This window comes from Brooklawnia propionicigenes (assembly GCF_030297015.1).
Classification (GTDB): domain Bacteria; phylum Actinomycetota; class Actinomycetes; order Propionibacteriales; family Propionibacteriaceae; genus Brooklawnia; species Brooklawnia propionicigenes.
This window is the reverse complement of sequence record NZ_AP028056.1, coordinates 57,672-286,132: the sequence shown is the minus strand read 5'-3', so window position 1 is coordinate 286,132 and position 228,461 is coordinate 57,672. Positions and strand designations below refer to the sequence as shown.

The following is a 228,461-nucleotide window of genomic DNA, read 5'->3' as shown; positions in this document are numbered from 1 at the left end:
AGTGTTCTGCCCACATCAGTGCAGTCGGGTGTGTGGCAGCCGTCCAGTGGCGGTCCGGACGCCAATGGCCCGTCGTGGATCACTCGGCCCAATTGCAGCACGACGCTGCGCTCCAACAGCGGTTCCATGGCACCAAGTTCATGCAGGACGACCAAGATGGTCAGGCCCTGCTGATGTAGTCGCCCGAGGAGCCTGGCCAGGCTGGTCTGGGTGCGCACGTCGAGTGCTGCGAAGGGTTCGTCGAGGACGAGCAGGTCGGCCCGGCCGGCCAGCGCGCGAGCGATCAGCGCGCGTTGCTGCTGGCCCCCCGACAGTTGCGACATGGGACGGGGGCCCAGCCCCGTCAGACCCACCCGCTCCACCGCCTCATCGCAGGCGGCGCGGTCGGTGCTGCCGGGCAGTCGGAACAGGCGCCGGCGCGCCAGGCGTCCAAGCATGACCACCTCGTCCACTGTCGCGTTCGCCACCTGTAGCCGGCCACGTTGCGGCACGTAGCCGATCCGCGACCAGTCGCGGAACCGGGCTGCGGGCTGCCCGAACAGTTCGATCTGTCCGGACTGGTGGGGGATCAGGCCCAGCAGTGTCCGCAGCAGGGTGGTCTTGCCCGAGCCGTTGCCCCCGAGCAGCGCCACCACCTCGCCGGTTGCGACATTGAGGTCGACGCCGAAGAGGATCTGCTGGTCACCCAGCCAAGTGTCGACGCCCCGCGCGCTGATCACGGGTTGGTTCACTGGCATCCGTTCGCGTCTCGCAGTGAGGTGAGGTTGGCAGTCATGACCTGAATGTAGTCGTCCCCTCGCGACTCCGAGCTGAGGGTCTCCAGCGGGTCGAGCACGTCGGTCTTCAGGCCGAGGTCGGACGCGATGGTCTGCGCCAGCTTGGGCGAGACCGCCGTCTCGTAGAAGATCGTGGTCAGGTCGTGTTCCCTGGCGATCTGCTGCACCTCCGCGATGCGGGCAGGGCTGGGCTCGGCCTCGGTCGACAGGCCACTGATGCCCACTTGGTGCAGGTGGTAGCGGTCGGCGAGGTAGCCGAAGGCGGCGTGGTTGGTGATGAAGGTGTCGGTGCGGCAGTTGGTGAGGCCGGCGCTGAACTGGTCGTCCAGACCGGTCAGGTCGTCGGTCAGGCGCGCGGCATTCGCTGCGTAGCTGGCGGCGTTGTCGGGGTCGATTTCGGCCAGCACGGCGGCGATCTGCCCGCCGATCTCGGCGAGGTTCATCGGGTTCAGCCAGACATGCGGGTCGTAGGCTCCGTGATCGTGGCCATCTTCTGTTTGTGTGGCTGGGAGCAATTGCAGGAAGTCGGCGGTGTCGAGGACCCTCGCCGGCTGCTGTTGCGTGATCGTCTCGTCGAGGGCCGCCTGATAACCCGATTGGTGGACCACCAGGTCTGCGTTGGTGACCGCTGTGACCTGCTTCGGGGAAAGCTCCAGGTCGTGGCCGTCGCTGCCGGGAGAAAGCAGATTGGTCACCACGGCCAGGTCGCCCGCCACCCGCTCGGCGGCGAACTGGAACGGGTAGGCGCCGACGACGATGGAAGTCCCGTCGCCGGCGCCTGATTCGCCGCTCGGTGTGCAGGCCGTTGTGATGAGGACGGCGGCACCGAGCAGCACGGCTGCGAGGCGTCGGACGGGCCGCTTAGTGCGGGAGGCAATCATGATAATCATTATCGCCTTGGCGTTGGGTGCTGGCAAGTCGTCCGACCTTCGTTGCTCATCTTTCGATCTTGGCCAGCTGGCCAGTTCGCGACCGGCCCCACGGATTCGCGTTTCTGTGGCCAACGGCTAGCCTGTCAAGGAGGAGACGGCTGGGCCCTGATGGGGCACGGCCCGTCGGCCCGATGCCAGCCAGGTACCGGGGAGCCGTCCCCGCGAACTGGGGACCAGAACAGTGGGGCGTTTCATGGCGGAAAGCACTCTCGACAAGGTCATCAATCTCTGCAAGCGGCGGGGCTTCGTCTTCCCGTGCGGCGAGATCTATGGGGGCACCCGGGCTGCCTGGGACTACGGCCCGCTCGGCGTCGAACTCAAGGAGAACATCAAGCGCCAGTGGTGGCGTTACATGGTCACCGGTCGTGACGATGTCGTGGGTCTCGACTCGTCGGTGATCCTGCCGCGAGAGGTCTGGGTGGCGTCCGGCCACGTCTCGGTCTTCAGCGACCCGCTGATCGAGTGCCTGAGTTGCCACAAGCGTTGGCGCGCCGATCAGATCGTCGAGGAGTACGCTCACCGGCACGGTCTGGACGAGGACGCCGTCGCGCTGAACGAAGTGCCGTGCCCCAACTGTGGCAACCGCGGCCAGTACACCGAGCCGCGGGACTTCAACATGATGCTCAAGACCTACCTCGGCCCGATCGAGGACGAGTCGGGGTTACACTATCTGCGTCCCGAAACCGCCCAGGGCATCTTCGTCAACTTCAAGAACGTGCTCAACGCGACCCGCCAGAAGCCGCCGTTCGGCGTGGCGCAGGTCGGCAAGAGCTTCCGCAACGAGATCACCCCAGGCAACTTCATCTTCCGGACGCGTGAGTTCGAGCAGATGGAGATGGAGTTCTTCGTCGAGCCTGGCACCGACGAGCAGTGGCACCAGTACTGGATCGACGCCCGCAAGGATTGGTACGTCGGACTCGGGATCGCGGAGGAGAACCTGCGGTTCTACGAGCACCCCAAGGCGAAGTTGTCGCATTACTCCAAGCGCACGGTCGACATCGAGTACAAGTTCGGCTTCGCCGGCTCCGACTGGGGCGAGCTGGAGGGCATCGCCAACCGCACCGACTTCGACCTGACGACGCACAGCAAGCATTCGGGCACCGCGCTCGAGTACTTCGATCAGGCCAAGGGGCAGCATTACACGCCGTATGTCATTGAGCCGGCGGCCGGCCTGACGCGTTCGCTGATGGCTTTCATGGTGGAGGCCTACACCGAGGACGAGGCGCCGAACACCAAGGGCGGAGTCGATACCCGCGTGGTGCTCAAGCTTGATTCGCGCCTCGCTCCGGTGAAGGCAGCGGTGCTGCCGCTGAGCCGCAACGAGGCGCTGTCGCCGAAGGCACGCGACGTGGCCGCCGAGCTCCGGCAGTACTGGAACGTCGACTTCGACGACGCGCAGGCCATCGGCAAGCGTTACCGCCGTCAGGACGAGATCGGCACCCCGTTCTGCGTCACGGTCGACTTCGACAGCCTGGACGACGACGCGGTGACGATTCGCCATCGCGACACCATGGCCCAAGAGCGCGTGGCGATCTCGCAGGTCCGGCCCTACCTGGCCGAGCGCCTCCCGCGCTGCTGACGGGGCGCCGCGCCCGCGCCCGGCCCCCGCGCTCCCTGCGCCCGGCCTCCGCGCGGCCCGCGCTCCCGCGCGCTCCGCGCCCGGCCCGCGCCCGGCCCGCGCCCGGGCCTCTGCACGTTCCCGCGCCCAAAATCTGAGGTTGCGCCCGATATATCGGGCGCAACCTCAGATTTTGGGCGCAAGAGTGCCGTCTGATCCGCCGGCGCAGGCGGGGTGGGCGGCGGCGTTGTGTTGGGGGGGGGGCGAGATTTGCCTGTGGATAAGTGAACGATTCGCGTTCGACTTACCAATCCTCTTGGGCATGAGCACCACATACCGATTCGCTGACCTCGTCGAGCAGGGTCATGACGAATACTCCATCCGCACGCAGGTCAGATCCGGAGAGCTCAGCAGCGTCCGTCACGGCGGATATGCGCTGGACCTCGATCCGGATTCTCCCGAAGCTCGGCACCGCGCATTGATTCGGACGACGGTGCCGCTTCTCAACGATGACGCCGTACTCAGCCATTGCTCGGCGGCGCTGCTGTGGGGCCTGCCGGTGCCGCGGCGCCTGCTGACCAAGGTCCATGTCACTCACGACCGCCCGGGCGGCGGCCATGTCCGCACCTGGACGCACACTCATTCGTCCGCGCTGCCGAGCCTTGAGATCGCTGAAGTCGAGGGCCTCAGAATCACCAGTCTCGCCCGAACCGCAGTAGACACCGCCCGGCTGTGCAGCAACCAGGAGGCGCTGCAGATCGTCGATGCGGCCTGGCGAATGCTGGATACGCCAACCGATCTGGCGGCGGCGTGCGAGATGGCCGGCCGGTGCCATGGCATTCGCGCTGCTCGGTGGGCGCTGGCACATGCTGACCCGCGAAGCGAGAGCCCGGGGGAGTCACTCAGCCGCTACTGGATGATCATGGGCAAGATCCCGACACCGACGCTCCAACTCGAGATCCTCGACCCCGGTGGCAACTTCGTCGCTCGAGCGGACTTCGCCTGGGAGGAGTATCGCGTCCTCGGGGAGTTCGATGGCCGAATCAAGTACGCCTCGAGCCTCAATGGTCAACCGCTTGCCGAGGTCGTCATGCGCGAGAAGGAACGCGAGAACCGGCTTCGCGCACTCGGATGGTGGGTTTACCGGTGGACCTGGGACGATCTGCGCCACGGCCAGCGGTTCGCCGCCGATCTGCGGCGTTTCCTGGACGAGAGCCCCTTCCGCCGGACCAGATGAAACTCCCGCGCCCGCAACCTCAGATTTGAGGCGCGGGAACGTGACGGGGCCGCCGGAGGGGGGAGGAGGTCGAGTCGGCGGGGCGGGAAGGCAGCGGGCGCCGCCGACGGGCGGGCACCGGGGAGCGCGTGGACGGGACAAGCGGCCCCATGGTAGACATAGGGACATCATGACGTCTCCGGATGGAAGGTGCAGCGGTGGGAAGCGAACCCCTGTATCTGCGTGTCGAACGTGATCTGGCATCGCGAATCAGCGATGGCGCTTGGCAACCGGGCGACTACCTGCCCAGCGAGCAGGCGCTTCAGCAGCGCTACCAGGTGAGCCGCACGACGATCCGCAAGGCGGTCGGCGATCTGGTCATCGACGGATTGCTGGAGATCGATCGCGGCAACGGCACGCGGGTGACGCGCGGGCGTGATCACCAGCCGGATGCCAACATCATGAGTTTCAGTGCGAGCATGCGGGCGATGGGGCGCCGGCCAGGTGTGCGCAATACCCATGCCTGTCTGTGCGAGGCCGAGGCAGCCGAGCAGGCGTCGTCCGAGGTCGTGGACAGCAGCAGACGCCTCGTCCACATCTCGCGTGTGCACACCGCGGACGATGACCCGGTCTCGGCAAGCGAATCCTGGTTACCCGCAAGCGCCTTCGCAGGAGTCGATGTGGAGGGGATCGCCGCACGCGAATCGCTGTACACCGAATTGTCCGCCCTGGATGTCGGCATCACCCGGGTCAGCGATCGTTACGGCATCGCCGAGGCATCGCAGACCGAGGCCGCGTTGCTCGACGTTGCGCCCGGAACGCCGCTGCTGTGCGTCGACCGCATCGGCTACACCGCCAACAACCGTCCCATCGAGACCAGCCGCATCGTCGTTCGCACCGATCTTTATCGTCCGACCATCACTACGAGAAGCAGGTAATGCCCATGAGCAATGTCCAGACCGGTCCCAAGCTCGAGGATCGTCTGCCTGATCAGGCCAATCGCGGACTGTCGGCCCGCAAGCTGGCGATCATGGCGATCTTCATCGCACTCTCGGCCGTCGGTGCCTTGATCAAGATCCCGTCTCCGGTCGGCACAGTCGCACTGGATGCCGCCCCCGGATTCTTCGTGGCCATCGGTTTCGGCGGGTGGCTGGGGGCTGTGGTGGCCGCCATCGGTCACCTGCTCACTGCGGGAATCACTGGCTTTCCGCTGACTCTGCCGGTGCATCTGGCTATCGCGGTCGGGATGGCCGCCTGCGCCTGGGTCTACGGCTGGTTCGGCCGCAAGGGCCCGGTCGGGCTGGTCATCGGGTTCGTGCTCGCTGTGATCATCAATGCTCCGGTGCTCGGCCTGATCATGGTTCCGATCGGAGGGTGGGCTCTGTACGTGGCAGCCCTGCCGTCGCTGGCCATCGGCGCTGTCGTCAATCTCGCGATCGCCACGCTCGCCTACCAGGCGTTGCGTAAGACCCGTCTGCTCAGCTGAGCGTGCCACAAGACCTCACGGTCGACTCGGTCAGCTACCGCTACCCATCCGGCTCCCGGGACGCATTGCACGATGTCAGCGCTGAGTTCGCTGCCGGCAGCTGCACCGCGATCATGGGTGCCACCGAGGCGGGCAAGTCGACCCTATTGCAGGCGCTGACCGGTGTGATCGGCGAGCTGGATGGCGGTGTGCTCAGCGGCCGAATCCGGTACGGGGCGGCAGATCTGGCCGACTACCGCGTCCAGACTCTCACCCAATACATCGGGCTGGTCTTGCAGGACCCGGCGAGTCAGATCATCGGACGAACGGTCGGCGAGGACGTCGCCTTCGGCCCGCGCAACCATCTCGTCCCACGCGCCGAGATCAGCCGCCGGGTAGCGCAGATGCTGGAGCTGGTGGGATTGAGTGGCTTCGAGGCCCGCTCGACCGCCGAGCTGTCGGGCGGCGAGTTGCAGCGTCTGGCGATCGCCGGAGTGCTGGCCATGGGCCCGGAGGTGCTCTGCCTGGACGAAGCGACCGCCGAGCTTGATCCGGTCGGGGCAGGCCGGCTGCGCGAGGTGGTCGCGTCGCTGCGGCAGCGCGGCATGACCGTGGTCACCGCCGAGCACGACCCGGCCGCGGTACTCGATCAGGCCTCCGGCATCGTCGTCCTGGACGCCGGCCAGGTGGCTTGGCAGGGCGCGCCCGCGGACTTCTTCGCCGATCCCGATCGCGTCGAGCGACTCGGAATCCGGCCGCTGCCGATGAGCGTGGTGGCCCGCGGGATGCTGCGCGAACGTCCGGAACTGGCGCTCACCTTGCCTGTGGGTCGGCGCCTGCCGCTCACGGTCGCGGAGATGTCGGGGTGGCTACGCGATCTTCTGCCTGCCGAACCGCGCCCCCACCCACCAGCGCCTTCGGCGCAGGGCACCGGCCGGCCAGTGATCGAGATCGACGATCTGCACTTCGGCTACTCACCGAGGGCGGAGGTGCTGCACGGCATCCACCTCACGATCCGCGCCGGGGAGTTCGTCGCTCTGACCGGGCCCAACGGGGCGGGAAAGACGACTGTCGCCAAACACTTGAACGGACTGCTTCGTCCAACCGCCGGACGGGTCCTGATCTGCGGACGCGATGTCTCCGGCCGGCCGACTTGGCAGTTGGCGGGTCAGGTCGGTTACGTCTTCCAGAATCCCGATCATCAGATCTTCTGTCGCTCGGTTGCCGATGAGGTCGGCTTCGCGTTGCGGGTGGCAGGGCGGCCACAAGCAGAGATCTCCGCGAGGACCACCGCCGTGCTGCAGTTCACCGGTCTGACGGATCTGTGCGAAGCCAACCCGCTGACGCTGACCCGCGGACAGCGACAACTGGTCGCGATGGCCTCGACGCTGATCGCCGAGCCCGAGATCCTGGTGATCGACGAGCCCACCACCGGACAGGACTGGCGCGGTGTGCAGGCGATCATGGACCTGGTCGACCGACTCAACCAACAGGGCACCACGATCGTGATGATCAGCCATGATCGCGAACTCATCGCCCATCATGCCCGCCGCGTGGTGACCATCGACGGCGGGCGGGTGGTCGCCGACGGTCCGGTGCAGACCCAGGTCACCACTCAACTCGGCGAATTGTGGCAACAGTGCTTCGGCGGTCGTCCCGACAGCTGCGACGAGATCACCGCCGGACGAAGGCTCGTCCAAAGCTGCGGAGCGCGGACATGAGACTCGGTCTGCCCGCCCGGCTCGCGGTACTGGTGGCTACGACGTTGGCCGTGATGAGTTTCACCCATCCCCTGTGGAACTTCGGGGTGCTGTGCGTGGTGCTGGGGCTGGCGGTCTGGCAGCGCCTTCCGGTGGCAGCCGTCTGGCCACTGATCCGTGCTTCACTCGCGGTCTTTGTCCTGGTCGGCTTTTGCGCGGCCTTCGCCACCTCTGATCGGGTGCTGCACGACCCGGCGCACCTTCAAGTGCTGGCGCAGTGGGGTCCGCTGCGGTTCACCGTGGGTGGAGTGCTGATGGGCGGCACATTCGTGCTGCGGATGCTCGCCATGATCGTGGCCACCTGGACGGCGATCTACCAGATCTCGGTGGACGATGTGCTCGACCTCGCAGCGCGCTGGCGACTGCCCAGCTGGCTGTCGATTCTGATCGGCTCGGCCATGGCTGCGCTGCCGAACCTGGCCCGGCGTCACGAGCAGATCCGTCAGGCGCAGCAAGCCAGGGGACAGCGGCTCGACAGTGGTGGCCCGGTGGAGCGCTGGAAAGCCAACGCGGCGATCGTGGTCCCGCTGATCACCAGTTCGCTGCTCACCGCCGAGAGTCTCGGGGTGGCACTCAGCGTCCGCGGTTACGGCGCGCACCGGACGATGACCGTCATGCACGACGTGGTGCGCCGTCCCCAGGAGGTCGCGCTCAGCATCCTCGTCCTGGCCTTGGGCGTCTGCGCGGTCGCCGGACGACTGGCTTGGGGCTGGGGACGTCTGTGACGCGCTGCGTCCAACGGACCCGGTGCGTTCCGGCCCGCAACCGGAGCGCTTCCCGCGACCGAAATCGGAGCCCGCGCCCGATATATCGGGCGCGTCTTCGGATTCGGGGCGCGGGAACGATGGGGTAGGGACGCGACGGGCGTGACGCGGGGACCCGCGGATCCGGGTGGGGAGGCGTCAGTCCGGCGGTGTGAGGCGTGCGACAGGCTGGGCGGGGCGACCGTCGTCCAGCAGGGCAATGACCTCGTCCGTTGCTTCTGGCGCGCAGGCGAACAGCACACAGCTGGCCGGGCCGGCCGAACGCTTCGGGTCGACAATCCGGCCGCCGGTCCAGCGGGCTTGGAGCCCGGCGATGCGGGCCATCTCGTCGGTTTCGAAACCGACCCCGTGAGAGCCTGCCGGCAACGCATCGTGCACGAGCCCGGACTCCAAGATCCTGCGCACCTCGGCGACGGTGACCTGATCGGGGTGGCCGATGTACAGGGTGAAATCGGGCGCGGCGATCGGCAGACCCGCGCAGATGACCACGTCGCCGGGTTGAGCCTTCGGCAGATCCTGGCTCAGCGCTCCGATCACGGTGATGCCCAGTCCGGTGGCTGAGGTGGGGGCATTCTCCTCGGTACTGCCGGTGACCGCGTCCGCGGGAATCCCCGCCTGCGCTGCGAGGATCTCGATCTCGTCGATCATCTCCTGGCCGGTGGGATCGCGCTCCACGCACAAGGCGTTGACCAAGGCGATCGGCCGTGCTCCGGAGCACAGCACTTCCAACAGGGGCACGCGAACGCCGAAATGCGCGACGGTGCGGGCGTCCACGCTCACCGAATCAGCGGGCTTGGGGCCGATACCTCCGATCGAGTCGCAGGCGAGCACCAACCGGCTGGCAGATTCGAAGACCAGAAGGTCGCGGAACCGTTGCATCATGGTGCTCAGTATCGCAGCCCGGATGGTGTGCTCAAGGTGAGAAGTAGTCCCATATACTCGCCTTGATAGATAGTTATACTCAACTTGAGAATTAGTCCATGACAGGGCAAGACGTCTACCTCGCCTGGCGCGGTCAGATTGCCGGCACACCCACATTGGAGGACGCGATGAACGATCCGCAGCCGGAGGTATTGAATCAGCTGCCGAGCCGAGCGCAACGGCTTGACCGGCTGAAGTTCGGACGCGAGCACGGCAAGCTCCTGGTCGGGTCCGGCGTCGGCTGGGCGCTCGACGCCATGGACGTCGGCCTGATCAGCTATGTGATGACAGCTCTCGCGGTGCACTGGAATCTGTCGAATACCCAACTGAGCTGGATCGGGTCGATCGGCTTCGTGGGCATGATGATCGGCGCCTCGGTCGGCGGGCTGCTCGCCGACAGGCTCGGACGCCGAAACGTCTTCGCGTTGACCCTGCTCATCTACGGAATCGCGACCGGCATGGCGGCGTTCTCCGTCGGGATCGCGATGCTGATGGCCCTGCGATTCGTCGTCGGTCTCGGCTTGGGAGCCGAACTCCCGGTGGCCTCCACTCTGGTCAGCGAGTTTGCCCCGCAACGGATCCGTGGCCGGATGGTCGTCTGGCTGGAGAGCTTCTGGGCGCTCGGCTGGATCATGGCAGCGCTGCTCGGCTACTTCCTGGTTCCTCAAGAGATCGCCGGTTGGCCGGGCTGGCGCTGGGCGCTGCTGGTCGGTCTGGCGCCCGCTGCATACGCGCTGGTGGTGCGGCACGGTCTGCCCGAATCGGTCCGATTCCTGGAATCGAAGGGACGCCTGATCGAGGCGGAGAAGTCGGTACGCGAGTTCGAGATCAACTCCGGCGTCCAACCCGAGGTCGACATCGAGACAGCCGTGAAGCACACGCCGGTCAGCGTCGAGGTCAGCACGCAGCAGCGGGCGAGGCTGTTCTCGCCCGGGATGCGGCGCCGGACGATCGCGCTGTGGGCGGTCTGGTTCTTCGTCAATCTCAGTTACTACGGTGCCTTCACCTGGATGCCCACGTTGCTCTTCCGGCAAGGCCATTCGCTGATCCGCTCTTTCGAGTACACGCTGATCATCACGCTGGCACAGCTGCCCGGTTATGCAATGGCCGCCTGGCTGATCGAGAAGTGGGGACGCCGCCCAACCCTGGCGAGCTTCCTGCTGGGCTCCGGTGTGGCCGCAGTGCTGTTCGGCATCCAGACCTCCCCGGTGGGCATCATCGTGGCCGGTTGCGCACTGAGCTTCTTCAACCTCGGTGCCTGGGGCGCGCTGTATGCGATCGGCCCGGAGATCTACCCGACCGCGATGCGCGGCACCGGCACGGGCGCGGCCTCGGCCGCGGGCCGCGTGGCTGCGATCATCGCGCCACTGTGCGTCCCGCTGCTGCTCAACTCCGGGGGCAACCCGCTGGTCTTCGGCGTTTTCGGGGTGTCGTTCCTGATTGCAGCCGGCAGCGCACTGTTGCTACCGGAGCGCCGCCAGAAGGAGATGGTCGAGTGACCTCTTGCAGGGCCCGTCTAGCCTGGAATCGATGAGCGCGACCCAGACCACACCGACCAGGCTGCTGCCCGAACTGCGGCTGAGTTCGCCGTCCCATCCGGACGCGCTGGTGATCGACACCCCGGTCGTCCTCGCGCCCATGGCAGGAGTGACGAATGCGGCCTATCGGCAGTTGTGCCGCGAGCAGGGCGCGGGGTTGTACGTCTGCGAGATGATCACGTCCCGCGGGTTGGTGGTCGGGGACCCGAAGACCGCCGACATGTTGGCCTTCTGGCCCGAAGAGGACGTGCGCTCGGTGCAAACCTACGGCGTCGACCCCGTCTCGCTGGAGGTCGCCGTCGACATCTTGTGCGACGGTTTCGGGGTCGACCACATCGATCTGAACTTTGGCTGCCCGGTGCCCAAGGTCACCCGCAAAGGCGGCGGCGGAGTGCTGCCCTGGAAGCTCGATCTGGTCCGTCAGATCATCGCCAGCACCGTGCGCACCGCGGACCGCTACGGGGTTCCGGTTACGGTCAAGACCCGCATCGGCATCGACGACCGGCATCTGACCTTCCTCGATATGGGACGACTGGCCGAGGACTGCGGCGCAGCAGCGATCTGCCTGCACGCGCGCACGGTTGCCCAGGCCTACTCGGGACATGCCGATTGGAATGCCATCTCCGAGCTGGTGCAGGTGGTCGACATTCCGGTGCTCGGCAATGGGGACATCTGGGAGGCTGCGGACGCGGTCGCCATGATCGAGCAGACCGGTTGCGCCGGCGTCGAGATCGGACGCGGTTGCCTGGGCCGGCCGTGGCTGTTCCGCGATCTTGCGGCGGCGATCACCGGTGAGCAGGAAACCGTGCTCCCGAGTCTGGGAGAGGTCTGCGCGATCGTCCGCAGGCACGCCGAACTGCTGGCGAGGCTGTGGGGCGAAGAACATGGCATGAAGGATCTCCGCAAGCACATGGCGTGGTACTTCAAGGGCTTTCCGGTGGGAGGCGACACCAGGCACGCCTTGGGCATGGTCTCCAGCCTGGCCGAGCTCGATGCGCTGCTGGCCCAGTTGGATGGCGCTGTGCCGTATCCGACCGCCGAACTCGGGCGTCCGCGGGGACGCCAGGGCAGTCCGCGCTCGAAGGTGACGATGCCCTGGGGCTGGCTGGACGATCGGTGTGGGCTCGAGCTGGATCTCAGCGAGGCCGAGCTCGAGACCTCCGGTGGATAGCGGCTGCCTGTCAGAGGCGTATGTCAGGCTAGGCCTATGACCTCCGATGCGCTGCAGCCCAATGCGCGGGCGATCAGCTGGGCGTCCACCATGACCGGGCACGGCGACGACCTGGTGACCGCGCACCGCGACAGCCACGTGCACATCGCCACCGGGGCGCCCATCGGACGCGAAGCCCGCGAGGCCCGCGAGGCGCAGTGGCTTCGTCCGGGAGCTGCTTTGGCCAGCGGGGCGGGAAACCGGGCCCGCGAGGAACAGCCTGACTCTGAACGCACCTGCTTCGAGCGTGACCGGGACCGGATCGTCCATTCGACGGCCTTCCGAAGGCTCGCCGGCAAGACCCAGGTTGTGGTCTATCCGACCGACCATCAGCGCACCCGCCTCACCCACGCCCTCGAGGTTGCCCAGGTCGCCACCTCGGTCGCCCGCGCCGTCGGGGCGAATGTCCCCCTGACTGAGGCGATCGCGCTCGGTCACGACTGTGGGCACGGTCCGGGCGGGCATGCCTCCGAGGAGGCGTTCGACGCTTTCCTGCCGCACGGATTCGACCATGGACCGTGGGGCGCCGACGTGGCGCTTGCCGAACTCAACCTGTGCGCCGAGACGCTGGACGGCATCCGCAATCACTCGTGGTCGCGTCCCGCACCAGCGACCATCGAGGGTGAGATCGTCAGTTGGGCCGACCGGATCGCCTACTGTGCACACGATCTCGAGGACGCGGCCGCGGCCGGCATCGTCCAACTGGACGAGCTGCCCAGCTCGGTCACCGAGCGGCTCGGGACCGGACGTCGTGAACAACTCAGCGTACTGATCCGCAGCATCAGCCACAGCATCGTCGAGGCCGGACGGGTCGGCATGGATGCGGAAACCGCTGAAGCCCTGGCGCAGCTGCGGCGGTTCAACTATCAGCAGATCTACACCCGCCCCGAATCACTGGAGCAGTCGCAAGCGGTGATAGCAGTCCTGCAAGAACTCGTCGCGTACTACATCGAGCACCCCGCGAGCCTGCCCGACGGGTTCCGGCAGGACGACCGGGTGCTCGCGGCCGTCACCTATGTGGCAGGCATGACCGACAGATTCGCCTTCGATCAGGCCGAGAAGCGGCTGGGCTGGGCGCGGTGGCGGCTTCCGCGCAGTATGGGTCACGGAGTCGGCCCGATGGCGTGAGCTCGGCCCGTCAGATCGAGCGTCTAAACTTGCGGCCATGGCCAGCCGAATCAACGATGAAGACATCGCGTTGGTTCGCGAGCGGGCACGCATCGACGAGGTCGTCGGCGCCTACGTGCAATTGCGCAATGCCGGAGGCGGCTCACTGAAGGGGCTGTGCCCTTTCCATGACGAGAAGACCCCCAGTTTTCAGGTGACGCCATCTCGGGGCTTCTACTACTGCTTCGGCTGCGGCGAGGGTGGCGATGTCATCACCTTTCTCCAGAAGATCGACAATCTGAGTTTCACCGAGGCCGTCCAGGCGCTGGCCGACAAGACCGGCGTCCAACTGCGCATCAGCGACGACGGCCGCCCGGCCACCCAACCGGGCCTGAGGCAGCGGGTGCTGGCCGCCAATCAGGCGGCCTCGGAGTTCTATCAGAGCCAGATCACCAGCGCGGAGGCGGTGATCTTCCGCCAGTTCGTCGACGGCCGCGGTTTCGATCGGGAAGCCGCCCAGCACTTCAGCATGGGATATGCCCCCAAGGATGGCAAAGCCCTGCACGATCATCTGCATCGCGCCGGATTCAGCGATGAGGAGTTGGTCAGGGCCGGGCTGATCCGTGAGTCGGGCTGGGACTACTTCCAGGGCAGGGTGGTCTGGCCGATCAAGGACTCGGCCAAGTCCGTGCTCGGTTTCGGGGCGCGACGAGTTTTCGACGACGACCGGATGCCCGCGAAGTACCTGAACACCCCTGAGACCGTCGTCTACAAGAAGTCGCATGTGCTGTACGGACTCGACCTGGCCCGGCAGCCGATCGGCAAGAAGGCCCAGGCGGTCGTCGTCGAGGGCTACACCGACGTGATGGCGTGCCACCTCTCCGGCATCGACACTGCTGTGGCTTCGTGTGGCACGGCGTTCGGAGCCGATCACGCACGGATGCTCCAGCGGCTGATGGGCAACAACGATGCATTCAATGGCGAGGTGGTCTTCACCTTCGATGGGGACGCGGCCGGTCAGGCTGCTGCGCTGAAGGTGTTCAGTCTCGATCAGACCTTCGTTGCGCAGACCTATGTGGCGGTGGAGCCGAACGGTCTGGATCCGTGCGATCTGCGGCTCAAGTCGGGGGAGCCCGCGGTGCGGGAGCTGGTGGGCCGCCGGGTGCCGCTCTATCGCTTCGTGATGCGCAACGTGGTCGCCCAGTACGATCTCGACCGGGTCGATGGCCGCCTGCAAGCAGTCCGGGCGGCCGCACCACTGCTGTCCAGCATCCGCGACGGGTCGCTGGTGCGCGGCTATCTGCACGATTTGGCCCAGCTGGTCGGCATGGATGTCGAAGAGGTCCGCCAGATCGTCTCCCAGCAGGTACGCAGGGCGATGCCGGCAGCCCACGAACCACCCAAGCAGCGGACACGCCGGCCTGCCGAGGAGCCCGACGGGCCGGTGCTGGACGGATTGTCGCTGCCGTGGCCCGACCCCCGCGATCGCAACCTCGCAGTCGAGCGCGACACGTTGAAGCTCATGCTGCAGTATCCGACACTGTTCGACACGACCTGGAACGGAGTGAGTGCAGATGATTTCACCCACCCCGCCTATCGCGCGGTGTTCGAGGTGATCTTGGCGACCCCGTTTCAGGCGCAGGGTTGGACGGAGCAGTTGCAGGCCGTCACCGTCGACGATGTGGCTCGCCAGTTGCAGGTCGCGCTGCTCGTGGAGGGCATTCACCATGACCCCGACGAGGCATATGCGTCCGCCTATACGGCGAAACTGCAGCTGCTCACGACGCTGCGTCGGCTTGCGGAGCTGAAATCGCGGCTGCAACGCATCAACCCGGTCGAGCATTCGTCCGCCCACAAGCAGGCATTCACCGAGCTCATCGCGCTGGAGACCAGGCGCCGGACTCTCGAGCAGATCAGCGCCGGAGCAGATTAGCGCAGGTTCTGCGGTGTTTTCACAGCACTCGGTGTTGTCCGTTTTCGGTCTGTGCACAACCCGATTCGCCGCTGGTGGGCGTCTCATGCTGGACGCATGTTCTTCGACATCGTTGATACCGCGCTCCTGACGGCCGCCGATGAGATCCGGCTCGCCGTGGCGATCGAGGCGGGCGTGACTGCTGAGCGTGCGCTGATGGATGGCTCGCTGTGCTGCGACGTGGCTGCCGCAGATCTCGAGCTGATCGCCGAGCTGGGGCGCGCTGCCCGTGACGAGTTCTTCATGGGCAACCTGCGGATGGTGGCCAACCTTGCGCTCACCTGGGCCGATCGGGCGGGCGTGTCCGCCGAGGAGCTCTTTCAGGAGGGCTGCGTCGGGCTGGGCAGGGCGATTCAACGCTGGGACTGGCGTCGCGGCTACCGATTCTCCAGCCTGGCCTGGCCGATGGTCGAGGCGGAGATCTCGCATGCTGCGATGCGCCGGTGCGGCGCGATCGAGGCCAGCGTCTTCCGGCTGCGGAGCGCTTTCGAGCTGCGGCGGGCCAGGGAACAGCTGGAGACGCTGCTCGGGCACGAGGTGACGGTGACCGAGCTGGCCGGGTATCTGGGGCGTGATGTGCGCACAGTCGCCGCGACTGTGGAGCTCAGCGCACCCGACCGGCTGTCCGACGATCTGATGGCGCTGCTGCCAGACCCTGCGGGGGAGTGCCCGCCCGACGAGCTGCACGCGGAGGTGCTGCGTGGGCTGGACGAACTGCCCCCACAGGAAGCAGCCCTGCTGCGGTGCTCATTCGGCATCGGTCAACCCGCGATGACCCGGGCAGCGACGGCGGATCGGCTGGGGCTCAGCGTGTCGACCACTCGACGGCTGGAGCTCAAGGCGCTGAGCAGGCTGCGGAGGCTGCTGCTGTCGGCCGAGGCCGCATGAGGACGTCCGTGCGGGTGGGAGAATTGGGCAATGGCCGATCGATCAGCGTACAAATTGACCAAGGACGAGATCGCCGAACTCGCGAAGGTGCTGGGAAGGCGTCCCGATGTGCTCGTGGCTGCGCGCGGACCGGAGGGATTCGTGGCACTGCTACGCGACCGCATGGTGGTGCGCAGGCCGCAGGGCTGGCAACTGGTGGCTTGGACCGACATCCAGCGGGGCGGCTGGGACTCCGACAACCGCCGGCTCTACTGGCAGATGACCGACGGAACTCGCAGCGAGATCGAACTGAATGAGCAGAGCGCGCTGCCGCACGCCTTCGCTGAGCGAGTGCGGGCGTCCATCGTGGCCTGGCGGCAGATTGAGTTGGACGATGACCTGGGCACCGTGCAATTGGTGGGGCGTCGGCGTCCGGGCTCGGACGAGCCGATCAGCTGGCAGGTCGAGGGTCTCGGACGCTGCGATCTGGGCGACCCGAAGGTGCAGTCGATCGTCCTCGGGCTGGTCGAGGAGATGCGGGCCGAATACGAATAGCCCGCTGCCGAACCCTCGCTGTCGCGGAGCATCCCGCGGACGTCGTTGACACGAACCTTGACGAGTCGGACCTTGGCGATACCATGGGCGCTGCGCCGCGAAGCAGCTGCCGTTCGCGCTTCGCGGCCCGCAATCGAGGAGATGCAATGTCTGAAGTCAGTCGCGCACTGTTTGAACCGATCAAGCTACGCGGACTGGAGGTCCGCAACCGCATCTGGGTACCCCCGATGTGCCAATACGTTGTTGACAAGCAGGATGGGGTCCCGGTCGCCTGGCACCTGATGCACTACGGCTCGCTCGCGCGCGGCGGTGCGGGTGGGGTGGTCGTGGAGGCTACCGGCGTGGTGCCGGAAGGCCGGATCAGCCCGCAGGACCTGGGCCTGTGGAATGATCACCAGCGCGATGCGTTCGCGCCCATCGTCGAGCTGGTGCACGCCCAGGGCGCCAAGCTGGGCATCCAGCTCGCCCATGCCGGACGCAAAGGCTCGGTCTATCGCGAGTGGGGCACGGAGGCACCCGGCACCAGCGTGCCGGTCTCCGAGGGCGGCTGGCAGACCGTGGCGCCGTCGGCGGTCGCCTTTCCCGGCCTGGCTGAGCCTGCCGCACTGGACCAGGCAGGCATCGACCGCGTGGCGGCAGCATTCGCCGCGGCCGCTCGCCGCGCCGTGGACGCGGGCTTCGACTTCGTGCAGGTGCATGGCGCTCACGGCTATCTTCTGCACGAATTTCTCTCGCCGCTGAGCAATCATCGAACCGATTCCTACGGCGGCACCCTGGAAAACCGCGCTCGGCTGCTGTTGCAGGTTGTGGACGCGATACGCGCCGAGGTCGGCCAGGCCATGCCTATCGCGGTGCGCCTGTCTGCCACCGAATGGGTGGCTGGCGGCTTCGACATTGATGAGACCGTCACTGTGGTGCGCTGGCTCGGCCAGCACGGCGCCGACTTCGTCGACATCTCTACCGGCGGCAATGTCAAACAGGCGCCCATCCCGGTGGGTCCCGGCTACCAGGTGCCCTACGCCACCGCCGTCAAGAAGGCCACTGGTGTCACCACCTCGACCGTGGGCATGATCGACAGTGCATTCCAAGCCGAGCAGATCGTGGCAACCGGCCTCGCGGACATTGTCATGGTAGGACGCGAGTTCCTGCGCGATCCGAGCTTCGCGCTGCGCGCCGCTGAAACGCTGCAAGTGGCCGTCGGCTACATTCCGGCGCCCTACCGGCGCGCCTACCGCCGCTGACTGCGAAGGGGCCCATTCGGGAAGGCTCTGGTGCTTGACCGCGGTGTTCATCACCGCTGAGTGGGCGAGTCTCCTCGAGTTTGGGGAACCGTCGAGGTTCTGCTAACGTTTGTTCTCGCGTTGAGAGACGCAACCGCCAATCCCTGGTAGCTCAATTGGCAGAGCATCTGACTGTTAATCAGAGGGTTACTGGTTCGAGTCCAGTCCGGGGAGCCCCTTTTGAAGCCGCTTGACAAGGCGATAGGCCAAGTCAGGCGGTTCTTTTCTTCGCAAAGTGCAACATGCGGGCAACTACCGTCCTGACGATGGCAATCGAAGCGATTACCACGACGTCTCCCACCGGGGGCGAAGCGAAGTGGGCCCCTTGTGCGAACCCTAATTCGCTTGTCAGCGTAAGATTGGAGAATGTCTAAGACGGCGAGCAGCGTTGAGGGGTACTGGATCGAGCAGATCGGCTTGATGCGCGAGCTTCCGGCGGCGGTCACCGCCAACGAGCCTGAGTCCATCCACGACTTGAGGGCCGCGGGCCGCCGCCTCAAAGCCACCATCCGGGTCTACCGGCCGCTGCTTCGTCCGCAGCTCGCAGAGGCGCTTCTGGCAGAGCTCGACTGGTACAACTCCGAACTCGGCCGGGCCAGGGATGCCGAGGTCATCCATGAGCACATGGCCGAGCTGTTCGCCGACCGCGCCGACGCCAAGCCGCTGCTGGACGAGCTCGCCGGCGAGCAGGAGAGCCTGCGGCAGGAGGCAATCACGATCTTGGGCGGCGATCGCGCCGCTGCACTGGTGGATCTTGCCGGGGTGATGGTCGCCCAACCGTGGCGCCGATCGAAGGCCCGGAAGGGGAAGGGCCCCACCCGCGAGCAGATCATGCGCCGTGTTGGCTGGGCGGAGCAGCGCGTCGGCAAAGCGTGGCAGGAGGTCGACGCTCACCCCGAGGGACGATGGGCAGGCCTGCACCTGCTTCGCCGCCGGGCAAAGGCTGCCCGCTACGCCTACGAATCGGTGGCTGCCGCGAGATCAGGCGCAGCAGCCACGGCCCGTTACTATGCCGAACTGGCCGACCTGCTCGGCATGGTACAAGATGCGGTGATCGTCGAACGCGTACTGGCCGGGCGTCCCGGAGAGCTCACCGAGTACGCGCTGGACGAGCAACGGCGCAGGTCGCAAGCTGCTGAGAAACGTGTCGCAGATGCTCGAAAAAGTGCAACAGCATCGACTGCCGACTCGGGCAGACTAGCAACTGCACCAGCACAGCCGCCGGTGTGAGCCGCATCTGACTTCGCTAGCCAGACACTGTGCAGCGCGGCCATCCGTCGATGAAGAAGGAGAAGACATGGCCGAATTGACCACTTACCGCAACTACGTCGCGGGAGAGTTCAGAGCCACTGACCAGACCATCCCCGTGGAGAACCCCGCGACCGGCGAGGTTCTGGCGTATGCGCCGCGGGCGACCCCGGCCGACGTGGACGACGCTCTGCAAGCCGCATTCGACGCAAAGAAGAGTTGGGCGTTGACGCCGGCTCCGGAGCGGGCGTCCTACCTGACGAAGCTCGCCCAGGCGATTCGCGCCCATGAGGCGATGTTCACCGACATTCTCGTCAAGGAGCAGTCCAAGACTCCCGAGCTGGCAAATGTCGAGGTCCTGTTCACCGCCGACTACCTCGATTACATGGCCGGCTTCGCGCTGCGCATCGAGGGTTCTGTGATGAACTCCGCGCGTCCGAAGGAATCGATCTTCGTGCTCCGCAAGCCACTGGGTGTGGCGGTCGGCATTCTGCCGTGGAATTTCCCGTTCTTCCTCATCGCTCGCAAGCTGGCCCCGGCCTTGGTCACGGGCAACACATGCGTGATCAAACCAGCATCGGTGACACCGATCAACGCCTTGGAGTTCGCGAAGGTCGCCGCCGAAGTCGGGCTCCCCAGGGGAGTATTCAGCATGCTCGCCGGGTCCGGGGCAATCGGTGAGCAGATGTCGGCCGATCCGCGCGTCGATATCGTCAGCTTCACCGGTTCGGTTCCGGTCGGGTCAGCGATCATGGCCGCTGCCAGCAAGAACGTCACCAAGGTGAACCTCGAACTGGGCGGTAAGGCGCCGGCCATCGTCCTGGACGATGCCGACCTCGATCTCGCCGTCGCCTCGATCAAGGCCTCGCGGGTGATCAACACCGGCCAGGTCTGCAACTGTGCCGAACGCGTGTACGTCACCCGCGGCGTGGCCGACGAGTTCATCAGCAAAATGACCGAGGCCATCGCCTCCACCACCTACGGTGATCCGAGTGTTGACAAGGGTCTTGACATGGGTGCCCTGATCGATGCGAACGCCGCCAGCCGCATCGGTGCCATGGTGGACGCGTCGGTTGCGCAGGGCGCGACCGTGCTCACCGGAGGCAAGGTCGCCGATCGTGGACAGGGCCACCACTTCCAGCCGACAGTACTGACCGACGTCACCCAGGACATGCCGGTGATCCGCGACGAGATCTTCGGGCCGGTGCTGCCGATCATGGTGGTCGATGATTTCGATGAGGCCATCCAGAAGGCCAACGACTCGGAGTACGGCCTGACCAGCTCGCTGTACACGGCCAGCCTCGCCAACGCGATGAAGGGCATGCGGGAGATCGACTTCGGCGAAACCTACATCAACCGGGAGAACTTCGAGGCCATGCAGGGCTTCCATGCCGGTACCCGCAAATCCGGCGTCGGCGGCGCCGATGGTCCGCTCGGAGTGGAGGAGTTCACCCGTACGCAGATGATCTACGTCGAAGCGTAGCGGCCAAGGGGGTGGTCGCAGGTCCGGTCATCGTGGTCGTCATGACCGCGGGACCGGGCCTGCGGTCAGCGCGTCGCCACGACGGTAGGTCCACAGCGCCACCAGGCTGGCGATGCCCGCCGCCATGAACAAGGCGCCGCCAAGTGTCATGTCGCCCAACCCAACCATCCCCGACTGGTCAATCGCGGTGGTCTCAATGCGCATCTGCGCGGTGACCGCCAGGATCAGCACCGCAAGGAGGGTCATCGTCGCGAACGCCAGCACCCGAGAGCTCTGGGGGAGCGCTTTCGAATCTCCGGCCATCAGATCGCCATCGGTCATCACCCGCCACAACAGGCTGATCAACAAGACCGCGGACGCCGAGACGGCACCGAAGATCATGCCAGGCTCCGACAGCGGCTCGCGGAAGCGGAACAACGTGACCAGCAACGCGAGAATCAGCGCCTGGTGCACACCGGCGTCCCCGCGTCCGGTGCACCAGATGAGCGCGCCGATCATTAGCAGCAGCACTCCTGCGGGCTCTATTTCCCACGCGAACCATGCCCATGCGGTGAGTACCGAGAGCGCCGAAATGGCCATGATCGCCGCATAGGCGCCGAGCACGACGGGCGTGACCCGGTCGCCGCGGCGGGCGCGATGCCAACCCCACCACAGGGCCAGTGCGGCTTGGCCGAGGCGCACGAGAAAGACCAGGGTGGTGCTGGACGACAGGTTGGCCAGCCAGTCGGGCTGCGAACCCAAGAAGACATCGGCCAGACCGCCGGCGACGGCGCCGAGGCTGGTGAGCAGCATGAACGCCAGCGTCACCGATGCGAGCCCGAACGCTTGTGATGTCCAGCTGTCTACCAGCGCGTCCGGATCGGCGGGATCACGAGGCGAGGTGCCTCGATCAGGCAGACCCGACCACAGCACCGCGATGATGCCCGCTGCGAGCGCCACCAGCAGTACTGAACCCATCCAGTTCTCGAGTTCCCAGCCGAGGCGCCGCTGGTGGGTCGACCAGATCGCGTACCCTAGGTTGCCGAGCCCGAGCACGGAGATTGCGACCAGCGACAAGTATCGAGGCATCAGTTGGGAAAGCCGCAGGCCCATCCACTGGGAGAACGAGATCCCGACCTGCGCTGCCGCATAGCCGGTCATCATGAGCGCCGGAACGGCCAGCGAGTTCATGAATGCGAGGATCAACAGCACCGTCGATGTGCGGATGTCATAGCCGAAGTTGCCGGTGGAGATCAGCGGCATCATCACGCCCGTGCTCACCAAGATCCAGATCACCGGGAACTCCCAGCCGGCGAAGCTGCCACGCCGCCGGATGAGAAAGAAGATGATGGTTCCGCCGACGCTCGCGACGACTGCGAGCGAACCCGTGCCGAGCGCCAGCTGCGGAGTCAGCGGCAGCAGGAAGACGATGATGCTGATCAGCTTCAGGAGGGGATGAACATGCAGGGCAGCGGTCAGGCCGACCGCCAAGGTGAGGGTGACCAGCCACAGCAGCACAGTCATCGACGCGCTGCCGATCACTTCGGCGCGTTCGATGACGACAGGACGATCGGCGCTGCGCAGCCAGGGAGCGCCGAGCACCAGAACAACCCCGATGAGGTAACCGGCGGCGGCCAGCGCCATCACGGGGGCCAGGCCCGGCTGCCAGTCCTTCGGGCGTGGCCGGCCCGACCGGATCGGATCGACGAAGATCTTGTCGAGGGCATCGACCACCACACGGGCTTGGGTCTTCATGCTGGCCACCATTCGAACTCCCCGATGTCGCTTGTCACGAGCAGGCCGCCGGTCATCGGGACCGCCCAGGTGTTGGAGGCTGTGCGCTCGATCTGCCAGGAGCCGAGTTCGTCACCGGAGGTACTGAGCAGGGTGGTGGTCTGGCGTCCCATGCTCAGGATCTGGCCATCGGCGACGTAGATCGCCAGCGCCGACAGCTCTGCTCGCCAGATGACTCGTCCGGACGCGGGGTCGATGGCAGCGATGGCGTTCGGCAGCCGGCAGACGACCAGCTCGTCGGTCGCCACGAGTTGGCGGCAACTGTCGGGCATCCCGACCCGCCACAGCCGGTCGCCCGCGAGCGTGAAAGCGGTGAGATCGGCGGTCACATCGCTGACGACCACTGCCTGGTGCGTCATGGCCAGCGAGCGGACGTCGTCTCGCACCTCCAGCGTGGTGACCCGATCCTCCGCGTTCAGGATCGCGATCTGCCGTTCGGACGCGGTGGCGATCAGTGCCCCGGAATCGCCTTGGACGACGGCTGGTCCGACCGTCGATCCGGCTGGCATGTCGGTCGTCCGGATGGTGCGCCCGTCACTGACCGCGAAGATCGTCAGCTGACCGTCAAGGGTCAATGCCGCGGCCGCCTCATCGTCCACCCAGAACAGATCGCTGGCAATGTCAGGTAGGTCGGCTTGCCAGACCCATCGTCCGTGCCTGTCATAGGCGACCAGGGCGCGATCGGTGGTGGCTGCGACCACCATCTCCCCGGCGTCGAGTGATGCCGTCATATCGAGCCCCGGACGACGAACCGTGCTGAGCGTCCATTGCCCATTCGCGCCGGGGGAGACAAAATCGAGCTGACCGTTCGTCCGGTTCGCGAAAACGAGCCCGTCGCCGACGGCCACCGGTGGGGTCGTCATGCCAACAGCCATCGCGACTTCTCCGGTGAGGATGGTCGTGGTGATGGGGTCGGAGGCCGGCATGAGGTCGGGATGCGGTCGGAGTCGAAGACCGGATGTGTCGACCGCCGGCGGTTCACCGGCGGCCGCCTGATCGACGGCCACGATGCCGCGCTGCGGGCAGCGGGTCGTCACGGAGGTGGTTTCGGTGTCGCGATAGCGGTCGGTGGTGGTGATCTCGAGGCAGCCTTGCTCGGCAGCGGATCCGATGGATCCGGTCCGGCTCCACGATGTGGAGACCCCATCGGTGTCGGTCGCGGTCGCCTGTGACGTCCAGCTCGCGCCGGGCACCGCATCGGCGGGCAGTTCGACCAGTCCGCTGTCGAAGGCGAGCCGATCTGTGCCGTCGATTGCATACAGCACCAGACCGGCATCATCACTCAGCATGAGCAATCGGGAGGTGATGGCGGAGCGTGTCTGCCAGATCTCGCGTATCCAGTAGCCGGCGGATGCTTGTTCGTAGCTGATCGTGTCGAGAACCTGCTGCATGATCAGGGGTGGGTCGCTGAAGGCGATCGCGCCCGGAAGATGCGAGGTCTCGATGATCGTCGTCTGTGGGCCGTTGCTGAGGAACTCGCGGTGTCCGGACGTGGCCAGGTACTGACCGGCTTCGACGTCCGGCATACCGGTCGGCGGCCTGCTGTGGGAGGCGAGAATCACCGACCACACGAGGGCGATGACCACGCCGATGACACTGACGGTGGCTGTCCGGCGTCGTCGTTGTTCAGGGGTGGGCGCGGGGGATCCGGGCGCCATGGGCTCTGGGATCGGTCCGGCCGGTGGAGGCCACGGACCTGTCGGACCATGCTGGACGCGCTGATTCGGCACGTCCTGAGTGTACGGGCCGGGGGTGCCCGGAAGGACCTGATCGGGGCCGGCTTCCGGGCACCATCAATGCCCTTGTCTAGGCGTCGAACAAGATGACCTGACGCACGGCCTTACCATCGGCCAGCGCATCCATCGCGGAGTTGATCTCGTCCAGGGTAATGATGGACGAGATCAGCGCGTCGACCGGCAGCTTCCCTTCGCGCCACAGCTGCGCGTAGGTCGGAATGTCCCTGGCGGGGACTGCGGAGCCGAGGTAGCTGCCCATGATCGTTCGGGCTTCAGCTGTCAGCCCGAGCGGGCTGATGGTCGCGTCGGCTCCGGGAGCCGGCAGGCCGACGGTGACCGTGATGCCGCCGACATCGGTGAGCTTCACCGCGGTCTCGAAGGCCCGCGGATGGCCTGCCGCCTCGACGACCACAGGTGCCTTCACCCCGGCATCGATGGCCTCCTGGGGCGTGTACACCGCGCTCGCGCCGAGTTCGGTGGCCCGCTTCAGCTTGTCCGGGAGTGCATCGACCCCGATGACGTCACCCTTGCCCAGCGACAGCGCCGTGATGAGGGCGGCCATGCCCACACCACCGAGCCCGACAACAGCGACCGTATCGCCATCGGCGGGAGCCCCGGCATTGATCACCGCACCACCGCCGGTGAGCACTGCGCAGCCGAGGACGGCCGCCACCTGAGGCGGAATGTCGCTCCCGACCGGAACGATGGAGCGGCGGTCGACCACCGCATGGGTCGCGAATCCAGACACCCCGAGGTGGTGGAACACTTTCTGGCCGTTGCGATGCAGGCGTTCTCCGCCGGTGAGCAGCCGACCGGCGGTGTTCGCGGCGGTTCCGGGGATACATGGCAGTTTGCCGTCGGTGAGGCAGTTCTTGCACTTGCCGCAGCGCGGCAGGAAAGCCATCACGACCCGCTGGCCGACCTCGATGTCGTCGACGCCGTCGCCGAGTTGCTCGACGATGCCGGCTGCCTCATGACCCAGCAGCATCGGGACCGGGCGTGGCCGGTTCCCGTTGACGACCGACAGATCCGAATGGCAGATGCCGGCCGCCTCCATACGGACGAGCACCTCACCGGGGCCGGGCGGATCGAGTTCGAGCTCACAGACGGTGATCGGCTTCGATTCCGCGTACGGACGCGGACGCCCGATTTCTTCGAGTACTGCTCCTGTGATCTTCATTGTTGCTGTTTGTCCTTATGAGTGTCTGATTGCGTGGGTGAGGATGCGTCACGAACGGCGGCCGCGATGTCGTCTCCAGCACGAAGGGGCTTGCGTGCGAAGATGCCCTCGTGGGCCAGAATCGGGCGCCGGTCGCCGGCCAGCTCGGGATGTCTCTCCTCGAGCTTCTCGCGTTTGGCGGCGACTTCGTGCCAGTGCCGGATGGTCTCGCGGTCACCTGCGCCGGTCTGCGTCCATGACCGTGGCATCTGGTCGCGGGAAACCCCGGTATCGGCGCGTCCACCGATGTTCAGCCTTGCCAGGCGCCGTCTGGACGGCGCCTGGCAGACCGGGCAGGACGGGGCATCGTCCGACATCGAGGCGATCAAGGCCTCGAAGTCATGCCCGTCCGTGCAGACGAAGTCGTAGAGAATCATCGCTGGTCTATGAGTAGTACCCGGCGGGCGCGAATCTCAGTGTCTTCTTCTGCTCGGCGTCGTGGCCGAAGATCATCTCGGCGCCAGTGGCATCGGCGATGCCGCGCAGTTTGTCCACCGACTCCAGCCAGGCGAGGTTGTTCCAGACGATCGCGGCACCGACCGCAGGCGGGCCCCAGCTGTCGGACAGGTAGACCGCATCCGAGGTGAAGATCTTCGTCCCGTCGTTCTCGAGATCGAGCTTGAGCGACATCGTTCCCCAGGTATGGCCGGGGGTTTGGATCACACTGATGCCCGGCAGGATCTCGTCATCGCCGGCGATTCCATCGATCGCCAGACCGTCGTAGTCGGAGACGATGTGCGCGCCCTGGCTGTATCCGGTGATCGACTTCACGCCCTCCAACTCGGCCGTGCTGGCAAGGATCTTCGTCTTGGCCGGGTTGAATAGTTTCGCGTTGGCCGCGTGGTCGAAGTGCAGATGCGACAGCACCAGAATGTCGATGTCGTCGAAGCCGAGGTCGAGATCGGCCAGTGCGGTGTCGAGGTAGCCGGGCCCGTCGACCGGTTCACGGACGGGGAAGAAATCCTGGAAACCGGTCGGCTCCCAGCGAGTCTCCCAATCCCGTGGCACGCCGGTGTCCCACAGCACACGTCCTTCTGGATGTTCGATCAGCACTGCATGCGTGGGGCAGTCGCCCCAGACCACCGGATCGTTCTTGTGATACCGGTCGCGGATGGTCTTTCCGCCCTTGAGAAGGAGCCAGGTCAGATCAGTCTCCATGACTCCGGTGGACAGGACATGCACTTTCATTTCTGTCATCGCAACCTCCTGTTGTGATTAGGGTTTTCAGAAGACCCGAATTGCGATCTCTGCGGGTGCGCTCAGTAGTTCTTTGATCTCGTCGTCGAGTTTCACCAAGGTGATGGATGCTCCGGCCATCTCGAGCGAAGTGCAGTACTCACCGACGTAGCTGCGCCAGACCTTGATCCCGCGCTCGGCGAGCTTGCGGTGGGCGATGCCGTAGAGCAGGTAGAGCTCCGAGATGGGAGTACCGCCGAGGCCGTTGACCATCAATGCGACTTCGTCGCCCTCGTTGTAGGGCAGATCGGGGACGATGGCTTCGAGCAACTCGTCGACGATCTCGTCGGCGCTGCCCAGCTTGTCGCGGCGTCGCCCGGGCTCGCCGTGAATACCGACGCCGACTTCCATCTCGTCGTCGGCCAGGTGGAACAGTGGTTCGCCTTTGGCCGGGGGAGTGCACGGGGTGAGTGCGATGCCCATGGATCGGGTTACCGAGTTCACCTTCTCGCCCACCCGGACGACTTCTTCGAGATCGGCGCCCTGCTCGGCTTTCGCGCCGCAGGCCTTCATCACAAAGAAGTTACCGGCGACCCCCCGGCGTCCGACGGTGAATGTCGAATCCTTCACTGCGACATCGTCGTTGATGAACAGGGTGGCAACCTTGTAGCCCTCGGATTCGAGCATTTCGGCGGCCATCTCGAAGGCCATCTTGTCACCGGTGTAATTGTTGACCAGCAAGAGAATTCCCTTGTCGGAGGCGAGCAGCTTGCCCGATTCGTAGACATAATCCATGGGCGGAGCAGCGAAAACATCGCCCGGACAAGCCCCGTCGAGCATTCCAGGGCCAACCACCATGACATGCGCGGGCTCATGGCCCGAACCGGATCCCTGAATAATGGTGACCTTGTCATTGTTCGGGGCATCCGCACGCATGATGAGGTTATATTCGGGCACATACTTCAGTGTGCCCGGATTCGCCAGGGCGATGCCGGTGAGCATTTCCGGAACGTACTGCTTGGGATCGTTGACGAACTTCTTCATTGGAGATCCTCTCGCTATGGAATTAGTGATGGAAGTGGACGATCAGCGTCCCGGCCAGTTCTTGGCAACGGCCGTGGCGAGCACTCCGACCGCGGTCGCTCCCGCGTCGACCGATCCGATTGAACGTTCGCCGGTGTAGGCCGCGCGCCCACGTTTGGCTTCGAGCTTGCTGGTCGCTTCGGCCGCTTCGACCGCGCTCGCGGCGGTAGCGTCCAGCACATCACCGAGTGGAGCTCCGTCGTTGAGCTCCCGCTCGAGGGTGTCGGTCATCGGAACCAGCGCATCAAGCAGGGTCTTTTCACCCAGGGATGCCCCGCCGCGCGCCATGATGCCCTCGGCGGCCGAGCGCAGCATCGCGACTACCGTGGCTCCGTCGAAGGTCTCGGCTTTGCGAGCCACCATGGACGCCCGCAGGAACGCGGTGCCCCAGATCGGGCCCGAGGTGCCCCCGACTCTGCTGGTGACCACCATCGCGACCTTCTGCAAGAACGTGGCCACGCTGCTGCGGTCGAATTCGTCCCACTGTTCCAGGACTTTCTCGAAGCCACGTGCCAGGGAATACCCGAAATCTCCGTCGCCGACGACCGAATCCAAGTCGCAAAAGTACTTCTCATTGTCGATTGCGGTTTCGGCGATGGTGCGCACAACGTACTCGGTGATAGCCACAGGCTCCGACATCCGTCACTCCTTCGTGCTCCTGCCAACTGTTTCAAGCGTATCCACCCGTGCTGACAAAAAATGCTGAAGTGATCAAAGACTCAGTCAAGACATCGTGTGCAACTCGCGGAGGGCCTGCTCGAAGGCGCGATACAGATGTTCGTTGAACAACCAGAAACGGACTTCGATGACCTGTGGATGCTCGGCCATCGCCTTCGCGACGGTGGACACGGCGATGCGCGCGGCCTCATCGGCGGGATAGCCATAGACCCCTGCTGAGATGGCCGGAAAGGCAACGCGGGCGCAGCCGTTCTCGGCCGCCACTTCGATGCTTCGGCGGTAGGCGCTGGCCAGCAACGCAGGCTCGCCGTGGCGCCCGTCGCGGTAGATGGGGCCGACGGTGTGAATCACGTGCGCGGCGGGCAAGCGATAACCCTTGGTGATCTTGGCGTCACCCGTGCGGCAACCGTGCAGGGTCCGGCACTCGGCGAGGAGCTCGGGACCAGCGGCACGGTGGATCGCGCCGTCGACACCGCCGCCTCCGAGCAGTGACGTGTTGGCGGCATTGACGATCGCGTCGGCTTCGGCGTCGGTGGTGATGTCGCCCTTGTGCAGTGTGATCTGAGCGTTCATGTATCGACTCTAGGTGGATGCATTTGGCGGTGTTGGATGCCGGCTCGATCGGGCGGAGTGGGCATTGTCGTACTCGGTGTCCGAAAACTGTCAGTGGTCGCGGCAAGCATGAAGCTCCCACCGAAAAGGTGGGCACGAATCGTGAAGACGAAGTCAAGGACGTAGTACCCGGGGTGACTCCTCGACTTCCACGCATGATCCAGAACCAATGTGAGGAGAAGTCATCATGTCGCAGTTTCCCCCTAATCAGCCTCCGCAGCAGCCCTACTACCAGGGACAGCCGCCCCAGCAGCCCGCGGGACAGCAGCCGCCGCCGTACGGTCAGCCGGCTTTCCAGCCCGCCAGCGCGCCGAAGAAGCCCTGGTACAAGCGGGCTTGGGCAATCGTGGGGTTCGTCATTCTCGGATTCTTTATCCTGAGTCGGCTTGTCGGAGGCGGTTCCGCCGATGACCAGACCCAGGATGCTGCGGCTCAGCCGAGCGTGACCATCGCCGCCGAAACGACCGCAGCGCCGGCGCCGGAGCCCACCACTGCGGCTCCGCCGGCCGAGACCGAGCCTGCGGTGCCCACCGAGTACAAGTCCGCGCTGAAAAAGGCCCAGAGCTACATCAAGACCATGAACTTCAGCCAGGCCCGTCTCTACGATCAGCTCACGTCGGAGTACGGAGAGAAGTTCTCGCCCGAGGCCGCCCAGTACGCCATCGACAACGTGGACGCCGACTGGAATGCCGAGGCGCTGGCAGCCGCGATCAGCTACCAGAACACCATGGCCATGTCACCGTCTGCGATCTGGGATCAGCTGGTTTCCGAGTACGGCGAGAAATTCACTCCCGAGCAAGCCGACTATGCGATCGCAAATCTGCCGCCCTGAGAATTCCGCGGGTTTGGGTGATGCGTCTGCCCCGGAAGCGAGCAGACGCATCACCTGTTCGGTGGCGGATCTGGGCGGCAAGAGTCGTGCCTCGCGGCACTGCATCCGATCTTCGTTCGATGGTCAGCAGCTGTGGCGGTAGACGCCGTCACGTGCGGCCGTGAAGGTTCCCAGAACAGGGATTCCCAGTCCCGTCAATCCCGCCACGGCATCGTCCAACCAGGCGCGATGCTGTGCGGGTTGGCCGTCTCCGGGATGAGAGGTGGAGATGAGCAGGGGACCTTCGGAAGCGTTGGCAAGATGTCCCCACATACCCAGCAACGGCTGGACATCGTTCTCGTTCCAAGGGACGTCCTCGATGATCATTAGGGGAAGAAGCGGAACATGGGCCTGCGTGCGAGGCAGTAGCAGGAGGGAATTCCGTGCTCGATCGCGAAAACCGAGCAACAGATCCACCACGTCGGCGCAGCGAACGGGATCATCAAGGGGAAGCTCTGTCCAGTTCGCCGGAAGGTCTCTGTAAGCCATGTAGCAAGTCTTGAGGACAGAAATGGCTCCGCTGAGTTATCCACCGTCGCATCTGGGCCAAAGCCAGATGCTGTGGATAGCCAACACCGTGCCACTTCGTGTGATAGCGGGCAACAGACGATGCGTCCTGGAACGATGAACGGAGCCGGCACCGTGGGTGATCGCATCCAGCAACAGGCCATCCGCATGCTGGTGGTCTCCCCGGACCACGGTTCGATGAATCGGCGGCCTTCAATGGGGGAGTTGATCTCGGCATGCGCCGATCATCTTCCGTCGGCCGGTCGTCCGAGTAAGACGGCCTAGGTAGCGGCTTCAGACCAACAGACGAACAAAGCGGGTAAACCCAAGAAAACAAACGACTTTTCGGTCGTTTGTTCGAATAAGATCATTGTGGCTCCCAATATAGACAGACATCCGAACAATTGCGAGCTACTGGAACCAACTCTCCAACAACTGAAATGGCTGGCGGCGCAGTCTGTCGAGATCTTGGCTGTGGTGGCGCCTGAGAGCCCAACGCGCTCAGAGAAGCCTCGGCGTCTGCGCCGGCGCTTCTCCTCAGAGGAGGTCAAAGAGATGGCTCAGCAGTACCGGGACGGTGTCAGTACGCCTCAGCTGTGTGCGGAGCACGGGATCTCGAAGACGGGGATCTTGAGGTTGCTTCGCGAGGAGGGCGTGGAGGTGCGGCGTCAGACCGCGACCGACGGTGTGGTTGCAGAAGCGGCACAGCTTTACGAAGCAGGTATGCCGGTTACCCGTATCGCTGAGCAGTTGAGTGTGTCTGGGAGCGCGCTGCGGCGCAGCATGCTGAAAGCTGGCGTAGATATGCGACCGAGGGGTGGGTACCGCCGCGCTCCGCTTGCCTGACAAGGAGGTGATCGAGACTCCAGTGGACTTGCGCTCAGCGACCGTTCCGCCGCGAGGAAGTGAGCGTGGCACACTTCGATGCCGATCAGAGGATCATGACCGGGTTGTTGCACATGGCCGTCTGTGCTCCGCCGGAGATGTTGTCGCGTGGTTCTGTAAGTGACACGCACGATCCGACGTGTTAGGTCTGTACGCGCCTCGGGACGACCGCCAGACCAAGGTTGACCAAGCTGGCCGGGACCTTCAGGAAGACTCGGGCCTGTATGAACTCTCGCGATTAGCACATGGTCTGTGCGATGTAGTCGACGATCAGTGTGAAACATCGTCTCTAGTTGATGCGCCGACCAGACCTGGTAGCACGGCGAATTAGGCGCTGAAGTTTCCTGAATTCCTCAAGTGAGATCTGACCGCAGGTCGGACGAACGTCCGCTGGGTCATACTTCGACAGCGCCGTCGCCGCGCGTTGGAGGCCGAGCTTGCGCCAGCTTGTCTTGCGCAATGCCCTCAATGTCATCATCTAGGCTGGTTGAGTGATGCTCTAGGAGCCCAAACACAATAATGATCTACAGCGTGGTGAGATGCCGTCGACAAATCACTGCTGACGGCATCTCACTAGAGGAGATATCTCTAATAAAGAGTGAGCACTCCGACTATATCGTATCCGGGGATATATGGGTTGGCCGTAGGAACGACTTCAAAGACTTGCGACGTTTCTGAGTCCTCGCTGGACGCATCGGAAACCTCGATGAATTCGATCTGGGTCGAGTTGATATCAAGAGTGCTATCTTGTGGATCCATGCTCGCCGCCTTTGCGTTCTGGTCGATCTTGAAACGAAATGCCCATGCGACAACCATGTTTCCGTAGCTGGTTCCCGTGTATGCGTTATATCGGCAATTTCCTTCCAGCTTATATTCTGTGTTATAAGACAACGCGGGAATTGATGAGTGCCACAAGTAGCTAGCTGGGATGTTGGGATGGTAGTCGCTGTATGGGCTTCCGAGTCTTCCGTTGAGGGTGGCCTTGCAGTCCATTGGGCTTACCGCCATGGCGCTCATCGCTGAGGACAGCTGAAAATACCAACGTAGTGTATTGGAACTACTACCGACATCAACTGACGCTCCGAACTTTCCCATAGCGTGAGTCGCGTTCATTTCGGGCTTGCTCGCGGTGAAGACCCACGTGCCTTGTGGTGCCGGAGTCGGTGTGGGCGGCGCTGCAGAAGCCTGTGTGATCCCAGCGCATAGGACAATAACAAGCGTTATGAGGCTTGCCAGTGCTTTGGGCAGGTGTCTAATCATAAGAGTCATCCTTGGTTCTATCTATCGGATAAACATCGGCTGTGATCCACGCGAATCCGGGAGCCTCTGTGTTCTTCGCCAGACCTGACTTCCACAGGTTTAGTGCTCGGGAATCCCGAGGGTGTTGAGGATTTCTCGGGTGTTGTCGGAGATGGCGGGTTGGGCTTCGATCGGGTGACCGTTGATGGTGATGGTGATGGTGACGTGGCGTAGCGGTTGGAGGGTTTGGATGATGCGTTTGATGCTCCAGCCGGTGCGGGCCTGTAGGTCGCGGGCGATCGCGAGCGCGGTGAACACGATGGTCAGGTGGGCTTCGATCGCGTCGCGGGTGTGGTGGAAGATCGGTCTGGCAGCGAGGTCGTTTTGGACATCCGGAAGGATTGCTCGACGTGCCACAGTTCGTGGTAGGCCGAGATCACCTGGTCGGCGGGCATGGTGTCGACGGTGATGTTGGTGACGTAGCCTTTCAGGCCGGTGAGTCGGCGTGCCCGGTCCAGGCTGGTGTGATCAAGGGTGAGCGTGGCCCCGCTGGTCTTCAAGAATCTGGCCTTACGGGGCGGGTGGAGGCCATCGATGATCGCTTGGGCCCGGTTCTGCTGCGCGGTCAGGGTGTGTTGATCCCGGACGGCCCGTTTGCGGGAGTATTGCCACACCGCCCGCCACGCTAGCGGATGGTCTTGGGGGTTCCACACCGGCTCGTCGCAGGTGTCGAGCCTGGCCGGGTCGGGTTTGGTGCGGCGCATCGTGATCGTGTCGATGATCTGGGCGTCGGTGAAGTGGTCACCGTGCCAGCAGAAATGCTTGGCCAGATCGTGGGGTGCTTTCGTGACCCGGGACCCGACGATGAACCGGAGCCCGGCATCGTCGAGGGCTTGCAGGTTGGTCGCGGACAACATGCCGGCGTCGGCGACCACGACCATGTCGGTGATCTGGTGACGGTCTTGGAACGCTTTGACGATCGGGATGATCGTGGCAGTCTCGGCCTTGTTACCCTCATAGCAGGCGATCTCTAACGGGAACCCGCTCCGGTCAACGAGCAGCCCGACGACGATCTGCGGATCGACACGACGCTCTTTACTGAAGCCGACTTTGCGAAGATCGTCTTCGTTCTCGGCCTCGAAATACAGCGTGGTGACGTCGTAGAGCAGCAAGGAGATGTCCCCGCCAGCGTCGGTCCACACGTGGGTGAAGCAGGCCTTCGCGATCTGTTCGCGGTAGTCACCAGCCATGCAACGACGCAGCGCGGCGTAGTAGGTGTTCTCGTGGAACGCGTGCATGCCGAGTTGGTTGATCACCCGGATGCTGTCGCGTTTCGAGGTCGGCTCGACGAGCCGGGCTGCGACCAGCTGGAAGAACGCCTCGTCATCGATCACGGTGAACCCGAGCCGGCCCCAGGAGGCCCGGATCGCATCCATCAGGAGTTTCGATCGTGTCCCGGCGACTACCGCGACCGCACCCACCGGCGCACCGTGGGGATCGATACCCAACTCCAAGGCGGGCTGGCCGGCGTGAAGCTTGTCGTGGCCGGCCCGCATCAACGCCGCGAGCTCGGCGTCGGTATGGGCCGACCCCAGATGCTCCACGATCACTCGCTGGCCGTGCTTGGTCTCCACGATCTGCACCGCGGTCGCACCCGACCGGGTCTTCACTTTCCGCAGATACGGGCTCACAAGCCCGATTCTAACCGCCCGTTAGTGCCCGAAAAGCACCAACCGCGAGCCCCTGACAAGCACAAACAATCACGAAACACGCCCACCTGTGGAAGTCAGGAGTGCTTTGGGCAGGTGTCTAATCATAAGAGTCATCCTTGGTTCTATCTATCGGATAAACATCGGCTGTGATCCACGCGAATCCGGGAGCCTCTGTGTTCTTCGCCAGAGGATCCCGTGATATTAGGGTCATAGCGACCTGTTCCCCGGGGGTAAGGTTGGCGAATCCGGTTACACCGCGAATGGTTGAATAGTGAGACCAGACTGGAATATTACCGTCCATCATGATCACGCCACATCCGCGATCTGAATCCCATGACTCGACGGTTCCCGTGACGAGTTTTGGCACAAAAATGTCCTTTCCGTTCGCTACGTTGCTTACGACCTGGGGAGGTGACTTTAACGTAGCACCGCCGGCAAGACTTGTCTAGCGAACTGTCAAAATCTTAATGATTCGCCGTCGGCTTGTGTATGGCAGGATGTGCGAGTTAGTCAACCCGTCTGTGCAGAAACGTTGTGACTGCCATCGCGACACGCCCAAGCAGCTAGAGTGCAGATAGGCGCGGACGTTAAGTCGATCTGTTGATTGAAGGTCTATGCCTACTGTGCCGGGTCATCGACTAAGAGAACGGGAGCAACCATATGAACGGCGCGGAACTCTGCACGGTACGAGAGGGTCTAGGCCTATCCAAAGCGTGGCTCGCTCGCCGGTGGCAAGTGCCGTCCGAGGCGATTGATCGCTGGGAACAAATCTCCACGACAGAAGTGCCGCTGGAGTATGTAGCCGATCTCTCCTTCATAGAGGCGCTCGCCGACGCGCGGGCCAGTGATCTACTCGGCCAGTTCTCGCGTGATCTCGGTGTGGATGACCTTAAAGATGTCATCCTTGATGCTGCAGACCCTTCTACTTGGCCAAGTACCACAGTGCCGGGTACAGACGATGAGTGCGAAATGTCCGGCTTACCAGCGGGATTCTTCCGTGCGTGTGCCTATCGGGCCCGGCAAGCGCTAGCCGGGAGACTGACGATCGAATACGCTCAAGCTGAGCAGGACGAGTACATACTGGCTGCCGCGGCGTCGGGCATCGTGACGTTGAGCAGCAATGCGAATGGCGGACGGTTGATCGCCAGGCTAGGACCCATAAGCGATGCGCTGGATATGAAGTCAATGGATGTGAAGCACCTAGTTACCAAGATCCTAGACATCGACCAGTGTCAGATTTCGGCAAGACGAATTCGGTCAAGCGGTACATACGTACTTTGGGTAATACGCATCAGATGATTTAGTTCCCCGAGGTCTCCAGATTGCGGAGGAGCAAGGACTCCACCATTGTGCGGAGTATGGCCTGACTTTCACAGGTTCAGTGCCCCGAGACGAAGGGCCGCCTGGTCAAACGGATACGGCTCAGAGCGTCGATTTCAAGGCGTCCTCGGCCCACTTCTACCGCCACAAGATCGACATCTCTCTGAAGTCGACGATCGGCGGTGAGTACCAGCGGGCATTCCTCGGCGCAACCGAGCAGACCCGCCGGGGCATCGTGTGGCTCGTCGCCTTGGCCGTTGGCATGAGGCGCGGCGAGCTGTGCGCGGGCTCACTTGGGCCCACGTCGACCCGAGGCCGGTCTGATCACCGTGGAGCGCTCAGCCACCCAGTTCGGGCAGCAGATCGTGACGACTGACACCAAGAACCATGAGAACCGGACTGTTGCACTCGACCCGAAGACGGCGGCAGCGCTGAAGGCATGGCGCCAGCAGCAGGCCTCCGAGCGGCTCGAATGGGGGCCGGCCTATGAAGACACCGACGGGTTGGTCTTCGCCTGGGAGAATGGGGCCCGAGTGTTCCCCGATTACTTCGCCAAGGCGTTCCTGGCAGCCCAGAAGGGCACGAGTCTGCCTCGGATGACGTTGCACGGGACTCGGCACACCCACGCGACCACACTGCTGCGTGAAGGCATCCCTGTCCACATCGTCAGCAAGCGCCAGGGTCACAAGGACCCGAGCGTCACTTTGAACGTCTACGCCGACGCGATCCCCAAGGACGATGACCGTGCAGTCGAGGTGTTCGCCAAGGCGGTCTGGGGAGCCTGACCGGGCGTCAAATCGGCAGCATCCGGCTGGCCGTTGGCAAATCGTTAGCAAAACCAACCATCACAGAGGAAGGAGGGAAGCAGATAAGCATCATCTGACTACCCGCTTCACTGGTAGGGCGTGCGGGGCTCGAACCCGCGACCCAAGGATTATGAGTCCTCTGCTCTAACCTGCTGAGCTAACGCCCCTTGCCTGCGGCGGCCAGTCTAGCGGGAAACATCCCAGAGACGCTTCTTCGAGCGCCGCCACCCGCGGATAACGGCCCGCGCGGGCCGTAGGAATCTACTTTAGTTGACAAGTTATCCACAGATCGGGAAAAAGCCTTGACGCCCCATGAAGCGGTGACTGAAACTGACAGTGCTAGTCATTCCGCTGCTCAGTCCCCCAGGAGCGCAGCTGAGGCACCGCCGCTAGCGCCCGCCCCCGAGGCGTCGGCGGCGGTGCTGGCTGTCGCAGAGGCGATGACTGCGCACCTCCCAGGCGCGACCGCGATCCCCGAATGAAGCGCTACATGTCGCGCCAGGCATCGAGCTATCCCCAGATCGCGGCGGTTGGATCGGTGTCAGCTCGCGGCTGCTTCAATCGCCTCGCGCTGAATCGCGACCTTGTCCTCGAGCTTGCTGAACAGCCACGATGCGATCGTCCCGACAATGAACATGACGATGGCGAAGATGAGCGCCACCGGCAGGCTCAGGTTGGCCTCCGCCAACCCGGATGCCGTGAACGTGGGGAAGACCACGGTCGGGAAAATCGCCAGCGATGATCCGATGACCATGCCGAGAATGAAGTGGTACATGCCCGCGTAGTAGTGATCGAATGCCCACGCGGCAGCCTTGGCGAAGACCAGAACGCAGACAATCAACCCCAGCGTCAGGGGAACGATGACAGCGAAGTCGAAGTCCTTGATGCCGGCGGCCATCTTGTCGTAGAGGCCGAAGTAGATCAGGAAGTTCGACGGGCTCATGCCCGGCACGATGACACCCAGGCCGATCAGCGCTCCCGACCCCAGCCAGACCAGCCAGTTCGGGGTGACATTGATCATCGACTGACCGCCGATCAGCATGATCGCGAAGATCACGACGGCAGCGACTGCCAGGATGATCCAGTGTGTGGTCGTCCGGCCCTGCCTGCCGGCCGTGCGATAGAGCGACGGGAAGGTCCCCACCACGAAGCCGATGAACAAGCAGATGAACTGCGCCGCGAAACGGCCGAACGCGGCGTCCACGACAACCGAGAAGAGCACAATGCCGATGACCGCGCCGATGCCGATCGGGATGAAGTAGAGCACGTTCTTGCCGAAGCGATGGAACGGCTTGGCCAAGAATCGGATGATCGGGTCGTACACGCGGAAGATGACCGCCAGCACGCCGCCGGATAACCCGGGCAGGATGAAGCCGATCCCCACCAGGATGCCTTTGACCAGTCGGATCAGCCAGGCGCTGATGCTCTCCGGTTCATTCAGATAGCCGTCCGCGGGAGGCTTTTGCACGCTCGTCGGGTTACTGCTGATCGGTTCGCTCATGTACTTCCTTCGTCGGGGTCCCGCACGATACTACCTGCCGTGCTTGTGGCTCCCTCAGGCGAGGACGAAAGGTGCCTCGGCCCACACGCCTGGCTCGGGAAGCACAGCCGAGGCGAGTTGCACGCGCTCAGCACGGATTTCGGCGACGCAAACCAGGAGTGACATCGTCGGATACCCGTGTGGATGATTGTCACGAATGATCGCCCGATCGTCGAAGGGCCCCAGCGCCGAGCTTGCGGACAGCACCGCGACCCACTGGTGAGCCCACTGCTCGAAGGCCATCTCGGGACCCTGCCGCTGGGTGATCTCGCGGTAGTCAGGCAGCCAGCGGACAATGCGGGCCGTGCGGGGATCGTCCACCTCGTCGTGCGAGATCATGTGGACGCCCGGCTCAAGCTGCTGGCGGCGCAGCCGCAGCCCATCCCAGATGGTGACCCACGCCCGCGGTCCCGCCACTTCGACCAGGTTGAAGCCGGCGGTGCGGGGACGCTGCGGCAGCGATTCTCCCGAGACCGAGGCAAGGACGATGCCACCCCTCGACTCGAGGGATCCGTCGGGCACCGACAGCACATCGCGGTTGAGAATGACGGCCAGCCGACCGGCGGGGGAATCCTCGGCCAGCCAGGCTCCGTTCGCCCGGCGGTCCCGGACTCCGATCACCTCGGGATACTCGTCCGGCCACCAGGGCCCGGGTGCATCCCACGGACGGGTCGGATCTTCGTCGCGCACGGCAAGCATCCGAGTCGCATGTTCGGCGCATTCGGGAACATGGATGATGACCGTACACATGGGTGTGCAGTCTAGACGCTCGGCCGGATGGGAGGATGGAGGCCATGAACATCGTGCTGGGAGTGTCCGGTGGAATCGCCGCATACAAAGCAGTCATGGTTGCGCGCCTGCTCGTCGAGGCAGGACACGACGTGCAGGTGGTGCCCACCGAGGATGCGCTGCACTTCGTGGGGAAGCCGACCTGGGAGGCCATCAGTCGTCATCCGGTGACCGCGTCGGTTCATGAGAATGTGGCCGAGGTGCGGCATGTCGCGCTGGGCCAGCACGCCGATTTGATCATAGTGGCGCCCGCAACGGCCAATACCCTGGCGCGAATGGCCGCTGGCATCGCGGACAACCTGCTCGGCACCACACTGCTGGCCACCGAGGCACCCGTGCTGGTAGCGCCGGCGATGCACACCCAGATGTGGCTGCACCCGGCAACTCAGGCCAACATCGCGACCCTGCGTACCCGCGGTATCGAGTTCGTCGGTCCCAACGACGGACGACTCACCGGCACCGACTCCGGGCCGGGCCGCATGAGCGAGCCGGACGAGATCGTCACCCGCGCATTCGAGATTCTCGCACGGACGAGCCTCACCAGCGGCGATCTGGCGGGAGTGAAGCTGCTTGTCAGCGCCGGTGGCACACGTGAGCCGATCGATCCGGTCCGGTTCATCGGCAACCGCTCCAGTGGACGCCAAGGTGTCGCCCTGGCCGCCGCCGCTGCGGCTCGGGGCGCCGATGTCGTCCTGCTCGCCGCCAACATCGAAGACGCAATCCTGTCCGAGGTCTCCGACTGTGCCAACGTGCGAATCGATCGCACCGGAACCGCCACCGAGATGGACGCGGCTGCGAACCGCGAGGCCGACGACGCGGATGTCATCGTGATGGCCGCTGCGGTGTCGGACTATCGCGTCGCCGGCGTGCGCGACACGAAGATGCGCAAGGAGGACACCGGCACTCAGGTGACCCTCACCCTGACGGAGAACCCCGACATTCTCGCCGGCCTGGTGCACCGCCGCCGGCCCGGCCAACTCGTGGTGGGATTCGCCGCAGAAACCGCCGAGAACCAGCAGGCACTACTCGCGCTCGGCCGCCAGAAGCTCGCCCGCAAGGGCGCAGACCTGCTCGCGGTGAACGCAGTGGGTTGGTCCGAGGGTTTCGAGACGACCGAGAACACGCTGTATGTGCTGGCGGTCGGCGGCGAACTGGTGGCCACGGCGAGTGGGTCGAAACGCGAGGCAGCCGATGGGCTGCTTGACGCGATCGTCGCCGCGCGTCAGGCCCGCAGCTGAGCCCTCGCCCGGGTCGCCGAGCACCCAGGGCCCGAGTCCAAGCGGCTGAGTCAGTAGAGCTGAGTCAGTAGATCCGAGTCAGTAGAGCTGGGTCAGGCGTCCGCTGTCGACGTCGTAATCGAAGCCACCGACCTCGGCGAACCGCCCGATGAGCTCGTGATTGCGCAGTGTCTCGACGTCTTCAGCCAACCGGCCGAGCCGATCGGCGTCCGCACCGAACACGATGTCGATGTCCTTGATGCCGCTGGAGGCCGAGATGCGATCGCGCAGGTCCGACTCCGACCCGGCCATCGCACAGCGAGTGTGTGCGATGATCATGATCCGATTGACGCCCAGGGCATGCACCGCCAGCACACAACCGGCCAACATCTCCGGCCCCAGATGACCGCCCGGACTGCGCAGAACCTTCGCGTCCCCGACCTGCAGCCCGACCATGGGCAGTGGATCAAGCCGACAATCCATGCAGGTCAGCAGGCACAGACCGGCGCGGGGCCTGCCGTCCAGATCGCGATGTTCGAATCCCTCGGCATAGGCGGCATTGGCCGTCAGTAGATCAGCAAATGGCACGCGGCCATCCTACGAGCTACGAACCAAGAACCCGGCTGGCTACGGCAGCGATCGGCTGGGACGCGGGAGTCCCGGACCCATCACGGCGTCCGGTGGCCGGGGGCAGATCGACCGGCGATCCCGATCCGGCCGCCGCAATCGCGGGAGCCGCCCCTGCCCAACCCAGCAGAAGGGTGTCCTCACCCTTCAAGAACCGGTGGCAGCGCACACCGCCGGTCGCGCGGCCCTTCGGTGGGTATTCGGCGAACGGGGTCACCTTCACGCTGCCGGTCTCGGTTCCCGGTAGCGACGACGAACTGCCCGAGACCGTCACCACGACCGCTGCGCCGGCACGCACTGCCCCGAACCAGATGGCCTGGGCGTCGGCCCCCAGCTTGATGCCGGTCATGCCGGAGCCTGCCCGGCCTTGCGGGCGGACGAGCGAGGCAGCGAAGTGCAGCAGTTGGGCGTCCGAGGTGATGAAGACCAGTTCATCGTCGGCGCTGTGCAGTTCGAGCGCGCCGACCACCTCGTCGCCGTCAGCGAGATTGATGACCGTCCAGTCATCCTTGCTGGCCAGTATCTCGGGGTTTACCCGTTTGACCACGCCCGATCTGGTACCCAGCGCCAATCCCAGCGACGAATCGCTCAACGAGGTCAGCCCGAGCACCCGCTCGTCCTTGTCGAGGTGCACCAGATCGGAGATGCGCGTGCCGCCCTGCAGATTCGGCGAGGTTGCGGTCGGGGGCACCGAAGGCAACTCGATCGCCTTCGCCTTGATCAACCGGCCGTGTGAGGTCAGCACTCCGTATTCGGCATGCGTGGTCGCCTGGATTGCCGCCACCACGCAATCGTGGCGGGTACGGGGACCTTCGGGCCTCGCCGGGGCCTCCGCCACGTCGAGTCGCGCCACCAGTCCGGCCGAGCTCAGCATCACCCAGCAGGGATCATCGGGGATTTCCAGTGGTGCCGCAGCACTGCTCGCCGCCACACCGGAATCGGCCAGCAGCACGGTGCGACGCGGTGTCCCGAACTTCTTCACAACGTCATCGAGCTCTCCGCTGACCAGCCCGTGCAGCACTGATTCGTTGTCGAGGATCTCATTCAGCCGGGCGATCTCGGCCGTCAACTCGTCGCGCTCGGATTCAAGTTCGATCCGGCTCAGCTTGGTCAGCCTGCGAAGCTGCAGATCGAGGATGTAATTCGCCTGGACCTCTGTCAGCTCGAAGGCCTCCATCAGCCGGGTGCGGGCTTCCGCCACATCTTCCGAGCTCCGGATGATCGCGATCACATCGTCGATGTCGAGCAGGGCGAGCAGCATGCCCTCGACCAGATGCAGCCGGTCGGTGGCTTTGCCGAGCCGATGCCGGGTCCGTCGCAGGACCACCTCGATTCGGTGATCCAGATAGACCTGCAGCATCTCGATCAGCGACATCGTCCGAGGTTGCCCATCGACCAGAGCCACCGCGTTGATGGCGAAGGTGTCTTCGAGCTTGGTCAGCTTGTACAGCTGCGCGAGCAGCGCATCCGGGTTGATGCCGTTCTTGATCTCGATGACCAGCCGGGTGCCATGCTTCAGATCAGTGAGATCCTTGACGTCGGCGATGCCGGAGAGCTTCTTGCGGGTGACCAGATCCTTGATCTGTTCCATGATCTTTTCCGGGCCGACCCCATAAGGCAGCGACGTGACCACGATGCCTTTGCGGCGGGGACTGACCTGGTCGATCCGGCAGGCCGCACGCAACTTGAACGAGCCGCGTCCCGACGCATAGGCGTCGCGCACCCCGTCCAGTCCGATGATGGTCCCGCCGGTCGGGAAGTCCGGCCCCGGAATGTAACGCATCAGTGCGTCCAGATCGGCATCGGGGTGAGCCAGCAGATGCTTCAGCGCGCCGACGACCTCGATCAGATTGTGCGGGGCCAGGTTGGTGGCCATCCCGACCGCGATGCCGGATGCGCCGTTGACCAGCAGATTCGGGAAGGCGGCCGGCAAGACGGACGGTTCGAGTTCTTTGCCGTCGTAGTTCGGCCGGAAATCCACGGTGTCGGATTCGATATCGGAGACCATCGCCATGGCAGCGGGTGCCAGACGGCATTCGGTGTACCGGTAGGCCGCCGGGCCGGCGTCCAGCGAACCGAAGTTGCCGTGCCCGTCGATCGTCGGCAGCCGCATCGACCAGTCCTGGCCGAGCCGCACCAAGGCATCGTAGATCGCCGTGTCGCCGTGCGGATGGAGCAGACCCATGACCTGGCCGACAACCCGCGCACACTTGACATGTGGCTTGTCCGGACGCAGCCCCATGTCATACATGGTGTAAAGAATGCGGCGCTGAACCGGCTTCAGGCCGTCCCGGGCGTCCGGGAGCGCCCGGGCATAGATGACCGAATAGGCATACTCGAGGTAGCTGGTCTCCATCTCGGATGAGACATCGATGTCGATGATGCGCTCTTCGAATTCTTCGACATCGTCCGGGGTCTTGGTTGCCATGTAGCGACGACTTCTCCTGCTAGCTTTCCCTGTGCGACATGCACACCCTAGTCGGACTGGTCGGATTCGATCGCCCGCCACACCTGCGGAGCGAGATCGTCTCCGTCGACCCCGGAGACCTGCGTGACCGCGGAGGGCTCCCATTCGAGGTCAGCCGAATCGCGCAGCACCGTCGCGGTGCCGTGCGCCAGGATCTGCTCGGTGGACGAAAGCCGCCGGATCGCGATCAACTCCACATGCTCGGGCCGCAGCTCCGCGAACTCGCGGTAGATCGCCGGATCGTGCTGGCCGTCATCGCCGACCAGCACCCACTTGATGTGCGGGAAATCCCGAGCCAGCTCGGCAAGCGCACGGCGCTTGTGGTTGGCACCGTTGCGAAACCAGCCCGTCTGAGTCGGACCGAAATCTGTCAGCAGCATCGGACCATCGGGAAACCCATGCCGCTTCATGAACCGGCTGAGGAACGGCATGGTGTTCCACGCCCCCGTCGACACGTAGACGATCGGAGCTCCCGGATGCTCGGCGAGCAGCTTCTGGTACATGCGGGCCATGCCCGGCACCGCCTGGCGGTTGCCTTCGGTGAGCACGAACGAGTTCCACGCGGCCAGCAGCGCACGCGGTAGCCAGGTCGACAAGATGGTGTCGTCGATGTCGCTGATCAGCCCGAACTGCTGAGCTGAATCAACGACCTGCACCGGAGCGGTGGCGTCCGGCGCCTCCGCGGTACTGAGCGTGACCTCCTGCCAGCCACCCTCAAGCGCTGAGCCCTTGACCGTCACGTCGATGTAGCCGCTGCGGTCGGTCACCAGCTCGAGGTCCTCGTCGCCGACCTTGACGGTCACCGGCCGGCGCGGCACCGGGGCGCTGATGAAGTTGCGCCAGCCGCGCTGGTGCAGGAACGCCTCGGCGTACATCCCGAAGTAGCTGCGGGCTCTGACCGGACGCAGCACCAGGCGTCCCAGCACGCGCACATGATCGGCGCTGCCGTAGCCGGTGAACGGGATGATCGCCTCCCGCCATCCGCGCTTGCGCAGGAAGCGGGCGACCCTGTCGGTGATGAAGTCGTCGATTCGTGTACCGACGAACTGTTGCGACTCCATGGGCTCCAGCGTAGCGACCACGGACGGTCGCGTGGGACCTCCAGCGTGCGGATGGCCGTCTAGTGGCAAGATGATGGGGTGAGGCGAGAAGTGAAGACCAGCCCCGGCCAGCTCCCGGAACCGCTGCAGACCCAGATCAACGACTGCGGGTTCTTTCCCCAGCTGGTCGCGGATTCGGTTGCACTGGCCCTCGGCAGGGAGCCCGTGGATGTCTTTCTCGTCCACCATGAGGCCACCTTCGCTCCCGAGGGAATCGGCCGTCATCTGTCGGTGCTCGTGCTGACCGCGACCAGGTTGATCGTCTGTCACACCGATGAACACACCGATGATCCGGCCAACGCCACCGCCATCAGTTCCACCGAGTCCGTACCGCTGCGGCTGCTCGGCGCGGTCGCGCTCACCCGGGTCATCTCGCAGCCCGAGCACTTCGGCAGCGCGGGCGCCCAGACCGTGGAGACCTGGTTGACGCTCAGTTGGAGCACCGTTCGCAGGATCGATCTGGAGCCGGCAACCTGCGGCGACCCATCGTGCACGGCCGATCACGGTTTCCAGGGATCGGATGTGGCCGAGGACATGGTGATCCGGATGAGCCCGGTCTCCGATGGCGCCGAGAACGTTCAGCGACTGGTCGAGTTCGGCACGGCCCTGCAGCAGCGGGTGCACTGACGGTGGCGCGCATTCAGCTTCCCGACTACGGCAGATCCACTCTGACGGAGGTCTTGCCGGCCGTCGCGTCACATCTCCTCGCGGGGCTGCCGGGGCTACCGGGCAATGCCGAGGACTGCCGTGACGTGCTCGGCATACCGCAGGCCCGGCGTTACGTCATGGTCATGGTCGACGGGCTGGGCCACGATCTGCTGATCCGGCAGCGGTTTCGGGCCCCCTATCTGGGCAGTCTGCTCGAGGGAGCTATCGGGCTGACCAGCGGCGTACCGTCCACGACCGCCACCTCGCTGAGCTCGATCGGTACCGGGACGGTTCCCGGACGCCACGGCATCGTCGGCTACTCGTTTCGTGCGCTGGGCGAGATCATCAACGCTCTCACCTGGGACGACCGGCTCGATCCACTCACTTTTCAGCCGCAACCCACCTGGTTCGAGAAGCTGGAGGCTCATCCGCAGATAGCCGTCAGCACGGTGTCGTTGGCCAAGTTCGAGGACTCGGGTCTGACACAGGCCGCGCTGCGGGGCTCTCGCTTCATTGGTTTGATCGACGAGAACGACACCAGCCTGCGCATCGAACAGATCGTGGCGGCCTCGAGGGTGGGAGAACGGTCGTTCGTCTATGCCTATGAGCGCCGGCTCGATCATGCTGGTCACGGCATGGGGTGCCTGTCGGAGGCATGGAATCAGACCCTCGATGAGATCGATGCCTGGATCGAGCAGCTGCGCAGCGCGCTCGATCCCCAGACCTGCCTGATCGTCACCGGTGATCACGGCATGGTCGATGTGCCGAGCAACCACCAGATCGTCATCGAGGACACGCCGGTGTTAACCAACGGACTGGACCTGATCGGGGGAGAGGGACGGTTGCGCCAGCTCTACTGCGATCGTCCGGACGAAGTCGCCACGCGATGGCGACGCTGGCTGGGGGAGCGGGCCATCGTCCGCACCCGTGACGAAGCAATCGACGAGGGCTGGTTCGGGACCGTCGATGACCGCATGCGGGACCGTATCGGGGACGTTCTGGTGGCGTTGCTGGGGGACTGGGCAATCATGACGCTGACCCGGCCCGGCGAGCTGACACTGGTGGGCCAGCACGGTTCACTCACACCCGAGGAAATGCGCGTCCCACTGCTGATCGATCAGCTCACCGCCGACTGAGGCCGCCGTCCGGGTCAGGGGCGGACGGCGCCTCCGCAGGTCGGCGGTCAGTTGGACGGATCCGATGGCGGCGGAGCGCCGAACATGATCTCGTCCCAGGTGGGCACTGACGCGCGCTTGCGTCGCTTGCGCGGTTTGGGAGTTGTCTGCTCCTCGGGGCCGCTCACCAAGGCGTCCTGTTCGGGCTCGGCCGATGCCTGCTCGGCATGTGCGGCCGCCTGGGCCGGCTTCGGTCTCGGCGTGGCCGGCTTGTGGGTCGCCTTGGCCCGCGGCGTTGCCGCTTTGGGGTGGGCGCCGGCCCGGGAATCCGGTGCGGCTGCCGACTCCGGCGGGGTGGCTGCGGACTGAGCCGTCTCGGCATCGGTGGGTTGCTTGTCAGGTTCGGCCGGCTGATCGGCGGCTGGGGCGACCTCGATGGGCTCACCCGCCACGGAGGCAGTCCGGCCACGTCGCCGGGATCGGGGATCGCTCGGCCTCGGCCGCTGGGCTGAGCGCGGCTGCGCCTCGGGCTCAGGGTCGGGCGGCGGGCTCACCGGCTGGGTGAGTCCGGTATAGATCCGCACGGAGTCCTCATTGAAGCCCGACAGCATGTCATAGAGCACGTCCATATCCGAACGCGGATTCGACACGATGTCGTAGACGCCGTCGAACTGCTCCAGTTCGGGATCGACGTAGTCGTCGGGCTCGTCGTCGATGTTGTCCTGGTCGCGTCCGGGAAGCTTGATGATGCGTGCCGCCGGGACATCCGGCAACACGGCCGGGGGTTCGGCGTTGTCTTGAACAACCCGCACGATCGCCAATTCGTCGTGCAGATCAACGGTCGGCTCGGCGTCGGGATTGGGGGTTCCGGGACGCTTCGCCTGGGGCGGACGCTCACCGATGAGTTTCTTGGCGCCGGCATCTTTCGCCGTCGAGTAGCGACCGCGCTGATCGAAATCGAAGTCGGCGTGTTGCTGCTCGCCATTGCTCGGCCAGCTCACCTGGACCGTCCAGCGGCGGTTCTCGTCGCGCCAGGAATCCCAGCGGATCTCCTCCGGGGCGACCCCCTCGGCGGCCAATGCGTCGGCCACGACTTCGCCGAGCAACCGCTGAACACCCGATTCGCGGTGCCTGCGCACCTGCGAAGTACGTGCCAAGGTGGCAGCATGTTCCCGTTCGGCGAGCACCGGGCCCGCATAGGCATCGATCTGCTCGACGGAAACGCCCGCAGCCTGCGCGACCTCCTCGAGAGATTCCCCGCCTCGAATCCGGGCCTGAATCTCGCGCGGCGTCAGTGCGCTTTCCATTCGCCGGTCTCCCTGATGTCGAGCTGCTTGTTGGACGCGCGAACGCGCCCTATCCTTGCCAGGTAAACCTACCCCTCAAGCCCAATGCACGTGCGTCTGCCGCGCCGCCTTGGATGTCTGGGGATTGGGGGCAGGTTCGGTAATTTGTGCCGGTATGGTACAACATGCATCGACAGCCACATGGCTGGCCGTGCAGGACAAGTAAGAATGCATCACATTCCGGAAGGGCACAATGGCTACTGACTACGACGCTCCTCGTAAGTCCGATGAGGAGATGAGTGAGGACTCACTCGAAGAGCTCAAGAGCCGCCGCAATGACAAACAGTCCGGCCAGGTCGACGAGGACGAGGTGGAGGCTGCTGAAGCCTTCGAGTTGCCCGGCGCCGACCTTTCCCATGAGGAACTAACCGTCCGCGTACTGCCGCGTCAGGCCGATGAGTTCACCTGCGCGTCGTGCTTCCTGGTGAAGCATCGCAGTCAGCTTGCCGAGACCCGCGGCGGGCTCGACTACTGCGTCGACTGCGTCTAGTTCTCTCCACCTCTATTCGACCTATTCAACGCGGTCGGACCGGCCGCGCTCTGAAAAAGCCGAACTGCCCGGCCGGTCAACTTCACGGTTGACGGGTCGGGCAGTTCGGCTTCTGACGATCGAAACCTGGCGTTCAGTGCCCGAGGCTGCGGTACCGCTTGGCGGCGAACCGTCGGGTGACTACCTGGGCGACCGAAACACCGACCGCGCTCGCAGCCACCCAGGCGATGGCTGCCACAGCTGAGGCGTCGGGGTCGTTGGGGTCAGGCGGCTCCTGGCCGGTGATCTGCTTCCAACCGCTCCGAATGAGCTTCTGGACGGCGAACGTCGCGACGGCACCCAAAGCCCCCGCGATGATCTTGAACTCAATGCCCGAGGTCGGGTTGCTCTTATCTGCTGCATCGCTCACATCTGACATCCTAGGCCACCGCTGGGCTCGGCACCGTGAACTAACCTTGCACAGGTGAGCGGAGCTGAGCTGGTAGTCCCAATCCGGATGATCGACGATGGGCTGCCTTTGCCCGCCTACGCCCGCGCCGGCGATGCAGGAGCGGATCTGGCCACCGCGGTCGACGTGGTGATCGAGCCGGGGCAGCGCGTCCTGGTGCCGACCGGCGTCTCGATCGCATTGCCGGACGGCTACGCGGGTTTCGTGCATCCTCGCTCGGGACTTGCTGCTCGCAGCGGGTTGACGATCGTCAATGCGCCGGGCACCGTAGACGCCGGCTACCGCGGGGAGATCAAGGTCTGCCTGCTCAACACCGACCAGAGAACACCGATCGAACTGCACCGCGGAGACCTGATCGCTCAGCTGGTCGTCCAGCAGGTGCTGCGCGTCCACTTCGAACCGGTCGACGAATTGCCGACCAGCGAGCGCGGTGCCGATGGCCATGGCTCGACCGGCGGAGTCACGGCCTGGCGGGACGATTCAGGTTCGGCGCCCGCAGCCGGTTAGTCTTGAACCGATTTCTAAAAGGGGACATAACGTGATCTTTGGCCGCAAGAAGCGTAACGACGCTGACCAGGACGACGAGTCGGCTGTCGATGAGGAGACTCTCGACGAGCTCGAGGACGACGCTGAGGCGCACGACGACGCAGCCGCCGAGGAATCGGAGGCCGGCGCGTCCGCTGCCGACGGCGATGAGTCCGATGACGCCGAGGAAGAAATCGACGAGTGGGCGGCACTCGATGCCAGCCGTGACTGGCGTGAGGACGGGCCCTTCGATCTCACCGAGGTCGATCTGGATGCCGACGATATCGAGCGCCTCGATTTCGGTTGTGTGGTGCTGACCCCTTTCGAGGGCATGCAGATGCAGCTGCAGGTCGATCAGCGCACCAAGAAGGTGCAGGCAGCGCTGGTGATGGCCGGCGCATCGGCAATCGAGGTCGCCCTGTTCGCTGCACCGGCCCACACGTCGATGGTGGGAGACATCCGCAATGAGATGATCGCTGCCACTGAGAAGGCGGGCGGCAAGGCAACCCTCGCCGAGGGGCCCTTCGGCACCGAGGTGCGGCGGGTCATCCCCATGACCGACCCCAAGGGCAACAGGGTGGTGCACATCTCGCGCACCTGGTTTGCCGAGGGTCCGCGCTGGATGCTGCGCGGAGTGGTGATGGGAGAGGCCGGCCGGGCGTCGGGTATCGAGGGTGTCTCGGAACTGGTCTATGAGTTCTTCAGTAACGCGGTGGTCCGCCGCGATTCGGAGCCGCGGGTGCCAGGCGACCTGATCCCGATGACGCTGCCAAGCTCGGTGGCCACCAAGGATGCCGGGGCGGAGAAGGCCTCCCGGGCCGAGGGCTGATCCCTGACGCCGATTCATGGTGGATGCCACCGGCCGGCTCAGCCTCTCGTCCGCTGGGTCGGAGCAGTGAGGTGAACACTCAGACCCGAGAAGATGCCATGGCGGACTATCCCTGCGTCGAGTTGGGCCCGATAGCCCACGGCGGTCACTGCGTCGCTCGGCTCGACGGGCGCGTGGTGTTCGTCCGGTACGGCATTCCGGGTGAGCGGGTGCGGGTGCGCATCACCGACGATTCCAAGCCGCGCATGTGGTGGGGCGAGGTCGCCGAGGTCATTGAGGCGAGTCCCGACCGGGTGATCCCACCGTGCCCGGTAGCCGGCCGCTGCGGGGGCTGCGACTTTCAGCATGTTGCGGTGCCTCGGCAACGCGAGCTGAAGGCGCAGGTACTGGCCGAACAGCTGCGCCGGCTGGCTGGACTGGATATCGACGTGACTGTGGAGCCGGTGCCCGGTGATGCCGACGGCCTCGGCTGGCGGACCAGGATGCGCTATCTGGTTCGCGATCATCGGGTGGGCTTGCGAGCCTGGCGTTCGGACGAACTGGTGGAGCTGCCCGTGGGCGGCTGCCGGATTGCGCACCCGGGCGGGCCTGCCGATCTCGGCCGGTTTGCTGGACACGACGGCGAGCTGCAGGTCGTGATATCGGACGACGGCTGCACGGTGCTCGGCCCAGGTGGCGAGCTACTGACCGGCAGCCAGATCGTTACTCAACATGTCGGTGGCCGTGCCTACCGGGTGCGGGCCGACGGGTTCTGGCAGGTGCATCCGGGCGCGGCCGAAACCTTGACCGCTGCTGTGCTCGATGGCTTGAACCCGAAGGCGGGGGAGCAGGTCGCCGATCTGTACTGCGGCTGCGGGCTGTTCGCCGGCGCGCTGGTGGACGCAGGCTGTCGGGTGACCGGTATCGAGGCCAGCCGTTCGGCCATCGAACTGGCCAAGCTCAACGTTCCGCAGGCGCGCTTCCATGCGATGCGGGTGGACAAGGCCGGCTCTCGGCTTGCCAAGAAGACGGACCTGATCGTCCTGGATCCTCCACGTACCGGCGCTGGTGCCGGTGTGGTGAGGCAGCTGGCGGGGCTGGAACCCACAGGGATCGCCTATGTGGCCTGCGATCCGGCTGCGTTGGCGCGCGATCTGGCCACCTTCGCCACCTGCGGCTACCGGCTGGAATCGTTGCGCGCATTCGATTTGTTCCCGATGACCCATCACATGGAGTGCGTGGCAGTCCTTCGTCCGCACTGAGCTGGCGTGGCCTGCCATCGCCCGGATCGAGCAGCAGTGTGCACCGGCAGCTGCCGACGGGACGATGTCTCCCGCGCGAGTCTGCCGGCTGTTCCGAGGCGGGCTGCCTGTCCCTGAGAACGCCCTTAACAGCGCTGTCGGTTGTATCCTGCGGTTAAGCAGTAGCAGCGAAGTTGCTGAGCTCTCGCAGGAACGGCATGTGTCGTCGTGAAGCCGGCCGATCAGCGTCCTGGACAGGTGTCTCCACCAAAGGCGGGAGCAATCTCGTCAATGCCCTGATCGGTGAGATGTCCGGGGGCATTCGACGGTATCTGGACCACGATGCCCGAACGGATCGTAGCGGTCTTGATGGCAGCCGACTGGCAGGAGCGGTTCGTGGCACCTGCCCGCCGTCCGTTTTCAAGCTCCCCGTCGAAACCCCAGGGCCTCGGCTATCGACGTTCATTCGAGCAAAGGAGCTAGCGTGTCCCCACTCAAATCAAGACCTGAGCGATTGAGCCCACCCGAGCTGATAGCTACCGCTGATGATCGGTGGGCCACCAGTGCGCCCCCCAACGCTCCTGAGGAGGTGGTCACCTGGGTTGCTGCCGTCGCCGACCTCACCCAGCCTGACGAGATCCACTGGTGCGACGGGTCCCAGACCGAACGGGACATGCTCTACGACGAGATGGTGGCGTCGGGTGAACTCGTCCGCCTCAACCCCCAGTTGCGGCCGGGCAGCTATCTCGCGCGATCGACACCATCGGACGTTGCCCGGGTCGAGCGCCGCACCTTTATCTGCTCGGAGCGGGAATCCGACGCGGGTCCCACCAATAACTGGGCCGAACCCGCCGCCATGAGAAGAACCCTTGCGGAGGTGTTCGACGGCTCGATGCGCGGACGCACCATGTATGTGATCCCGTTCTCGATGGGCCCCATCGGCGGCGATATCAGCCGGCTTGGCGTGGAGATCACCGACTCACCCTACGTCGTGACGAGCATGCGGATCATGACCTATATGGGCACCGAGGCGCTCGACGCGATCGCATCCGGCGCGGACTGGGTGCCTGCGGTGCACTCGGTCGGCTATCCGCTGGTGGACGCTGATGGCAGGCGCATTCCGGACGTGGCCTGGCCGTGCAACGAGCAGAAGTACATCTGCCATTTCCCCGAGACCCGGGAAATCTGGTCCTATGGTTCCGGTTACGGCGGTAACGCGCTGCTGGGCAAGAAATGCTATGCGTTGCGAATCGCCAGTGTGCTGGCCCGGGATGAGGGCTGGATGGCCGAGCACATGCTGATCTTGAAGATCACTTCGCCCCAGGGACAGGTGTTTCACCTTGCGGCCGCATTCCCGTCGGCATGCGGCAAGACCAACCTGGCGATGCTGCGGCCGACGATCCCCGGCTGGAAAGTCGAGACCGTGGGCGACGACATCGCCTGGATGCGTCCGGGTCCGGACGGACGGCTGTATGCAATCAATCCCGAGTGTGGCTTCTTCGGAGTCGCCCCCGGCACCTCGGAGCGGACGAATCCGACGTGCCTGCACGCCCTGTCCCGCAACGTGATCTTCACCAACGTTGCGCTGACAGACGATGGCGACGTCTGGTGGGAGGGCATGACCCCCGAGCCTCCGGCCCACCTGATCGACTGGCAGGGCAATGACTGGACGCCCGGGAGCGGCCGCACGGCAGCCCATCCCAATGGCCGGTTCACCGTGCATGCCTCGCAAGCCGAGTCGATCTCGGACGACTGGGACGACCCGGCAGGCGTACCGATCGATGTCATCTTGTTCGGCGGCCGGCGGGCTCACACCGTCCCGCTCATCAGCGAGTCCTACGACTGGGCCCACGGTGTCTTGATGGGCGCCATGGTCTCCAGTGAGCAGACCGCCGCAGCCGAGGGCAAGGTCGGCTTCCTACGCCATGACCCGTTCGCGATGCTGCCGTTCTGCGGCTACAACATGGCCGACTACTGGGCACACTGGCTGAGGATGGGCGAGGTGCTGGGTGACAAGGCGCCCCGGATCTTCCAGGTCAACTGGTTCCGGAAGGACGCCACGGGCCGATGGTTGTGGCCGGGGTTCGGCGAGAACAGTCGTCCTATCGAGTGGGCCCTGCAGCGGGTGATGGGCAACGCACAAGGTGCCGAGGCGATCAGCGGACGCATCCCCGCCCCTGGCGAGCTCAACCTCGATGGCCTCGACATCAGCGAGCAGCAGGTTGAGGCACTGTTCGAACTCGATCCGGCGGAATGGTCGGCCGAGGCCGACTCGGCCGAAGAGTACTTCGCGCAGTTCGGCGCCAAGGTACCCAGCGAACTCGAACGCCAACTCAGCAGCCTTCGCGCGCGAATCGACCAGGTCCGCGAGTCGTCCGCACAGTCATAACAGGGACGGACCAACAAGGGAAAGACAAAGCTGTGCCGCGCCCGCAGATCGAGCCGGGCGCGGCACAGCTTTCAATACTGTCGGATCACAAGGGCAGCGCGTAGTACTTGGTCTCGAGGTATTCCTCGATACCCAACTCGGAGCCCTCGCGTCCCAGTCCGGACATCTTGACGCCGCCGAAGGGGGCGGCCGCATCGGAGACGACACCGGTGTTGATGCCGACCATGCCGGTCTCGATGCCATCGCCCACGCGCATCGCGGTGCGCAGGTCGTTGGAGAAGACGTACGCGGCCAAGCCGAAGTCGGTGCCGTTGGCGATGTCGATGGCCTCCTGCTCGGTGGAGAACGTGATGATCGGAGCGAACGGGCCGAAGATCTCCTCCGTCAATACCCGAGCGCCGGGCTGGATGTCGCTGACCACGGTCGGCTGCATGAAGTAGCCGGGACGATCGAGCCGGTTGCCACCGGTGGTGATCTTTCCACCCTTGTCGACGGCATCCTGAATGAGTTCCAGCACCTTGCTGCGCTGGTCGTTGTCGATCAGCGGACCAACGTTGGTGGCAGGATCGAGCCCGTAGCCGACGGTCTGCGCCGCCATCCGCTCGGTGAAGCGCTTCGTGAACTCGTCGGCGATCGACTCATGGACGATGAACCGGTTGCCGGCGGTGCACGCCTCACCCAGATTGCGCATCTTGGCATCCATGGCGCCCTGGACCGCGACGTCCAGATCGGCGTCGGCCAGCACCACGACCGGCGCATTGCCGCCAAGCTCCATGGACGTGCGTAGCACCCGGCCGGCGGCCTGACGCAGCAATCCGACGCCCACTTCTGTCGAGCCGGTGAAGGTGATCTTGCGCATCCGCGGATCGGAGATCAGCGGGCCGGTGGTCGCGCCGGAACGATTCGTTGTGATGATGTTCACCACACCGGCGGGCAATCCGGCCTCCTGCAGGATCTTGCCGAAGAGCAGGGTCGTGAGCGGAGTCAGCTTGGCGGGCTTGACGACGACGGTGCACCCGGCCGCCAGCGCCGGCGCGATCTTGCGGGTGGCCATCGCCAGCGGGAAGTTCCACGGCGTGATCGCCAGCACCGGACCGACCGGAACCTTCTCGGTCAGGATTCGCTTGCCCGAGGCAGGAGCGATGGAGTTGTAGCCCGCGATGCGGCAGGTCTGTTCACTGAACCAGCGCACGTACTCGTTGCCATAGGCCACTTCGCCCAGCGCCTCGTTGAAAGTCTTGCCCATCTCCATGGTCATCAGGGCCGCGAAGATATCCTTGCGCTCATTGATCAGGTCAAAGACGCGGCGCAGCAGCTCGGCACGCTCACGAGGCTTGGTGGCGGCCCAGCTTGCGGCGGCATCGCAGGCGGCGTCCAATGCCAGAACGGCCTGCTCGGGAGTGGCATCGGCGATTTCGGCGAACGGTGCGCCCTTGGCGGGGTTCTCGACCGGGATGGTGCTGGATGTTTCGATCCACTCACCACCGATGAACAGGCCCTTCGGGAGGGCCTCGAGAACCTGCTGCTCGAGTTGTGCGATACGGTCTGACATCTGTTGGTCTCCTGGTAGTCGATCCGGAACTTGACTGCTGACTTTGGTGAATGGCTAACCAGCCATGTAATGACCGCCATTGATGGGGACGACTGCTCCGTTGACGAAGCTTGCGGCGTCCGAACACAAGAACGCGATCACGGAGGCGACTTCTTCGGGACGGCCATTGCGTCCGAGTGGGGTCTCCTCGGCAAGCACGTCACCTTTCACGGCGAAGGTCTCGGCGTTCATGCGGGTGTCGATGAAGCCCGGAGCGACGATATTGACGCGGATCTGGCGGCGACCCACCTCACCCACGATGCTGCGAGCCAGCCCGATGATGGCTGCCTTCGAGGTCGCGTAGGCGGCCTTGCCGGGGCTGCCGCGGCGCCCCGCGTCGGAGGAGAAGAGCACCACCGAACCACCATCGGCCATCAGCGGGAGCAGTTCCCTGTTCAGCTGGAAGACCGCGCGCACATTGATGTTCATGATGCGGTCCCAATGCTCGTCGGGCATCTCGACGATCGGCTCGCGTCCGATGATGCCGGCCGCCGGAATCAGCAGATCGAGGCCGTCCATGGTGGACGTCACGAACTCTCCGAGTCGATGCACCGCGTCGCCGTCGGTCAGGTCGGCGGCGAACGTCTCGACCTGCTCGGCTCCGGACTTGCGGCACTGTTCCGCCGTGATCGCCAGTTTGTCCGCGTCCAGATCGACGAGTACCAGCCGGGCGCCGTCGGACGCCAATAGATGCGCCGTGGCGCGGGCGATGCCGTTGGCGGCGCCCGTGATCACAGCACGTCGATGTTCCAGGTCCCACTTCATCTTCTTGAAGGCCTCCTTGCCCCGCTGGATCCAGCCTAGCCCCGGTTGGAAGAACCTGACCAGACCCCGTTGCCAAGATTCAACTCGATTGGATACAATTCCATCATCTAGTCGGGATGCGCGCAAGTGGCGGGCGCAACCACTCAGACAAACCGGAGAGGTCCATGACACACGAAGAAGTGCTCGTTCCATCCGCACCGTGGAAGCAGGTCAGCACTACCCAGGCCGACTGGGACGCGGCAGATCCGCAGCTACTACGGGCGATGCTCGTCCAAATGCAGATCATCCGCTCATTCGAGGAGATCGCGCTGAAGCTGGCCGGCGAAGGCGCCCTGCACGGCCCGGCGCATTCGAGCATCGGTCAGGAGGGAGGAGCAGTTGGATCCATCATCGGTCTGCGACCCACTGACGGCATCAACGGAACCCACCGCGGCCATCACCAGTTCCTGGCCAAAGGCCTGAACTATCTGCGCGGCACCGACTTCGATCCGGCTCATCCCATCGACGACGAAATACATGCCTTCGTCAAGAAGACCCTCGCCGAGATCCTCGGGCTCGATCAGGGCTTCAGCCATGGTCGTGGTGGCTCCATGCACCTGCAGTGGCGCGAAGCTGGCAATCTGGGCACCAATGCCATCGTCGGCGGCGGCGTGCCGCTGGCCAACGGCTCGGCCTTCTGCCAGAAGTATGCGCAGGCCGATGCCCCCCAAGAGGGCGGATCCGATGTCACCGTCACCTTTTTCGGAGATGGCGCGTCCAATATCGGTTCGACGCTGGAGACGATGAACCTGGCTTCGGCCTGGCATCTGCCGCTGTGCTTCTTCATCGAGAACAACATGTACGCAGTCTCCACAACAGTCTTCGAGGCCACCAACGAGCCGCGACTGTCGGCCCGCGCGTCCGGCTTCGGGATGCCGGCCTGGCGGGTGGACGGCATGGATCCGCTCGCGGTCTACCTGACGATGCAGCAGGCAACCGAGCACCTGCGCCAGGGCAAGGGTGCCGTGGTGGTGGAGGCCGAGGTCTACCGCTACTTCCATCAGAACGGCCCGTTCCCGGGCAGCGCCTTCGGCTACCGCTCCAAGGAGGAGGAGAAGCAATGGCGTGAGCGTGATGCCATCCAGCGCGTCGCCCGCGAACTGATCGCGCGTGGCAACCTCACCCAGGACGTCTTCGACCAGATGGTCGCGACGATCGATGGCGTGATGGCCGGCCTGATGGACGAATTCACCGAGGCCGATCCCGAATCCAAGCGTCCGGCCAAGCGCATTCGTCCCGAGCTGTGGCCCGACCCGTCGTTCGTCGACTACGGCATCCGCGGCGATGCCTCCGAGCTCGAAGCCTGGCAGGTGCTCGAGGACGATCAGGTCACGGCATGGCGTGAGGTGAAGTTTGCCGACGCCGCAGCCGATGTGATGGAACGCCGGATGCACACAGATCCGCGCTACGTCACCATGGGTGAAGACGTACACAAGCTGAAGGGTGGTACCAACGGGGTCACTCGTGGCCTCAAGGCCGAATTTGGCGATCGCATCATGGGCACCCCGATCAGCGAGAACGGCTTCGCGGGGCTCGCCGGCGGCATCGCGATGGACGGACGTTACCGTCCGGTCATCGAGTTCATGTACTCCGACTTCATGTGGGTGGCCGCCGATCAGGTCTTCAACCAGATCGGCAAGGCCCGACACATGTTCGGCGGCGACCACGGCGTGCCACTGGTATTGCGCTCCAAGTGCGCGATGGGTGCCGGCTACGGCTCGCAACATTCCATGGATCCGGCCGGTGTCTATGCCGCGCATCCGGGCTGGCGTATCGCGGCTCCGTCGAATGCCTTCGACTATGTGGGCCTGATGAACGCCGCCCTGGCGCTGGAGGACCCCGTCATGGTGATCGAGCATGTCGACCTCTACGAGAAGATGGATCGGGTTCCCGAGGGCGATCTCGACTACATCATCCCTCCGGGTGTCGCGAAGATCCGCCGCCCCGGCGAGGAGCTCACAATTCTCGCCTATCTCAACATGGTCGACCTGTCGCTCAAGGCCGTGGAGGCTACGGGCATCGACGCCGAGGTGATCGATCTGCGCTGGCTCGACACGGCGTCCATGGACTGGGAGACGATCGGCGAATCGATCAAGAAGACCAACAACGTGCTGCTCGTCGAGCAGGGTTCCCCCGGCCCCGGCTACACCAGCCGCATCGCCACCGAGATCACCGAGCGCTTCTTCGACTACCTCGATCAGCCCGTGCAGCGGGTCTACGGCTCGCAGTCGACCCCGACGATCTCGAAGGTGCTCGAGCGTGCCGCGCTCGCTTACGAACCCGAGATCGAGGCTGGCATCGCCCGCGTCCGCCGCAACCTGGGCCAGCAGGCCTGAACGGAGATCGCTGAACTATGGCTACCGTTGTTCTCATGCCGGCCGTCGTGGCCGACGCCGAAGACGCCGTACTGACGGCCTGGTTGGTCGCCGAGGGCGATCAGGTCACCAAGGGCCAAGAACTCGCCGAGATCGAGACCGACAAGGCGAACGTCGAAGTCGAGGCCGAAACCGCGGGCTCGGTTGGACGATTGCTCGGGTCCCCGGGCGAGCGCATCGCTGTCGGAGCGCCGATCGCAGTGCTGCTGGCCGCCGGTGAGGATGCCTCGGCGATCGCCGAGGCGCTCGGCGAGGAGGCGCCCTCCGCCCCGCCGTCTGGCAACGATTCCGCGCAGCCCCCGGTCCGCCGGCCCGGCGAACGGGTCTTCGCCTCTCCGCTGGCCCGCCGGATCGCCGCCGAACACGGTTTGGACATCGCGCAGATTTCTGGACGCGGACCCCGCGGCCGGGTGGTACGCGCCGATGTCGAGGCTGTCATCGCGGCTCAGGCGCCGGCTCCGACTCCCACCACGGACGCGATCACCGCGGCGACCCCGGTTGTGCAGCCAGCGCCGGCAGCTGTGGCACCACACCACGCCGAAGCCGCGCCGAGTGAGGCCGCACCCGAAGCCGGCGGCGCCTACGAGGACATCCCGCTGACCGGCATGCGCCGGGCCATCGCCCGCCGCCTGACCGAGTCGAAGACGACGGTTCCGCACTGGTACGTCACCGTCGATGCGCGGCTGGATGCGCTGCTGGCCTACCGCAAGCAGCTCAATCAGATCAGCCCGGTCAAGATCAGCGTCAACGACCTGCTGATCAAGGCCATCGCGGCCGCACTGCAGGCGGTGCCTGCGGCCAATGCCGTGTGGAACGGCGAGTCGATCCGTAGGTACTCGACCGTCGACATCTCGGTTGCGGTCTCCACTCCGGTGGGCCTGGTCACTCCGGTCGTCCGGGGTGTGGAGAAGCTGGGCATGAGCGCGCTGGCAACCACCACCAAGGAACTGATCGAGCGCGCCCGTGACGGCAAGCTCAAGCAGAAGGAGATCGAGGGCGGTTCGTTCTCGATCAGCAATCTGGGCATGTATGGCGTGCGTGACTTCTGCGCGATCATCAACCCGCCACAGTCGGCGATCCTGGCAGTCGGGGCCGCCGAGCAGCGGCCGGTGGTGACCGACGATGGTGCGTTGGACGTCGCCACCGTGATGACGATGACACTGTCGAGCGACCATCGGGTGATCGACGGTTCACTGGCAGCCGAGTTCATGCAGGCGCTCAAGACCCGCCTCGAGAACCCCGTGCTGCTTGCGCTCTAGGGAGGGAACGGCCATGAAGGCGGTTGTGAAATATGCCGCCGGCGCCGAGCATGTGGAGCTCCGGGAAGTCCCGGAGCCCATGCCGGGGCCGGGGCAGGCGTTGCTCGAGGTGATCTACACCGGTGTCTGTGGTACCGATCTGCACGTCATGCGCGACGAATACAAGGTGCATCCGCCGGTCGTGATGGGCCACGAGGTACTCGGACGGGTCGTCGGGGTCGGCTCAGGGGCGGATGCGGATGCCTGGATGGGAAAACGCGTGGTCACCGAGACCTTCTTCCGCTGCTGCGAGCGTTGCGAGATGTGCCGGGCAGGCCGCCGCAATATGTGCGAGCAGCGGGAGTCGATCGGATCGTTCCGTGATGGTGGATTCGCCGAGAGGCTGGTGGTGCCGGTGCTGAACCTGCACGAGGTGCCGGCCGGGATCCCCGACGAAATCGCTGCCCTGGCGGAGCCGCTCGCCTGCACCTGTCACGCGTTGCTGCTGCGCAGCACCATCAAGGCAGGCCACAAGGTGCTGGTCACCGGCCCCGGGCCGATGGGCTTTCTCGCGGCGCAGGTCGCCAGGGCCAGCGGTGCTCAGGTGACATTGGCAGGCATCCCCTCCGATGCCGAGAAGCTGACCCGACTCGCATCGAAGGGCATCACCACGACCACGCAGACTCCCGCGGAGCTGAGCTTCGATGTCGGAATCGACTGCTCAGGGGTGGCTGCCGGTGCGTCCAACGCGATGAGAGCGGTCAAACGTGGCGGTGCCTACATTCAGGTGGGCATCTTCGGCCATGAGGTCACGGTGCCGCTGGACGTGCTGATCCTGCACGAACTGACGATGACGGCGGGCTTCTCGCATTCGCCGAGGGCATGGGACCTGGCGCTGGATCTGATGGGGCAAGATGTCGTCGATCTGGCACCGTGCGTCGGCCCGATCTTCCCGATCGAACAGTGGGCCGACGCGCTGGCTGCCATCAGTGACGGCAAGACGATGAAGGTACTGATCGACTCGAGGAGCCGGTGATGGCCATTCCTGGAATCCGGGGCCTGGACCACGTGGGGTTCACGGTTCCCGACCTCGAGCAGGCGCACGAGTTCTTCGTCGACGTGCTCGGCTGCGAGTTCTTCTTCGAGCTCGGGCCCTTCGAGTCAAAGGGCGGCACCTGGTTGTCGGAGCATGTCAATGTCGATGACCGTGCGCGATTCCGTAACCGGCACTACCGGCTGGGCAATGGCTCCAACTTCGAGATCTTCGAGTACGAGCTCGATGGACGCAACGAGCAGCAGCCACTCAACAGCGACGTCGGCGGGTTCCACCTGGCGTTCTATGTGGACGATCTCGACGAGGCCGTCGACTACCTGAAGTCGCGAGGCGTCAAGGTCTTGGGGGAGCCGACCGTCAGCGGTGGCGCGAACGAGGGCCAACGGTGGGTGTACTTCCTGGCACCGTGGGGGCTGCAATTCGAGATGGTGAGTTACCCGGACGGTAAGGCCTACGAGGCGGGACGCGAGCGGCTCTTGTGGAGCCCGGTCCATCCTCAGGATTGAGTCGATCATGACCGAATTGGCCAAGGCGCGCACAGTCCAAGCGTCGCGGATCGTCGATGAACTGCGCGAACAGATCCTGCACGGCGACCGAGAACCGGGTTCGCGTCTGGGCCAGGAGCTGCTGGCGGCCGAATTCGGTGCCTCCCGGATGCCCGTCCGAGAAGCCCTCCGAGCGCTGGAGGCCGAAGGCCTGGTGAAGATCAAGGCCCATTCCGGCGCCTGGGTATCGGGACTCGATCAGGAGGAGTTCGAGCAGTGCTACAAGCTGCGCGAGGTCGTCGAGCCGATGGTGATCGGTGAATCGGTACCGCTACTGAACACCGTGCAGCTCGACCGGATCGCCGAACTGGCCGACCTGATCGACGCCACCGGCGGTGCCAGAGGATTGCGTTCCTTCCTCCAACTCGACCGGGAATTCCACCTGCTCAGCTACGCCGGAGCGGCCTATCCATTCTTGACCGAGTTGGTGACCCGGCTGTGGAACACCACCCAGCCCTACCGGCGTGAGCTGGTGCGTTACATGCCCGACGAGTCCTTCCACTCGACCTGCGCCGAGCACCACCTGATCGTGGACGCGGTGCGCAGCCGCGACACCGAGGCGGCCCAAAGCCTGGTGCGCCTGCACATTCGCCGTACCCGCATGACATTGCGGAACTATGGCGAAGTGCTGTGGACCAAGGACGACGATTGAGCCTCAGTTGGTCACCCAGGAGGCTTTCAGTAGTGCGGTGATGTCGGCCAGGGTCGCCTCTGCCCGTGCCAGCTGCGCCTGGTCCCAGACCAGATCCGGATCCGGTTCGAGGTACGACAGAACCAGGCCGGTCAGGGCGAACGCCGGGACCGTCCAGTCCCGCTCGTCCACCCCGTAGGCGGCGAGCCGGAAGGTCGCGGTAAGCAGCTGCGGCCGGGCGCCGAGCTGTACCAAGAACCCGGTCATGAGCGCGCCGGCCGCCTCGGACATCGAGCGGAAACCATTCGCGCCGCTCAGTGGAGGCACCAGCCGGTAGCCGAGCAGCGGGGGAAGCCGGGCATAGACGGCGCTGCGATGATCGATGAACACCTCTTGCATCTCGGCAAGAGCGGTCGCCACCTCCTCGCGCAGCGAGCTGTCCGCCAGGCCGCGGCAGGTCGCATTGAGGGACAGATAGGTAGCCCACTGCGGTGAGGAGGCGATGCGCTCGAAGTCGGCCTGGATACTGATCCGCAGCCCTTCGACGATGACATCTCTGCGCACCTGCGCATCGGTCGCGAAGCTGGGGTTGGCATCCAGCAAAGCGGTCAGTTGAGCTACCTCGGCCTGCGAGTCGACCTCCAGCCGGGTGGCCCGCACTGCCGACACGAGGACGTCGGCCAAGAACCGCTGTTTGTTGGGCCAGATCCGATAGGCGGATGCGCGTGACACACCGGAGGCGCGGATGATCTCCTCGAGCGACAGATGCTCCAGGCTCACGGTCATGCCGTGCTCGGTGATCTGGCTCAGGGCCGTGTTCAGGACGCGTTCGCGCGGAGTGACCCCGCCCTGTTGACTGGCGCTACTCATGAGACATAGTGTTTCACATGAAACACGATGTCTCAACCGCGAGAAGGGTAATGCCATGCGTATCGGAATCGTTGTCGAGTCATATTGGGGAAATACCGCGCAGGTCGCGGAGGCCATCGCTGCCGGTGCGCGCCAGACGGGTGCGCAGACGGTGGTCTGGAGTGCCGCGCAGGCCCCCGCCCAGATCGCTGACGTGGATCTGCTGCTGGTCGGGGCGCCCACTCATAACTTGAAGCTGCCGAGCTCGTCCTCACGACGCATCGCCGCTCGCCGCGGCATCGACGTGGACAGCTCCGGTGTGCGGGAGTGGATCGCGTCCGCCGACCTCTCGGGTGTGCCCACGGTCTTCACCTTCGACACTCGGGTATCGCTTCATTCGGGCTCGGCGGCCAAGGACGCAGCCAAGAAACTCAAGCGCAGGGGTGCTCACGTCGAACAGGGTGAAGGATTCTTCATCACTGGTGATACCCCCGTGCTGCAGGCGGGCGAGATCGAGCGCGCGAAAGAATGGGGATCGCGGCTGGCCTGCTAGGTTTCAAGTCACAAGTCGTCTGAGTCTCGTCGGCAAGGGGAGCGTCAATGGCCGAGTCGGTACTGGATCTGTTCAAGCTGGACGGTCGTCGTGCGATCGTCACCGGTGGTGGGCGCGGGATCGGGCAGGCCATTGCCCAAGCTCTGGGCGAGGCCGGCGCGCAGGTAGCGCTCGTTTCCCGCACCGCGCAGCAGCTCAAGGCCGCGACCGAGAAGGTGCCGAACTCGGTGGCGGTGGCCGCCGACGTGATGACCGTCAATGCTGCTGCTCTGCTGGATGACTGCGAGGACGGCCTTGACGGTCCGATCGACATCATCGTGCACGCGGCCGGCTTCCAGCATCGCGAAGCCGCGGTCGATTTTCCCCGCGAACAGTGGGAGCGACTGCTCCAGGTGCATCTGACGGCGCCCTTCGTAATCAGCCAGGAGCTCGGCCGCCGGCAGCTGGAGGCCGGGCGGCCAGGCAGCCACATCTTCATCGGTTCGCTCAACAACTACCAGTCGGTGGTGCCCGATATCGTCGCCTACGCGGCCGCCAAGTCCGGAGTCGGGGGAGTGATGCGGGCGCTCAGCAAGGAATGGTCGGGCAAGGGCATCCGCTGCAACGGCATCGCTCCCGGATGGGTGCATACCGAACTCACCGAGACACTGTTCTCCGATTGGTCGAGAGCCAAGTCGATCATCGCGCGCATCCCCATGGGACGACTCGCCGAGCCCAGCGAGCTCGGCTCGGTCGCGCTCTTCCTGGCCAGCGATGCATCCAGCTACATCACCGGCCAGATGCTGGTCGTCGATGGCGGTTGGACGACGTCCTAGCCCTCATCCTGCGGCCTGCGGGGCGCCAGGCTGACCAGCGTGAATCCCCAGCCCAGCGTCTCGCCCCGCATGCCCCCCAGCCCCGCCGCAGCGAACAGCGACGCATACTCGCCGTGGTCACGAGATCCACCACCGAACAGGCCGAAATCAATGAGGTCCTCGGCGTAGTCGTGCGGATAGGCCCGCTGCGCATCGAAGACCTCGGTCAGGACGAGAATTCGTCCGCCCGGATTCAGCCCGTCTGCGATCGCGCGCAGGTGCCGGGCAGCATCCGCGTCGGATGAACCGTTGAGTACGTTGACGAGCAGGACCGCATCGGTCGGCTCCGGCGCATCGCCGGCGTCTGCCGGAGCGCACCTGACCCGTTCGTGTGCTGGCGCGGATGCTCGCAGCACCTCGATCTCGGCCGGGGTCGCAAGCACGGTGACCTGCAAGCGATCGTGCTCACGCACGAGCACGGACGCGATGACCGCCGCCCCCAATCCCATCACCGCGAGCGAACCCAGACCCCGCAACTCGGGTGAGTGGGCCAGTGGACCGGCCAGGTAGCCGGCCTTGGTGGCCTCATCTGCGATCCGTTCGGCCACCACTGCGGGCTCGGTTAGCACGGTCTCGGGGGCTGCATCGCTGAACCAGGCGGACCCGCCGTGGCGCCCCGATTCAACGGCGTCGGTCAAGCAGAGCAGGCCGGCCAACTCGCGGAGCGCATGATCGGCAGCGAAGTCCAACTCCCCGGCAAGATGGTCATTGTTCAGCTCGGCGCCGAAGTCGGTGAGTCCGTAGCGTCCGTCCGCGGTGCGGGAGACAAGTCCCAGACTCGCCAGATAGCGCAGCAGCTTGGCGATTCCTGTCTCGGGCGCGGCTGTCTGCGCGGCGATCTGGCCCGAGGTGCGCGGTCCTGATTCCAGTGCGGCTGCCAGTCCCATCGTGATGGCGGTGCGGATGGCGAATCCCGGTACGATGTCGGCCAGTTTCTGCAGTTTCAGAGTGTGGGTCGCGGTGCTGCCCAGGACATCCAGGCCGCCGGTGTCCTCGGCGTGCGGCTGGCGGCGCCAGTAGCCTGTCACGTCCAGCTGCGCCTTCGGCAGCTGCTTCTCGTGGCGCAGCCAGCGGCGGATCGGCGCCAACGTGAGGGATTCGCCGGCCAGCCAGACGAAGACCCTGCCCTCCCACCACGGCGCAGCCCGGACAGCGTCGTGAAGGAGGCTGGTCGTGCCGGCCGGTGCCCCGTCGCGGACCAACCAGGTCAGCTGGACGCCGTCGGGCTGGGTGAGTTGCTGCCTGTGCGATTGTTCGGCGACCTCGATAAAGATCTGCCCGGGCACGCCGTGTGGCCAGTTCTCGAGCCACCGTCCGATCGCGGGCAGAGCTGTCTCGTCACCGGCGGCCAGTATCCAGTCAGCGCCCTCGGGCTGGCCACTGGAGGCCTTTGGTCCGGCGATCTGTACCTGCTCGCCCGGCTCGACCGTCTGCGCCCACCGGCCGGCAGGTCCCGAATCGTGCCTGACGACATCGACGTCGATCTCGCCGGCCGCGGGATCCCATCGGCGAACGGTGTAGGTCCGTGCCACCAGCAGGGGATTGTCCATCGGCCAGTTGAGCACCCCGTCGGCCTGAGTGGGTGCGACCACGACGTCGGCGTCCGGGTGCTTGAGAATGATCTTGAATTCGTCGTCGAAGCCATCGGAGCGAAACGCCTGCACCGGATAGCCGGTATCGGCAGTGTGGGCCGCCAGACCCGGCCCCCCGAGAGTGACTCTGCGCATACCAGGGGTGACATCACTGACGCGCAATACGTCGAGTACTCGGGTGGTGATCGGGAAAACATCGATCGGGCGCAGACTGGAACTCACGTAATCCTCGTTTCTGACGGCGGAGCCCCAGCCTATTGGATACAGCGATGTTGCGAAAAGGCTGCGCGGTTGCCATGCCGAGTTGAGGATCGCGGCGTTCGGACGCACAGTTGAATCGATGACCACTTCGCGAATAAGCACGCCGCGCTGTCCGCTTCGTCCGGACGACCCGTGCAGCCTGTGTCAGCCCGGCGCCAACGGGCCGCAGGACTGCGGACTGGTCTATCTGGTGATGGACGACCCGGAGTTGCGCGAGGTCTATGCCGCCCAACTCAAGCAGCGTCGGGCAGCCCGCCAGCAGTCATCGATTCGGCACTGATCGAACGCATCACGCAGCAACGGGGTGATCAGCGTTGCGGGTCGTCGGTGCGGACGACCTCGACGCGGACCTTGGCCAGCCCTGCCCCGATCGCGGCGATGATCGACAGTACGGGAGCCATCACCAGTGCGATGGCTCCGCCGGCGACACCGACGGCCAGCGGCACGGTCATGAGCTTCCTGCCATCGGGATGGCGGATGATGATGCTCCGGACGGTGGTGTCCTTCCAGAGCTTCTTGATCGCGTCGGTGAGTTGATTGCCGGCGACCTCGAAGTTGTCGTTGGAATCAGCATTGAACTTGTCTTGTGTCATGTTTCGACGTTATCCGCGGCCTGCGCTCAACCGAACCTGTGCGGGCGCATTTAGGGTGTCAATAGGGGTTGCCGCTGTGGGTCTCGGCATGGGCGCGCTGAGCGAGAGGCCGGGACCCGACATCAGGTTAGTGCGGGCTTGCCTTGTCCGGGGGGTCGATGTGGGCTGTTCCGGCCTGAGTCCACCCTCACGATGGGAGGATTTATCTGAAATACCACGAGAGTGGTATCTTGACATCAAGATAAATTGCAGATGGGGAGCAGCATGAGTATTGACAGCTTCGGCGCCAAGGACTCGCTTGAAGTCAACGGCACGACATACGCCTACTACCGGCTCGACAAGGTTCCTGGCCAGGAGCGGCTGCCATACAGCTTGAAGGTGCTGCTCGAGAACCTGCTGCGCACCGAGGACGGCGCGAACATCACGCACGACGACATCGCGTTCCTGGGGGAGTGGGACGCTGATTCGGAGCCGGATCACGAGATTCAGTTCACTCCGGCACGCGTGATCATGCAGGACTTCACCGGCGTGCCGTGCATCGTGGATCTGGCCACGATGCGTGAGGCGATGGCTGATCTGGGTGGCGATCCCTCGAAGATCAATCCGCTGTCACCGGCGGAGATGGTGATCGATCACTCCGTGATCGCCGACGTCTTCGGGTCCCCTCAGGCGCTACGGGTGAACACCGATCTCGAGTACGAGCGCAACCGCGAGCGTTACCAATTCCTGCGCTGGGGACAGACCGCATTCGATGACTTCAAGGTGGTGCCGCCGGGCACCGGCATCGTCCACCAGGTCAACATCGAGCATCTGGCCAGGGTGGTGTTCCCGCGCGAGGTCAATGGCGAGCTGGTGGCCTATCCGGACACCTGTGTGGGCACCGATTCACACACCACCATGGTGAATGGGCTGGGCGTGGTCGGTTGGGGAGTCGGCGGTATCGAGGCCGAGGCGGCCATGCTGGGTCAGCCTGTCTCGATGTTGATCCCACGGGTCGTCGGGTTCAAACTCACCGGGAAGCTGCCCGAGGGCGCCACCGCGACAGACCTGGTGCTCACCATCACCGACCGGCTTCGCAAGCACGGGGTGGTCGGCAAGTTCGTCGAGTTCTACGGGCCGGGCGTGGCGCAGGTGCCGCTGGCCAATCGCGCGACGATCGGCAACATGAGCCCCGAATACGGCTCCACTATTGCCATCTTCCCGATCGATCAGATCACTTTGGAGTATCTCCGGCTGACCGGCCGCAGCGAGGATCAGATCGCGCTGGTGGAGGCCTATGCGAAGGCCCAGGGTCTGTGGTTCGACCCCGAGGTGACTGCCGAATACTCCGAATACCTCGAGCTCGACCTGTCGACAGTGGTGCCGTCGATCGCCGGGCCCAAGCGTCCGCAAGACCGGATCGCCTTGGCCGACGCCCGGCAGGCCTTTGCTACAGCGCTGCCGAACTACGCCAGCGATCTGACCAAGTCGGTGGACGCGGCCATCGGTGAACAGCCGGTCACCCTGTCGAACGGCCTGGTGGGTATCGCCGCGATCACCTCGTGCACGAACACGTCGAATCCGAGCGTGATGGTGGCCGCCGGCCTGGTCGCCAAGAAGGCGGCTGAGAAGGGTCTGCAACGCAAGCCGTGGGTGAAGACCACGCTCGCCCCAGGGTCACAGGTGGTCACCAGCTACCTGGAGCGTGCCGGGCTCACCCCTTATCTGGACCAGCTGGGTTTTGACGTGGTCGGCTACGGCTGCACCACATGCATCGGCAATTCGGGTCCGTTGATTCCGGCGGTGAGCAAGGCCGTGAACAGTGACGATGTGGTGGTCGTGTCGGTGCTGTCGGGCAACCGCAACTTCGAGGGACGCATCAACCCCGACGTGAAGATGAACTACCTGGCCAGCCCACCGCTGGTGGTCGCCTATGCGCTCGCCGGGTCCATGGATCTCGATCTGACCACGGAGCCGATCGGGCAGGACGATCAAGGTAACAGTGTCTTCCTGCGTGATATCTGGCCAACCCCGACCGAGATCGAGGACGTGATCGCCTCAGCGATCGATCCGCAGATGTACACGACCTCGTATGCCGACGTCTTCGCTGGTGACGAGCGTTGGCAAACGCTGCCGACACCCGAGGGCAAGGTCTTCGAGTGGGACGCCACCTCGACCTATGTGCGCAAACCCCCCTACTTCGATGACATGCCTGCCAAGCCGGCTCCGGTCCGTGACATTTGCGGGGCTCGGGTGCTGCTGAAGCTGGGGGACTCGGTCACCACCGACCACATCAGCCCGGCGGGCGCGATCAAGGTGGACTCCCCGGCCGGCCAGTATCTGACCAGTCACGGCGTCGAGCGCAAGGACTTCAACTCCTACGGCTCGCGGCGTGGCAACCACGAAGTGATGATCCGTGGCACGTTCGCCAATATCCGGTTGCGCAACCAGATTGCGCCGGGCACCGAAGGCGGCTTCACCCGCGATTTCACTCAGCCCGATGGGCCGGTGACCACCGTTTACGATGCGTCCGTGAACTACCAGGCTCGTGGCATTCCGCTGGTCGTGCTGGCAGGCAAGGAATACGGGTCGGGCAGCTCACGGGACTGGGCGGCCAAGGGCACCATGCTGTTGGGCGTGAGGGCCGTCATCGCGGAGAGCTACGAACGCATCCACCGCTCGAATCTGATCGGCATGGGCGTGCTCCCACTGCAGTTCCCGGCCGGAACCAGCGCCGCCTCGCTCGGGCTGACCGGGGAGGAAGCGTTCTCGATCTCCGGAGTCACCGACCTCAACGCCGGAATCACTCCCAAGACCGTCGAGGTCACCGCAACCGCGCCGGATGGCAAGACAACCCGCTTCGACGCCATCGTGCGCATCGACACGCCAGGAGAACGCCACTACTACCTCCACGGCGGCATCATGCAGTACGTGCTGCGGGCTCTGAAGGGCTGATCGTCAGTCGTTGACAACAGGATCTGCGGTCGGGGACATCTGGGTGATGTCGTCGGCCGCAGATCTGTGTTCGTCCTCCACCGCCTCTTCGGGTGCCGTCCGGAACGGGTTCCCGATCGTCGTGGAGGTCTCGGTGGCGTTTCCCGTCTGATCACGCAAGACCATGAATCCGGAATCCAGATCGAGCTTGCCGGGACCCGAGCCGCCTTGTTTCGAATCGACGTACAGCGACTTCTCGGCGCGCTTCACCTCGTCCCAATGGCGGGCGCCGGGCATGAAGATGTTGGCGAGTTCACTCAAGGCTTTGCTCCTGCCAGTTCGGCGCGTAGTTGCTCGGCCACAGCATGCAGCTGGTCGGCTGATGGCCTGCTGCGCGGCCAGAAGAATCCCTTCAGTCCGTCGCCCTTGCTACGTGGCACGACGTGCAAGTGGAAATGCGGGACCGACTGGCTGATGACGTTGTTGGCGGCGATGAAGGTGCCCTGAGCGCCCAGTGCCGCCTTCTGGGCGAGTGCGATGGTGCGGGCAGCAGCGAGGATCTCGGTGTAGTAGTCCTCGGGAAGTTCGTACAGGGTTTCATAGTGTTCGACCGGGCAGACCAGCGTGTGTCCCGCGAACAGCGGCCGGGCATCCAGAAAGGCGATCAAACGCTCGGTGCGCCAGATGACCTCCGCGGGCAGTTGCCCCGCGATGATCTGGTCGAAGACGTCCATGCCCCCATTCTGCGCTCCACAGCGAACTCTTACGAAAATCGCAGCTCGAGTTATCGCCACGCCTGGGTGTTTCGCCTGTGGTGCTGGTTTTCGTCATAGGTGCAGTGCATACTTGAACCAATCGAACAAATGTTCGAGATCGGCTTTCCGAGTATGAGGAGGACGAGATGACCACCATCGCCCATCGACTCGCCGACGAGCTGTCCGTCCAGAACTTCGTTCCGCGGGGTTGGCCGGAGACCGTCCTGCCTCCGGGCGTCCCAGATTGGGAGCAGTCGGCAGCAGACTGGTTACTGGGCTGCTGCCCGCCCGACTATCGGGGCTATGCAGTGCTGCGTCGTCACCCGAGCGTCTTGGCCCGGTTCGCCGGCGATTTCATCGAGGGACGAATTCGGGCGAACCGCGAGATGCGTTTGGACGACCAACCGAGCCTGCTGGACGACGAGGCCGAAGAGCTGCACCTGCTGGCGACGCGCCGCGCGATCGCACTGGTCGAGGAGGCCCTGCGAGGCAAGATCTTCCTTCGCACTGCCTGACGGATCGCCAGGCCCGCACCGGGTCAGGACGACGATCCTGCGGTCAACCGAGGAAATGGCCGTGAGGCGTAGTGGACAACCTGTGCGGTGCCGGTATCGTCGAACCATGTCCTTGTTGGAGTCGATTCATCAGCCCAGCGACCTGCGCGCGTTGCAGCGTCCACAGCTGGATGAGCTGGCAGCCGAGATCAGGCAGTTCCTGATCTCGAACGTGAGCCGCACCGGCGGTCACCTGGGTCCCAACCTGGGGGTTGTCGAGCTGACCTTGGCGTTGCATCTCACTTTCGATTCGCCGCACGATCCGATCATCTTCGACACGGGGCACCAAAGCTATGTGCACAAAATGCTGACCGGACGCGGTGGGGAGTTCGCAAGCCTGCGGCAGAAGGACGGCTTGTCGGGCTACCCCTGCGTGGCGGAGTCCGAGCATGACTGGGTTGAGAACTCGCATGCGTCCACGGCGCTGAGCTGGGCGGAGGGTCTGGCACACGGCTTCCAGCTGCGCGGCGAAACCGATCGCACGGTGGTGGCTGTCATCGGTGACGGAGCACTGACCGGCGGCATGGCCTGGGAGGCGCTGAACAACATCGCGATCGCCGACGATCTCCCGCTGGTGATCGTGGTCAACGACAACGGACGCTCCTATGCCCCGACGGTGGGCGGGCTGTCACGACAACTGGGGGCGATCCGCACCGATCCCCGCTACGAGCAAACGCTGGAGACGATCAAGACCCAGATGCGGCGGGCGCGTTTCGGACGCACCGCCTATGACGTGCTGCACGGCATGAAATCGGGTCTCAAGGACATCCTGGCTCCGCAGGAGATGTTCAGCGACCTGGGCCTGAAGTACCTCGGACCGATCGACGGCCATGACCTCGACGCCTTGACCGAGGCTCTCGAGCTGGCCAAGGGCTTCGGGGGGCCGGTCATCGTGCACGCCATCACCAAGAAGGGCCATGGTTTCCGGGCCGCCGAACTCAACAAGGCCGATCACTTTCACACGGTCGGACGCATCGACGCCACGACCGGAGAGCCCCTCAGCGCAGCCGTGCAGGCCACCTGGACCGATGCCTTTGCGCAGCAGATGATGGAGATCGCGGACGACCATCCCGATGTGGTGGCGCTCACCGCGGCGATGCTGCATCCGGTGGGGTTGACCCGGTTCGCGGCGGCCTACCCGGAGCGGACCTTCGATGTCGGCATCGCCGAACAGCACGCGATGACGATGGCTGCCGGCTTGGCGCGCGCGGGTCTGCACCCGGTCTTCGCCGTGTACTCGACATTCCTCAACCGGGCCTTCGATCAACTGCTGCTAGACGTGGGTCTGCACAAGCTCGGAGTGACTGTCGTGCTGGACCGGGCGGGAATCACCGGACCCGACGGTGCCAGCCACAACGGCATCTGGGATGTCTCCCTCGCTGGCATAGTGCCCGGTCTGATGCTGGCCAGTCCTCGTGATCAGCCACGGCTGGCCGAAGTTCTCACGCAAGCTGTCGAGACCAGTGATGCCCCCACGCTGATTCGCTACAGCAAGGAGAAGCTGCCGGACCCGATGCCCGCGGTCGTCCGGCGCGACGGTCTCGACGTGCTGTCGGCCGACGAGGACGCCGACGTGTTGCTGGTGGCTTGGGGCGCGATGTGCGCCCGGGCATTGAAGGTGGCCGACCTGCTCCGGGCGCAGGGCATCACCGTGAGCGTGGTTGATCCGGTGTGGGGACTGCCGATCAGCCCCGCGCTGGTCGAGATGACCCGGCACCACCGGCTGATCGTCACCATCGAGGACAACCTGATCGTCGGAGGTTTGGGATCGCACCTCGAGCTGGAGATGGACGCTGCCGGGATCGAGGTGCCCACCCGCCAGTTCGGCGTCCCGCAGCGGTACCTGCAGCCGGCGACCCGCAACGAGATCTTCGCCGAGATCGGGCTGACACCGCAGGCGATCGCCCGCGAGGTGACGGAGACGATGACCGCCTTCATCGAAGCCCCCACGGTGGACGCCGAGAGGTTTCGCCAGTGACCCATGGCGAACCGGCGGCGGAGGTGGGGTCAGAAGCGACCGGAGTCAGCTGAGCCGCTCCACCACCAGCGGAGCGATCAGGTCCTGCTGCCAGCGGCGGGCGTCGCGGGCAGCGAGCTGATCGGAGACCGACTCGACGCTCAGTGGCAGCTCGATCTCCCACAGAAGATGCTTGAGCGCATCGGGGGAGATGAGATTCTCCACCGGCAGATTGAGCTCCTCGGCACGCTTCACGACCACCGGACGCACAGCCTCCCAGCGCCGCCAGGCCTGCGGATTGACGCGCTCCCAGTTGCGTGGAGCGGGAATCCCATTGGTTGCGGTGCGCACCGGCGGCAGCTCGCTCGTGGGCAGGTTCGCTACCCGATCGAGCGCAGCGAGCCATTCGGCCTGATAGGCACGAGCTTGGCGGCGCTTGAACCCATCGATGGAACGCAGCTCCTGCACCGTGGGGACGCCGGGGTGGCTGCGGGTGATCAGTGCGGCCAGTTCACTGATGGCCTTGTCAGGCAGGATCTTCGAGGGTGTCTTGTCGTTCTGGTGGGCGATGTCATCGCGAACCGTCCACAGTTCGCGAACCACGGCCTGGCCGCGTGGCGTACGGACGAGATGCGAACCCGACGTGCGGCGCCACCGGTCGGGGTGCTCGGCGGCCGGATGCACTGCCCATCGGCACAGCCACTCGAACTCTTGAGCGGCCCATTCCTGCTTGTCGGTTGCGGCCAACTCGGCGCTCAACTGTTCGCGCAACTCGTGCAGGAGCTCGACGTCGAGTGCGGCGTAAGCCAGCCAGTCATCGGGAATAGGCCGTCGTGACCAATCGGCGGCGGAATGCTCCTTGAGAAGCCGGACGCCGCAGTACCTGCCGACCAGCGCGGCCAGACCCACCTTTGGCAGTCCGAGCAGGCGTGCGGCCAGTTCGGTGTCGAAGAGCTGCACCGGGCGCAACCCCAGCTGCACCAGATTGGGCAGGTCCTGGGTGGCCGCGTGGATGATCCACTCCTGGTCGCCGATCAGCTGCTGCAAGGCTGCCAGCTGCGCGACCTCGGCCTCATCGGTCTGGAATGCAGTCGGATCGATCAATATGATGCCCGAACCGGGACGCTTGAGCTGCAGCAGGTAGGCCTTGGACGAGTACCGGAAGCTCTGCGCGCGTTCAACATCGATGGCGATTGGACCATGACCGGCCCGCAGGGCTTCGAGTGCCGCGCTCCGGCTTGGCGAATCGTCGACCACTGAGGGAACTCCGCTGGCGGGCTCGGCCAGCACCGGCAGTTCGGCCAGATCGAGTTCGGGAGGTTCGCTCATTGTTGTTCCAGCCGGGTGGTGAGTTGAATGATGCCGTCGGCCAATGGAGGTAGACCGGCGGTGGTGCACAGCAGTGACTGCCAGGCCGCCAGGTGAGGCACGATGTCGGGCAGTTCACCCAGCTCGGGAGTCCACGACGCGCGGATCTCGATCTCCGCACGGTCGGCCTCGCCGGCGAGTTCGCCGAAACTGCGGCTGGACACCGCCGTCACGGTTCCGGAGGCGTCGTGATAGCTGGCGTTGTTCGCTTCCAGCGCCTCGGTCAGCCAGGTCCAGCCGACCTCGGCGAGCAGAGGGTCGGTGACCATCTCCAGATCGACATCAGCGCGGGCGTAGCTGACGCACCGGTAGTTGCCGTTCCAGGCCTGGTTGCCGTTCGGATCGTGGAGAACGATCAGGCGTCCGGTGCCGACCTCGTCGTCCGCGGTGGTCAGCACGCTTGCCTCGACGGCATAGGCGTGTGGCGCGATGCGCTGGGGTGCCGGAATCTGCTCGACCTGCACCCGGGGATGCCAACCGAATGCCTCGATGGCGTCGGTGATGCGGCCGAAGGATGAGTCCCCGCTCATCAGTGTCCGGACCTCATTCTTCACAGTCCCGACAATAGGCGGCAGTACAGCTGTGCTCCGGCAGACGCGCCGTCAAGGCGCTAGGCACCAGTCCGCGCACCCGGTTCGGGATCATCGGCGGGCTCGAAAGTCAGGCTGATCGAGTTGATGCAGTAGCGCAGATCGGTGGGAGTGTCGTAGCCCTCGCCCTCGAAGACATGTCCCAGATGCGAATCGCAGTTGGCGCAGCGCACCTCGACCCGCGGCCGCCCGGGCATCGAGCGGTCCTCGATATAGCGGACGCGGTCCTCAGCGAGGGGAGAGAAGAAGCTCGGCCAGCCGCAGTGCGAACCGAATTTGGTGGTCGAGCGGAAGAGTTCAGCGCCGCAGGCTCGGCAGCGGTAAGTACCCTCGGCTTCAAGATTGGTGTATTCGCCGATGAACGGCGCCTCGGTGCCGGCCTCGCGCAGGACGTGGAACTCCTTGGGATTCAGCTTGACCCGCCATTGGTCATCGGTAAGCCTGAAGACGCCATCTCCTGGCAGTGAACGGTTCACGGTCGGCTCCTCTCGGGCAGTCTCCAGCGTAACCAGCTGCTTCAATCCTCAACCGTGCCCCGGCACCTCATAGGCTGGATCCATGGCGACACCTGCGATGCAGCTGGACGTACAGGGGATCGAGGTGCGGTTATCCAGCCCCGACAAGATCTACTTCGAGGACCTGGGTATCAGCAAGCTCGATCTGGCGAACTACGCGATGAGTGTGGGGGACGGGTTCCTTGCGGGGCTGCGACGGCGTCCGACCACGCTCGAACGCTGGCCCGGTGGAGTCCGCGAGGGCATGAAGCTGACCACCCGTGCTGATGGCAAGGGCGATGCCTTCTACCAGAAGCGGGCTCCCGAGAAGCGTCCCGACTGGGTGGATGTGGCCGAGATCACGTTTCCGTCGGGTCGTACCGCAACCGCGATCACCCCATCGAATCTGGCCACCATCGTCTGGGCGGTGAACCTTGGCACGTTGCGCTTCCATCCGTGGCCTGTGACTGCCCCCAGGGTCGACCTGGTCGACCAGTTGCGGATAGACCTGGATCCGCAACCGGGCACCGATTTCGGGGACGCCGTCGGAGCCGCGCTCGAGTTGCGCCAGGTGATGGGTGAATTGGGATTGGAGAGCTACCCGAAGACGAGCGGCGGACGCGGGGTTCACGTCTTCTGCATGATCGAGCCCGTGCCCTTCGTGGTCGCGCGGCATGCCGTGATAGCGATCGGTCGCGAACTCGCTCACCGGATGCCGGAGAAGGTCACGGTGGAGTGGTGGAAGGAGCTACGCGGTCAGCGCATCTTCGTCGACTTCAACCAGATGGCGCGTGACCGGTTGATGGCCAGTCCGTATTCGGTGCGTCCGGTGCCCCAGGCCAGGGTGTCGGCGCCGCTGACCTGGGACGAACTGCCGGATGTGCGCCCGGACGATTTCACCGTGGTCACCATGCCGCAGCGTTACCGCGAGCATGGCGACGTCTGGGCCCCGCTGTACGCGTCCAAACCCCAAAGCATCGATCCGGCGCTTCGGCTCTACGAACTGGGGCTGGAACAGGGCCTGACGGACATGCCCTATCCGCCCGAATACCCGAAGATGCCGGGCGAACCGCCGCGGGTGCAGCCGAGCAGGCAACGCAAGATTGACTAGGCAATTTAGTTATTGATAGGCGCATGTGGCGAGTAGCACAACGCTTACTCACCTGATAACCTAGCATCATGGCTGCCCGATTGGAAGACTTGCGCAAGAGTTTCGACCGCGCGTTGCGCGCCGCCGACAAGTCACCGCAGACCGTCCGCCTGTACGACCAGGCAGTCATCTTCTTCGGCCGATGGCTTGCCGAGCAGGGCAGACCGGAGACGCTGGACGAACTCACTCGCCCCGCCATCCGTGAATGGCTGGCAAGTCTGCGCGACGCGGGACTATCCGCAAACACCCGCAAGATGCGCTACCGCGGCCTACACCGATTTTGTCAATGGCTCGCCGACGAGGACGAGCTCGCCACGAACCCCATGGCGAAACTGGAGGCTCCCGCGGTGACCGACGAGCCCGCCGTCCCCATCGTCTCGGATGCCGATCTGACCAAGCTGCTGAGCACATGCCGAGGGAAATCGTTCGCAGACCGTCGCGATCAGGCGATCTTCCGCGTCCTGCTCGACACCGGCATTCGGGTGGGGGAGTTGGCCGGGATGACGACCGACCCGAGTCGACTCGACCTCGACACCGCCATCGCGCTGGTGACCGGAAAGACGGGAACGCGGTTCGTCTACTTCGGCGATCGCACGGTCCAAGCAGTCGACCGGTACCTACGCGTCCGGTCCGATCACCGCTGGGCACACCTGCCGAAGCTGTGGTTGGGGGAGCGGGGCGGGCTCACAGAGGACGGAATCAGGGCCCGGTTCGAGGTCCGCTGCGATGAGGCCGGCTTGCCGCGAATTCACCCGCATCAGCTTCGGCATACGTGGGCGAACGACTTCCTCGCCAACGGCGGCCAAGAGCGCGACGCCATGCGGTTGGCGGGCTGGAAGTCGGACGCGATGCTAGGCCGATATGGTTCCGTCGCGGCCGACGAGCGCGCGAAGGCTGCTGCTCAACGACTCCGCAGGGGCGATCGAATATGAGCGAGGCGGTGTTGCGGGCGTTCTGCCCGATCTGTGGTGGGTTCGTCGGCGCGGTTGAACGCGAGGATGATGGTGCTCTGTTGTGGCGCGCGACGGTGTGGACTACATCCGAGTATGAACTTGCGGTCAATGGACGGCGCGTTCACCGAAGAGTGGACTTCCCACCGAACTACTTGGGCCGCCCCGGTGTCGACTACTACCCGGACGATGAGGTGTTCGCCACCTGCCGCGAAGAGCACAAGATGGTCGCCGACCTGAACGAGCTCTATCTGCAGGTGCAGGCGGGCAAGAAGAAGACTACGCTGCCCCTGCTCTATCACGGCGAAGATCCCGTAGCTGCCGCCGTGCAGAAACTTGGCGAACAGCGTAAAGATGAGGTAGCATTTCCCACGGAAAGCTGAATACGAGCCTGGCGCCAGCGCGGAATCAAGTTACCTAATTGGGCAGAGGTACGTGTCAAGGGGACACGTATGTCTACACCCGATTCCGAGCGTCGGCTGCTCGCCTCGATCGCCGCCAATGAGTCTTGGGCGCAAACCACCGACCGCACTGCCCGCACCGCGAAGGCGCGCGCCGCCCTCCAAGCCAAGTTCCTTGCCCAGGCCGATGGTGACCCCATCCGCGCCGAGCATCTCCGCCGCGCCTACTATCAGCGGTTGGCACTGAAGTCTGCACAGTCGCGTCGTAAAGCCCGCGAAGCCATTGCGGACGCCAAGGCCGCTGAGTCCGAGCTCGCTGCACTCGGCGGTGATGACGCGGCATGATCGCAAAAAAGGAGAACCGCCCCAGGGAGGAGAACCCTGGGACGGCCACCACGCACTCAATCCGCGAATCCAGCATATCAGGTCCTAGCCTATTCAGCCCGCAAGCCCAGGTGCGCCGCGCCCTGGCCGGCCTCGACCTCGGCGCCCATCGCGATGACCTGGTTGCCGACGCGATCAGCAGCGTCTTGCCAGCCCAGTGGGAGCAGCGCGGCCGGATCTTCGAGGACTGCCGGCCACGACCCGGCGACTATCTCGGCACCGATCCGACCGCTGCCCAGCGCATCGACCGCCGGTGTGCGGTGAGCGCTGCTCAATGCAGATTGCACGCCGCAGTCTTGCGCGGTGACGACATCCTCGACCCCGAGCACGCCGCCGATCTTGCCCTGATCGGGGCGATCGTATGAGTGAGTGGCTCAAGACTCCTGCGCTGGACGATGCGGTGGTCTGGCTGAAGAGGTACGTGATCACCACCGCCGTCGAGGACATCTGGGTGATGGCGCTATGGGCTCAGCACACATGGCTGCTCGGCTACGTGCCGGTGACGCCTCGGCTGCTGATCGACAGCATCATGCCGGGCAGTGGCAAGACCACCGCGTTGGAGCACCTGCAGCGGATCTGTCTGGACCCTGCGCAGATGTCCCAGGTCACCAGCTCTGCGCTGCTGGTCCGGCTGGTCGCCGAGCGGCCCAGGACGTTGCTGCTCGATGAGGTCGACCGATCGTTGGACCCGAAGAAGGAGACGACTTCGGATCTGCTGTCGATCTTGAACTCCGGGTACAAGCGCGGCGCGACCCGTCCGGTGCTGACCCCGACCAAGGGCGGTGACTGGATCCCGAAAGAGATGGCCACCTACTGCGCGGTCGCGATGGCCGGGAACAGCCCGCGCATCCCCGACGACACCAGATCGCGGGCGCTGCGGATCTTCCTGCTGCCCGATGTCAACGATCAGGCCGAAGAGACCGACTGGCTCGATGAGGACTTCGAGCTGCAGGCGCTGACGGTAGGCGACGGTCTACGCCAGTGGGCCGAAACCCATGCCGGGCAGGTCAAAGAAGCGCGTCCAACGTTCCCCGACGGCTGCAAGGGTCGGCTGAAGGAACGTTGGGTTGCCTTCGTGCGGGTCGCCGCAGTGGTGGGTGGTCCCTGGCCGCAACGAGTATCTGCGCTGATCGAGCGCGACATGGAAGAAGAAAGGCGAGACCGGGAGGACGGCATGCGCAGCATTCCACCAACCATGCAGGCGATTCTGGACGTGGCCGAGATCGTGAAAGATCGCCAGTTCGTGCCGACCAGCGAGATCGTGGCCAAGATGATCGCGGATCGGCCCGACCAGTGGAGCAAGGAATCGCCCTATGGCCGAGATCTCACTGCTCACCGCCTCGCCAAGATGCTCGTTGGTGCCGGCGTCCGCCCCAGGCAGGAACCGGACGGTGAGAGGCGCCGTGGCTACGCCGAGGTAGATATTGCGGCCGTCGCCAGCAGGTTGCACACGAACAGTGTGAACGGCTCGAACGATACGAACGATTCGAACGGCAGGTATCCGAACAGTTCGGAGGGGTCTCAATCAAACCGTTCCAACCGTTCCACACGTTCCGATCGTTCCGACGAACCCGACCATCCGGGCGAAGGCGCGGATCACAGTCGGGCCAGCCACGATGTCCATCTCTCAGAAAGTGGCCCAATTGGCCCAACTGGGTATGACAAGCCAATACAGCGTGGCCCAACTGGGGAACAATCACAGTCGGGCCACGCTCAAACAGACAGCCGCACGACTGGCCCAATTGGCGAGGCGACCGACCCGTGCCCGGACTGTGGCATGTCCCTGACCCTCAGGGCTGGCACCCAGAAGTGCACCTGGCGCCACAAGCTCGCCCAGAAGGGCGGCCTGTCGTGAAGATCAATCCTCAACTGCCCATGCTCGACTCTCCAGCCCATCTGGCGCTCACCGCCGCCCTGGCCACCGCGGCCGACCACGGCCAGTTCATCGCCTGCGCATCCTGGGGCGACGAGAACAACCCATGGCTGAGTGATTCCGCCGACGATCGCGACTGGGCAGCCGACCGCTGCCGACACTGCCCAGTGCAGAGCGAGTGCGCTGATGCCGGTGCTTCCGAATCCTTCGGAGTCTGGGGCGCTATTGATCAAGCCACTCGAAGGGGTCAGAAGTGAGCGCCGAGACGAGGCGGCTGATAGATGCCTGCTGGGAGGTATACCGGCTCGAGAACTACGAGAAACAGGGCATGCTGCTCGACTACCCCCGGCCCAGGGCCCCGGAAAGGTCTTGTTTCAGCTTGTGAGGGCGCATGTGATGGCTCTTTCGGGGTTGCGGGCGTGGTGGCGTAGGGCGGTGGCGATGTTGTCCCAGCCGGTGAGTCGCAGGATCGAGATCGCGGTGTTGCGCAGGCTGGCCATGACATGGGCGGCGTGGCCGGTGCGGACGTGGGAGCGGTCTTCGTCGTAGGTGACGTCGCGGACCCAGTGCAGGGCGTTCTCGATCGACCAGTGCCCTTGGACCCAGGCGGCCAGGGTCGCCGGTGGCGCGTCGTGATGGTCGGCGGAGGTGATCAGGTACACCACCTCGACGGTCTTCTTCCCGTTCTTGGTGACTGTGCGGCGTAGCTGGGCGACCTGGGCCGCGCCGGTGAACTCCGGCCAGCCGGGCAGGGTGGGCGTCTCAATGACCTTGATGGTTCGCGTGGCGCGCCTGCCGTGGCCGTGCTGGGTCGAGGTCGATCCGACGGGCACCTTGTTCCAGGGCAGCGCTTTGAGCGCTGCCAGCAGGGTGGGGCGGTTGGCCTTGACGGTGAACACATAGTCCGCGCCGGCAGCGATGATGGCCTTGGCGGTGTCGTCTTGGGTGTGCATCGCATCGGCTGTGATCACGCATCCGGCCAAGTCAGCCGGGTCAAAGCCGGCGAGCAGATCCCGCACCGCAGGGATCTCATTGCTCTTCGCCTCGACCGCGTGCTGGCCGAGCACGACGCCTGTGGCGTGGTCGAGTGCGGCAATCAGATGCGGTGCGCTGCCCGCTTTGGAGCGTGCACCCCGCACCGTCTTGCCGTCGATCGCGACAACCCGACGGCCTGCGATGTGGCGGACCCGGCACCAGGCGAACACCGCCAGCGCAGCATCCAGAGCGGCCGCGTCGATCCGGGCGAACAGTTTGCGCAGTGTGGACTCCACCGGCGCGCGTTCCAAGTCGAGCCGGTCCAGGTGCCCAGCGTCGAGATCCAGCGCCCAGTCCCCGATCGCTGCGAACGAGCGCGCTCCGGCGAGCACCGCACACACTGCGACGGCGAGCATCCCGGCCAGCGGGTAGCGGACCCCGCGTGGGTCTCGGGGATCGGGAACATGGTTCAAGGCGGTCATCAGGTCACCGGCGCGTTCGATCCTGCTCGCGCCGACTGTCGGGGAAGATGGCATCGGCGGGTGTGGTCCTGGGTCGGGGAAGGTTGTATGGCAACTCCCATCCCAGCCCCACAGGCCACACCCGTCCCACACGCCACGCCGGTCACACCCCCACGTTCTCCCAAGTCACAGGCCCATCAACCGACCTTTCCGGGGCCCTGACCCCCGGCCGCTGGCGTTCGAGGTCGAAGCCGAAGTAGACGGCCGATGGGGCATCGATCTCTGGTGGCTGGAGGACTACCCGTTTAGTTTTCCGATCACCCTCTACCGCGGTACGCACATTGACGCTGCTCGGCACTCGTTCTGGACAACCAGCCTCCCGTACGCCCGAGCATACGCAGGCAATTTCACGTTTTTTGTGCCCGAAAACCTGCAGCTGAAGACGCCTGGCATGACCTACATGAAATGCCTGGCTCACCTGATGGGCGTGTCGAACAGCCGGGCAATGGGTTGGTTTCACGCGAGGGATGAGATCCGTGGATTTCAGCAGAAGCTCGCTGGCACGGGAGGCGTGTTTCGTACCACGATGGACGCCGAAACCGTCACGCGCGCGGGCCTCCAGCTGTTCGTTCGAGCACAGAACCCGCAAAGCGAGAAGTACAGGTCTATGCCCGGATTGTCGCTACTAGATCGGGTGTGCGCAGAATCCTACGTTGACGAGTTCGCGTTCATCCGGCCAGACGCTCTGAACCCGATCGAGGCTATCGAGCTGTGGGATGACCGCGGGCGCCTGACGCCCGTCGACCGCAGAACCAAGCTGTACAAGTCGGCCGCGAAGACCCTCGCAACCCCAACCAAGACCACCGCGACATCACCGGCGCGGGACAAATAAAAAGGAGAAGACAATGTGCACCACCGATATCTCGATGACGATCTGGCATCTGACGAACAACCTGCAAAGGCTGTCCGGCCGGCTGTGCGAATTCAACGACGCCGAATTGTCGGCGATCCACCACAGCCTCCAGCAGCTCGATCACGGCGTCAACGAGCTCGCCAACATCGGCGCCCGGCGGATTGTCGCCGACGTGGAAGCCAAGTCCAAGGAGACCGCTCATGAGTGAACAACCCGCCGAAACCCCAGCGGTCGCCACCACTCCAGACGACGGTGGCCAGCTCGCGAAAGCCCGTAAGGAAGCCGCCGGATACCGTGAACGGCTCCGCGCCGCCGAAGCCGAGCGTGACCAGATCGTCCAAGAACGCGACCAGATTGCGGGCAGACTCGCAGGATTCCAACGCGCCCAGATCGACCAACTGGCGGTCGAGGCACGGCTGAAACCAGCCGCACTGTGGGCCACCGGGGTCACCCTCGCCGACCTGCTCACCGATGACGGAACCGTCGACACGACAGCCGTCACCCAGGCCATCGACGAAACCCGAACCACCTTCGGGATCACCCAGGGTGCCCAAGCCACCAACCCGACCGGTGTGGCCGGGAACAACGGGACACCCATCCGCGGCGAAGACACGGAAACCAGCTGGTCGGCCGCACTGAAACACCGCTGACAAGCGGACTGTCCGGGCCCGGTGCTACACTAGAACCGCTAGTGGAAGCCGGGCCCGGTTGCCCGCCCACCAAGCAGTGGAGACCCCCGGAGGGCCACTCGACAGGACGCCAGGCGCGGCCGTCTAACCCATCAATCCCCTCACCGCGCTGACCCGCGCACAATCCACTGGAGTTCAAACAATGTTGACCACCGACGCCAATACCGCCTTCCTGCCCGAGCAGATCGGCGACCTCATCGTCAAACCCACCCTCGCCACGTCCGTCGCCGCCCAAGCCGCCCACGTCGTCAACACCGGTGATGTCGCCGCCTACAGGGTGCCGATCGTCGCCGCCGATCCGTCCGCGGCCTGGACGGCCGAAGGCGAGCAGATCACCACCTCCGCCCCCGTGCTCGATGAGATCGCCTCCCCCTTCTACAAGCTCGCCGGACTGACCTCCCTCTCCCGGGAGCTCGCCGACGACACCACCCCCGAGGCTGCCGAACTGGTAGGAGAGGGCCTAGCCCGGGACATCGCCCGCCAGCTGGACGCCGCCTTCTTCGGCACCCGAGGGGCCAGCACGATCCAGCCGGCCGGCCTCAAGGATCTGACCGGTGTCGGCACGATCAGCGCAGGCTCAGCCTGGAAGGACACCGACCCCTTCGTGTCTGCCATCTTCGCCGCCGCGAACATTGGCGCCACGATCACCGCGTTCGTCGCGAACCCGGCCGACGCCGAGCTCATGGCGAAAGTGAAGAAGGCTGCTGGCTCAAACGAACCGCTGCTCGGGAACGACCCGACCCAGCCGACGCGCCGCCAGATCGCCGGCGTTCCACTGCTGACGTCGCCCGCAGTTGACGCAGGAACCGTGTGGTCGATCCCGCAAGACCGCGTCATCCTCGCAGTCCGCGAAGGCACCACGCTCGAAGTCGACCGCTCCGTCTACTTCGGCTCCGACCGGATCGCCGTCCGCGCCATCATGCGCGTGACGTTCCTCTTCCCACACCCGTCCGCGATCCAGAAGATCGAACTGGCCTGACCACTTCGACCCCAACTCGACCGAGGGGGGACCCCTCCACCCGGGTCCAAGCCCTACCGTAAAGGTGCTGGCGCTCCGGCTGCGTACAGGTCTGGGGGATCGCTCCCGGACATGGGGCTCAGGCGGGTGAGGCTCGATCCTGCGGTGGTTATGGCTGCTGGCCGGCGTTCAGATCGGCATTGGTCAGCAGCCCGCTAGGCTTCCGCAGCACCACAGAGTTTCGTGACATTCAAGCAAGTCAGACAGCAAAGGAGTTCCTACCATGACGACACCAGATTCGTTCGAACGGCAGGTCCGTCGCCGAGCCGAGGCGATCGGTCTGAAGCTGAAGAAGTCCCGCAAGAACATCAGGCGGCCGTGGTCGTTCACACTGGCCGAGAGTTGGCCATCGAAACCCGCGAAGCGCCTTTGGTGCGGAAAAGTGATCTGGTCTCAACTCTTCGCCACTCTGGAGGACGCGTCCGATCGACTGACCGAGTTCGAAGCCGAGGTCGAGGCCGAGGCTGGCGCCTAAGACTGGTGGCCTGGCGACTGACCCGCGTACCCGTGATTGCGCGGCGCCGGCCACCTTGGCGGGAATGGGTGAACCCGCCAGGGGGACTGCCCCTACACCGTTTCGGCTCCTTCCCGGTGTAGGGGCAGTCCCTCAACCCTTATTGAGTTCAGGAGGAAACCATGACCCAGCTGCGCACGGTCAATGTGCCGTACCTCGGCGAAGACGGCCGCCTGTCCGAGCAGCACACGCCAGCGGTCGTTGAGCAGCGCCTTGCCGCCCTCGAATCCGCCGTGGCCGACCTTGCTGCCCGCGTCGCCGCGCTGGAATCCCCGGCCGGCTGAGGCCCCCGGTTTCTCGTGAAACGGGGGCTATTGGCAGATCTGCCAATTAGGCACCCGCGACGATCCAGGGCACTGGTCCCTGGACCATCGTGGATGTCTAGGACAATTCGGCTAGTTCCAGCCACACCCGGGCCGCGAGAGCCCCGTCCATGCCCTGGTCTTGGAGTGCTTGCATGGCCTGATCGATACCCAGCGGCGAGCCCTTCACCAGCTGCGCCAGGCCCTTGAGGTTGACGTACTCGACCGGCTCACTGTCGGTGACGAACACGTCCCAGTTCTCCGGGTCGACAATGCGAAACAAGTCGCTCATCACGCCACCTCAGCCCGCTGGGCCGCCGCCCACTTGTCGGCCAGGTCCCGCACCTTGTTACGGATCGTCATCTCCGGCCTCTCTTCGGCCGCGAACCGCCATTCAGCCTCATCAAGTACGCGCCAGGTCGACCGCGAGAAGTTGACGCTGATGTAATCGCCCGGCAGCTGCTCGGCCACCACAACCGCAAGGAACACCCCCACGGCCTTCTGCCGCTGATCAGAGTGGAAGTGGACGATGATCCGAGGACGGCCGTCCTCGACGGCGGCACGGTACGCCTTGTAGGGATACGTCTGAACAGTGAACCCTGCCAGCTCGAGCGTCTCACTCACCACGCACTTCATGTAGTAATCCGGCGTCGAGTTCACATCCATCAGGACCTCGACAGCGGCCTGCTTCTTATCGGCTGCCACGATCATCGCCGCCCATCGAGCAGGTCAGCGGCCTGCATCAGCGCCTCCGCGACCTGGCGTGCTGTGGCCGCGGTCACCGGGCCGAGACGATCCGGGGTCGTGATCGACACCTCGCTGAACTGCCCGGTCGTCGGGTCTTCGACCGCGTCCAGGTCGACGGTGGCCGGCCCGACCGTGACGTGATGCGCGTGCTGAATGCACTCGTCTTGCAGCTCCTCGCTGTCGGGAATCGTATTGGCGTGCTCGGAGCACCACGCCGGGCACGACGGGCCGCGCCGAGTCACAAACAAGGTGCTGTAGTGCCACACCCAGTGCCCGAACCAGTGCGCCTGCACGTACTGAACGACTTCAGCGCCATGATGCTCACCGATGAGCCGGCACTGCCAGAGCTTCCCGGCGTTCCGGGTTTCCCAATCGGTGATGCGCGTCGCCCACGACGACACGGGGACAGGCGGCTGGTGTGTCTCAACAGCTTGAGTTGCGATTACGGAGTTCATGGTGATTGGCCCCATTCTGGGCGAATACTCGCCCGGTATCTTGGGCCACAGCGCTTCTCGGTGTGCCGCTGAGTTACCTAGTCGGCACAACGTTGCGCGGGTAGATATCCCGAAGATGCCGGGCGAACCGCCGCGGGTGCAGCCGAGCAGGCAGAAGCGGGAAGACAGCGAGTACTCGTCACCGCCCACCGAGGGATCCGGCTGATCCCGGAGCGGTCAGAGGGCCTGGCTGGCCGAGGCTTCGAGGTCGGCCTCGTCGGTCTGCGAAATGGTCACGTCGTCCAGCAGTTCCATCGCGGCGAATGAGTAGCGAGCCATCGCCAACTCGCCGAGCAGGGGATCGGCGCCCAGCGGAGCACTGACAGCGAGCGCGCCCGAGGCGAGCGCGAGTTCGGCCTGCTGCCGGTACAACTCGGTGGGGGAGATGAACAACGAGCCGACCGCGATGTTACGTCGCCCGATGTGGCGCAGGCTGGCGATCGCGGCAGCCACATCCGGGCCTGAGCCGTCACTGTGCGCCACCAGGACCGGTAGCTTGTGGTGGGTTGCCCACTGACGAGCACGACGTGCGATCAGGCCGGCACCACGGGTGTCGCCCCAGGTGGGAGTGAGCAGTACCAGTCCGTCGAGCTCGGTGGCGTGCACCGTCGAGAGCGCATTGCGCAGCCGCAGGTCGAGCACATTGAGCAGCTCGATGGCCGGGCCGATAGGCCTTGCCATGGCAGATTTCACGTCTGGGCGGTGGTGCCGGACGGCGGTCAGTACACCGGCCATCGTGTCGGTCGGACCGCACACCCGGGACAGATCGAGCGGGACGAGAACGACCTCGTCGACCCCCCGGTTCGCGAGAGCCCCGATCACCTGCGGGCCCGTTGGGGGGCAGCTGTCGGCGAACGCGAGGTGGATGGAAATGGTTGGCCGCTGTGATTGCAGCTCGTGGCGCAGGGTGTGATACACCTGTTCGACGCGAGAATCTGTCGTGCCCTGCGCAAGGAGAACTAACGCCGGAGCGCTCATCAGCTACCTGCCCTTCCTCATCATCTGCTGAAGGCCCGGCGCCCTTGCCGCGTCACGTAGCTACAAGATGCGACGTGAGACATCCTCAAGGCAAATTGAGTCTCATTATTTGAGACGGCATGGCAATAAAAACTGCCGGGGTTGCCACTGACTCATCGATTGAGGGTGTGGGTCTGGGCAGAAGATCTTTCGGTTTCCGGCCTTCCTGTGGGATGTCCATCACCCACTCGCCGCCAGTGAGTCTGCTCGCGTCGCGGCAGCAGAAGTGAACCGCTTTGCGGTGCGTGGACTGCACGGCAAGGAGCTATGCCGGCGATCAGGCGGCGCGTACTCACCGGCACACGATGGAGATGTCGGTAGGCCAGCAGATGCGGCGCCGCTAGAACCCATCTTGCATGAAGGCTGCACGGGAAAAGGTTTCGGCCGCTCGATCTGGGTTTATCACCTAGTCAAACGGCCTTTAAATAGGGTGGGCGATACTGGGTTCGAACCAGTGACCTCTTCGGTGTGAACGAAGCGCGCTACCACTGCGCCAATCGCCCCTGCGGACGCCTACCTTATCTCAACCGCGGCGGGTACGCCAATTCGCGGGTCCCGCAATTCTCGGCCTGGAGGGCGAGCCAATCGCCGCTCATGGGTCGCGGCGGGTCTCGCGTGTGCGGAAATGGTAGCTGCTGGTTGGCGTCGTCCCCGCCAGCAGACCGACCGCCAAAAGGCGTGCGGCTACTTGTTTTGCATCGCACGGGGGAGTGGGCTATGGTTTTCCATGCGCCTGAACGAGGCAGAGACAGTCTCGAGACGATGCGAGAAACAGAATATGCGGACGTGGCTCAGTTGGTAGAGCATCACCTTGCCAAGGTGAGGGTCGCGGGTTCGAATCCCGTCGTCCGCTCGGAGAGGGTCTCACGGAAGGCCACGGCTCTCACGGGACCGGCTCTCGCGTGGTGGGTTGGCCGAGAGGCGAGGCAACGGACTGCAAATCCGTGTACACCGGTTCAAATCCGGTACCCACCTCGAGTAGGACAACTCCATATGGGCGGTTGGCGCAGTGGTAGCGCGCTTCCTTGACACGGAAGAGGTCACTGGTTCAAACCCAGTATCGCCCACCAGTAGTGATGAACCGCTCTGACCAGGTTGTTTGCCGGTCGGAGCGGTTCTCTGCTTTCGGGGACCAGCCACCTGGGACAGCGTCGATCAGGCGCGTCGGCCCCGCCAAGCGGACCCAGCGGCCCGGCCCATCAGGCACGGATATCGAGGCCGGACTCGAGCCGGGGCAGATGATGATCGAAGTAGACCCGGGCGACCAATTCACGCCGGCTCGTCACACCGCTCTTGTCAAAAATGGACTTCAGGTGATCTTGCACCGTGTATGCGGAGACGTGCAGCGCATCCGCCATCTGCTTCGTGTCCGCCCCGCGCAGCACCAACGCCATCACCTCGGATTCACGGCTAGTGAGTGCGAAGGCACCCGCGACGATATCCGCGATTTCTTGGGGACGTGCTTCGTCGATCGTCACGATCACCTCGCCGGCCCGGTCTGCGTCCCCGCTCAGCAGAGCGGCATGCAGGACCACCCAGACGCCGTCGATCGTCCGCATTCGGATGCGGGGTTGCTGGTCAGTTTCACCCCGGGCCTGGCGCCGTGCCCCACTGACCAGCGCCTGCACCATGTGCAGGGGGTCGGCCCATCCGGGCAGGGCCGCCATCCGCTCATACAGCTGTCGTGCCCGTTCGCTGCTTTGCACGATCCGGTCGTTCGCGTCGACGATGACCACTGCCGGCCCCATGTCGACCGGTTGCGTCCGCGGGCTCGGCTGGGCAAGCAGACCGGTGCGGATGCCGCGGGTGAACGCCGGCGCCACCGATGCCAAGAAGTCGAGTTCGTCGTGCGAGAAGGCCCGGTCGTCGCTGCCACGGAAGATCGCGAGGCAACCCCACGCTCCCGCTCGATCGGTGAAGACAACCCGCGCCTCGTCGTAAAACCCGAAATAGGGGATAAGCAGCTGCGCCATCCGGACGGACCGCTCGACCAGGCCTTCGGTCTCCTGACTCACGCCGATCGCGGTCCGCCCGGACAACAGCAGCGCCTGCATCGCCGTCGGGTCGTCCTCGCCATACTCGATGCGGGCCCACGCGACGTCCGCATCGTTTCTGCCGCTCAACGCCTCCAGTTTCACCGTTCCCGAGACCATGGCGGTCTGGGGATCAAGGGTGGACACGCAGCCCGCAACGAAGGGCACGACCGATCCCAGCGATGCGGACGCCTCCGTCATGAACGCGTGCAACGGCAATCCGGCGCGCGAAACCACATCGATATCGCTGCGCGCACGACCCAGTGCCCTGATCGAGGCCATATCTCAGTGTGCGTCCGAAGCGGGCCGTTATCCCATCCCAGGAATCTGGGATCTGCAAAAACCCCTGCTGACTGGGATGTTGTCCGCGGAGCCGGCACCGCACAGTTGAGTCAAACAGTGCTGGTCCAGCACTTGACGAGACAAGGAGAACACCTCATGACCGTGCAGGACACGACAGTCGACAGCCGGGCCGACGACCTTCGCCACGCGCTGGGAGACCGCATCATCCTGGCCGCTGATCCGGGCTACGACGCAGCCCGCATGCCCTGGAACCTCGCCGCCGATCAGCGTCCCTATGCCGTGGCGCGGCCGGTCACCGCCGAAGACGTCGTCGACGTCGTCCGCGCGGCTGCCGCTGCCGGCTTGCGCATCGCTCCGCAGTCCACCGGGCACGCGGCCTCCGCATTGGCCGAGACCGATCTGTCGGATACCGTCCTGGTCGTCCTGGCGGGTCTGCGCGGTGTGACGGTCGACCCGGTCGGCCGTACAGCGCGGGTGCTGGGAGGTTCCGTCTGGAACGACGTGATCGCCGCGACGGCACCGTACGGACTGACGGCACTGCACGGGAGTGCCGGAAACGTCTCGGTCGCCGGCTACGCGCTGAGGGGCGGCGTGTCGTTCTACGCACGCGCCCATGGCTTGGCGGTCGGTGCCGTCCGGGAAGTGCAGCTGGTCACCGCCGACGGGGCATTGCTGCGGGCGAGCGCTGATGAGCATCCGGATCTCTTCTGGGCTCTGCGCGGTGGATCAGGAGCATTCGGCATCGTCGTCTCGCTGGTCATCGACCTGCTGCCATACGCGGATGTCTTCGCCGGATTCATGATCTGGGACGCCTCCCACGCCGCCGAGGTTACTCGGGCGTGGGCGCAGTGGACGAAGACGGTTCCGAACAGCGTGACGACGACACTGCGGGTGCTGCATATTCCGCCGCTCCCCGAACTACCACCCTTCCTGAGCGGACGATCGGTGGTGACCGTCGACGGCGCGATCTTGGAGACCGACGCCGAGGCGGCAGCGTTGTTGGGGCCACTGCGTGCTCTCCAACCCGAAGTGGACATGTTCGCGCGCATTCCCGCGGCGGGCTTGCTCGAGGTGCACATGGATCCACCCGACCCGACACCGGCGGCTTCGGCCCATTCGGTGCTTGCCGAGCTGCCGGACGAAGCCGTCGATGCCTTCCTCGCGGTCGCCGGAGATCAGGGGTTGTTCGTGGCCGAGCTTCGTCACCTCGGCGGTGAGCTGACGCGGCGCCCGCACAATGCGGGCGCGGTGGGCTCGCTGCAGGGCGAATACCTGCTGCACACGATCGCCATGGTCATGGACCCGGCAGCAGTGATCGCGACCCGGCAGTTGGTGCACGGGCATCTCAGGGCGCTCGACCAATGGCGAGCCGACGCGCTGGCTCTCACCTTCGTGGATGGTGGCGTGAACGACTATTCGCCCGGCTACGGCGAGGCTCTGGAGGGTCTGCGTGTCATCAAACACCAGTACGACCCCACCGGTGTATTTGCTTCCGGCCTGCCCATCTGATGGGGCGCTCAGGATTCCAGACTGACCTGAGTGGCGCCGGCGGGCCGCGCGGCCTTCAGATCCTGATAATGCTTGCGCAGCGCAGGGTTCAGCGCGACGTCCAGGACTGTTGCCGCCAGGCCCTGCGCACCGTCCAGCATCGCTTGGTCGGCGGCAGCCGTGATCGCTGCGGTCGCGAACTCCGCGGTGTGGGGGATAGCAGTCTCACCCAGAAATGCGATCGTCGGATGAATGGCCGGCAGCACCTGGGTCACGTTGCCCATGTCGGTGGATGCGCCACCGCCAGCACCCGTGTGGTCCACGGTGCGGCCGCCCGCGATGAGGTTGTCGTCCCAGAGCTTGGCCAGCTGCGGATCGGGATCGACGGGAGCATAGGCGTACTCGGTCCTTCGGTACTCCCAGGAGCAACCCGTCGCGATCGCTGCACCTTCGAAGCAGGCCAGCACCCGCTTCTTCACGTCCCGCCAGATGGCGATCTCGAAGGCTCGCACCTCAACCTGGACCACCGCCTGCTCGCTGATGATGTTAGTGGCGGTGCCGCCTTGCGAAATGATCGCGTTCATGCTGACGCCCTGCATCATGTGCTGGCGCAGGAATCCGATCGCATTCAGGGCAAGAGTGGCGGCTGACAGGGCGTTGATGCCGGCCCAGGGCGCACTCGCTGCGTGCGCGCCCTTGCCGGTGAAGATGATGTCGAACCGGTCCACGGCGGTGTAGAGCTCGAGGGATGCCGAGATGTCCGTGCCGCTCATCCCGTGCACCATCAGCGAGAAGTCGGCGTCTTCCCAGGCGCCTTCTCGCAGCAGCTCGATCTTGCCGCCGCCGTGTTCTTCGGCGGGAGTGCCGAGCAACTTGATGCGCAACCCCGCGTCCGCGGCCAATGGCGCCAAAGCCAGTGCCGCCCCCAAGCCTGCTGCCGCGATCACATTGTGGCCGCAGCCGTGACCGATGCCCGGCAGCGCGTCGTACTCGCAGCAGATCACCACGGTGAGATCGCCGTCGCCGTACAGCGCCTCGATGGCGGTTGGCATGCCATAGGCGCCGACCTCGACCTCGAAACCGGCGTCGTCGAGGACGAATGCGATGCGTTCGGCTGCCCGGAACTCCTCCCCGGACAACTCCGGGTCCGCGTGAATCGCGTGATTCAAGGCGAGCAGATCGTCGGTGCGGCGCTCCAATTCCGCCTTGATACTCTGCTTCGCTACTGCGAGATCCAACCTGGCCACCCCGGGTCCCTTCAACGATGATTGTGCCGCGCGCCTCACGTTAGTGGCGGATCAGCGTCGCAGGTAGTCAGTCCATACTCCGACGACAGCAGATGAGATCCCCACGAGCCGGACGAGGCAGGCCCCGGCTCGTAGCACCAGGCTTCCTGGTTGCACGGACGTAGGTTAGCGTGATCCCATGTCGCGCCCACTCATCGAATCGGGTCGGATGGATGCCCTCATCGACGGCATCTTCGCCATTGCATCGACATTGCTCGTGCTCGAATTGACCTCGCACGCCATCGGAAACGTGACCACCAGCGGCGAATTCCTGGCAGGACTGCTGGGCATGGGCGATCAGTTCATCTCTTTCCTGGTGAGCTTCCTGTTGCTCTGCCTGCTGTGGATGGCACACGTCCGGCTGTTCACCTACATCGCCTACATCGACGGCAACCTCATGCGGATCAACGTGCTCCAGCTGCTGTTCATCGTCCTGATCCCTTTCAGCACCGTGGTCGACACCGACTACGCGGACATCTGGCTCGGCCGGCTGGTGATGCCATCGACCGTCTTCCCGGCGATTCTGCTGAGCTGGCTGGGCTGGTGCTACGTCCTGCGCCATCGCAGTCTGTTGGTACCGGACGTTGCGGAGGCGGACATCGCGGACATGAGCCGAGCCTCGTTGATTGCCGTACTGCTCAGTGCGCTGACAGTCGCGCTCGCGCCCTTCATCGGGTCGTGGGCCTTCCTGGCGTTCGCTCTGCGTCCGGTCTTCGACGCCATCAGAGAACGGCGGCGCGCCACCACCACCGCCTGACCCGCTGACACCAGAGCACGCGGCCCGGGCAGGAACTTGCGTCCACTGCCCGAGCCGCGCGCGGCTTGCCTGACGGTTGCGATCCGGTCCTACTCGACGACGTCCTCGTCGACCCACTCGAGGGTCTTGGTAACCGCCTTCTTCCAGTTGCGGTACAGGCGCTCGCGCTCGACCTGGGCTTGCGAAGAGGTGTCGGGCACCCAGCGCTTGTCCTCGGCCCAGTTGGCGACGACGTCGGCTTCGCCATCCCAGAATCCGACCGCGATGCCGGCCGCGTAGGCGGCGCCGAGAGCGGTGGTTTCGGCCACCTTCGGACGCACTACTGCGACCCCGAGTTGATCGGCCTGGAACTGCATCAGCACGTTGTTGGCCGTCATGCCGCCATCAACCCGGAGCTCGGCGAGCGGGACACCTGCGTCCGCGTTCATGGCTTCCAGCACGTCGCGGGTCTGGTAGGCGGTCGCCTCCAGCACCGCGCGGGCGATGTGGCCGCGGTTCACGTAGCGGGTCAGACCGACCAGCGCGCCGCGGGCATCCGGTCGCCAGTACGGGGCGAACAGGCCGGAGAACGCCGGCACGAAGTACGCACCGCCATTGTTCTCCACGGTGGCGGCGAGGTCTTCGATCTCGGGCGCGGACGACACGATCTTGAGATTGTCGCGCAGCCACTGCACCAGCGAGCCGGTGACAGCGATCGAGCCTTCGAGCGCATAGACCTGCTTGGCGTCCCCGATCTTGTAGCAGACCGTGGTGAGCAGGCCGTTCTTCGAGAAGACCGCCTCCTCACCGGTGTTCATCAGCATGAAGCAGCCGGTGCCGTAGGTGTTCTTCGCCATGCCCTTCTGGAAACATGCCTGGCCGAAGGTTGCTGCCTGCTGATCGCCCAGAATGCCGGCGATCGGGGTGTCGATGATCAGGCTTTCCTTGTCGCCGTGTCCGTAGACCTCCGAACACGATCTGATCTCCGGAAGCATCGACATCGGGATGCCCATGACCTCACACATGCCCGGATCCCATTCGAGAGTCCGGACGTTCATCAGCATGGTGCGCGAGGCGTTGGTCACGTCGGTGACATGGACGCCGCCGTGCTGGCCGCCGGTGAGGTTCCACAACACCCAGCTGTCCATCGTTCCGAACGCCAGCTTGCCGGCGTCGGCCTTCTCGCGGGCGCCTTCGACATTGTCCAGAATCCACTTGATCTTCGGACCGGCGAAGTAGGTCGCCAGCGGCAGGCCGCAGATCTCCTTGAAGCGGTCCGGGCCCTCGTCACCGGCCAGTTCGTCGCAGATCTTCTGCGTACGGGTGTCTTGCCAGACGATCGCGTTGTACACCGGCTCGCCGGTCTCGCGGTCCCAGACCAGGGTCGTTTCGCGCTGATTGGTGATGCCGACCGCGGCGATCTGATGACGATTGATACGCGCCCGAGCGAACGCCTGTCCCATCACCTCGTTGACACTGTTGCGGATCTCGTCGGGATTGTGCTCCACCCAGCCGGCTCGCGGGAAGATCTGCTCATGTTCCAGCTGACCGCTGGACACGATCTGCCCAGCATGATTGAAGATGATGGCGCGTGAACTGGTCGTTCCCTGATCGATCGCCATGATGAACATTTCGGCCACGTTGATTCACTCCTTTGTGTGGTTGGACGATTGCTTGCCGGCAAGAGTCAGGCTCAGGCTCCAGCGAGCTGGAAGAACGGTGCTGCCTGCGACGGCAAGGTTCCCACCGCGATGTAGATGGGCGCGACGACCAGGCCGGCGATGAGGCCACCGGTCAGCGGACCGGCGACCGGGATCCATGCGTAGCCCCAGTCGGAGCCTCCCTTGCCCTTGATCGGGACGAGTGCGTGGATGATGCGCGGGCCGAGGTCACGGACCGGGTTGATGGCGTATCCGGTCGGGCCGCCCAAGGAGGCGCCGATGCCGACAATGAGCAACGTGACGCCAAGTGGCGCCCAGGCAATGCCGTTCGGATCTTGCAGACCCGCAACGATGACCCAGCCGACCAGCACGAATGTGGCGATGACCTCAGTCAGGAAGTTCCAGAAGGGCTTCCTGATCTCTGGCCCGGTGGCGAAAGTGCCCAGCTTGAGTGCCGGGTCGACGTCCTCGTCGTAGTGATTCTTGTATGCCAGCCAGGCGAGGAAGGCGCCGAGCAGCGCGCCGAGGAACTGGGCGACGACGTAGACCCCGACCAGTGCCCAGTCGATCGTGTTTCCCAGCAACAGCTCTCGCACAACGACGCCGAGAGTGACTGCCGGATTCAGGTGGCCGCCGGTCGCGCTGGCGAAGTAGACACCGGTCATGACTGCAATGCCCCAGCCGAAGTTGACGAACAGGAAGCCTGAGCCGTTGCCCTTGGTCTTTCCGAGCAGGTTGTTGGCCACGACACCAACACCCAAGAGCAGCAGCATTGCAGTTCCTGAGAATTCTGATACGAAGGCCTCTCCCAGAGAAGAGACGACCATCGGAGTCAGGTTCATCTGGTGTTCCCTTTCATACGGCCCCCGCGGTGCATTCGACCACGGGATACCCGCGGTCGCGTTGCCTCCGCAACGGAGGATTCGGGTTCTCCCGGGAACCGGTCCCGGAAGATCTGTTGCGAATTCGCACATCCAGCGTCGAAGCGCGAACCCGTATAGAACATCATGTCAAGTAATTGTGGTCGCGATCAACATTGCCGGATAATTCGCATAACTATGTCGTCCGACCGATTGTTTTGTCTGTATAAGACGTCTATTTGTCCAGCCCGTAAGCCCGGTGCACCAAGGAGATCGGGTGCACCGTCGGCACGCCGGTTGACTTGCTGATTTGCCAGCGGCAGGTTTCGGTGTCACAGACGGCAAGGTCAGGATTGGTATCCACCACCATGTCGAAGAGCGCCTGCCCGACCGCCTGCGCTACGTCGTATTTCTCCTTCTTCAGGCCGTATGTCCCTGCGATGCCGCAGCAGGCCTGTCCGGACTCGACGACTTTCAGTCCCGGGATCAACTCCAAGAGCCTGATGGCGGGCATTCCCATTCCCTGGCCCTTGAGCTGGCAGGGTGCGTGGTAGGGGACCGTCATATCGACACGCTGGAAGGTATGGGGCAGTGTTCCTTCGTCCTCGAGTTCCATCAAGAACTCGGAGGTCTCGCGGATTCTGGAACCGACATCAATGAGCGCGGGATCATCGACGCCCATGATCTCGTGAGCCTCATGCTTGAGCATTCCGGTGCACGAACCGGACGACGAGATGATCGTCAGGTCCTTGCCCGCCGCCCGCAGCTGATCACACAGCTTGCGCACCGTCTTGCGTGCCTGAGTGAACAGCCCGTTCGACTGTTGGGCCAGGCCGCAGCAGCCCTGAGTCGGGATGATGACCTCGTATCCGAGATGTTCGAGAACTTCGACGGTGTGGATGGAGGTCTGCACCTCGAAGTAGCCGCCGGCGCAGCCGTGGAAGAAGACCACCGGACCGCGGGTGGCGGGCTTGGCGGGCTGGTGGCGCTTGGCCCAGCTCACGAACGATTGCGATTGGGCCGTCGGCATGGGCGCATTGCGATGCACACCGATCATCTTCTCCATGACGATGCGGATCGGCTTGTTGTTCAGTGCCGCATTCGCGATCGGCGCGATGGGCGTCATCGCCTTGCCCATCAGAACCGTCTCACCGATCAGGAAATCGCGGATCGGCATGTGGTCGGCCTTCATGACTGCGCGGGCCATCGAGTTGAGCTCGGCGATCTGGACACCCTGCGGGCACGAGAGCGTGCAGATGCCGCAGCTGGAGCAGTAGTCGAGGGAATGATCAACCGATTCGCCGTGGCGGAAGCGTTCGGCCTGGGGTCCCACGTACTTCGGCCCCGAGAACAGCGGGGTGACTGCCGCGACCGGGCACTGCGTTTCGCAGATCGTGCACTTGACGCAGTGATCGAGACTCTCGCGGTTCAGCCGTTGCGCGGCAAAGATGTCGGGCTCTTTGAGGTTCAGTGTCAGCACTTTGGGGCCCTGCTGCGAGGTGACCAGCCGCTCGCGGCGATCTGCGTCGCGTTCTTGGCGCTCGGCCTCCGTGAGCTTCTTCGGATCCTTCTTGGCGCTCATGCCAGATCTCCAATCGCATCCGCGGCCCGCACGGCACTTGCCGCCGCGATTCCCTCTCCCGATTTCTCACTCCAACGCATCGCGCCCGCCAAGACGCCGCCGGCCGCGAACAGGTTCGGGTAGACGGGGCGATCGGCATCGTCCAGGACGCGCATCTGATCGTCCACAGCCAGCCCGCTACGGAACAGCGGCTGCTCACTTCTGCGGTCCGGTCCGATGAGCCGGCCCGGCGGGACTCGCACCGGCAGGCCCAGATGAGTCTCGAGCACCTTGCCATGGGAGTCCAGGCTCAGCGAGCCGCTCTCGAATCCACCGGGGGCGTAGACGACCGCGTCCGCCCTCACCTTCGTGAGGTGACCCGATGTCGCCACATCGACCGACACTGCCCGGCCGCCCTCGCTGTGCAGCGCGACGACACGCGCGCCGAGAATCCATCGGACACGCTGGTCTTGCAGCCGGCGGGACGCGTACTCGTTGAGTCGCATGCCCGGCACACCCGGCGGTGGAAGGGGAATCTCTGCGAGCGGAGCGCCCAGACGCGTCTGCAGGTCGGTGAATGCCGCGGCCTCGTGGTGGCCGGCGATGGCAGGAATGAGCGCCTTCTCGCCGCTCAGCAACTGCTTGCCGAGTGCCTTGGCGAAGTCTGCGCGGTAGTCCGCACGATCCATCGCCCGCGCATAGGTGAGGCCGGAGGCGTCGGCTTCGTGGGTACGGGCGGGTAGATCGAGCACGATCGCGCGGGCTGGTATCTGCTGCTTGACCAGGTTGCCGGCGATCAGCTCGGCCTGGAAATCCTTCAACTGCTGCAGGCCCACCACCACAACCGGATCATGTCCGGCGCGGGCTTCGGCGTTCACCATCGTCGGCGAGGCCAAGTAGGTCGGCCGCAACGCCCCGACCGCCGTTGGCAGCAGCCAGTTGCGTCCGTCGTTGCCCACCAGGCGGTCACCGAAGAACTCGGACGCGAAATCGGTGCCCAGGCGGACGGCATCCGCGCCGAGCACGGCGTAGGGATGCTCCGGGTTCGCGGCGATGAAGTCGTCCAGCACGTCGAAGGGACGATCGACTCGTTCGGGTGCGTAGCCGAGCACGTCGAACCCGCCATGCGACAGCTGCAGACCGCCGACGCCGAAGGTGACCAGCGTCACTTTGGCACCCTGCGTCACCAGTCGGGCGGCGCTCAGCAGACCGGCGATTCCGCCGCCGACGACCACTACGTCATTCATCGCACTGCCTCCGTGGTCTCGGGCTCGGTCGTGGACTGCAACGATTGGGCCGCGACGCCCAGTGGCACTGGTTCGAGGACGACCTTCGGTTCCGGCAGATGCTCCACATCGAGCAGTCCTTGGAAGATCCACTCGTTCAAGGCGGTCTGACGCACCTGGTCGCCATACAGGATCGGCCACAGTCCGATCCATCGGTGAGCGAGGAACTCGTGCAGCCGAGCATTGGCGAGTTCGGCATCGATGACACCCTCGGCACAGGCGATACCGGTCGCCCGCAGGCTGCAAAAACCACCTTGACACGGTCCCATGCCGAGCCGGAGATGACGACGCAGATCGTCCATGCTGGCTTGCGGGTCCGCATGCAGCGCGTCGGTGAGCATCGTACGGCTCATCAGCTCGCATTCGCAGATGATCTGATCGTCACGACGGTCGGCCTCCCGATCATGCAGGCGGTGGGTGACCTGATAGGTCTCGCCGGGCGTCGATCCGGGCACGGCCTCATCGGCGGTGCGGCACTCGCGCTCCTCGCCGAGCTGCTCGCACATCCGGTCCACAATGTTCTTGGCCATCAGCCGGTACGTGGTCAGCTTGCCGCCGGCGATCGTGAGAATCCCGGACACCCCATCGCGGGACTGATGATCGAGGATGGACATGCCGCGTGACATGTGCCGGGTGTCCTGCGCCGAGACTCGCGAGTCCTTGACCAGCGGACGCGCGCCCGACCAGGCGTGCAGCGCCCTGGCCTGGCGGAAGCCGGGGATGAGGATCTCGCCGCAGTCGAGCATCTGCTGAACCTCGTCGGCCGGGATCGGCAGTTCGTCGGGGTCTTCGGCCCGCACATCTGTGGTGCCGATGATCGCCACGGTGTGCACCGGCACCAGGATGTCGCCGTCGGCGGGGTAGGTGCAGCGGTTGATCACGGTGTTCACCAGGCGGTGATTCATCGCGATCATGATGCCGCGGCCCGGCACGACCTCGACATCGTGGCAGCCGGCCATCTCGGCGATGTGATGCGACCAGGCGCCTGCCGCGTTGATCACGAACCGGCAGCTGATCGTGACGTCTTCGCCACTACGGCGGTCGATGCAGCGCACCGCGCTCACCGAGCTGCCGGTCATTTCGATGCCGACCACCGCGTGATAGGTCAGGATCTGCGCGCCGTATTCCTGGGCGGAGCGGGCGGCGCCCCAGACCATCTGCCAGCCGTCGACGGTGCCGTCCTCGACGAGGAAGGCTCGCCGGATGCCGGGGTTGACGCGTGGCTCGCGTTTGAGGGCGGTGGCCACGCTGATCTCCTCGACCGGGACGCCGGTCTTGTGACATCCCGCGAGGAAGTCGTCCGAGAATGCCAGGTCGTCCTCGGGGGTCGAGACGAACAGCCCACCAGTAGCCTCGACCGCACTCGCGTGGATCCGCGTGACGATCGCGTTCTCCTCGGCGCATTCGGTCGCGGAGTGCGGATCGCTGACGACGTAGCGTCCCCCTGAATGCAGGAGCCCGTGATACCGGCCGGTCGTGCCCTGGCCAAGATCGGCGCGGTCGACGAGGATCGCCGAGTAACCGCGCATAGCCACATCTCGCACAACACCCGCCCCGGTTGAGCCACCTCCCACAACAACCACGTCGCAGTCGTACGTGCGCATTCCTGCCTCCTCGCTATCGGCACGGTCCCAGCCGAAAGGGCTACCGCCTCCAGGCTAGAGGAATCACAGCGGATGTGGGGGCTCCCGTTGGTAAGGACATCCGATTCTGTGTGGCGCCCCGCTGCGCGAGCAAGCGAAATTATGCGTTGTCGGAGCCGACTTCACCACCCAAGAAGGTAGATTGCCCGGTATGAAGCTGCTGATCTGCCCGACCCCGGACTGCTCGGGCCTGCTCTACCTGGAAGACCTGCGCTGCGACACCTGCGGTGCCGAAGTGGCCTACCACACACTGTCCGAAACGATGGTCGCTGTGACGGGGCCCGACATCGAGGTGGCGAACCGGTTATGGCACCCCTGCGTCAACCGCGACCGCGACTGCAACTGGCTGGCCGCCGACGACAGCTCGACCGATCAGTGCTTCTCCTGCCGGCTCACCCGGGTGCGGCCCAATGACAACGACCCGGACGCGCTCGAACGGCTCGCCGAGGCCGAGAAGTCCAAGCGCCGGGTGCTCGTCCAGTTGAACTCGCTGGGGTTGCCGATCGATCCGTACTTCGAATCCGACGGCGGGCTGGGTTTCGATCTGCTCTCGTCGGAATACGAGAAGGTGACGATCGGTCAGGCCAATGGCATCGTCACCATCGATCTGGCCGAAACGCTGGATGCTCACCGCGAACGGCTTCGGGTGGCCCTCGGCGAGCCGTACCGGACGATGCTCGGTCATTTCCGCCACGAGATCGGGCACTACTACGAGTGGGTGCTGGTGGAACAGACGGACAAGATCGAACAGTGCCGCCAGATCTTCGGTGACGAGCGAGCGTCCTATACCGACGCGATCGATCAGCATTACTCGAACGGAGCGCCCCCGAACTGGCGGGACTCCTACATCTCGGAATACGCGACGATGCACCCCTGGGAGGACTTCGCGGAGTGCTTCGCCCACTACCTGCACATCACCGACACCCTCGACACGGCTGCCTCGGCGGGCATGGAGCTGGTTCCGGGCCGCAGCGTCGTTCCGGCACTCCCGTTGGCTGTGGGTCCGCGCGACAGCTACGGGGCGGACGATTTCGATGCGCTGATGGACGACTGGCATTGGATCTCGCTGTTCTTCAATCGCGTCAACCGGTCGATGGGCAAAGCCGATCTGTACCCGTTCTCCATCAGCGACCCCGTGGTCGACAAGCTGCGATTCATTCACGGGGTGCTGACCGATCTGCCGAGGACCCGGGTCAGCGAGCTCGACGGATTCGGACGATCGATCGACTCGCAGGACACTGCAGGCTGATCGCGGTGTAAGTGCCGGCAGTAGTCTCTTCGCAAGACTTCGATTGCCGACGATGCGACTTCCGAAGGAGGCGCCGCCATGACGAAGCTCACTGGAAGACTCGACGACGATCGGCGGACACTGGTGCTCACGCGCCAATTCGATGTACCGGCCGAGCAACTGTGGACAGATTTCACCGATCCCGACCGGCTCGAGCGGTGGTTCGGCGCCTGGACCGGCGACCCAGCGTCCGGGCAGGTGATGCTCACGATGAATGCGGAGGCCGAATCCGTTCCCGCGGTGCCGTGCCGGATCTTGCACTGTGATCGGCCACGGCGGCTTTCGGTGACAGTGACCGACAGTTTCGGTACCTGGCAGTTGGCGATCGGATTCGACGAGGACGAAGGCTCGACGCGACTGACGCTGCGTCACGAGGAGGTCGATCTGCAGACGGTTCCGGAGGTCGGCCCGGGCTGGGAGTGGTACCTGGACAGGCTCACGGCTGCTGTCGCCGGTGAGGCGCCGCCAACCCTCGAGGACTTCGTCGACACGTACGCGCCGATGGGCCAGGACTACGCCGTGATGATCTCGGGCAGTTAGTCGCCGCAGCGGGCGGCCGACGTAGCCTGCTGATATGTGCGGCCGATACGTAACTGCTGATACCGCGACGATCGTCGATGTCTTCCAGGTCGATGAAGTCGGTGAGCTGCCCGCGCCGACGTTCAATGCGCGACCGGTCTTCGAGGACCTGGGTTCGGATGAACCCAGGGTTCCGGTCGTCGTCGATTCGGTTCGCGACGGTGTGTCCAAGCGCCGGTGCTGGCCGGCGCGTTGGCCGTTCACGCCGAGTTGGTCCAAGTCGTTGGTCATGAAGGGTCCGACCTTCAACGCCGTCGCCGAGACCGTGGCCGAGAAGCCGATGTGGCGTGACGCGATCGCCACCCATCGATCGATCTTTCCCGCTGTCGGATACTACGAAACCCAAGGCGGCGGACGGAAGCGTAAGCGTTTCTACTTTCACCCCGACGGGGACGAGGTCTTGGCGCTCGGGGGGCTGTACAGCTGGTGGCGGGCCAACAGGGAGTCGCCGTGGATCATGACCGCGGCGATCCTGACGATCCGTGCTCCCGGACAGGCCGGCACGATCCACAGCAGGGCCCCGATGGTCTTGCCTGCCGATCTGTGGGACGACTGGCTCGATCCGGGCATCACTGCGGGCCAGGAGTTCATTGACGCAGCGAGCCAGGAGGCGTCGTCGGTGGTGCAGTCCTTGCAGTTCTACGAGGTCGGGCTGCTGGACGAGAACTCTCCCGCGATGCTGAGGCCTGTCGATTCCGCCTGAGTCGGCGGCGTTTACAGCGCCATGGCCGCCCGCGCCTGCTCGACAGCGTCTGCGCCGCCTTGCCCAGTGCTCACCACACGCCCGGAGGCGAGCACGATGAACTCGGACGCCATCTCCAGTGCATAGCCGACATGCTGCTCGACCATCAGCACTGAGATACCGGATTCGGTCATCATCGTGGAGATGGCGGCCTGGATCTCGGCCACCACATTCGGCTGGATGCCTTCGGTGGGCTCGTCCAACACGATCAACTGGGGACCGGTGATCAACGCCCGGGCGATCGCCAGCTGTTGGCGCTGCCCACCCGACAGCAGGCCTGCCCGGCGTCCGAGCAGATCACGCAGCGCAGGGAACAGATCGAGCGCCTCGGCCATTCTGCGGGCGCCGGCGGCCCCGTGGTGGTCGGCGATCAGCTTGAGGTTCTCCCGCGCGGTCAGCTGCCCGAACGACTGCTGGCCCTGTGGAACGTAAGCGATGCCCCGGCGAACCCGCTTGTTCGTCGGCATCTTGGTGATGTTCGTGCCGTCGAAGGTGATGGTGCCCGTGCGCACCGGCAACAACCCCATCACCGCGCGCAGCAGGGTCGTCTTGCCCGCGCCGTTGTTGCCGAGCACGGCGACCATCTGGGCGTCGGGCACCTGAAGGGAGACGTCGAAGACGACCGACACCCTTCCGTAGCCACACGTAACCGAATCAAGCTGCAGCATGAGTCTCTCCCAAGTAGACCTCGATGACCTTCGGATCGGCTTGGACTTCGGCGACCGTTCCCTCGGCGAGCACCTTGCCCTGGTGGAGCACAGTGACCGAATTCGCGAAATTGCGCAGGAACTCCATGTCGTGTTCGACCACGACCACGGTGCGTTGCTCACCGATGCGTTTGAGCAACTCGCCGGTCTGTTCCCGTTCGATGGCGCTCATCCCGGCCACCGGTTCGTCCAGCAGCAGGCAGCGGGCATCTTGGACGAGCAGCATCCCGATCTCCAACCACTGCTTCTGGCCGTGCGCCAACACTCCGGCGGGCGCATTCACCAGTCCGGTCAGGCCGATCGTCTCGAGTGCGAGTTCGACCTCGGTGGGAACGGTCTTGCGCCGGCGGAGCAGCTCGCGGGACTTGCGGCCCATTCCTGCAGCGATGTCCAGGTTCTGCAGGACGCTGAGTTCTTCGATGACGCTGGCGGTCTGGAAGGTGCGCCCGACGGCCGCTCTGACGATCTTGTGCGACGGCATCCCGAGCAACTCGACCCCACCGAAGGTGGCCGATCCGGTCGCCTTGGCCAAGCCGGTGATCGCGTCGATCAGCGTGGTCTTTCCGGCACCGTTGGGTCCGATGAGAAACCGCAGGTCGCCCGAGGTGACCACCAGATCCACCCCGTCGACCGCGACGAACCCGTCGAAGGAGACCCGCAGATCCTTGACCTGTAGATAGTCCCGGTGAAACTCGCCGCGGGGAGCGGCGATGGCCTTCTCCAAGGCCTGAAGGTCGGGTTTTGGAGTCATGACTACGTCCTTCCCACCAATTGGGGTGTCTCGATGGTCTCGGCCGCCCTTGCCGGGGCGGGCTTCTTCGTTCGCCGGTACCGGTAGCGCTCGGCCATCCGTTTCAGCCACGGCCCGAGGGTGGCGACTCCCTGCGGTAGGAAGGTGATGACGAGGATGAACAGCGCTCCCTGGAAGTAGGTCCAGAAGGCCGGGTAGGTCTCGGAAAGGCCGGTTTCGACGAACCGCAGCGCGATCGTGCCGAGCACCGGACCGAGCAGAGTCGTACGTCCACCGATCACCACGCCCGCCAGGAACAGGATCGAGGGGGTGACCCCGACATCCTTGGGGGAGATGATGCCCACGATCGGCACGAACAGGGCGCCGCCGATGGCGGCGAAGATGCCGGCGATCGTGTATGCGACGGTCTTGATGATCGCCGGGTTGTACCCCAGGAAGCGGACCCGGTTCTCCTGATCGCGCACGGCGACCAGCAGTTCGCCGAAGCGTGAGCGCATGATCTGCCTGGTCAGCAGCACCATGCCGATCAGTACGGTGGCGGCGATGAAGTAGAGCATGCGTTTGTTGGCCGGATCCTTGAGGCTGTAGCCGAAGAAGCCCTTGAAGTCCGTGAGGCCGTTGAAACCTCCGGTGGAGGTGCCCTGATTGACCAGCCACAGCGAGAAGGCGGCGACCAACGCCTGCGAGAGAATGGCGAAATAGGCGCCCCGGACGCGCCTGGCGAAGACCGCCCAACCGAGCAGGAAAGCGGTCGCGGCAGGCACGACCAGAATCAGGATCACGGTGAGCACCGGGCTGCGGAATGGCTCCCACCAGCCGGGAACCTCACCGTTGCCGTAGAGCATCATGAAATCGGGCACACCGCCGGGGCTGACATCGGTCAGCTTGAGATGCATGGCCATCATGTAGCCGCCCAGGCCGAAGAACAGGCCCTGGCCGAGGGTGAGCATGCCGCCTTGGCCCCACGCCAGGCCGATACCCACGGCAACCATCGCCAGGCACATGTACTTGGCGAGCAGGCTCAGCCGGAAGTCACTGAGCAACAGGGGTGCGATCGCGACGGCGGCGACCGCGATCGCCAGCCAGATCCACAGCGACGACTTTTGGTACGCGCTCAACATGGTTTTCATGCCAGACTCCTCGTCTGTACCGCGACCAGGCCCTGGGGGCGGAACTGCAGCAGCAGGACGACCAGGAGCAGGACGATCACCTTCGCGGCGGAGGCGTCCGTCCAGTATTCGAGGAAGGCTTGGATGATGCCCAGGCCGAAGGCGGCGATGACGGCGCCCTTGAGCTGGCCCACACCACCGGCGACGACGACCAGGAAGGCGTCCACGATGTATCCGACGCCGAAGTCGAAGGAGATCGCGTCCATCAACGACAACGCCACACCGGCGAGGCCGGCGATTCCCGAACCGATGAAGAAGGTGAGCACATCGACGAAGTTGGTGGAGATACCGGAGGTCTCTGCCAGGTCGCGGTTCTCCACGGTGGCGCGGATCTCGCGTCCCAGCGAGGTGAACTGTTGCAGCAGGTACAGACCGACCACGCACACCACGGCGACGGCGAAGATGAATACGCGGGTGGCAGGCACATCCACGCCAAGAATCCGGATCGGCCCGCTCAACCAGGGGGGCGTGGCCGCATACACCGGTTGCGCGCCGAAGATGTCGCGAGCCAACTGCTGAAGCACCAGACCGACACCGAAGGTGGCCAGCAACGTGTCCAGCGGGCGCAGCCTCATCCGTGAGATGAGCGTGACCTGCAAGAACGCGCCCAGCAGACCACCGACCAGAAAGCCGACAGGAAGCGCCACCATGAGCGAAATGCCGGAATACGGGATCAGCCGTGCGACAACGAAGGCTGCATAGGCGCCGGCCATCATGAACTCACCGTGCGCATTGTTGATAACACCGAGCTGGCCGAAGGTCAGCGACAGGCCCAGTGATGCCAGTAGCAGCACTGAGCCGAGCGATATCCCAGCGAGTAGCTGGGAGATGACGAAATCCATCGCGGAGCCTTTCCGTAAACGTCTGGTGATGAGCCCCACCATGGGGTGCGGCCGATTCCCGGGAGAATCTGCCGCACCCCTGGCGGTCAATTGGGTGATCGGAGGCTCAGCCCTGCCACCAGCTGTAGTTCTTGAGGAAGGGATCGGGCTCGATCGGGCTACCGGAGCTCCACACTGTGTGCAGCAGACCGTCCGAAGCGATCTGGCCGATGAGAGCGGCCTTGAAGAGGTGGTGGTTCTCGCCGTCGACGGTCACCTGTCCCTCGGGGGCGGCGAAGGTCACGCCGTCCGCGGCAGCAACGATTGCCTCAGTTGAGAAGCCGCCGGCCTTCTCCGCCATTTCTTTCCACAGATACAGCGAGGTGTAGGCGGATTCCATCGGGTCGGAGGTCACTCGGTCCTGACCGTACTTGGCCTTGAATGCCTCGACGAAGGTGTGATTCTCCGGAGAGTCGATGGTCTGGAAGTAGTTCCAGGCAGCGAACTGACCTTCGACGTTCTCCAGACCGATGCCGGCGACCTCTTCCTCCGCGATCGACACCGAGATCACAGGTGTCGTTTCGGGAGCGAGTCCGGCGTTCTTGTACTCCTTGAAGAATGCGACGTTGGAGTCGCCGTTCAAGGTGTTGAACACCGCCTCGGCGCCCGAGCCCTTGAGCTTGTTGACGATCGTCGAGAAGTCGGTATGACCGAGGGGAGCGTATTCCTCGCCCACGATCTCGATGTCATTGGCCGCAGCGTAGGCGTTGATGATCTTGTTCGCGGTGCGCGGGAAGACATAGTCGGAGCCGACCAGGAAGAGCTTCTTGACGCCTTCGGACTTCAGGTAGTCCATGGCGGGAATGATCTGCTGGTTGGTGGTTGCGCCGGTGTAGAAGATATTCGGCGAGGCTTCCAGGCCCTCATACTGCACCGGGTAGAACAGCAGCGAGTCCTTCTCCTCGAAGACCGGGAGCATGGCCTTGCGGGAGGCCGAGGTCCAGCCGCCGAAGACGGCGGCCACGCAGTCCTGCGAGATCAGCTTCTCGGCTTTCTCCGCGAAGATGGTGGGTTCGGACGCGCCGTCTTCTTGAACCACGTCCAGCGTCTTGCCGTTCACGCCTCCGGCCGCGTTGATCTCGTCGGCGGCCATGTGCAGCGCATCGCTGACGGTCTTCTCCGAGATGGCCATCGTGCCCGACAGCGAATTGACGAAGCCGATCTTGATGGACGAACCGGAGGTGTCGACACAGGTTCCTGACGAACTGCCGGTTCCGGATGGACTGTCGGCGGTCTGTTCAACTGGGGCTCCACAGGACGCCAGGGCCATAGTGCCCGCGGCGATGAATGCCACTGCGGTGAGCTTTCTCGACATCATCTCTGCTTCCTTTCCATGCGAGGGCATCACTCGGCGGACATGCTGGGGGTGAAATGGCTTGACAAAGGTACTTTGATCTTCGTTTCGGCGCTGCATCCGCATCTGCTGACCTACTTTGACGATCCGATGTGTCGACGATGTAACTGTTCGGTTACCGCTTTCAGCCAAGATTTATCGTGATCAATTCGTGATGTCGTGGTCTTTCCTGAGCTGCAGAAATCCCCGATTCGATAAACTGATCCGAATGTCAAAGTCTGCAGTGGTGTCCCGGTCGACCCGTGTGCTGGCGGCCATCACCTTGGCCTGCGCCGGATTGGATCTTGTGGTACTCGCGGGCTTCCATCTGATCCAGCCGGAGATTGATCCTCTGACCAGCGCAACCAGCGAGTACGTCCACGGCAAGGCCGGCGCGATGTCGTCGGTGACCTCCGCGGCCGTGGGCCTGGGTGCTGTCTCGCTGGCAGTTGCGGTCTGGCGGATCACCGTCACGGTCTCCGCCCGGGTGGGGGCCGGCCTGCTGGCCGTCTTCGGGCTCGCGAAGCTCGCCCAATCCTTTTTCCCGATCGATGCCGGTGGCGCGACGACGACAGGCCTGATGCACAACCTGCTCGGCAATCTGGCATTTCTCGTCCTGCCGGTTGCCGCCATCTTGATCACTCCTGCCGCCGCACGAGCATGCGGACGCGGCCAGCCCGGGTGGTGGCCCCGGCTGGCCGCGTGGCTGATCGTCCTCACCAGCGTGCTCGTCCTGGTGGGTGATGGGGTTGGCCTGTTCGGCCTGGCTCAGCGGATCTATCTGGTCAGCGCGGCCCTGTGGACCGCACTGGTTGCGTCGTGGTTGTGGAGTGCGCGATCACGGGACCAGGCGGCGCAGAATCAAGTAGGAGATGCCGGCCAGAACAGCGGTGGCCAGCAGGCCCCACAGGGCCCATCCGGGAGCGGTCTGTGAAGCGAACCACCTACCCACCTGCACCCACGCATTCGCGCGCCCGATGAACCACAGCGCTGCGACGAGCATCAGGCCGGGGATCACCAGCGCGGCGGTCAGCACCACGGTGCCCCAGCGCTTGTACACGGTCGCGGCCCAGAAGCCGAGGACGAAGAAGCCGAAAGCCAACGCGAAGAAGACCAGTGCCGCGGCAGCGGGACCGTGCTCCCAGACCCAGGGCAGGTAGAAGAAGTAGCCATTGAGCCCCCAGCCGTCGGTGATGCGCTCGATCAGTCCTCCCACCACGAATATCGCGGCCAGGATCATCGCGGTCAGTGCTGCGGACAGCAAGGTGCCGAGATAGAACTCCTTGCGCGTGACGCTCAGCGCTTGCGAGAAGGGGAAGGACAGCGTCAGTGCTTGCACACCGACCGCCAGCAAGCACCACAGCGGTGCCTGTGCTCCGCCGCCGTAGAACGGACCCTGGACGCCACTGCCGGCGATGATCGAGTAGATGGCCAGGGTCAACCCGAGTGAGCCGGTCAGCACGATCACCGGCACCCAGACATAGGCCTGACGGTTGACCAACTGCATCCGGACGACATTGATGACGCGATTCATAGCAGCGCTCCTTCCTTGCTGGCGGTGCTCTGAGAAGTGCGGACGATGAGCTGCTGCAACGAGACCGGGGTGGCGTCCAGGCCTGCGGCGGCGAGCTGGGCCCGGTCCGCGTCGGTGAGCCGGCCGAGCACCGTGACGCTGGTGACTCTGCCCAGGCTCTGCCGGTGGATGACCTGACGGCCGGTGACGAAGGCCTCCACCGCCGCGGAGTCCCCGACGATAGTCGCGGCGCGATCGCGCACCGCATCGGTCTCCTCGTCCATCACGATGCGCCCCTTGTCGATCACGATCACATGTTCGAGAAGATTGGACACCTCGTCGATCAGGTGGCTGGACAAGATGATGGTGCGCGGATGCTCGACATAGTCCTCCAGGAGCCGGTCGTAGAAGATCTGCCGCGCGACCGCATCCAGGCCCAGATAGGGCTCGTCGAAGAAGGTGATCTCCGCGCGTGAGGCCAAGCCCAGGATGACTCCGACAGCGGACAGCTGTCCGCGTGAGAGCTTCTTGATTCGGGTCTTGGTGGGCAGCTGGAAGTCCGCGACCAGGTCGTCCGCGAATGCCTGGTCCCAATTCGGGTAGAACAGGCCGGCGATCCGGAAGGCATGCATGGCCGTGGCCTCGTCCGGATACTTCTGGCCCTCGCGCACGAAGCACATCCGGCCCAGAACTCGGGGGTTCTCGTAGGGGTCCTCGCCGAAGATCCGGACGTCACCGCTGGTGGCGAAGTTCTGCGCAGTGAGGATCGACATGATGGTCGTCTTGCCGGCGCCGTTTCGGCCGAGCAGACCGTAGATGGCATCCTTTTCGATGGTGAAGCTCACGTTGTCGACCGCGAGCGTCTCCTTGTAGCGCTTGGTGAGGTTCTTCACCTCGATCACTGTTGTCATCGTGACGTTCCTTCCATGGTGGTGGCGGCCCGTTCCTGGAGGAGCCGGGCGATGTCGTCGGGGCCGAGCCCGAGCGTGCGGGCTTCGGCAATCAGTGGGTCGAGATACCGCGTCGCGAAGGCGGCACGCCGCTCGCCGAGCAGTAGATCGCGGGCGCCCGGCGCGATGAACATGCCGATACCGCGGCGCTTGTACAGCACTCCCTTGTCGGTGAGCATGGTGATCCCCTTGGCTGCGGTGGCTGGATTGATCCGGTAGAAGGCTGCGAGCTCGTTGGTCGAAGGTGCCTGCGCGTCCTCGGCGAGGCTGCCGTCGATGATCGAGTTCTCGATGTCCTCGGCGATCTGCACGAACAGGGGCCGTCCTTCCTCGATCATGCCGGCCTCCCTGGTTAATTGGTTACCTACTTCACTAGGTAACCATGTAGGGGGTTCGGATTCAAGTGATCCGGACGAAAAAGTTGGCGGCTCTGCCGGCGCGTGCGTCTTCGGCTACCAGGCCTCGGCGCCGCTCAGTGTCGTGGTGAACGGGCGGTATCCCAACTGGCGGCGCGCAGCGGCGATGTCGAAGGTGCGTTCGACGCCGAGTTGGCTCACCGCATATCTGGTCAGTCGCGGCCGGGTATGCCGAAGCGCCGCCCTCAACTCGGCGAACCGGGCGGCCTGCCAGGCAGCTGAGAATGGTATGGCGATGATCCGCGCCGGCAGATCGGCGCGGGCCAAGAACTCGGTGATGACCTCGGCAAGGTACACGGGCTCGGCGTCCGCGATGTTGAAGACTCCCGACGGGCCGTCGGGGTCCAGCGCGCACCGCACCGCCTGGGTCAGATTGTCGATGTGGGTGAGCGAATGCCGCACCTGCGCACCCGCCGGCAGGACCAGGCGACCATGGCGCACCGACTGCAACAGGCGGGGCAGCAGCGTCGTGTCGCCGGGCCCGTAGACCGCATGCGGACGCAGAATCACCGCGTCCGTGCCGGCCAGGAGCCTCTCGGCGGCTGCCTTGGATTCCGGATAGCTGCTGAGATGCCGGTGCGGCGCCGGTTCGTTCTCCCTGGCCATGACACTCGGCCGGAAGGCGTCGTAGACACTCGATGTCGACATATGCACGAACCGGCAACCCGCGAACGTCTCCAGCACCCTGCGCGTGCCACCGAGATTCGAGCGCATCGCGGCATCCCGCGGCGCCCAGTCGTCGGCCAGTGCCGCGCAGTGCACCACCGCATCGATGTGGTGCGCCTCATCAGGGGCCGCGGAGTCGAGATCCCAGATGACGTAGTTCCCGCGTGGGTGCTGCCAGCCGTGCGGGCGGCGTCCGAATCCGGTGACCTGGTGACCGTCGTCTGCCAGCGCCGTGGCCAGCGCGCCACCCACGAATCCGCTTGCCCCGGTGACCGCGATCCTCATCGCGCGTCCCTCAGATAGGCAGCGACCTGACCGGCCAAGGCCTTGCGGTCGAGCTTGCGGCCACGTCCCGAGCGGGGCAGATCGTCGATCGTGAGTACCAGATCGGGCACCGCGCCGGCGTCCAGCAGGCCGGGCAGTCTCCGGGTCACCTCACGGGCCAGCCGATGGTCGGTGGCCAGACCCACCCCGGCAGCGTGCTCGGGCACGACGACGAGCACGATCCGATCATCGCCGATCTCATCGGGTAGCCCGATCAGGGCCGCCTCGGCCACACCGGCGAGCCCGGCCACCAGTGGCTCGTAGAGTCCCGGATAGATGTTCTGCCTGCCCCTGATGAACATGTCCTTCTTGCGTCCGAGCGAGACGAGTTGGTCGCCGTCGATACGGGCCAGGTCGCCGGTGTGCAGTTCGCCGAGCGGGTTCTCGGGAAGATCGGCGAGGTAACCACGGGCCAACCCGGGCCCGCTCAGCACGAGTTCGCCGTCATCGATCCGGGCCGTGACACTCGGCACAAGGCGTCCGAGCCGGTCCCCACCGGCCGGGTCGGTGCCCGCCCGGAGTTTCGCAACTCCGTCGGCGATCGCCACCGGAAGGATCTCGGTCATCCCGTAGACGGCGCGTATGGCGGCGTCCGGAAAGCGCGCGTGCACCCGCTCCAACAGCGGACCCAATACGGGTGCACCACCCATCACGATGGTCTCCAGGCCGGCCGGGCGCAGCCGGGCCGAATCATCCAGCGCGCGCAGCATCGAATCCATCACCGCGGGCACCACGAAGATCAGTTCGGTATCGCGCAGCAGCCGCAGGTAGTGCTCGGGACGCGCGCCGGCGTTGGCGCCCGGCGGTGGGATCGTCCAGTGCGCGCCCGCGATGAGTGCCGGCACGCCCACCATCAGCTGGTCGGTGAGCACCCGCTGGCCCGGCCGCATGCCCACGCCGTCGGCGAAATCCGTCAGTCCGGCCCCCAGTGAGCCCCGCGAGTGGACGACGCCCCGCGGCGTGCTGGTCGTCCCGCTGGTGAAGACGATCAGGGCCTCGTCGTCCAGGTCGACCGAAACCGGCCGACCGTCAGGTTCATGCCGGTGCCCGGCCAGTCGTGACACGGGCACGGCGCGGCGAGGTGTACCGGGCAACCAGCCGCCCGCCCGAAGATGGCGGGCCTGCGGTACGAGCCGGGCATACGGCGCGAGCTCCAGTCCGCGCCGCCGGGCGAATCGGCGCAGTGGCGCGCTGGAGGCCAGATAGAGCAGCGATTCGGCCGCCACCCAGCGCGGGGCGGCCAGTCGCGCACGCGAGCGGAAGAGCGCCTCGCCTGCTCCCGGATCGGCGAAGACCACGACTCCGCCGGCGAGCACGATCCCCAGTGCCAAGATGACGGCTTGCGGCCCAGGACGCACGGAGAACAGCACGCGGTCACCGGGCTGCAGCCCTTCGGCCCGCAGCCCCGATGCCGTCGATCGGATGCGCCGTGCCAGTTCGGCATAACCGAGGGTCGTGCGACCCGATGTCAGGGCGGGTTGCTCGGCGCGGCTGTCGGCCGAGGCCAGCACGGCGGTCACCAGATCGGTCACGACGAACCCCGCAGCACGAGACGCCGGTACGACGGGATCAGCACCCCACGTGACGCCTGGCGTTCGACGATCCGCAGATTCCTGGCGGCCAGCACAGCGCCGAGCACCAGGTTGATCTGAGCCATCGCCAGGGGAGCGCCTAGACAGAAATGCACGCCGGCACCGAACCACAACTGCCTGAGCTGAGCCGCCGGGTTGGTTTCGGGGTCGAATTCGCCGAGCGCCCGGTTGGCCCAGTAGGTGCCGAGGATGATGCGCTCGCCCGGTGTGACCTCGACCGTGCCGATGCGGGTGGGTCGTTCCACCGAGCGCAACATCACCGGACTCGGGGTCGTCACCCGCAGCGCCTCGGCAACTGCAGCGTCCACCAGCTTCGGTTCGGCGCTCAACCGGGCGTGCCAGCCGGTGTCGACGAGGATCGCGGCGAGCCGGGGGATGAATGAAACGAGGGTCTCGGTGCCGGTCAGCACGAATGCTCCGACCGCTCCCAGCGCTTCGGCCTGAGTGAGTCCGAGGGCGCGCATGCGTCCCGGGACGGTCGATTCGTCCCCGGCGTACGCTGCGGCGGCGTGCTCGTCCAACTCGTGCATGACCTTGCGGGCGCGGGTGATCTGGCGCGGTGTCAGACTCGGGCGCGCCAGTGAGACGAACCCGGTGACCGTCGACGAACGCGCGAAGAAGCCGGCGTCGATGACCCCGGGTGGCAGCCCGACCAGCCGGCTGATCACGGCACTCGCCGCGTGCTGGGCATGGCTGACCAGATCGACTTCTTCTCCTCGCCGCAGCCGCTCGCTCAGCCGCTGGGTGGCCGGCCCCAGCGAATCGGCGACCAGGTCGCGCACCGAACCGGGGGAGAACAGTGGGGCGAGCTTGCGGCGCAGCTCCAAGTGATCGGCGCCGTCCATGTTCATCAGGACGCGCGGCCCGAGCACGGGAGTCCACAGGTCGCCGGGTGAACCCGGACCACTCTTGCCGAAGCTGTCCGAATCCATCAGCACCGCACGCATCAGGTCGGCATCCTTCACCACCACGCCCAGACCCGGCACCCGGCGCACCGGGCCGCCGATCGCATCGATGAACGGGAAGGCCAGTGGATGCGCCGCGAGCAGCAGCCGCCGCTCATGGCGTGCGGCCAATGCGATCGAGGTGCGTGCTGGACGCTGCGCCAATGCTGGGTCGCGAATGTCGACTTCGGGGGGACAATAGGCGTGATCCTTATACCACAGCAGCGTGTTCGCGAGCCCCCAGGCCTGCGCCCGGCGGCTGGAGGCATACACCACCACATCGGATCGGCGCTGATAATCCCTGGTCAATCGCCGCACGGCGTTGACCAGCGCGCGGTCTTCGTGCAACTGCTCGATGCGGGTCCGGGGAAAGCCGCCGGCCTGCTCATACAGCCGGCTGGTGATGCCGACATTGCAGCCGGCCGCCATCATGTAGGGGCCTCGGTAGGCGGGGTCGCGGTTGCCGGGACGAATCCGCCCGAATGCCTCGGCCAGATGCACCGCGCCACGCAAGGCTGCTCTGGTCGGCCATCCGAGGCCCTCGTCCCGGCGGGGCACGAGTTCACCGCCGACCAGCGCCAGTCCCAGTCCGCCTTCGTGTGATGGAGTCAACGCACGCCGGACGGCAGCCGTCCAGTCGTGGCGCGGCAGGCAATCGGCATCGGTGCGGGCCAGCAGCTGCGCCCCACCGGCGATGGCCTCGCGCATGCCGGTATCGGCGGCGGCTCCGGTGCCCTTGAGCGGCTCGTGGACGATCCGCCAGCGCGTCAGGCCGTGACGGCGAATGAACGTCTCCATCAGCTGCACCGAGTCATCGGTCGAGGCGTTGTCGACGAAGACGGCGTCGAAGTCGGCATCGTCCTGGCCCGCCAGCGCCTCCAAGGTGGCCGCGATCCCGGATGCCTCGTTGTAGACGGGAACGACCACCGCGAGCCGGCGGCTCACAGCCGCACCGCCATCAAGCCGAGGCTGATTCCCCCGGCGAGGCCGATCAACAGCACCAGGCTGCCCGGCCCGATCATGCCGCGCCGCCGGGCGAGCTCCAACTGCAGGGGGAGGGTGACCGAGGCGAGGTTGCCGTGGTCCGCGACAGTGACGATGGTCCGGTCGGCGGGCACTCCCAGACGCTCCAGGATGGGCGGCAGGAAAGGCACCGAGACCTGATGGATGGCGACGAAATCGAAGTCGGTCGGCCTGCGCCGCTGCTGTCTCAGAAAGGTGGTGATCGGCTCGGGTCCAAGTTCCAGAAATGCCCGCTGCAGACTGCTGCCGTCCATATCGAAATAGGTCATATCCGGATCGTGGGCAGCAACGGTGCCGCCGCCGGGCAGTGTGCCGATATTCCAATGCCGGGAAAGCGCGTGAAACGTAGCGGCCTGAATGCCCCGCTGACAAGACTCGTCGGCCTCGAGAAGCACTGCCGCGCCACCGTCACTCATCGAATAACCGGGAAACGAACGGACGAATTGTGCCCGGTCACGCAGCTGCCAGCGGACCGCCGAGGTGGGTGCCTCCCCGCTGACGACGAGAATGCGCCGATGGCTACCGGCTCGAATCAATGCGTCGGCGATCTGCAGGGCATTGATGACCGAATTGCAGGCGTTCTTCACATCGAAGACCGGCGCACTCAATCCGAGCTTCGCGCTGACGATGTGGCTAGTGGCGGGCTCGATGAGATCCTGGCTGGCGCTGGCGAACATCAGCAGATCGATGTCGCCGGGCTGCTCGTCGATCAGCTTCCGCGCCGCAGCGACTGCCAGATCGGACGCCTGCCAGCCCTCCGGACGTACATGAACCCGCTGGACGCCGGTCAGGCGCGAGATGAGCCCCGTCGCGAGCCGCAGATGCCCATTTCGCTGTCGCAGTTCGACCTCGGTGTCGGCGGTGTCCTGGGTACGTTCTGGCAGGTGGGTTGCGACGCCGGAGATTCGGGTGGTGGGCATTGATCGAGCCTACTGGTTGGAAGGGCAACTCCTGGAATGCCCGCCGGCGGCGGCGCATCCCCCGGGATCACCCGATGATCTTCTGCAGTGTTCGCAGGTTGCGGTTCGTCGTGGTCGCCTTGTAGCGGGGTTTGGCCAGCAGTTTTGCGAACGTTGTGGAGGTAGTGGCGCCGGTGACCGGGTTCCAGTAGATCACCTTGTCGCCTTCGGCCACTGGATCCGTGAGTGGATCGAAGTCGGATGCGCCATCGAGAAGCTCGCGCCGCACCGCCTCCTCGGAACAGAAGATCACCCAGGGCTGCCGTCCGGGGTCGGAGGCGTCGAAGGGGAAACCGGCCACCGCCGCGGCCACCTCCTCGCGGCTGACCAGGACGATCCAGGCGTCGTAACCGAACCGCTCGCGCAGCGCCGTCTCGATGCCGGACTTGAGCCGTGCACGATCGCCTTCAGCGCTGAAGACGACATTGCCGGACGCCAGCACGGTGCGCACCTCAGTGAACCCGAGATCGGTGAACAAGGCCTTCAGATCCACCGAACGGACGGTGATTCCGCCCACATTGACACCCCGCAGTAGGGCTACCCACTCGGCCATGGTCACCAGGGTAGATGGTGCGGTCTCCATCTCGGTGAGGCCAGAGCATCGAACAACAAAGAAAAGGGCCTACCCCACTGCGCGGGCAAAATGATCCGGCGGCTATTCTTCTTTGAACCACGATCACGCCTCCAGACAAGGGCGCAGGCGGGGCACCGTATGAGTGATCGTGGCCGATGGCATCACCGGCTGCAGCGGGCAGCAGATGCCATCTTCGACCGCACGACAGGCGAGGAAACGCAGCATGACTGACAGCGCGACCCAGGACGTAGCTCTCGAATCACACGCGGACAAGCCGGGCGAGGCGAAATACCCCGGCAAGCCGGTGGTGATCAACGGCAACGGCGCCGTGGCGCACGTCATGAAGCATGTCTGCGGGGGAGTCATCGGCTATCCGATCACCCCGTCGACCGAGATCAGCGAGATCTACGAGGCCGCCCGTGCCGAGGGTCAGCTGAACGTCTGGGGCAAGCATCCGTTCTTCTTCGAGCCCGAAGGTGAGCATTCGGCTCAGTCGGGCGCGCTCGGCGCGGCACTGACCGGCGGTCAGTACGTGTCGAATGCGTCATCGAGCCAGGGCATCCTCTATGCGATGGAGTCACACTTCGTCACCGTCGGCAAGAAGGTGGGCGGCTTCGTCCTGCAGGTCGCGGCTCGCGTGGTGTCGAAGCACTCGCTGAACGTGATGGCCGGTCATGACGACATCTATGCGCTGCTGCCGTCGGGGTACACGGTCTTCTTCGGCGCGAATCCGCAAGAAGCCGCCGATCTCGCCGCGATCAGCTACCGCACCTCGGCCCTCACCCTGATCCCGGTCGCCAACGCGATGGACGGATTCGCCACCAGCCACATGCTGTCCGAGGCAAGGCTGCCCGAACCCGCGCTGTTGAAGGAATATCTCGGCGATCCGCAGGGCCGGATCGCCTGTCCGAGTGTGGCTCAGGAGATCGTCTACGGAGCCAAGGGCCGCGTGTGGCAGCTCGGCCGCTGGGTCGACCGCAAAGCGGCGGAGTTCGGGTTGCGCGAACTGGACGAGATCCGCCATTGGCTGGCGGGACACGCCGACGCCGTCGAGGCCGACAACGAGGGCCACCTCGTCGAGGAGACGCTGCGTTTCGTCCCCGACGACCTGGCTTCCCAGTGGCGCCGCCAATGGCTGGGCGCCTGGCAGAAGGGCACCCGGCAGGCGGTACCGGCGCTGGTGGATCCGACGAATCCCGGCCTGACCGGACCGGTGCAGAACCAGCCGGACTTCCAGGCCGGCATCGCCGACCACCGGACGCATTTCGCGGCCGAGGTCCCCAGGCTCGCCCGTCAGGCGATGGACGAGTACTCCGAACTGACCGGTCGCCAGTACTCGCCGGTCATCACCTATGACGTCGATGACGCCGACTACGTATTCGTCGGGCTCGGTTCGGTCTGCGATGACATCCGGGCGGTCATGCCCTACCTGCGCAGCCGCGGGATCAAGGTCGGTCTGGTGGCCGTCAAGCTGCTGCAGCCGTTCCCCGAGGCCGAGGTCGTCGCGGCGCTGCGCGGCAAGAAGGCCGTCACGGTCATGGAGCGCTCCGATCAGATGGCCCTCACCCAGTTCGTCAACCAGGCGATCTTCCGGGGTGCGGCCAATGCCGCTCATCCGGGGCGTTTCCCGGGTATCGAGCCCGTCGCCGAGATTCCGGCGATGACGAGCGCGATCTTCGGTCTGGGCGGTCACGATCTGCAGCCGCGTGATCTGATCGCGACAGCCGAGAACATGGCCGGAGAGAACGCCTCCCCGCTGGTCTACCTGGGATCGACCTTCTTCAGCGATGCTTCGGATCGCACGTACAGCGAGTTGGAGGCCAAGTTGGCCGCGGCCTACCCGGAAACCACGCTGATGGCGCTGCCGGTCGGTGAGAACCCGAAGCTGCTTCCCGACACCGCGCTGCGGATCCGCTTCCACTCGGTGGGCGGCTACGGCACGATCGCGACCGGCAAGCTGATGACCGACATCCTGGCCGGGGCACTCGGCCTCAATTCCAAGTCGGCTCCGAAGTACGGCTCGGAGAAGTCCGGCGCGCCGACGAACTACTACATCACGCTGAGCCCCGAGCCGGTGCTCATCACCAACGCTGAACTCGAAGACGTCGAGGTTGTGCTCTCGCCCGATCACAAGGTCTTTCAGCACACCGACCCACTGAAGGGCCTGGTGCCTGGCGGTACCTTGATCCTGCAGTCGAATCTGAGCCCCGAGCAGGCCTGGCGGGCACTGCCAGCGAAGGCTCGTCGGACGATCCGCGACAAGCACATCAAGTTCTTGATCATCGACGCGTTCTCGGTGGCCGCCGAGCATGCGCCCACCCCCGAGCTGCAGACCCGCATGATGGGCATCGCGTTCATCGGCGCGGTCGTCGGTGGTGTCGACCGCATCGTCCAGGACACCTCGCTCGACGCGCTGCGCGAGAAGGTCTACCTGCAGATCTCCAAGAAGTTCGGACGCAAGGGGACCGCGATCGTGTCGTCCAATATGGCGGTGATCGAAGACGGTCTGACCGCTGTCATTCCGGTGCCGTATGACGAGCCTGCCTACCTGACGATCGATGCGGAGTCGGCGCCGGTGAACTCGCGGGGGCTGGCATTGTCGTCGGCGATGTGCCCAAGCCCATGCGCTGCCTCCAATCTGTTCGATGCGGACTACTACGAGCGGATCATGGGCAAGCCGTTCCGTGACGGAACGGTGGGTCGTGCGCCGGTCTTCCCGGGTTCCGGGCTGTTCGTGCCATCGGGTACCGCCGCCGGCAAGGACAAGGGCATGTTCCGGCGCACCGTGCCGATCTTCGATGCCTCGCTGTGCACGGGCTGTATGGAGTGCACGCTGGCCTGCCCGGACGCCGCGATCCCCAATGCCGTACACGAGATCCATACGCTCATCGCGGCCGCGGTCGAGATGATCGAGGTGAACCAGCCGCAACGGGCCGCCATGCGCGATCACATCTACGGCATCGCTTCTCGGGTGCGTGAGTACTACCGCGCGGACAAGGACGCCGGCCCGCTGGCCGACCTGGTCGCCAAGGCAGCCGACGAGCTGGTGCCCGCCACCTCCGGGTCGTACCTGCGCCGCAACTTCGGGGCGTGCGTCGAGGTGCTGCGCGGCTTCCCGGTGGCACGGACCCGTCCCTTCTTCGATGCCATCGAACGCGAAACCCCGGGCAACGGCGGTCTGTACTCGGTGACCATCGATCCCTGGAAGTGCACCGGCTGTCTGGAATGCGTCGACGTGTGTGGTCCCGGCGCACTGACCGCCTTCGACCAGACCCCCGAGATCGAGGAGAAGCTGGAAAGCGGCTTCGAGTTCTTGTCGCGGACCCCGAACACTCCCGCGCGGTTCACCGCCGGGGCCGTGGATCCCGGTGGCGACACCAAGCGGCTGTTCCTCGATCGGGCGAACTACTACGCGGTGACCGGCGGCCATGGCGGATGCCGCGGCTGCGGTGAGGTCACCAGCACCCGCATGGTGATGGCCACCAGCCACGCCTTGGGCGCCAAACGCCAGTCCGAACAGCGGATCCTGCTGACGGCGCTCGTCGACGCAGTGTCGGCGACACTCGACGACGCCGTGGACATCACGCCCGAGCGGAAGGCCCGGCTGGAGGCCACCATCGCCGAACTCGAGAAGGGCCTGTACCTGCTCGAGGGCGGCCCGATCGGCAAGGCGCCCGCCACTACAGTGGTCGCCAACTCGACCGGCTGCTCCAGCGTGTATGCCTCCACCATGCCTTACAACGCCTTCACCGATCCGTGGGTGAACAGCCTCTTCCAGGACGCTCAAGCCCTGGCCAAGGGCATCTACGAGGGGCTCGCCGCCAAGGCGGCCGATCTGGTCAAGGCCGTCCGGGTAGCGCGTCTGGAACTCGAGGATGCCTACGATCCGGCCGTCCACGACCGCGAACTGGCCACCCTGGATTGGTCGGAGTTCACCGATGAAGAACTGGCATACCTGCCGACCGTGCTCACCATCGGTGGCGACGGCGCCAACTACGACATCGGTTTCGGTGCGCTCTCGCGCATCCTCACCTCGAGCACTCCGATCAAGATGATGGTGCTCGACACCGGCGGCTACTCCAACACTGGGGGCCAGGCGTCCACCGCCAGCTTCATCGGCCAGGACGCCGATCTGGCGCGGGTCGGCGCGACTGCCACCGGCAAGACCGAGGACCGCAAGGAGCTGGCGATTCTGGCGGCGTTCCATCCGAACACCTATGTGGCCGCCACGGCGACCGCCATGCAGGGACACTTCCTGCGCGCGGCCATGGACATGCTGAACTTCAGCGACGGTGCAGCCCTGATCGACGTCTACACACCGTGCCAGGGTGAGAACGGCATCGCCGACAACATGGCCAACGAACGCGGGCGGATGGCCGTCGCCTCCCGGATGGCTCCGGTCTTCGTGCACGATCCCCGCAAGGGCGACAATCTGCGGGACTGGTTCGATCTGGACGGTAACCCCGATCCTGGCAAACTGTGGACGACCCACACCATCGAATTCGTGGACGAGACCGGTGAGCTGCGACTCAAGGAATTCCCGTTGACCCCGGCGCAGTTCGCCATGGGCGAGGTCCGTTTCAAGAAGCAGTTCAGCAAGCTGCAGATCGATCAGGACGCCATTGCCGTGCCCGTCGAGGACTACATCGATCTGCCCGAGGCCGACCGTGCCACGCATGTGCCGTTCATCTGGTCCACCGACGGCGCCGACCGGCTGGTGAAGATCAAGGTCAGCCAGACGATCGTCGCGATGGTCGAAGGTCGTCGCCGCAACTGGCAACTGCTGCAGTACCTGGCCGGAGTCGACATCGAGCGGCTCAAGGCCTTGCACAAGTCCGATCTGGACGATCTGCAGTCGCGTTATGACGGTGCGATGGCCGCCCGCGAGTCGTCCATGGACGAGATCGCCCGCGCGATGAGCGAACTCGCCGCCTCGACCGCAGCCCAGCCGGTCACCACCTTTGGTGGCGGCTTCGGTGGATTCGGTGGACCGGCTCCGGCAGCGGCTGCCGCTCCTGCCGAGACCGGCCTGCCCATCGTCCGGCTCGACGCCGACGACATCGCCAAGTGCACCGACTGCAAGAACTGCTGGCAGGAATTGCCGGAACTGTTCGAACGCACCAAGGTGATCGTGGACGGTCAGACCCGCGATGCCGCGCGGCTGATCGCCGGAGCCGTCGACAAGGTGGAACCCACCGACGATCTTCGGCGGCGGATCGCCAAGGTCGTTGCCAACTGTGATGCCGAAATCATTCACTGAGGAGGCGGCCATGACCACGACAAGCCACGATGATCTGACCCGCTATCTTTCGGCGTCCCAGGCGCTCGCTCAGACCGCGACCGAGGTCGAGGAGCTGGCCCGCTCGGAGGCGGTGGAGACCTACCGGCGTCAGATCGATCTGCTCGGGCGCCGGTTGCAGACCAATCCGCGCGCCTTCCGCGACATGTTCATCTCCGACGGGATGGGGGCGATCGCCGCCGAGTTCCGCCAGCCGGAGCTGTCCGAGGAATTCACCACGGCCCTGTGGCAGAAACTGCTGCTGGGCAACGACGCATCCCTGGTGCTGATGCGTTTCGTCTGGAATCTGCCGCTGGGAGCCAAGCGCAAGTTCATCCGCGCGCTCGACAGCTACCTTTCGGAGCGCTACCCGGTGTTCAAGGGGCTGTCGGTCAACTGGCCGGCCGGCTCCTCGATTCCGCCGTATATCCGCACCCCCGAGCAGCGCAGCGAAGACTTCGAACTGGTCAACCAGGGCTACCTCGGCTACATGAACATCGGCTACACCCAGCGTGAGGTCGATCTGCTGGTCTGGCTGGAGGCATTGCGCGACAAGCAGTGCGCCGACAAGCCCTGCCAGCTCGGCGAGCTGCTGGCCGGACGCAAGGAGCCGCGCGGCGGCTGCCCGGTTCAGGTGCACATTCCCGACATGATGCAGCTGCTGGGTACCGGCCATTTCCGCGAGGCTCTCGATCTGATCGAGTCGATCAACCCGCTGCCGAACGTCACCGGGCGGGTCTGCCCGCAGGAACTGCAGTGCCAGTCCGTCTGCGCGCATTCGGGGCGTCCGATCGAGATCGGCCAGCTCGAGTGGTTCCTGCCGCAGCGCGACCGGGTCGTCGATCCGGACGGCAACATCGCGCGCTACGCGAACGTGCCCGACCCATGGCAGGTGGCCACCAAGCCGCCGGTCGCGGTGGTCGGCTCGGGGCCGTCCGGGCTGATCAATGCGTTCCTACTGGCGGCCGAAGGTCACCCGGTGACCATCTTCGAGTCCTTCCACCGGCTGGGTGGTGTCTTGCGTTACGGCATCCCGGAGTTCCGGCTGCCGAACTCACTGATCGACGATGTGGTGGAGAAGATCACCGCACTGGGCGGCCGCTTCGTCACCAACTTCGTGGTCGGCAAGACCGCGACCCTGGCCGAACTGAAGGAGGCCGGCTTCTCGCACATCTTCGTGGGCTCGGGCGCCGGCCTGCCGCGCTTCATGAACGTGCCCGGCGAACACCTGCTCAATGTGATGAGCGCCAACGAGTTCTTGACCCGGGTCAACCTCATGCAGGGTCACCGACCCGACCATGAGACTCCGTTGCCCGAATGCCGCGGCAAGAAGATCATGATCATCGGCGGCGGGAACACGGCGATGGACGCGGCCCGTACCGCGCGCCGACTCGGCGGCAAGGTGACCATCGTCTACCGCCGCACCCGCCAGGAGATGCCGGCCCGTGTCGAGGAGCTGGCGCATGCGCTGGAAGAAGGCATCGAACTGGCCACCCTGCGCTCACCCAGCGAGTTCCGCGGCGACGACCGGACCGGCTTCGTGAATTCGGCCGTGCTCGAGGTCATGGAGCTGGGGGCCCCGGACGCGTCCGGGCGTCGTCGGCCGATGGCCACCGGCACCAGCGAGACGGTGGACGTCGACCTGGTCATCATGGCGCTCGGCAACTCGGCGAACCCGATCATTCGCGATTCCGAACCCGAGCTGACGGTGACCACTGCTGGTGCCCTGGAACTCACCGAAGGCAGCCAGGCAACCTCGATCGGCGGCGTCTACTCCGGTGGTGACGCAGCACGTGGCGGATCGACGGCAGTCAAGGCCGCCGGGGACGGCCAGGCCGCAGCCCGGGAGATCAGGGAGGCGTCGCTGCTGCCTGCCGCGCAGATCATCGAGATGGTGGCCGGGGCAAAACGCTTCACCGATCTGGCCAGCGCCCCGAACACCATCATCGAGCGCCGCGAACTGCAGCCGAACATCATCGAGCTGACCGTCAATGCTCCGGTCATCGCCAAGAATGCGCAGGCCGGCCAATTCGTGCGGGTGCTCGCCGAGCCACAGGGAGAGCTGGTGCCGCTCACACTGGCCGACTGGGACGCCGAGGCCGGCACGATCGTGCTCGTCGTCCAGGGCATGGGCACCACCTCGAAGATGATCAACGCGATGAAGGTGGGGGACCGTCTCGAAGGCATCGCCGGCCCGCTGGGCCAGCCCAGTGAACTGCACAAGATCGCCGACGATCAGACCGTGGTCTTCACCGCCGGCGGTGTCGGACTGCCGCCGGTCTACCCGATCGCACGAGCGAACCTGCAGCTGGGCAATCACGTCACGCTGATCGCGGGATTCCGCAGCGCCGACCTGCTGTTCTGGGTGGGCGAGGGCGAACGGGTGGACGAACTGCAGGCCGAGTTCGGCGATCAACTCGAGGTGATCTACACCAGCAACGACGGCTCGTTCGGCATCGAGGGGTTCGTGACCGTGCCGCTCAAAGATCTGCTCGACGCAAACCAGCGCGGCGAGGGACGCCCGATCGCCGAGGTCACCACCATCGGTCCGCCGATGATGATGCGCTCGGTCTCGGATCTGACGAAGCCCTACGGAGCCAAGACGGTCGCCTCGCTGAACTCGATCATGGTGGATGCCACCGGCATGTGCGGGGCCTGCATGGTCCCGGTGCTGATCGACGGCAAGCTGATCCGCAAGCACGCCTGCATCGATGGGCCCGAACTGGACTCGCATGCGATCGACTGGGACAAGTTCTTGCCACGGTTCAATCTCTTCAAGTCGCAGGAACAACAGAGCAAGATCAAACACGGGTGGGTCTGACGGCGGAAAACCCAGCTGTCACACAGATTGGCGCCAGAGACAGCACAGCATGGCGTCTGATGCTTGACTAATGGTGATTCGACGTTGGTGGACGTCCGTGCTGGCGCTCGGAGTCGCGGTATTGCTCGGTTTAGTGGGGTGTTCGTCAGCTGGCTCGGCGTCAGGTGACGCCTCAGAGCTGGCCGGCACGGGCACGGTGGCCAGCGGAAGCATCTTCGATTCGTCCGAGGCCCATGAGGTGATCATTGATGTGGGTCAGGACGATTTGACATTAATGCTGCAGACGTACATGGACAGCGGCGACAAGGATTGGGTCTCTGCGACTGTCACGATGGACGGCACGGTCTTCGAGAATGTCGGCATCAAACTCAAGGGCAACTCGTCGTTGAGAGGAGTGACTACCGAATCGGCGCCGCAGGACCTGCCCTGGCGTATCAAACTCGACAAATACGTGAGTGGTGCAAATCTGGACGGTTACACCGATTTCACGGTGCGGGCGAACTCGACTGAGACATCCCTCAACGAGGCGGTTGCTCTGGATCTGCTGGGCACGGCCGGCCTGGCCAGTGAACAGGCCGTCGAATCGTCCTTCTCGGTGAACGGCAGCGACGCCCAACTCAGACTCGTCGTGCAGAACCTGGATGAGAGCTGGGTTGCCGACAACTTCCCGGATGCAGGCAGTGACTCGGTCCTCTACAAGGCAGAAGCGGACGGTAGTTGGAGCTGGCTTGGCTCTGATGCAGACTATTCGGATTCGTTCGACATCGAAGCGGGTCCCGATGACTATGCTCCACTGGTTCAACTCCTCGACCTGGTGAACAACGGAACCGAGGAGGAGATCGCAGCGCAGCTGCCGAACCTGCTCGACATCGACTCATTCGCGACCTACCTGGCGTTTGAGGAACTCGTCAATAACTCCGACGACATTGACGGTCCCGGTAACAACTCGTACCTCTTCTGGGATTCGACGACCCAGAAGTTCACTGTCGTCGCATGGGACCACAATCTCGCCTTCGGTGGGTCACCGGGCGGCATGGGCGGAACGTCTTCGGGGATGCCTAGTGGCATGCCGAGCGGCATGCGGCCCTCAGACATGCCGAGCGATTGGCAAAGCGGTGGTATGCCGGGTGGGCAGGGCAACGGCATGCCGGCTGGGCAGATGCCCAGTGGCATGCCGAGCGACATGCAATCTTCAGGCGGCGCTTGGGGCGGTGGCATGCCTGGCGGCATGGGTGGTAACAACCCGTTAGTGACTGCTTTCGAAGCCAACGAGGAGTGGACGGCGCTCAAGACTCAGGCTGCCAGCGATCTTCAGTCGGCTCTGATCGATTCCGGGGCCTTGACGAGTAGTCTCGATCGCTGGGTGGAGGTCGTCAAGAGCTCAGGCCTGATCGATGAGGCGACGATCACCAGTGAAGCGGACCAGATCCGCTCCTACGCGTGACATGCGCTGCCATGGGATGGCCCGTTCGCCGGTTCACAGCATCTTGCGTAGTGCTGCCGCCGACTCCACCACCAGGTTCGGACGATAGGGGAAACGCTCCAGGTCCTTGCGTCCGGTGATGCCGGTGAGGACGAGCACGGTGAACAACCCTGCCTCGATGCCGGCAACGATGTCGGTATCCATACGATCGCCGATCATGGCCGTGGTTTCGCTGTGCGCCTTGATGCGGTTCATCGCACTGCGGAACATCATCGGATTGGGCTTGCCGACGACATAGGGACGACGATTTGTCGCCGCCGTGATGAGGGCGATGACCGAACCGGTGGCGGGCAGCACGCCCGTCGGGCTGGTGCCGAGCGTGTCGGGGTTCGTTGCGATGAAGCGGGCACCGCCGATGATGTGATTGATCGCCATGGTGATCGCCTCGAAGGAGTACGTGCGGGTCTCGCCGACCACGACGTAGTCGGGATCCTCCTCGACCATGACGAAGCCGGCATCGTGCAGGGCCGTGGTCAGGCCGACCTCGCCGACGACATAGAGCCGTGCTCCGGGATGCTGGCCGGCCAGGAAGTCGGCGGTCGCAAGTGCCGAGGTCCACAGATTCTCCTCGGGGACGATCAGCCCAGCCTGCTCGAGACGGGCCGAAAGATCCCGGGCGGTGTAGCTCGAGTCGTTGGTCAGCATCAGGAAGCGGCGCGAGGTGTCAACCCAGCAGTTGATCAGATCGGAGGCACCCGGGAGGGGGACGTCGCCTTGGAGCAGTACGCCATCTTTGTCGGTCAGCCAGCATTCGATGTCGCGAGGAGTCCTCTTCATGGGTACAAACCTACGGCCGAGCGCCGTGTTCTGCAGTATCCCAGTCGCACGTCGGCCGGCCGGACGAGGCAGTGATACAAATCTGCGATTCTCGGACACGATTTGGGCGCGTCCGGCTTCGATCGACGAGCCCGCCCTTCACGGGTTAACAGATATACGCCTGAAAGGGGTACGAATCACTCTCGTACCGGCGACGTAATAGCGCCGCAAAGACCGCATTGCTAACGTCCTCGTCAGAGGTTTTGTGCCCCGCGATAGACGCTTGCGCTGACGATAGCTGATACTGCCGGACGCATGCCTTGGATGAATGCTTCGTCCAGGTTCTCCGCGGTGAGCGCATCGCGCAGCGCAGCGTGGTGCTCGGAGACGGTTCGGGAGCCGGATTCGTCATCTGCTGAAACGATCTGGGTCAGCAACTGGAATTGCGGTTGAGTGCGCTCCGGGTGCACCGTCTCGGCGGCACGAGAGCCCGACCTGGTCGGCAGATTGAAGATCGGGCACTTGTTGACCAGTCCGGCGGACTTGCTCAGCCCGAGCAGCGTCTCCGATGCCGCAATGATGCGTCGGCGTGAATAGACGGGAACCTGGTTGTACAGCTCGACCAGGCGTGGATCGTCCTGCCAGGTGCTACCGGTGGTCAGATACTGCGGTTGATCGGCGTCGTCGGTCTGACGCACCTGACCCGAAGCGATCGCTCCCAGATACTTGTCTCCTTCCATCATCGGCACACTGAAGTCGATCAGGCCGGCATGACATCGATAGATGCGCGGCGACTGTTCGATCAGAGACTGCAGTCCGCCATGAGCGTCACAGCTCTCACAAAGCTTGGCTCGCACCGGATCCGAGCGCATGGCCTGGCAGAACTCGGTGAATGCGCAGGGTGCCGCCACTGGTACCCCGCGCGCCTCCACGATTACCGAAGCGAGTCCCGTCGCTTCGGAATAGTCTGCGGTCATCCGCTGAACCTGGTCCAAGTTCCATCGTTCTTGTTCCAGATCTGTCATTGTTTCCCTCCCACGGGCACCTCCGAGGGTAGTTGATTCCGCGGAGATTGAGAAGGTAATTGTCTGGATTGCCGAGCCGGGTTATCGACGCAGATCTCGGCGATCAGTCGAGGCGCCCCGGGGGTCTCTCGAGCTCTGCGGTGGTCGCTTCCCGGTACGGCGGACCGGCGTCCGGGTCGGGGAGGCGGCCGGCGCCGCCCGGGTCACCACCTCTCGGCGGAGTCGTCGAGGTGCGGCGTGCTGCGCGCGTTAGGCTTAGGTCTGGCTGTTGGGGATCCGGCGAGGAGATGATGCACAATGCGCTGGCATTTAGGCGGTTCTGTCGATAATTCCGGCAAGGTCCGAGTTCCGGCTATTCCTGACGGGGAACCGGTCCTTTCCGCCCGTAGCCTGATGGCGTCGGGACCGGAAGGAACAGTCTTCGGCCCGGTCGATCTCGACCTGTATCCCGGCGAGTTGTGCATCGTGACAGGTGATGAAGGTTCCGGGAAGTCGGCATTCCTGCTGACTCTTTCCGGACGATTCCGCGGCGCGACCGGAGACCTCACGATCTGCGGCATCGATGCGCTGGCCAGACCCTACGAGGCGATACAGAACACTGCTGTAGCCCGGCTCGGAAACTATGTACTGCCCGAAGATCGCCTCACTGTGACCGAATCCATTTCTGAGCGCGCCTACCTTGACGGCATTTCCTTGGCCGAGGCCGAACGCCGCGCCGCCCAGATGGAGGAGATACTCGGTTTCCGCATCGAACGCGGCGCAGAGATCGAGCAGTTGGATCCGGTCACCAGGATTGTCGGCGCAACGGCGCTTGTGGCGCTGCGTCCGGCACGTGTGATCGTCGTCGACGACGTGGACGCCGCAGTTCCGCATGCCGACCAGGTCGCCATGTATCAGTACCTCATCAAACTCGCCCAATTCAACGGGGCCGCAATAGTCTGTACGGCCATCAATGGCGATACCGTCCCGAAGGGTGTGCTGCGCGTGCGGCTCGCCTCGCGCCGGCGTTCTTATGTGCATGCCTATACCGACCATGAACCGGCCGAGATGACCGTCGTGGATACCGATCCGGTGATATCGGCAGATCCATTGCTGGACACCGACACCGGCACCGTCATCGTCACAAGAACAGGTGAGAACTGAAATGAGCGTCCAACCGGCATCGCGCCTGCTCCAGTACGAATTCCGCCGCTTCAAGGGCAAGTCGAGACTCGCGCTCATCTTCGTCCTGCTCATCCCTTTTCTGTACGGATGCATCTACCTGCACGCCAACTGGAACCTGTACGCGAACATCGATGAAGTCCAGGTGGCGGTCGTCAATCATGACAAGCCGGTCGAATTCCAGGGCCGTACCATCGCCGCCGGCCAGATGTTCGAAGATGGTCTCCGCGAAGAGCCGACATTCGACTGGCAGTTTCTCGGGGGCGACGACGCGAAAGCACAACAAGGTCTGTCCGACGGTGATTATTACATGATCATCGAGGTTCCGGAGGACTTCTCGTCCAATCTGGTGAGTGCCGGATCCTACGACGCGGTTCGAGCCAGCCTGACGCTTTATCGCGATGACGCGAATGGCTTCATCATCGGCACGCTCACCAGCAAGGCGGACGATGCCTTGTCCAGGACTCTCGACTCGACCGTTTCGGAGGCCTATTTCAAGGCGTTGTTCGTGAGCATCGAGCAGATCCGGGAGCAACTGACGACGGCATCGACCGGAGCTGCCCAGCTCGACAGCGGACTGGCCCAGGCAGCCACCGGGGTGAGTCAGCTCAATGATGCCGTGACAAGCATCGATACGTCCGGAATGCAGGCTCAATTGGACGCCTTGAATTCGGGACTCGATGATGTCGATGCCAGCATGCAGACGATGGCCGGGGCGGTCGGCACCATGCGCGATGGCGCCGGCGATCTGGCCGGAGTCAGTAATACCGTGATCAACGGCGCATCCAATGTGGAAAGTTCGCTGGCGCCGATCAACGACTTCTTTCAGAATCAGCTGCCAAATATGCAAGGCGATGCCGTAGAACTGGGAGATATCAATGCCGCTTTGGTGGCCGGCGAGAATGGTGGGCTGGTCACCGAACTGAGCGGCGATCTTTCCGGTGCCACGGTGGCGGCGCAGAGATTGCTGGTCAGCCATCCCGAATTGGCGACCGACCCGAACTATCAGGACTTGGTTTCACAACTTGCGAGTGCGACGATTCTGCATGCCGAGATCCATTCGAAGGCGACCGCACAGGCGACGTTGATCGCCGGCCTGAAGGCAAATCTCGATCCGACGTTGCTCCAAGCCGCCGCGAACGCTGCTCAGTCGGCTTCCGACACCTTGAACAATGCGACGGCCCAGCTTCAGACCGGCGTCTCCAAGATCGAGACAGGTATGACTCAGGCCGATGGTGCCACGGCCCAGCTCTACGCCGGGGTCTCGGCCCTGCGCGCCACGGCGAGCGATGTCATGGCGCAGGCTCCGAAGCTGATCAGCGGCGTGGTGCAACTCACCAATGCGCTCGGTCAGCTGAACACGGCGATGCCGCAACTGTCCAGCGGAGCCCACGAATTGGCCGAGGGCCTCAGCGCCGGGGTGAGCCAGATTCCCTCGCTGAGTGAGAACCAACAGGAGACGCTGTCCTCGGTGATGGCTTCGCCGGTCGATATCGAACAGGTCGTGTACCACGACGCGAAGTACTACGGGCGTGGTCTGGCCCCGATGTTCTTCTCCATCGCACTGTGGATGGCCACGGTCTCGATGTTCCTGGTCATCCGCACGATCTCCGGGCGGGCATTGACCGGCCGGGCATCCTTCCTACGGACGACACTTTTCGGCTGCGGTCCGGTGGCGGTGGTCGCCGTGGCCTCGGCGATGATCCTCGGCTTCGGCGTGTGGGTGCTTCTCGGCCTGGATCCGGTACATCCATGGCTGTATCTGCTGCTGCTGGTCGTGGCGTCCTTGTGCTTCACGTCGCTTGCCTATGCGCTGCGCGTCCTGCTCGGCTCCCCGCAAACGGCGGTCTTCCTGGTTGCGCTGATCGTGCAGCTGCCGGCCTGTGGCGGCACGTTCCCGGTATCCATGCTGAACGCGTTCTATCAGGGACTCGCCGTGATCTCGCCGATGCGCTATTCGGTGGATGCCTTCCGCGTGGCGATCTCCGGTGGGAATCCCGCGGTCTACTGGGGGAGTGTGGGCGTGCTGGCCGGGATCCTGGCCTGCGCAACGGTCGCGATCGGATGGCTGATCCGGCGCCGGATGATCTTCGAGATGCGCGATATCCATCCGCCGATGGTCACCTCGACCAGCACCGCCGATTACGCGTTCTCGGTGCGTCCTCGCTAACTCATCACCTCGAGTTGGGCCGCCAGCCTCTTGACTGATTCGAACTGGTGTTCGATAGTAGAAGGGTGCTAGTAAACACCGCCGCAGCCACAGCGACCCCGCATGGGGATCTGCTGCAGCGCCTGCGCAGCCAGGCCGATGCCGGGCCGCGGGTGCGTCACCTGGTACCGGTGCATCCGGCGCTGGCCGGGCTGCTGGACGGTGGCCTGCAGCCCGGAGCGGCCTACTCGGTCAGCGGCGGGGCCCTGCTGCTGGCGTTGCTGGCCGAGCCTTCCCAGGCGGGCTCATGGTGTGGGGTGGTCGGTATCCCGGAGCTGGGAGCCGAAGCGGCCGGTAGCGCCGGAGTCGTGCTGGAGCGACTCGTCCTGGTGTCGCAGCCGGGGGAGCGCTGGCTGTCGGTGGTCGCGGCGCTGGCCGAGGCCCTGCCGCTGGTGGCCGTGCGGCCACCAGCTCAGGTGCGCGACGCGGATGCCGCGCGGCTGGCTGCCCGTCTGAGAGAGCGCTCGTCGGTGCTGCTGGTCTGCGGTGACTGGCCGCGGGTCACCGCGAAACTCGGCATCGCCGAGGCGCACTGGTCGGGGCTGGGTTCCGGTCACGGCTATCTGGACTCGCGCGAGGTGCTGGTGAATGCCACCAACCGGCATTCCGGCATCTCCCGCACCGCCCGGCTGATGCTGCCCGACAGCACCGGACGGCTGTCTGCCGATGCCGGCGAGACGATGGCAGAACAGACCCAGCCACGGTCGACGTTGCGGGCGGTGGGCTGATGACTACCACTCTTGCGCCGGTTAGGTGTCTGGCCGCCTGGTTTCCGGATTGGCCGGTGAATGCCTGGTGGCTGGCCGAAGATCAGCCGCAGACCGGGCCGGTGGCGGTGATCGAGGCCAACCGGATCACCGCCTGCTCGCCGGCCGCGCGTGCCGAAGGCGTGCGTTGTGGTCAGCGGCGCCGCGAGGCGCAGGCCCGCTGCCCACAGCTGACCGTGGTGCCGGCCGATCCCCGACGTGACGAGCAGATGTTTACCCCACTGGTGGTCACGATCGAGCAGATCGTGCCGAAAATACAGGTGGTGCGTCCCGGGCTGGTAGCAATGCGGACGAGGGGCCCGGCCCGCTACTACGGTGGCGAGGCCGCGGCTGCTGAGGCGATCCTCGCCCAGATCTCCGAGTTGGGTGTTGCCGGCAGCCGGGCAGGAATAGCCGACGGTCTGTTCACCGCCGAACAGGCGGCTGTTCACGCCGATCCGATTCTGGTGGTACCACCCGGTGCTGCGGCCGGTTATCTGGCGCCGCTCCCGGTGAACCGGCTGGGCGATGCGGAGCTGAGCGAGCTGCTGCCCAGGCTGGGGATGCACACTTTGGGAGACTTCGCGGCGATGAGCGTCGGCGATGTCCGCGATCGCTTCGGCGACCGTGGCGTCCGGTTGCATGCGCTGGCGTGCGGACGAGATCCCCGCGAGGTGGTTCCACGCAGGCTGCCGCCCGAGTTCGACCGTCAGATCGACTTCGATCCGCCGCTGGCATTGGCTGAACAGGTCGCGTTCAGTGTGCAGGCCACCGCTGAGGATTTCGTCGCCGGGCTGGCTGCTCAGCAGTTGGTCTGCACCGAGCTGCGGGTCATCCTGCGGGCCGAGCAGGGCGAGCATGTCGAGCGGGTCTGGTTGCATCCGGGCTGTTTCGATGCGGCGGCGGTGGTCGATCGGGTGCGCTGGCAGTTGCAGGCGGCGGCAGGTAACGCGATCGGCAGCGGGCTGGTGCGGGTACGTCTCGAGCCGGTAGCGACCGATGCGATCGCCCATCATGCCCCCGGCCTGTTCGGCTCCGGCACCGACGAGAAGGTGCATCACGTGCTCTCCCGGGTGCAGTCGATGCTGGGTCACGAGGCGGTGGTCACCCCGGCCATCGGTGGTGGACGCGGGCTGGCCGAACGGCAGCTGATGGTGCCGTGGGGTGACCGGGCGGTGTTGCGTCACCCAGCTGATCGTCCCTGGCCGGGACGATTGCCCGATCCGCTGCCGGCCACCGTCTTTCCGCAGCGTCGCCGGGTCGAGGTGACCGACGCCGACGGCGTGCGGGTCGGTGTCGATGACCGGTTGCTGCTGACCGGTATCCCGGCCCAGCTGAGTGTGGGAGCCGCTCACCTGCAGCTGGCCAGCTGGGCTGGTCCGTGGCCGGTCAGCGAACGGGGCTGGGACGCTGCACAGGCAACCAAGGGCTGCCGTTTCCAGGTAGCAGACGTCACCGGCGGCGCCTGGTTGCTGATGCTCGACGATCAGGGCTGGTGGGCTGAGGGACGGTACGACTGAGGCCAGAAAGGAGGTACACCCATGGGCTACCACAATCCGCCCATCCCATGGCGTCAGCTGGAAGGCACACTGACCGGCCGTAAGCCGCCGGCCGAACAGGAGGCGCCTTTTTCGTGGAAGCGGGCGCCCTACCAGGCGCCACCGATTGTGCGTCCCGCCCACGTCGTGCCATACGCCGAACTGCACGCCCATTCGTCCTTCTCATTTCTGGACGGCGCATCCGGTCCTGTCGAACTGGTCGAGGAGGCGGAGCGGCTCGGTCTGCACGGGCTGGCGCTGACCGATCACGACGGGCTCTATGGCATCGTCCGGTTCGCGGAGGCAGCCGAGGCGACCAGCGTGAAGACGGTTTTCGGAGCGGAGCTTTCGCTGGACTTGCCGGCGCCTCAAAAGGGCGTCCCCGATCCGGTCGGATCTCATCTGCTGGTGCTGGCTCGTGGCGAGGCGGGCTATCACCGGCTGGCCGGTGCTCTCACGGCCGCCCAGTTGGCTGGGCAGGAGAAGGGCCGGCCGGTCTACGATCTCGATGGTCTGAGCGACCAAGCCGGAGGCGATTGGGTGATTCTCACCGGATGCCGCAAGGGAACGATCCGTCAGGCACTGCGCGCCGGCGGCCATCGGGAGGCGTCGCGGGAGCTGGCAGATCTGGTGGAGCGGTTCGGCCGCGATCGGGTCTATGTCGAGCTGACCGATCACGGCGGTCCGCTGGATTCGACCCACAATGACGCGCTCGCCACGCTCGCCGCGCAGGCCGAGCTGCCGGTCATCGCGACCGGCAATGTGCACTATGCCGCCCCCGTCCGGCATCTGCTCGCTCAGGCGGTGGCTGCGGTGCGGGCCAACCGCAGCCTCGATGAGCTGGACGGCTGGCTGCCCGCCGCCGGGACCGCGTTCCTGCGTTCGGGGGCTGAGATGCAGGCGCTGTTCGCTCGTTACCCGGGTGCTGTCGAGCGCACGGTCGAGCTGGCCGACGACCTGGCGTTTCCGTTGCGGAGGGCAAAACCGGCGCTACCCAAACAAGAGGTGCCCGATGGCCACACGCCGATGTCGTGGCTGCGCCGGCTGGTCTGGCAGGCGGTGCCGCGCAAGTATCCCGATCTCGACGAGTCCGGACGCTCACGCATCGAGCATGAGCTGGATGTCATCGAGGCCAAGGATTTTCCGGGCTACTTCCTGATCGTCCATGACATTGTTGCCGAGGCCCGGCGCCGGGGGATTTTATGCCAGGGCCGGGGGTCGGCGGCCAACTCGGCGGTCTGCTACCTGCTCGACATCACCGCGGTCGATGCGATTTTCTACAGACTGCCGTTCGAACGGTTCTTGTCGTCGCTGCGTGAAGAAGAACCCGATATCGATGTCGATTTTGATTCCGACCGCCGAGAGGAGATCATCCAATGGGTTTTCGAAAGATACGGGCGCGAGCGTGCCGCCCAGGTCTGCAATGTCATTCAGTACCGGCCGAAGAATGCGGTGCGCGATATCGCCAAGGCTCTCGGCTACTCGCCGGGCCAACAAGACGCATTCTCCCGCGATATCGAACGCTGGGGTGGCCCGATCGGTGCCGATGGCAGCAATGACATTCCACCGCAGGTGGCCGAGTTGGCGAATCAACTGCTGAAGGCACCGCGTCATCTCGGTATCCACTCCGGCGGGATGGTGCTGACCGAGCGCCCGGTGGGCGAGGTGGTGCCGATCGAGCATGCCCGGATGCCTGGTCGCACGGTGATCCAGTGGGATAAGGACGATGCCGCCTGGATGGGGTTGGTGAAGTTCGATCTGCTGGGGTTGGGCATGCTGGCGGCCCTGCAGCACTGTTTCGACCTGATCCGGGCTTCCACCGGCGAGACGTGGGAACTCGCCACCTTGCCGAAGGAGGAGAAAGCGGTCTACGACATGTTGTGCCGGGCCGATTCGATCGGGGTTTTCCAAGTCGAATCCCGTGCTCAGATGGGCCTGCTGCCGAGACTGCAGCCGCGCAAGTTCTACGATCTGGCGATCCAGATCGCGCTGATCCGGCCTGGCCCGATCCAAGGTGGTGCGGTGCATCCGTTCGTCCGCCGCAAGCTCGGGGCCGAGCCGGTGAGTTATCTGCATCCGAAGCTGGAGCCGGTGCTGGCTCGCACGTTGGGGGTCCCGGTTTTTCAGGAGCAGCTGATGCAGATGGCGATGGCGGTCGGGGAGTGCTCGGGGGAGGACGCCGATCTGCTGCGCCGGGCGATGGGTTCGAAGCGCGGCCTGGAGCGGATCGAGTCGGTGCGGGAGCGGCTGTATGCGGGAATGGAGCGCAATGGGCTGGTGGGGGAGAAGGCCGATATCATCTACCGGCAGATCCAGGCCTTCGCCAATTTCGGTTTCGCCGAATCGCATTCGCTGAGCTTTGCGCTGCTGGTTTACGCGAGTTCGTGGATCAAATTGCATTACCCGGCTGCTTTTCTGGCCGGGCTGTTGCGGGCTCAGCCGATGGGTTTTTATTCAGCTGAGACGTTGACGGCAGACGCCCGCCGGCATGGGGTCGAGGTGCGTCGTCCCGACTTGCAGCATTCGGGCGTCGATGCGGGCGTGGAGCTGCTGGACCCGGGATCGGGCGGGCCGACCGGCATGGATGCGTGCTGTGAGCGGTACCAGCCGTCGGTGGGCGAGTTCGATCCGGCTGCACCTGATGAGGGGGCGAGGCATCGCCGGGATGGCAGGTTTGTGGTGCGGTTGGGGCTGGCCGGGGTACACGGCATCGGGAAGGATGTGGCCGCCCGGATCGTCGCTGAACGCGAGACGGGTGGGCAGTATCGCTCGATGGAGGATCTTGTTCGTCGCACCGGTGTGACCGAGACACAGTTGTCGGCGCTGGCCACGGCAGGGGCATTCGATTGCCTCGGGTTGACTCGGCGGCAGGCCTTGTGGCGGGCGGGTACAGCGGCACTCGATCAAGCCGAGACGCTGCCGGGGACCATCGTCGCGCTGCAGCCGCCGTTGTTCGCTGAGCAGACCGGGCTGGAGCGGTTGGCGGACGATCTGTCGTCGACCGGGGTGTCGGTCGACGATCATGCCATCGCTCATATTCGCGGAAGCCTGGCCGCGCGCGGGGTGCTGACATCGGCCGAGTTGCGCACCTTCGAGGCCGGACGCCGGGTGAGCGCGGCAGGTCTGGTGACCCACCGGCAGCGACCGTCGACTGCCTCGGGTATCACGTTCGTGAATCTGGAGGACGAGTTCGGGTTGATCAATGTGGTCTGCTCAGCGGGCCTGTGGAAGCGGTACCGGCGGGTGGCCCGATCGTCGGCCGCGCTGATCGTGCGCGGCAAACTGGAGCGTTCACCGGAAGGAATCGTCAATCTGCTGGCCGATCGTCTGGAGCCGCTGACGATCGATGTGGCGCACCATTCGCGGGACTTCCGTTGAGTTCGTCCACGGACCAACAGGTGGTTTGATCTCGGTTGCGTTGCGCATCGCTTTCAGGAAGGCAAGACCTGCAACGCCTGGTGGGTCAAGTAGGTGACAGCTCACGCCCGCCAGCCACTCCAGTTGCGGCGCAGCCAGCGATCATGGGCGACCACGACTGCACCAGGATAGGAGATCAGCCAACCAGCCCGAGAACAGCCCCCGCGTCAACCGCGTCCCCTTCTGCGGCCGTGACGGTCAGAGTGCCGGGCCGGGGCGCGACCACGGTGGTCTCCATCTTCATGGCCTCGACCACCACGGTGGCCTCACCCTCGGCGACGGTGCTTCCGTCCGAGGCGAGCCAGCGCACCACGCTGCCGGTGATCGGCGACACGACCGCCCCTTCTGGGATGGCAGGGGCCGTCGGTGTCACGTCTGCATTCTCGGTCACGCCCGACGCGGCGAGCGAGCCTACCGCGAGGATGCCCGCCGGGATACCGAGTTGCACTCGTCGGCCGTCGAGTTCTACCCACGTGCGCACCACATCGAGGCCAAGCGGAGGCTCAGGTAGCGGCTCCGGCTCGGCCCGGGTCACATAGTCGGTCTCGATCCAGCGGGTGTGGACGCCGAACGGTTCGCCGGTGAAGGCCGGATCGACCACCACGTCCCGGTCGAACGGCAGCACGGTCGGCAGCCCGCCGATGTCGAACTCGTCCAGGGCACGACGGGCGCGGGCAAGCGCGGCGTCGCGGGTGGGCCCCCACACCACCAGCTTGGCAAGCAGGGAGTCGAACGCAGCAGGCACCACTGAGCCGGACGACACGCCGGAGTCCAGCCGTACACCCGGTCCCGCCGGAGGCCGGAAGTCAGTCAGCGCGCCGGCAACGGGCAGGAACCCCCGGGAAGGATCCTCGGCATTGATCCGGAACTCGATCGCATGCCCGTGTACGGGAGGCGGTGCCGGGTCGAGCCGGCCGCCCTCGGCGAGCCGGAACTGTTCCAACACCAGATCGATCCCTGTGGTCTCCTCCGTGACCGGGTGCTCCACCTGGAGCCGGGTGTTTACCTCCAGAAACGAAATCGTCCCGTCGGCGGCCAGCAGAAACTCGACAGTTCCCGCTCCGACATAGCCGGCGGCCGCGCAGATGTCACGAGCCGCGCCGGTGATCAACGCATGCTGGTCCGCAGTGAGGAAGGGAGCGGGTGCTTCCTCCACGAGTTTCTGGCTGCGGCGTTGAAGGCTACAGTCGCGGGTCCCGACCGGGACAACCGTGCCGGCCGAGTCGCCGAGAATCTGGACCTCCACATGGCGCGGGCGGTCGAGATAGCGCTCCACGTAGCATTCGCCGGATCCGAAGGCCTGGGTGGCTTCGCGGACCGCGGCTTCGTACTGCTCAACGACATCTTCGGCGCGCCATACCACCCGCAGACCCCGGCCACCGCCGCCGTGGGCTGCCTTGATCGCTATCGGAAGGCCGTTTCGGGCCGCGAAAGCTGCGGCCTCGTGCGGACCGGGGATGGGCCCAGGAGTGCCCGGCACGAGCGGCGCTCCGACTTGCTGGGCAAGAGCCCGGGCGGCGACCTTGTCACCAAGCAGGTCAATGACTTCGGGCGGCGGACCGATCCAGATCAGTCCGGCGTCGAGCACTGCGCGAGCAAAGTCCGCGTTCTCGGCGAGGAACCCGTAGCCCGGGTGCACGGCGTCGGCTCCCGCACGGCGAGCTATCCCGATCAGCTTGGCGATATCAAGATAGGTCTGGGCTGCAGTGGAGCCCTCAAGGGCCCAAGCCTCGTCGGCCAGCCGCACGAACTCGGCATCAGCGTCGGAGTCGGCGTAGACCGCGATCGCGACGCGGCCGGAGTCGTGGCAGGCACGCACGATGCGAACGGCGATCTCACCACGATTGGCGATCAGGATCCGGTTCATGGCAGCTCCAAAGAGGTCGGGGTATGGACGGCAAGCGGAGTCAATGAGCTATCCGCCGCAGTGAAACGCACCGAGATGCCGGGCGTCAGCTGGGCCGCGACTGCGAGCGCCCGCGTGGTCAGCACGGCAATCACAGGGTATCCGCCGGTCACCGGGTGATCGGCGAGGAAGAGCACGGGCTGCCCACTGGCCGGCACCTGTAAGGCACCTGGGACAACGCCTTCGCTGGGTAGTTCGTCGGTGATTGACCGTTCCAGCGGCAGGTCACCGTGCAGTCTGAGCCCGACGCGATTCGATTGCCGCGTCACCCCCCAGAGCTGGGTGAACAAGGTGCCGAGGGCTTGCTGGGTGAACCAGTCGTCCCGGGGGCCCAGCACGACCGGGAGCTCGACCACGTCGGCAAAGACGTGTTCGCTCGGCCATGGCTCGGGGGCTCTGACCGGGGGAAAGGGGACAGCGCCTATCGTCCGGACATCAAGCATCGATCCGGCGGTCAACGGGGGTGTGCCGATGCCAGACAAGGTGTCGGTCGCGCGGCTGCCCAGGACGAGCGGCACGTCGAACCCCCCACGAACCGCGAGATAGTTGCGCAGGCCGCCGCGAGCGGGGACGATAGCGAGGCGCTCCCCGCTGCCGAGCGCTATCGGCGAGAGTCCTGCGGCCGAGTCGACACGGCCGCTGCGCCGGGTGATGCGAAGCTCGCCACATGCGCCCGCAACGGCCAGCACGATCTCGCCATGTGCCTCGATCTCGCCACCCTGAGCGAACTCGATTGCCGCTTCACCAGGGGAGTTGCCAACCAGTCCGTTCGACGTGTGGAGCGCGGGGCGATCCAGCGCACCCGATCCGGTGACACCCAGACCTGCAACGCCGACCCGGCCCTCGTCCTGCAGCACAGCCTGTGCGCCAGGACGCAGTACCTCGACCGCACGCTCGGCGCAACCGGAGTTGGCCCGGATGACGGTCGAGGTACTGACGGGCACACCATTGACTCTTGCTGGGCCGGCATCGACGAACCTCACTCGATCACCGGGTTGCAGGGTCGCCGGCGGTGTGCGATCGAGATCCCACATCACGACATCGGTGCGACCGATAAGCTGCCAGCCGCCCGGGCTCTCCCGCGGATAGACGCCGGAGAAGGTGCCGGCCAGACCGACCGCACCGGCCGGGATCCGGGTGCGCGGTGTCGCGCGACGGGGCACGTCCAGCAATGGGTCGCCACCGGCCAGGTAGGCGAATCCGGGTGCAAACCCCCCGAACGCCACGCGATAGTCCGATTCACAGTGACGCCGGATCAGCTCAGCAGTAGTGATGCCAAGAAGGTCGGCGACCTCACTGAGGTCGGCGCCATCGTAGTGGACGGGGATCTCCACCAGCTGCCCGCTGGACGAAGTCCCGTCACTCACGTCCAGCGTGGCCAGTCGATCTGCCAGCTCGCCGTACGAGACGGTGCCCGGGGCGTACTTCACCAGTACAGTGCGCGCCGCGGGCACTGCTTCGACGATGCCATCCAGCTCCGCTGCCCGAAGACTGTCGAAGAAGCCGAGCGTCGTCGCCAGATCCGCGAGCTCGACGAGTAGTGCTTGCTCGCCGACCGGCAGGATTCGGGGTGTGGAACGCAGCTCAGTCATGTCAGACGCCTGCGAAGGAGGCGATCTGGACACCGGCCGCGGTGAGGCGAGCCCGCAATGCGCGTGCCGCCTCGACTGCACCGTCGGAGTCGCCATGGACGCAAATCGAATCCGCGTGCAGCCGGACTTCGGTGCCGTCGATGGCTGTGATCGTCCCGGCCTCGACCAGCCGGACAATCCGGTTGGCGATCAATTCGGGATCTCGCAGTACAGAGCCCTCTATGCGGCGGGAAACAAGCTCCCCCTGGGGGGTGTACGCCCGATCGGCGAACGCCTCGGTGGCGGTTGGCACGCCGGCCCGTTCTGCGAGTCCGAGGACGGCCGATCCCGGCAGGCCGAGCAGGACCATGGAAGGGTCAACCTCGGTGATTGCGGTGACCACGGCACCGGCCTGCCGCTCGTCATGGACGATACGGTTGTACAGCGCCCCATGCGGTTTGACGTAGCTGACCCGGGTGCCAGCCCCGATGGCCAGCGCCTGGAGGGCCCCGATCTGATAGATGATGTCGGCAATCAGATCCGGCGTGTCGACATCCAGGTCGCGGCGGCCAAAACCGACAAGGTCGCGATAGCCGACGTGCGCGCCGACGGTGACGCCATTGGCGGCGGCCACCGTCAGCGATCTGCGGATGCTCGACGGGTCGCCGGCATGGAAACCGCAGGCGATGTTCGCGCTCGAGACCGTGGTGAGCATCGCGGCGTCATCGATCGTCCAACGCCCGAAGCTTTCACCCACGTCGCTGTTGAGATCGACACGTGCGGATGATTCGGTCATGAGCTTGTTCTCCTTCTCGTAGTGGCAGTCCCGCGGCAGGATCGCTCGAACAAGACAGCGGCCATTCACACCACCAGGTACCGATCGTTCGGGACGTCAGAGATGAACATATGTCCGGGCGCGTGGGTAATCGCAAAACGCGGCCGGGAGGCGACGACAGCGGCCTGCGGGGTAACACCGCACGCCCAGAAGACGGGGACGTCACCAGCCTCGAGGATCGGCGCGTCTCCGTAGTCAGGATGCTGGAGATCGGTGATTCCCAGCTTCTCCGGGTCTCCTACCTGCACCGGCGCGCCATGAACCAGCGGATATCGTCCACTGACCTCGACGGCCGCGTCCACCATCTCGGCAGGTATGCCCCGCATCGACACGACCAGCGGACTCGAGAATGCGCCGGCGCCCACGCATGACACGTTCGTCCGGTACATGGGGACGTTGCGGTCGGCGGTGATGTGGCGCACCGGAATACCCTCGTCCAGCAGCGCCCATTCGAAGGTGAAGCTGCACCCGATGACGAAGCTCACCAGCGCGGCAGGATCGCCCCAGGCGTCGGTGGCATCGCTCACCTCATCCACCAACTCGCCATCCCGCCAAACCCGGTAGAGCGGCAGATCGACCCGCAGGTCTGCTCCCGGCGCGATCGCCGGCTCGGTGGTGCCATCCAGTACGTCGAGGAGTGGGCACGGCTTGGGGTTGAGTCGTGCGAACTCCTGAAAGTCGGCGGCGTCGGCACGGGGCAGGGTGATGAGGTTGGCTTGCGCGTATCCCTGTGACAGCCCCGCCGTCGGGCGCACCAGACCCGAACGGAACGCCTGCCGTGCCTGCTCCGGAGGTGACGACGCGCTGAGCGCTGTTGTCAGCCCGTTCACGACTGTGCTCACCTACCGAGGAACTGGAAGATCGGCACGATCGATACGACTGCCATGTACCACGACAACGCCGTAGCGAGTGTTCCGACCACCAGCAGGAACCGCGAGTAGGGGCCGCCCAACAACTGCTTGGCGTGGAACCAGCCGATGTACATGAACAGGGTCAGGCCGATCGGCAGTACCAGTCCGTTGAAGCCGCCCGCGAACACCAGCAGCGCAGCCGGAGCAGTCCCGAGTGTGACGTACACCGCGAGGCTGACCAGGATGAACCCGACGGTCCACCAGTTGCGGGTACGCTCCGTCATTCCGGTCTTGCTGAAGACGGTGATGAAGGACACCGACGTGAAGGCGGCCCCGATCACGCTGGTGATGGCTGCTGCCCAGAACACCAGTCCGAATGCACGCAGACCCAGTTCGCCCGCGGCGTAGTGGAATGCCTGAGCGGCCGGATTGGCAGCATTGCTGGAGGTATCCAGGACGACGCCGGAGGAGACCACACCGAGGATCGCGAGGAACAGTACGTAGCGCATGACACCGGTGGCAGCGATGCCGGCCAGCGCCGATCGGGTGACCTGTTTGATGTGTTCCGGGCCGGCGTTTCCGCTGTCGAGCAGCTTGTGCGCGCCGGAGTAGGTGATGTAGCCACCGACCGATCCGCCGACGATCGTGGTGATAGTGGCGAAGTTGATGGCGTCCGGCCAGATCGTCTGGCGCAGCGCCTCGCCGACAGGGGGGCTCGAGACGATCGCGACGTACAGCGTCAGACCGATCATCAGGAGACCGAGAAAGACGACAACCCGGTCGACGATCACTCCGGCGCGCTTGTAGAGGAAGATGGCGATGGCGAGGAATGCAGAGATCAGGCCACCGATCTTCGCGTCCACGCCCAGCAGTGAGTTGAGGCCCAGGCCTGCACCGGCGATGTTGCCGATGTTGAACACCAGCCCACCGAAGACGATCAGCACAGTGAGCAGGTAACCGGAACCCGGCAGCGCCGCGTTGGCGAGGTCGCTGGCTCGTTTTCCGGACAGGGTGATCATCCGCCAGACATTGGTCTGGATAGCGAAGTCGATCAGCACCGAGGCGAGAATCCCGAAGGCGAATGCGGCACCCATCCTCGAGGTGAAGGTTGCGGTCTGAGTGATGAAGCCGGGGCCGATGGCGCTGGTGGCCATGAGGAAGATGGCACCGATGAGGGACGAACGGCGTTTCTTGGCGAAGGTCTTCAGGTCAGTGCCCTCAGAATCGGACGGCGATGCGGGACGGGTCGTTGACTCTGCAGTCATAGTGGCTCCTTGCCGGTCGGGCCGGGAATCGGACAGGTGGACCGAAGGTGACCACCACTCCGCCGCGATCTGGCCTTCGGGTTGAACTGCGAACCACACTAAAAGTGTCGAACGATCGTTAGAAGATTGTTCATGTAACCATCGAGTTACGTTCACATATCACGGTGCACGTCTCGTACGACCTCGCAAGAGTGACGGGCGCCCTAAACTTGCGCTGTGACTGACACCGAAGGCGACGGCCTCGACCTTGCCGAACGGATCGCGGGAGTCTTGCGGGAGAGACTGATCACGGGTGCTGCCGTGCCGGGTGAGCAGCTTTCGGAGGCCGCGCTGGCCTCAGACCTGGAGGTTTCGCGGAACACCCTGCGCGAGGCTTTCCGGATCCTCATTCACGAGGGCACGTTGGAACGCATTCCCAATCGCGGTGTGTTCGTCCGGGTGCCGTCGGTCTCCAGCATCCTCGACGTCTTCCGGGTACGCCGGGTCATCGAGGTCGCGGCCGTGCGCGAGGCGCTACCCAAGCACCCGGCGATCGCGGACGCACGCGATGCCGTCGAGCGCGCCAAACAGGCGCAGGAAATACCGGAGTGGACGATCGTCGGCACGGCCAATATGGAGTTTCATTCCGCTCTAGTCAGCCTCGCCGACAGCCCGAGGCTGAACATCTTCTTCCAGAATGTCTTGGCCGAGCTGCGGATTGCCTTCGTGTCGTTGCATTCGGCCGAGCACCTTCATGCACCTTTCGTCGAGCAGAACGAAGAACTCACCGTGCTGTTGGAACAGGGAAGGATGACCGAGGCAGCGGCCGAACTCGAGACCTACCTGGCGCGCAGCGAACGGCTGGTTCTCGCGTCTTTCGGCCGGATGGGGCAGAGCTGACCAGCCGTCGATCACACGGGTGAATCACCATCGGCGGCCATCTCGAACCGCTGACCAGTCCAGTTCCGCCGCAGCCAGCGGTCATGGGAGGCGACCACGACCGTACCGGGATAGCCGGGGATGGCGGCCTCGAGCTCAGTCACCAAGAGAAGTGACAGGTGGTTCGTCGGCTCGTCCAGGAGCAGCACGTCCGGTGGGTCGGCCAGCAGCACGGCGAGCGCCAGACGGCGTTGTTGGCCGAGGCTCAACGCCAGGAGTGGACGATTCTCGTCGCGTCCGGCAATCAAACCGAATCTCGACAGCGGCGCCTGCTCGGCCAGTTCGGCACCGAGCAGATCCTGATAGGCCTGGCGCACGCTGCGCTGGTCACCCCGCTCGAACGGATCGGGCAGGTCGACATCTTGGCTGAGCATCCCGATCCGCAGCCCGGCCGGAGCATTCACGCTGCCCCCTGTCGGGTCCAGTTGACCGGCGAGAACCTCTAGCAGTGTCGATTTGCCCGAACCATTCGGCCCTGTCACCAGCCATTTCTCGGTCGCGCTGACGGTCAGGGAGACGGATTCCAGGCGTCCTGAGACTGCGACCTCCGAGGCAGCCAGCACCGGCCCGCTGAACTCGCGCCGGTTGCGCAGCTCGAGGCCTGCGGTCAGGCCACCGAATCGCAGCCCGGCAGGTGGACGACGGATCTGGCGCTGTTCGAGATCGTCCAGCCGGGAGCGGGCATCATTGACGCGCCGCGAAACGACGGCCGCGTTGCGGTCGGAATAGAACTTCGCCGCGCCGCGCACCTCGGTGCGCGGCTTCCAGTTCTCGTGACCGACGACGTGGTTGTCGCGTACCGACGCCCGCAGGCGCTTCAACTCGGCCTGCTCATCGCGGTACTGCGTCTCCCACCTGATGCGGGCCTGGTTGCGAGCGGCCAGATAGTCGCTGTAGCTGCCGGTGAATCGGGTGATGCCGATTCCGGAGCCCGGACCATCGACGGTCAGCGGTCCGGCGACCGCATGCGGAACCGGCGCCGGGTCGAGATCGATCAGCGAGGTGACGGTCTCGTCCAGGAAAGCCCGATCATGACTGGCGAACAGCACCGGTCCGCGCCACGCCAGCAGGATGCTGCGCAGATAGGCCGTCGCGTGATCGTCCAGATGGTTCGTGGGCTCATCGAGAAGCAGCACGTCGGGGGCGCTCAACAACAGCCAGGCCAGCGACAGCCTGGCGCGCTGGCCGCCGGAGATCTCGCTCGTGAGGCGATCGGTCGGCAGGTCGTCCAGGCCGAGGCCTGCAAGCATCGCAGCGATCCGTGCGTCGACATCCCAAGCCTCGAGCCGCTCGGCGTCGTCCAATGTCTGGGCGTAGCGGGCGGCCGCATCGTGGTCGTCCGGATCGGCAGCCATCTGCGCTGCGTGACGGTCCATCGCCGCCAAGACGTCGCGCGCCGGTGCGACCGCGGACTCCAGCGCTTGTGCAATGGAATCGCCCGGGGTGAACGGCGCGTCCTGGTGGAGCAGCCCAATGCTCGGAGTCAGCCCCGCAGTGGCATTGACCGTCACCGCACCCGAATCGGGAGGCAGCAGCCCGGCGATGATCCGCAGCAGCGTCGACTTGCCCGAGCCATTCTCGCCGATGATGCCCACCCGTTCACCGGCGGAGACCACGAAAGAAACATCGGTGAGTACCCGGCGGTCGGCGAAGGCGAGCGAGACACCGTCGACGCGCAGATGAGCCCCTGGCAGCAGCGGTGAGGAGATGAGTGAGTTCATGGGTGTCCTTGGAAATGAGTTGGGGACCTGCCGGGCAATCACGCCGCGGGCGCAGGCGAAGACGAACTCACAAGAACATGCCGCCACCTTAGCAAGACCGGTCAAGCGCGGTTTGATCGCTGATCGCGGCGCCATGCGGCGCTTCGGAGACTAGCGTTGAGGCATGGCTTTCGAAAACGCCGAAATCTATGGCTACTTGAGTGAATATGCCGCCGCGCTCGAATCATTCGATGCCGAGCGCGCCGCGGCGTTGTGGGGGACCCCTTCGACGGTCCTGACCGATGAGGCGGTCAGCGTCGCGCACAACCATGAGGACTTGGTGCGCGAGCTCCAGAAGAACTATCCGCAATACCAGAAACTCGGACTCGCATCGGTCGGTAACGAACTCATCGAAGTGAACCCGCTCACCGAGCGCCTGGTCCGCGTCCGCGTGCGCTGGGTGCTCCACGATCGCAGCGGCGCGATTCTCACGGCGATCTCCTACATCTACGTGCTGCGCCGCGACGATGACGGTGTGTTGCGCGCCTACGTCGCCGTCCCGATCGAAGAGGACGAAAAACTGGCCCGGCTGGCCAAGCGCCGCGGCGTCGCCCTCGACGACTGAGCTTGCGGCCGGCTCCCTGCCCCTGCACTGACGAAAAAAGACTGCTTAGTGTACCCTAAGCACCGCAGCAAGTCGTGCGTGTGAAGAGGAACGGCCATGGCCAAACGCGGAGTCTCGGGCGCCATCATGCGCGGTCTGGGCGCGAAGGACCACGCCCTGACCGTCGTCGACAAGAAGGTATTGGCACCCCACTTCGTCCAGGTGCGGATGACCTCGCCTACTCTGCTCCACGATCTGGACACCGGGCCCGCTGCCTGGTTGCGCTTCTGGTTCCCCGGTGAAGGAAGTCACGAGTACCAACGCGGCTACACCATCACGCACCCCGATCGGAGCACCGGCGAGTTCAACGTCAACTTCGTCTTGCATGAACCCGCCGGGCCAGGTTCTGCCTGGGCCAAACGCGCCCGGCCCGGTGACACTGTGCAGGCGATGATCTACGGCTCCACCACATTCGAGGTGCCCGACCAGCCGGCCACCGGATATCTCCTGATCGGCGATTCGGCCTCCATACCCGCGATCGCCAGCATCATCGAAGCACTGCCCTCCGAAGCTCATATCGAGTGCTACCTCGAAGAACACGATCCTGCCGATCACGAGATCCCATTGCCCGAACACCCCGGAGCCACCGTCTACTGGGTGCCACGCCAGGGCCCCGGCTCGCTGACCGCGGCCATCCCGGCCCGCGACTACGGCGGCTGGTATGCCTGGGTGGCGCCCGAATCCGGATCGCTCAAAGCACTGCGTCCACGTTTGCGCAACGAGTTCGGCTTCACCAAGGCGACCTCCTATATTCAGGCGTACTGGGTCGAGGGCAAGACGATGGGCACTCGGCGCGGGCTGGGGGAGTCCAGCGACTAGGTCCATCCACGCGTGCTCGGGAGGGGAGCCACGATGAACCACGACCGCACGGCGCTGGCGATCAGGCATGTCGCGTTCGAAGACCTCGGATTGATCGAGCCGCTGCTCGTGGCACGGGGCTACCAGGTGAGTTACCTCGACATCGGCGTCGACTCGCTCGATCCGCAGATTCTCACCCAGCCGGATCTGGTGGTGGTTCTCGGCGCCCCGATCGGCGTCTACGAAACCGACGCTTACCCATTCCTGGTGACTGAGCTCGAAGCGATATCGGTCAGGCTGCAGGCCGGACTTCCCACCCTGGGTATCTGTCTGGGTGCACAGCTGATCGCCGCAGCCCTTGGCGCACCGGTCACACCGACCGGACGCAAGGAGATCGGTTACGCGCCCCTGCAGCTCACCGACGCCGGACGCGCTTCGGTGCTGGCCGGACTGGAGGGCGTCGCGGTGCTGCACTGGCACGGCGATGAGTTCGCCATCCCCGACGGCGCGCAGCGCCTGGCGCAGACTCCGGGCTTCCCGAACCAGGCTTTCTGCCTCGGTGACCGGGTGCTGGGCCTGCAGTTCCACGTGGAGGCAGATCACACCCGCATCGAACGCTGGCTGATCGGGCACGCTCTCGAACTCGCCGCTGCCGGCATCGATCCGCGGCAGATCCGCGCCGATGCGACCACCTGTGGGCCGATGCTCGCCGATGTCGCGGTCACCACGATCACCAGCTGGCTTGATCGGGCCGAACGCGGCTGATCGCTCAAACGGCCGGCGCTCCTGGGTAGGGTTCTCCGCAGGGCCTGCAGACAGTCCTACCCAAGTTCGGCACCGGGACCCCTGTGCGCGGATCGTGCAGGATATGGGTAAGGTTGTGGCTCGTCCACAAGCCTTCGTCGCCGAGGGAGTTCTTCATGGCATTGCGCGACCTGTTCACCGGCACCGATCCGAGCATCTACGAGGTGCGGACGCAGGCCCCCGGCCCAGCGGGCAGGCTTCCCCTGACACCCGAACTGCTCGCAGATGCCCCCAGCGGTGACCTGTTCGGTATGACGATGAATGTCGGCATGGGCTGGAACCCGGACGACGTTAACCGCGATGCGGTGATGATCGTCAGCACCGCTGGCGGCGCCACTGATGCCGATGGCAACCCGATCGCACTGGGCCTGCACACCGGCCACTACCAGCTGGCCGAGTTGGTCAACGAAGCCGCCCGCGAAGTGGCCGCCCAGGGCGCACTGCCGTACGCCACCTATGTCTCCGATCCCTGCGACGGCCGCTCCCAGGGCACCGTCGGCATGTTCGACTCGCTGCCCTACCGCAATGACGCCGCCATCGTGATGCGCCGCCTGATCCGTTCGCTGCCGACCCGCCGCGCGGTCATGGGCATCGCCTCCTGCGACAAGGGACTGCCCGCGATGATGATCGCGCTGGCGTCCATGCACAACGACCCGGCCATCCTGGTGCCCGGCGGCACCACACTGCGCGCCTCCGACGGCGAGGACAACGGCGCGGTCCAGACCATCGGCGTGCGCTACGCGGCCGGCGAGATGAGTTTCGAGGACGCCGCGGAGGCGGGCTGCCGCGCCTGCGCATCCCCCGGCGGCGGCTGCCAATTCCTCGGCACCGCCGGGACCAGTCAGGTCGTCGGGGAGGCCCTCGGTCTGGCGCTGACGCATTCGGCACTGGCACCTTCGGGTGAAGCGATCTGGCGAGACCTCGCCCGCGCATCGGCTGACGCGCTGCTCGACCTGAAACACCGCAAGATCTTCACCCGCGACATCCTCACCGACCACGCCATCGAGAACGCCATGGTGCTGCATGCCGCATTCGGGGGGTCGACGAACCTGCTGTTGCATCTGCCGGCCATCGCCTTTGCCGCCGGACTGCAGGTGCCCGGCGTGGACGATTGGGCGCGCATCAACTCCGCAGTGCCCCGGCTGGTGAGCGTGCTGCCGGTCGGACCGGTCGACTATCCGACCCCGATGGTCTATCTGGCCGGCGGCGTGCCCGAAGTGATGCTGCACTTGCGCAGACTCGGGCTGCTGCACACCGACGTGCTGACCGTCACCGGGGAGACCCTGGATGCGAACCTCGACTGGTGGGAGGCATCCGAACGCCGTCAGCTGCTGCGCGGGCGGCTACACGACGTCGATGGCGTCGATCCCGACGACGTCATCTTGTCGCCGCAGGCAGCGAAGGCCAAGGGCATGGCCTCCACGGTCACCTTCCCGCTGGGAAACATCGCCCCCGAGGGTTCGGTGGTGAAATCGGCGGCGATCGATCCCAGCGTGATCGGTGACGACGGGGTCTTCCGGCACACCGGCCCGGCGAAGGTGTTCACCAGCGAGAAGGCCGCCATCAAGGCCATCAAGCAGTCGACGATCGCCGCGGGCGACATCATGATCGTGCTGGGTGCCGGCCCGCTCGGCACCGGCATGGAAGAGACCTACCAGCTGACCTCCGCGCTCAAGAAGGTGCCCTACGGCAAGCACGTCTCGCTGATCACCGATGCGCGGTTCTCCGGGGTCTCCACCGGTGCCTGCTTCGGTCATGTCGGGCCGGAAGCTCTTGCCGGTGGCCCGATCGGCAAGCTGCGCGATGGCGACCTCATCGAGATCGTCGTCGACACGGTAGGCCTGACCGGTTCGCTCAACTTCATCGGTAGCCCGGACGAACCCCTGACCCCACCAGCCGGCGCGGAGGTCCTCGCTGCTCGCCAGACCTATCCCGGGCTGGCTCCCGACCGCGACCTGCCCGACGACACCCGGCTGTGGGCTGCGCTGCAGGATGTCTCCGGGGGCACCTGGGGCGGCTGCGTCTATGACGTGGACCGCATCATCGAGGTGCTCGAGGCCGGCAAGAAGGCATTGGCCGCCCAGCAGTGAGCTGCGTCCACCGCCAGCAGCCGTCGCGTCAGCTGCCGTCGGCCGAGTTACCTCGCGGACGCCCGGGCCTGCGTATCGGCTCGGCCTTGACGGCGCGCCCCGCCCGCCTGAGATCGTCGCGCAACAGCATCTCGATCAGGCTGTTGACGCTGCGCAGATCATCGGACGCCCACTTGGCAAGCGCCTCGTGAACGGCCGGATCCAGCCGCAACAGGATGGACTTGCGTGACGGGTTGCCTCGTGGACGGCCGGGTTCGGTGACGCGCGGCTCATTGCCGCGCGCCACCTCGTCCTTGCCGGTGCTCATCCGTAGAGCGTCCCGGTATTGATGACCGGAGTCGAACGCGAATCCGAGCAGAGCACGACCAGCAGGTTCGAGACCATCGCCGCCTTGCGCTCGTCGTCCAACGAGACGATATCGTCGGTTTCCAGCCGTTCGAGAGCCTGCTCGACCATTCCGACCGCACCCTCGACGATCTTGCTCCGGGCCGCGAGCACGGCGGAGGCCTGCTGGCGCTGCAGCATCGCCTGAGCGATTTCGGCGGCATAGGCGAGCGACGAGATGCGGGTCTCGACGACCTCCAGGCCGGCGATCGCGATGCGCGCGGCGACCTCCTCGGCGAGTTCACCGGAGACCAGATCGGTGGAGCCGCGCAGGCTCTCCTCGCCCGGCTCGGCGAAGTCGTAGGGATGCGAAGTCGCGATGTGACGCAGTGCGGATTCGGCCTGCACCTTCACGAAATCCTCGTAGGCCTCGACAGCGAAGACCGACTTGGCAGTGTCGGCGACCTGCCAGACGACGATGGCCGCGATATTGATCGGATTGCCGTCGGCGTCATTGACCTTCAGCTCATTGGTCTCGAAGTTGCGGACCTTGACCGAGACTCGCTTCTTGCTCGACAGCGGAATGGTCAGTAGCAGCCCCTGCTTGCGAATCGAGCCGATGTAGCGTCCGAAGAACTGCACGACCTTGGTGTCACCAGGCGCAACGATGGTCAGCGAGGTGAACATCAAGAACGCCAGGAGATAGCCGACGATGCATCCGAAGATCAGCAGGCCGTTGACACCCAGTCCGGCGTCGTCGCTGATCGCGGTGGCGATGATTCCCCATGTCGACAACCCCAGCAGCGCCAATGCGAGCAGCAGCGCGAGCGCACCCGACATCGTCCAGGCCGGACGCTCGTCGACCATGACCCGGGTGCCCTCATGCCCCACCGGCTTGCCGGCAGCCTCGCCGCCCACTGATGCCTCTTCCACCACGTCTCGTGTTTCGTCCGGCATGCTGACCTCCTTTTTTTAGATATCAGGATGATATCAGATTTATGGGCACCGGTAAGCGATCAAGGTCGTGCACACGAGGCCGAGACAGTGAACAATGGGAGCGATGAGTACCGACAGTGTGATCCGTTCCATCGTCTGGCGCGACGACAAGATCGCCGAGACCGATATCGACTTCTCGACGATCTCGGCCAGGCTCGCCGACCCCGAGCAGTTGCTGTGGGTCGGCCTGCAGCAGCCGACTGCCGACGACCTGGCCCGACTCGGCAAGGAACTGGATATCGATCCAGCCGCGATCGAGGATGCCCTCAACCATGTCGAGCGCCCCAAGGCGTTGCGTTATGCGCACTACTCGTTCGTGACCGTCTACGCCGCCAAGTGGGCAGGCGGTGAGCTGTCCCCGGCGTCGCCCGGCGAGCTGACGCTCACGAAACTGTCGGCGTTTACCTTTCCGCACGGTCTGGTCACCGTCTGGTACGACCCCGATTTCAGCTTCGACGAGATCATCGATCGCTGGAGCGAGGACAGCTACCTGTCGGCCCATGGGTCGGCGATGCTGGTCCATGGCATGCTCGACTACGTCGTCGACGGCTATTTCGAGATCACCCAGGACTTCGACGATGTCATCGAGGATCTGGAGGACGAAGTACTCGAGCAGACAGCGGGCAGCCGGGATCTGCAGCGCCGGATCTATCGGTTGAGGGCTTCGCTGGTGCACCTGCGGCGGGCCGTGGTGCCGATGCGCGAGGTCGTGGCGTCCATCATGCGGCACCGTCGCGAGGTCTCCGCGGACGCGACGCTTGACCCGTGGTTCGACGATCTCTACGATCACGCGCTCCGGGCGGCCGACTGGGCGGATTCGCTTCGTGATCTGGTGACGACCATCTTCGAGACGAATATGTCGCTGCAGGACACGCAACTGAATGTGGTGATGCGCCAACTCGCGGCCTGGGCGGCGATCATCGCGGTGCCGACAGCCATCACCGGCTGGTTCGGCCAGAATGTGCCCTACTTCGGGTTCAACCAGCCATACGGCCTGTGGCTGTCGGTCAGCTTGATCGTGGTCATCTCGGTAACGCTGTTCATCTCCTTCAAACGCCGCGATTGGCTGTGAGCTAGGCACCGCCACGTCTGCGACCACGGGGCAGCCCGATCATTCCCGCCGCAGGCCCCAGGAAGGCCCGGAGATGACCCGCGATTCCTCGCCGCGGCCGATTCGGGCAGAATGGGCAACGGTACGCACCGTGCGCGCCACACACAATCGGGCGGCCAGGTATGCCGCCGAAAGGATTTCCCGTGTCGGTCAACATCAGCATCACCCGTGATCAATCCCCCGAAGCACAGGTGGTGGAGCAGGGCACTACCGGTCTTGATCTGTTCGGCAACGATCGCAGCATCGTCGCCATGGCAGTCAACGGAACCACCGTCGATCTGGCCACCCTTGTCCACGACGGCGACCAGATCAGCCCCATCCTGATGACGTCGGACGAAGGCCTGGCCATCGTCCGGCACTCCGCAGCGCACGTCACCGCCCAAGCTCTGCAGCAGATCTTCCCCGAGGCCAAGCTCGGCATCGGCCCGCCCATCGTCGACGGCTTCTACTACGACTTCCAGACCTCCCCGCTCAGCCCCGACGACCTCAAGGCCATCGAGAAGAAGATGCAGGCGATCATCAAGGAGCGTCAGCGTTTCGTCCGCCGCGCGGTCAGCGACCAGGAGGCCCTGGACGAAGAGGCCGGCGAGCCGTTCAAGCTGGAACTGATCCACGACAAGGGCAGCGCTTCGTCCGACGACGGCAGCTCGGTCGAGGTCGGCAAGGGCGAGCTCACCATGTACGACAACGTGCGGCGCAACGGCGAGGTGGCCTGGACAGACCTGTGCCGCGGCCCGCATGTGCCACACACCGGCTATATCAACGCTGTCGCCCTCACCAAGACCTCATCGGCCTACTGGCGCGGCGACCAGCGCAATCAGCAGCTGCAACGCGTCTACGGCACCGCCTGGGCGACCCGCGACGATCTGAAGGCCTATCAGCACCGCATGGAGGAGGCCGCCAAGCGCGACCACCGCAAGCTGGGTGCCGAACTCGACCTGTTCAGCTTCCACGAGCAGGTGGGCTCCGGCCTGCCGCTGTTTCATCCCAAGGGCGGCGTGATCAAGCGGGTGATGGAGGATTATGTCCGCACCCGCCACATCGACGAAGGCTTCCTCTACGTCGGTACCCCGCACATCGCCAAGGAAGAGCTCTTCTACACCTCCGGACACCTGCCTTACTACGCCGACGTGATGTTCCCGCCGCTGGACGACGACGGTCAGGCCTACCGGCTCAAGGCCATGAACTGCCCGATGCACAATCTCATCTACTCGTCGCGTGGCCGCTCCTACCGCGAGCTGCCACTGCGGCTGTTCGAGTTCGGTACCGTCTACCGCAATGAGAAGTCCGGCGTGGTGCAGGGACTGACCCGTGTCCGCTCTATCACCCAGGACGATTCGCACTCGTACTGCACTCCCGACCAGGCCCCTGATGAGGTGCGTCACCTACTGCGTTTCGTGCTCAGTCTGCTTCACGACTTCGGGCTGACCGATGTCGCGCTCGAATTGTCGACCCGCGACGAGGTCGGCAAGAAGAAGGACAAGTTCATCGGATCCGACGAGCAGTGGGAGGCCGCGACGAAGATCCTGGCCGAGATCGCCGCCGAATCCGGCCTTACCGTGGTGGACGATCCCGGTGGCGCCGCCTACTACGGCCCGAAGATCTCGATTCAGGCCAAGGACGCGATCGGGCGTACCTGGCAGATGTCGACCATCCAGTACGACTTCAACCAGCCGGAACGCTTCGGCCTGGAATACGTCGCCCCCGATGGCAGCCATCGCCAGCCGGTGATGATCCATTCGGCGAAGTTCGGTTCCATCGAGCGGTTCATGGGTGTGCTCATCGAGCACTATGCGGGCGCCTTTCCGGTCTGGCTGGCTCCGGTGCAAGTCGTCGGCATCCCTGTCGCGGCAAGCTTCAACGACTATCTCGCCGAGGTGCTCGACAAGCTCAAGGCCGCCGGCGTACGCACCGAACTCGATGCCTCGGACGACCGGATGCAGAAGAAGATCCGCAACGCCCAGAAGCAGAAGATCCCGTTCATGCTCATCGCCGGCGAGACCGACGCCGAGGCCGGTTCGGTCTCCTTCCGTTTCCGCAACGGTTCGCAACGCAACGGTGTGCCCATCGACGAGGCGGTCGCCTTCGTCCGCGACTGGGCACAATCTCGCCGCAACGACGATCCGAAGGCCGAGGCAGACGGTGAATGACGAGCAGCCCTGCGAGGTCATCCAACCGGGGGAGTTACCCGGCGAGCCCGACGCGCTGCAACGGCTGTGGACGCCCTACCGGATGGTCTACATCCAAGGCAGCTCCAAGCCGGCCGATGGCTCCGCAGGCCAGTGCCCCTTCTGCCGGGCGCCCGAGCGTTCGGACGAGGAGTCGCTGATCGTGCATCGCGGACGCACCGCGTATGTGATCTGCAATCTCTACCCGTACAACCCGGGCCACCTGCTGGTGTGCACCTACCGGCACGTCTCGTCCTATATCGATCTCGACCCGCAGGAAACCGTGGAGGTGGCCGAGCTCACCCAGCAGGCCATCCGGATGATCCTGCACGTCTCGGGACCGGCCGGATTCAATCTGGGCATGAACCAGGGGCAGATCGCCGGGGCGGGTATCGCCGCGCACCTGCATCAGCACATCGTTCCGCGCTGGCAGGGCGATGCGAACTTTCTGCCTGTCATCGGGCGCACCAAGGCCCTGCCGCAGTTCCTCGCCGACACTCGTCAGCTGTTCGCCGACGGCTGGGCCGAGCTGTTCGGCACAACCGAGTCGGAAGGACAGCATGCTTGAGAAGATCCGAGCTCAGTGGACGAAGGTCATTCACCCATTCGCTCTCGGCCTGCTGAAGCTGGGTGTCACCCCGGACATGGTCACCTGGACCGGCACCATCGCGACGATCATCGTGGCGCTGGTCTTCTTCCCCCAGGGATGGCTGTGGCAAGGCGTTGCGGTGTTGGCCCTGTTCATCTTCTCCGATTCGCTGGACGGCACGATGGCGCGAGAGTCGGGCAGCAGCTCCAAGTGGGGTGCCTTTCTCGACTCCACTCTCGACCGGCTGGCCGACGGAGCGATCTTCGGCGGAATCGCGATCTACTACGCGGCCCAGCCCGATGGCCTGCTGTGGTGTGCGGTCGCCATCGGGGCGCTGGTCTTCGCGTTGGTCACCTCGTACAGCAAGGCTCGTGGCGAGTCGGTCGGCATTGAGGTACATGCGGGATTCGCCGGCCGGGCCGACCGGCTGCTGGTGGGTCTGCTCGGTGTGCTGCTCACCGGTATCGGTCTGACCTGGGCACTTCCGGTGGCGCTCAGCTACCTGTGCCTGGCCGGGGCCTTCACCGTCGGCCAGCGGATGTGGATCGTGCGTCGGGCGATCCTCGCCGAGCAGGGCGCCGAAGAGGCCGCATGAGCACACCGCGGAGCGGCCGGGCCACGTTGACAGCATTTCGGGCCGCGGCGCATATTCCGCGGGCGATCTGGCAGCCCTGTGCACAACTGGCCAGCCTGGCCCTGGCTGCCCGCCCACCCAAGCCGTTGCGGCAGTGGGCGATCAATGCGCGCGTGGTCACCGGTGCCCAGCCCGGGTTCAAGGACCGCTACCGCGCCCAGCTGTCCTGGTTCCGCAATACGGTCGGCTCGTTGCAGCTCGGACGGCTCACCCTCGACCAGATTGCCGGGAAAGTGGACGTCGATCCCGGCCAACTCGAAGCCCTGCTCACATCGCATGCCGAGCGCGGCCTGGTCATCGCGATTCCGCACATGGGCAGCTGGGATCTGGCCGGGGCCTACGGCCAGGTCGTCGGCCTGCCGGTGACTTCGGTGGCCGAACGATTGCCCGCCGGCCAGTACCAGTACTTCAGCGCGCTGCGGGCGAAGCTCGGAATGCAGATCTACCCCTATGACCAGCACGGCCTGGTCGAGACGCTGGCCGACGATGTGCACAGTGGACGCGTCGCCTGCCTGGTGGCAGATCGCGACTTCGGACGCCACGGCCTCGCAGTGAGCTGGCCGGCACCCGGTGGTGCGCGCGAGCTCACCGTGCCGCCAGGTCCCGTGCTGATCGCTCAACGGACCGGAGCCGATCTGGTCCCGATCGCGGCCTGGTTCGTGGGCAACCGGACCCATCTCGAAATCGGCGAGCCCATCGAACACCGCCCCGGAGTCGACGGTGCTGGCGTCATGGCCCAGCAGATGGTTGACTTCTTCGCAACCCAGATCGCCGGTCACGTCACCGACTGGCACATGATGCAACGATTCTTTCCAGGAGAGATGGCATGAAGGTCGGACTCGTCTGCCCGTACTCGTTTCACCGTCCCGGAGGCGTGCAGAATCACGTGCTCGGACTGGCCGGCTGGCTCAAGTCCGTGGGTCACCAGATCGCCATTCTCGCGCCGGGATTTCCGCCCGACGGGATGCTGGCCGACTACGGTCTCAGCGATGCCGAGTTCACCACCGGGGGCAAGGCGGTGCCGTTGAAGGTCAACGAGTCGGTGGCGCGGATCAACTTCGGGTTCGGCCCGGCGCGCAAGGCCAAAGCCTGGCTGGATGCCGGCGATTTCGACGTGGTGCACCTGCACGAGCCGATCGCCCCCAACCTGAGCCTGCTGACGCTGTGGCTGACCGACCGTCCGGTGACCGCCACCTTCCACAGCAATTCGCCCACCATCAAGAGCTGGAAACGTATCAACGAGATGCTGCCCGGCGCCGTGCGGCGGCTGGACGCTGCGATCGCCGTCTCGTCGGTGGCGGCCAAGGTGGCCAAGGAGAACACCGGGGTGGTGCCGGTGGTGATCGGCAACGGGCTGGCCATCGACGACTACGAATTGAAACCGGTCAGCGGTCGCTGGCGTGGCGGCGATCATCCCCGGGTCACCTTCCTGGGCCGTTACAACGAGCCACGCAAGGGCTTCCACGTGCTCACCGCGGCTCTTCCACTGGTACGTGAGCGGTTCCCCGATCTTGAGGTGATCGTCATCGGACATGGCCCCGCGATGTCTATCGACGGCGTCACCTTCGTCGGTGGGGTCTCGGACGCCGAACGCAATCGCTGGCTGTCAGTCAGCGATGTCTACGTGGCTCCGCAGACCGGACGGGAGAGTTTCGGCATCGTCTTGATCGAGGCCATGGCCTGTGGGGCGCCGGTGGTCGCGTCCAACCTGTCGGCCTTCGTCGAGGTGCTCTCCGATCATGACGGGGTGATCGGGCACATCTTCAAGACGGGCAACTCGCACGCCCTGGCGGAGGCCATCATCGACAGCCTGAACGAGCCGCGCGATCTGCGCCTGCTGCGTGGACGCGCGCAAGCGGCCAGCTTCGACTGGTCGGTGATCGGCCCCCAAATAGTGGCGATGTACGAGATCGCCGCCGAGAATCGTTATCTGGCCGTCGACGAGGCTAAGGGGCGTGCTCGCCGGCACATCACATAGATTGGAGTTGTGGCAGTGAATGGGTCGGATTCAGGTGATGTCTCGGTGGCGGCCGACAGGCCGCTGGTGAGCAACCGCGTCTGGACGATCCCGAACGTCCTCAGCTTCCTCCGGCTGCTTGGTGTGCCCTTCTTCCTCGCGCTCATCCTGCTGGAGCATGACGTGGCGGCGGTCGTGCTGCTGGCGCTGGCCAGTCTCACCGATCTGCTCGACGGCCGGATCGCCCGACGTTTCAACCAGGTCTCCAAACTCGGCGAGATGCTCGACCCGGCCGCCGACCGGCTGTACATCTTCGCGACCGTGCTCGGACTCGCCGTGCGGGGGATCATCCCGTGGTGGCTGCTGGTGGTGCTGGTCGGCCGTGACGTGACCATGGCGGCGCTGCTGCCCGCACTGAAGTCACGCGGATTCGCCAGCCTGCCGGTGAACTTCATCGGCAAGGCCGCCACCTTCTGCCTGCTGTACGCGTTGCCGCTGATCCTGCTGGGTGCAGGTCCTTGGGTCATCTCTCCTGCGGCGAGCATCATCGGATGGGCCTTCGCGATCTGGGGTGCCTTCCTCTACTGGTGGGCAGGTCTGATGTACATCTGGCAGACCCAGCAGATACTCCGGTCGGTGCCGCCGGTGAAGACACGGGCAAGCTGACTCATGAGCACCACGCAGGCCCCACCGAAGCGGCGTCCCCCGGACGCGTCCATGGAACTGCTCACTGCCATCCAACGCGACACTATCGACCCTGAATACGGCTCTCACTACGGCGAAGACAGGCATGATCGGCGACGTCACCGCTGGCTGGCAGTGCTGGTCAGTTTTCTGGCCGGGCTGATGTTCGTCACCTCGTCGATGGGTGCCGGGCGCGGAAACGACAACGTGGCCAGTGAGCGCGCCGACCTGATCGCCCAGGTGAACCAGGCCGAACTGCGCAACAAGGAACTGCGCAGCGAGGCCGATGAGCTGGCCGAGCAGGTGCAGGAACTTGAGGAGGCGCAACTCGGACGCCAGGTCGACCTCGACAAGTCGTCGCTGGTCTGGTCGGGGATGGGGGCGGTCACCGGACCCGGCCTCGCGCTGACGATCACCGAGAACCCGCTCGACGACGCCGGCATCCTGATCGACCAGGACATCCGCCAGGTGGTGAACGGGCTGTGGCTGGCCGGTGCCGAGGCGGTGTCCGTCAACGGATACCGGCTGAGTTCGCGGACCGCGATCCGTCAGGCCGGCAGCGCGATCACCGTCGATTACCGATCGTTGACCGCCCCCTACCGTATCGAGGCGATCGGTGATCCGGACTCCCTGGCGAGCCGCTTCGAATCCGGACCCGGGGGAGCGTGGCTGAACTTCCTCAAACGCAACCACGGTGTCGGTTGGACGATGGAGTCGCGCGGCGCGCTGGAGTTGGACGCCGATGGCGGACTCGGTGTCGACAAGGCTGGTGTACGGTGACGGGCAAGCCTGACCAGCAACCGCTGAACTCGGGACGCCCGGAAGGGGGACGACGTTGCTCGCCATTCTCGGATTGATCGCGGGCGTGGTACTGGCCATCATCTGGCGGCCGGACATGCCGATCTGGTTGCAGCCGTATCTTCCCATCATGATCGTTGCTGCCCTGGACGCTCTGGTTGGAGCCGCCCGGGCAGGTCTGGAACACACCTTCTCCGACAAGGTCTTCGCTGTCTCGTTCATCTCGAATGTGGCAATTGCGGCACTGATCGTATGGATCGGCGATCTGATCGGTGTCGGCTCGCAGCTGTCGACGGCGGTGCTGGTGGTGCTGGGCATCCGCATCTTCACCAACGCGGCCGTCATCCGCAGGAAGGTCCTGCATGCCTGAGTCCGCAGCACCCAAGCCCCGCGACCTAGGCGGCGCCATCGCCGGTTGGCTGCGTCCCAACCGCAAGCAACTGGTCTGGGCGGTCGCGTTGTGCGTGGTGGCGGCCGCCATCGTCATCCAGGTCCAGTCATCGGCCAAGGACGATCAGTACGCGGCGTTGCGCCGCGACGACCTCGTCCAGTTGCTCGACGGGCTGACCACCGAGACCGATCAGCTGACGGCCGAGGTCGCCGAGCTCGAACGCACCCGCGATGCGCTGGCCTCCGGCGCGGACGCCGAGGCGGTGGCCGCTCAGGAGGCTCAGAAGCGAGCCGACACGCTGGGCATTCTGGCTGGTACAGTGGCTGCCGTCGGCCCGGGCGTGCGGATCACCATCTCGGCGCCGCCGGGAGCGCTCACCACCGATATCATGCTGGAAGCCATCCAGGAGCTCCGCGATGCCGGCGCAGAGGTGATTGAGATCAACGACAGCATCCGGCTGGTCGCTCAGAGCTGGGTGGGCCAGACACAAGAGGGCTTGGTGATCGATGATCAGGCGGTCAGTCTGCCGATCACGATCGACGCAATCGGCGATTCGCACGCGCTGACGGAGGGTGCCAAGTTCCGCGGGGGCCTGGTCAGCCAGGTCGAAAGCGACCGGATCGGTGGTTCGGTCGACATCGAGCAACTGGACGAGGTGGAGATCACCAGCCTCGCCACGCCCCGGACGCCGAGATACGCCCGGCCCGCATGACGCTCTGCCGGCCAGGACGAGAGCAAGAAATGACCTTCAGGAGGAAGCCATGATCGAGTTGCCGGAGGATGTACTTTTCACCGCCGAACACGAATGGGTGCGCATTGACAGTTCGACAGTGGCGCGCATCGGTGTCACCGCCTACGCGACCGGCGAGCTGGGTGACATCGTCTACGTGTCGCTGCCCACGGTCGGTTCATCGGTGGTGGCAGGCGACAGCTGCGGCGAGCTGGAGTCGACCAAGTCGGTTGCCGACATCTTCGCGCCGGTTTCTGGCGTGGTGGTGAGGATCAACGAGACGGTCGCCGATGAACCCGAGTTGATCGGCCAGGATCCATTCGGAGAAGGCTGGTTGTTCGACGTCGAACTCGCCGATACCAGCGAGTTGGACGATCTACTGGACGAAGACGCCTACGCTGAGCACATCGGCGAGTAGGAGTTTGCCCGCAGCCTCACGCTGCTCGACTAAACTGTCACCCAACCATCCATCGGCTTCCCCCGATGGCACGCAGACAAGAAAGCCTCCGATAATGATCGATTGCAGCAAGTGCGGTCACTCAAACCCGGTCGGGAGCAACTTCTGCTCCAAGTGCGGCAACGCGCTACCGGCGTCGGTGTCCGAGACAACGCGCGTGATCATCGTGCCCGAAGAGGACCCCCGCACCCTGGAGATCAGTGCCGAGGACGCGGATGCGCTCAGCACCCTGCCGGCCGGCAATGCTCTTCTGATCGTCACTCGCGGGCCTGACGTCGGAGCTCGTTACCTGCTCGACAAGGACATCGTGACGGCCGGCCGTAGCCCGAAGTCCGATATTTTCCTCGATGACATCACCGTCTCACGCGATCACGCCGAGTTCGTGATGCGCGACGGCCAGATAAGCCTGGTGGACAAGGGCAGTCTCAACGGCACGTACGTCAACCGCACGCTGGTCGACCAGGCCGCTGTGTTGCGTCCTGGCGACGAGGTACAGATCGGCAAGTTCCGGATGCTGTTCTTCGTGAGCGAGCACGGACTGCGCTGATGCCGCCACCGGCCAAGCGAAGCATCGGCCAGGTCCTTCCGCTGCTCAAGAACGAGTTTCCGGATATTTCTATTTCGAAGATCAGGTTTCTGGAGAGCGAGGGCCTGGTTTCGCCCGAGCGCGCGCCGTCCGGATACCGCCGCTATGCCGAGGCGGACATCGATCGGCTGCGCTACATCCTGAGGATGCAGCGCGATCACTATCTGCCCTTGAAGGTGATCCGGCAGAACCTCGAAATGATGGATCGCGGGATCGAGCCCCCGACCATCGAATCTCCGGCCTCGTCCAATTCGGCGGCGTCGGCCGCACCCGAGACCGATCCGCAGGATCCGGCGACAGCGCCGAGACCGGCCCAGAAACGCCCGATGAAGCTGACCCGCCGCGAGCTCCTGCAGGTCAGCGGCCTGTCGGAGGCAACCCTGATCGAGCTGGAGCGTCAGCAGATGGTGGTGCCCAAACGGGGTTCGATCTACTACGGACGCGAGGCGCTCACGGTGTGCGTGGTCGCCCGGCGCTTGCAGGAATACGGCATGGACAGCCGTCACATGCGCGCCATCAAGCAGGCCGCCGAACGGGAGGCCGGTCTGGTCGAGCAGGCGGTGCGTCCCTATCTGGCGATCAGCGCCAAACCCGCGCAGACCTTGCACGAGGTCAGCCAGCTGGTGGTGCATGCGCATGCCGCGATGATCTACACCCTGTTGGAGGGCTGATCGGGCGACGCCGATAGACTGGGTCGCGTGATAGAGCTCGACATCATGGGAGTACGCGTGGAGGTGCCCTCCAACGCACCAATGCTGTTGCTCAAGGAATCGGGTGGTCAACGGTATCTCCCGATCTGGATAGGCGCGGCTGAGGCATCAGCGATCGTCAACGCGCTCGAGGGCATCGTCCCGCCGCGTCCGATGACCCACGATCTGATGGCCGACGTGCTGTCGCAACTGGGGCATGTCGACCTCGAGGGGCGCATCACCACGGTCGCCGACGGCACGTTCTACGCCGAACTGTGGGTGGACGGCCATGCCATCACCGCCCGTCCATCCGACGTGGTCGCACTGGCGTTGCGTTCCGGTTTCAAGGTCAAATGTCCCGACGAGCTGCTGGATCAAGTAGGGGTTGAGCTTTTCGAACCCGCCGAGGACGAGGTGGAGAAGTTCCGGGAGTTTCTCGACCAGATCAGCCCTGACGACTTCGAGAACTGAATCAGCAAGCCAAGCGGTGTTTGATCGTATCGCGTCGAGTCCCGGTGCCGGGACACGCCGAGAGCCTTGAGGCCGCGGTGATTGCTCACCGGTTCGATCACGCCTACCGTTTGAAAGGCAGCGGAGTAGTTACACAGCTGTAGTCGAGCGCGAGTTCAGGTCTGCAGGGCACGTGAGGAGAGCACCGTGAGTAGTCCCCAAGAGAGCCTGAGCGTTGTCAGCGCACAAGATGCGCTGTTCGAGGGCGACTTCGGACCCCTGCCCGATGACCTGGCGTTCCGCGGACCGGTTGCCTGCAATGTTGCGGGCATTAGCTACCGGCAACTCGACTACTGGGCGCGTACCGGCCTGGTCACTCCCGAGATCCGTGACGCCGGCGGATCCGGCACCCAGCGACTTTATTCATTCCGGGACATCCTGATGCTCAAGGTCGTCAAGCGACTGCTGGACGCCGGCATCTCACTGCAGCAGATCCGCACGGCCATCGATCACCTGCGCGAGCGTGGTGTCCAGGACCTCTCACAGGTCACCTTGATGAGCGATGGCATCTCGGTCTACGAATGCACCACCGATCATGAGGTGATCGACCTGCTGCGCGGCGGGCAGGGTATGTTCGCCATCGCCCTGGGTGGGGTCTGGCGAGACATCGAAGGTACTCTGCTGGCACTGCCCGGCGAGCGAACCGCTGCGGTCGCGGCGGAGCCGATGGACGACGAACTGTCCCGCCGCCGTCAGCAGCGGGCGGCCAACTGATTTTCCACTCCACCGGCCGGTAACCGAGCCCGTCCAGTGCGCCATCCAAGGAGGCTCGCTTGTCGTCATTCCTGCACCGCCACATCGGTCCGGATGCCATCCAGCAGACCAGGATGCTCGACCGTCTGGGACTGTCGAGTCTCGATGAACTGGTCGATAAGGCGATGCCCGCGGCCATCCGCGTCGACGACGGGCTGAGCCTGCCGGCGGGCATCGACGAGGCGGCCGCACTGGAGCGGCTGAGATCGTTGGCGGCGCGCAACAACCCCGGCCGCGCGATGATCGGACTCGGCTACCACGGCACCATCACCCCGGCGGTGATCCGGCGCAATATCCTCGAGAACCCCGCCTGGTACACGGCCTACACCCCGTATCAACCCGAAATCAGCCAGGGTCGCCTCGAGATGCTGCTGAACTTCCAGACCATGGTCGCAGACCTCACCGGGCTGCCACTGGCGGGCGCCAGCCTGCTGGACGAGGCCACCGCGGTCGCCGAGGGGGTGGCGATGGCCCGGCGCGCCGTGCGTTCGGGTCAGGTGGTGCTGGTAGATCCCGGCCTGCTGCCTGCCTCACTGGCGGTCCTGCGCACCCGGATGGACGCTGCCGGTATCGAGATCGTCATCGGCGGCGACGATCTGGCCGCCGACGACAACCTTGCGCGGGCATTCTGCGTCGTGGTGCAGACTCCCACCGCAGACGGGCGCCTGCAGTCCACCGCCGAGTTGGCCGCGCTGGCCGAGGCTGCGCATGCTGTCGGTGCGCAGCTGGTCGCAGCCGCCGATCTGCTCGCGCTCACCTTGGTGACACCGCCGGGGGAGTGGGGTGCCGATATCGCGGTCGGCAGCACTCAGCGATTCGGCGTTCCGTTGTTCTACGGCGGCCCGCACGCCGGCTACATCGCGGCCAGGGCCGGAGCCGAACGCAGGCTGCCCGGCCGGCTGGTCGGCGTCTCGACCGATGCCGACGGCGCACCCGCGCTGCGGCTGGCACTGCAGACCCGCGAACAGCACATCCGCCGGGAGAAGGCGACGTCGAACATCTGCACCGCGCAGGTGCTGCTCGCGGTGACCGCGGCGGCCTATGCCCTCTACCACGGTCCCGAGGGCCTGCGGGAGATCGCCACGGGGATTCATCTGAGCGCACGACAGCTCGCCGGCGCACTTCGTGCGGCCGGGGCGCAGGTCGTCCACGAGAGCTTCTTCGACACCTTGCTGGTCGGGGTGCCGGACGCGGATCAGGTCGTCCGGCGTGCTCGGGCGGCCGGCATTCACCTGCGGCGAGTCGATGCCGGCCATGTCGGCGTATCGATCGGGGAGGATGCCACCGACGACGATCTGGTCGCGGTGGCCCAGGCGTTCGGAGCCGAGATAGCAGGCGACCAGTTCTGGGGCGGGCTGGCGGCCGACGCGCGTACCAGTGAGTACCTCACACACCCGGTCTTCGGCTCACACCATTCCGAGACCAGCCTGATGCGCTATCTGCGCTCACTGGCCGACCGGGATTTCGCGCTCGACCGCGGCATGATTCCGCTGGGCAGCTGCACCATGAAGCTCAATTCGGCCGCCGAACTGGAGCCGATCAGCTATCCGGGCTTCGCCGGGCTGCACCCGTTCGTCCCGGACAGCGATGCCCAGGGCATGCACGAGCTGATCGACGAGCTGAGCGGCTGGCTGGCCGAGATCAGCGGCTACGACAAGGTCTCACTGCAACCCAACTCCGGCGCCCAGGGCGAGTTCGCCGGGCTGATGGCCATCCGCCGCTACTACCGGGCACGCGGCGAAGACGGACGAACCGTCTGCCTGATCCCGTCCTCGGCGCACGGCACGAACGCCGCGTCGGCCACGATGGCCGGGCTGAAGGTGGTCGTGGTGAAGGCCACCGAGGACGGCTCGATCGACCTGGATGATCTGCGCGCCAAGGTGGCCGCCCACGCCGGCCGGCTGGCTGCGATCATGATCACCTATCCGTCCACCCACGGCGTCTTCGAAGACACCATCAGCACAGCCTGCGAGCTGGTGCACTCGGCAGGTGGGCAGGTCTATGTCGACGGCGCGAACATGAACGCCCTGGTCGGTCTGGCCAGGCCGGGCAAGTTCGGGGCCGATGTCAGCCACCTGAACCTGCACAAGACCTTCGCCATCCCGCACGGCGGGGGCGGGCCGGGGGTCGGGCCGATCGCGGTGCGCGCGCATCTGGCGCCCTATCTGCCCGATGCCGAGCACCCGGTCTCGGAGTCCGCGTTCGGTTCGGCCGGCGTGCTGCCCATCACCTACGCGTACATCGCGATGATGGGAGCCGACGGACTGCGTCAGGCCAGCCAGGTTGCGTTGCTGAACGCCAACTACATCGCCAAGGTGCTCAACGAGGCGTTCCCGGTGCTCTACACCGGCCAGGGCGGCCTGGTCGCCCACGAGTGCATCATCGACCCGCGGGCGGTCTGCAAGCACGCCGGGCTGACCATCGACGACATCGCGAAACGACTCATCGACTACGGTTTTCATGCCCCGACCATGAGCTTCCCGGTGCCCGGCACGTTGATGATCGAGCCGACCGAGAGCGAGGACCAGCGCGAACTCGACCGGTTCTGCGATGCGATGATCGCCATCCGTGCCGAGATCGACCTGCTGATCGCCGGCGAGTGGCCCCATGATGACAACCCGCTGGTCAACGCCCCGCATACCCTGGGACGCTGCACCGCCGACGAGTGGACGCATCCGTATTCGCGTCGGCTGGCGGCCTACCCGGCCGGACGCAGCACCGGGCAGCTGGGCCCGGCCGACTCCCAGAAGTACTGGCCGTGGTCCGCGCGCATCGACAATGCCTACGGCGACCGCCATCTCATGTGCACCTGCCCGCCGGTCGCTGACTACGTCCAATAGGTCAGGCTGAGATGATGGGGCCATGTCGTCGGTACATTCGTTGCTGGAGTGGCTGCAGGCCAGCCCCGCTGGCTCGCATCTGCTGCGCGCCTACGTCCGCTACATGAACCGGCTGGGCAACCAGCTCTCGGCAGCGATGGCGTTCTTCACCATCTTGGCCATCGTCCCCGTCTTGATGTTCGCGTTCGCGGCTGTCGGATTCACCCTGACGGTGCTGCGTCCCGATCTGCTGGGAGTCGTCCAGATCTTTCTCGTCGACAATCTCTCGGCCGGGCCGCTGCAGGATCAGATCCTCATTCTGCTCAGCCAGTATCTGCTGAACTGGCGCAACGTCGGCATTCTGGCGATCGGGATCGCGCTGGTTGTCGGGACGAGCTGGGTGGCGAACCTCAAAGGTGTCATCCGGGGGATGGGCCGGCCCAGTTTCGACATGGTGCAGCGCCACAAGCCCTGGCAGGAGCCGCTGATCAACATGGGCCTGCTGCTGGTCATCTTGGTGCTGGTGGCAACGACCTTCACCGCCACGGTGATCGGCACGCAGCTGGCCGGCACGATCGTCGACTGGCTGCATGTGAGCAGTCTGGCTGTCGGCATCTCGAGCGCGCTGGTGCGGGTGGCTTCACTTGCCTTCTCGTTGGCCGGAGCAACCCTGCTCTTCTGGCTGATGTACCGCTTTCTGCCCGATGAGCGGCCGCCGGCGTCCGCCTTGAAGCGGGGCTCGGTCGGCGCCGGGGTATGTTTCGTCATCCTGCAGACCGCGGTGAGCTGGCTCACCGGGCTGCTCAGTGCGGCACGCGCGACCCAGCTCTTCGGCCCGGTGATCCTCGCGATGCTGTTCATCAATTTCTTCGCGAATCTGATTCTGCTGTGGGCGGCGTGGATCGCCACCTCGAATCAACCTGCCGTGGCGCGGCGGCACTCCCTGGGCGACGAAATCCTGCGTGGCCAGGAGCTCACGGTGACCGTGGAGGATCATTGGGCCCACGCGGACGCCGAGGTCGAGCAACGCCTGCAGGCCGACCGGTCCGCGTCCCAGCTCGGGACGACGCAGTCGCCTGCGGACGGACGACGCCCCGCCAGGCTGCGACTCCGCATTCGTCGCGGAGCCGGCCCGGCGGGGCGTCGGATTCACAAGCGCTGAATTACTTGGCGTGCTCCGGCTTGGGCATGCCGATCGACTCGGACAGCTCGACGAACCAGGGCTGGGTGATGTCGAAGGGCTTGTGACCGGCGATCCGCGGGAAATCGATCACGGAGAGCTGGTCGTTGTTCTCCTCGTCCAGGCCGATCACGCCGGGGGTACCGGCCAGGGCGGCATCGACAGCCATCACGCAGGTGCGTCCGATCAGCGCCAGGTCCTCATCGTTGGACGGAGCCGAGCGGCTGAAGTAGCCGGACTTCTGCACCATGGTTTTCTGAGCGCCGATCCGCTTGCTGAACTGCTTGCCGAACCAGGCACCCGGATTGATCTTGTCGATCTGAACATGGCCGAAGGCGTCCTTGGGCACCTTCTCACCGTTCTTCTCCATCTGCTCGACGATCTCGGCCACCCCGGCACCTTCGGAGAGGAAAATGTTGACGTTGCCGACCTCGTCCATGATCTTGGACAGGCGCTCCGCCTCGGCGTCCAGATCGACGGCGACCTCGGGCAGGTAGACCGCATGCACGGCCCAAGCCTCCCTGGACAGGCCGATCTCGGGCAGCCATTCCTGCTCGTCCAGCCAGGCCTGGTAGCGCTTGGTGGTCTCGGCGGCGAGATAGCCGCAGTTGCGCCCCATAATCTCGTGGATGATCAACTCGCGGGGAGCGGCATTGTGCTCGGCGATGATGTTCTTGGCGTAGTCAGCAGCCTCGTCGGCGGCCGTCCATGCGCCCAGCGACTGACGGATCGGGACGATGTCGTTGTCGATCGTCTTCGGCAGCCCGACCACGGTCAGATCGAAGTCGTTGTCGGCGAGGTAGGCCGCCAGGTCGGCGGCGGTGGTGTTGGTGTCGTCACCACCGATGGTGTGCAGCACGTCGACGCCATCGGCCACCAGCTGCTTGGCTGCGACTTCGAGAGGGTTCTCGCCCTCGGCAACCAGCCCGCGTTTGACCAGGTCGGCGACATTGGTCAGCTTGACCCGTGAGTTGCCGATGGGGGAGCCACCGAACTTGTACAGCCGATCGGCGTGGGCGCGCACCTCCGGCGTGACGACGACCGAGTCACCCTTGAGTAGTCCCTCGTAGCCATGGCGGTAGGCGATGATCTCGATTTCGGGAGCGAGTTCGGTGTAGCGCGTGATGAGGCCGGCCACCGCCGATGACAGGCAGGGGGCGAATCCACCGGCGGTGAGCAATCCAACCTTGTTGACCATAGCGGGAGAACCTTTCTTCTTCGGTCAAGCGACTGTCCCCAGCCTAATGGGGACCACCCTTCTCGGCGACCGACATCCATGGCAAACTGGCTCGAAAGACACTCCATCTCACCCCGAGGAGTCTCGATGCCGGCCAAGAACCCCGGACGTGGTCAGCGAGGATTCAGTGTGTCGGTGCTGGTCTGCCTGCTCATCCCGATCCTGCTGGTGTGCATTGGTCTGGCCGTGGACGGGGCAGCCAAGGCCGCGGCCGACCGCCGGGCCGAGGCGGTCGCCGCGCAGGCGGCCCGGGCGGGGCTGGATGCCGCCGCTCCGGCACTGGTGTCCGGGATGACATCCGAGGCCGGAGCGGGTCAGATCGCGGTGCGGGCAGCCGAGCAGGTGATCGCGTCGCATCCCGATATGGAGGGGATGGCCGTTGTCGGCGGTGAGGTCACGTTGCAGGTCACCACGTCCACCACCGTTCGGACCACCTTCCTCTCGCTGGCCGGTATCGATGAGCTTCCCGGGCGGGGCTCCGCGATAGTCGAGTTGCGGATGCGCTGAGCCCTAAACTGGTTCAATGGCCAGGTATTTCGACGTACATCCCGAGAACCCCCAGCCCCGCGCGCTCGATCAGGTCGCGAGGATACTGCAGGATTCCGGAGTGATCGCCTATGCGACGGACTCCGGCTTCGCGCTGGGCGCGCTGCTGGGCAATCATGCCGGTGCCGATCGCATCCGAGAGATCCGCCACCTGGACGATCGCCATCACCTGACCGTGGTGGTCAGCGAGTTCGCTCAGTTGGGCCGATATGTGCAGATGGACAACTGGGTCTTCCGCGCGATCAAGGCCGCCACGCCCGGCCCCTATACGTTCATCCTGCCGGCCTCTCGCGAGGTGCCGCGGACGATGCAGCATCCGAAGAAGCGCACCATCGGGGTGCGGGTGCCCGCCCACACTGCCGCGCTGGCGCTGCTCGATCGGATCGGCGAACCGTTGGTCTCGTCCACCCTGATCCTGCCGGGAGCCGAGGAGCCGATGGCCGATGGCTGGCAGATCAACGAGGAGATCGGTCATCTCATCGACGCGGTCTACGACTCGGGAGACGCCGGACGGACGCCGACCACCGTGGTGGATCTGACCGGGGCGGAGCCGGAGATCCTGCGTCAAGGTGGCGGCGATCCGGAACTCTTCGTGCCCTGACCGGGCGTCAGCGCCTCAGCTGACCCGGCTGCGCCGCAGCTCGTAGCCTTGCACGGCGCCGACGAACTGGCTCTGCTGCTTGGCTTCGGAGTCGATGACATCACCGATGAGCACGGTGATGTTGTCGAGGCTGTGCGGCCAGCACAGGTCGACCAGGATGTTCGCGAGTTCTTGCGGAGCGCTGACCGAGGTGACCTGCGAGCTGATGACGTCCCGCGGAAGATAGCTGGTCAGGCCATCGGTGGCCAGCAACCAGCGGTCGCCGATCTGCAGATCGATCGGCGTGATGTGCACCGCCTCAGGATCGCGCAGCGCGCCGGACAACGAGTGCATCAGCATATTGCGCATCGGGTGGGTGGACGCGTCGGCGGGGTCAAGCATGCCCTCGTCCAGCAGCATCTGCACCCACGACTGGTCCACGGTCAGTTGTTCGAAGACGCCATCGCGGCAGCGGTAGGCCCGTGAGTCGCCGACGTGCACGAGATAGCCGATGTCATCGGTCATCACCAGGCCCGTCACGGTGGTAGCCATGCCGCGTGCGTCGGAGTCCTCGCGCCCGGCTCGCGCCAGCGCGGCATTGGCGCGGATCACCTCATCGCGGATCTGACCGGCATTCGGCTGGACGAGGGGTTCCAGCCCCGTTACCAGGGATTCGACAACCAGGGAGGACGCGAGGTGGCCTGCCGGGGCACCACCGACACCATCAGCGACCAGCAGTAGTCGGTCACTGGCATAACCAGAATCCTGGTTATCACTGCGTCTGGGCCCGATGTCAGAACGCGCGCCGGATGACAAACGGTAGGCGCGTGTGGAAGGCACTCCTTGACGATATCGGTTGTGCACCGGTCGAGGGCAAATCTGCGAGGTTGAGAGTCGAGACTTTCGCGGACGGCTTGCTCACACGCTCAGGTACTTGATGATGAGGGCGACGATGAGGGCCGCGGTGACCGCCAGTAGTCCTCCCCGCAGGTGTGACCTGCGTCCGTTGGCCACTCGGCGCAGATCCCAGAAGATGACGCCGGTGGCCGCGGCGCCGGCCAGGAAGCCTCCGATATGGGCGCTCCAGGCGATGGTCGGGAACAGCACCATGACGACGAGATTGAGACCGAGCAGGATCAGCATCGGGGTGAGTGACCGCTTCATCGCCCAGGCGAGGACCAGATAGGCGCCGAACAGGCCGAAGATCGCACCCGATGCCCCGAGCACGGCGGTGTTCCAGTTGGAGCCGGTGCCACCGGGCCCCTGGCCGGCGGGGAAGGCCAACAGGACGAAAAGCGTGCCTCCGCCCAGTGCGGAGATGAGATAGACGGCCAGGAATCGTCGCGCGCGCAGGATCGGCTCGAGGTAGCGTCCCATCAGCCACAGCGTCAGCATGTTGAAACCGATATGGGTGAACGAACGTGGCGCGTGGGCGAAGGCGGAGGTCAGGAACCGCCACGGCTCGGTGGCGGCCACCGACGGGATGAGCATGACCAGATCGTTGAACGCGGGAGACAGGTTCTGCAGTATCCACACCACCACGCAGATCGCCATCAACGCGTTGGTGACCGGCGTACGGGCGGCTGCCCCGGGCAGGAAGCTGGCTCCGTTGTTGTCCGGGGGACGATTGAACCAGCGATCGCTGGATTGTCGAGGCGCGGGTCCCGGCGTCCAGGCGCCGGAGCCGGACGACCAGTTGGCCGGTGGCGGTGTGCTGGGTACGACTGGCTCCTTCGGCGCCTGCGGAATCGACTGTTCGAACTCCGGTGGGACGAAGTCGGGCCACTCGGGGTTGGACGAAGGCTGATCAGCTGCCACCCAGCAAGCCTACAGTCGTGCGCTTCCCGCCAGCCCGAGCTGGTGGGACTGCCGGTAGCCAGTGTCCAGATCGGTGATGCTGACCGAGACGATGCCGTGCTGGTCGAGGTGGTAGGTCTCCTCGATCAGATGGCCTTCGCCGGTGCGTCTCACCTCGACCTCGTCGACTGCCGGTGGTTCGGCTTGCAGCGCGTCCTCGAAGGGAAAAAGGACGTCGGCGTAGGGCACGATGTCGCCTTCGGGCTGACCATTGGCAAGTCCGGCGTATTCGATGAAGCGGTACCACCCGATGTTGTGAGCGGCGCGGTAGCGGCGTTGGATGGTCAGATCGCCGCCCACGCTCATGGTCTGGTCGCGGTCGAAGATCGAGTCGAACTGCATGCGTTCGCCGGCATCGGCCTCCCGGAAGACACCGAAACCGCGCGAGACGCGATCGGACAGGGTGTACCCGGATTCCGGATCCGAGGCGATCGCGAGTCCGATGGCGGTGGACGCGGCAGGGTATGGCGAGCGGTAGACCCGTCGCCCGAAGCGCTCGCGAAGCATCCGGGGCACCAGTGGCAGTGAGCTTGCGCCGCCGACCAGATACAGACCCGCGATGGCCGACAGGTCCGGCGTGCCGGCATCCAGGCCGTCGACCAGCACTCCCATGGCCTTGATCGACTGCTCGGTCAGGGGAGCGCAGGCCTGGTAGTAGTCGGCCACTGGGACGATGACGGTCTGGTCTTGAACCTCCAGCACGATGCGGCGGGATTGGGGAGCGAGCTGCTCCTTGGCGGCCTGGGCGTCGCCGAGCAGCTGGAAGTAGCCGTCCACGCCCAGATCGTCGGGACGGATGCCGGCGAGTTCACAGGCCAGATCAGCCAGCACGGCATCGAAATCGTCCCCGCCGAGCCGGTTGACACCGACCGAGCCGAGAACCGCATGGCTACGATCATGGATCGCCACCAGGGAGGCGTCGAAGGTGCCACCTCCCAGGTCGTAGACCACCAGTCGGCTGCGGCGGGCACTGGGGGAGCCGGCCAGCCGGTGAGTGTATTCGAAGCCGGCGGCCGACGGCTCGTTGAGCATCGCGGTGACCGGGAAACCGGCCTGCCGGAAGGCCTCGAGAGTGAGGAACCGCTGCCCGCTGTTCGCGTGGGCGGGCACCGCCACGACCACGCCGGCGATCGGATCGGACTTCAATAGGGGGGCGATGGTCGACGAGGTCTCCAGCTGAGTGCGTACGTGGTTCAGATAGCCGACCATGACGTCCAGGAGCTGATACTGCTCGTGACCGACGTGAACCCGGCTGGAGGTCGAGGCCATCGCCGAGGCCAGCTCCCGCTTCATCGAGCGTAGAACGGGACGACCGGCCGCGCGCGCCTGCGCGGCAGCGAATCCGTAGACCAGGCCCTGATCGGCCGATGCCACCAGCGACGGCAGGAACTCATGTGCGTCGCCATGGCTGTCGGTGAATCCCACCACGGGGTAGTTACCGCGATCCGCATAAGCGACGACGGTGCGGGTAGTGCCGAAATCTATGCCCAACTGCATATGGGCAAGCCTAACGTGGTCCCGCAGAACAGCCGTGGAGCCGCGCCATTAGGACGCGACCCCACCGGTCGATCAAAGTGTGCTTGCGCACGATCAGCGATCAGATGGCTCCCGCCATCAGCGCCAGGACGACACCGCCGGCCATGGCCGAGGCGACCTGACCCGCTGCATTCGCGCCCATGGCGTGCATGAGAACGAAGTTGGTGTTGTCTTCCCTGCTGACTTCCTTCTGGACCACGCGGGCGGCCATCGGGAAGGCCGAGATACCGGCCGCGCCGATCAGCGGGTTGAACTTGCCACCGCTGAACAGATTCATCAACTTGCCGAAGAGCACACCGGCAGCGGTGTCCAGGCAGAACGCCAGCAGACCGAGCACCAGGATGAACAGGGTCTGGGGCTTGATGAAGTTCTGGCCGACCATGGTCGAACCGATCGCCAGGCCCAGGAAAAGGGTGACGATGTTGTTCAGTTCGTTCTGCGCCGCACCGGACAGCCGCTCCACGACCTTCGACTCGCGCATCAGGTTGCCGAGCATCAGGGTGCCGATCAGCGGCAGAGCGAACGGCACCAGGATGCCGACGATGATCGTCACCACGATCGGGAACATGATCCGGGTCCGCTGGCTGATCTCGCGTGACGAGTACGGCATGCGGATGGAACGTTCTTTCTGGGTGGTGAGCAAGCGCATCACCGGCGGCATGATGATGGGCACCAGCGACATGTAGCTGTAGGCCGCGACCGTGATCGGGCCGAGCAGATGCGGAGCCAGCTGCGCCGAGACGTAGATCGAGGTCGGGCCATCGATTGCACCGATGATGCCGATCGAGGCAGCCTCAGGACGAGTGAAGCCGAGCAGCAGGGCCAAGATCAGCGTCAGGAAGATACCGAACTGGCCGGCAGCACCGAGCAGCACCATCTTCGGATTCTCCAACAGGGGCCCGAAGTCGGTCATGGCACCGATACCGATGAAGATCAGCAGCGGAAACAACTCGTTGCCAACACCGATGTCGTAAAGGAACTGCAGCATGCCGGGTTCCTCAGCGGTGCCCAGCATCATCGAGATCGGCATGTTCGCCAGCAGACAGCCGGCGCCGATCGGCAACAGCAGGAGAGGTTCGTACTCCTTGGCGATGGCCAGGTAGATCAGCAGAATGCCTACTGCGATCATGACCAGGCCCTGCCAGCTCAGGTTATAGAACCCCGTAAGTAGGTTTTGGATAGTGGATGCGTCCATCTCAGTCCTTCACGAACCGCAGCAGGACCTGGCCGTACTTCACTTGGTCGCCCTGCGAAACATCCACCGACTCCACCACACCGTCCTGGCTGGCATGCAGGTCGTTCTTCATCTTCATGGCCTCCAGCACCATCACCACGTCACCCTTGCTGACGCTGGAGCCCGGGGTCACATTGATCTCGATGATGACGCCGGGCATCGGCGCGCTCATCGAATAGGCCAGATCGGCGCCACCGGCGACGGCCGGGGACGGGGTCCGCGGCTTGGCGGCGCGCATGGTCGCCGGCACCTTGGGAGCCACCGGCACACCGGAGGCCGCCGACGCTGCTGCTGCAGCGGAGCGGGCCTCGATCTGCGGAGTGATCGCAGCCTGAGCCGTGTCGGCCTGTGAGTTGAGCGTCACGGCGACGGTCTGGCCATCGATCGAGACAGAGAAATCGGTTGCCGAGAGTTCCTCGACATCAATGTCGTACTGATTGTTGTTGACGGTGAGCTGATAGCGACGCACTGTCATCTCCTCTGGTTAGTCATCTGGGAACTGCGCCCCATGGCTACCCAGCGGCTCGCCCACAGGCGCGAACCGGGAGCATAGACGCGATTAGCAGGAGCGCCCTGCTTGCGGCGCACATCCGCATGCACGGCGACGGCGACCGAGACCGCGGCGATCTGCTCAGGAGTCAGGCCGCTGTCGTCAGCGATCGTCATCCAGGCATTCTCGTCGGCCGGCTCGACCGACTCCAGTTCAGGTTCACTTGGTGCTTCTTCGATAGCGGCAGGGGCCGGCTGCTTGCCTGGGCGACCCAGAAGCATCAACACGACCATGAGTGCTATGAGCATGAGGAAGACGCTCCCCATACCCAGCAGCATCATCCACAAACCCCATCCAATGTCTGCCATCGCGGATTACACCGGGAACAGACCGTGCTTTTTGGCAACGGTCGGGGCGACTTTGGTTTGCAGAACCTCCAGCGCGCGCACCAGGCGCGGCCGGGTTTCCTTGGGCTCGATGACCTCGTCGATCTGGCCGAGGTCGGCAGCACGGTAGGGATTGAAGAACCGCTCGCGGTACTCCGCGATGAACTGCATCTCGGTGGCAGCGGGATCCTCGGAGTCGCGGATCTGCCTGCCGTGCAGCAGACGGGCGGCGCCTTCGGGACCCATCACGGCGATCTGAGCCGTGGGCCAGGCGAATGCGACATCCGAACCCATCTGCTTCGAGCTCAGGGCCACATAAGAACCGCCGATCGCCTTGCGGGTCACGATCGAGATCTTCGGCACGGTGGCCTGGCAGTAGGCGTAGATGATCTTCGCGCCATGGCGGATCACACCGTTGTATTCCTGCTCGACACCCGGCAGGTATCCGGGGCAGTCGACGAACGTGATCACCGGGATCGAGTAGACATCGCAGACCCGGATGAAGCGACTGATCTTGTCGGACGAATCGATGTCCAGCACGCCGGACATGACCATCGGCTGGTTCGCCACGATGCCGACCGGACGGCCGTCCAGACGGGCGAAGGCGCAGATCGCGTTCGGTGCGAATGACTCATGCACCTCGAGAATCGAATCGGTGTCGAAGATCTGGTCCAGCACCTGGCGCATGTCGTAGCCCTTGCGCTCGTCCTCGGAGACGATCGTGTTGAGCGACTCGTTCATGCGATCAGGATCATCGTCGCTGATCAGGATCGGCGCGTCTTCGGATGTGTTGGCCGGCAGATAGCTGAGCAGCAGCTTGGTCATCTCCAAGGCGTCCAGCTCCGACTTGGCCTCGAACTGAGCAACGCCACTGCGTCCGGCATGGACGGCCGCGCCGCCCAGCTCTTCGGCGGTGACCTGCTCGCCGGTCACCGATGCCACGATCTCGGGGCCGGTGAGGAACATATTCGAGGTCTGGTCGACCATGATGGTGAAATCGGTCAGCGCGGGAGAGTAGACGGCGCCGCCGGCACACGGGCCCATGATCAGGCTGATCTGAGGGATCACACCCGAAGCCGCGACGTTGCGCTGGAAGACCTCGCCGTAGGCGGCGAGGCTACGCACGCCCTCCTGCACACGAGCGCCGCCCGAATCGTTCAATCCCACGATCGGAATGCCGCTTTCGAGCGCGAGATCTTGAATCTTGTTGATTTTCTGAGCCTGTACCTGGCTGAAAGATCCGCCCAAAACGGTGAAATCCTGTGCGTAAACCGCCACACGACGACCGTTGATCTTTCCGAATCCGGTAATTACTCCATCGCCGGGATAACGCTTATCGGCCATCCCAAAATCGCTCAGATTATGAGTGGCCAACGCCCCCAATTCCTGGAAGGAGCCTTCATCGAGCAGGATGGACAGCCGCTCTCGCGCTGTCATCTTGCCCTTGGCATGTTGCGCTTCAATACGCTTTTGCCCGCCCCCCTGGAGAGCCTTATCGCGCATGTCCCGCAGAATCGAAAGATGATTATCTGCTGATGACTGCTCTGGCCTCACGGTGTCGGTCATTGTCACCTCGCTGTCACAAGTAGTGAGCACCGATAACCGATGCTGTGGCAAACCTAGCATGACACAGCCTTGCGCTGACGAGCCAGTTGCACCGGGTTTCCATCAGCGCAGGGACCCCAGTTCTGCAACTGTTGCAGGCTCGGTCGTTTCTCTTGCGCAGGGCCGGTTGGTCGGAGAGATTCGGTGTGACAGGTCGGCTACGGCTCAGGATTTCTCGTGCCGTAGTGCGTGGCGTTCGATGGCGAGTTCGTAGTATCCGACCAGTGCTTCGGTGGCGGAGCGCCAACTGAGGCGCTCGGCCTCGGCGCGGGCCGCCTGCGCCATCCGCCGCCGCAACTGCGGATCGTCGACCAGCATCCGCAGCTTGGTGGCGAACTCGAACGGATCATGCGGGGGCACCAAGAAGCCTTGGATCCGGTCGTCGAACAGGTGGGGAATACCGCCGGCATCCGCGCCGATCACCGGTACGCCGGAGGCCATCGCCTCCAGCCCTGCCAGACCGAGCGTCTCGGTCGTCGACGGGAAACAGAAGACGTCGGCGCTGGCATAGGCCTCGGCCAGTTCATGGCCGCGCAGATAGCCGGTGAAGACCGTATTTGTACCAGAGAATGCGCTTTCCAGGGACTCTCTGGCCGGTCCGGACCCCACGAAAGCGAACCGGACATCCGGCATTTGGTGTACCACCGGCAACAGATCGTCCAGATTCTTCTCGTTCGACAGCCGGCCGACATAGATCACCAGCGGCATGTCGGGATGGCTGTCGGTCAATCTGCGGCGCATCCGCTTGGTACGCGCGCCCGGATGGTACGTCACGGTGTCGACGGCCTTGGGCCACAAGTCGACGTCGTTGACCCCGCCGGCGATCGCTGCAGCCACCATCTGGGGCGATGTGCACAGGTTCACCTCCGCACGGTTGTGCAGGGTGGTTGTCCAGCGGTCGGCGGTACCGGCCAGCCAGGACAGGTGCAGATCCTTGGTGTAGCTGGCCAGCTGGGTGTGATACGAGGCGAGCAGGGGGATGTCGCGGCGTTTGGCGGACAGCACACCGTAGGCCGCCAGCCAGGCCGGGTTGACCGCGTGCACGACCTCGGGCCGGAAGGCGATCATCTGCTCGGCTATCTTCGGGGTCGGCAACCCGACCTTGATCTCCGGATACCACGGCCGGAAGCCGACCGAACGCACCTTGACGATGTCGAAACCTGCATAGACCGGGGGTGGGGAACCGGGCGCGAAGACCAGCACGTCATGGCCCATCGCCGACAACTCGTCCAAGGTGCGCAGCACCCTGGTGACCACACCGTCGATCTTGGGCAAGAAGACCTCGGTGAACATCGCGATGCGCATCGGCGAGGTCGCTCCTACTCCGCGGACGCCCGTGAGGCCGGGACGCCGGCCTGCTGGTGCCTGGTCCACAGTGAGGTCGCGGGAATGCGGCTGAGATCGGCACGATCGGCATAGCGCCCGGCGGTCTCGTTGATCTCCATCAGCAGGCCCTCGCTGAGGGTGATCGGATCCAGGCCGAGTGCCAAGAAGTTGTCGTTGTGGACGATGAGTTCGTTCTCCGCCGCCTCCTTGCGGGGGTCGGGCACCATCTCGACCTCGGCACCGGTCAACTCGGCGACCAGCGCCGCCAGATCGCGCACCCGGTGGGTTTCGGTCATCTGGTTGAAGATCTTCACCTTGTCGCCGGCGGCCGGAGGATTGTTCAGCGCGATCTCGATGCAGCGCACCATGTCCTGGATGTGGATGAAAGCGCGGGTCTGACCGCCGGTGCCGTGCACGGTCAGCGGGTAGCCGACCGCGGCCTGCATCAGGAAACGGTTCAGCACGGTGCCGTAGTCGCCGTCATAGTCGAAGCGATTGATCAGGCGCTCATCCAGCTTGGTCTGGATGGTGTTGGTGCCCCAGATGATGCCCTGATGGAGGTCGGTGATGCGTAGTTCGTCGTTCTTGGCGTAGTAGGCGAACATGGTCTGATCGAGCACCTTGGTCATGTGGTAGACCGAGCCAGGGTTGGTGGGGTAGAGGATCTCGGTTTCGACCAGGCCGTCATCGGTGGGCACCTGGATGCCGAGATAGCCCTCCGGAATGGCCATGCCGGCCGTGCCGTATCCGTAGACACCCATGGTGCCCAGATGCACCAGGTGGATGTCGTGACCGGATTCCACGATCGCGCAGAGCACGTTGTGGGTGGCGTTGACGTTGTTGTCGATGGTGTAGCGCTTGTGCTTGCCGGACTTCATGGAATAGGGGGCAGCGCGCTGTTCGGCGTAGTGAATGATCGCATCCGGACACTCCTCGCGCAGCAGTGCCAGCAGCCCGTGGTAGTCATGAGCGACGTCGAGTTCGACGACTGAGATCGCCCGGCCGCTGACTTCCTGCCACGCTGCTCGGCGTTCCACCATCGTGCGGATGGGGGTCAGGGACTGGACCCCCAGCTCCTCGTCGATCCGCCGTCGCGAGAAGTTGTCCACGATGATCACCTCATCGCCGCGAGCCGACAGGTGCAGGGACGCCGGCCATCCGCAGAAACCATCGCCGCCCAGAACCAGAACCTTCATCTCATCTCTTCCACTCGATGGTCATGCTCGGGACCTATGAGTCACAGTATCGGGTCAGTGCCGTGGGCGGTATCGCCAGGCCAGTAGGCAGGCCGCCAGGCCTGCGATCACGACGATGCCGAAAGCAGCACGCACACTGGAGCGTTCGGCCACCGCACCCATCAGCGGCGAGTTGAGTGTCAGGCCAAGCCGCAACGCGAAACCGACCAGGGAGATACCGGTGCCGGACGCCAGCCCGGGCAATCGTCCTGCCGCGCTGAACGCGGTCGGGACGATCGGTGCGCAGCCGACCCCGATCAGCACGAGTCCGACGTAGACCAACGGCGCCACCGGCGTGGCGATGACCACCAGGGCGCCGGCCGCGACCAGGCCACCGCCGACGCTGGCGACCGTTTCTTGGCCATACCGGTCGGCGAGCGGATCGCTGAGCAGGCGGCCGATCACCTGGGCGACCAGCATTACGGTCACCGCCATGCCGGCCGGCGAGTAGCCCAGGCCGAAATGGTCGACCAGATACAGCGCAGCCCAGTTGTTGGTGGCATCCTCCGGAACAACGCCCACCACACCCAGCAGCGCGAGCGGCAGAACCGGCAGCAGCCGCCGCCAGTTCGCCGGCGCCTGCTGATCGGCCTTCTGCTTGCTGTGCAGCTGCGCCAACCGCACGTCGGGCGGGATGACACCCATCCGATAACAGGCCAGCGCCAAGACGATGATTGTTGCCGCCATCACCCCACCATGAACGGCCAGCGGCACCCGAAGACCGGCCGCCAGCGACCCGGCCAGGGTCGCCACGGTGGCCCCGACGCTCCAGGTCGCGTGCAACGAGCTCATGATGGTGCGTCCGGCCCAGATCTGAACGGCCACTCCCTGGGTGTTCTGAGCCGCATCGATGTGGGCGTCCAGCACGCCCATCAGGAAGAAGGCGACGGCGAAGGCCAGCGGGCTTGCTGCGCCGGAGGCCAGCGCCAGCATCAGTGCGGCACCGATGGTGCTAACCAGGGCGACCTTCAACGCGCCGTGACGGGCGATGAAGCGTGCAGGCAGCGGGCCGACCACCAAAGCGCCGGCGCCCATCGCCGCCACCACGATCCCGTAGAAGTCGTCGCTGAGTTCGAAGGCCTGCTTGATCTCGGGCAGCCGGGGCACCAGGGTCAGCATCAGCCCGTTGGTGAAGAAGTTCAATGAGACCCCGACACGGGCACGCCCGGGTGAAGCCGATGACTGCCCAAGCACCAAGGCAGCTTACAGTTACCCCGTGCAGATCACTACGTTGACCGTTGACTGCGGAGGGTCCGGACTCAAGGCCTCGGTCCTGGACGCGGCCGGAACGATGAAAGCCCCCGTCATCCGCATTCCCACCCCCTACCCCCTGCCGCCGGCGCGACTCATCGAGTGTTTCCGAGAGCTCGCGGCCCAATTGCCGCCTGCCCAACGGATAACCATCGGCATGCCCGGGATGCTGCGTCACGGAGTGGTGATCAGCACGCCGCACTACATCACCGAACGCGGGCCACGCACTCGCGTGTTACCGCAACTGGTGACCGAGTGGGAGGGTCTGGACTTTCAGTCGGTGGTCTCCGACTCCCTCGGGATGCCCGCCAAGGTGCTGAATGATGCCGAGGTGCACGGCGCCGGGGTCATCACCGGTACCGGAATCGAAGTGGTGCTCACGCTGGGAACCGGCCTGGGCTCGGCCCACTTCGACGGCGGGCATCTGGCCCCGCATCTGGAGATATCCCGCGGGCCGATACGGATGTCGACCTACGACGAATACATCGGTGAGCCGGAACGCCGCCGGCTCGGCAATGCGATGTGGTCGCGCCGCGTCCGCCGGGTGGTCGACTCGTTGCGTCCGGTCTTCGTCTGGGACCGGGTCTATCTGGGCGGCGGAAACTCGCGCCGTATCACCCCCGGAGCGCTGATCGCGCTCGGGGATGACGTGGTGGTCGTCCCGAATGCCGCCGGCATCGCCGGGGGAGTGCGGGCGTGGACGCTGTGAGCGGCGTCGTGGGCTGTCGGCAGACTCAGTCTGTGGGCTGATCGCCGTCGTCCAGGCCCTTGAGGAATTCCTCAACCTCGGCGCCGATCTCCTCGGCGGTGGGCACGTTGGCACGCGGGGTGATCTGGCGATGGCTCATGTACTGCTCGTACTGCTGCTCCAGCCGTGCGACCACCTGCTGGGCCTCAGCCGAAGCGGCGACCTGCTGCTCAATCGTCTGATTCACTGTCTCGGACGACTGGGCGAGGCTCCCGTCGCTGGGCAACGCCAACCCGCTCACCGAGCTGGCCTGCTGGAGCAACGCGATCGCGGCATCGGGATAACCCGACTCGGCCACGTAGTAGGGCACATGAGCAGCCAGACCAATGACGTCCTTGCCGTGTTCACCCAGCCGCAAGGTGAGCAGACCGATGAACGGCGAACTCATCTGGAAGGTGCCCGGCAGACCGTCCCGATCTCCCAACAAGACGGGGTCGGAGGCGAAGCCTGACACATGAATGGGCCGAGTGTGCGGCGTGGGCGCCGGCACTGCCTGAAGGATCAGCACGCGTCCGATGTCGAAGCCATCCATCACGTGTTCGATGGAGGCGATCATCCGCTCCCACTGGAGCGCGGGTTCGGGGCCGGACAGCCAGAAGAACCCGGCACCAGCGTCGTCGGTCACCTTGTGCAGCGCGATCTCCGGCTTCTGGTAGTCGGTGAAGTGATCGCGATCGAAGATGATCTGCGGACGCTGTCCGGCGTAGTCATAGAGCTGATCGATGTCGAAAGTGCCCAGCTTGTGGTTGGCCAGCCGCTCCGACAGTTGGCGGCCGATCAGCTCCTGAGCCTCGCCGGCATCCCCGTAACCTCCAAGTGTGATCAGTAGTGTGGGACGCTCACCGTCGGGCTGTGGGTATTCGTCAGATTCCAGATGTGGCTCCGGATTGAACAGTTCAGCAGGGTCGAGCATGTCACCACCTCCGTTACTTGTTCGACCGATCAGGATATCAAACGCGGATCAGGCTGTCAGTATTCCTTCCACTGTATCCGGAGGGCAGGTGACCGAGTGCTCTGTCGCCCAGGGGACCGTGCTTGTCAACGAACCGCAACATGGTGGAAACATGTTTTCCTTAGGATTCGAGCATGGAGAGCCTGGTAAATCGGTATCACCCCCCCGAAGGCGTCTACGACGAGATGTTCGACGGCGAGGAGGTCCGGTCGTCTTATGGTCTGTCCTACGAGCTCATGTCGGATATGCCGAACACCGAGTTCATCGATCGTGCCGACTATGTGCGCAGTACGTACCTCGATCAGGGCGTCACCTTCGATGTGGGCGGTGTCGAAAGCCCCTTCCCACTCGATGTCGTGCCGCGCATCATCACGGCCGCCGACTGGGCGCAGATCGAGGCCGGCGTCCAGCAGCGAGTGACGGCGCTGGAGGCTTTCCTCGCCGACGTCTACGGCTCCGGCAAGGTCTTCGGCGACGGGGTGATACCGCGGCGCATCGTCGCCACCTCGACGCACTACCACCGGGTGGCGCACGGCATCCGGCCGCCGAATGGTGTACGTATCCACGTCTCCGGTACCGACCTGGTGCGCGACGCGTCCGGAGTCTTCCGGGTGCTGGAGGACAACGTCCGCATTCCCAGCGGTGTCAGCTATGTGATGACGAACCGCCGCGCCATGTCGACCGCGTTCCCCGAGTGGATGGGCCGGTATCAGGTGCGGCCGGTGCACGGATACCCGCAGCTGCTGCTGGAGGCGCTGAGGGCGGCGGCTCCGGAGGGCATCAGCGAGCCGACCGTGGTGGTGCTGACACCCGGTGTGCACAACTCCGCCTATTTCGAGCATGCGCTGCTGGCCCGCATGATGGGCGTCGAACTGGTGGAGGGCAGCGACCTGTTCTGCGAGAGCGGGCAGGTCAAGGCGCGTACGACCAAGGGCGCCCAGCCGGTGCATGTCATCTATCGCCGGGTGGACGATGACTTCCTCGACCCGATGTACTTCCGTCCGGATTCGGTGCTCGGAGTGGCCGGGGTGCTTGCCGTCGCCGCGGCCGGGGGAGTGACGATCGCCAACGCCGTGGGCAACGGAGTGGCTGATGACAAGCTGATATGCACCTATGTTCCGGACCTGATCCGGTACTATCTGGATGCCGAGCCGATCCTGGCCGGGGTGGATACCTGGCGGCTGGAGAATCCGAAGGATCGTGTCGAGGTGCTCGACCGGCTGGAGGAGATGGTCGTGAAGCCGGTGGACGGTTCGGGTGGCAAGGGTGTGGTGATCTGCCCCAAGGCGAGCCCCAAGGAGTTGGACATCTTGCGAGCCGCGATCTTGGAGGAGCCCCGCAACTGGATCGCTCAGCCGGTCGTCCAACTGTCGACGGTGCCGACGATGATCGACGGTGAGCTGGGTGCTCGCCATGTCGATCTTCGGCCGTTCGCCGTGAACGACGGCGAGAGCGTGAAGGTGCTGCCCGGTGGGTTGACCCGGGTCGCGCTTGGCGAGGGACAGCTGATCGTGAACTCCTCCCAGGGCGGCGGCTCGAAAGACACCTGGGTATTGATGGACGAAGGCGTGGGCAGTCAGCCACGCGCCCAGTTCTGGGGCCCGCCGGACATGACCGATGAACGAGATATGTTCGGTGTCGTCGCTACTCAGAGTCAGGAGTCCTGATGCTCAGCCGCATTGCTGGCTCGCTGTTCTGGATCGGGCGGTACCTGGAGCGTGCCGAGAACATCAGCCGCATTCTCGAAGTGAAACTGCAGCAGTTCCTCGAAGACCCCACGGTGGACGAACGGGCGGCATCGTCCAGCCTGCTGGGCGCGATGGGACTCGACATGCCGGAGCACACCGACGAACTCATCGATGCCGGCGCGGTCTTGCGGTACCTGTGGTACGACCCGGACAGCCCCAGCTCGGTGCGCGCGATCGTCGCGGCGGTGCGACAGTCGGCCCGCCGCATTCGCGAGACGATATCGCCGGAGTTGTGGGAGGCCATCAACACCACGTACAACGAGGTCTTCTCCGCGTCGTTCACGGCGATCCGGCCAACCGCGTCACTGCAGCTGGTGCGATTGCGTTGCGTGCAGATCGCCGGGCTGGCCAGCCAGACCATGGTGCACGACGAGGCCTATCACTTCTTCCTGCTGGGTCAGTCGCTGGAGCGCGTCGACATGACGTCGCGGCTGATCAGCACGGTGGCGGTGGAGGGCAACACTCTGGTCGCGTGGACCAGGGCGCTGCGGGCGGTCGGTGGCCATCACGCCTTCAACCGGACCTACTTCGGCGAAGGCGATTATCTGGACGCGGCCCGGTTCCTCATCGTCGACCGGCGTTTCCCGCACTCGCTGGTCTACGGATTGCAGGCCGTCCAGGACTCGCTCGGCGAGTTGGACCCCATCAACGTCAAGGCCAGACAAGATCCGACCGCCAGACTCGTGGGACGCACCCGCAGCCGGATGGAGTACCTCGATGCGTCCGAACTGATCGAGGGGCTGGAAGACCGGATGGAGCAGGTGCAGGTTGCCTGCGCCCAGGTGAGTGGGGAACTGACCGACCGGTACTTCGCCGGCATCGAGGTCTCGGTCTGGCACAGGGAGGTTCTGGTATGCGACTGAAACTTGTTCATACGGTGATCGTTGAGTCCGATGAGCCGATTCACGCGTGGCATGGCGAAGCGAGGATGACCCCCTGCTACCTGCCGAATCAGTCGCTGCTGCATCCGGTGGTGAGCATCACACCGTCGGCCTGGCGGCATGAGTATTTCGACTACTGGGGCACGGCAGTGGTGATGTTCAACGTGCCCGAGACGCATCTTCGGATGCGCGTGACGGCGGCCACCGAACTGGACTATTCGGCACCAGCTGCTCCGAACGGACGTGGTGTCGGCTGGGAGGCGCTGAAGGATCCGTCGGTGGACGAGCGATTCTGTGATCATCTGCGGCTGCCCGAGGGCCTGGAAGTGCCCGATCAGTGGCGCAGCTGGCGGGCCGAGGCGGCTTCACCCGCGGAGTTCGTGCAAGAACTTGGCCATCGCGGGCTGATCGACGCGGACGACGGTGGCGTGGTGCCCGCAACGATGACGGCGCTGCACTGGGCTGGGATTCCCTCGCGTTATGTGGCCGGCTACAGCATCCCCACCGAACTGGTGCGTGGCGTGAAGCGTCCCGCACAGGTCTACAACTGGTTGCAGTACTGGGATGGCCGGTGGGTCGCCTGGGATCCGCGGTTGGGTTGCGCGCCCGATTCCCGGCACGTGGCGGTCGGCTACGGAGCCACTCGCGAGGATGTTCCGGTGCTGTTCGGCGTCCACGATTCGTCGGGTGAAGTGCAGATGACCAGCGAGGTCACCGTCGAGCGGCTGAACTGAGGCGGTCTCAGTCCAGCCGGGTGACGTCGACGGCCACGTCCAGAACGCTGTCCCGGCTCTCGCTGAAGATGACGCCCTTCAGGGGTGACACATCACGGAAGTCGCGTCCCCACGCAGTCACCAGGTAGCGCGAATCAGCCAGTTGATCATTGGTCGGGTCCAAGTCGATCCAGCCGCGTTCGGGAATGTAGACCGATGCCCATGCGTGGGTGGCGTCCGAACCGGCCAGCTTCTCCTCGCCGGGTGGCGGATAGGTTTCAATGTAGCCGCTGACGTAACGGGCGGGGAGCCCGACGGCCCGGAAACTGGCCACCGCCAGGTGGGCGAAATCCTGGCAGACACCCGCCCGGGCATTGATCACTTCGGGCAGCGTGGTGGCCACTGTCGTGGCACCTTGGGTGTAGCTGAAGCCTTCGTAGATCGCGTGGTAGACCGTGCCGATCGCCTCGCCCACCGGCATCCGAGGATCCAGCAGACCGGACGCGAACTCGCGCACCGGAGTGCTCAACTCGATCAGCGGCGACGGCAGCAGGTAGCTGGCCCGCTTGACCGGATCGATCCGGGGATCGAGGTGCACCAGCTCGACCGTCCGATCGACAGGGATGGTCATGCTCGGCAGATCGGCGGCCGGCCACTGGACGGCCAAGGTGGCGGACTTGCGCACCTGAAGTTGGGTATGCGGGGTGTGGATCTCCACATAGTGCGAGTGATTGCCGAAGAAGTCGGTGTGCACCTCGTACAGGTCCGGCGCCGGAGAGATCTCCACATCGTGGTCGAGTACCTGTTGATGCGGTGTGACTCGCGGGACGAGGAAAGCCCGAGCGAACGATGCGGTCACCTCGGCGTCATAGCGGTACCTGGTGCGGTGGACGACCTGATAGCGACGTGGGTCATTGTGCTCAGTGGCCATACGCATCCTCCGACCGCTCAGGCACCGCGAACGAGAACGCCGGCAACTGAGTGACAAAATGTGCCTGCTGGATCTGATCAGAGAGGTCGCGAAGCCCGGCATCGAGTTCGTCGAGCAGGAGGCGCGCGCGTTGCCGCTCATTGCCGCCGAGCCGGCGCGGGTTCGTACTGGCCAGACTGGCCACGAGCGCGGCTGCGGCCTGCTCGATTCGTGGGTTGGGCGCGACGCTGAGGACATGGATGAGCCGGTCCAGCTGGTAGCGGACCGATCTCGGGTTCGAGGCGTCCAGCAGCAGCAGGTCCAACGTGGCCTCGGCAGGGATGACCGCCCCGAAGCTGGCCGCCACCCGGCGATGGTAGGTGATCACCGAGTCGCCGGCACTCAGCACTGACTCGCTCAGCACCGCTTCGGTGACCGGTCCGGTCACCGAGCTCACCGTGTGCCGCAGCAGCTGGACGGTCAGCTCGGCCCGCTCTATGCGTCGACCGGCCTCGACGAATGCCCAGGTCGCGTCGCGCACCAGCGACTCGTTGGCCACCCCGGCGAAGGCCAGCAGCGAACGCAGGGCCTCATTGATCACCGGCTGCACAGCCAGGAGATCCTCGCCCTCGCGCGCCTGCCGCAGCGTGGCATTGAGCGCATTGAAGATGCTGAAGGTGTCGCCGCTGAGCAATTCGCGAACGTTCGCGGCGCAGGCCGCCATCCGTCCCACGTTGTAGGCGACACAGCCCTGAGTTATCTCGTCGAGCAGCAGCCGGCGGATCTGCGGCAGCGGCTCGTCGAGCCGCTCGGCCGCGCCCTGGCCGACGAAGCCGGGCTGCACCCCGGTGACCATGGACAGCGCCTCCAGCATCGTCCGCATCGCCGAATGGCCCGGGGTGCCGGGTCGATCCAGGTTGTCGGCGATCAATTGCTCGGAGACCTTCAGCACCCGCGAGGTCATCTCGGTGCGTTCGGCGTAACGGCCCAGCCAGAACAGGTTCTCCGCCGCGCTGGGTGGCAAGCCGAGGTCGGCGGCCTCGGCCGGCAGGTGGGCGGGACGACGCGGTGAGATCCCGGCCGACGGTGCCTCGCGATGGCTGTCCTCCAGCACCCAGACGTCCTTGCTGAAGGCGCCGGTTGCATTGGTGATGTTCCACTGGTCCGGGCTCGAGGCCACCCGGGCGAGGCCACCAGGCATGAACGAGTAGGACGCGCCGTCGGCGGCGCCGAATGTCCGCAAGACCATCGGACGAGGCTCGATCGAGCGGGCCTCCACGACGGGCACGGTGCTGGGCTCCAGATACTGCTGGGCGCTCCACCGCCACGGTTCGGCATCGATGCGGGCGAGCAGCTGGGAACGTGCTTGTTCGTCCAGCAGGCGTGCCGGAATCGCGCGTGCCCCGCGGACCCGAGAGATCGGCTTGATGATCAACGAGTCGAGATGGCTCTTCACGTAGGCCAGCCCCTCCGGATCGCCGCACCACCAGGCGGGGACCGTCGGGAGCTTCAACGACTCGCCGAGTAGCGACTCGGCGATGCGGTCCATGTATGCCAGCAGGCCGTTGTTCTCGAGGATTCCGGAGCCCAGATGATTGGCCACCGATACCCGATGCCGGCGGGCAGCCTGCAGCAGGCCGGGAATGCCGAGCAGTGAGTCGGAGCGCAGGTCGAGCGAATCGGCATACTCGGCGTCCAGGCGGCGGTGCAGGATGTTGACCGGTTGACTGCGCCCGATGGTCCGCAGCCACAGATAGCCGTCGGCGATCTGCAGGTCACCCGATTGCGCGATCGGGTAGCCGACGAGCATGGCGACCAGGGCCTGGTCATAGGCGGTTTCGCTGATGGTGCCGGAGCTGAGAATGGCCACCCGCGGGCTGTCTGCACCGGGGGGCAGGGTGTTCTCCAGCGCCACCCGGATCTGGTCGAAGAAGCCACGCAGCCGGTGGATGGAAACATGCCGATAGTCGCGGTCGAGCACCCTGGCCACCAAACGCCGGTTCGCCATGGCATATCCCATGCCCGAAGGCGATTGGGTGCGGTCGGACAGAACCGTCCAGCAGCCGCTGGCCGCACGCACCAGATCGGTGGCCACGATGGTCAGCTGATGATCGCCAGTGAGCGTCAGGCCGTCGACCGCCGGCAGGAACCCGCGGTGCCCCAGCACCAGTTCGCTGGGTACCACGCCCGAATGCAGCAGCGTGCGCGGGCCGTAGAAGTCGGCCAGCATGGCGTTCAACAGCTCGGCACGCTGCCGCAGCCCGGCCTGCAGGCCGGCCCATTCGGCGCTCGACATGATGAACGGCAGCACGTCGACCGACCAGGAATTGGCCAGTTCACCGGGACGCGAACCGCCGTAGGTGATCGCCTCGGAGCGAACCAGCCTGGTCAGCGCGCGCTGCCGCCGTTGCCAACCCGGATACTCGACCTCGGAGAGACTGGGAGTGAATCCCAGAATGTCCCGGTCGGCAAGCACATGGGCCAACTCATCGTGGCCACCAGCGCGCTGCACGTAATCGCGCAGTACCGGGCTGATGCGCTGATCGACGGCTTGGCTCACGCCAGCCAACTTTAGATGCTCTCTTCCAGCACGTCGTGCCAACGTTCGAATCGGCGTAGATCCAATGTCACCGGGTACTCGGCGCTACCCCAATCCGACACGCCGGGTATCTCGAGGTGTCCCGATGTCTGGTAGGGCTCGAACCGGGCGGCCCGCCGTGATTCGGCCTCGACCGCATTCACCGGATAGGTGTCGAAGCTGCGGCCACCGGGATGCACCACGTGATAGCGGAAACCGCCCAGCGATTGGCCACTGATCTTGTCGACCAGATCGAAACGCAGCGGGGCGTGTACGCCGATGGTCGGGTGCAGCGAGGACGGCGGAGACCACGCCTTGTAGCGCACGCCGGCCGCCAGCGCGTCGGAACGTCCGACCGACCCGACGCCCCAGCCGTGCCCGATCACCGGGGTCAGCGGCAGCGGCACGCCGTTGACCATCAGCAGATGGCGTTCCGGAATCAGGCCGGTGGACGCCACCTGCACGCGCTCCACCGAGGAATCGACATAGCGGGCAGTGCCGCTGAGGGTGACCTCTTCACCGAGCACCTGCCAGGGCTCGATGCCTTGGCGCAACTCCAGGTCGACATCGCCCAGCTGCACCTCGCCCAGGATGGGGAACCGGAACTCCAGGAACGACTCGAACCAGGCGAGGTCGAAGCGCTCGCTGATGGGCAGTGCGGCGTTGAGCTCGTCGAGCACGTTCCACAGGTCGGCGGCCGCGAAGGCTGGCAGCAGATAGCGGTCGTGCAGCCGGGTGCCCCACCGCACCAGCGGCGCGCGGTACGGCTCTCGCGCGAATCGCCACAGCAGTCCGCGCACCAGCAGCGCCTGCAGCAACGACATCCGCTCGTGGGGTGGCATCTCGAAACCGCGCATCTCGAGCAGGCCGGCATGTCCGCCGCGCCGGTCGGGGTTGTACAGCTTGTCGATGCAGAACTCTGCGCGGTGCGTGTTGCCTGTCAGATCGGTCAGCAGATGACGCAGCAGCCGGTCGGTCAGCCAGGGCTGCGAGTGACGCTGCCGTTCCAGTCGCTCCTCCAGCGTTTCGTCCGTTCTCCAGTCCGCGGAGATCGCTTTCGCGATGTCGTGCTCCACGGTCGGGTCGGTCAGCATCTCGTCCAGCTCGGTGAAGGCGATGTCGAGCTCGTAGAGCGTGCCCGGCAGCCCCTCGTCGACCCGCGGGGCCTGGCTGGTGGGCCCGATGAAGCGGCCGGTGAAGATGTACGACAGCCCGGGATGATGCTGCCAGTAGGTGACCATGGAACGCAGCAGGTCGGGACGGCGCAGCAGCGGGGAGTCCTGCGGCGTGGGACCACCCAAGGTGATGTGGTTTCCGCCGCCAGTGCCGGTGTGGGTGCCGTCCAGATCGAACTTCTCGGTGGTCAGGCCCACCTGCCGGGCGTCTTCGAACAATGTGGTGGTCAGCTGGACGAGGTCGCCCCACGAGCTGGTGGGCTGCACATTCACTTCGATGACCCCGGGGTCGGGGGTGACGCTCAGAGTCTGCAGGCGATCGTCGCCGGGCAGGGGGTACCCCTCCAGGACGATCGGGGTCTGCAGCGCAGCGCAAGCGTCCTCGATGGTCGCGATCAGCCGCAGCGCATCGTCCAGCCGGTCGATCGGCGGCAGGAAGCAGAAGAGATGACCGTCGCGTTCCTCGATAGCCAAAGCGGTGCGTGGTGCAGATTCGATCGGTAGCTCTCTGGCCGGTTTCACGCTGGTCTGGTGCCCGTCCGGCAGCGGCCGTGTGGCATCGCCATCGGCATTGCGGACGATATCGGGCGCCGCTCCCCAGGCGAGCGCGTTCAGCGGCAGCCGCAACCCGATGGGGGAGCTGCCGGCGGTGAGGAAGATCGCCCGTCGACGCGGACGCCAGCGGGTGGTCGCCCAGCTTCCGCCGTCCGGATCGTCGGGGTCGACGAAGACCGGGATCACCCAGCCGGCGGGTTCGGTGGCGGCGTCATCGAGCCGATCGACCAGCTGCTGGCGGGCGTGCTCGTTCGCCAGCAGCTCATCCGAGGGGTCGGGGTCGATGTCGGGACGCGGACCCCACGGCAGCTGGGCCGCCGACACCGCCGCCTGCACGGTGTCCTCGTAGACGGGCAGCACGAATTCGTCCGCGATACCCAGCCGGGCGGCGATCTGATGAGCCAGCGCATCGGTGCCGGCTGTGGCGGAGGGCTTCGTCCACGGGTTGACCAGCAGAGCGGGGTGATGCCAGATCGGCTCGCCGTCGGTGCGCCAGGCCAGTGTCATCTGCCAGCGCGGCAACGGCTCATCCGGGTACCACTTGCCCTGGCCGTGATGCACGAGCCCGCCGTCGGCCCAGCGCTGCCGCAGCTTGTCAGTCAGCTTGGCGGCCAGTTGGCGTTTCTCTGGGCCATCGGCCGCAGAGTTCCACTGCGGGCTGGCGGTCTCGGCCGCAGATACAAAGGTGGGCTCTCCACCCATCGTCAGCGCGATGTCCTCGTTCGCCAGGCCGGCGTCGACCACCTGCCCGAGGGTGTCGATGGCATCCCACTGGTCATCGCTCAGTGGCTTGGTGACCCGGACGTCCTCATGGATCCGGGTGACCTCGTTGCTGAAGCTGAACTCGACCTCGGCGATCCCGGTGCTGCCGGTGATGGGGGCCGCGGTCGACGGGTGGGGCGTGCAGGACAGGGGGATATGGCCCTCACCGGCGAACAGCCCGCTGGTCGCGTCCAGCCCGACCCAGCCCGCACCCGGGATATAGACCTCTGCCCAGGCGTGCAGATCGGTGAAGTCGTGTTTGACGCCTGCCGGACCGTCCACCGGTTCCATGTCGGCCGCCAACTGCACCAGGTAGCCGGAGACGAACCGGGCGGCCAGACCGAAGCGACGCAGAATCGACACCAGGAGCCAGGCCGAGTCACGGCACGATCCGATCGCCCGGGACAGCGTATAACCGGGTGTCTGGACTCCCGGTTCCATCCGGGTCGTGTAGGCGACGTCGTCGCGCACCGCCTCATTGAGCCGCACCAGGAAATCGACCGTGCGCAGTCCGCAATCTCGCCACTGGGATTCGGGCAGCCGGCTGGCGATCCACTGATCGACCAGATCGCCATCGGCGGGCGAGTCGAGTTCGGCGGGCACCTGATGCAGGTACGGCTGCAGATCGGTGGCCAGCTCGTCCGGGTAGCTCCAGCCCATCTCGGCGGCGTATTCCTCGACGAAGAAGTCGAACGGATTGATGACCGTCATGTCGGCGATCAGATCGACGGTGAACTGAAGCTCGTTGACCGGCTCGGGGAAGACCAGCCGGGCCAGGTAGTTGCCGAACGGGTCCTGCTGCCAGTTGATGAAATGGTCCCCGGGCACCACACTCAGCGAATAGGCCTCGATCGGGGTCCGGGTGTGCGGAGCCGGTCGCAGCCGCACGGTGTGCGGATTCACGGTGGTCGGCCGATCGAACCGGTATGTCGTTTGATGCTTGAGGGCGATGCGGATCGTCACCGGTTCAGGATATGAGACGCGGCCCGCCATGATGGCCGGCTCCGCGGGCTGTTCGCCAACCGTAACGTGGCGGTCTCATGCGCTATAGGGGTCGCGGCGCCCCACCCGCGAGGGGCAGGGCGCCGCGACCGACGTCTACAGCACCTTGGCCAAGAAGTCCTTGGTCCGGTCGTTCTGCGGATTCGCGAGCACCTCGCGCGGGTCGCCCTCCTCGACGACCCTGCCGTCGGCCATGAACAACAGCCGATCGCTGACTTCGCGGGCGAAGCCCATCTCGTGAGTCACCACGACCATCGTCATGCCTGCCGCGGCCAGTGCTTTCATGACATCGAGCACCTCACCGACCATCTCGGGATCCAGCGCGGAGGTGGGTTCGTCGAAGAGCATGATGTCGGGATCCATCGCCAGAGCCCTGGCAATGGCCACGCGCTGCTTCTGGCCGCCCGACAGCTGGGCGGGTCGAGCATCGATCTTTTCGGAGAGCTTGACCTGTGCCAGCAGGGATTCGGCACGGCTCCTCGCCTCGGTCTTGGACAGCTTCTTCAGCATGCTGGGAGCCAGCATGATGTTCTCGGCCACCGTCTGGTGCGGGAAGAGGTTGAAATGCTGGAAGACCATGCCGATCTTCTGGCGCACCTGGTTGATGTCGGTGTTCTTGTCGGTGAGATCACGACCTTCGACGATGACCTTGCCCGATGTCACTTCTTCCAAGAGATTCAGGCAGCGCAAGAAGGTGGACTTGCCGGAGCCCGACGGCCCGATCACGGCGACGACCTCACCTTGGTTGATAGTGGTGGAGATGCCCTTGAGGACCTCGTTCGAACCGAACGACTTGTGGAGATCGGTGACCTCGATCATGGTCTTGGCTGACTCGCTCACTTGTTGATCCTCCGATCGATCCGGTTCGACAGCTTCGTGAGGGCGGAGATGACGATGAAGTACATGGCACCGACGATCAGCCAGACCTCGAAGCTGCGGAAGTTGCGGGCAATGATCTGTTGCCCCTGATAGGTCAGCTCGGCGAATCCGAGCACGGCCAGCAGCGACGTGTCCTTCAGCGTGATGACGAACTGATTGATGAACGAGGGCGTCATAATCTTGACTGCTTGCGGAACGATGATCTTGCGCATCGACTGCATCCAGTTCAAGCCGAGGGAGCGCGCGGCCTCCATCTGGCCGGTATCAACCGACTGAATACCGCCGCGAACGATCTCGGTCATGTAGGCGCCCGCGTTCAGCGAGAGCGTGATCACACCTGCGGTGAGTACGTCGAGCTTGATGCCGAGCGCGGTCGGCAGGCCGAAATAGAAGAAGAAGGCCTGGACCAGTAGTGGCGTGCCACGGAAGATGTCGACGTAGACCGACGCGATCGACTGCAAGATCTTGTTTCCGCTGACCTTGAGGAAGCCGAAGACCACGCCGAGTACGGAGGCGAAGACCAAGGACAGCGCGGTCGCGGCGAGGGTGAGCAGCAGGCCCTTGAGCAAGGCCGGCATGCTCTGGACGAGCAGACCCCAGAACGACTGACTGGAACCACCGGCATCGGGTGCTTTCAGGTACTTGTCGATGATCGCCTGGTAGGTGCCGTCGGTCTGCATGCCGCTCAAGCCGGCGTTGAAGGCTTGGAGCAGCTCCGGGTTGGAGCCCTTCAAGACGGCGAAACCGTAGCTCGAGCCCTGCTCCTTGGGTGTGACGATTTTCAGTCCGTTGCCCTGGTTGATCCCGTAGGCGAGCACCGGGTAGTCGTCGAAGACGGCTGCTGCGTTGCCGGTAGCCACCTCGGAGTACATCGTGTCGGCTTTGTCGAGGGCCTTGACGGTGAAGCCGTACTGGTCGGCGATCGATTGGGCGAAGGTGAGACCTTCGGCGCCGGTCTTCGCGACGACGGTCTTGCCGCTCAGATCCTCGTAGCTGGTGATGGTGTCGTCGTCGGCCCTGACCGCCATCTGCACACCGGAGTCGAAGTAGGGCGCTGAGAAGTCGAAGACCTCCTTGCGGGCATCGGTGATCGACATGCCGGCAATGACACCGTCGGCTTGGCCCGAGGTGACCGCCTGCAGCGCCGCGTCGAAGCCAAGAGCTCTGATGTCGACGCTGAATCCCTGACGTCGCGCGATCTCATTGATCAGATCGATGTCGATACCGGTCATTTCGCCCGACTCGTTGCGGTATTCGAATGGCGCGAACGTGGTGTCGGTGGCGATGACGAAGGTCTTGCCCTGCACACCCTCGACCTGGGCGTCATCAGCAGGGGCGTTACTGCCGAGGTACTTGGTCAGCAGTGCGTGATAGGAGCCGTCGGCCTTCATCTCGCTCAGGCCCTCGTTGAACGCCTGGAGCAGTTCGGCGTTGGAGCCCTTCAAGACGGCGAAACCGTAGCTCGAACCCTGCTCCTTGGGGGTCACGACCTTGAGCCCGTTGCCCTGCGCGATCCCATAGGCAAGCACGGGATAGTCGTCGAAGACGGCGGCTGCGTTGCCGCTGGCGACCTCGGCATACATCGTGTCGGCGCTGCCCAGGGCCTTGACGGTGAATCCGTACTGGTCGGCGATCGACTGGGCGAAGGAGAGACCCTCGGCACCGGTCTTCGCGACGACGGTCTTGCCCCTCAGATCCTCATAGCTGGTGATCGAGGAGTCATCGGCCCGCACGGCCATCTGCACACCCGAGGAGAAGTAGGGCGCCGAGAAGTCGAAGACCTCCTTGCGCGCGTCGGTGATCGACATGCCGGCGATGACACCGTCGGCCTGGCCCGAGGTGACGGCCTGCAATGCGGCGTCGAAGCCGAGAGCCTGGATGTCGACGTTGAAGCCTTTTCGCTGTGCGATTTCTCGGATCAGATCCATGTCGATGCCGGTCATGTCGCCCGATGCATCCCGGAATTCGAATGGCGCAAACGTTGTGTCGGTCGCGATCACGAACGTCTGGCCTTCGACGGGCCCCTCCGCATGTGCTTGGAGCGCGGAGACGCCGAACGTCATACCGATGAACCCGAGCAGAAGCGTGATCAGGGCTCCGGTCCTAGCCGCGCTGGCGCGACTCCTGTGAGAGATGTGCATGGTTACGTGTCCTCCATGGTCGCGACCGTGATACTTGGCCGACGCCGCGATGCTAGGCCGACTTCGGCGGTCTTTCTGCCGGAACTGCGAGGCGAAACACAATGGAAACACGACCGGTCCGGTCAGATCAGCGGACCATGGTCGTCGGCCAGAAAAGCCAGAATTGCCCGGACGCGACGGTTTTCTTCGTCCGGGGTCAGCCCGAGTTTCATGAAGATATTGGAGACGTGTTTGGCGACTGCGGCGTTCGACAGCACCAGTTCGGCAGCGATCTGGCCATTGGACAGACCACGAGCCATCAGTTCGAGCACCTCGAATTCGCGAGGGCTCAGTTCGCCGAGCCCCGATCGGCTGGCGCGCATCATTGCTCGCGCCACCTCGGGGTCGATCACCATGCCACCCGCGCACACCACGCGCAGCGTGCCGATGAAATCGGCAACCTGGGACACCCGGTCCTTCAACAGATAGCCCGAGCCACCCGAGTCCGGGGCGGCAGGCAGCGCGAACAGCTGCTGCGCATACACCGGGGCAACATATTGGCTCACCACGAGCACCGACAGTGCGGGGTAGGCCGTCTTCATGTCGAGCGCCGCTTGGAGACCGTCATTGGCCATCGTCGGCGGCATCCGGACGTCGGTGATCAGTAGCTGCGGCAACCGGCCCTGCTCGGCAAGCTGCTGCACGGTTTGCCGCAGAGCGTCCGCGCGGGATTCCTGGGCCACGATCTCGAATCCTTGGCGCTCCAGCAACCCGGCCAAGCCCTCGCGCAGCAGTGCGGAGTCGTCCGCGATCGCCACGGTGGTCACAGCGTCACTCCCGGTTCTCCTCGCTGCAGCAACAACGGTATGGACGCCAGTACCTGCGTCGGGCCGCCCATTGGGCTCGAGATGGTCAGTTCGCCGCCGACCGCGGCCAGTCGCTCGCGCATCCCGGCCAGGCCATGGCCGGCGGCGAAGCGGGCTCCGCCCGGGCCGCTGTCCACCACCGAGACGCGAAGCAGCTCGTCGGCGGTCAGCAGCACGCTCACCTCTGCTCGGGGGGCGTGCTTGGCGGCATTCGCGATCGCCTCGCAGGCGAAGAAATAGGCGGTGGCCAGCACCCCTTCGGGTATGGCGGGCAGCGGGTTCGGGCAGACGATGCGGACCTGGGTGGCCGCCGCCTCGGCCACATCGGCCAACGCCGCGGCAAGGCCCTGCTCGGTGAGGATCTGCGGGTGAATCCCGCGCACGGTGACGCGCAGGGCATCAAGTCCTCGCTGGATCGCTGCCTGGGCCTCACTTAGTCGCTCGGCGAGTTCGGGATCGCTGGCCACGGTCGCCGACAGCCTCGCCTCGCCGATCATCATGGCTGCGGCCACCAGGTACTGCTGGGTGCCGTCGTGCAGGTCGCGCTCGATGCGGTGACGTTCGACCTCGTAGGCGTCCACGATGGCACGCCGTGATGCGGTCAAGGCGGCAATGGTCTGGGCAGCTTGATCCTCGTGCGAGACCTGCTGGCTGTGGCGTCGCATTCTCACGCTCTTCAACCTAGCCCAGCCGGGTAGTGCCAGCACTACCCCAAGATGGGTGTGTGCACTGTTCGGCGAGTGCCCGATCTCACCTGAAATGGAGCCATGATCTCAATACCGACATCACCTCACAGCTCGCCCCTGCTGGCGACCCACGACATCACGAAAAGCTTCGGCGCCGTCCGTGCGCTCGCCGGCATCAGCGTGCGGGTGGAACAGGGCGAGTCCGTCGCGATCATGGGACCGTCCGGTTCGGGCAAGTCAACCCTGCTGCACTGCCTGTCCGGGGTGCTGGTGCCCGACGACGGCGTTGTCGACTTCGACGGAGGTCCCCTGTCGGCGCTGAACGACCGCCAGCGTTCGCACCTGAGGCTCAGCGAGTTCGGCTTCGTCTTCCAGGACGGTCAATTGCTGCCCGAACTGCCGGCCCGGGAAAACGTTGCCCTGCCGCTGATGCTCACCGGCACGTCTCGGCGCCTGGCGCTGGCCGCCGCAGACGACATGCTCGGCCGTATCGGCTTGGGCGAACTGCGTGGCCGACGTCCCGGCGACATGTCCGGCGGCCAGGCCCAGCGCGTCGCGATCGCGCGCGCCATGGTGGGGCACCCGCGTGTTGTCTTCGCGGATGAACCCAGCGGCGCACTCGATCAGGCGTCCGGCCATGAGGTGATGCAGTTGCTCACCACCACCTGTCGGATCGCCGGGGCGGCGCTGGTGGTGGTTACCCATGACATCAACGTGGCCCGCTGGTGCTCGCGATTGATCGAGATCCGTGACGGTATCGTCCACGCCGACCGCAGGCTGTCGGCCGCCACGACATCGGGGGAGCTCCGATGAGCATCAGTTCCGCGCCGGCTAGGGTGAGTGGGCTGTTCAGCTTCACCGCACACCTCACCAAGGCCAGGTTCGCATCCCGGCAAGGTGAATCGCTGCTCTATCTGGCGGCGATCATGGCATTCATCATCAGCTCGGCGCTGGCGCTGACCGTGGCCGGCGGCACCTGGATGTTCTACAACCGTTGGCAGCACCCGCATGGGTTGTTGCTGGAGGTGCTTACCGAGGACAGCACCTTCGACATCGTTCCGCAGAGCTACTTCATCCTTGCGGTCTTCGCGTGCGCGCTGCTCATCCCGGCGACATATTCGCTGGCCTCCGGGGCTGCGGTGCTGGGCGCGCGAGGCCGCGAACGGAGGCTTGCCGCACTGCGGCTGTTGGGCCTGTCGTCGGGCGATGTGACCCGGATGGCGTTGATCGACACGCTCGTGCAGGCGACGATCGGTGTCGGCATCGGTGCGGTGATCTATCTCGTGACGCTGCCGCTGTGGAGCAGGCTGACGATGCTCGGCATGCCGCTGAGTGCCGAGGAGATGCTGTTGCCGTGGCCGCTGACTGCCGCCATCTGTGTGGCCGTGATCGGCTTGGGCGTCGCATCGGCATGGTGGGGCTTGCGTCAGGTACGTATTTCGCCGTTGGGCGTTGCGCGGCTCGGTACTCGTCCTCGGCTGAAGGCATGGCGCATCGTGCTCGCTGGGCTCGTGCTGATCGCAGGCTCGGTCGCGATGTCGGTTCTGCCGCTGGGTAGCGGGGTGGCGGGATTCCTGCTGATGGCGGGGATCATCGTGATCATGATTCAGGGCTTCAACATCGCCGGCCCGTGGCTCCTGCAGCAGATCAGCAAACTGATCGCCCGGGCCCCGCGACTGTCGGTAATCTGGGCCGCGCGGCGGATCGAGGCGCACCCCAAACAGACCTGGCAACGGGTCGTGGGTATCTCGCTGCTGGCATTGATCGGCGGGTACATGGCATTGATGCCGATCGAGATCAACGGTGGTGACGACACTGCGGGCCAGACATTCGTGCAGGCCACTCAGTGGGACTTCACCAAGGGTGTCATCATCACTCTGGCCGTCGGTTTCACTCTGACCGCTGCTTCGATCTTCATCACGCAGGCCTCAGCGGTCTTCGAGCGCGCCGAGCAGACCATCGCCATGTACAAGATGGGTGCCCCGTTGGCCTTCAGCACGAAGGTGATGTGGCTGGAAACGCTGGGACCGCTGGTCTTCTCGGTGGTGCTCGGCGCGGGTTTGGGGGCTGCGATGGCCTATCCGATGTACCGCTATGCCACGAGTGTCGGTGTCGTCTCCGACGGTGGGCCGATCGTGATGGCGATCGTCCTGATCGCCGGCATCGTGCTGGCCATGGTTGCGCTGTGGGCCTGCCGACCACTCCAGCGTCGCGTGCTCGCGACTCAACACCGAGCGAACGATTGATCGGAATGTGACAGTCTGGACCGGTGAGCGATTGGACCGAACTTGAAGACGAAGCCGTACGCATCACCCGCGAACTGATTCGCATCGACACTTCCAACTACGGTGATGGGACGGGGCCGACCGAGCGCCCGGCGGCCGAATATGTTCTGGGCCTGCTGCACGAGGTCGGCCTCGATCCCGTCTCGCTGGAATCTCAGCCGGGCAGAGCAAGCGTGATCGTCCGCATCGCTGGCGCCGACCCGTCGCGGGGCGGCCTGGTCGTGCATGGCCACTTGGATGTGGTACCGGCGAATGCGGCCGATTGGAGCGTCGATCCATTCAGCGCCGAGGAGCGCGATGGCATGATCTGGGGACGCGGCGCAGTGGACATGAAGTCGATGGTCGGCATGGTGCTGGCGAATCTGCGGCGGATCGCGCGCGAGGGAATCGTGCCACCGCGGGATCTGGTCTTCGTCTTCTTCGCCGATGAAGAGCAGGGCGGCACCTGGGGTTCGCAGTGGATGGTCCGCGAGCATCCGGAGCTCTTCGCGGGCTGCACCGAGGCGATCAGCGAGGTCGGCGGCTACTCGGTGACACTGCCCGTGGCGGGCGGCGGGACCCGTCGTGCCTACCTGCTGCAGACCGCCGAGAAGGGCTTCGCCTGGGTACATCTGCGCGCCTCCGGGCGGGCCGGGCACGGCTCACTGCCCAATGACGAGAATGCGATCGTCCGGCTGGCCGAGGCGATCACCCGGATCAATCAGCATGAGTGGCCGTTGGAATATGTGGCCAGCGTGCGGGCGCTGTTCGACGGTGTGACCGAGATCACCGGTGTGTCGCCCGACGACGGCTTGGAGGCCTTCCTCGATCTGCTCGGCGGGGGACGGGCTTTCGTGGCCGGCACCCTGCGCGACTCGGCGAACTTCACCCGGCTGGATGCCGGCTACAAGAACAACGTGATCCCCAGCGAGGCCACCGCGCACATCGACTGCCGGTTCTTGCCCGGGCACCAGGACGAGCTGCTCGACACGATCCGCGAGCTGGCCGGCGAACACGTCGACCTGATCATCGATCAGTTGGGTATCTCGGTGGACGCGCCTCGTGATTCGGCTTTCGTCGCAAGCATGCAGGCGGCCATCCAGGCCGAGGATCCCGATGCGGCGCTGCTGCCGTACTGCCTGTCGGCGGGCACCGACAACAAGGCGTTGGAGGCTCTCGGCATTCACGGCTACGGCTTCGTGCCGCTGAAGCTGCCTGCCGACCTGAACTTCGCGATGCTGTTTCACGGTGTGGACGAGCGAGTTCCGGTCGACGCGGTCCGTTTCGGTGCCCGGGTGCTGCGCCGACTGCTGGACGACTGCTGAGGCTCAGCCCAGGGGCAGATCGACGCTTTCCCGCAATTCCCGCAGCACCAGCGGGGAGCCGTCGGAGTGCAGCGTGCAGTTCGGCGCGACGATGATCTGGTCGCCGGCCGCGCGGCGGGCCTGCAGGATCTCCTCGCGCGCCTTGCTGGGAGTCCAGTAGAGGCTGGTGATCTCGTCCAGGCCGACCATCGGAATCCAGCCGTAGCGCTGCCGGGCCTCAGGGATCCGCGGCGCCGAAACCTTGTCCGACCAGTTGAGCACCTCGAACGGGTAGTCGGTCAGCAGATCGGGATCCGCGCCCTCGCCGTGCAGATGACCGATCCGCACCAATCCCTCGGCGGCCTGCAGCACCTGAATGTCGTAGGGCGAGATCCACTCGGTGAACTGCTCGGGCGACAATCCGAAGCTGGTGGAGTCGGTGCTGGCACCATTGATCGCCAGGAAGAGACCGTCCACATCCAAGTCGGGAAGCTGCGCGGCATAGTCTGCCAGCGCAGTGGCCACCCGGGAGATCGTGCGGTGCGCCAGCTCCGTGTCGGCGGCCAGATAGTCGATCACCGTCTCGCCCAGAGCCCGCACCAGCGTCTGGACGGGGGAGAAGATCGTGTCGATGATCGCTGCCTCGGGCGCCTCGGCCCGAATGATCCGCAGCACCTCGGCCTGCTTGACCAGGTTGGTCAGCGTCGCTTTCGGATCGGGCACCACCTCGTCGAGCTGCGCGGGATCGGTGATCTCATCCAGGCCGTCGGGCACCTGCAGCCGGAAATCGTCCATCACCTTGATGTAGTCCCAGTCGTACTGGTGGTAGAAGCGCAGATGGGCTTCGGCGACCTGCTCGGGCGTCCAGAAGCTCGAGCCATAGTGAATCCAGGCGCCGACCGGGGGACGGTCGGTCTGCTGGCCGTGGGCGGCCGCGAGAAACGTTCGCGTTTGGTGGTCATGCGTTTCTCCGTTCCATGGTGAGACGAACGTATGGGGCACACCAAGATCCGTCAAGTACGTCAGACACTAGGCTCGGGATATGGAGACCATGGAGAACCTCGCCCACCAGGTCGCCATGCTCGCCATCAGCCCATTCAGCGGCGAGGTCCGCAAGACATCGCGGCTGGGCGCGGCGACCGCAGCGGCGGTGCTGGCCGAGCTCGTGTTGCAGGAGCGCGTCCGTTGGGCCTCGGGCAAGGTGCACGTCAGCGATTCGCGGCCCACCGAAGACCACCTCGTCGATGTCATGTTGCATGACCTCACCGGGCGCGCCGGCCGCGAGCCCGCGAAGATCATCGGGGATGCCCGCCAGACCTACAGCGGCCAGGCCTTGGGCGAACTTGTGAGCAATGGCTGGGCAAAGCTGATACCTGCCTCCCGCCTGTCGGCGCAGCGCTATGAACTGATCGGCGAGGAGCGGATCAACGCAGCCCGTGAACTGGCTCGAAGCGGGCTCACCGATCCGCATGCGGCGCCGGCTCGGGCCGCCTATCTGGGTGGGTTCGTTGCATTGCTCGGATTGGATTCCGAAGTCGCTGGATTGGGGTTTCGTGGTCGTCGTCGGGTGCGGTCCGCGTTGCTCAAGCGGTCGTGGCTGCTGCGCGCGCTGCAAACACAGTTCTCGGTGACGACGCCTTTGTGACCAACTCAGCGCCGGCGATCGACCTCAAGCACTCGCAGTCCTGTCTCGTCCGCAATGACCAGCAGGTCTTTGCCGGAGTACCCGTCCAGGGCGGCCAGCACCGACTCCTCGTCCCACTGCTCAGCGGCAGCGTCGGTGCGTACCCACAGTTCGGCGGGGGAGTCCGTGGCCTGCCGGATTCGGCGCACCAGGTCGGGGTCGTGGGCGCCGATCAGCACCACCGAGCGCGGCCGGCTCGGACGATCGGGCACGTCGATCTGCCGATCCTGGCGGAAGACCGCGCCATGGTAGGCCGAGACGGCGGCGCTGGCGACCAGCACGCCCAAGCCGTAGCGCATAGCGCGCAGGGTGGCGGTGCCCAGTTGCGCGTCCACAAGATCTCGGAAGAATGCATAGGCGGCCACCAGGAGGGCCACGACCGCGGCCACGCCGGCCACGCCGAACAGCAGCACCAGGTAGATCCGGCGGCTCAGTGCTGCCACCTCGGCTGCCGGATCGGCGCCGACCGCCGCCTTGAGACGCCGCCAGTGGAACCACCAGACGGGGGTGCCCACCACCAGGAGCGTGAGGGCCGCGAGGAGGGTGTTGATCGTCGGCATGCCGATGTCGAGACCCGGGGTCGCGGCCTCGATGAGGGCAACAATGATCGTTCCGACACCGGAGGCGGCCGCGATGAGCGCGATCCCGCCGACCAGATAGTCATAGGTTCGGCGGATCTCGCGATGCTCGGCAGCGGACTGCCCGACTGCGGCGCGGTGATACCACCAGATCACTACGCCGATCACGGCGGTGGCGGTCTGCATGGCCGTGCTGTCGAAATGCTGGGCGAAGGTCTGATCGAGCCTGTCGCCCACGATCCAGACCAGGATGGTCCACAGCAGCATGCTGACCGCGGCGATCGCCATGATCAGTCCGCCGGCCACCCCGATCAGCAGCACGTAGGCGAGCCACAAGACCTGGCGAGGCAACCGGGACGCCGAGAGGACCCAATACCTGATCCACACCAGCCCGCCGGCGGTCAGCAGCCCCGCGCCCCGGGCAAGGCCGGTGAGGGGCGGTACGACGGCCCCCGGACGCAGCAGCAGGTCGAGGGAGGTGCCGAGCAGTTGTATCAGCCCGGTCGCGGCGAGCACCAGCCCGACCAGTGACCCGAGCAGCAGGTGGGGCGTTGCAGCGGCCACGTCCAGGCTGCGGCGCGCGACGATCCAGTGGCCCAGCCACACCGCCGCCCAGACGACGAACCGGGCAGTCGCCTGTGCGTCAAATTCTGCGTGGTCGATCGCTTCGAAGACCGCGACCTGTAGTCCGGCCGCAGCCACGACCAGGCCGGTCAGCGCCGCGATCGTCAGATACGCCGTGAACAGGGGCGAACTGGTTTCGGCAGGAGACGCACGATGACTGCGCCAGGTCCACCAGGCGAGCAGGGCGGCCAGCGGGACACCGACCAAAACGAATGTCAGGGCCTGCGCCAGCGCGTAGGAGTCGTCCTGCCATGCGGGTGCTTCGGCGCCCAGCAACCGGCCGAGCAGTTCGGTGGCACCGATGGCCGACACCACCACCAGTGCGTACAAGACTGCGTACTGGAAGACTCTGCGGACATTGCGCGCATCCAGAGACTCCCGGTGACGTCCAGCATTGACGACCACAGTGATCAGGCCGGCGAGCAATGCGAGTATCGCCACACCGAGAAAAGTCATAGTCTCCGCCCCTCACTTGCAGGAATACACCGGCCAGGGGTTGCCGGTGATCAACCAGCTACCGTCGGCGCGGATCAGGTAGAAGTCCTCCCGGTGCGACCACGAGTCGAACAGGCCGCCGGAGTACTCGGTGACATCGAGCACGACCACGCCCTCCTCGCCGGTGATCTTGCTGCTCACGACGCTCAGTGAGACTCGCGAAGGCCGATAGACATCCCTCAGCGGAGCGCTGCAGCCCAGCGCCGGGTCCAGCAGTGCGACGGCCTGGTCATCGTCGCCTTCGACGAATGCCAAGATGAAGATCTGGACGGTGCCTTCGGGGGTGCCGGGGTCCAGTTCAGGGCGTTCGCGTTGTGTTGTCAGCAACGCGGTCACCACCGCGAGGACGACAACCAGTGCGGCGACCACACCCAAGACCGCGTTCGGGGGTACCCGCGAAAGACCGGCTTCGCCGCCGTCCATGGCGTCTCCATTCACTCGTAGCAGTGAGATGTAACGCGTTGCGTTGAGTCAAGTGTCCTCCCGGAGCGGCTCAGCTGGAACGCGCTAGCCTGCGCCCATGGAGTTCTTCGGAAACCTGGCCCACCAGATCACCCTGCTTGCGATCAACGAGCAGACCGGACGCGTCCGCAACCGGGGACAGCTCAAGCTGGCCGCGGCCGGGGCCACACTGGCGGAGCTGGCGATGCAGGAACGGGTCAGCCTGGTCGACAAGAAAGTACAGGTACACGACGCGCGCCCGATCGGCGATCCGCTACTCGATGCGATGCTGCGGGTGCTGGGCACTCATCCCGCTCATCGTCCGGCCCGCATCATCCAGGCCGGGGGAGGGTTCTATCTGGATCAGTCAATGGATGACATGACCCGCAGCGGATGGCTGGTCAAGAAGCCGGCGAGGGGCCTGGGTGGCGACCGGTACCGGATACTCAATGCCCAGGAATTGACCGCCGCCCGCGAGTTGGCCGCAACCGCCATCCGCGATCCGGCGGGCGTCACATCCAGAGCCGCATGCCTGGGCGGGCTGGCGTTGGAGCTGCAGTTCGGCAAATGGCTGGCTCCCGAGGCGGGGTGGCGTCAACGGTGGAGATCGCAACGCGTCCTACAGCAGCGAGATTGGGTGGTGAAGGCCGTGCACGACATCATCGCTTCCCAGCAGTCCGCCACGACCGCAGCGATCTCGAGCTGACCGGGGGCCGAGCTCACGCATCAGACCAGCGGTTCGATCTCCACAACGGTCAGTACTCCGGCGGCGACCCGGAATCGGACATTCAGCCCGGCGAAACCAAGCCCGTAGTTGCGCTCCGGGTCGTCCTGGTAGGCCGGACGAGGGTCCTCGGCGAGCACACCGAGCAGGCCGTCGCGCAGTTTCTCGGGCACCCGGGCAATCAGCTCGTCCGAGATGTCGACCTGCACGCGATAGTCGGTATTGCGGGTGGTGAACCCGAAGGTCGCGTCGGTATGCAAATCTGCCGCGATGTACGGCTTGATGTCGAAGATCGGGGTGCCGTCCATCAGATCGGCGCCACCGACCACCAGCACCGGACCCAGATCCGGCTCCGATCGCACCTCGAGCAGTCGCACCGACGACAAGGCAATGGGGTTGGGCCGGAACGGTGATCGGGTGGCGAAGACGCCCAGCCGCTGCTCACCGCCGAGCCTGGGCGGACGCACGGTCGGCCTCCAGTCGTCACGGATGGCCGCCGAAAACTGCCAGATCAGCCAGATATGGCTGAAGTCCTCGATGCCGCGGATGGCATCCGGGTTGCGGTAGTGCGGCTCGAAGACCACGCTGGCCACCAGGTCGGGCACCAGTCCGGCCTGCCTCGGGATCCCGAACTTGGCGGGGAATGCACTGCGGATGTGGGCAATGGGCTCCATGCTCACATCAGTTGCTGGGCAGGGTTGATGGAGTAATCGGCCATGTAGTCGAAGACGCCGCGCAATGCGATCCGATCGGGATCGTGGTAGTACTCGAGCTGGGCAGTGGCAAAGTCCCGCCATTCGCCGTCGTATTCGAAGGCCCAGGTGAACATGTTCTCGGGTTCATCGACGACCGCGAAGAGGCAGCCGAAGCCGTAGATCTCGCGCACCACTCGGATGCGCTGCCAGACATCGAGAAACTCCGACCAGGAACCCACGATCGAATAGCGCCGCATGACCGCCAGGGGATGCGGCGTGACGGTCGTATCGAGATGAGTGAGGTACTCGCCGCGCACCGGCCGGATCTTCACATTGCGGAAGACATGCGGGGCTTTCAGCGCCTCCACCCGTACGGTCTCGGGATCGGCCCGCACCGCCCGGTTCCCGGCCTCGGGATCGGGGTGCGAGTACAGCCAGGTCAGCTTCGGTTCGGCGTTGGTTTCCAGAAATGCGCGATGCGTGGTGAAACCGTGCCATCTAGCAATTTCGACTTCACGCCGCCACAGCGGCAGATAGTCGTCGAGATGGTGGGGTTTGATCGCGAATCGATGAAGTACGAGCTGTTCGTCCGGGATCGGCACCTGAAGAATGTCGTTGCTCATAGTTCCACCACCTCGAACGAGACGGCCAGCTGGACGCCGACCCGCTCCCCGGTCGACCGGGCGATCTGTTCGAGGAAGATCCGAGGATCGCCCATCGCGTGATCTCCGAGCCCGGCCAGATACTGCTGGTGCGCGGCCAGCGAGGCGACACCGGCATCGAAACTTGCGGTGACGTCCACGAACGCGTTCGACTGGGGGCTGCCAGAGACCAGGATCCGCTGTGCCTTCCAGGGCGCCAAGCCCTGGTCGGAGACCAACTCCGGGAAGACCCAGCGGTTCGCGGCATCCCGGGTTCCGTCGAGTACCGCTCGTCCGACCGCGATGTGATCGGCCTGGTTGTAACGCCCGGGACCGAACTGATCGTGGTGATTGATGGTGATCACCACGTCGGGGCACGCCTTGCGTACCGCTGCGGCGATGTCGCGCCGCAGGTTGAGGTCGTAACACACGACCCCGTCCGGATAGTCGAGGAAATCGACCGTGTGTACCCCGACCAGCGCGGCACCGGTGATCTCCTCCTGCATGCGCAGCGGACCGCACACCTGCGGTGGGATCGCGTCGATGCCGGCCTCACCATGGGTGACAAGCAGATAGCTGATCTGCTTGCCCTGCGCGGTCCAGCGGGCGATCGCTGAAGCCGCACCGTATTCCAGATCATCCGGATGAGCAACGATGGCCAAGGCAGAGGAGAAATCCTCAGCGACCGGACGTAGATCAGTCATAGGTCCACTCTAGAGTCCGCCACCCGCGAGGGGTGAGCAGTCGCTAAGGTGATCGCCATGCTGACCGCTCTTCTCGAGGTCATGCTGCCGGTCTTCGTTATCGCCGGAGTCGGATTCTTGCTCGCCAGGCGATTCACCATCGACCAACTCAGCCTGAACAAGATCCAGCTCTATGCGCTGACCCCGGCACTTGCCTTCAGCTCGATCATGGACACGTCCGTTTCGGCCTCCGACGTGGGCGACCTCGCCCGGGGCTACCTGGGAGCTACCTTGGTGCTCGGTTTGGTGTCGGCGGTCGCGGTGCGCATGTTGGCGAAACCGGTGCGCAACGGGGTGATCGCTTCGGTGCTGCTCGGCAACAACGGCAATTTCGGGCTGCCCATCGCGCTGCTGGCGCTGGGCCAATCCGGGCTGGACCGCGCGATCGTGATCTTCATGATCGCCATCGTGCTCATCTGGACGGTCGGGCCAGTCCTGTTCGGGGCGGCCCCGAGCGTGCGCAGCGCCTTGGTCAACATCGCGAGGCTGCCGGTGATCTGGGCGATCCTGCTGGCCACGGTGTTCCGGCTGGTCGGCATTGAGCTTCCCGGCGGTCTGAGCACTGCGGTGCACATGGTTGGGAATGCATCGGTTCCGATGATCCTGATCGCTCTGGGAATTCAGCTCGGCTATGGCAAACGGGTCCGTTTCGGCAAGACGGTCATCACGGCGATGCTCCTCAAGCTGATCGTCGCGCCCCTGCTCGGCTGGGGGGTCTGTTGGCTGCTCGGTCTGCGCGGGCAGGACCTGCAATCGGTAGTCCTCGCCCTGTCGATGCCGACCGCGGTGAACGTCTTCCTGCTCGCCCTCGAGTACGACAAGGACGCCGAGACGATTGCCAGCATCGTGGCAGCAACCACACTGGTGAGCTTGGTGACGATCTCCATCGTGGTCTCGCAGCTGGGCGCGCTCGTCTAGGGGCCCGCAGCAGCCGCGTCAGGTCTGTTCGGGCACCCTGATTCGGATGGTTCCTGTTGGGGTTACTTGGTATTGGTAGCCGTGGGGTGAGGTCCAGTGGAAGGTGCCGGGTGTGGGTTGTTCGAGTTTCCATTTTCCGTGGGTTTTGGCCCGGTGGGCTTTGCGGGATAGGGGTCCGAGGTTGCCGAGGTGGGTTTGGCTGGATCTGCCGTCGATGTACGGGATGGTGTGGTCGCTGTCGCATCTGGAGGCTTGGGTCGTGCCGTAGGGGAAGACGTCGACGGGGTTGCGTTGTTCTAGTGCGAGTCGCATGCGTGCGGGGGTTTCGTAGCTGTCGACGGGACGTATTCCGGCGGGGTCGATGATGGGGCGGACCGTGATGTTGGCTCCGTTGAGGAAGTGTGGGAGTTGCTCGGTCAACAACGGGCCCCAGCCTTCGATACGTGCCACGCCGGTGGTGGACGTGGGGGATGGGTCCAGTGCCGGATCGTCGGCTGAGATGTGGACGATCAGGGTGCAGCCGATCGGCTGCTGTGTGGTCGGGGTGCTGCGCTGGGGGAGGCGATTGCTCGGTGTCTCGGATAGATCGAGGAGCGGCTTCTCACGGTGCAGCTTGGTGTAGGCGTCTTGAGTGATCATTCCGAACGCGAGTGAGCGACGCCGGTCGAGGTCACGACACAGGGGCGTGTCGGGTTCGGTGGGGAAGGTCTTCGCTACCTCGTTGAGGACATGATCGAATTTGATTCCGTCCACCGGATTCACCACCCCGTAGATACTGACGTGGCCATCCTCGATTGGTGAGATCCGGATTCTGCGGGATTCGCGTCGGGCTTGTTCACGCTGCCGGGCGGTGTCGGGATCGGCAGCAATGATCTGTCCGGGTAGGGCTTTCATGATCCGGGTCCAGGGCAGCATCCCGATGCTGGCGGCCATCGCTGCGTCCACGTTGTGCGCCGCACTACGGGAGAGGTGGGCGCATTCGAGGCAGATTTTGGTGGCTTGCCAGACCCGGACTTTTCCGGTGAGCACGGCTTGCCAGAGTTTCGGGTGGCGATGGCGCAGGTCCAGGGCGTCCCCGATGCGGCACAGTGCCGAGGTTTGGGAGATGCCGAGCAGCGCCCCGATTTCGAGGGCGAGGAACTCGGCGATCCTCGGGGTGCCGTCGTGGCCGGGTTGGATGAGTCGTTCGATACCCGCGCCGACCGCGTCTTGGTCGATCTTCCAGCGGTCTGCGGCCCGCAGGATGCCGACCAGTTCGGCGATCTCAGCGGCGATCAGTTGTTGATGCGCGTGATCGATCGCGTCCAAGATCTCGTGGTTCGACTCGTCCTCGACCACGGTGCCGGACAGCACGGGTTGAACACTCGCGGCGATCAGCACCGGCGCCGCTAGCGTGCGCGCCTCGTCTACATCTGGGGGAGGTGTTCTCATACCCAAAGTATAATCGAACACACGTACGAATACAAGACCCCGACGAGAGTCACGTAAAAAGGCCCGGGAACGTCGAGGCGTGCTGATGAGTCGGGAGTTGTCGATGATGTCGCGTCGTAAGATCACGAAGAAGTTCGCCCGCGAGTACGCGAAGGCGGGCAAAGTCGAGAAGGGCCGGCTGCTGGACGAGTTGGTGCATGCGACGGGCTGGACCCGGGATCATGCCCGGCGTGCAATCCTGGCCGCGAACGCTCGGAAGGGCACCGCCCGTCAACAGACGCGCAAACCGCGACCACGGAAGTACTCCTACGATGCGCTGGTGGTGCTGCAGGAGGTCTGGCGACTGGCGCCTGTCCGGGCAGCCGTCGGGGAAGCATCTCGCCGCGGTCATGGACGATACTTTGGAACGGCTCGCCCGGTTCCGGGAGCTGGGCAAGGTGCAATCCCGAGTGAGTCCCGGAGTGCTCGATGAACTGCGCTTGATGAGCGCGGCGACGATCGACCGGTATCTGAAGCCCCACAAGGACGCCGCCCACCCGGTCGCACTGTCCGGCACGAGACCGAGCCTGATCCTGCGCTCGTCGATCCCGACCCGCACGAGCATGGACGACCCGCTCACCGTGCTGGGGTTCCTGGAGCTGGACACCGTCACGCACAGCTCATCCAACTTGCATCAGCAAGAACGCTCGGCACCCGCCCCGCCGCGTGCGCTATCCGGACATCTCGACGTGAGGCAACCACCCCAGCAGGAGCTCAACCTTGGTCGCCCGCGAAGTCGAAATGCAGGGTGAGGTCAGGATCGATGGCAGTCACTATGGACGAATAGAAGGCCTGAGTCTGGCTCCGCAGGATCTCCTCGTTGGAGGCTATGTACTGCGCCTCGGAATCGTCGCTCAGAACACCATTGATCAACTCGACGGGATCTATTTCGGGAGTCACCCAGCTGAGGGCGCCGTTGTTCTCTGCGGCAAGCGTGAACTCTTCATTGCTGTGGCCGATGAAGATGAACTCAGGAATCTTCACCTCGTACTCGTCCTGACCAATCTCCTCGACCTTTACCTGTTTCCCGTCGATGCCGAGCTTCGCATCGAAGGAATACATGAGAAAAGTCGCGCGGGAACTACCCGGGACATGGACACCGAAGAAGGTGCTCGAGTCGCTTTTCTGCGAGATGCCTTGGATACCCAGACTCAAGAGCACTACTTGCTGCTCACGGGTGACCGCATTGACGACTTCGCTGGTCCGGCTCTTCGGCTGGTGGTCGAACGCAGCGGTCGCTGAGAACGGTTTGGTTACCCAAAGCGTCAGCCCTACCCCGAGGATCAGACCGACAACGAGCACGATAACCATCGAGCGGAACGAGATCTTTTTCGCCATAGCCGGTGCCTTCATCGTTTCCTCCCAACGTCGCCATGACGATGCGGTCAGTGGTCGTGAGCGCGTCGATTCTCATGTCTTGGTCGGCTTCCTCGCCATGCTAGCGGCTCGACGCGTTTGGGAAGGACTAGGGGATAAGGATGAGAACGGCATCGGTTCAGCGACCCCGGTGCCGAGCCTGAACAAGACCCCACCGTTCGGTACCGGCTATGATCTGCCCGTTGACGCGTTCACCGGGGAGGGCAATGCACGCCGTAGGCTTCGATCGAGACAAGTACATTGCCCTTCAGACCGAACAGATCGTGGCCAGGCGGAACGAATTCGGCGGCAAGCTGTACCTGGAGTTCGGTGGCAAATTGTTCGACGACTTGCACGCCTCGCGAGTGCTGCCCGGGTTCAGCCCCGACAACAAGATCGTCATGCTGGAAGCGCTGGCTGACGAACTCGAAGTCGTGGTCGTGGTCAGCGCACTAGACCTGGCACGCAACAAGGTGCGCGCCGATCTGGGCATCTCGTACGAGGCGGATGTGCTGCGGCTGATCGATGCATTCCGCTCCTACGGTCTGTACGTGAGTTCGGTGGTGATCTCCCATGTCACCGAGAGCAACCCGCAGGCCCGACGCTTCAAGCGCAAGCTGGAGCGAGGTGGCCTGAAGGTCTACAAGCACTATCCGATCAAGGGCTATCCCAACGACGTCTCACTGATCGTCAGTGACGACGGCTATGGACGCAACGAGTACATCACCACCACCCGTGATCTGGTGGTGGTGACCGCGCCGGGGCCGGGCAGCGGCAAGATGGCGACCTGCCTGTCGCAGCTGTACCACGACTACAAGCGCGGCATCACGTCGGGCTATGCCAAGTTCGAGACCTTCCCGATCTGGAATCTGCCGCTCGACCACCCGGTCAACATGGCCTACGAGGCGGCCACCGCCGACTTGGACGATGTCAACGTGATCGACCCGTTCCACCTGGCCGCGTACGGCGAGCAGGTGGTCAACTACAACCGTGATGTCGAAGTCTTTCCCGTGCTCAGCCGGCTTTTCGAGCAGATCCTGGGACGTTCGCCCTACAAATCGCCCACCGACATGGGTGTCAATATGGCCGGCCTGTGCATCAGCGATGACCAGGTCTGCCGCGAAGCGTCCAAGCAGGAGATCATCCGCCGCTACTACAAGGCGCTGGTGACCGAACGTCGCGACGAGCTGGAACCCACCCAATCCGATTCGATTGCCTTGCTGATGAGCGGACTGGGCCTGACCAAGCACGATCGTCCGGTGGTGACGCCGGCGCTGGACGTCGAGAAACGCACCAAGAACCCGGCAGCGGCCATCGAACTTCCCGACGGGCGAATCATCACCGGCAAGACCTCGCCGCTACTGGGCGCCTGCTCGGCGATGCTGCTGGACGCCCTCAAGGCGCTCGCCGGCATCGATCCGGAGGTGAAGCTGCTCGCACCGCAGACCATCGAACCGATTCAGACGCTGAAGACCAGGCATCTGGGCAGCCGCAATCCGCGACTGCACACCGACGAGGTGCTGATCGCGCTGTCGGTGAGTGCGAACTCGGACGAGAATGCCCGGCGAACACTGGCCGAACTGTCGCAATTGCGTGGCTGCGATGTGCATTCCACAGTGATCCTCGGATCAGTCGACGAGGGAATCCTCCGGAATCTCGGCGTGCAGGTGACCTGCGAGCCGATCTACCAATCGAAATCGCTGTACAAGAAACGCTGATGAAACGGAAAGCCGGACGCCCATGACCCAGGCCCAGGTGGGCGGTTGGCGAGCCTGGAGCGTCTGGGCGGCGGGAACTCTCGCCTTCATCGCCGCAATGTTCTCCCGAACCTCGTTCGGGGTCGCCGCTATCCCTGCCGCCGAGCAGTTCTCTGCTCCGGTCGGGGCGATGAGCATGTTCGTCATCGTCCAGGCAGGCGTATATGCGGCCATGCAGATTCCCGCCGGCGCGGTGCTCGACCGGCTGGGCAGCCGAAATGTGCTGGCCATCGGTCTTGGGGTGATGACGGCCGGGCAGGTCGTCCTGGCCTTCGCGACCTCGTTCCCCTTGGGGCTGGTCGCCCGGGTGTTCATCGGCGGGGGAGACGCGCTGATCTTCTCCTCGGCGATCAGGTTGATCCTGCTCTGGTTCCCGCCGCGCAAGATTCCGGTGCTCACCCAGGTCACGGCCGCGGCCGGCCAGGCCGGTCAATGGTTGTCGGCGGTGCCGCTGGTGATGATCTTGAGCAATTGGGGCTGGACGACGGCCTTTCTGACCGTCGCGGCGAGCTGTTTCGTGGGCCTGTTGATCGCTGTTCTGGTGGTGCGCGATGCGCCGCCGGGGCTGGTCGTGACCTCCCGAGGCAGCGGCGGTCTGTTCGCGGGCGTAGGTGAGGTGCTCGCGATGCCGGCCGCGCAGCTGGCGTTCTTCATCCACATGCTGGCCGCCTCGGCGCCGATCGCCTTCACCTTCTTGTGGGGCTTCCCGTACCTCACCCAGGCGCAGGGCCTTACCGATGCGCAGGCCGGAAGCCTGTTCACGGTGTTCGTGATCGCGAGCATGATCGTCGGCCCGCTGACCGGGATGCTGACCCGGCGCTTCGCCGCGCGGCGGACTTTTCTTGCCCTGGGCATCGTCGGGCTGAGCGCGGTGGTGTGGACGTCGGCTCTGGTGTGGCCCGGATACGCTCCGCACTGGCTGCTGGTGCTGCTACTCATCACCATCGGAGCCGACGCTCCCGCGTCCAACATCGCGTTCGACATCAACCGCAGCCATGTGCCCGCCCACCGGATCGGCACCGCGACGGGCGTGACCCTTGTCGGCGGCTTCTCGGCGGGCCTGGTGGTGGTCGCGGCGATCGGCGTGCTGCTCAGTATCCTGGGCGGTCCGAACCCGAGCGCGGACGATTTCCGTGTCGCGATGTCCGCTCAGCTTGTGGTCTGGGTCTATGCGGGCATCATGGTGATCCGCAAGCGCCGCCAATTGCTGCGCAGCCTGCCTTCGGCCGACGAGTAGGGTCCGTCAGAGCAGACTCGGGTGACTGGATGCTTGCTCGACCTTGCGCGATTGGTCCATCGAGCGGTTCGGGCGACGATGCGGCTTGGGATCGGGACGCAGGTGGAAGTCGTCGAGGGGCCGTGGTCCTGCCAATACCTTGGGCGCAACATGGAGATAGCCGTTGGCATCGGGAACGACCTGCCAACCCACCAGGCTGATGGAGTCGTTGGCGATCTCCAAGCCGGTGATGTAGTCGGGGAAGACACAGGCGCCGGAGTTGAAGTAGGGCGCATCCTCTCCGAGCGGGAAGCGTTCGCGGTGGGTGTGACCGCAGATCAGCGCCGTGCCGTGTTGGAGGATCCAGCGCACATAGTTGCGTTCCACCTTGTGGCGCTGGAAGCTGTTGCGGGTCGGGCTGGAGGGGCTGTGGATGCCCAGCGCGTGCAGGTGCCGCCAGAAGATGCGGAAGGTGAACATCGACCCACGCCATGCCTGGTCGTTGGAGAAATCGCCCTGATGGCCGTGCACGGTCAAGATCTCTTGCCCTGACGCCTTGTGGCGCAGCAGCACCGCCTCCTCGACCTTCAGTCCGTCGAAAAGCGGTTCCGCACGTCCGGTGACGTGGTTGAGACGCAGATAGAGGTGATGGCGGACATATTCGGGATCGCGCAGCTGCATGTCGTGATTGCCGTAGATGCGCATGTAACGGCCCTTGGTATGGAACTTGCGCAGCAGGGCGAAGACCTCGGGATTCGCTTTGATGATGTGATGGAACTTCGGGTATTCCCACAGTTCGTCGTTGTCGCCGGCTTCGATGAGCGTGTAGCCCTCGTCCAGGTAGTGCTGCAGCGCTGCTTCGAAGATGTCGCGGTCTTTGTGGAACTCGTCGGCCAGGCTTCCGTCGCCTCGGTGCGAGTCGCTGAAGATGATGATTTTGGAGGACGAGTCGATCTCGACGACCTTGGCGTTGCGGTATGCCCGAGTGAGCCTCGGTATGGTTCGCATGGATTGGTGCCCTTTCGTCAGCCCCTACGACATCGAGGGTAGCCGCCGAACCCACAGGCAGGGTAGGGGAGTTGCTGTCAGTTCCGTGCCAGGCTCACCAATCCGTGTGATCGCACTCGCGACGGTTGGCCGACTCGGTCTGCAAGGTCACATGAGCGATGCCGAAGTCGTCGCGCAGCAGGTGCTGGGCGGCGAGCATCGTATCGGGCGCGCTGGTGACGATGTGAGCGGAGGCGACGTTCATGCCGGATGTCAGCTGCCAGACATGCAGATCGTGCACCTCCAGCATTCCGGGGATGTCTTCGAGGGCGACCTGGATCTCAGCCGGTTCGATGCCCGGGGGAGCGCACTCCGCGAGCACGCGCAGTACCTCAAGACCGAGCATCACGGCTCGCACCGCGATGAATGCGGCGATACCCAGCGCGATGACGGTATCCCACCAGGGGCTGCCGGTGACGGAAACAAGTACGGCGGCCGCAATGACACCGATCGAACCAAGGGCGTCAGCGAGCACCTCCAGGTAGGCGCCCTTGACGTTCAGGCTCTCGGACGATCCCCGGCGCAGCAGCAGCATGCTGACAACGTTGATGACAAGTCCGAGGATGCCGACGGCCAGCATGATTCCGGAGGCCGGTTCGACAGCGCTGCCGAAGCGGCCGATCGCTTCGACCGTGATGAAGATCGCCACCCCGAGCATGATGAGCACGGCCAGCCCGGACGCGAAGACCTCAACCCGGTAGTTGCCGAAGGTGCGGCGTCCGCGCTTGTCACGCAGAGGCGCCAGATGCAGCGCCAGAAGTGCGGCGCCCAGTGTCGTCACGTCGGCGGCCATGTGGCCCGCATCGCCGAGCAATGCCAGCGAGCCTGACCTGAGCGCAGCGATCAGCTCGACGGCGAAGAAACCGGCAACCAGCGCAAAGGTGATGGCCAGCCTCGAGCGGTGTTTGCCCGCTGCCGAGACCGCGTGGGAGGAGGAGTGATGGTGACCACTCATGCTGGATCCTCATCTCCGGGGTGGTGGTGGGTGTGCTCCAAAGTGACATTGAGCAACTCGCGGACGTGCTCGTCGGAAAGCCGGTACCAGATCTTGCGTCCATCGCGACGACCGGTCACGATCCCGGAAGCCCGCAGCATGCGCAGCGCCTGAGAGACGGTGGATTCACTGGTGCCGGTGGTGGCGGCGAGATCGCTGACGTACAGTTCGCCGGCCTCCAGCAGCGCGTAGAGCAGCCGGGTGCGGGTGGGGTCGCTCATCAGCTTGAAGAGCGCTGCCACCCTGGCGATCTCGTCCGTCTGGGGCATCTGCACGTCTCCATTATCGCAACATCTGAACAGATGTGCATGTGTCGCGGGCTACATTTTCGTTACTTATTGATTTCGGAATGCGTCCGGATCGGGCGCTGATGGTGCTATGCATGGGGCATGATCAAACCGGCAGCATCCTTGCAGCAGACCGAGGAGGTTGAGCAGGGGAGTGTGGTAACCGAGTACCAGCCGCGAAGTGCCGGCGAGCTGTGGCAGCGGATCGACCGCGAGGATCTCGTCCGTCTGGGTGTGGTGGGCGGTCTGGCGGTGGTGGTGCTCGTTGCGTCCTGGCTGCAGGCGCCGTGGTGGATCAGTGCGCCATTGGCGGCGGTCGGCCTGGTGATCGGCTGCTGGCCGATCGTCGTCGAGGTTTGGGCGGCGCTGCGGGCGCGTCGGATGAGCATGGAGCTGTCGATGTTCATCGCGCTGGTGGCGGCCGCTGCGATAGGCGAGTGGGTGACCGCGCTGGTCATCACGGTCTTCGTGCTGGCTGCCGAGATCTTGGAGGATCTCTCGATGGATCGCGGGCGCGACGCCCTGGGCGAGTTGATGAACTTCCTGCCTGATTCGGTGCAGGTGCGTCGCGATGGTCAGCTGCGCAGCGTGCACCGCGATGAGCTGGCGGTGGGAGACGTCGTCATGGTGCTGCCGGGCGGACGTATCCCGGTGGACGGGGTGGTGTTGGAGGGCAATTCCAGCGTCGACGAGTCACGGATCACCGGAGAACCGCTGCCGGTTGACGTCTCGCAGGGCAGTCAGGTCTATGCGGGCTCAATCAATCACAGTGGAGCCGTCGCGCTTCGTGCCGAGCGGGTCGGCGCGGAGTCCTCGTACGGGCAGATCGTCGCGGCAATCAGCGCGGCGCAGAATTCCCAGGCGCCGATTCAGCGGCTTGCCGATCGGCTCGCGGGTTGGCTGGTGTATCTGGCGCTCGGTGGTGCCGCGCTGACCTATCTGATCACCCGTGATCTCACGGCCACCATCTCGGTCATCATCGTGGCGGGGGCGTGCGGGGTAGCGGCGGGTACGCCGCTGGCCCTGCTGGGCGCGATCGGGCAGACCGCGCGCGCCGGTACCTTCATCAAGGACGGCAGTCATCTGGAGGAGTTGTCCGCAGTGCGGGTCGTGGTCTTCGACAAGACCGGGACGCTGACCAGGGGCGAGCCCGCGGTCACCGCCGTCACTGCAAGTGAGGGAGTCGACGGCGATCATCTGCTCGCTGCGGTTGCCTCGGCGGAGTCGTATCGTCCAACAAACGCTATTTGACATAATGTGGCTTATCGGACACCTACCACGACGAGGCGTTACGACACAGCGAAGCGATCAGTGCGCCCAGGCGTCCCTCTGCCATCTACGCGACTTGCGAGTCTGGACGGTGACGCCGAGCACCGCCAAGACGATGTACACCACGGTCCACCACCAGCCGTGCGCCGGATTGGCGGTGACCGCCGGATCGGTGAGGTCGGCGATGGTGAGAACGCCGAGCACCAGCATCAGACCGCTCACAGCGACCGAGGCACCACCCAACGTGGACAACACGATCAGAAGCACTGCCGGCATGTTGACGGTCAGGGCGGCCACGCCGATACCGACCGCGACGACGATCGCGACCAGGATGATCAGCCAGTTCCAGGTGACGCCCAGCGCGGCCATCAGCGCGGCACCTGCCGCGAAGCCCAGCGAGGCGGTTGCGATCAGCACCGCCACCGCGTAGTAGGCGTAGGCGAGCCAGGCGAACACGATGGCCATGATCAGGCCGACCACCCATCCTGCGGTGGTCGCCAGGAAGCCCTGACCGAACCAGCCCGCGATGACCCCGGCCCCCAGCGAGAAGCCGGCGAAAGCGCCCCAGATGGTGATCGTCAGCCGGAGCATGGTCGCGCCGAAGAAGCAGAAGAGCAAGCCTACGGCGATGGCGAGTACCCCGAACGCAATGTCATTCATGACGCAAGCGTAGAGCTGCCGACCATCTGCGTTGGGTCAGGCCACGTAACGGGCCAGGTATTGGCCGGTGAGTGTCTTGGCGTCCGCCACCAGCTGGGCCGGCGTGCCGGCGAATACCACCCGGCCACCGTCATAACCGGCGCCGGGCCCCAGATCGATGATCCAGTCGGCGTGCGCCATGACCGCCTGGTGGTGCTCGATCACGATCACCGACTTGCCCGAGTCCACGAGCTTGTCGAGCAGGCCGAGCAGCTGCTCCACATCGGCCAGATGAAGACCGGATGTTGGCTCGTCGAGCACGTAGACGCCGCCGCTCTCCCCCATTCTGCTGGCCAGCTTCAGCCGTTGGCGTTCACCGCCTGACAAGGTGGTCAGCGGTTGGCCCAGCGTCAGGTAACCGAGTCCGACATCCACCAGATGCTGCAAGATCTTGTTCGCCGCCGGGGTCTTGGCCTCCCCCTGGGCGAAGTACTCCAGGGCTTGTGCCATCGGCATCTCGAGCACCTCGGCGATATTGCGTCCAGCGACCCGGTATTCGAGCACGGCCGCCTGATAGCGCCTGCCGTCGCATTCCTGGCATCGGCTGGCCACCGTCGCCATGAACCCCAGATCCGTGTACACGACACCCGCCCCGTTGCAGGCCGGGCAGGCTCCTTCGGAGTTCGCGCTGAACAGGGCCGGCTTCACGCCGTTCACCTTGGCGAAGGTCTTGCGAATGGCATCCAGCGCTCCGGTATAGGTGGCCGGATTCGACCGTCGTGAGCCCTTGATCTGACTCTGGTCGATCTCGACCACGCCGTCTCGTCCATGGAAGGAACCGTGAATGAGCGAGCTCTTGCCGGATCCTGCGACCCCGGTGACCACGGTCAGCACACCCAGCGGAATGTCGACATCGACGTTCTTCAGATTGTGGGTGGACGCTCCACGAATCTCCAGCGCCCCGCTCCCCTGCCGCACCTGCGGCTTCAGCCTGGCCCGATCGTCCACATGGCGGCCGGTGAGTGTGCCGCTGGTCCGCAGCTCGTCGAACGTCCCTTGGAAGACGATCTCACCGCCGCCCGCACCGGCCCCGGGACCCAGGTCGATGATCTGGTCGGCGATGGCGATCACCTCCGGCTTGTGCTCCACCACCAAGACGGTATTTCCCTTGTCGCGCAATCGGAGCAGCAGATCGTTGGCGCGCTGGATGTCGTGCGGATGCAGCCCCACCGTGGGCTCATCGAACACGTAGGTGACATCGGTGAGCGACGAACCCAGATGGCGGACCATCTTCGTCCGTTGCGCCTCTCCCCCGGACAATGTGCCGGACGGACGATCCAGGCTCAGATAGCCCAGCCCGATCTCCACGAACGAGTCCAGCAGATGGCGCAGGTTGGCCAGCAGCGGTTGTACCGATGGCTCGTCGATACTGCGCACCCAGTCGGCCAGATCGGTGATCTGCATCGCACAGACATCCCCGATCGAGTTGCCCTTGATCTTGGACGAACGGGCCGGCTCGGCAAGCCTGGTGCCGCCGCATTCGGGACAGGTCTGGAACGTCACCGCGCGCTCGACGAAGGCGCGGACATGCGGCTGCATGGACTCCGGGTCCTTCGAGAGCATCGATTTGGTGATCTTCGGGATCAGGCCCTCGTAGGTGACATTGATGCCCTCGACCTTGATCTTGGTGGGCTCCCGATAGAGCAGGTCGCGCAGCTCGCGCTTCGTGTAGCTGCGAATGGGCTTGTCAGGATCGAAATAGCCGGAGCCCTTGAAGATCCGGCCATACCAGCCGTCCATGCTGTAGCCGGGGATCTTGAAGGGATTGTCGTTGAGCGACTTGGAGTCGTCGTAGAGCTCGGTGAGATCCAGGTCGGAGACCGAGCCCATGCCCTCGCAGCGCGGGCACATACCGCCGACCAGGGTGTAGGTGCGCTTCTCGGCTCTGCTCCCCGCTCCCCTCTGGACGGTGATGGCACCCGATCCCGATACCGACGGCGTGTTGAACGAGTACGCCTGCGGCCCGCCGATATGCGGCTGCGCGATGCGGCTGAACAGCACCCTGAGAAGCGCATTCGCGTCCGTGGCGGTGCCCAGCGTAGAGCGCACGTTGGCTCCCAGGCGCTCCTGGTCGACGATGATCGCGGTCGTCAGGCCGTCCAGCTGGTCGACCTCGGGACGATCCAGAGTGGGCATGAATCCCTGGACGAATGCGCTGTAGGTCTCGTTGATCATCCGCTGTGATTCGGCCGCGATGGTGTCGAAGACCAGCGAACTCTTGCCCGATCCGGACAAGCCCGTGAACATCGTCAACCGGCGCTTGACGATGTCGGCATCGATGCCCTTCAGATTGTTCTCGCGGGCCCCACGTACCCGGATCAGGTCATGCTGATCGGCGGGATGCGTCCGCGGCGCGTCGGTGCCAGTCATCGGTGTTCGTCCTCGCTGCCCCAGATGGTTGTGAGTTCAACTTCACACCTACGATAACCGGCGATTCCCAGGCGAGCCTGCTGTGCGGTCACGCAAGAAAAGCGAATCGCCGATAGCAGGCATTCTGGCCAGGCGTTTTTCCGCACTGATTTCTCACCGGCAGAGGCCACCGGATCATCCAGTAGCGTTGAAGAATGCTGGTGCTTCTCTCCCCTGCCAAGAGTCTCGACTTCACCTCACGTCCGGTCACCCGAAAACACACCATGCCGCGGCTGCTTGATCGCTCCGAGGAGCTCATCGAGGTGTTGCGCACGAAGTCTCCCGATGAGCTGGCCCGGCTGATGAAGATCTCGGACGACCTCGCAGTGCTGAATGCGGCTCGCTACCGCGACTTCGAGACACCGTTCACCCCCGGGAACGCCCGGGCTGCGATCCTTGCCTTCAACGGGGACGTCTATCGGGGAATGGCCGCTGCGAGCCGGTTCGGTGAGCGCGATTTCACCGAGGCGCAGAAGACGATCCGCATTCTCTCCGGCCTGTACGGCGTGCTGCGTCCGCTCGACCTCATCCAGCCCTACCGGTTGGAAATGGGCACCGCGCTGACCACCGGGCGCGGCCGCGATCTCTACGAGTATTGGGGTGACCTGCCCAGCGAACTGCTACGAGCCGATCTGATGGACGCACCGGGCAGCGATGCGGTCATCAATCTGGCGTCCCAGGAGTACTTCGGGGTGATCAACCCACGCGTCATCGGCGCACCGATCATCTCGCCGCGCTTCGAGGAGATCACGCCGAGCGGCGAACGCCGGATGGTGTCGTTCTACGCGAAATACGCGCGGGGCGCGATGGCGGGATGGCTGGTCATCAATCGGGTGCGCAGCCTCCGGAAGATCCGCGAGTTCGATGCCGAGGGCTACCACTACGATCCGCAGGTCTCCACCCCGACCCAGCCGGTTTTCGTTCGTCCGCAGGCAGCATGAGCCTCAGCCATTACGTGGTACTGAGGCAAGGTAGCCGCCCCACGTCGCAGATCGAGATCAAGAAGTCGCGCTTCTTGGGGTATGCGAGCCGCACCGCCGACGAGGACCAGGCGCGCGATTTTCTGGCCGAGGTGCGCCGTGCCCACCGTGAGGCCCGGCATGTCTGTCACGCCTTCGTCGTGGAACCGGATCGCAGGATCCAGCGTTCCAGCGACGACGGCGAGCCGGCCGGAACCGCGGGCACCCCGATCCTCAAGGCGATCACCGCCCGGCAGACCTCGCCGGGTCGGACCGAACTCTCCGATGTCACCGTCGCTGTAGTGCGCTACTTCGGGGGCATCAAGCTGGGTGCCGGCGGACTCGTGCAGGCCTACTCGGAGGCGGCCGCGGCTGTGCTCGACAACGCGCGGCTGGTCGGCCGGCAGCGGATGCGGCTGATCGGCCTGGCGCTGCCGATCGCTGAGGCAGCGCGGACCGAGAGCAGGTTGCGTGCTCAAGGCTGCCGCGTCGAATCCGTTGACTATCAGGCCGACAAGGTTCAGCTGAGGATCGCCGTCGCGGACGAATCCGAAGACCTGCGCGCCGCGATGACCTCGTTGGCCGCGATCACGGCCGGCGGCGCGAAGCCCGCGATCGGCGAGCAGATCTGGCGCGATCTGGATTGAGTGGGCTACGGTGCGACGTGCGTGACCGAGACCGGTGCCCCGTCGGCGAGTTCCACCACCAGAGCATCCTTGACGACCTGATGACCTTGGCCGATGCTGAACTTGCCGCCCGCACCGTCGATGTTGCGGGCCGTCGCCAGGGCACGTTGCACGTTGATACCGGTCAGTTCATCGGCGCGGTCAATACCGTAGATGGCCAGCAGGATGGCATCGTAAGCCATCGCGGCGTGCGTATCGGGATCGGCTCCGTAGGCCTGCCGGTAGGCGTTCAGGAAGTTCTGCGCGACCGCGTTGTCGGTGTCCAGCGCGCTGAACTGCGAGACGAAATAGACGCGGTTCAGCGCATCCGGCCCGGCGATCTCGTTGGCCGCCGGTGCGTTCATGTCGCCACTGGCAAGGATCGGGTTGTCGATGCCGGCCTCGCGCAAGGTGCGGATCAGGCTGGCAGCCTCCGGCGCCTGTGCGGCGACGTATACGACATCGGTGGGACTGCTCCTCATGATGTCCACGAATCGTGAGTAGTCCGTCTCCCCCGCAGGAAACGCGTCCTGGACGCCGACTGTGCCTCCGTCGGCGGTGAATGCGTCGGTGAATGCGTCCGCGAATTCGTTGGCGAAGCCCGTGTCCGCGGTGCGGAAGACGGCAGCGGTGGACGCCGCCAGATTCGAATGCGCAAACGTCGCCATCGCAGCACCCTGCTGGTCGAGGCCCAAGCAGGTGCGGAACCCGAACTGGTACACCTTGCCGTTCTCGTCGTTCAATCTGTTCGCATCGCATGCGGAACCCGAGATGACCGGTATCTGCTGATGGTCGGCCACCGGCAACGTGAGTGCGAACAGCCCATCGCTGACCGGACCGATGACTGACAAGGCGCGCTGCTGGCTCATCAACGTGGTCGCCGTGGCCACCGCCTTGCCGGAATTGCCCTGATTGTCCATCGTGATCAGCTGGATCTGGCGCCCGCGAACGCCCCCCGACGAATTGGCCTGGTCAACCGCCACCTGGATGCCTTTGGTCATCGAATCCCCGTAGGACGCCAGGTCACCGGACTGCTCCACGTTGACGCCGAGCCGAACGGTGTCACCAAGATGCTGTTGAGTCCCGACAGTGGAGTCGCAGCCTGTCAGCAATGCCAGACCGGTGAGCAGACCTGTCACCAAGAGCATGGGGCGCCGCACGGGTACCTCCTCAGTCGACCACGTTCACTCGTTGCGTAGCCGGTACTTCAGCGTAAACCCGGCATCGGCGATCTGCCGCTCGAGATCGACAGTGTTGAGGGTGTTCACGCCCAGAACGACGAGACTACGTTCGAGACCACCACGATAGACCGCGATGTGCGTGATGTTGGTACGCACCGCGCCGGTGATGGAGGCAAGTCTGGCCATCACGCCGGGCTGGTCGTCAGCCTCGATGACCAAGCGGGTGCCGTTCATCCGGGCACCGTTGAGGTCGATGAACGCGTCCAGCAGGTCGGATTCGGTGATGACTCCGACAAGCTCGCCATCCTCGAGGACCGGCAGTATCTCGATCTTGCGATCCCGCATCACGATCGCGGCCTGCTCCAGCAGCGCGTCCGGGCCGATCGTGATCGGGTCACGGGTCATCACTTTCGAAACCTTGAGCTTCGAAAACAGGTACACCAGTTCCCCGGCACTGAACGACGTCGCCATCGAGGGCGACGCTCGGTCGATATCCGATTGGGAGATGATCCCGACCAGGCGTCCCTCGGAGACCACGGGTAGCTTGCGCACATTGTGCGTCTGCATCATCTCCACGGCCTCAGGCACGGTCGTCGAAGGGCTGACAGTGAACGGGTGAGCCGTCATCCGCCATCTGACGAACATTGATCAACCTCCCAGATATGCCTGGCGCACTTCATCGGTCGCCAGGAGTTTTGCGGAATCCCCGCTGAGCACTATCTTGCCCGTCTCCATGACATACGCGCGACTGGCCACCTGTAAAGCCATATTCGCGTTCTGCTCGACGAGCAGGATCGTGGTGCCGGTGGCATTGATGTTCGCGATGATGTTGAAGATCTCCTGGACGAACAGCGGCGCCAGACCCATCGACGGCTCATCCATCAGCAGCACCTTGGGTGAGGCCATCAGCGCCCGCCCCATCGCCAGCATCTGCTGTTCACCGCCTGACAGCGTGCCCGCGGGCTGCTGACGACGATCGGCGAGCACCGGGAAGCGTCCGAAGACCTCATCCATGTCCTTGGCAGTCTGAGCCCGATCGCGCCGCAGGAAGGCCCCCAGTTCGAGGTTCTCCAGCACGCTCATCATCGGGAAGACCCGGCGTCCCTCGGGCACCTGGATCAGACCACGCTTCACCCGGTCCTGCGCGGAGACCCTCGTGATGTCCTGACCGTTCAGCCAGACCGAACCCGAGTCGGGACGTTCCAGACCGGAGGCGGTGCGCAGCGTGGTCGTCTTTCCGGCACCGTTGGCGCCGATGAGCGTGACGATCTCGCCTTCCTCCACCCGCAGCGAGATGCCCTTGAGCGCGTGGATACCGCCGAAGCTCACCTGCAGGTCCTTGATCTCAAACATCACTGGCCTCCTGGCCGAGATAGGCCGTAATGACGCGCGGGTCGTGGCGCACCACATCGGGAGTACCCGATGAGATGACAATGCCGTGGTCCAGCACGTAGATCCGCTCGCAGATGCTCATCACCAAACTCATGTCGTGCTCGATCAGCAGGATCGTCAGGTGATAGTTCTCCCGGATCCAGCTGATCAGTTTGGTCAATCCCGCAGTCTCGGCAGGGTTCATGCCGGCGGCCGGCTCGTCGAGCAGCAGCAGCCTGGGGTTGGTCGCCAAGGCCCGGGCGATCTCGAGGTGGCGCTGCTCACCGTAGGACAGGTTGCGGGCCAGATCGAATGACTTGTGGTCGAGGCGCATCAGCCGCAGGAGATCGCGGGCGCTCTTGAGGACCTCTTCACGAGATGCCGCCCACGACGGCAGGTGGAGGAATGAGGAGAGCAGCGAGTAGGTCTGGTTCTGTTCGAGGGCGATCACCACATTGTCCAGAACGGTCAGATCCTTGAACAGCCGGATGTTCTGGAAGGTGCGTCCCACACCCGCGCGGCAGATGTCGTAAGGCTTCTTGCCCGCGATGGATGCCGGCTCGCCGTCCGGGCTGAAATCGATCTCCCCCGACGACGGCGGGTAGACGCCGGTGAGCAGATTGAAGACGGTGGTCTTGCCGGCGCCGTTGGGGCCGATGAGACCGATCAGTTCGCCTTCCTCCAACGTGATGTTGACATTGGAAACCGCCGCCAGACCGCCGAAGTTGCGGGTCAGGTCCTTGACTTCGAGAATCGGGCTCATGCGGTGGCCCCTTCCGTGGCGGCTGCGTCCTTGCTGCGCTTTGGCAGCAGCCGGCTGAAGACCTTCAACGACAGCTCCCGCGAACCCATGATGCCCTGCGGCCGGAAGACCATCAGCACGACCAGTACCAGCGAGTACAGGATCATCCGGATCTCCGGGAACGGTTGCAGCAGCGTCGACACGATCGCGAGCAGCACGGCGGCGATGATCGAGCCGGAGACCGAGCCCAGACCACCCAGCACGACGATGACCAAGATGTTGATCGATTGCATGAAGCCGAACAGGTCGGGCTTCAGGAAGTAGAAGTAGGACGCGTAGACCCCACCGGCGACCGCACCGAAGAAGGCGCCGGTCATGAAGGCCAGTGTCTTGACGCGAGTGGAACGCACACCGATCGATTCGGCCGCGATCTCGTCTTCGCGAACCGCGATGCAGTCCCGGCCATGCCGCGAATTGAGGAAGTTGGTGATCAGCACCACGGTGCCGACCGTCAGGACGAACAACCAGCTCCAGTTGACGAACTGCGGGATGCCCGACAGGCCGGCCGCACCATTGGTGAATCCCATGTTCAGCAGCAGGACGCGGATGATCTCGGCCATGCCGAGGGTCGCGATGGCCAGGTAGTCGCCACGCAACCGCAAGGTCGGCAGACCGATGAGGAAACCGACCATCGCGGCCAGCACCGCGCCGGTGGCCAGGCCCAGGACGAAACCCCAGACGGTCGGGATCGCCATGGTGATCAGGCCGGTCGAGTAGGCACCGATGGCCATGAAACCGGCGTGACCGAGCGAGAACTGGCCGGTGAAGCCGGTTACTAGGTTGAGGCTCACGGCCAGCATGATGTTCACACAGATCGTCACCATGGTCGCCTGCAGGTAGGCGTTGATGACTCCTGCCTGGATGAGCACCAGGACGATCAGGTAGGTGGCCGCCAGCATCGCGGTCCGGGTCACGAAGGTGCGTAGACGGGGACTCATTAGACCTTCTCTCGCACATTCTTGCCCAACAGGCCGCTGGGTTTGACGATCAGAACCAGGATCAGGATCGCGAAGACCGCAGCATCACGATAGGTCGAGAAGCCCAGACCCGAGACGACGACCTCCATCGTCCCGATCAGATAACCGCCGATGAGCGCGCCGGGGATGAGCCCGATGCCGCCGAGGACGGCGGCGACGAAGGCTTTCAGACCGGGCAGGATGCCCATCAGGGGGTTGATGGAGTTGTAGTAGACCCCGACCAGGACACCGGCGGCACCGGCCAGCGCGGAACCCAGGGCGAAGGTGAACGAGATGGTGTTGTCGACGCTGATGCCCATCAGGCGGGCTGCGTCGGCGTCCTGGGAGACGGCCCGCATGGCCCTGCCGAGGCGGGTGCGCTTGACGATGAACTGCAGCGCGACCATCAGTAGAACCGAGATGGCGATGATCATCAGTTGCAGGGCGGTGACCGTGACGCCGCCCAGGTGGTAGGACCCGCTCATGAAGCCCGGCATGGGCGGATAGGTGCGAACCTCTGCCCCGGCGAAGTACATCATCGTGTACTCGAGCAGCAGCGATACGCCGATGGCGGTGATCAGCACGGCGATGCGGGTGGAGTTGCGCAGCGGCTTGTACGCGACGCGTTCAATGACCATGCCGAGCACAGCACAGACCGCCATCGCCACGATGAGTGAGGTGAAGAAACCCAGATGGAAGTGCGCCATGCAGACATAACCGACGTAGGCGCCGACCATGTAGACATCGCCGTGAGCGAAGTTGATCAGCTGGATGATGCCGTACACCATCGTGTAGCCGAGCGCGATGAGCGCGTAGATGCTGCCCAACGACAATCCGTTGATCAGCTGCTGAAGTATCTGGTCCATATGGTTCTTCCCGTCTTGGGCATAAGCGTGGGGTGAGGGCGCTCTTTGTCGTCCCCCACCCCACGTATCGCCTGATTATGCAGCGTCGACCGCCGAGGTCGGCACCCCATCGGTCAGCCCGATCACCAGCGCGGCCTTATCCGGGTCGTGATTGGCGTCGATGCTGAATGTCCCGGTCACACCAGAGAAGTCGGTGGTGCTGGCCATGGCGTCCTTGACAGCCTCACCGGTCAGATCGCTGGCCCGGCCAATGGCATCGGCAACGAAGTAGGCGGTGTCGTAGCCAAGAGCGCTGAAGGCGCTCGGATCCTCGTTGTACTTCGCCTTGAAGTTCGCGATGAACTCGCCCACCTTGGCGTTGTCGGTGTCGAGCGACGAGTAGTGATTCGTGTAGTACACGTTGTTCAGTGCCGAGGCACCCGCCAGCTGCAGCAGGGTCGGGGACTCGTATCCGTCGCCGCCCAGGATCGGTGCGGTGATGCCGAGATCGCGGGCCTGCTTGATGATCAGGCCGACCTCGTTGTAGTAGCCGGGCAGGTAGATCGCGTCGAAGCTCTGCGACTTGATGCGGGTCAAGATGGCCTGGAAGTCGGTGTCACCGGCGACGTAGCCTTCCTCGCCCACGATGGTGCCGCCCTCGGACTCGAACTTCGAGCTGAAGTTCTCGGCCAGGCCCTTGGCGTAGTCGGACGACGTGTCCTTGATGATGACCGCGCTCTTCGCGCCCAGGTTGTCGGTGGCGAAGCTGGCCATCGCGGTGCCCTGGAACGAGTCGGAGAAGCAGGTACGGAAGGCGTATTCCTGCACCTTGCCATTGCTGACGGTGACGTCCTCAGCGGTCGCCGAGCCGGAAACGACTGGGATCTTGTTCTGGTTGGCGACGGGGATGGTCGCCTTGAACGAACCGGAGGTGGCCGGGCCGATAACGGTGACGACCTTGTCCTGGGTCATCAGCTTCGTGGCCAGAGTCGTCGCCTCGGCGGGCTCGGACTTGGTGTCGTACTTGATCGTCTCGACCTGCTTGCCATTGATGCCACCGGCGGCGTTGATCTCGTCGAAGGCCATTTCGATGCCCTTGACGCTGGCATCGCCGTAGGTGGCGACCGCCCCGGAAAGCTCGTAGTTGATCCCAACCTTGATGACATCGCTGTCGGACGAGCTGGAACCGCCACCACAACCGGCAAGTAGCGACAGCGACAGCGTGGCTGCCGCAATTGCGGCAAGACTGCG

Annotated in this window: 208 protein-coding genes, 6 tRNA genes and 2 pseudogenes (2 of these 216 cut by a window edge); 108 read left to right on the top strand and 108 right to left on the bottom strand. The window is 64.9% G+C overall.

Features of this window, described 5'->3' with window-relative positions; all coding sequences use genetic code 11:
- Positions 1 to 737, bottom strand: the 5' portion of a protein-coding gene (locus QUE25_RS01340; RefSeq protein WP_286266848.1) for a metal ABC transporter ATP-binding protein. 40 nt of this gene lie to the left of the window's left edge; only the first 737 of its 777 coding nucleotides appear in the window; the start codon lies at positions 735 to 737; its stop codon lies beyond the left edge, outside the window.
- Positions 728 to 1,657: a metal ABC transporter substrate-binding protein gene (locus tag QUE25_RS01335; protein WP_286266846.1), complete on the bottom strand. Its 930-nt coding sequence runs from the start codon at positions 1,655 to 1,657 to the stop codon at positions 728 to 730. Before QUE25_RS01335 ends, QUE25_RS01340 begins: the two co-directional genes overlap by 10 nt.
- Before the next feature lie 244 nt (positions 1,658 to 1,901).
- On the opposite strand from QUE25_RS01335, the gene QUE25_RS01330 reads away from it, so the two are divergent.
- The 6 genes from QUE25_RS01330 (at position 1,902) to QUE25_RS01305 (ending at position 8,432) form a co-directional block, all read left to right on the top strand.
- A complete protein-coding gene (locus QUE25_RS01330) occupies positions 1,902 to 3,287 on the top strand; it encodes a glycine--tRNA ligase (protein WP_286266844.1) in 1,386 nt (461 codons plus the stop codon).
- Positions 3,288 to 3,588: 301 nt separating this feature from the next.
- Positions 3,589 to 4,503: a hypothetical protein gene (locus tag QUE25_RS01325; RefSeq protein ID WP_286266842.1), complete on the top strand. Its 915-nt coding sequence runs from the start codon at positions 3,589 to 3,591 to the stop codon at positions 4,501 to 4,503.
- 197 nt (positions 4,504 to 4,700) lie between these two features.
- Positions 4,701 to 5,420 carry a GntR family transcriptional regulator gene (locus QUE25_RS01320; protein ID WP_286266823.1) on the top strand — a complete coding sequence of 240 codons (720 nt, stop codon included), beginning with the start codon at positions 4,701 to 4,703 and terminating at the stop codon, positions 5,418 to 5,420.
- 5 nt (positions 5,421 to 5,425) lie between these two features.
- Positions 5,426 to 5,968 (top strand): ECF transporter S component, encoded by a 543-nt coding sequence (locus tag QUE25_RS01315; RefSeq protein ID WP_286266822.1) that lies wholly within the window; start codon positions 5,426 to 5,428, stop codon positions 5,966 to 5,968.
- Between the two features lie 2 nt (positions 5,969 to 5,970).
- On the top strand, positions 5,971 to 7,668 hold the full coding sequence (locus QUE25_RS01310; protein WP_286266821.1) for an ABC transporter ATP-binding protein: 1,698 nt from the start codon (positions 5,971 to 5,973) through the stop codon (positions 7,666 to 7,668).
- Positions 7,665 to 8,432 carry an energy-coupling factor transporter transmembrane component T family protein gene (locus QUE25_RS01305; RefSeq protein ID WP_286266820.1) on the top strand — a complete coding sequence of 256 codons (768 nt, stop codon included), beginning with the start codon at positions 7,665 to 7,667 and terminating at the stop codon, positions 8,430 to 8,432. The genes QUE25_RS01310 and QUE25_RS01305 overlap by 4 nt, the downstream gene beginning before the upstream one ends.
- A gap of 177 nt (positions 8,433 to 8,609) precedes the next feature.
- On the opposite strand, the gene QUE25_RS01300 is transcribed toward QUE25_RS01305, so the two are convergent.
- Complete coding sequence (locus QUE25_RS01300; protein ID WP_286266819.1) at positions 8,610 to 9,353, bottom strand: AIR synthase related protein; 744 nt, start codon at positions 9,351 to 9,353, stop codon at positions 8,610 to 8,612.
- A gap of 98 nt (positions 9,354 to 9,451) precedes the next feature.
- Between QUE25_RS01300 and QUE25_RS01295 the strand changes: the two genes are divergently transcribed.
- From QUE25_RS01295 to aldA, 10 genes are all read left to right on the top strand, one after another.
- Positions 9,452 to 10,891, top strand: a complete 1,440-nt coding sequence (locus QUE25_RS01295; RefSeq protein WP_286266818.1) for an MFS transporter — start codon at positions 9,452 to 9,454, stop codon at positions 10,889 to 10,891.
- A 31-nt stretch (positions 10,892 to 10,922) separates the two neighbouring features.
- Positions 10,923 to 12,101, top strand: coding sequence for a tRNA dihydrouridine synthase DusB (gene dusB / locus QUE25_RS01290; protein ID WP_286266817.1), 1,179 nt, complete (start codon positions 10,923 to 10,925; stop codon positions 12,099 to 12,101).
- A 90-nt stretch (positions 12,102 to 12,191) separates the two neighbouring features.
- On the top strand, positions 12,192 to 13,268 hold the full coding sequence (locus tag QUE25_RS01285) for an HD domain-containing protein (protein WP_286268460.1): 1,077 nt from the start codon (positions 12,192 to 12,194) through the stop codon (positions 13,266 to 13,268).
- A 37-nt stretch (positions 13,269 to 13,305) separates the two neighbouring features.
- Positions 13,306 to 15,180: a DNA primase gene (gene dnaG / locus QUE25_RS01280; protein WP_286266816.1), complete on the top strand. Its 1,875-nt coding sequence runs from the start codon at positions 13,306 to 13,308 to the stop codon at positions 15,178 to 15,180.
- 96 nt (positions 15,181 to 15,276) lie between these two features.
- On the top strand, positions 15,277 to 16,107 hold the full coding sequence (locus QUE25_RS01275; RefSeq protein WP_286266815.1) for a sigma-70 family RNA polymerase sigma factor: 831 nt from the start codon (positions 15,277 to 15,279) through the stop codon (positions 16,105 to 16,107).
- Positions 16,108 to 16,137: 30 nt separating this feature from the next.
- The gene (locus QUE25_RS01270) at positions 16,138 to 16,641 is read left to right on the top strand and encodes a hypothetical protein (RefSeq protein WP_286266813.1); all 504 of its coding nucleotides are present in this window, start codon (positions 16,138 to 16,140) and stop codon (positions 16,639 to 16,641) included.
- 146 nt (positions 16,642 to 16,787) lie between these two features.
- A complete protein-coding gene (locus QUE25_RS01265) occupies positions 16,788 to 17,882 on the top strand; it encodes an NADH:flavin oxidoreductase/NADH oxidase (protein ID WP_286266812.1) in 1,095 nt (364 codons plus the stop codon).
- Between the two features lie 140 nt (positions 17,883 to 18,022).
- Positions 18,023 to 18,095: transfer RNA gene (locus QUE25_RS01260), tRNA-Asn, on the top strand.
- A gap of 192 nt (positions 18,096 to 18,287) precedes the next feature.
- On the top strand, positions 18,288 to 19,151 hold the full coding sequence (locus tag QUE25_RS01255) for a CHAD domain-containing protein (protein ID WP_286266811.1): 864 nt from the start codon (positions 18,288 to 18,290) through the stop codon (positions 19,149 to 19,151).
- Positions 19,152 to 19,218: 67 nt separating this feature from the next.
- A complete protein-coding gene (gene aldA / locus QUE25_RS01250) occupies positions 19,219 to 20,652 on the top strand; it encodes an aldehyde dehydrogenase (protein WP_286266810.1) in 1,434 nt (477 codons plus the stop codon).
- A 39-nt stretch (positions 20,653 to 20,691) separates the two neighbouring features.
- Here aldA and QUE25_RS01245 read toward each other — a convergent pair whose 3' ends face one another.
- The 8 genes from QUE25_RS01245 to QUE25_RS01210 all read right to left on the bottom strand — a co-directional run bounded on the left by QUE25_RS01245 (position 20,692) and on the right by QUE25_RS01210 (position 28,890).
- Entirely contained in the window at positions 20,692 to 22,386 is a 1,695-nt protein-coding gene (locus tag QUE25_RS01245) for a hypothetical protein (RefSeq protein WP_286266809.1), read from the bottom strand.
- Complete coding sequence (locus QUE25_RS01240) at positions 22,383 to 24,011, bottom strand: outer membrane protein assembly factor BamB family protein (RefSeq protein ID WP_286266807.1); 1,629 nt, start codon at positions 24,009 to 24,011, stop codon at positions 22,383 to 22,385. The genes QUE25_RS01245 and QUE25_RS01240 overlap by 4 nt, the downstream gene beginning before the upstream one ends.
- Before the next feature lie 220 nt (positions 24,012 to 24,231).
- Entirely contained in the window at positions 24,232 to 25,341 is a 1,110-nt protein-coding gene (locus QUE25_RS01235; RefSeq protein WP_286266805.1) for an alcohol dehydrogenase catalytic domain-containing protein, read from the bottom strand.
- Positions 25,338 to 25,757, bottom strand: a complete 420-nt coding sequence (locus QUE25_RS01230) for an FmdB family zinc ribbon protein (protein WP_286266804.1) — start codon at positions 25,755 to 25,757, stop codon at positions 25,338 to 25,340. Before QUE25_RS01230 ends, QUE25_RS01235 begins: the two co-directional genes overlap by 4 nt.
- A gap of 7 nt (positions 25,758 to 25,764) precedes the next feature.
- Positions 25,765 to 26,577, bottom strand: coding sequence for an N-acyl homoserine lactonase family protein (locus QUE25_RS01225; protein ID WP_286266802.1), 813 nt, complete (start codon positions 26,575 to 26,577; stop codon positions 25,765 to 25,767).
- A 27-nt stretch (positions 26,578 to 26,604) separates the two neighbouring features.
- A complete protein-coding gene (gene dhaK, locus QUE25_RS01220; protein ID WP_286266800.1) occupies positions 26,605 to 27,600 on the bottom strand; it encodes a dihydroxyacetone kinase subunit DhaK in 996 nt (331 codons plus the stop codon).
- 42 nt (positions 27,601 to 27,642) lie between these two features.
- Entirely contained in the window at positions 27,643 to 28,278 is a 636-nt protein-coding gene (gene dhaL, locus QUE25_RS01215) for a dihydroxyacetone kinase subunit DhaL (protein WP_286266797.1), read from the bottom strand.
- Positions 28,279 to 28,362: 84 nt separating this feature from the next.
- Positions 28,363 to 28,890 carry an O-acetyl-ADP-ribose deacetylase gene (locus QUE25_RS01210; protein ID WP_286266795.1) on the bottom strand — a complete coding sequence of 176 codons (528 nt, stop codon included), beginning with the start codon at positions 28,888 to 28,890 and terminating at the stop codon, positions 28,363 to 28,365.
- Positions 28,891 to 29,116: 226 nt separating this feature from the next.
- Between QUE25_RS01210 and QUE25_RS01205 the strand changes: the two genes are divergently transcribed.
- A complete protein-coding gene (locus QUE25_RS01205) occupies positions 29,117 to 29,761 on the top strand; it encodes an Ltp family lipoprotein (RefSeq protein ID WP_278951305.1) in 645 nt (214 codons plus the stop codon).
- Between the two features lie 123 nt (positions 29,762 to 29,884).
- Here QUE25_RS01205 and QUE25_RS01200 read toward each other — a convergent pair whose 3' ends face one another.
- The 3 genes and pseudogenes from QUE25_RS01200 to QUE25_RS01190 form a co-directional block, all read right to left on the bottom strand.
- The gene (locus tag QUE25_RS01200; protein WP_286266793.1) at positions 29,885 to 30,289 is read right to left on the bottom strand and encodes a hypothetical protein; all 405 of its coding nucleotides are present in this window, start codon (positions 30,287 to 30,289) and stop codon (positions 29,885 to 29,887) included.
- A gap of 1,491 nt (positions 30,290 to 31,780) precedes the next feature.
- On the bottom strand, positions 31,781 to 32,452 hold the full coding sequence (locus QUE25_RS01195) for a hypothetical protein (RefSeq protein WP_278951299.1): 672 nt from the start codon (positions 32,450 to 32,452) through the stop codon (positions 31,781 to 31,783).
- Positions 32,453 to 32,551: 99 nt separating this feature from the next.
- Positions 32,552 to 34,122 (bottom strand): annotated as a pseudogene (locus QUE25_RS01190) (IS1634 family transposase).
- Positions 34,123 to 34,803: 681 nt separating this feature from the next.
- Between QUE25_RS01190 and QUE25_RS01185 the strand changes: the two are divergent.
- Together QUE25_RS01185 and QUE25_RS01180 are read left to right on the top strand one after the other, a co-directional pair.
- Positions 34,804 to 35,442, top strand: a complete 639-nt coding sequence (locus tag QUE25_RS01185; protein ID WP_278951298.1) for a hypothetical protein — start codon at positions 34,804 to 34,806, stop codon at positions 35,440 to 35,442.
- A 350-nt stretch (positions 35,443 to 35,792) separates the two neighbouring features.
- Positions 35,793 to 36,248, top strand: coding sequence for a tyrosine-type recombinase/integrase (locus QUE25_RS01180; protein ID WP_425332724.1), 456 nt, complete (start codon positions 35,793 to 35,795; stop codon positions 36,246 to 36,248).
- 111 nt (positions 36,249 to 36,359) lie between these two features.
- Here QUE25_RS01180 and QUE25_RS01175 read toward each other — a convergent pair.
- The 3 genes from QUE25_RS01175 to QUE25_RS01165 all read right to left on the bottom strand — a co-directional run bounded on the left by QUE25_RS01175 (position 36,360) and on the right by QUE25_RS01165 (position 38,559).
- Positions 36,360 to 36,436 (bottom strand) — tRNA-Ile (locus QUE25_RS01175).
- 374 nt (positions 36,437 to 36,810) lie between these two features.
- Positions 36,811 to 37,770, bottom strand: a complete 960-nt coding sequence (locus QUE25_RS01170) for a DUF368 domain-containing protein (RefSeq protein ID WP_286266787.1) — start codon at positions 37,768 to 37,770, stop codon at positions 36,811 to 36,813.
- 54 nt (positions 37,771 to 37,824) lie between these two features.
- Positions 37,825 to 38,559: an NRDE family protein gene (locus QUE25_RS01165; RefSeq protein ID WP_286266785.1), complete on the bottom strand. Its 735-nt coding sequence runs from the start codon at positions 38,557 to 38,559 to the stop codon at positions 37,825 to 37,827.
- A gap of 44 nt (positions 38,560 to 38,603) precedes the next feature.
- On the opposite strand from QUE25_RS01165, the gene coaBC reads away from it, so the two are divergent.
- Positions 38,604 to 39,836: a bifunctional phosphopantothenoylcysteine decarboxylase/phosphopantothenate--cysteine ligase CoaBC gene (gene coaBC / locus QUE25_RS01160; protein WP_286266783.1), complete on the top strand. Its 1,233-nt coding sequence runs from the start codon at positions 38,604 to 38,606 to the stop codon at positions 39,834 to 39,836.
- 78 nt (positions 39,837 to 39,914) lie between these two features.
- Here coaBC and QUE25_RS01155 read toward each other — a convergent pair whose 3' ends face one another.
- Genes QUE25_RS01155 through QUE25_RS01145 form a run of 3 tightly spaced genes read right to left on the bottom strand, consistent with a single transcriptional unit; the run spans position 39,915 to position 43,970 of the window.
- Complete coding sequence (locus tag QUE25_RS01155; protein WP_286266781.1) at positions 39,915 to 40,403, bottom strand: carbonic anhydrase; 489 nt, start codon at positions 40,401 to 40,403, stop codon at positions 39,915 to 39,917.
- Between the two features lie 16 nt (positions 40,404 to 40,419).
- Positions 40,420 to 42,870 carry a DNA gyrase/topoisomerase IV subunit A gene (locus QUE25_RS01150; RefSeq protein ID WP_286266778.1) on the bottom strand — a complete coding sequence of 817 codons (2,451 nt, stop codon included), beginning with the start codon at positions 42,868 to 42,870 and terminating at the stop codon, positions 40,420 to 40,422.
- 47 nt (positions 42,871 to 42,917) lie between these two features.
- A complete protein-coding gene (locus QUE25_RS01145) occupies positions 42,918 to 43,970 on the bottom strand; it encodes an App1 family protein phosphatidate phosphatase (protein WP_286266776.1) in 1,053 nt (350 codons plus the stop codon).
- 78 nt (positions 43,971 to 44,048) lie between these two features.
- Between QUE25_RS01145 and QUE25_RS01140 the strand changes: the two genes are divergently transcribed.
- A complete protein-coding gene (locus QUE25_RS01140; RefSeq protein ID WP_286266774.1) occupies positions 44,049 to 44,636 on the top strand; it encodes a DUF5998 family protein in 588 nt (195 codons plus the stop codon).
- A gap of 2 nt (positions 44,637 to 44,638) precedes the next feature.
- The gene (locus QUE25_RS01135; RefSeq protein WP_286266771.1) at positions 44,639 to 45,793 is read left to right on the top strand and encodes an alkaline phosphatase family protein; all 1,155 of its coding nucleotides are present in this window, start codon (positions 44,639 to 44,641) and stop codon (positions 45,791 to 45,793) included.
- A gap of 47 nt (positions 45,794 to 45,840) precedes the next feature.
- Here QUE25_RS01135 and sepH read toward each other — a convergent pair.
- Positions 45,841 to 47,121, bottom strand: a pseudogene (sepH, locus tag QUE25_RS01130) (septation protein SepH); the annotation flags it as partial.
- A gap of 190 nt (positions 47,122 to 47,311) precedes the next feature.
- Between sepH and QUE25_RS01125 the strand changes: the two are divergent.
- Positions 47,312 to 47,608, top strand: a complete 297-nt coding sequence (locus QUE25_RS01125) for a DUF4193 domain-containing protein (protein ID WP_286024288.1) — start codon at positions 47,312 to 47,314, stop codon at positions 47,606 to 47,608.
- A 133-nt stretch (positions 47,609 to 47,741) separates the two neighbouring features.
- On the opposite strand, the gene QUE25_RS01120 is transcribed toward QUE25_RS01125, so the two are convergent.
- Positions 47,742 to 48,017, bottom strand: coding sequence for a DUF4235 domain-containing protein (locus QUE25_RS01120; protein WP_286266762.1), 276 nt, complete (start codon positions 48,015 to 48,017; stop codon positions 47,742 to 47,744).
- An 87-nt stretch (positions 48,018 to 48,104) separates the two neighbouring features.
- On the opposite strand from QUE25_RS01120, the gene dut reads away from it, so the two are divergent.
- The 4 genes from dut (at position 48,105) to QUE25_RS01100 (ending at position 53,019) form a co-directional block, all read left to right on the top strand.
- Positions 48,105 to 48,563 carry a dUTP diphosphatase gene (gene dut / locus QUE25_RS01115; protein WP_286268459.1) on the top strand — a complete coding sequence of 153 codons (459 nt, stop codon included), beginning with the start codon at positions 48,105 to 48,107 and terminating at the stop codon, positions 48,561 to 48,563.
- Positions 48,564 to 48,597: 34 nt separating this feature from the next.
- A complete protein-coding gene (locus QUE25_RS01110; protein ID WP_286268458.1) occupies positions 48,598 to 49,410 on the top strand; it encodes a DUF3710 domain-containing protein in 813 nt (270 codons plus the stop codon).
- A 98-nt stretch (positions 49,411 to 49,508) separates the two neighbouring features.
- Complete coding sequence (locus QUE25_RS01105; RefSeq protein ID WP_286266760.1) at positions 49,509 to 50,651, top strand: class I SAM-dependent RNA methyltransferase; 1,143 nt, start codon at positions 49,509 to 49,511, stop codon at positions 50,649 to 50,651.
- Positions 50,652 to 51,114: 463 nt separating this feature from the next.
- Positions 51,115 to 53,019, top strand: a complete 1,905-nt coding sequence (locus tag QUE25_RS01100) for a phosphoenolpyruvate carboxykinase (GTP) (RefSeq protein WP_286266758.1) — start codon at positions 51,115 to 51,117, stop codon at positions 53,017 to 53,019.
- 85 nt (positions 53,020 to 53,104) lie between these two features.
- On the opposite strand, the gene QUE25_RS01095 is transcribed toward QUE25_RS01100, so the two are convergent.
- Together QUE25_RS01095 and QUE25_RS01090 are read right to left on the bottom strand one after the other, a co-directional pair.
- On the bottom strand, positions 53,105 to 54,571 hold the full coding sequence (locus tag QUE25_RS01095) for an NAD-dependent succinate-semialdehyde dehydrogenase (protein WP_286266756.1): 1,467 nt from the start codon (positions 54,569 to 54,571) through the stop codon (positions 53,105 to 53,107).
- A gap of 54 nt (positions 54,572 to 54,625) precedes the next feature.
- Positions 54,626 to 55,345: an SDR family NAD(P)-dependent oxidoreductase gene (locus QUE25_RS01090; protein WP_286266753.1), complete on the bottom strand. Its 720-nt coding sequence runs from the start codon at positions 55,343 to 55,345 to the stop codon at positions 54,626 to 54,628.
- A gap of 194 nt (positions 55,346 to 55,539) precedes the next feature.
- Between QUE25_RS01090 and QUE25_RS01085 the strand changes: the two genes are divergently transcribed.
- The 5 genes from QUE25_RS01085 to QUE25_RS01065 are packed head-to-tail and all read left to right on the top strand — an operon-like array spanning position 55,540 to position 61,278.
- A complete protein-coding gene (locus QUE25_RS01085; protein ID WP_286266751.1) occupies positions 55,540 to 57,750 on the top strand; it encodes an alpha-ketoacid dehydrogenase subunit alpha/beta in 2,211 nt (736 codons plus the stop codon).
- Positions 57,751 to 57,767: 17 nt separating this feature from the next.
- Complete coding sequence (locus tag QUE25_RS01080; RefSeq protein ID WP_286266750.1) at positions 57,768 to 59,048, top strand: dihydrolipoamide acetyltransferase family protein; 1,281 nt, start codon at positions 57,768 to 57,770, stop codon at positions 59,046 to 59,048.
- 13 nt (positions 59,049 to 59,061) lie between these two features.
- Positions 59,062 to 60,063: a zinc-dependent alcohol dehydrogenase gene (locus tag QUE25_RS01075; RefSeq protein WP_286266748.1), complete on the top strand. Its 1,002-nt coding sequence runs from the start codon at positions 59,062 to 59,064 to the stop codon at positions 60,061 to 60,063.
- Entirely contained in the window at positions 60,063 to 60,587 is a 525-nt protein-coding gene (locus QUE25_RS01070; RefSeq protein WP_286266746.1) for a VOC family protein, read from the top strand. Before QUE25_RS01075 ends, QUE25_RS01070 begins: the two co-directional genes overlap by 1 nt.
- A 7-nt stretch (positions 60,588 to 60,594) precedes the next feature.
- Positions 60,595 to 61,278 carry a GntR family transcriptional regulator gene (locus QUE25_RS01065; protein WP_286266744.1) on the top strand — a complete coding sequence of 228 codons (684 nt, stop codon included), beginning with the start codon at positions 60,595 to 60,597 and terminating at the stop codon, positions 61,276 to 61,278.
- Positions 61,279 to 61,281: 3 nt separating this feature from the next.
- Here the strand turns inward: QUE25_RS01065 and QUE25_RS01060 are convergent, their stop codons facing one another.
- Positions 61,282 to 62,127 carry a TetR/AcrR family transcriptional regulator gene (locus QUE25_RS01060; protein WP_286266741.1) on the bottom strand — a complete coding sequence of 282 codons (846 nt, stop codon included), beginning with the start codon at positions 62,125 to 62,127 and terminating at the stop codon, positions 61,282 to 61,284.
- A gap of 55 nt (positions 62,128 to 62,182) precedes the next feature.
- Between QUE25_RS01060 and QUE25_RS01055 the strand changes: the two genes are divergently transcribed.
- Both QUE25_RS01055 and QUE25_RS01050 read left to right on the top strand, forming a co-directional pair.
- Positions 62,183 to 62,659 (top strand): flavodoxin family protein, encoded by a 477-nt coding sequence (locus QUE25_RS01055; RefSeq protein ID WP_286266739.1) that lies wholly within the window; start codon positions 62,183 to 62,185, stop codon positions 62,657 to 62,659.
- Between the two features lie 47 nt (positions 62,660 to 62,706).
- Positions 62,707 to 63,474 (top strand): SDR family oxidoreductase, encoded by a 768-nt coding sequence (locus QUE25_RS01050; RefSeq protein WP_286266737.1) that lies wholly within the window; start codon positions 62,707 to 62,709, stop codon positions 63,472 to 63,474.
- On the opposite strand, the gene QUE25_RS01045 is transcribed toward QUE25_RS01050, so the two are convergent.
- The gene (locus tag QUE25_RS01045; RefSeq protein WP_286266735.1) at positions 63,471 to 65,327 is read right to left on the bottom strand and encodes a siderophore-interacting protein; all 1,857 of its coding nucleotides are present in this window, start codon (positions 65,325 to 65,327) and stop codon (positions 63,471 to 63,473) included. The genes QUE25_RS01050 and QUE25_RS01045 overlap by 4 nt on opposite strands.
- A gap of 118 nt (positions 65,328 to 65,445) precedes the next feature.
- Here QUE25_RS01045 and QUE25_RS01040 point away from each other — a divergent pair, with 118 nt between their 5' ends.
- Entirely contained in the window at positions 65,446 to 65,646 is a 201-nt protein-coding gene (locus QUE25_RS01040; RefSeq protein ID WP_286266733.1) for a DUF6767 domain-containing protein, read from the top strand.
- 28 nt (positions 65,647 to 65,674) lie between these two features.
- Here QUE25_RS01040 and QUE25_RS01035 read toward each other — a convergent pair whose 3' ends face one another.
- Positions 65,675 to 65,959 (bottom strand): DUF4342 domain-containing protein, encoded by a 285-nt coding sequence (locus tag QUE25_RS01035; RefSeq protein ID WP_286266731.1) that lies wholly within the window; start codon positions 65,957 to 65,959, stop codon positions 65,675 to 65,677.
- 264 nt (positions 65,960 to 66,223) lie between these two features.
- Here QUE25_RS01035 and acnA point away from each other — a divergent pair, with 264 nt between their 5' ends.
- Positions 66,224 to 68,893 (top strand): aconitate hydratase AcnA, encoded by a 2,670-nt coding sequence (gene acnA, locus QUE25_RS01030; protein WP_286266728.1) that lies wholly within the window; start codon positions 66,224 to 66,226, stop codon positions 68,891 to 68,893.
- Between the two features lie 3 nt (positions 68,894 to 68,896).
- Here the strand turns inward: acnA and QUE25_RS01025 are convergent, their stop codons facing one another.
- Positions 68,897 to 69,193 carry a hypothetical protein gene (locus tag QUE25_RS01025; RefSeq protein WP_286266726.1) on the bottom strand — a complete coding sequence of 99 codons (297 nt, stop codon included), beginning with the start codon at positions 69,191 to 69,193 and terminating at the stop codon, positions 68,897 to 68,899.
- Positions 69,190 to 69,606 (bottom strand): HIT family protein, encoded by a 417-nt coding sequence (locus QUE25_RS01020; protein WP_286266724.1) that lies wholly within the window; start codon positions 69,604 to 69,606, stop codon positions 69,190 to 69,192. The genes QUE25_RS01025 and QUE25_RS01020 overlap by 4 nt, the downstream gene beginning before the upstream one ends.
- Before the next feature lie 167 nt (positions 69,607 to 69,773).
- On the opposite strand from QUE25_RS01020, the gene QUE25_RS01015 reads away from it, so the two are divergent.
- Positions 69,774 to 70,142, top strand: coding sequence for a hypothetical protein (locus QUE25_RS01015; protein WP_286266721.1), 369 nt, complete (start codon positions 69,774 to 69,776; stop codon positions 70,140 to 70,142).
- A gap of 106 nt (positions 70,143 to 70,248) precedes the next feature.
- Complete coding sequence (gene dxs, locus QUE25_RS01010; RefSeq protein ID WP_286266719.1) at positions 70,249 to 72,159, top strand: 1-deoxy-D-xylulose-5-phosphate synthase; 1,911 nt, start codon at positions 70,249 to 70,251, stop codon at positions 72,157 to 72,159.
- 45 nt (positions 72,160 to 72,204) lie between these two features.
- On the opposite strand, the gene QUE25_RS01005 is transcribed toward dxs, so the two are convergent.
- From QUE25_RS01005 to msrB, 3 genes are read right to left on the bottom strand one after another with little or no spacing between them, the layout of a single operon-like run.
- Positions 72,205 to 73,467: an HRDC domain-containing protein gene (locus QUE25_RS01005; RefSeq protein ID WP_286266717.1), complete on the bottom strand. Its 1,263-nt coding sequence runs from the start codon at positions 73,465 to 73,467 to the stop codon at positions 72,205 to 72,207.
- On the bottom strand, positions 73,464 to 74,060 hold the full coding sequence (locus QUE25_RS01000) for a DUF3000 domain-containing protein (RefSeq protein WP_286266715.1): 597 nt from the start codon (positions 74,058 to 74,060) through the stop codon (positions 73,464 to 73,466). Before QUE25_RS01000 ends, QUE25_RS01005 begins: the two co-directional genes overlap by 4 nt.
- 56 nt (positions 74,061 to 74,116) lie before the next feature.
- On the bottom strand, positions 74,117 to 74,572 hold the full coding sequence (gene msrB, locus QUE25_RS00995) for a peptide-methionine (R)-S-oxide reductase MsrB (protein ID WP_286266713.1): 456 nt from the start codon (positions 74,570 to 74,572) through the stop codon (positions 74,117 to 74,119).
- 82 nt (positions 74,573 to 74,654) lie between these two features.
- On the opposite strand from msrB, the gene QUE25_RS00990 reads away from it, so the two are divergent.
- The 4 genes from QUE25_RS00990 to QUE25_RS00975 all read left to right on the top strand — a co-directional run bounded on the left by QUE25_RS00990 (position 74,655) and on the right by QUE25_RS00975 (position 77,436).
- The gene (locus tag QUE25_RS00990; RefSeq protein ID WP_286266711.1) at positions 74,655 to 75,701 is read left to right on the top strand and encodes a DNA polymerase domain-containing protein; all 1,047 of its coding nucleotides are present in this window, start codon (positions 74,655 to 74,657) and stop codon (positions 75,699 to 75,701) included.
- 68 nt (positions 75,702 to 75,769) lie between these two features.
- Positions 75,770 to 76,672 carry a tyrosine-type recombinase/integrase gene (locus QUE25_RS00985; RefSeq protein ID WP_286266708.1) on the top strand — a complete coding sequence of 301 codons (903 nt, stop codon included), beginning with the start codon at positions 75,770 to 75,772 and terminating at the stop codon, positions 76,670 to 76,672.
- Complete coding sequence (locus tag QUE25_RS00980; protein ID WP_286266706.1) at positions 76,669 to 77,073, top strand: hypothetical protein; 405 nt, start codon at positions 76,669 to 76,671, stop codon at positions 77,071 to 77,073. The genes QUE25_RS00985 and QUE25_RS00980 overlap by 4 nt, the downstream gene beginning before the upstream one ends.
- Before the next feature lie 69 nt (positions 77,074 to 77,142).
- Positions 77,143 to 77,436 (top strand): hypothetical protein, encoded by a 294-nt coding sequence (locus QUE25_RS00975; protein ID WP_286266704.1) that lies wholly within the window; start codon positions 77,143 to 77,145, stop codon positions 77,434 to 77,436.
- A gap of 89 nt (positions 77,437 to 77,525) precedes the next feature.
- On the opposite strand, the gene QUE25_RS00970 is transcribed toward QUE25_RS00975, so the two are convergent.
- On the bottom strand, positions 77,526 to 77,804 hold the full coding sequence (locus QUE25_RS00970; RefSeq protein ID WP_286266702.1) for a hypothetical protein: 279 nt from the start codon (positions 77,802 to 77,804) through the stop codon (positions 77,526 to 77,528).
- Between the two features lie 32 nt (positions 77,805 to 77,836).
- Between QUE25_RS00970 and QUE25_RS00965 the strand changes: the two genes are divergently transcribed.
- Both QUE25_RS00965 and QUE25_RS00960 read left to right on the top strand, forming a co-directional pair.
- On the top strand, positions 77,837 to 79,330 hold the full coding sequence (locus tag QUE25_RS00965; protein WP_286266700.1) for a DUF3631 domain-containing protein: 1,494 nt from the start codon (positions 77,837 to 77,839) through the stop codon (positions 79,328 to 79,330).
- Positions 79,327 to 79,605 (top strand): WhiB family transcriptional regulator, encoded by a 279-nt coding sequence (locus QUE25_RS00960; RefSeq protein WP_286266699.1) that lies wholly within the window; start codon positions 79,327 to 79,329, stop codon positions 79,603 to 79,605. The genes QUE25_RS00965 and QUE25_RS00960 overlap by 4 nt, the downstream gene beginning before the upstream one ends.
- A 117-nt stretch (positions 79,606 to 79,722) precedes the next feature.
- On the opposite strand, the gene QUE25_RS00955 is transcribed toward QUE25_RS00960, so the two are convergent.
- The gene (locus QUE25_RS00955; RefSeq protein ID WP_286264634.1) at positions 79,723 to 80,859 is read right to left on the bottom strand and encodes an ISAs1 family transposase; all 1,137 of its coding nucleotides are present in this window, start codon (positions 80,857 to 80,859) and stop codon (positions 79,723 to 79,725) included.
- Positions 80,860 to 81,235: 376 nt separating this feature from the next.
- Between QUE25_RS00955 and QUE25_RS00950 the strand changes: the two genes are divergently transcribed.
- The 6 genes from QUE25_RS00950 (at position 81,236) to QUE25_RS00925 (ending at position 84,202) form a co-directional block, all read left to right on the top strand.
- Positions 81,236 to 81,676 carry a hypothetical protein gene (locus QUE25_RS00950; protein ID WP_286266697.1) on the top strand — a complete coding sequence of 147 codons (441 nt, stop codon included), beginning with the start codon at positions 81,236 to 81,238 and terminating at the stop codon, positions 81,674 to 81,676.
- Positions 81,677 to 81,689: 13 nt separating this feature from the next.
- Positions 81,690 to 81,905, top strand: coding sequence for a hypothetical protein (locus QUE25_RS00945; protein WP_286266695.1), 216 nt, complete (start codon positions 81,690 to 81,692; stop codon positions 81,903 to 81,905).
- Complete coding sequence (locus QUE25_RS00940; protein ID WP_286266693.1) at positions 81,898 to 82,347, top strand: hypothetical protein; 450 nt, start codon at positions 81,898 to 81,900, stop codon at positions 82,345 to 82,347. Before QUE25_RS00945 ends, QUE25_RS00940 begins: the two co-directional genes overlap by 8 nt.
- A 181-nt stretch (positions 82,348 to 82,528) precedes the next feature.
- Positions 82,529 to 83,365 carry a phage major capsid protein gene (locus tag QUE25_RS00935; RefSeq protein ID WP_286266691.1) on the top strand — a complete coding sequence of 279 codons (837 nt, stop codon included), beginning with the start codon at positions 82,529 to 82,531 and terminating at the stop codon, positions 83,363 to 83,365.
- Between the two features lie 262 nt (positions 83,366 to 83,627).
- Positions 83,628 to 83,879: a hypothetical protein gene (locus tag QUE25_RS00930; protein ID WP_286266689.1), complete on the top strand. Its 252-nt coding sequence runs from the start codon at positions 83,628 to 83,630 to the stop codon at positions 83,877 to 83,879.
- Between the two features lie 161 nt (positions 83,880 to 84,040).
- A complete protein-coding gene (locus QUE25_RS00925; protein ID WP_286266687.1) occupies positions 84,041 to 84,202 on the top strand; it encodes a hypothetical protein in 162 nt (53 codons plus the stop codon).
- Between the two features lie 97 nt (positions 84,203 to 84,299).
- Here the strand turns inward: QUE25_RS00925 and QUE25_RS00920 are convergent, their stop codons facing one another.
- From QUE25_RS00920 to QUE25_RS00900, 5 genes are all read right to left on the bottom strand, one after another.
- Positions 84,300 to 84,512: a hypothetical protein gene (locus QUE25_RS00920; protein ID WP_286266684.1), complete on the bottom strand. Its 213-nt coding sequence runs from the start codon at positions 84,510 to 84,512 to the stop codon at positions 84,300 to 84,302.
- Positions 84,512 to 84,925: a hypothetical protein gene (locus QUE25_RS00915; protein ID WP_286266683.1), complete on the bottom strand. Its 414-nt coding sequence runs from the start codon at positions 84,923 to 84,925 to the stop codon at positions 84,512 to 84,514. The genes QUE25_RS00920 and QUE25_RS00915 overlap by 1 nt, the downstream gene beginning before the upstream one ends.
- Positions 84,926 to 84,927: 2 nt before the next feature.
- Positions 84,928 to 85,368 (bottom strand): hypothetical protein, encoded by a 441-nt coding sequence (locus QUE25_RS00910; protein ID WP_286266680.1) that lies wholly within the window; start codon positions 85,366 to 85,368, stop codon positions 84,928 to 84,930.
- A gap of 270 nt (positions 85,369 to 85,638) precedes the next feature.
- The gene (locus QUE25_RS00905) at positions 85,639 to 86,439 is read right to left on the bottom strand and encodes a sirohydrochlorin chelatase (RefSeq protein WP_286266678.1); all 801 of its coding nucleotides are present in this window, start codon (positions 86,437 to 86,439) and stop codon (positions 85,639 to 85,641) included.
- Between the two features lie 470 nt (positions 86,440 to 86,909).
- Positions 86,910 to 86,981: transfer RNA gene (locus tag QUE25_RS00900), tRNA-Val, on the bottom strand.
- A gap of 277 nt (positions 86,982 to 87,258) precedes the next feature.
- Here QUE25_RS00900 and QUE25_RS00895 point away from each other — a divergent pair.
- From QUE25_RS00895 to QUE25_RS00885, 3 genes are all read left to right on the top strand, one after another.
- A tRNA-Gly gene (locus QUE25_RS00895) sits at positions 87,259 to 87,331 on the top strand.
- Between the two features lie 51 nt (positions 87,332 to 87,382).
- Positions 87,383 to 87,453, top strand: a tRNA-Cys gene (locus tag QUE25_RS00890).
- Between the two features lie 20 nt (positions 87,454 to 87,473).
- Positions 87,474 to 87,548: transfer RNA gene (locus QUE25_RS00885), tRNA-Val, on the top strand.
- A gap of 129 nt (positions 87,549 to 87,677) precedes the next feature.
- Here the strand turns inward: QUE25_RS00885 and QUE25_RS00880 are convergent.
- Complete coding sequence (locus QUE25_RS00880) at positions 87,678 to 88,793, bottom strand: helix-turn-helix transcriptional regulator (protein ID WP_286266676.1); 1,116 nt, start codon at positions 88,791 to 88,793, stop codon at positions 87,678 to 87,680.
- 156 nt (positions 88,794 to 88,949) lie between these two features.
- On the opposite strand from QUE25_RS00880, the gene QUE25_RS00875 reads away from it, so the two are divergent.
- A complete protein-coding gene (locus QUE25_RS00875; RefSeq protein ID WP_286266674.1) occupies positions 88,950 to 90,323 on the top strand; it encodes an FAD-binding oxidoreductase in 1,374 nt (457 codons plus the stop codon).
- An 8-nt stretch (positions 90,324 to 90,331) separates the two neighbouring features.
- Here the strand turns inward: QUE25_RS00875 and QUE25_RS00870 are convergent, their stop codons facing one another.
- Positions 90,332 to 91,549 carry an amidohydrolase gene (locus QUE25_RS00870; RefSeq protein WP_286266672.1) on the bottom strand — a complete coding sequence of 406 codons (1,218 nt, stop codon included), beginning with the start codon at positions 91,547 to 91,549 and terminating at the stop codon, positions 90,332 to 90,334.
- Between the two features lie 178 nt (positions 91,550 to 91,727).
- On the opposite strand from QUE25_RS00870, the gene QUE25_RS00865 reads away from it, so the two are divergent.
- On the top strand, positions 91,728 to 92,345 hold the full coding sequence (locus tag QUE25_RS00865; RefSeq protein ID WP_286266670.1) for a TMEM175 family protein: 618 nt from the start codon (positions 91,728 to 91,730) through the stop codon (positions 92,343 to 92,345).
- Positions 92,346 to 92,434: 89 nt separating this feature from the next.
- Here QUE25_RS00865 and glpK read toward each other — a convergent pair whose 3' ends face one another.
- The 5 genes from glpK to glpA all read right to left on the bottom strand — a co-directional run bounded on the left by glpK (position 92,435) and on the right by glpA (position 99,296).
- Positions 92,435 to 93,955 (bottom strand): glycerol kinase GlpK, encoded by a 1,521-nt coding sequence (gene glpK / locus QUE25_RS00860; RefSeq protein WP_286268457.1) that lies wholly within the window; start codon positions 93,953 to 93,955, stop codon positions 92,435 to 92,437.
- A 62-nt stretch (positions 93,956 to 94,017) separates the two neighbouring features.
- Positions 94,018 to 94,812 carry an MIP/aquaporin family protein gene (locus QUE25_RS00855; protein WP_286268456.1) on the bottom strand — a complete coding sequence of 265 codons (795 nt, stop codon included), beginning with the start codon at positions 94,810 to 94,812 and terminating at the stop codon, positions 94,018 to 94,020.
- A 268-nt stretch (positions 94,813 to 95,080) separates the two neighbouring features.
- On the bottom strand, positions 95,081 to 96,427 hold the full coding sequence (locus tag QUE25_RS00850) for an anaerobic glycerol-3-phosphate dehydrogenase subunit C (RefSeq protein ID WP_286266669.1): 1,347 nt from the start codon (positions 96,425 to 96,427) through the stop codon (positions 95,081 to 95,083).
- Positions 96,424 to 97,653: a glycerol-3-phosphate dehydrogenase subunit GlpB gene (gene glpB, locus QUE25_RS00845; protein ID WP_286266666.1), complete on the bottom strand. Its 1,230-nt coding sequence runs from the start codon at positions 97,651 to 97,653 to the stop codon at positions 96,424 to 96,426. The genes QUE25_RS00850 and glpB overlap by 4 nt, the downstream gene beginning before the upstream one ends.
- A complete protein-coding gene (glpA, locus tag QUE25_RS00840) occupies positions 97,650 to 99,296 on the bottom strand; it encodes an anaerobic glycerol-3-phosphate dehydrogenase subunit GlpA (protein WP_286266664.1) in 1,647 nt (548 codons plus the stop codon). The genes glpB and glpA overlap by 4 nt, the downstream gene beginning before the upstream one ends.
- A 190-nt stretch (positions 99,297 to 99,486) precedes the next feature.
- Here glpA and QUE25_RS00835 point away from each other — a divergent pair, with 190 nt between their 5' ends.
- The 3 genes from QUE25_RS00835 to QUE25_RS00825 all read left to right on the top strand — a co-directional run bounded on the left by QUE25_RS00835 (position 99,487) and on the right by QUE25_RS00825 (position 101,905).
- Complete coding sequence (locus QUE25_RS00835) at positions 99,487 to 100,584, top strand: zinc-binding metallopeptidase family protein (RefSeq protein WP_286266662.1); 1,098 nt, start codon at positions 99,487 to 99,489, stop codon at positions 100,582 to 100,584.
- A 78-nt stretch (positions 100,585 to 100,662) separates the two neighbouring features.
- Complete coding sequence (locus QUE25_RS00830; RefSeq protein ID WP_286266660.1) at positions 100,663 to 101,163, top strand: SRPBCC domain-containing protein; 501 nt, start codon at positions 100,663 to 100,665, stop codon at positions 101,161 to 101,163.
- 34 nt (positions 101,164 to 101,197) lie between these two features.
- Positions 101,198 to 101,905, top strand: coding sequence for an SOS response-associated peptidase (locus tag QUE25_RS00825; RefSeq protein ID WP_286266658.1), 708 nt, complete (start codon positions 101,198 to 101,200; stop codon positions 101,903 to 101,905).
- An 11-nt stretch (positions 101,906 to 101,916) separates the two neighbouring features.
- Here QUE25_RS00825 and QUE25_RS00820 read toward each other — a convergent pair whose 3' ends face one another.
- From QUE25_RS00820 to urtA, 5 genes are all read right to left on the bottom strand, one after another.
- Complete coding sequence (locus QUE25_RS00820) at positions 101,917 to 102,612, bottom strand: ATP-binding cassette domain-containing protein (protein ID WP_286266657.1); 696 nt, start codon at positions 102,610 to 102,612, stop codon at positions 101,917 to 101,919.
- Positions 102,599 to 103,402: an urea ABC transporter ATP-binding protein UrtD gene (urtD, locus tag QUE25_RS00815; protein WP_286266655.1), complete on the bottom strand. Its 804-nt coding sequence runs from the start codon at positions 103,400 to 103,402 to the stop codon at positions 102,599 to 102,601. Before urtD ends, QUE25_RS00820 begins: the two co-directional genes overlap by 14 nt.
- Positions 103,403 to 103,404: 2 nt before the next feature.
- Positions 103,405 to 104,532, bottom strand: coding sequence for an urea ABC transporter permease subunit UrtC (gene urtC, locus QUE25_RS00810; RefSeq protein WP_286266653.1), 1,128 nt, complete (start codon positions 104,530 to 104,532; stop codon positions 103,405 to 103,407).
- Positions 104,529 to 105,413 (bottom strand): urea ABC transporter permease subunit UrtB, encoded by an 885-nt coding sequence (gene urtB, locus QUE25_RS00805; RefSeq protein ID WP_286266651.1) that lies wholly within the window; start codon positions 105,411 to 105,413, stop codon positions 104,529 to 104,531. The genes urtC and urtB overlap by 4 nt, the downstream gene beginning before the upstream one ends.
- A 106-nt stretch (positions 105,414 to 105,519) precedes the next feature.
- The gene (gene urtA / locus QUE25_RS00800) at positions 105,520 to 106,767 is read right to left on the bottom strand and encodes an urea ABC transporter substrate-binding protein (RefSeq protein ID WP_286266649.1); all 1,248 of its coding nucleotides are present in this window, start codon (positions 106,765 to 106,767) and stop codon (positions 105,520 to 105,522) included.
- 247 nt (positions 106,768 to 107,014) lie between these two features.
- Between urtA and QUE25_RS00795 the strand changes: the two genes are divergently transcribed.
- Positions 107,015 to 107,719: a DUF998 domain-containing protein gene (locus tag QUE25_RS00795; RefSeq protein ID WP_286266647.1), complete on the top strand. Its 705-nt coding sequence runs from the start codon at positions 107,015 to 107,017 to the stop codon at positions 107,717 to 107,719.
- Here QUE25_RS00795 and QUE25_RS00790 read toward each other — a convergent pair.
- The 8 genes from QUE25_RS00790 to QUE25_RS00755 all read right to left on the bottom strand — a co-directional run bounded on the left by QUE25_RS00790 (position 107,624) and on the right by QUE25_RS00755 (position 115,725).
- Positions 107,624 to 108,319, bottom strand: a complete 696-nt coding sequence (locus QUE25_RS00790; RefSeq protein WP_286266645.1) for a hypothetical protein — start codon at positions 108,317 to 108,319, stop codon at positions 107,624 to 107,626. The two genes, QUE25_RS00795 and QUE25_RS00790, sit on opposite strands and share 96 nt — an antisense overlap.
- Complete coding sequence (locus QUE25_RS00785; RefSeq protein ID WP_286266643.1) at positions 108,316 to 109,209, bottom strand: ABC transporter ATP-binding protein; 894 nt, start codon at positions 109,207 to 109,209, stop codon at positions 108,316 to 108,318. Before QUE25_RS00785 ends, QUE25_RS00790 begins: the two co-directional genes overlap by 4 nt.
- Positions 109,206 to 109,586, bottom strand: coding sequence for a GntR family transcriptional regulator (locus tag QUE25_RS00780; RefSeq protein ID WP_286266641.1), 381 nt, complete (start codon positions 109,584 to 109,586; stop codon positions 109,206 to 109,208). Before QUE25_RS00780 ends, QUE25_RS00785 begins: the two co-directional genes overlap by 4 nt.
- A 114-nt stretch (positions 109,587 to 109,700) precedes the next feature.
- Positions 109,701 to 110,615 (bottom strand): NAD-dependent epimerase/dehydratase family protein, encoded by a 915-nt coding sequence (locus tag QUE25_RS00775; RefSeq protein WP_286266639.1) that lies wholly within the window; start codon positions 110,613 to 110,615, stop codon positions 109,701 to 109,703.
- On the bottom strand, positions 110,612 to 112,186 hold the full coding sequence (locus tag QUE25_RS00770) for a class I adenylate-forming enzyme family protein (RefSeq protein ID WP_286266637.1): 1,575 nt from the start codon (positions 112,184 to 112,186) through the stop codon (positions 110,612 to 110,614). Before QUE25_RS00770 ends, QUE25_RS00775 begins: the two co-directional genes overlap by 4 nt.
- A complete protein-coding gene (locus QUE25_RS00765; protein ID WP_286266635.1) occupies positions 112,183 to 114,135 on the bottom strand; it encodes a cytochrome P450 in 1,953 nt (650 codons plus the stop codon). Before QUE25_RS00765 ends, QUE25_RS00770 begins: the two co-directional genes overlap by 4 nt.
- Positions 114,132 to 115,133: a 3-oxoacyl-ACP synthase III family protein gene (locus tag QUE25_RS00760; protein ID WP_286266632.1), complete on the bottom strand. Its 1,002-nt coding sequence runs from the start codon at positions 115,131 to 115,133 to the stop codon at positions 114,132 to 114,134. The genes QUE25_RS00765 and QUE25_RS00760 overlap by 4 nt, the downstream gene beginning before the upstream one ends.
- A gap of 67 nt (positions 115,134 to 115,200) precedes the next feature.
- A complete protein-coding gene (locus tag QUE25_RS00755) occupies positions 115,201 to 115,725 on the bottom strand; it encodes a DUF1697 domain-containing protein (protein WP_286266631.1) in 525 nt (174 codons plus the stop codon).
- A 244-nt stretch (positions 115,726 to 115,969) separates the two neighbouring features.
- Between QUE25_RS00755 and QUE25_RS00750 the strand changes: the two genes are divergently transcribed.
- The 3 genes from QUE25_RS00750 to QUE25_RS00740 all read left to right on the top strand — a co-directional run bounded on the left by QUE25_RS00750 (position 115,970) and on the right by QUE25_RS00740 (position 125,289).
- The gene (locus tag QUE25_RS00750) at positions 115,970 to 121,006 is read left to right on the top strand and encodes a 2-oxoacid:acceptor oxidoreductase family protein (protein WP_286266629.1); all 5,037 of its coding nucleotides are present in this window, start codon (positions 115,970 to 115,972) and stop codon (positions 121,004 to 121,006) included.
- A gap of 10 nt (positions 121,007 to 121,016) precedes the next feature.
- Complete coding sequence (locus QUE25_RS00745; protein ID WP_286266626.1) at positions 121,017 to 123,845, top strand: sulfide/dihydroorotate dehydrogenase-like FAD/NAD-binding protein; 2,829 nt, start codon at positions 121,017 to 121,019, stop codon at positions 123,843 to 123,845.
- A gap of 70 nt (positions 123,846 to 123,915) precedes the next feature.
- Positions 123,916 to 125,289: a CotH kinase family protein gene (locus tag QUE25_RS00740; protein WP_286266624.1), complete on the top strand. Its 1,374-nt coding sequence runs from the start codon at positions 123,916 to 123,918 to the stop codon at positions 125,287 to 125,289.
- Between the two features lie 33 nt (positions 125,290 to 125,322).
- Here QUE25_RS00740 and QUE25_RS00735 read toward each other — a convergent pair whose 3' ends face one another.
- On the bottom strand, positions 125,323 to 126,105 hold the full coding sequence (locus QUE25_RS00735) for an HAD-IIA family hydrolase (protein ID WP_286266622.1): 783 nt from the start codon (positions 126,103 to 126,105) through the stop codon (positions 125,323 to 125,325).
- Positions 126,106 to 126,338: 233 nt separating this feature from the next.
- The gene (locus QUE25_RS00730; protein ID WP_286266621.1) at positions 126,339 to 127,109 is read right to left on the bottom strand and encodes a PocR ligand-binding domain-containing protein; all 771 of its coding nucleotides are present in this window, start codon (positions 127,107 to 127,109) and stop codon (positions 126,339 to 126,341) included.
- Positions 127,110 to 127,502: 393 nt separating this feature from the next.
- Between QUE25_RS00730 and QUE25_RS00725 the strand changes: the two genes are divergently transcribed.
- The 5 genes from QUE25_RS00725 (at position 127,503) to QUE25_RS00705 (ending at position 136,141) form a co-directional block, all read left to right on the top strand.
- Positions 127,503 to 128,252 carry an ATP-binding cassette domain-containing protein gene (locus tag QUE25_RS00725; protein ID WP_286266619.1) on the top strand — a complete coding sequence of 250 codons (750 nt, stop codon included), beginning with the start codon at positions 127,503 to 127,505 and terminating at the stop codon, positions 128,250 to 128,252.
- Position 128,253: 1 nt separating this feature from the next.
- Complete coding sequence (locus QUE25_RS00720; protein WP_286266617.1) at positions 128,254 to 130,440, top strand: YhgE/Pip domain-containing protein; 2,187 nt, start codon at positions 128,254 to 128,256, stop codon at positions 130,438 to 130,440.
- Positions 130,441 to 130,505: 65 nt separating this feature from the next.
- Positions 130,506 to 131,207: a hypothetical protein gene (locus QUE25_RS00715; RefSeq protein WP_286266615.1), complete on the top strand. Its 702-nt coding sequence runs from the start codon at positions 130,506 to 130,508 to the stop codon at positions 131,205 to 131,207.
- Positions 131,207 to 132,745, top strand: coding sequence for a DNA polymerase Y family protein (locus QUE25_RS00710; RefSeq protein ID WP_286266614.1), 1,539 nt, complete (start codon positions 131,207 to 131,209; stop codon positions 132,743 to 132,745). The genes QUE25_RS00715 and QUE25_RS00710 overlap by 1 nt, the downstream gene beginning before the upstream one ends.
- 21 nt (positions 132,746 to 132,766) lie before the next feature.
- Complete coding sequence (locus tag QUE25_RS00705) at positions 132,767 to 136,141, top strand: error-prone DNA polymerase (protein WP_286266612.1); 3,375 nt, start codon at positions 132,767 to 132,769, stop codon at positions 136,139 to 136,141.
- A gap of 175 nt (positions 136,142 to 136,316) precedes the next feature.
- Here QUE25_RS00705 and QUE25_RS00700 read toward each other — a convergent pair whose 3' ends face one another.
- The 5 genes from QUE25_RS00700 to QUE25_RS00680 form a co-directional block, all read right to left on the bottom strand.
- Entirely contained in the window at positions 136,317 to 138,047 is a 1,731-nt protein-coding gene (locus tag QUE25_RS00700) for an acetyl/propionyl/methylcrotonyl-CoA carboxylase subunit alpha (RefSeq protein ID WP_286266610.1), read from the bottom strand.
- Positions 138,044 to 139,678, bottom strand: a complete 1,635-nt coding sequence (locus tag QUE25_RS00695; protein ID WP_286266607.1) for a 5-oxoprolinase subunit B/C family protein — start codon at positions 139,676 to 139,678, stop codon at positions 138,044 to 138,046. The genes QUE25_RS00700 and QUE25_RS00695 overlap by 4 nt, the downstream gene beginning before the upstream one ends.
- A gap of 1 nt (position 139,679) precedes the next feature.
- Positions 139,680 to 140,453: a LamB/YcsF family protein gene (locus QUE25_RS00690; protein ID WP_286266605.1), complete on the bottom strand. Its 774-nt coding sequence runs from the start codon at positions 140,451 to 140,453 to the stop codon at positions 139,680 to 139,682.
- Between the two features lie 65 nt (positions 140,454 to 140,518).
- Positions 140,519 to 141,334 carry a putative hydro-lyase gene (locus tag QUE25_RS00685; protein WP_286266603.1) on the bottom strand — a complete coding sequence of 272 codons (816 nt, stop codon included), beginning with the start codon at positions 141,332 to 141,334 and terminating at the stop codon, positions 140,519 to 140,521.
- Positions 141,331 to 142,608 (bottom strand): NRAMP family divalent metal transporter, encoded by a 1,278-nt coding sequence (locus QUE25_RS00680; protein ID WP_286266602.1) that lies wholly within the window; start codon positions 142,606 to 142,608, stop codon positions 141,331 to 141,333. Before QUE25_RS00680 ends, QUE25_RS00685 begins: the two co-directional genes overlap by 4 nt.
- Before the next feature lie 216 nt (positions 142,609 to 142,824).
- On the opposite strand from QUE25_RS00680, the gene QUE25_RS00675 reads away from it, so the two are divergent.
- Positions 142,825 to 143,487, top strand: a complete 663-nt coding sequence (locus tag QUE25_RS00675; protein ID WP_286266599.1) for a GntR family transcriptional regulator — start codon at positions 142,825 to 142,827, stop codon at positions 143,485 to 143,487.
- Between the two features lie 11 nt (positions 143,488 to 143,498).
- On the opposite strand, the gene QUE25_RS00670 is transcribed toward QUE25_RS00675, so the two are convergent.
- A complete protein-coding gene (locus QUE25_RS00670) occupies positions 143,499 to 145,247 on the bottom strand; it encodes an ABC-F family ATP-binding cassette domain-containing protein (protein ID WP_286266597.1) in 1,749 nt (582 codons plus the stop codon).
- Between the two features lie 163 nt (positions 145,248 to 145,410).
- Here QUE25_RS00670 and QUE25_RS00665 point away from each other — a divergent pair, with 163 nt between their 5' ends.
- From QUE25_RS00665 to QUE25_RS00650, 4 genes are all read left to right on the top strand, one after another.
- Positions 145,411 to 145,851 carry a hypothetical protein gene (locus tag QUE25_RS00665; RefSeq protein ID WP_286266595.1) on the top strand — a complete coding sequence of 147 codons (441 nt, stop codon included), beginning with the start codon at positions 145,411 to 145,413 and terminating at the stop codon, positions 145,849 to 145,851.
- A gap of 96 nt (positions 145,852 to 145,947) precedes the next feature.
- A complete protein-coding gene (locus tag QUE25_RS00660; protein WP_286266594.1) occupies positions 145,948 to 146,709 on the top strand; it encodes a siderophore-interacting protein in 762 nt (253 codons plus the stop codon).
- A 33-nt stretch (positions 146,710 to 146,742) separates the two neighbouring features.
- Complete coding sequence (locus QUE25_RS00655; protein ID WP_286266593.1) at positions 146,743 to 147,453, top strand: glutamine amidotransferase; 711 nt, start codon at positions 146,743 to 146,745, stop codon at positions 147,451 to 147,453.
- Between the two features lie 155 nt (positions 147,454 to 147,608).
- A complete protein-coding gene (locus QUE25_RS00650; protein WP_286266591.1) occupies positions 147,609 to 149,582 on the top strand; it encodes a YjhG/YagF family D-xylonate dehydratase in 1,974 nt (657 codons plus the stop codon).
- A gap of 28 nt (positions 149,583 to 149,610) precedes the next feature.
- Here the strand turns inward: QUE25_RS00650 and QUE25_RS00645 are convergent, their stop codons facing one another.
- On the bottom strand, positions 149,611 to 149,889 hold the full coding sequence (locus QUE25_RS00645) for a type II toxin-antitoxin system antitoxin (RefSeq protein ID WP_286266589.1): 279 nt from the start codon (positions 149,887 to 149,889) through the stop codon (positions 149,611 to 149,613).
- The gene (locus tag QUE25_RS00640; RefSeq protein ID WP_286266586.1) at positions 149,886 to 150,863 is read right to left on the bottom strand and encodes an SPFH domain-containing protein; all 978 of its coding nucleotides are present in this window, start codon (positions 150,861 to 150,863) and stop codon (positions 149,886 to 149,888) included. Before QUE25_RS00640 ends, QUE25_RS00645 begins: the two co-directional genes overlap by 4 nt.
- A gap of 103 nt (positions 150,864 to 150,966) precedes the next feature.
- Here QUE25_RS00640 and QUE25_RS00635 point away from each other — a divergent pair, with 103 nt between their 5' ends.
- The 17 genes from QUE25_RS00635 to QUE25_RS00555 all read left to right on the top strand — a co-directional run bounded on the left by QUE25_RS00635 (position 150,967) and on the right by QUE25_RS00555 (position 166,940).
- Positions 150,967 to 151,974 carry a magnesium transporter CorA family protein gene (locus QUE25_RS00635; protein WP_286266584.1) on the top strand — a complete coding sequence of 336 codons (1,008 nt, stop codon included), beginning with the start codon at positions 150,967 to 150,969 and terminating at the stop codon, positions 151,972 to 151,974.
- 182 nt (positions 151,975 to 152,156) lie between these two features.
- Positions 152,157 to 154,163: a threonine--tRNA ligase gene (gene thrS / locus QUE25_RS00630; protein ID WP_286266582.1), complete on the top strand. Its 2,007-nt coding sequence runs from the start codon at positions 152,157 to 152,159 to the stop codon at positions 154,161 to 154,163.
- On the top strand, positions 154,156 to 154,749 hold the full coding sequence (locus tag QUE25_RS00625) for an HIT family protein (protein WP_286266580.1): 594 nt from the start codon (positions 154,156 to 154,158) through the stop codon (positions 154,747 to 154,749). The genes thrS and QUE25_RS00625 overlap by 8 nt, the downstream gene beginning before the upstream one ends.
- A complete protein-coding gene (gene pgsA / locus QUE25_RS00620; RefSeq protein WP_286266578.1) occupies positions 154,742 to 155,365 on the top strand; it encodes a phosphatidylinositol phosphate synthase in 624 nt (207 codons plus the stop codon). Before QUE25_RS00625 ends, pgsA begins: the two co-directional genes overlap by 8 nt.
- On the top strand, positions 155,362 to 156,234 hold the full coding sequence (locus QUE25_RS00615) for an LpxL/LpxP family acyltransferase (RefSeq protein WP_286266576.1): 873 nt from the start codon (positions 155,362 to 155,364) through the stop codon (positions 156,232 to 156,234). Before pgsA ends, QUE25_RS00615 begins: the two co-directional genes overlap by 4 nt.
- Positions 156,231 to 157,382, top strand: a complete 1,152-nt coding sequence (locus tag QUE25_RS00610; RefSeq protein ID WP_286266574.1) for a glycosyltransferase family 4 protein — start codon at positions 156,231 to 156,233, stop codon at positions 157,380 to 157,382. Before QUE25_RS00615 ends, QUE25_RS00610 begins: the two co-directional genes overlap by 4 nt.
- Positions 157,383 to 157,397: 15 nt before the next feature.
- Positions 157,398 to 158,027 carry a cardiolipin synthase ClsA gene (clsA, locus tag QUE25_RS00605; RefSeq protein WP_286268455.1) on the top strand — a complete coding sequence of 210 codons (630 nt, stop codon included), beginning with the start codon at positions 157,398 to 157,400 and terminating at the stop codon, positions 158,025 to 158,027.
- A gap of 3 nt (positions 158,028 to 158,030) precedes the next feature.
- Positions 158,031 to 158,825: a DUF881 domain-containing protein gene (locus QUE25_RS00600; RefSeq protein WP_286266572.1), complete on the top strand. Its 795-nt coding sequence runs from the start codon at positions 158,031 to 158,033 to the stop codon at positions 158,823 to 158,825.
- Positions 158,826 to 158,880: 55 nt separating this feature from the next.
- A complete protein-coding gene (locus QUE25_RS00595; RefSeq protein WP_286266570.1) occupies positions 158,881 to 159,213 on the top strand; it encodes a small basic family protein in 333 nt (110 codons plus the stop codon).
- A complete protein-coding gene (locus QUE25_RS00590; RefSeq protein WP_286266568.1) occupies positions 159,206 to 159,946 on the top strand; it encodes a DUF881 domain-containing protein in 741 nt (246 codons plus the stop codon). The genes QUE25_RS00595 and QUE25_RS00590 overlap by 8 nt, the downstream gene beginning before the upstream one ends.
- Positions 159,947 to 159,995: 49 nt before the next feature.
- A complete protein-coding gene (gcvH, locus tag QUE25_RS00585) occupies positions 159,996 to 160,382 on the top strand; it encodes a glycine cleavage system protein GcvH (RefSeq protein ID WP_286266566.1) in 387 nt (128 codons plus the stop codon).
- Positions 160,383 to 160,476: 94 nt separating this feature from the next.
- Positions 160,477 to 160,968, top strand: coding sequence for a double zinc ribbon and FHA domain-containing protein (locus QUE25_RS00580; protein ID WP_286266564.1), 492 nt, complete (start codon positions 160,477 to 160,479; stop codon positions 160,966 to 160,968).
- Positions 160,968 to 161,678 (top strand): transcriptional regulator FtsR, encoded by a 711-nt coding sequence (ftsR, locus tag QUE25_RS00575; RefSeq protein WP_286266562.1) that lies wholly within the window; start codon positions 160,968 to 160,970, stop codon positions 161,676 to 161,678. Before QUE25_RS00580 ends, ftsR begins: the two co-directional genes overlap by 1 nt.
- Positions 161,679 to 161,705: 27 nt before the next feature.
- Positions 161,706 to 162,167, top strand: a complete 462-nt coding sequence (locus QUE25_RS00570; protein WP_286266560.1) for a bifunctional nuclease family protein — start codon at positions 161,706 to 161,708, stop codon at positions 162,165 to 162,167.
- A gap of 186 nt (positions 162,168 to 162,353) precedes the next feature.
- Positions 162,354 to 162,920: a MerR family transcriptional regulator gene (locus QUE25_RS00565; RefSeq protein WP_286266557.1), complete on the top strand. Its 567-nt coding sequence runs from the start codon at positions 162,354 to 162,356 to the stop codon at positions 162,918 to 162,920.
- Between the two features lie 59 nt (positions 162,921 to 162,979).
- The gene (gene gcvP / locus QUE25_RS00560; RefSeq protein ID WP_286266556.1) at positions 162,980 to 165,799 is read left to right on the top strand and encodes an aminomethyl-transferring glycine dehydrogenase; all 2,820 of its coding nucleotides are present in this window, start codon (positions 162,980 to 162,982) and stop codon (positions 165,797 to 165,799) included.
- 22 nt (positions 165,800 to 165,821) lie between these two features.
- The gene (locus tag QUE25_RS00555) at positions 165,822 to 166,940 is read left to right on the top strand and encodes a YhjD/YihY/BrkB family envelope integrity protein (RefSeq protein ID WP_286266554.1); all 1,119 of its coding nucleotides are present in this window, start codon (positions 165,822 to 165,824) and stop codon (positions 166,938 to 166,940) included.
- Position 166,941: 1 nt separating this feature from the next.
- Here the strand turns inward: QUE25_RS00555 and QUE25_RS00550 are convergent, their stop codons facing one another.
- Entirely contained in the window at positions 166,942 to 168,156 is a 1,215-nt protein-coding gene (locus QUE25_RS00550) for a pyrophosphate--fructose-6-phosphate 1-phosphotransferase (protein WP_286266552.1), read from the bottom strand.
- Between the two features lie 126 nt (positions 168,157 to 168,282).
- On the opposite strand from QUE25_RS00550, the gene QUE25_RS00545 reads away from it, so the two are divergent.
- On the top strand, positions 168,283 to 168,702 hold the full coding sequence (locus tag QUE25_RS00545; protein WP_286266550.1) for a pilus assembly protein TadG-related protein: 420 nt from the start codon (positions 168,283 to 168,285) through the stop codon (positions 168,700 to 168,702).
- A 16-nt stretch (positions 168,703 to 168,718) separates the two neighbouring features.
- A complete protein-coding gene (locus tag QUE25_RS00540; RefSeq protein WP_286266548.1) occupies positions 168,719 to 169,342 on the top strand; it encodes an L-threonylcarbamoyladenylate synthase in 624 nt (207 codons plus the stop codon).
- A gap of 15 nt (positions 169,343 to 169,357) precedes the next feature.
- On the opposite strand, the gene QUE25_RS00535 is transcribed toward QUE25_RS00540, so the two are convergent.
- The 10 genes from QUE25_RS00535 to QUE25_RS00490 all read right to left on the bottom strand — a co-directional run bounded on the left by QUE25_RS00535 (position 169,358) and on the right by QUE25_RS00490 (position 180,184).
- Positions 169,358 to 170,161 (bottom strand): PP2C family protein-serine/threonine phosphatase, encoded by an 804-nt coding sequence (locus QUE25_RS00535; RefSeq protein WP_286266546.1) that lies wholly within the window; start codon positions 170,159 to 170,161, stop codon positions 169,358 to 169,360.
- 78 nt (positions 170,162 to 170,239) lie between these two features.
- Positions 170,240 to 171,139, bottom strand: coding sequence for a rhomboid family intramembrane serine protease (locus QUE25_RS00530; RefSeq protein WP_286266544.1), 900 nt, complete (start codon positions 171,137 to 171,139; stop codon positions 170,240 to 170,242).
- Between the two features lie 9 nt (positions 171,140 to 171,148).
- Positions 171,149 to 172,675 (bottom strand): Hsp70 family protein, encoded by a 1,527-nt coding sequence (locus QUE25_RS00525; protein WP_286266542.1) that lies wholly within the window; start codon positions 172,673 to 172,675, stop codon positions 171,149 to 171,151.
- Between the two features lie 100 nt (positions 172,676 to 172,775).
- A complete protein-coding gene (locus tag QUE25_RS00520) occupies positions 172,776 to 173,909 on the bottom strand; it encodes a sodium ion-translocating decarboxylase subunit beta (RefSeq protein WP_286266541.1) in 1,134 nt (377 codons plus the stop codon).
- A 1-nt stretch (position 173,910) separates the two neighbouring features.
- A complete protein-coding gene (locus QUE25_RS00515; protein ID WP_286266538.1) occupies positions 173,911 to 174,423 on the bottom strand; it encodes an acyl-CoA carboxylase biotin carboxyl carrier protein subunit in 513 nt (170 codons plus the stop codon).
- Positions 174,420 to 174,779: an OadG family protein gene (locus QUE25_RS00510; protein ID WP_286266536.1), complete on the bottom strand. Its 360-nt coding sequence runs from the start codon at positions 174,777 to 174,779 to the stop codon at positions 174,420 to 174,422. Before QUE25_RS00510 ends, QUE25_RS00515 begins: the two co-directional genes overlap by 4 nt.
- 33 nt (positions 174,780 to 174,812) lie before the next feature.
- Positions 174,813 to 176,390: an acyl-CoA carboxylase subunit beta gene (locus QUE25_RS00505; RefSeq protein ID WP_286266534.1), complete on the bottom strand. Its 1,578-nt coding sequence runs from the start codon at positions 176,388 to 176,390 to the stop codon at positions 174,813 to 174,815.
- Positions 176,391 to 176,594: 204 nt separating this feature from the next.
- The gene (locus tag QUE25_RS00500) at positions 176,595 to 177,734 is read right to left on the bottom strand and encodes a glycosyltransferase family 4 protein (protein WP_286266531.1); all 1,140 of its coding nucleotides are present in this window, start codon (positions 177,732 to 177,734) and stop codon (positions 176,595 to 176,597) included.
- A gap of 14 nt (positions 177,735 to 177,748) precedes the next feature.
- Positions 177,749 to 178,951: an NAD-dependent epimerase/dehydratase family protein gene (locus QUE25_RS00495; RefSeq protein WP_286266529.1), complete on the bottom strand. Its 1,203-nt coding sequence runs from the start codon at positions 178,949 to 178,951 to the stop codon at positions 177,749 to 177,751.
- Positions 178,952 to 179,005: 54 nt separating this feature from the next.
- Positions 179,006 to 180,184, bottom strand: a complete 1,179-nt coding sequence (locus QUE25_RS00490; protein WP_286266527.1) for an MFS transporter — start codon at positions 180,182 to 180,184, stop codon at positions 179,006 to 179,008.
- A 22-nt stretch (positions 180,185 to 180,206) separates the two neighbouring features.
- On the opposite strand from QUE25_RS00490, the gene QUE25_RS00485 reads away from it, so the two are divergent.
- Positions 180,207 to 180,950: an ROK family protein gene (locus QUE25_RS00485; RefSeq protein ID WP_286266524.1), complete on the top strand. Its 744-nt coding sequence runs from the start codon at positions 180,207 to 180,209 to the stop codon at positions 180,948 to 180,950.
- Between the two features lie 25 nt (positions 180,951 to 180,975).
- Here QUE25_RS00485 and QUE25_RS00480 read toward each other — a convergent pair whose 3' ends face one another.
- Positions 180,976 to 181,902: a proteasome assembly chaperone family protein gene (locus tag QUE25_RS00480; RefSeq protein ID WP_286266522.1), complete on the bottom strand. Its 927-nt coding sequence runs from the start codon at positions 181,900 to 181,902 to the stop codon at positions 180,976 to 180,978.
- Positions 181,903 to 182,075: 173 nt separating this feature from the next.
- Here QUE25_RS00480 and QUE25_RS00475 point away from each other — a divergent pair, with 173 nt between their 5' ends.
- From QUE25_RS00475 to QUE25_RS00465, 3 genes are read left to right on the top strand one after another with little or no spacing between them, the layout of a single operon-like run.
- On the top strand, positions 182,076 to 183,608 hold the full coding sequence (locus QUE25_RS00475) for a circularly permuted type 2 ATP-grasp protein (protein WP_286266519.1): 1,533 nt from the start codon (positions 182,076 to 182,078) through the stop codon (positions 183,606 to 183,608).
- Positions 183,608 to 184,552 (top strand): alpha-E domain-containing protein, encoded by a 945-nt coding sequence (locus tag QUE25_RS00470; RefSeq protein ID WP_286266516.1) that lies wholly within the window; start codon positions 183,608 to 183,610, stop codon positions 184,550 to 184,552. Before QUE25_RS00475 ends, QUE25_RS00470 begins: the two co-directional genes overlap by 1 nt.
- Positions 184,543 to 185,304 (top strand): transglutaminase N-terminal domain-containing protein, encoded by a 762-nt coding sequence (locus QUE25_RS00465; RefSeq protein ID WP_286266513.1) that lies wholly within the window; start codon positions 184,543 to 184,545, stop codon positions 185,302 to 185,304. The genes QUE25_RS00470 and QUE25_RS00465 overlap by 10 nt, the downstream gene beginning before the upstream one ends.
- A gap of 7 nt (positions 185,305 to 185,311) precedes the next feature.
- Here the strand turns inward: QUE25_RS00465 and QUE25_RS00460 are convergent, their stop codons facing one another.
- The 7 genes from QUE25_RS00460 to QUE25_RS00430 form a co-directional block, all read right to left on the bottom strand.
- Positions 185,312 to 186,214, bottom strand: coding sequence for a transglutaminase family protein (locus QUE25_RS00460; protein ID WP_286266511.1), 903 nt, complete (start codon positions 186,212 to 186,214; stop codon positions 185,312 to 185,314).
- Positions 186,204 to 188,753: a circularly permuted type 2 ATP-grasp protein gene (locus QUE25_RS00455; protein ID WP_286266509.1), complete on the bottom strand. Its 2,550-nt coding sequence runs from the start codon at positions 188,751 to 188,753 to the stop codon at positions 186,204 to 186,206. The genes QUE25_RS00460 and QUE25_RS00455 overlap by 11 nt, the downstream gene beginning before the upstream one ends.
- Positions 188,754 to 188,764: 11 nt before the next feature.
- On the bottom strand, positions 188,765 to 192,226 hold the full coding sequence (locus tag QUE25_RS00450) for a transglutaminase family protein (protein ID WP_286266508.1): 3,462 nt from the start codon (positions 192,224 to 192,226) through the stop codon (positions 188,765 to 188,767).
- Positions 192,227 to 192,361: 135 nt separating this feature from the next.
- On the bottom strand, positions 192,362 to 193,084 hold the full coding sequence (locus QUE25_RS00445; RefSeq protein WP_286268454.1) for an amino acid ABC transporter ATP-binding protein: 723 nt from the start codon (positions 193,082 to 193,084) through the stop codon (positions 192,362 to 192,364).
- Between the two features lie 17 nt (positions 193,085 to 193,101).
- Positions 193,102 to 195,207, bottom strand: a complete 2,106-nt coding sequence (locus QUE25_RS00440) for an amino acid ABC transporter substrate-binding protein/permease (RefSeq protein WP_286266506.1) — start codon at positions 195,205 to 195,207, stop codon at positions 193,102 to 193,104.
- 200 nt (positions 195,208 to 195,407) lie between these two features.
- The gene (locus QUE25_RS00435) at positions 195,408 to 196,091 is read right to left on the bottom strand and encodes a response regulator transcription factor (protein WP_286266504.1); all 684 of its coding nucleotides are present in this window, start codon (positions 196,089 to 196,091) and stop codon (positions 195,408 to 195,410) included.
- Positions 196,088 to 196,795, bottom strand: a complete 708-nt coding sequence (locus QUE25_RS00430) for a sensor histidine kinase (protein ID WP_286268453.1) — start codon at positions 196,793 to 196,795, stop codon at positions 196,088 to 196,090. Before QUE25_RS00430 ends, QUE25_RS00435 begins: the two co-directional genes overlap by 4 nt.
- A 102-nt stretch (positions 196,796 to 196,897) precedes the next feature.
- Between QUE25_RS00430 and QUE25_RS00425 the strand changes: the two genes are divergently transcribed.
- The 3 genes from QUE25_RS00425 to QUE25_RS00415 are packed head-to-tail and all read left to right on the top strand — an operon-like array spanning position 196,898 to position 200,405.
- Positions 196,898 to 197,629: an ABC transporter ATP-binding protein gene (locus QUE25_RS00425; RefSeq protein ID WP_286266501.1), complete on the top strand. Its 732-nt coding sequence runs from the start codon at positions 196,898 to 196,900 to the stop codon at positions 197,627 to 197,629.
- On the top strand, positions 197,626 to 199,062 hold the full coding sequence (locus QUE25_RS00420; protein WP_286266499.1) for an FtsX-like permease family protein: 1,437 nt from the start codon (positions 197,626 to 197,628) through the stop codon (positions 199,060 to 199,062). The genes QUE25_RS00425 and QUE25_RS00420 overlap by 4 nt, the downstream gene beginning before the upstream one ends.
- A gap of 23 nt (positions 199,063 to 199,085) precedes the next feature.
- Complete coding sequence (locus QUE25_RS00415; protein WP_286266496.1) at positions 199,086 to 200,405, top strand: M20/M25/M40 family metallo-hydrolase; 1,320 nt, start codon at positions 199,086 to 199,088, stop codon at positions 200,403 to 200,405.
- 3 nt (positions 200,406 to 200,408) lie between these two features.
- Here the strand turns inward: QUE25_RS00415 and QUE25_RS00410 are convergent, their stop codons facing one another.
- Positions 200,409 to 201,386 (bottom strand): uroporphyrinogen decarboxylase family protein, encoded by a 978-nt coding sequence (locus QUE25_RS00410; RefSeq protein WP_286266494.1) that lies wholly within the window; start codon positions 201,384 to 201,386, stop codon positions 200,409 to 200,411.
- Positions 201,387 to 201,426: 40 nt separating this feature from the next.
- On the opposite strand from QUE25_RS00410, the gene QUE25_RS00405 reads away from it, so the two are divergent.
- Positions 201,427 to 202,029 carry a GPP34 family phosphoprotein gene (locus tag QUE25_RS00405; RefSeq protein WP_286266493.1) on the top strand — a complete coding sequence of 201 codons (603 nt, stop codon included), beginning with the start codon at positions 201,427 to 201,429 and terminating at the stop codon, positions 202,027 to 202,029.
- 5 nt (positions 202,030 to 202,034) lie between these two features.
- Here the strand turns inward: QUE25_RS00405 and QUE25_RS00400 are convergent, their stop codons facing one another.
- Both QUE25_RS00400 and QUE25_RS00395 read right to left on the bottom strand, forming a co-directional pair.
- Positions 202,035 to 203,726, bottom strand: a complete 1,692-nt coding sequence (locus tag QUE25_RS00400; protein WP_286266491.1) for a DUF5671 domain-containing protein — start codon at positions 203,724 to 203,726, stop codon at positions 202,035 to 202,037.
- 12 nt (positions 203,727 to 203,738) lie between these two features.
- Positions 203,739 to 204,188: a hypothetical protein gene (locus QUE25_RS00395; RefSeq protein WP_286266489.1), complete on the bottom strand. Its 450-nt coding sequence runs from the start codon at positions 204,186 to 204,188 to the stop codon at positions 203,739 to 203,741.
- A gap of 97 nt (positions 204,189 to 204,285) precedes the next feature.
- Here QUE25_RS00395 and QUE25_RS00390 point away from each other — a divergent pair, with 97 nt between their 5' ends.
- The gene (locus QUE25_RS00390; protein WP_286266486.1) at positions 204,286 to 204,912 is read left to right on the top strand and encodes a GOLPH3/VPS74 family protein; all 627 of its coding nucleotides are present in this window, start codon (positions 204,286 to 204,288) and stop codon (positions 204,910 to 204,912) included.
- Positions 204,913 to 204,932: 20 nt separating this feature from the next.
- On the opposite strand, the gene tsaA is transcribed toward QUE25_RS00390, so the two are convergent.
- The 3 genes from tsaA to QUE25_RS00375 are packed head-to-tail and all read right to left on the bottom strand — an operon-like array spanning position 204,933 to position 206,970.
- Positions 204,933 to 205,604 (bottom strand): tRNA (N6-threonylcarbamoyladenosine(37)-N6)-methyltransferase TrmO, encoded by a 672-nt coding sequence (gene tsaA, locus QUE25_RS00385; protein ID WP_286266484.1) that lies wholly within the window; start codon positions 205,602 to 205,604, stop codon positions 204,933 to 204,935.
- Between the two features lie 2 nt (positions 205,605 to 205,606).
- Complete coding sequence (locus QUE25_RS00380; RefSeq protein WP_286266482.1) at positions 205,607 to 206,248, bottom strand: hypothetical protein; 642 nt, start codon at positions 206,246 to 206,248, stop codon at positions 205,607 to 205,609.
- Positions 206,245 to 206,970: a PIG-L deacetylase family protein gene (locus QUE25_RS00375; RefSeq protein WP_286266480.1), complete on the bottom strand. Its 726-nt coding sequence runs from the start codon at positions 206,968 to 206,970 to the stop codon at positions 206,245 to 206,247. Before QUE25_RS00375 ends, QUE25_RS00380 begins: the two co-directional genes overlap by 4 nt.
- A gap of 57 nt (positions 206,971 to 207,027) precedes the next feature.
- Here QUE25_RS00375 and QUE25_RS00370 point away from each other — a divergent pair, with 57 nt between their 5' ends.
- Entirely contained in the window at positions 207,028 to 207,927 is a 900-nt protein-coding gene (locus QUE25_RS00370) for an AEC family transporter (RefSeq protein ID WP_286266478.1), read from the top strand.
- An 18-nt stretch (positions 207,928 to 207,945) separates the two neighbouring features.
- Here the strand turns inward: QUE25_RS00370 and QUE25_RS00365 are convergent, their stop codons facing one another.
- Positions 207,946 to 209,358, bottom strand: coding sequence for a DUF222 domain-containing protein (locus QUE25_RS00365; RefSeq protein ID WP_286266477.1), 1,413 nt, complete (start codon positions 209,356 to 209,358; stop codon positions 207,946 to 207,948).
- A gap of 103 nt (positions 209,359 to 209,461) precedes the next feature.
- Here QUE25_RS00365 and QUE25_RS00360 point away from each other — a divergent pair, with 103 nt between their 5' ends.
- Both QUE25_RS00360 and QUE25_RS00355 read left to right on the top strand, forming a co-directional pair.
- Complete coding sequence (locus QUE25_RS00360) at positions 209,462 to 209,830, top strand: hypothetical protein (RefSeq protein ID WP_286266475.1); 369 nt, start codon at positions 209,462 to 209,464, stop codon at positions 209,828 to 209,830.
- Positions 209,820 to 210,149, top strand: a complete 330-nt coding sequence (locus QUE25_RS00355) for a hypothetical protein (protein WP_286266473.1) — start codon at positions 209,820 to 209,822, stop codon at positions 210,147 to 210,149. The genes QUE25_RS00360 and QUE25_RS00355 overlap by 11 nt, the downstream gene beginning before the upstream one ends.
- Here the strand turns inward: QUE25_RS00355 and QUE25_RS00350 are convergent.
- On the bottom strand, positions 210,112 to 210,735 hold the full coding sequence (locus QUE25_RS00350) for a hypothetical protein (RefSeq protein WP_286266471.1): 624 nt from the start codon (positions 210,733 to 210,735) through the stop codon (positions 210,112 to 210,114). The genes QUE25_RS00355 and QUE25_RS00350 overlap by 38 nt on opposite strands.
- Before the next feature lie 245 nt (positions 210,736 to 210,980).
- Here QUE25_RS00350 and QUE25_RS00345 point away from each other — a divergent pair, with 245 nt between their 5' ends.
- Positions 210,981 to 212,471 carry a DUF1846 domain-containing protein gene (locus QUE25_RS00345; protein ID WP_286266468.1) on the top strand — a complete coding sequence of 497 codons (1,491 nt, stop codon included), beginning with the start codon at positions 210,981 to 210,983 and terminating at the stop codon, positions 212,469 to 212,471.
- Between the two features lie 22 nt (positions 212,472 to 212,493).
- Positions 212,494 to 213,747, top strand: a complete 1,254-nt coding sequence (locus tag QUE25_RS00340) for an MFS transporter (RefSeq protein WP_286266466.1) — start codon at positions 212,494 to 212,496, stop codon at positions 213,745 to 213,747.
- A 6-nt stretch (positions 213,748 to 213,753) separates the two neighbouring features.
- Here QUE25_RS00340 and QUE25_RS00335 read toward each other — a convergent pair whose 3' ends face one another.
- From QUE25_RS00335 to QUE25_RS00325, 3 genes are all read right to left on the bottom strand, one after another.
- On the bottom strand, positions 213,754 to 214,734 hold the full coding sequence (locus QUE25_RS00335; RefSeq protein ID WP_286266464.1) for a metallophosphoesterase family protein: 981 nt from the start codon (positions 214,732 to 214,734) through the stop codon (positions 213,754 to 213,756).
- A gap of 94 nt (positions 214,735 to 214,828) precedes the next feature.
- Positions 214,829 to 215,728 (bottom strand): cation diffusion facilitator family transporter, encoded by a 900-nt coding sequence (locus tag QUE25_RS00330; RefSeq protein ID WP_286266463.1) that lies wholly within the window; start codon positions 215,726 to 215,728, stop codon positions 214,829 to 214,831.
- A complete protein-coding gene (locus QUE25_RS00325; protein WP_286266461.1) occupies positions 215,725 to 216,036 on the bottom strand; it encodes an ArsR/SmtB family transcription factor in 312 nt (103 codons plus the stop codon). Before QUE25_RS00325 ends, QUE25_RS00330 begins: the two co-directional genes overlap by 4 nt.
- Positions 216,037 to 216,156: 120 nt before the next feature.
- Between QUE25_RS00325 and QUE25_RS00320 the strand changes: the two genes are divergently transcribed.
- Positions 216,157 to 217,305 carry a heavy metal translocating P-type ATPase gene (locus QUE25_RS00320; protein ID WP_286266459.1) on the top strand — a complete coding sequence of 383 codons (1,149 nt, stop codon included), beginning with the start codon at positions 216,157 to 216,159 and terminating at the stop codon, positions 217,303 to 217,305.
- Positions 217,306 to 217,362: 57 nt separating this feature from the next.
- On the opposite strand, the gene QUE25_RS00315 is transcribed toward QUE25_RS00320, so the two are convergent.
- Entirely contained in the window at positions 217,363 to 217,983 is a 621-nt protein-coding gene (locus tag QUE25_RS00315; RefSeq protein WP_286266457.1) for a DUF4203 domain-containing protein, read from the bottom strand.
- A gap of 36 nt (positions 217,984 to 218,019) precedes the next feature.
- Positions 218,020 to 220,392: an ATP-binding cassette domain-containing protein gene (locus tag QUE25_RS00310; RefSeq protein ID WP_286266455.1), complete on the bottom strand. Its 2,373-nt coding sequence runs from the start codon at positions 220,390 to 220,392 to the stop codon at positions 218,020 to 218,022.
- 194 nt (positions 220,393 to 220,586) lie between these two features.
- Here QUE25_RS00310 and yaaA point away from each other — a divergent pair, with 194 nt between their 5' ends.
- On the top strand, positions 220,587 to 221,372 hold the full coding sequence (gene yaaA / locus QUE25_RS00305) for a peroxide stress protein YaaA (protein WP_286266454.1): 786 nt from the start codon (positions 220,587 to 220,589) through the stop codon (positions 221,370 to 221,372).
- Complete coding sequence (locus tag QUE25_RS00300) at positions 221,369 to 222,037, top strand: IMPACT family protein (RefSeq protein ID WP_286266452.1); 669 nt, start codon at positions 221,369 to 221,371, stop codon at positions 222,035 to 222,037. The genes yaaA and QUE25_RS00300 overlap by 4 nt, the downstream gene beginning before the upstream one ends.
- A gap of 5 nt (positions 222,038 to 222,042) precedes the next feature.
- On the opposite strand, the gene QUE25_RS00295 is transcribed toward QUE25_RS00300, so the two are convergent.
- From QUE25_RS00295 to QUE25_RS00265, 7 genes are all read right to left on the bottom strand, one after another.
- Entirely contained in the window at positions 222,043 to 223,215 is a 1,173-nt protein-coding gene (locus QUE25_RS00295; protein ID WP_286266450.1) for an ABC transporter substrate-binding protein, read from the bottom strand.
- A 24-nt stretch (positions 223,216 to 223,239) separates the two neighbouring features.
- On the bottom strand, positions 223,240 to 223,881 hold the full coding sequence (locus tag QUE25_RS00290) for a CBS and ACT domain-containing protein (protein ID WP_286266448.1): 642 nt from the start codon (positions 223,879 to 223,881) through the stop codon (positions 223,240 to 223,242).
- Between the two features lie 3 nt (positions 223,882 to 223,884).
- On the bottom strand, positions 223,885 to 224,589 hold the full coding sequence (locus QUE25_RS00285; protein ID WP_286266447.1) for an ABC transporter ATP-binding protein: 705 nt from the start codon (positions 224,587 to 224,589) through the stop codon (positions 223,885 to 223,887).
- Positions 224,582 to 225,370 carry an ABC transporter ATP-binding protein gene (locus QUE25_RS00280; protein ID WP_286266445.1) on the bottom strand — a complete coding sequence of 263 codons (789 nt, stop codon included), beginning with the start codon at positions 225,368 to 225,370 and terminating at the stop codon, positions 224,582 to 224,584. Before QUE25_RS00280 ends, QUE25_RS00285 begins: the two co-directional genes overlap by 8 nt.
- A complete protein-coding gene (locus QUE25_RS00275; protein WP_286266443.1) occupies positions 225,367 to 226,347 on the bottom strand; it encodes a branched-chain amino acid ABC transporter permease in 981 nt (326 codons plus the stop codon). The genes QUE25_RS00280 and QUE25_RS00275 overlap by 4 nt, the downstream gene beginning before the upstream one ends.
- Positions 226,347 to 227,231, bottom strand: a complete 885-nt coding sequence (locus tag QUE25_RS00270; protein WP_286266441.1) for a branched-chain amino acid ABC transporter permease — start codon at positions 227,229 to 227,231, stop codon at positions 226,347 to 226,349. Before QUE25_RS00270 ends, QUE25_RS00275 begins: the two co-directional genes overlap by 1 nt.
- A 75-nt stretch (positions 227,232 to 227,306) precedes the next feature.
- Positions 227,307 to 228,461, bottom strand: partial view of an ABC transporter substrate-binding protein gene (locus QUE25_RS00265; protein ID WP_286266438.1) — the 3' portion only. It continues 6 nt past the right edge of the window; the window shows 1,155 of its 1,161 coding nt (coding positions 7-1,161); its start codon lies off the right edge, out of view; its stop codon occupies positions 227,307 to 227,309.

Bases quoted from the DNA above. Each gene is read 5' to 3' on its own strand.
- QUE25_RS00665 (WP_286266595.1), top strand. From the start codon at position 145,411: ATGGCTTTCGAAAACGCCGAAATCTATGGCTACTTGAGTGAATATGCC.
- dxs (WP_286266719.1), top strand. From the start codon at position 70,249: ATGTCCTTGTTGGAGTCGATTCATCAGCCCAGCGACCTGCGCGCGTTG.
- QUE25_RS00475 (WP_286266519.1), top strand. From the start codon at position 182,076: ATGGAGAGCCTGGTAAATCGGTATCACCCCCCCGAAGGCGTCTACGAC.
- QUE25_RS00945 (WP_286266695.1), top strand. From the start codon at position 81,690: ATGTGCACCACCGATATCTCGATGACGATCTGGCATCTGACGAACAAC.
- QUE25_RS00360 (WP_286266475.1), top strand. From the start codon at position 209,462: ATGATGTCGCGTCGTAAGATCACGAAGAAGTTCGCCCGCGAGTACGCG.
- QUE25_RS00785 (WP_286266643.1), bottom strand. From the start codon at position 109,209: ATGACAACAGTGATCGAGGTGAAGAACCTCACCAAGCGCTACAAGGAG.
- QUE25_RS01105 (WP_286266760.1), top strand. From the start codon at position 49,509: ATGGCGGACTATCCCTGCGTCGAGTTGGGCCCGATAGCCCACGGCGGT.
- QUE25_RS00660 (WP_286266594.1), top strand. From the start codon at position 145,948: ATGGCCAAACGCGGAGTCTCGGGCGCCATCATGCGCGGTCTGGGCGCG.
- QUE25_RS00365 (WP_286266477.1), bottom strand. From the start codon at position 209,358: ATGAGAACACCTCCCCCAGATGTAGACGAGGCGCGCACGCTAGCGGCG.
- QUE25_RS00980 (WP_286266706.1), top strand. From the start codon at position 76,669: ATGAGCGAGGCGGTGTTGCGGGCGTTCTGCCCGATCTGTGGTGGGTTC.
- QUE25_RS01235 (WP_286266805.1), bottom strand. From the start codon at position 25,341: ATGAAGATCACAGGAGCAGTACTCGAAGAAATCGGGCGTCCGCGTCCG.
- QUE25_RS00270 (WP_286266441.1), bottom strand. From the start codon at position 227,231: ATGGACCAGATACTTCAGCAGCTGATCAACGGATTGTCGTTGGGCAGC.
- QUE25_RS00340 (WP_286266466.1), top strand. From the start codon at position 212,494: ATGACCCAGGCCCAGGTGGGCGGTTGGCGAGCCTGGAGCGTCTGGGCG.
- QUE25_RS00650 (WP_286266591.1), top strand. From the start codon at position 147,609: ATGGCATTGCGCGACCTGTTCACCGGCACCGATCCGAGCATCTACGAG.
- QUE25_RS01330 (WP_286266844.1), top strand. From the start codon at position 1,902: ATGGCGGAAAGCACTCTCGACAAGGTCATCAATCTCTGCAAGCGGCGG.
- QUE25_RS01005 (WP_286266717.1), bottom strand. From the start codon at position 73,467: ATGAGCGAACCTCCCGAACTCGATCTGGCCGAACTGCCGGTGCTGGCC.
- QUE25_RS00400 (WP_286266491.1), bottom strand. From the start codon at position 203,726: ATGACTTTTCTCGGTGTGGCGATACTCGCATTGCTCGCCGGCCTGATC.
- QUE25_RS00735 (WP_286266622.1), bottom strand. From the start codon at position 126,105: ATGAAGAGGACTCCTCGCGACATCGAATGCTGGCTGACCGACAAAGAT.
- QUE25_RS01245 (WP_286266809.1), bottom strand. From the start codon at position 22,386: ATGAAGACCCAAGCCCGTGTGGTGGTCGATGCCCTCGACAAGATCTTC.
- QUE25_RS01050 (WP_286266737.1), top strand. From the start codon at position 62,707: ATGGCCGAGTCGGTACTGGATCTGTTCAAGCTGGACGGTCGTCGTGCG.
- QUE25_RS00775 (WP_286266639.1), bottom strand. From the start codon at position 110,615: ATGAGGATCGCGGTCACCGGGGCAAGCGGATTCGTGGGTGGCGCGCTG.
- QUE25_RS00350 (WP_286266471.1), bottom strand. From the start codon at position 210,735: ATGGCGAAAAAGATCTCGTTCCGCTCGATGGTTATCGTGCTCGTTGTC.
- QUE25_RS00615 (WP_286266576.1), top strand. From the start codon at position 155,362: ATGAGCACACCGCGGAGCGGCCGGGCCACGTTGACAGCATTTCGGGCC.
- QUE25_RS00420 (WP_286266499.1), top strand. From the start codon at position 197,626: ATGAGCATCAGTTCCGCGCCGGCTAGGGTGAGTGGGCTGTTCAGCTTC.
- QUE25_RS01185 (WP_278951298.1), top strand. From the start codon at position 34,804: ATGAACGGCGCGGAACTCTGCACGGTACGAGAGGGTCTAGGCCTATCC.
- QUE25_RS00950 (WP_286266697.1), top strand. From the start codon at position 81,236: ATGACCTACATGAAATGCCTGGCTCACCTGATGGGCGTGTCGAACAGC.
- QUE25_RS01080 (WP_286266750.1), top strand. From the start codon at position 57,768: ATGGCTACCGTTGTTCTCATGCCGGCCGTCGTGGCCGACGCCGAAGAC.
- QUE25_RS00395 (WP_286266489.1), bottom strand. From the start codon at position 204,188: ATGGACGGCGGCGAAGCCGGTCTTTCGCGGGTACCCCCGAACGCGGTC.
- QUE25_RS00695 (WP_286266607.1), bottom strand. From the start codon at position 139,678: ATGACTGAGCTGCGTTCCACACCCCGAATCCTGCCGGTCGGCGAGCAA.
- yaaA (WP_286266454.1), top strand. From the start codon at position 220,587: ATGCTGGTGCTTCTCTCCCCTGCCAAGAGTCTCGACTTCACCTCACGT.
- QUE25_RS01055 (WP_286266739.1), top strand. From the start codon at position 62,183: ATGCGTATCGGAATCGTTGTCGAGTCATATTGGGGAAATACCGCGCAG.
- QUE25_RS00975 (WP_286266704.1), top strand. From the start codon at position 77,143: ATGTCTACACCCGATTCCGAGCGTCGGCTGCTCGCCTCGATCGCCGCC.
- QUE25_RS00325 (WP_286266461.1), bottom strand. From the start codon at position 216,036: ATGCCCCAGACGGACGAGATCGCCAGGGTGGCAGCGCTCTTCAAGCTG.
- QUE25_RS01095 (WP_286266756.1), bottom strand. From the start codon at position 54,571: ATGTCAGACCGTATCGCACAACTCGAGCAGCAGGTTCTCGAGGCCCTC.
- QUE25_RS00345 (WP_286266468.1), top strand. From the start codon at position 210,981: ATGCACGCCGTAGGCTTCGATCGAGACAAGTACATTGCCCTTCAGACC.
- gcvH (WP_286266566.1), top strand. From the start codon at position 159,996: ATGATCGAGTTGCCGGAGGATGTACTTTTCACCGCCGAACACGAATGG.
- QUE25_RS00285 (WP_286266447.1), bottom strand. From the start codon at position 224,589: ATGTTTGAGATCAAGGACCTGCAGGTGAGCTTCGGCGGTATCCACGCG.
- QUE25_RS01040 (WP_286266733.1), top strand. From the start codon at position 65,446: ATGACCACTTCGCGAATAAGCACGCCGCGCTGTCCGCTTCGTCCGGAC.
- QUE25_RS00825 (WP_286266658.1), top strand. From the start codon at position 101,198: ATGTGCGGCCGATACGTAACTGCTGATACCGCGACGATCGTCGATGTC.
- glpK (WP_286268457.1), bottom strand. From the start codon at position 93,955: ATGTTCATCATGGCGATCGATCAGGGAACGACCAGTTCACGCGCCATC.
- QUE25_RS00755 (WP_286266631.1), bottom strand. From the start codon at position 115,725: ATGGCCGAGTGGGTAGCCCTACTGCGGGGTGTCAATGTGGGCGGAATC.
- QUE25_RS00525 (WP_286266542.1), bottom strand. From the start codon at position 172,675: ATGCAGTTGGGCATAGATTTCGGCACTACCCGCACCGTCGTCGCTTAT.
- QUE25_RS01165 (WP_286266785.1), bottom strand. From the start codon at position 38,559: ATGTGTACGGTCATCATCCATGTTCCCGAATGCGCCGAACATGCGACT.
- QUE25_RS00310 (WP_286266455.1), bottom strand. From the start codon at position 220,392: ATGACTGGCACCGACGCGCCGCGGACGCATCCCGCCGATCAGCATGAC.
- QUE25_RS00610 (WP_286266574.1), top strand. From the start codon at position 156,231: ATGAAGGTCGGACTCGTCTGCCCGTACTCGTTTCACCGTCCCGGAGGC.
- QUE25_RS00335 (WP_286266464.1), bottom strand. From the start codon at position 214,734: ATGCGAACCATACCGAGGCTCACTCGGGCATACCGCAACGCCAAGGTC.
- QUE25_RS01035 (WP_286266731.1), bottom strand. From the start codon at position 65,959: ATGACACAAGACAAGTTCAATGCTGATTCCAACGACAACTTCGAGGTC.
- QUE25_RS01255 (WP_286266811.1), top strand. From the start codon at position 18,288: ATGTCTAAGACGGCGAGCAGCGTTGAGGGGTACTGGATCGAGCAGATC.
- QUE25_RS00820 (WP_286266657.1), bottom strand. From the start codon at position 102,612: ATGCTGCAGCTTGATTCGGTTACGTGTGGCTACGGAAGGGTGTCGGTC.
- QUE25_RS00430 (WP_286268453.1), bottom strand. From the start codon at position 196,795: ATGCGACGCCACAGCCAGCAGGTCTCGCACGAGGATCAAGCTGCCCAG.
- acnA (WP_286266728.1), top strand. From the start codon at position 66,224: ATGAGTATTGACAGCTTCGGCGCCAAGGACTCGCTTGAAGTCAACGGC.
- QUE25_RS00330 (WP_286266463.1), bottom strand. From the start codon at position 215,728: ATGAGTGGTCACCATCACTCCTCCTCCCACGCGGTCTCGGCAGCGGGC.
- QUE25_RS01300 (WP_286266819.1), bottom strand. From the start codon at position 9,353: ATGATGCAACGGTTCCGCGACCTTCTGGTCTTCGAATCTGCCAGCCGG.
- QUE25_RS01070 (WP_286266746.1), top strand. From the start codon at position 60,063: ATGGCCATTCCTGGAATCCGGGGCCTGGACCACGTGGGGTTCACGGTT.
- QUE25_RS00780 (WP_286266641.1), bottom strand. From the start codon at position 109,586: ATGATCGAGGAAGGACGGCCCCTGTTCGTGCAGATCGCCGAGGACATC.
- QUE25_RS01195 (WP_278951299.1), bottom strand. From the start codon at position 32,452: ATGATTAGACACCTGCCCAAAGCACTGGCAAGCCTCATAACGCTTGTT.
- QUE25_RS00955 (WP_286264634.1), bottom strand. From the start codon at position 80,859: ATGCCATCTTCCCCGACAGTCGGCGCGAGCAGGATCGAACGCGCCGGT.
- QUE25_RS01150 (WP_286266778.1), bottom strand. From the start codon at position 42,870: ATGGCAACCAAGACCCCGGACGATGTCGAAGAATTCGAAGAGCGCATC.
- QUE25_RS00670 (WP_286266597.1), bottom strand. From the start codon at position 145,247: ATGAACTCACTCATCTCCTCACCGCTGCTGCCAGGGGCTCATCTGCGC.
- QUE25_RS01145 (WP_286266776.1), bottom strand. From the start codon at position 43,970: ATGGAGTCGCAACAGTTCGTCGGTACACGAATCGACGACTTCATCACC.
- QUE25_RS00520 (WP_286266541.1), bottom strand. From the start codon at position 173,909: ATGGACGCATCCACTATCCAAAACCTACTTACGGGGTTCTATAACCTG.
- dhaK (WP_286266800.1), bottom strand. From the start codon at position 27,600: ATGAAGAAGTTCGTCAACGATCCCAAGCAGTACGTTCCGGAAATGCTC.
- QUE25_RS00920 (WP_286266684.1), bottom strand. From the start codon at position 84,512: ATGAGCGACTTGTTTCGCATTGTCGACCCGGAGAACTGGGACGTGTTC.
- QUE25_RS00370 (WP_286266478.1), top strand. From the start codon at position 207,028: ATGCTGACCGCTCTTCTCGAGGTCATGCTGCCGGTCTTCGTTATCGCC.
- QUE25_RS00690 (WP_286266605.1), bottom strand. From the start codon at position 140,453: ATGACCGAATCATCCGCACGTGTCGATCTCAACAGCGACGTGGGTGAA.
- QUE25_RS00505 (WP_286266534.1), bottom strand. From the start codon at position 176,390: ATGACCGACACCGTGAGGCCAGAGCAGTCATCAGCAGATAATCATCTT.
- QUE25_RS01230 (WP_286266804.1), bottom strand. From the start codon at position 25,757: ATGATTCTCTACGACTTCGTCTGCACGGACGGGCATGACTTCGAGGCC.
- QUE25_RS00510 (WP_286266536.1), bottom strand. From the start codon at position 174,779: ATGATGCTGCTGGGTATGGGGAGCGTCTTCCTCATGCTCATAGCACTC.
- QUE25_RS00925 (WP_286266687.1), top strand. From the start codon at position 84,041: ATGACCCAGCTGCGCACGGTCAATGTGCCGTACCTCGGCGAAGACGGC.
- QUE25_RS01020 (WP_286266724.1), bottom strand. From the start codon at position 69,606: ATGGACGTCTTCGACCAGATCATCGCGGGGCAACTGCCCGCGGAGGTC.
- pgsA (WP_286266578.1), top strand. From the start codon at position 154,742: ATGCTTGAGAAGATCCGAGCTCAGTGGACGAAGGTCATTCACCCATTC.
- QUE25_RS01015 (WP_286266721.1), top strand. From the start codon at position 69,774: ATGACCACCATCGCCCATCGACTCGCCGACGAGCTGTCCGTCCAGAAC.
- QUE25_RS00600 (WP_286266572.1), top strand. From the start codon at position 158,031: ATGAGCACCACGCAGGCCCCACCGAAGCGGCGTCCCCCGGACGCGTCC.
- QUE25_RS00590 (WP_286266568.1), top strand. From the start codon at position 159,206: ATGCCTGAGTCCGCAGCACCCAAGCCCCGCGACCTAGGCGGCGCCATC.
- QUE25_RS00965 (WP_286266700.1), top strand. From the start codon at position 77,837: ATGAGTGAGTGGCTCAAGACTCCTGCGCTGGACGATGCGGTGGTCTGG.
- QUE25_RS00480 (WP_286266522.1), bottom strand. From the start codon at position 181,902: ATGCTCGACCCTGCTGAACTGTTCAATCCGGAGCCACATCTGGAATCT.
- dusB (WP_286266817.1), top strand. From the start codon at position 10,923: ATGAGCGCGACCCAGACCACACCGACCAGGCTGCTGCCCGAACTGCGG.
- QUE25_RS00290 (WP_286266448.1), bottom strand. From the start codon at position 223,881: ATGTTCGTCAGATGGCGGATGACGGCTCACCCGTTCACTGTCAGCCCT.
- QUE25_RS00790 (WP_286266645.1), bottom strand. From the start codon at position 108,319: ATGAATCGCGTCATCAATGTCGTCCGGATGCAGTTGGTCAACCGTCAG.
- dnaG (WP_286266816.1), top strand. From the start codon at position 13,306: ATGGCCAGCCGAATCAACGATGAAGACATCGCGTTGGTTCGCGAGCGG.
- QUE25_RS00540 (WP_286266548.1), top strand. From the start codon at position 168,719: ATGGCCAGGTATTTCGACGTACATCCCGAGAACCCCCAGCCCCGCGCG.
- glpB (WP_286266666.1), bottom strand. From the start codon at position 97,653: ATGAATGACGTAGTGGTCGTCGGCGGCGGAATCGCCGGTCTGCTGAGC.
- QUE25_RS00470 (WP_286266516.1), top strand. From the start codon at position 183,608: ATGCTCAGCCGCATTGCTGGCTCGCTGTTCTGGATCGGGCGGTACCTG.
- QUE25_RS01205 (WP_278951305.1), top strand. From the start codon at position 29,117: ATGTCGCAGTTTCCCCCTAATCAGCCTCCGCAGCAGCCCTACTACCAG.
- QUE25_RS01325 (WP_286266842.1), top strand. From the start codon at position 3,589: ATGAGCACCACATACCGATTCGCTGACCTCGTCGAGCAGGGTCATGAC.
- QUE25_RS00655 (WP_286266593.1), top strand. From the start codon at position 146,743: ATGAACCACGACCGCACGGCGCTGGCGATCAGGCATGTCGCGTTCGAA.
- aldA (WP_286266810.1), top strand. From the start codon at position 19,219: ATGGCCGAATTGACCACTTACCGCAACTACGTCGCGGGAGAGTTCAGA.
- tsaA (WP_286266484.1), bottom strand. From the start codon at position 205,604: ATGGAGCCCATTGCCCACATCCGCAGTGCATTCCCCGCCAAGTTCGGG.
- QUE25_RS01225 (WP_286266802.1), bottom strand. From the start codon at position 26,577: ATGACAGAAATGAAAGTGCATGTCCTGTCCACCGGAGTCATGGAGACT.
- QUE25_RS00645 (WP_286266589.1), bottom strand. From the start codon at position 149,889: ATGAGCACCGGCAAGGACGAGGTGGCGCGCGGCAATGAGCCGCGCGTC.
- QUE25_RS00300 (WP_286266452.1), top strand. From the start codon at position 221,369: ATGAGCCTCAGCCATTACGTGGTACTGAGGCAAGGTAGCCGCCCCACG.
- QUE25_RS01295 (WP_286266818.1), top strand. From the start codon at position 9,452: ATGACAGGGCAAGACGTCTACCTCGCCTGGCGCGGTCAGATTGCCGGC.
- QUE25_RS01305 (WP_286266820.1), top strand. From the start codon at position 7,665: ATGAGACTCGGTCTGCCCGCCCGGCTCGCGGTACTGGTGGCTACGACG.
- QUE25_RS00930 (WP_286266689.1), top strand. From the start codon at position 83,628: ATGACGACACCAGATTCGTTCGAACGGCAGGTCCGTCGCCGAGCCGAG.
- QUE25_RS00740 (WP_286266624.1), top strand. From the start codon at position 123,916: ATGGTGATTCGACGTTGGTGGACGTCCGTGCTGGCGCTCGGAGTCGCG.
- QUE25_RS00720 (WP_286266617.1), top strand. From the start codon at position 128,254: ATGAGCGTCCAACCGGCATCGCGCCTGCTCCAGTACGAATTCCGCCGC.
- QUE25_RS00990 (WP_286266711.1), top strand. From the start codon at position 74,655: ATGGCGACACCTGCGATGCAGCTGGACGTACAGGGGATCGAGGTGCGG.
- ftsR (WP_286266562.1), top strand. From the start codon at position 160,968: ATGCCGCCACCGGCCAAGCGAAGCATCGGCCAGGTCCTTCCGCTGCTC.
- urtD (WP_286266655.1), bottom strand. From the start codon at position 103,402: ATGACTCCAAAACCCGACCTTCAGGCCTTGGAGAAGGCCATCGCCGCT.
- QUE25_RS00835 (WP_286266662.1), top strand. From the start codon at position 99,487: ATGAAGCTGCTGATCTGCCCGACCCCGGACTGCTCGGGCCTGCTCTAC.
- QUE25_RS01335 (WP_286266846.1), bottom strand. From the start codon at position 1,657: ATGATTGCCTCCCGCACTAAGCGGCCCGTCCGACGCCTCGCAGCCGTG.
- QUE25_RS00390 (WP_286266486.1), top strand. From the start codon at position 204,286: ATGGAGTTCTTCGGAAACCTGGCCCACCAGATCACCCTGCTTGCGATC.
- urtC (WP_286266653.1), bottom strand. From the start codon at position 104,532: ATGAAAACCATGTTGAGCGCGTACCAAAAGTCGTCGCTGTGGATCTGG.
- QUE25_RS00500 (WP_286266531.1), bottom strand. From the start codon at position 177,734: ATGCGCATCGCGATGTTCACCGAGGTCTTCTTGCCCAAGATCGACGGT.
- QUE25_RS00850 (WP_286266669.1), bottom strand. From the start codon at position 96,427: ATGAGCGCCAAGAAGGATCCGAAGAAGCTCACGGAGGCCGAGCGCCAA.
- QUE25_RS00320 (WP_286266459.1), top strand. From the start codon at position 216,157: ATGATCAAACCGGCAGCATCCTTGCAGCAGACCGAGGAGGTTGAGCAG.
- QUE25_RS00275 (WP_286266443.1), bottom strand. From the start codon at position 226,347: ATGAGTCCCCGTCTACGCACCTTCGTGACCCGGACCGCGATGCTGGCG.
- QUE25_RS01315 (WP_286266822.1), top strand. From the start codon at position 5,426: ATGAGCAATGTCCAGACCGGTCCCAAGCTCGAGGATCGTCTGCCTGAT.
- QUE25_RS01085 (WP_286266751.1), top strand. From the start codon at position 55,540: ATGACACACGAAGAAGTGCTCGTTCCATCCGCACCGTGGAAGCAGGTC.
- dhaL (WP_286266797.1), bottom strand. From the start codon at position 28,278: ATGTCGGAGCCTGTGGCTATCACCGAGTACGTTGTGCGCACCATCGCC.
- urtB (WP_286266651.1), bottom strand. From the start codon at position 105,413: ATGGATTTCGTCATCTCCCAGCTACTCGCTGGGATATCGCTCGGCTCA.
- QUE25_RS00680 (WP_286266602.1), bottom strand. From the start codon at position 142,608: ATGACTGCAGAGTCAACGACCCGTCCCGCATCGCCGTCCGATTCTGAG.
- QUE25_RS00555 (WP_286266554.1), top strand. From the start codon at position 165,822: ATGTCGTCGGTACATTCGTTGCTGGAGTGGCTGCAGGCCAGCCCCGCT.
- coaBC (WP_286266783.1), top strand. From the start codon at position 38,604: ATGAACATCGTGCTGGGAGTGTCCGGTGGAATCGCCGCATACAAAGCA.
- QUE25_RS00710 (WP_286266614.1), top strand. From the start codon at position 131,207: ATGACTACCACTCTTGCGCCGGTTAGGTGTCTGGCCGCCTGGTTTCCG.
- QUE25_RS00460 (WP_286266511.1), bottom strand. From the start codon at position 186,214: ATGGCCACTGAGCACAATGACCCACGTCGCTATCAGGTCGTCCACCGC.
- QUE25_RS00465 (WP_286266513.1), top strand. From the start codon at position 184,543: ATGCGACTGAAACTTGTTCATACGGTGATCGTTGAGTCCGATGAGCCG.
- QUE25_RS00745 (WP_286266626.1), top strand. From the start codon at position 121,017: ATGACCACGACAAGCCACGATGATCTGACCCGCTATCTTTCGGCGTCC.
- QUE25_RS00760 (WP_286266632.1), bottom strand. From the start codon at position 115,133: ATGCCCACCACCCGAATCTCCGGCGTCGCAACCCACCTGCCAGAACGT.
- QUE25_RS00855 (WP_286268456.1), bottom strand. From the start codon at position 94,812: ATGGTCGTCTCTTCTCTGGGAGAGGCCTTCGTATCAGAATTCTCAGGA.
- QUE25_RS00550 (WP_286266552.1), bottom strand. From the start codon at position 168,156: ATGGTCAACAAGGTTGGATTGCTCACCGCCGGTGGATTCGCCCCCTGC.
- QUE25_RS00700 (WP_286266610.1), bottom strand. From the start codon at position 138,047: ATGAACCGGATCCTGATCGCCAATCGTGGTGAGATCGCCGTTCGCATC.
- QUE25_RS01270 (WP_286266813.1), top strand. From the start codon at position 16,138: ATGGCCGATCGATCAGCGTACAAATTGACCAAGGACGAGATCGCCGAA.
- QUE25_RS01210 (WP_286266795.1), bottom strand. From the start codon at position 28,890: ATGAACGCTCAGATCACACTGCACAAGGGCGACATCACCACCGACGCC.
- QUE25_RS00405 (WP_286266493.1), top strand. From the start codon at position 201,427: ATGGAGACCATGGAGAACCTCGCCCACCAGGTCGCCATGCTCGCCATC.
- QUE25_RS00380 (WP_286266482.1), bottom strand. From the start codon at position 206,248: ATGAGCAACGACATTCTTCAGGTGCCGATCCCGGACGAACAGCTCGTA.
- QUE25_RS00875 (WP_286266674.1), top strand. From the start codon at position 88,950: ATGACCGTGCAGGACACGACAGTCGACAGCCGGGCCGACGACCTTCGC.
- QUE25_RS00375 (WP_286266480.1), bottom strand. From the start codon at position 206,970: ATGACTGATCTACGTCCGGTCGCTGAGGATTTCTCCTCTGCCTTGGCC.
- QUE25_RS00445 (WP_286268454.1), bottom strand. From the start codon at position 193,084: ATGATCGAGGTCACCGATCTCCACAAGTCGTTCGGTTCGAACGAGGTC.
- QUE25_RS00880 (WP_286266676.1), bottom strand. From the start codon at position 88,793: ATGGCCTCGATCAGGGCACTGGGTCGTGCGCGCAGCGATATCGATGTG.
- QUE25_RS00425 (WP_286266501.1), top strand. From the start codon at position 196,898: ATGATCTCAATACCGACATCACCTCACAGCTCGCCCCTGCTGGCGACC.
- urtA (WP_286266649.1), bottom strand. From the start codon at position 106,767: ATGTCGAGAAAGCTCACCGCAGTGGCATTCATCGCCGCGGGCACTATG.
- QUE25_RS00315 (WP_286266457.1), bottom strand. From the start codon at position 217,983: ATGAATGACATTGCGTTCGGGGTACTCGCCATCGCCGTAGGCTTGCTC.
- QUE25_RS01065 (WP_286266744.1), top strand. From the start codon at position 60,595: ATGACCGAATTGGCCAAGGCGCGCACAGTCCAAGCGTCGCGGATCGTC.
- QUE25_RS00640 (WP_286266586.1), bottom strand. From the start codon at position 150,863: ATGCCGGACGAAACACGAGACGTGGTGGAAGAGGCATCAGTGGGCGGC.
- QUE25_RS00830 (WP_286266660.1), top strand. From the start codon at position 100,663: ATGACGAAGCTCACTGGAAGACTCGACGACGATCGGCGGACACTGGTG.
- QUE25_RS01125 (WP_286024288.1), top strand. From the start codon at position 47,312: ATGGCTACTGACTACGACGCTCCTCGTAAGTCCGATGAGGAGATGAGT.
- QUE25_RS01170 (WP_286266787.1), bottom strand. From the start codon at position 37,770: ATGAGCGAACCGATCAGCAGTAACCCGACGAGCGTGCAAAAGCCTCCC.
- QUE25_RS00730 (WP_286266621.1), bottom strand. From the start codon at position 127,109: ATGACAGATCTGGAACAAGAACGATGGAACTTGGACCAGGTTCAGCGG.
- QUE25_RS00865 (WP_286266670.1), top strand. From the start codon at position 91,728: ATGTCGCGCCCACTCATCGAATCGGGTCGGATGGATGCCCTCATCGAC.
- QUE25_RS00495 (WP_286266529.1), bottom strand. From the start codon at position 178,951: ATGAAGGTTCTGGTTCTGGGCGGCGATGGTTTCTGCGGATGGCCGGCG.
- QUE25_RS00515 (WP_286266538.1), bottom strand. From the start codon at position 174,423: ATGACAGTGCGTCGCTATCAGCTCACCGTCAACAACAATCAGTACGAC.
- dut (WP_286268459.1), top strand. From the start codon at position 48,105: ATGATCGACGATGGGCTGCCTTTGCCCGCCTACGCCCGCGCCGGCGAT.
- QUE25_RS01075 (WP_286266748.1), top strand. From the start codon at position 59,062: ATGAAGGCGGTTGTGAAATATGCCGCCGGCGCCGAGCATGTGGAGCTC.
- QUE25_RS00905 (WP_286266678.1), bottom strand. From the start codon at position 86,439: ATGAGCGCTCCGGCGTTAGTTCTCCTTGCGCAGGGCACGACAGATTCT.
- QUE25_RS01275 (WP_286266815.1), top strand. From the start codon at position 15,277: ATGTTCTTCGACATCGTTGATACCGCGCTCCTGACGGCCGCCGATGAG.
- QUE25_RS00725 (WP_286266619.1), top strand. From the start codon at position 127,503: ATGGCGTCGGGACCGGAAGGAACAGTCTTCGGCCCGGTCGATCTCGAC.
- glpA (WP_286266664.1), bottom strand. From the start codon at position 99,296: ATGCGCACGTACGACTGCGACGTGGTTGTTGTGGGAGGTGGCTCAACC.
- QUE25_RS00985 (WP_286266708.1), top strand. From the start codon at position 75,770: ATGGCTGCCCGATTGGAAGACTTGCGCAAGAGTTTCGACCGCGCGTTG.
- QUE25_RS00750 (WP_286266629.1), top strand. From the start codon at position 115,970: ATGACTGACAGCGCGACCCAGGACGTAGCTCTCGAATCACACGCGGAC.
- QUE25_RS01285 (WP_286268460.1), top strand. From the start codon at position 12,192: ATGACCGGGCACGGCGACGACCTGGTGACCGCGCACCGCGACAGCCAC.
- QUE25_RS00940 (WP_286266693.1), top strand. From the start codon at position 81,898: ATGAGTGAACAACCCGCCGAAACCCCAGCGGTCGCCACCACTCCAGAC.
- QUE25_RS00545 (WP_286266550.1), top strand. From the start codon at position 168,283: ATGCCGGCCAAGAACCCCGGACGTGGTCAGCGAGGATTCAGTGTGTCG.
- QUE25_RS00280 (WP_286266445.1), bottom strand. From the start codon at position 225,370: ATGAGCCCGATTCTCGAAGTCAAGGACCTGACCCGCAACTTCGGCGGT.
- QUE25_RS01060 (WP_286266741.1), bottom strand. From the start codon at position 62,127: ATGAGTAGCGCCAGTCAACAGGGCGGGGTCACTCCGCGCGAACGCGTC.
- QUE25_RS01200 (WP_286266793.1), bottom strand. From the start codon at position 30,289: ATGGCTTACAGAGACCTTCCGGCGAACTGGACAGAGCTTCCCCTTGAT.
- QUE25_RS00705 (WP_286266612.1), top strand. From the start codon at position 132,767: ATGGGCTACCACAATCCGCCCATCCCATGGCGTCAGCTGGAAGGCACA.
- QUE25_RS01265 (WP_286266812.1), top strand. From the start codon at position 16,788: ATGTCTGAAGTCAGTCGCGCACTGTTTGAACCGATCAAGCTACGCGGA.
- QUE25_RS00935 (WP_286266691.1), top strand. From the start codon at position 82,529: ATGTTGACCACCGACGCCAATACCGCCTTCCTGCCCGAGCAGATCGGC.
- QUE25_RS00635 (WP_286266584.1), top strand. From the start codon at position 150,967: ATGAGTACCGACAGTGTGATCCGTTCCATCGTCTGGCGCGACGACAAG.
- QUE25_RS00795 (WP_286266647.1), top strand. From the start codon at position 107,015: ATGTCAAAGTCTGCAGTGGTGTCCCGGTCGACCCGTGTGCTGGCGGCC.
- QUE25_RS00440 (WP_286266506.1), bottom strand. From the start codon at position 195,207: ATGACGTTCGGCGTCTCCGCGCTCCAAGCACATGCGGAGGGGCCCGTC.
- QUE25_RS00580 (WP_286266564.1), top strand. From the start codon at position 160,477: ATGATCGATTGCAGCAAGTGCGGTCACTCAAACCCGGTCGGGAGCAAC.